The organism is Bacillus sp. JAS24-2 (assembly GCF_008274905.1).
Classification (GTDB): Bacteria; Bacillota; Bacilli; order Bacillales; family Bacillaceae_G; genus Bacillus_A; species Bacillus_A cereus.
Window position 1 is genome coordinate 894,361 of sequence record NZ_CP031068.1, and the last position, 230,686, is coordinate 1,125,046.

The window sequence follows — 230,686 nt, forward strand, 5'->3', positions numbered from 1 at the left end:
AATCCTACTCATTAAAAAATGAGTAGGATTTTTTATTAAAGAATAGTGCTAATTTTGTGGTTCGGCACCATCTAAATTTGGAAACCATGAAAGTATAGGTACTCTATATCCACGTAAAGTAAAATCGTAATTTTTTCCTTCTTTTATGTTTGCTTGCAGATACACTGAATGAAACTTCATCATAAGAAGGCTATCCTCATTAGAAATAACTTTTTCGGTTCCATTTTTTTGCTCAACCTAGTACAATCTTACCAATTTAAAAAAGACCACCATTACTGGCAGTCCTTTTTTGGTAGTTTTAGAAATTAAATTATAACATATTAATATACAAATTATAAATATACTTTTACAAAAGATACTATAAGTTTTTTATAATTCTTGATTTCTCAATTTCCATTGCATACTGAATTTTCCTGTAAGTATTAATAACTACCATTAAAATTATCAATCCACTAGATTATTAGAAAAAACTGGTTATCTATATAATTGTTTGGTAAAATATAGATATAATTTAAGAGGGTAAAGTTAATATAGATCAACTAAGTAATGCTAAGAAAATGTTTTATTGCATAAAAAAAGGCTCCATTGCTGGAGCACTCAAAATAAACAAACGAATTAAAACAAGAAACAGACAATTTAACTATATAGATAAAACATAAATAAATCTATATATATGTAAAAATGCATATAAAAACTCTATTTATTGATGCTATAATAGGTTTACTCGATGATTGTTATATTTTTTTATGGTTTTTAAGCAATAAATACCTTCTTAACACCAAGTGTACAAGAAAAGAAGACATCTTAAGTGATGTCTTCTTTTCTTATATAATAACAACACAATAAAATTAAGATGGTTCAAGTGGGAGGAGATCGCATTAGTAGAAGATTCTTCCAAATAGAAGGAAGCAATGGTGGTAAAAAAGGCGTCTTTGAGTGGATTGTTGAACCAAATGGAAATGTAAGTCATAGAAGATTTATTGAAAATGGTACTGTTACAGGGAAACCAAATCAAGTTCCAAAAAAGTAAAAGGAGAATTATATGGATTTAATAGATATTAAGAACAAAGGTCTTAAGTATGATTGGAAAACTATTTATACCGGTGTAAATAAAAAATATTTCGAACCGAATGTCATTTCTGATTATGCGGTAGAACTAATGGAAGCCGGTGATGATGAAGCTTTTGTTAATGAACTAGCTTGGGGAATAGATTCTAGTGATTTAGATAAAATTTTGTTTGAAATTAAAGATTTCCACTTTCCTAATCTAGAAGAAAGTAGTGAAGAATTACAGAATGAGATAAGTAAACTCAGATTCGTTTACTTATCTAAGTTAAAAGAAAAGATTACTGATGAGGATGAACTATTAAATAGAATTGCAGAGTTTTATGATAGACATGATTATCCTGAAGATATGACATGTTTTATTACTTATATGCCCCAAGATACCCCAACTACGAAGGAAGATTTGTTAAATAGGTTTTATAAATTTTTGGATTCAGAGAAAAAATTTATTGAATAGCTACTTTGCTAGATTCTGAGGGCAAGAAATGAATTTTTTGAAGAACAAGCCTTCTTTAAGATTGAATGTTTCAATGAACCATGTTATCTAGCTTGGAGTAAGTGAAGAGAAAGTTACATATGGAGAATGATCAACAAAAGAGACCTAACATTTGCGGTCTCTTTTGTTGATTTAAATTAAAAAGTATCATTTAAGTGGATGCCCTTTTATACCTCTTACTTTACATACAAATAGGCTTCAATTGCTGATACATAGTATCTTTTATCCTTGCTGTTATGTACTTTGTATTGTGGTGCTCCATTCACAGTTACCTTTACATCAATGGTAAATCCTAATTTTACCTCTAAAGCACCAACAACATCTTTACCCTGCCAAGAAAGAGATTCATCGAGTTCAGGTAAACGAAGAACATAGAATACATAATTTTAACTAGATTTATTATTAACTAAATTATCCCCACCACCAAGCTCCGCCTCAATCTGCGAAGTCTTCGATGACTCAGCCATACGCCAATACGTAATAAAGCTTATCGCGATACATCCGGCTACGTAGAAGTAGAATAGTGATTCCATTCCGATACTCTTTAGCCATAATGCGATGAACTCAGCTGTTCCGCCGAATATCGCAACTGTTAGTGCATATGGTAAACCTACGCCTAGTGCGCGAATTTCGGTCGGGAAGAGTTCTGCTTTTACAATTGCGTTAATAGAAGTGTAACCAGTAACGATGATGAGACCGACCATCATGAGTAAGAATGCTACGATTGGTTCTGTCGTTTTTTCCATAAAGAAGAAGATTGGTGCTGTTAGTAATGTTCCGAGAATACCGAATGCCATTAATAGTGGGCGTCTTCCAATTTTATCGGATAGTAGTCCTGCAATTGGTTGAAGTACGACGAAAATAAGTAGTGCGACAAAGTTAATCCAGCTTACAACTTCTTTCGGAAGACCGACTGTGTTTACCATGAACTTTTGTAAATATGTTGTGTACGTATAGAATGCGACAGTGCCTCCTAATGTTAGGCCGACTACTGTTAATACTGCTTTCGGGTGTTTCATAAGAGCGCGAACAGTTCCTGCACTTTCGCGTTTTTGTGATTTTATGTTTGCGAACTGCTCCGATTCATCCATCGTGCGGCGAAGCCATAATACAGCTACTGCGCCCATCGCTCCAATAATGAACGGAATGCGCCAGCCCCAAGCTTTCATATCGGGTTCGCTTAGCAATTGCTGAAGAACAATTTGAACGCCTAACGCAACCATTTGCCCAGCAACGAGCGTTACATATTGGAAACTTGAATAAAAGCCGCGGCGACCACTACTAGCCATTTCAGATAAATATGTGGCAGAAGTTCCGTACTCTCCGCCAAGTGATAATCCTTGTAGTAAACGGGCAAGAACTAAAATAATTGGTGCCATAATACCGATACTTTCGTAACTAGGTGTACAGGCGATAATTAAAGAACCACCGGCCATAACCGTAATCGAAAGTGTTAATGCTGCCCGGCGTCCGTGCCGATCTGCATAGCGTCCCATTAATAAACTTCCGATAGGGCGCATTAAAAACCCAACTGCGAAAATAGCCGCAGTGTTCAGTAACTGGCTTGTTGGATCTCCTTTAGGAAAGAACTCTGCTGAAAAGTAAACAGCGAAAGCAGAATAAACGTACCAGTCGTACCATTCAATTAAATTGCCGACAGAACCTTTGAAAATATTGCCGGCGACTCGATTAGATTTTGCTTGAGCCATAATAATTCCTCCTCTTGCTTATAAATAAAATGATAATCATGAAAGCGTGTTCATTATAGTTGAATTGTACTGTCTGTAGAATAAAATCTCAATATTATGACGATTTTATTCTTTTTGTACTTTATGTACATGGAGAGTTTTAATAGTTGCTTCCTTATTCGTTTTGTCATAATAATAGAAAAAGGAGATTGATAGTTTAGAATATTTTATCAAAGGATATGAAGTATGAAGAAATCACGCAAAGTGTCATTGCAAACGAAAATAGTAAGCTTAATTATTACGTTAATTTTATTTGTTGTTCTCCTATTAGCAGAAATATTTGTTTACATTCAGTCCGTTGATACGAAGCGCCAAGTGGAGCAGCTAGCACTACAAACAGCCAAGTCGCTTTCTTTTATGCCAGCTATAAAAGATGCTTTTCAAAATAACGAGCATAAAAATACGATTCAATCCATTGCGGAACAAGTTCGTGAGCAAGCTGGTGCAGATACTGTCATTATAGAAGATCGCTTTGGGGTGACGTATTCCCATTCTAATTCGGAGTTAATTGGCACAAAGAGTAACAATCCATATAACTATGAAGCACTCACTTTTGGTGGTTATTATACGCTCGAAGGAAATGGTACAAGCGGTCCAGCTTTAATGGCGAAAGCACCCATTATTGTTCATAACGGAGATTACGATCAAGTAGTAGGCGTTGTGACAGTAGAGTTTTTAATAAAAGGCATTGAATCTAACATATTGAGTAGGACGAAAGAAATTATACTCTTTTCCTTAGCTGTATTAGTAGTCGGAATTATTGGCGGCATTCTTTTAGCACGTAGCATTCGGAAAGATACACTCGGTTTAGAGCCGAATGAAATCGCAGCGCTATACCGGGAACGAAGCGCGATACTACTATCTATAAAAGAAGGGATTATCGCCATTGATCAAAACGGTTTTATTACGATGATGAACACGTCGGCAGAAGAAATGCTGCATGTAAATGATGAATATATGCAGCAACACATTTCAAAGGTTTTACCGGAATTTAATATGGAGAGAGTGCTAGAAAACAATCAAGAAATCGCGTTTCAAGATAAAGTGTTTATTTTAAATAGGACGCCGATACTTGAAAATAATAATACGGTAGGAGTTGTATGTAGTTTTAGAGATAAAACAGAACTGCAACACCTTGTTAATACGATATCTGAGGTAAAAAAGTATTCCGAGGACTTACGTGCTCAAACACATGAATTTACAAATAAGCTGTTCGTCTTATCGGGATTACTTCAGTTAGGACATTACAAAGAAGCGATTGAATTTATTCAGCAAGAATCTAATATTCATCAAAGTCAAAATCATATTTTATTCCATCAAATTCATGATGCAAAAGTACAAGCAATTTTATTAGGAAAAATCGGAACAGCATCTGAGAAGAAAATCGATTTTCATATTGAAGGAGATAGTGCGCTGCATCCGTTACCAGACCATATAAAAGTTTCGCACCTTATTACGATTCCTGGAAACATAATCGACAATGCATTTGATGCGGTGAGTGAACGAGAGGAAAAGAGTGTTTCCTTCTTCGTTACGGATATTGGACACGATATTGTATTTGAAGTGATAGATAGTGGGATAGGAATACCGGTAGAAAAAATTACGACCATTTTTCAAAAAGGATTTTCAACGAAAGGGAATGATCGTGGTTACGGATTAGCGAATGTGAAAGAAATGGTAGATCTACTAGAGGGAACAATTGAAATTCAAAACGAAAAAAATGGGGGAGCGATTTTTACAATTTACCTTCCGAAAACATTGAGAGAAAGTACATGACAAACAGGGGGATGGGCATATGTTGAAGGTTGCAATTGCAGAAGATGATTTCCGCGTCGCACAAATTCAAGAGGAATTTTTATTAAAAATAAAGGATGTAAAAGTGATTGGAAAAGCATTGAACGCGAAAGAAACGATGGAACTATTACAAAAGGAAGAAATCGATTTGCTTCTATTAGATAATTACTTACCAGATGGAATCGGAACCGACTTATTACCACAAATCCATGCCGACTTTCCAAGCGTTGACGTTATTATGGTTACTGCCGCAAATGAAAATCATATGTTAGAAAAAGCAATTCGAAACGGCGTAAGTAACTACCTTATAAAACCGGTCACGTTAGAAAAATTCGTTCGCACAATTGAAGACTATAAAAGAAAAAAGCAACTATTACATAGTAACAATGAAGTAAATCAAGCACTCATCGATAATTTCTTCGGGACTTCGCAAACACAAGACATAAAAAACTTACCGACAGGTGTGGATCCGTTAACACTACAAAAAGTGAAGGGGATTATAAAAGGGTTCGAAGAGGGCATTACAATAGAAGAAATGGGAGAACAAGTGGGTGCCTCCAGAACAACCGCAAGAAGATATTTAGAATACTTAGTAGCGACCGGCGAATGCACAGTAGAGTACACATACGGCATTATCGGACGACCAGAACGAAAGTACCGAATAGGAAGAGGACTATGAAAAAACGATTATTACTATGTATATGGATCATGACAGGAGTAATAGCAGGTTGTTCCTCGGAAAAATCCCATATGAATAAAGTGAACATCGACAAAGTAGAAATCGTTGCGCCGAACGTTCAAGGAGCTGGATGGGACTTAACAGCACGGGCGATGCAAAAAACACTAACAGAAGAAAAAATCTTCACAAAACCAATCACTGTCACAAACAAAGTAGGTGGCAGCGGTGATGTCGGATGGAAATATACGAAACAAAAAGGTGGTCACGTACTGGCGATTAACTCAAGCTTACTCATAACGAACAACCTACTAGGCCACAGTAGACTAACATATAAAGACTTCACCCCGCTCGCAACATTAGCATCGGACTGGGAAGTTGTTGTCGTATCAAAAGACTCAAACATAGAAAACGCAAACGAACTAATGAAACAACTAAAACAAAACAAGAAAAACTTCAAAATCGGAGTTGCCCCCGGCCTAGGAAACGACGATCACCTATCCTTCGTACAAGTAAGCAAAGCATTCGGCATAAACCCAGCCGAACTACAATTCTTCGTCTACGAAAATAAAGAAAAAATCATAAACGCCCTAACGAACAAACAAATAGGCGCCGCAACCATGACCCTATCAGAAGCCGAAAAACAATACAAAGCCGGCAAAATAAAAATACTAGCCGTATCCGCACCAAAACGTCTAGACCACCTACCAGAAATCCCAACCTGGAAAGAACAAGGAATCAACGTCATCTTCCAGCACTGGAAAGGCATTATGGGCCCGAAAGATATGACGGAGGAAGAGATTGCTTATTGGGATGGTGTGATTAAGAGGATGGTGGAGAGTGATAGTTGGAAGGGGATTTTGAGGGAGAGAGGGTGGAATTCTTATTATAAGGGTAGTGGGGAGAGTATGATATTTCTTGAGCAGAGTAGTCAGGAGTATGGGGAGTTAGTGGGGGATAATAGGAATTAGTAAATCATACGGTATGGCGTATGATTTTTCTTTTATATGTAGTGAAAATTATTTGTGAGAGGAGATGGTTAAAATTAGTGACTAATTCCTTTTTAGTGGTTTATTTGTAAGTAATGGTATATGTGACGTAAATAATACTGGATTTCAAGTTATAATTTTGTGATAACAAGTTATGAAATGTCATTATTGCTACAACTTTTTATTAAAATACAAAATTAATAATACATGTAGAGGAGATTCATCACTAATGAAATTAGCAAAAACGCAAATACAACAATTTATATCAAAACAACTGGAGCTGTGCGAGTTGAAAGAATTGGATGTCGAATTCGCAGTTCGAGGGCTGGATTTTGATCCAAACATGTTTATTTGTGCAGGAGAAATGGGATTAGAAATAGGGTTTCATAGATTAGTATGGAGTTGTCCAGTCGCACCAGATATGACACGGTTTACGCATCATATATTATTATGGGAACATCTAGAAGAATTAAGTGACAATGAGAAAGCGGTGGAAATGAAAGAGAGTATTAGTATGGTGGCTGATTTTAGAAAAAGGAGATATCAGCAGTGTCAGTTTTGTAATACAAAGACTTTGCCGGAACATCTTGATAGAGATGGTGTATGTTATGGATGTGCTACTGAACATTTTGGAGTGATATATTGATGATTTGGAAGCATATAGAAACAACTTGAAAGATGATTCTATTCTTTTATACTTGAATGAGGATGGATGAATAGAAACGAGGAATTATATGAGTAAATTAAGTAACTGCCTATACATGATTGAGCTCCTGCATGCGAGAGGGAAAATGAGAATTAGTGAATTGGCAGAGTTATTAGAAGTAAAAGAGCGGATGGTCCGCATTTATCGTGATGATATTGAAATGGCAGGTATTAAAATTGAGACAACGAAAGGCAGATATGGTGGCTACTCCCTTTCAAATACATCGTTATTTCCTATTAAAAATATGTCCCAACAAGAGCTAGATGCGTTAACGTTCTCTATTCAAAAACTAGTTTCAAAAGGTAATGACATTTATGCAAAGGACGCACAAGTAGCGCTAGATAAATTAAATGCTGTTCGGAAAGTGGAAACGAATAAAGATCGTCATATTTATTTTGTGCAAAGATCGAAGCCGAATTATGTGTTTTCGAATGAAAACCAAAAATATGTACAACTACAAGAAGCGTTATTTACAAGAAGCAAGGTGAAAATACAGTATGAGAAACGGTCTGGTGAAAGATCAGAACGAATTATCGATCCATACGGCTTTGTACACTACAACGAATTCTTTTATTGCCTAGCCCTATGTAATGATAAAAAGGAAAAAAGTATGTTTAAACTATCTCGAATGAAAGATATTAAAACTTTGTATGATACATATAAAATACCCGCTGATTTTGATATTCGAGAAGAATTTCCGAAATTCGGCATTATGAAAGAACCATTAGAAGTAGAGTTACTCATATACCCACCATTCGCTGTATCCGTACCAGAATCCATTTGGGGAGAGAATCAAAAGATAGAACATAATGATGATGGTAGCATCCTTTTCCGGGCGACGATGAGCGGGAAAGAGTCGATTAAGAAGTGGATTCTGGGGATGGGTGCTTCAGTTAGGGTGTTGGAGCCTGGTGGCTTGAGGGAAGAGGTTGTAGAGGAGGGAAGGAAGTTGTTGGAGATGTATGGCTCATTTTAAATGAATGGATTGGATATACGAATTAAAATTAAAAGTGACGTTATAAGTACCGGTTTTAATGTTACTATGAATATATATTGAAATTTATATATGTATTTACAAATTTCTTATAAAATATATATAGTAACTGGGAGTATGGTTGTATATTTGGATATTTTATGTAATTCGCATACGGTTATAAAAGAATATGATAAAATATTATTAAAATACTAATGAGATGGCGTGAGGGATAGTAAATATGTCTGAAGAAAAATATTTTTTAAGTTTTATAGAGCATATTAATCAAGTTGCCGCGGTTAATGCGAAAAAAATGGAAGAATTAATATATGAAGACCCAGCAAGTGCAATTGTGAAGGCTAGGTTATTTGCTGAGGCTATATTGAATGAGGTATTCACTCAAGAAGATATAAAGGTGCCATATATTTCATCACTTTATGATAAAATTTCTTATCTTGCAAAAGAAGGTTATATAACAGCGGAAGTACAGAGGGACTTTGATACAGTTCGTTTTACCGGTAATAAAGCAGCGCATGATGGCTCGTTTAATGATATTAGTGCAGCTTTTAAATTGCATAAAGTCATGCATAATATTGCGGTTTGGTTATATGAAGTATATTCACCTGAACAATTAAAAATACCTGCATATGAGCATCCAAGACCAACACAAAGCAATGAATCAGATATACAAGAAATGGTGAAAGCGCAAGTCATGCAACTAATAGGTACTACTAATAAGGATAATATAAAAAAAGAAGAACCTATTATTGAAGACGTAGCGGAAGAGAGCATCCTTTGTAAAGACCTTCCTGAGGGAGAAAGTTATTTATTGAGAGAGCTAAAAAGGTTACAAGATTCATCACAAGAGGCTATTGAAAACGCAAATGCATTTAGCCAATTTAAAAAATATATGCACGTAGAGAGAAAGATTCAAACTGACCTAGAGCGTATTTTGGTGAAAAATAAGGAACTTAATTCCTCTAGCTTAATTCTCCTTTGTGGTAGTGTTGGAGATGGGAAATCCCATTTATTAGCGTATTTAAAAGAGAATAAACCAGAACTATTAGAAGGGTATCAAATTTTTAATGATGCTACAGAAAGTTTTTCTCCTAACAAAAATGCAATGGAGACTTTAGAAGAAATACTTCAAGATTTCTCCGATCAATCGATTGGGCAATCAAATAAAAAAGTTATTTTAGCAATCAATATGGGAGTTCTTCACAATTTTATAACGTTAAACCATGAAGAATATACATATGAAGCTTTAAATAGATTTGTTGACGGCAGTGGTCTATTTTCTTCAAGCATCACAACTTGTTATAGCGAAGATCATTTTGACCTAATTAGTTTCGGTGATTATCACTCGTATGAACTAACAGAAAAAGGGCCACAGTCAACTTTCTTTTTAACTTTATTAAATAAAATATTTAATAAAGAAGAGGGAAATCCTTTTTATTTGGCTTATCAAGAGGATACAAAAAACAATATTCGAACGATGGTTCATGAGAATTATAAATTTATCCAGGAACCTTACGTGCAAAGACAAATTGTGAATTTAATTATTCAAACGTTAGTGAAATATAAATTAGTTATATCTGCTCGTGCATTTTTAAATTTTGTAGCTGACATTATTATTCCAGATAAATTAGAAGTAATTGAAGTTCTCTCAGAATTTGAAGTGTTAGAGCAAGCAGTTCCTAATCTTATGTTTAAACGTAAAGAGCGTTCTCCTATCCTAAAGACTTTACATGAATTAGACCCAGTTCATAGAAGATCCTCACACATCGATCAAATTATTATTGATTTAAGTACTTTAAATGAATGGGATACTATATTAAATCATTGTGTAACATCTGATCAAGGTAGAGGGTGGTTAAATCCTTTTATTAGTGAAGAGAAAGTAGATGGCCCATCATTCATTGGTTTCTCAGAAGCTGTTATTCGAATTACATATTTAACGAATGAAGACTTCTCTCAAAAGATTGAGGATGAGACGTATCATAAATATGTAAACAAATTGTTTGATTTCAATTCGGGTAATAAAAAAGAAATTAAAGTCTTTTATGAAGAAATAAAAGAGGCGTTATTTAAATGGAAGGGAAGTCCGAAAAAAGGATATATTTATCTTAATAAGCCAAGTGATAAGTATAGATTAGCCCAACAACTTAATTTAAAGCCATCAATCGATCATTTGAAATTTAATCAAAATGATGTACTAGACTCGTTTAAATCATCGCTTGTGTTAGCGTATCATGATGGAGATATAAAAAATATTATTGAATTGGATATTGATTATCAACTATACAATTTATTAGTAAAAGTTTGTCAGGGATATTGTCCAAATAAAAAAGATGAAGAAGATGCAATTAAATTTACAGAGTTTGTAGAGAAAATCATGAAATTTGGAGAGAAAGAGAATGAGTTATTGATACATTTTCCTAATGATTCTCGTTTCTATAAATTAAATCGAGATGATTTTGGTGCGTTTGTGTTTGAAAGGGAGTAGTGATTAATGGATACACTATTAAAAATAGATAAATTAGAACAGTTATTGGGGAATAACAAGCATGATGTTGGTAAAGTTGTAGATATTTTACCATTTGTTACAAAAAGAACGAAATCAATACGTGGAAATTTTAATGAAGTTTTAGGTGAGTACGTCCGAAATGTTTGTGGTTTACGCCTAGTTGATAAGAAGAGTAGTGAAGAAGAGGACTTGTTTTCCTCTAGAAACCCTTTTGTAGATCAAATTATGGAAGAAATTGAGTATACGCAGGAAGCGGAATATGATTTAGACCGATTTTTAAATCAATATTTATTTGGTCAAGATAATAAAATTAAACCTATCCATCCATATTTATTTAACTATATGGCTACACCTAAAGAGAAGAAAGATTTACCGAAATATGGGCAATTTATAAAAGATGCGCTAGTTCATGATGAAGTAAGTATCAGTTCTATATTTAAGAATAAGGAAAGTGAAGATATATTAACAGAACTCATATTAAATAAATTAGATATTCCAGCTAAAGATCCGGTCAAACAATATCAACCTTTAATGGGATTTTTAGCGAATTTCTACCAGGAAGACTTGCTATTTTTAAGTCAATATAAAGATTACTTCTTGAAATCTTTCCCATTACTTACGCATTTTTATAGCTTTATGTATGTTTGTCAATTAGTTGTGAAGTTTGAACAATTTGATGAAGCGGATTATACGCATTCTAATCCTTTATATTTCGCTTTAGAATGGGAATCTATTAGTAAGAGAAGAAAAGCTGTGGATGACCTAGAAGGATTTAGAAGAATAAAAGATAAAGCACCAAATTTATTTGTGCATATACACACGATGTCTCAATTAAGTTATAACGAGCTTCAAGATGAAGAAGCGGATGAAAAGCAAAGTTTTCAATTTATGAATTATAGATACTTAAAAGATTTAATAAATGAAAAAGGATTGGATGTTTCAGAGCAATTTTTAACAGATAGTAAACAATGGATTAATAAATATAGTGAGCTTTGGGCAAAGCGAGTAACACCTAAAGATGCACCAGAAGATATATCTGAGGTTTTTAAAACATTGTTTAGTTGTCTAAAAGAGGGAATGAATACAGATGCATGTAAAAAGTTTGGAGAGAACATTGAAGATTTAGGGGCAGATGTTTTTCTGAAAAATCGAGGCAGCATAGGGGCTGTTTTTAATATGAGTCATGAAATGCTGTTACTCTTAACAGCTGTATGTGTAAAAGAAGAGAGAATGCCGTTAAATCGTTTGTTTGAGGAATTTTCAAAAAGGGGAGTAGCTTTTGATCGTCATTCGAAAAAGATGATTATCGAGCTATTTGATTCTCATAATATTCTAGATAAAAAAAGTGATAGTGGTGATGCACAGTATGTCAAACGAATTTTATAATTATATATGTGAGTTGTTATTGGGGGATTTTAAAAATCGTTCAATAAAAGCCGGTGATAGATTTTATTTACAGCTAGATAAAGTAGAGGATGTAGAGAATTTAGTAGAAGCATTCCAAGAGCAGAAAAATGTTAAACAATTTGTATATAAACATGAATTAGGTGAACCGTATAAAACATTTTCAGTTGAAATACAAAATGTTCAACTTGTTATTGCCTATACAAATGAAAATGTTAAACCAGATTTCTTAGTTACTTTACGAAATCAAGTCGGTGAACAAAAAGGTGTATGGAAAGATACAGCTTTATTGAGTATAGTTTCAGAGCAGTTGGATTCAATTCAAGGTGGAAGTAGTGATCTTCAAAAGGATGGAATGCCGTTGCATCCTAATTCTATAGTAAAGGGATTAAGACAAGAAATTGAAAGCAGTATGTTGGATAAAACTGCACAAATTATCCTTATAGAAAACATGGAGATGATTAAGCAAGAACAGGCACATCAACAAGTTACTTTTTTTGAGTTTGAAGAAATTTTTTCTACTCTTGCAAAGGGTACGATAGAAGATAAAGACTATCAAAAATTTGCAGTTTTTAAAGACGAAGAATTAGCTACTTTTAAAGGGAATAAACAAAAAGAACGTTTAAGTGCGAATAGAGAATTATATGAATTTGTTAGGAAAATTCATGACTTTGGTTTAGGCGCAGAAGAATTAGAAAAAAAGTTCACCCCTGAGGGAGCTAGTAAATTAAAACGTGAAGATTGGCAAGAAATTAACTTTGCTGATGTTAATCGATTCCATCAAGATTATTTAGATCTTCATAAAAAGGCATCAATCAATTTAAAAGAGTTGACAGTTAAAGAAGGATTGCACTTTTGGGATAGACCTCAAAAGGAAACCGCAGCAGGAGAAAGAAAAAGACACTTAGTTATATTTAATCCAGAAGGTAAGGAAGAAGTACATTTAAATGTGGCATTTTCAATTCAAGGTGGAAATGTTAAAAGTTTATCGAATAAATACGTAAAAGTACCTCCGAAGTTTAAGAAAAATGTAGAAGTATCGGTAGGGAAAATAAACCTTAGTGCGGTTATAAAAACAGAGAGTAATCAACCTACATTTGTTAGGTTGTCTTATAAGCATGATGATAAATCAACTTTAGGTGTAGAACTATTTATTGTGGTACTACCAATTGACCCATATGTATTAGATGCTTTTAAAACAACATATTTGATAGCTCCTAATAAGTGCCTGATTGAACTTCAGCATGAAGATAATGAGCTTTCATTTGGACAAGGCTATAACAAAAAATCAATGGAAGTCTATGAGGAAAATGCAACTATTGATTGTAGCGTAGATGATGAACTTACTATTCTCCCTCAACCAGAAGCGTATAATGATGAAGAAGAGATGCGAGTTAACATTCGCTTGACGGAGAATGGAACAATCATTCCATTTATATTGAAAAATGAGTTACCGGAATCTACTCCCATTAATGGCGCGCGAATTTGGAAATTAAAGCGTGAGCAGCAAAGAGATTTTGAATGGATAAATAATCGATTGCGTTTTGGAAATAGAGAATTCTATTTAAGCCCGGAATATAAAAACTTATTCGAGTGGGAGTACCAATGGATTGAAAATGGACTTAGATGTGCCGTAGTAGAGTCCGATGCATTGGTCCCTGAAGAGGTGTCCATTAGCGATGAATTAAGAGAAGCTTATAGTAGATTTTTAACTTACTTTAAAATTAAAAAAGGTATACCAAGCTTATGTTATTACAGTGAAGAGTTAGTTAAAAGGGCAGAAGAATATTTGAATGCTTTTATACAAGAGATTAAAAGTTTTGAAGAAGGGCATGAGGCAGGCAAACGTGGACGAGATTTATTTAAGTTAGGGACAGTGATGGGGAATAATGTAATTAAATTTACACCATTCCATCCAGTTATGGTCGCTTTCCAATTAAAATTGAATAATTTACTTTTAAATGAAGAAGTAGATAATAGTATTTTACAGCGATTAAAACCAGATGGGTTAGTTCCATATATTTACAATGAGCGAGATCAATTGTATAGACCAGATAATCAGAATATAGCATTAGAGTGGATGGACTTTAAACCAGTTAATCAAGTTTCAGTATCGGATGCTAATCAATATTTAGCAAAAGTAATTGAGGATAAAATTCAGCAGTTTGAAGGACACTTTGGTTATTTATTTAATGAGTACTCTAAGGCACCGTTGCAAATTAATTTAATCAATATTGAAAACGATCATGAAACCTTTAGAGGTATCGTAAATTGGATGCTTGAAAGAATTAGATCAAAAGGGCCTGAAGGTTTAAAAGCTGTTGAAGTTACACTTTATAAAGAAGAAGGCCAGGACAGTGCATTTGATAATTTCTCAAGAATAGAATCGGTAGAGGAGTTTCAAACAAAATTTAATATTAATTTAGGCGCAAAACAGCAGCATGAACCCCAGGATATATTGCGATTTATTCGTGAAAAGCTGTTTTATTATAAAAAAGAAATGGGCGAAGAATATAAGTATGCTCATATTTCTTTCTATAAAATGCAAGCGCAAGAGCGATATGCATTACAATCTATGGATGAAATGTTATCAGGTTTAGCAATTGATGGGTTATACACTACAGTACCTTCAATGAAGAGTAATGAAAACTATAAGAGTGGTTTCGGTGTTAAAGCATATGCTGTAGAGGAAGAGAATCTTTTAACACAAACAACGTATTATTTTAATGAATTATGCGCAAACCTTCATAATGGTGGAAATAATACGTATCGAAAAGGTGAAGCGATTTTTTCTAGAACAACGAGTGCTGATGAAGAAACTCTAGAAGAAATTTTCAAATCTTCTTATTGGGTAACATTTGTAGACCCAAGTTTTGATCTGGAGTTCTTTAATGATTACGAGCAAAATCTAGTCGTTATTCATTATAGTGATCAATATTCATCTTCAAGTAGATATGATGCTATTACTGTAACGGACAAATCGCAACAATATCATTTTGTTATTGAAGAATTTTTAAAGGAAAAACAAGTAGAGAGTAAAAAAGAAAATGTAGAAAGTACTATTAAAGCATTTAATACTTTTAATGGTGAATGGTTACTTCGTGTTATTGGTAGTAAGGGCCATTATTCTAGAGAGAAGTTAAGTATTATTTCTGCTATAAAATTCTCTTTAGCATATTTTGAACATCGCGACATTTTATGGGTGCCAATTTCTCTAGAAGAAGTTTTAAGAGTTGCAGGTGCTGTTAATTTAAAGAAAGCAGATGGCATATTTACAGCTAAAAACTTAGGAGTAAAAGGTGTTCATAGTGATGATTTACTGTTAATAGGTTTGGAACAAGTAGAGAATGATGTAATGATGCATTTTTATCCTGTCGAAGTAAAAATCGGAGCTAATAAAAACGATGTATTAGAAAAGGCGAGAAAACAAGTTAAACATACGAAGAAATTAATCAATGATGCATTAACAACTAATTCTTTTGCTAGCCGTTTCTATCGTAATTTCTTTGCTCAACTTTATATTTCTAATGCTAATAAAATATTGAAAAGTAGATTCTGGGAAGAGAAAAATTATAAATTGAATAATAAAGTGGTTGAAAAACTGTTGAAAGATCAATTTATAATTTCCAACGGAATAGAATCATCTATTGGTGAAGGAGCAATTTTATCCTTCCAGCGAGACGCTTATCATAGAAGTGCCAAACTGGATGAAGGGATTACCTTATTAAGCCTTCCAGAGTTTGATGGATATAGTGGTCTTATACAACCAATGGAAGATATGAAGAATTGGATTCAAGAAACAGAAGGCGATTTTATTAAGGAAGAATTACTTTCTCATAAATATACAGGTGCCTGTAGCGAAATAGAAAGTGCATCATCATTTCGCTCAGAAAAAAATGAATTAGAGGCTGATATAGAGGTAGAAGCAAAGTCTGAAATTATCGATTCTAATGAGGTTACTAAAGAGAAAATCGATAATACAATAGAAGTTCTTGAAGGGACAAAAGAAAGAGAGCCACAAGGATTAGAAGAATCTCGAATTCTAATTGGGAAGGCAGAGAACTCGAATAGAAAGATTTATTGGGAGTATGGTAATAAAGGGTTGGCGAATAGACATTTGTTGATCTCAGGTAAATCCGGACAAGGTAAGACATATTTCATGCAATGCTTATTGTTAGAAAAATCGAAGCAAGGTATCCCAAGTATTGTTATTGACTATACAGAAGGATTTTTACCAAACCAATTAGAAGATGAATTTGTACAAGCAATGGGTACAAAGTTAAAACAAAAGATTGTATATAGTGAGCAGCTTCCAATTAATCCGTTTCAAAAGAATGAAAGGGATATTGGAGGCATTACGCTTCCGGAATCTAATACGGATGTTGCTGAAAGAATTAAGAGTGTATTCGCTGCTGTATATAGCACATTAGGTGTGCAACAATTAAATGCGATTTATGAAGGTACTCTTAATGGATTGGATAAGTATGGAGAAGATATGAGCTTAATAAAGCTTAGAGAATGTTTAGAAGAAGATGGTTCTAGCTATGCTAAGACGGCTTTATCTCAAATAAGACCGCTGATCGATCGTAATCCATTTAGCCATGAAAATACAATAAATTGGAAAGATGTTGTAGATAGTAATGGTGAGATTTTTATTATTCAGTTGACTGGATATCCTCGAGACGTTCAATTAATAATTACAGAATTTGTTTTATGGGATCTTTGGAATTATTCCGTAAGGTTTGGAAATAAAAATAATCCAATGCCTGTCATAATGGATGAAGCACAAAATCTTGATCATACGGAAAAATCACCTTCTGCACGAATTTTACAAGAAGGACGTAAATTTGGATGGTCTGCATGGTATGCAACTCAATTTTTAAAATCTCAATTGGCTACTGATGAATTAGCAAGGCTACAAAATGCTTCACAGAAGGTTTATTTTGCGCCGCCAGAACAAGAGATTTCTACAATTGCTACTAGTCTATCTAACGATTCTTCAGAGAAAAAAGAATGGGAGAATAGACTTTCAACATTGAAAAAAGGTCAATGCATTGTACATGGACCTGTGTTACAAGTAAATGGTGAATTGTCTCAACCAACTGTAACGGTGGTTGATATTATATCTTTATCTGAGAGAATATAAAAAGGAACCACTTTGGTGGTTCCTTTTGCTTTTAGTTTAATACAATAATACGATAATCTTCTAATGAAGATAAATTGTCTACTTCTTGTTTGATGATCTTTAGCCCATATTCTATATACAAAAGTATGCTTTGTGTGATTTCATCTTCATTTAAAGCAACTTGCATTTCGTTAATAATTAAATGTTTAAAGAGTAAAAACTCTTTATCTTTAATAATATTATCTGGGATTGTCCATTTGTTTTTTCCATCTTTAAAGTCATCATTTATTTTTCCTGTAGCGTTAGCAATACCTTTTGCTAACGCAATTTTTATCCCCTGTGGTCGATCAATCTCAAGTACTTCACAGAGTAGGTCAAGGGTTTCTTTACCTGTTCCTGAGAGGTTCATTCTTCTATTTGCCATAATATCACACCTTTATAAAATCAAAATATCCATCGCGGATAACTGTATATTTCTTTGATTGGTCATAATCAAGCATGTATTGCTTATATGAATGCTCTTGCATGAAATTAATATAGTCTTGGGTAATTTCTGTATCTGTAGATAAGATAATTACTTGTTCACTAAGCTCTTTATAGTAATGGTTAATTAAATGATTTCGATGATAACTGTCTAAGCGTCCTAGTGGTGTATCGATTACCATAGGAAGAGCTAAATCAGAGGCTTTTGTTAGGGCCCAAATTAGTGACGAGGAAATCATTTGCATTTCACCAGCAGATCGGTCTTGAATACTAATTTCTTGATTACGATCGTTGTATAATCTAACAGTATACGTTGAAATATCGAATTCAATTTTTCCAAATTCATCTTGTTTACGGAATAATCGACTTAACATTGAAGAAAATTCTTCGCGAATAAAGCTTGCTTTTAACTTTGTCATTTCATGTACATATGAATTCATAGTATGAATCAACTTTTTGACATAAATTAATCGTTTATTTAGAGCATCATAATCTGCACCTTGATCAGAAAGACGGGTTAGCTGGTTTACAACGGCTGTTCTTTGTTCTTTAATTTTATTTAACTTTGCAATAATTGATTTATATTTTAAGTTAAGTTCTCCTAATTTTTTAGTTAGGATATCAATACGTTCATTTTCTGCGCTAATATCAATCGTTTCAGGTGCATTTCTAATTTCAATTTCTAATGCCTCTAATTCAAGATTCAGCTTCTCAATTTTATTTATTAAATCTATAACATAACTATTATTTCTAGCAGGGAGATTTACAAGGTAGTTATAGTCTTTATTTGAAATATCGTGAATATCTACGTGATCTTCGGATATATCTTTTTCGATATTATTTTCTTTAACCCAAATTTCTCTTCCGATTTCCTTGAGTTGATTTAATTGCTCATTTGAAAGGGGAGGAGTGAATGGTTGGTTTAATAATTCATCCATAAATTTTTCATAAGGCATTAAAGAAGCGTCTTGTATCATTTTCTTTTGACGAATATCATACTCTAATTTTAACCTGTTCTGTAGTACTTTAGTTTTTTCTTTTAGAATGATGTTTATAGCGTTATTGTTGAAATAGTTTTCAAATTGCTCTTTAGCTAGACGTAACTCAGTTGCTAGACCTGATTGTTTTTTTACAATAACCTCTCTTGATTTGGAGTTAGTTGTAATTTTTTCATTACGTTCATTTTTCACTTCATTGATTAGATCGTCGAATTTCTTTCGTTCAGAAGATATAAGTTCTTTTCGCTTTTCTAGATGTTGGATTTGCTCTTCGTATTCTTTTAAATTGGCATCTAAACTTTTTAGTTTATTTTGGTCAACCGCTTTGGCTAAATTCTTCTCTATGCCAGTCTTAATAGAAGAGAGGTCAGATAGTAATAATTTATAGGTTTCCATCCCAGTAATTTTGTGAATAGCTTCTTTCATTTCCTCACTATTTTGTCGTAAAATGATGTCTTTAATTTCTTCGCCATCAAAAATGAAAAATGGTGCAGCGTGATATGGAATCATTTTATCCATAAAGCGATTAAATGTATCTATATTATCAATACGTACAGTTTTACCAATCATTGCACCAGGCTTTTTCACAGTTAAATCACGGTTTTCACTAATTAACCTTTTGTTGTGATCAAAGCCCCATTTAACTTTAAGAGTCCATTCTTCATTTTTATCCGTTTCAATAGCAAGAGTTACAGAACAATCTCTCCCACCTTCGTCAAAGAAGGTATTGTTAATAACATTAGAAAATACACGTTTATGCTCAGCAGGTGAGAATCCTCTTTTTCCGAATAAAACATATAAAATTGCTTTTAAAATTGTAGTCTTTCCAGCGCCATTTAGGCCGCCTAACAAGATAATATTTTTTTCGCCTTCTTCACGTACCTCTTTTGGGATATAGAAGTCAACTTCTTGATGCCCATAATACGTTTTATAATTATCAAAAATAAGTTTTTTAAATAACATTATGTAGTCACCTTTACTTTATTTTGCATAAAAATCAATTAAATCTAGGTAATCTTTTTTTCTATGATTTTCACTCGTGTTTTCATATGAAAATTTTTCAGCAGAACGTAATAAGTCATATGCTAGTTTTGTTGATAGTTCATTTTCTTTACAAATTTTTGCTAGTAATTCTAGCTCTTGTTCTTTTAATTTATTCATTTTTACCACCTTTAATATGAGCATGAAGTATAGGAATATCTTATATATAATATTACCATATTTTAATGGGTGTTTAAAAATAGAGAAAGTTGTGATTTTAAGTAGGGAGGAGCTATTAACGTAGATATAAAATTACTAGATTAGTAGTTAGTAAGGAAATAAAGAAAACAGAAAGGGATATGCCTTTCTGTTTTCTTTATAGATTATTAAAAACATCCAACTCTTCTAAACTAGTAGTAGAAGAAAGTGAGAACCTAATAGTAGAACGTAAATCATCCATAGATAATCCGATAGCTTGTAATACATGACTTGGTTTACTTGAGCTACAAGCCGATCCAGTAGAAACGGCAGCTACTGGAGCAAGAGTCCTCACAAGCGTTTCGTTGTTTACACCTTTAAATATAACACTTAATATTCCAGGTATTTTATCTTGAATATCATTGTTAAACTCAATATGATTTTGAAATTTGGTTTTTAGAATATCAGCTAATTTGTTCTCTAGTTGCTCTAATTTATAAATGTTTTGTTCCAAATTAAGATATGCGATTTCTGCAGCTTTTCCCATTCCAACAATATTATGGACGGGTAGTGTGCCACTGCGTATATCACGTTCTTGTCCACCACCGTGAAGTAGAGGAGTGATTTGGATTGGTAATCCTAAATTATCTTTACCTATTATGGTTACCCCAATACCTTTTGGACCATGAAACTTATGAGAAGAGCAGGATAAAAAGTTTATACCGTCTATATCTGAAAGAGAGAATTGTATTTTTCCAACTACTTGTGTAGCATCTGTATGGAAGAATACTTCATTCTCTTTGCAGATTTTTGCGATCTCATTGATTTGGTTTAGAGAACCAAGTTCGTTGTTGCCCCACATAATTGAAACGAGAAGAGTTTTTTCTTGTTGAATAGCTTTAGTTAGTTCTTCCAAATTGATTCTGCCATATTGATCTACATCAAGATATGTGACCGTATAGCCATTCGCTTCTAAAAATTTACAAGTTTCTATGATAGAAGGATGTTCTACTTTAGAAGTAATAATGTGATTGCCTTTATCTTTATGATAATGAGCGATGCCTTTCAAAATAAAGTTGTTACTTTCTGTAGCACCACTAGTAAAGATTACTTCATCAGTTTCACAGCCTAATAATTGAGCTACATGTTTTCTTGCTGTTTCAACAGCGTCTTTAGCATTTTGGGCTAATCCGTAATATTTACTTGAAGGATTTCCGAATTCTTCAAGTAAATATGGTAACATTACTTCTTTAACTTCAGGTAATAATTGTGTTGTTGCACTATTATCAAGATAAAGCATAGAGATCACTCCTTACCGTATTTTAGCAAGTTCATTGTGAATTTCTCGTTGTTTCCAGCATGTTTATATTCGCTGTCTAATAAGTTAATTCCGCGTTCTAAGTGAGCGTTGAATAGGGTAGGAAAGTATTCATTATCAGATACTTCACGTCCCGCATGCTGAGTGATTAAGCATTTATAAATAAAATCATATTCTCCAGTTAATGTGTGGCGATTGATTTCTAATCCACCGGCTTCTTTATCTGTTAAAACCTCAGGAAAAGTTGGATCAGTTAAAGATAATCCAACTGCTAAACGAGCTAAAATATTTGGTGTTAAATTAGTAGGAGCTTGTAATTCTTTTAGTTTATCTGATACTCTTTTAGAAATCTTTAAACGGTAGTTCATTTTGCTTGCTCCTTATTAAAGTTGAAATATTGATCTGTAACATTCACTTTTCGTAGTTCTGTATCAAATTCTAATAAGTATCCATGGGATACAAAGTTTTTCAGTAAATTATAGTGTTTTTCATCAACTTCAGAGTTAGTTGACAAGATTAAGACTTGCTCACCACATGCAGGGATGAAATCTACTAAAATATTATGTTTATGTGTTTGATCAAGGCGGCCTAAAAGTGTATCGAATATGAATGGAACACGACGACCAGAACATTTGAACATTGCCCAAATTAATGATAGTAAGAGAATTTCTTTCTCACCTGCTGATAATGTTTCTTTTGCTACATGGTCACGATTATTATCATATAAAGTTACTTCAAACGTGCTAGAATCAATGCGTAAAGAAGAAATATATTGGTGTTTACGCATTAATCTATTCAACATTTTTGTAGCTTCGATTTGTACTTGTTGTAATTTCTTTTGATGTTGTAACATTTGAAACTCTGTACTTAATTTCATAATGCTTTGGGCAATTAAGAATGTATTTCTCGTTTTGTTGCTTTGTTGTACAATATTCTGTTTTGAGTCGATTGTATTTTTTAATGTTTCTAAAGCCTCTTGTCTAGTTTCTAAAATACTTAAGTTTTCTTCTACTTCTTTTTCTAACTTAAAGATTTTTTCTTGTGTTTGAGTCATAGTTTCTAACATTTGTGCAAACTCATTTGTAGAATCATTAGTAGAAATTTTCTTTCTTAGTTCTTGTGCTTGAAGTAAGTTTTTTCTATTTTCTAGAAGTAATTGAATATATGTGTCATGAGATTCTCTTTCAACTTGTTGTGCCGCTACTTCGAATTGTGTGCGTTGTGTTGGTGAAACTCTATGGATATACTCAACATCTGTATCATTAGGCTTAATAATATTGAAAATTTGTTTTCTCAATTCAGCTGCTAAATCATTAGGAGCTGAGACTCCAGGTAAACTTTTAGCTAATTCAAGAGCGCGCTCTTCAGTTAACTCTGAAGTTAATTGGTTTGCTAATGATAGTTTTTCTTCATTTTGTAATTGATTTTTAGTAGATAGTAATAAGTTTTTGTTTAGATAGAAAGGTAAAAGCGTTTGAATAAATTCTCGAACTTTTTCAGAATTAGCTTTTCGATGTGCTTCAATTTCTAATACTTGTCTATTTAACGTTTCACGTTCTTCTTTAATTAAACCACCATGTGTTTCAAAATCTTTTTTCAATAAAGAATAAGATTCTTTTGATTCTTCTATTTGCTGCTGCGCTGTTTTAATTGTGTCTTCAAGATCTTCAATCTTTAAAGACTGTTCTTTCTCTTGACGCTGAAGGGTAAGGATTTCGCTTTCTATAGAAGAAAGATGTTCTTGATCAATTTCTTGTTGTAAATAGTTGGTCAAATCACCTTCTAAATTTCGGAATAAATCTAAGTTGAATATAACAGTAGATAATTCTTTTAAATAAGAGGATAATTTATTTTCATTTATTATTTTTGAAATTTCTTCGCCATCAAATAAGCATAGATCAAATAATTTAGGCGGGAAATTCTCTCGTAGTCTTGATTCAAAAATATCTTTTTCAGCATCATTTAAATAATGACCATCTTTTTTTACAGTGAATTTTTCTTTTATAGCGCTGTTTAAAATGTTCCAAGATCTTTTGAATGTATAAACATGGCGTTTGTAATTTTCTACTTCACTAAAGGTAATTGTAATACTAAAAGGATTTGTCTCATCTTTACGAGCAGAAGCATTTAAATACCCATGGACGCGCTTATAGTAATCATTATTCTCTGTCTTATATCCATAGCCGAAACAACCAAATAATCCCAGTTTTATGGAATTTAAAAATGTTGTTTTCCCAGCACCATTTTCTCCGCCTATTAAAATTACTTTCTTTTTTGGGGAGGAGATAGACAGATCGAAGGTATTTCTTTCCGTATAAGCTCCTATGTTTTCTAATTCTAGTTGTTCAATTAACATAAATTTAACCTCACCCTACAAATGTAAGTAGTCTTGCTTTAGTACTTTTTCAATTTCGTTCATTAATCCACGACGAACTTTATAACCTGAAAAATCTTTTTCAAGTGATATAAGTTTTTTTAATGCTTTAAAGTCTATATTGTGTTTTCTGCATAATGATTCTAAATCTGTAATTTGTTCATTATCAAATAATGGACGATCATCATATTCCCAATTCAGGTCATATCCCATTACCTCTTTGAAAATATTGGGTAAAGAATCTTCCCAATCACCAGTTTCTAACCAGTAACGACGAATAACACGTAATTCTTCTTCTTTAATTAACTCAAAATCCTCTTCTTCAGGATGTTGTAAATCTCTTTGGACAATAAGAAGCCTGCGTAAGATTTCTTTTCTTGCTTCCATTGTAAAAGGTCCTAGACCTAGTTGCCCCAGTTGATCGTTATCAAGTTTTACTAAAATTTTTGGATCCTCAGAAGAGCTTAAATCAATTTTGTTTTTTTCTAAGTACTCTTTTAACTTATCTCTTTCTAAGGTTACAAATTTATCTTCTTCAATAGTCTGTTTAGCACGGCTGGATTTTTTAGGGATAATTACGTATTTAATACCATCTTTCACTTCAGTTTTTAGTGTATTAAAGTAAATTTGACCACCTTTACGGTATTTCATACGAAATGTTCTATCATCACGAATTCCAGCTAGCCAATTTCTGAATTCTAATAAAGGTTTCATCCAATCTGATCCACTAAGAATGAAGCCGTTTAATGCTTTATCTTCATTTACTACTGTACATACCCAACAACCGAAGCGACTGTTTCCACATGAACCAGCACTTTCTTTAATGGTTTTATCTACAACAAGAGGGCATTCACCACTACTTGAATCTTGATAAAGCTTATTTAATTCATGGTTATCATTGCCCCAAGGAGATGGATTTTCCAGTAAGTAGTCCCAAACGTTATTTAAACTAAACTGTCTAATCGGTGCAAAAACATATGCATTTGTTAACGTGGAATGGCGCATTAAATCTTTACCTTCAACGGTATGGGATTTAAGAACGTTATCACGAGTAGCACTTTCATTCTCACGAACACCAAGGACCATGATTATTTCACCGAACGTAGAAACTTTGTCCATTACAAACGCATTTGCTGGTTCAATTTTTAAGCGATCTGTACACCAGCGAAATTGTTGGTTTGGTGATGGATAGCCTTTTCCGATAATATTAGCCCAAAAAGATTGTTCGTATTTTGGTTTTACTTTATGCGTTTCAATAGGAAGATCACGTTTTAAAGCTTCTTCTTGAATTCGATGTAAAGTAACATTGATAGATTGAATAATTAGCGGTGTTTCTACAAGTGTATCTGATGAGATTACATATACTTTCTTGTGTAATTGCTCTGTAGGTAATTCACTTAAAGCTTCAAAAACAAGCTGAACGACAACTGTGGAATCTTTTCCACCACTATAACCAACGACCCAAGGGCGGTCGTCAGCACGATAAACTTTTTTTATATGCTCTTTTGCTTCAGAGACAAAGTCATTTTTATTATTTATTAAATCAGTAATGAGATTATTTAACATTATCATGCTCCTAACTGGAATTTCTCTTCTATCTTTTGTTCTCCTTCTGTCAAAGGAAGACCTAATTTTTCTTTTAGTTTGTTTGCGGTTAAAGTGACTGTTTCTTTTGTCTTTTGTATGCGACCATTTGTATTGAAAGCTCGTCCTAACCAATCGGAAGAATTAGAACGACTATAGTCGATGTCTGCTAAAAGAGAAATGTATTTTTTCCAATCTTTTGGATGATTTTCAAAAACATATTTTCCTACTAAACCAACAGATTCAATGAATACTCCATGCCCGACAATATAATGCATTCGAAGTTCACGAGGGTTTAGTTCCTTTTTGTAAACTAAATTCCATTCGACAATTGTATCACAAAGAATGTTCCAAAATTCTTTTAAGAATTGTTCTTCTTTTTCTGTAATCAAGTCACCCTTTGTCTTTCCTAGTAATCGAAGGTTTGTATTAAATATGTGATTTAAAGCGAGAATCTTCGGTGAGTTTTTAGATAAATTGACTTTTTCTTTGTCGGTATATCGAGATAGTAATTCATTTTCCTCGACAATTTCTTTTGTAACTAATGCTAACTTATCCCTATGATCATATAAAATACCGATAGATGAAGTTGTATTAACTGCATGGCGGTTAAGATCTGAGAAAATTTGTTGGGAATTTCTTAAACCTTGATCATGATAGAACACAACCGAAATCGTTTCATGTCCTAATTCTGGCGAAAGCTTTATCGCCTCTTCGATAGCTGCTCTTCGGTGTTGTCCATCATTAATCAGGAACTTAGAATCCAGTGAGATACGAAGTTGTCCTAAATCTTGAAACGACTGATCAGAACTAAATGGTTGGAATTCAATATCACCATCTATAGATGCTGTTAGGGATGAAAAAACATAATCATTTTGATTTTCAATAATATAATTTGTGATTTCTGGGATTCTAATTTTATTTAATATCCTTTGCGCACGATGTTCAGCAGGGATTTCTTCCTCGTCAAATAGAAATATTTTAGGAATTAAGCGTAAAGGGCACATTACAACAAAGTACTCCTTACCACCTTGCTTTCCACGTAAAGCGGGGAAGTTATAGCTAAAACCATAATCCATTCATTACATCTCCATTCTTTACGTACGTAATTCATATTATTGATTATAAAATAGATACAAGTGTTCGGCAAGAATAGTAGCTTGATTATATGGAATTTAATATTTTCCATTAATGATGCTTGCACCTCCCCCAACGTCACCCCCTAACCTAAAGAAGACAAATCAAAAAGGGGGACCAAAACACTCATGAAAACCACCAAAAAAGAAAAAAGAAACACAATCATCATGCTACTACTCTCAGCCGCAATAGGAATCTTTTCACCACTACTCATGTACATCACACTGGCACGTAAAAATGAGGTGTACAAATATCATTGCCGAAAGGCGTTCAACTTTCATTTGTTAATCTTTCTTCTATTTAATATTAGTTCGCGTATTAGTGATGTTTTGTTTTGGATTGTGTTTGCCTTTGAGGTCGTTCAAGTGATCATTGTTGCGTGGAAAGTAATACGCGATGAACCATATCGTTATTTCATTCGAATTCCTTTATTTAAGGAAGATAAGTATATAGTGGAAGGAGAATAGGTGATGAAACAAGAAGTGGAGATAAAGGGAAAGCGAATTTTTATTATGATTGCCGTGTTGTTTATTGCGATTTATATTGTTTTACGAAAAAGAAAATATGAGTACTTTTATGATGGTATTAATGAGTATGAAAATCGTTGTAAAGGTAATGTTCCTTTTTTACTGCTTGTTGTAGGTTTGTTTCAATATTGTAGGCAGAATGAGACGAGTTTTTCTCATATGCTTCAGTATGTGCAAGAGAAGTTATCAGAGTAGGTGATGGTATGGCGTGGATGATTAGTGAGTTTGCAAGTGTTGGGGATGTTACGGTGCGGACGCTTCGTTATTATGACAAGATTAATTTATTAAAGCCGAGCGATTATACGGAGGGTGGGCATCGGTTATATACGAAAGATGATTTGTATGTGCTGCAGCAAATTCAATCGTTTAAGCATCTTGGTTTTTCGCTTGGTGAGATTCAAAATATTATATTGCAGCGTGATATAGAGACAGAAGAATTTTTAAGGCAAATGCATTTTCAAAGGGAATTGCTTTTGGCAGAGCAAGAAAGAATTGCGAAGGTGCTTTCGCATATGGATGAGATGATGAAGAAGTTTCAAAAGGAAGAGCGAGTGGATGTTGCTTTGTTTTCTTCATTTCTGCAAACCTTCATATGGGAGAAAGAAAATAAGGAATGGTTAGAGGAACACTTTTCAAAGGATAGTGTTCGAGCGTTTTATAACAATAAGGATTTAAAAGAAGAATTTGAGCAACGTTTTATGGATGTAATAGGGAAGTTGAAAAACTATAAGGAAGAAGAGAAGGATCCAAGTCATCATGATGTTCAAGTTACCTTGAAGGAATTTTTCAATTTAATAGAAGAGGTAACGAACTATCTTGATACACCTCAAAGTGATATAGAAGATATAATCCAAAAATCAAACCTCCCACTATCCGAATTTCCAACCCTCTTCACAACCGAAGAAGAAAAATATATAAAAGAAGCAATGAAGCAGTTTAACACCTAGTTAAACTGCTTTTCCATTATAATAGAAGAAAAACCAAACGGAGGGAAATCCCATGCCAACCTACAACAAACTAATCCGAAACAAAATTCCACAAATAATAAAATCCAACGGAAAAACACCCACAACAAGAATCCTACCCGAAGATGAATACATAGAGGAACTATGCAAGAAAACACAAGAAGAACTAACAGAATACATCAAAGCAAAAACAAAACCCGATAAACTCGAAGAGCTATCCGACTTACTAGAACTAATAAACGCCCTAGCCGAATACGAAGGCACGACACTAAAAGAAATCAACAACATCCGTAAAAAGAAAGCAGAAGAACGAGGTGGCTTTTCAGAGCGAGTCTTTCTAATTGAAGTAACCGATAACTAGCCCCTCCTAAGCCCCTTACAAGCCCCTACCAAGTAATAAATCACTAAGAAAAAACATAACAAAACAAAAACACCAACAAACACCGTAGTAGGAGTCGAAAAAATTTTGAAATAACACGCCAAAAACCTGGCCCTCCTTCCTATATATAGTACAAAGAGGAAATTTTCATTTTTGAATTAGGACGGGAGGAATTGGGATGGCGGTGTATCGTACTGTGCAGGTGAATTTTTGGCAGGATGATTTTGTTTTGGATTTGACGCCGGAGGAGCGTTATTTTTATGTTTATTTGTTAACTTGTTCGAAGACGACGCAGTGTGGGATTTTTCCTTTTCCGAAGCGATTAGCTGAGATGGAGACGGGTTATAATCGGGAGACTGTTGATAAGCTTGTGCAGCGCTTCATTGATTATGGGAAGATTCTTTATGATGCGGATACGCGGGAGTTATTCGTTTTGAATTGGCTTCGTTATAATCCAGTGACGAATACGAATGTGGAGAAGTGTGTGCTTCGTGAGCTGAAGGGTGTGAAGAATAAGGAGTTTGTACATATGTTTCTTCAGAAGTGCGTAGAGGAGGAGCTGAATGTTCCGATACTTTTAGCGCATTTTGGTATGCCGAGTGATTTGGCTGTGGATGATGTAGAGCCAGTTTGTGAGGAGGCAGAGGCGGAAGAAGAGGTTATAGAGGAAGAAACGGGAAGTCGCGTGTTTTCTTTTTATGAGCAACATTTCGGAAGTTTGTCTCCGCATACTGTGGAGGAACTGAGTGCGTGGATGGAAGATTTGTCAGAGGAGCTTGTGCTGAAGGCTCTTCAAATTGCGTTTGAGAATAATAAGCGGACGGTTGCTTATGTGAAGGGGATTTTGAGAGGGTGGCACGGGAAAGGGTTTACGAAAGTGTGTGAGGTTGAGGCGGATACGGCGAGCTTTAGGAAGAAGGATTCGTCTGTTAGTACGGGGGAGACGGAGGAGTTTTTGGCGAGGTGTGAGGAGTGGGAGAAGAATGCGCCGTCTGAGGAAGAGTTGCAGCGCTTTTTAGCGGAGCGCGGGTGGCGTCCATGAGTATTCAAAATGTGGAGGCGGAAAAGACGGTGTTAGGTTCTCTATTACTTGATGGAGAGCTTATTAAGGAGTGCCGTTTGACGGAGCAGTATTTTTCTCTGTCAGTGCATAAGTCTATATTTCAGTTAATGCGGAAAATGGAAGAAGAGGGACAACCGATTGATCTTGTGACGTTCATTTCTAGGGTAGATCCGAAGTTTTTAGAGGGGATCGGGGGAATGGAGTATTTTATAGGGTTAATGGATGGTGTGCCTACAACTGCCAACTTCTCTTATTATGAGGGGCTTGTTCGGGGTGCCTGGAAAATGTATCAGGCGGGTGTTCTCGGGCACAAGATGGGAGAGCGCCTTATTGCGGAGAAGAGTGAGAAAGTTATCGGTGAGACGATTACGGCACTTTGTGAGTTAGAGGAGAAAGACTCTGTATGTGAATTTGATTTGAAGGATGCGTTAGTTGATTTGTATGAGGAGCTTCATCAAGATGTGAAGGAGATTACTGGTATTGAGACTGGTTATACATCGCTAAATAAAATGACGTGTGGACTTCAGGAAGGAGATTTTGTCGTTCTTGGTGCGCGTCCTTCTATGGGGAAGACTGCGTTTGCGCTTAATGTTGGACTGCATGCGGCGAAGTCTGGAGCGGCGGTTGGATTGTTTTCGTTAGAGATGAGTAGTAAGCAATTGTTAAAAAGGATGGCTTCTTGTGTAGGTGAAGTGTCAGGAGGCAGGCTGAAAAATCCGAAGCATCGTTTTGCAATGGAAGATTGGGAGAAGGTAAGTAAGGCGTTTGCGGAGATTGGTGAGTTGTCATTTGAGATTTACGACAATGCAGGTGTTATGGTGCAAGATATTTGGATGCAAACTCGTAAGTTAAAGAGGAAGCATGGTGATAAAAAGATTTTAATTATTGTAGATTATTTGCAGCTTATTACGGGCGATTCGAAGCATAAGGGCAATCGATTTCAAGAGATTAGTGAGATTTCTCGTAAGCTTAAGGTATTAGCGCGTGAATTAAATGTTTGTGTAGTAGCGTTATCACAGTTATCTAGTTCTGTAGAGTCACGGCAAGATAAGCGTCCTCTTTTATCTGATTTAAGAGAGACCGGACAAATTGAGCAAGATGCGGATGTGATAATGCTTATGTATCGCGAAGATTATTACGATAAGGAAACGAAGCAGAAAGAGATGACGGAGATTCATGTGGCGAAGCATCGGAATGGGCCTGTGGGGAGTTTTAAGCTACGGTTTTTGAAGGAGTTTGGGCGGTTTGTGGAGGGAAAATAGTGAAAAGACTGGAGTATCACTTTGCAAATAAAATAAAGCATAAGTGTTCTATTTCATTCACTTATGCTTTATTTTTTGATTCTTTCAATATGCTTCTCATTTCCCCATAAAGAAAGACTTTCTCTCTGCAGTAATCCATTGCTGCAAATCATCTTGGCTACGTCGGACAAGTCGATTTACTAAAACATCATGCCATACGTAATCCTCTAATAAGTATATATGAACGGGGTCATCTGTATAAAAAGCAATATTACGCTCTTCAAGTGATGGTCCATAAATCATCTCTTTAGAATCTATTGATACAATAAACCAATGTTCTGTAGACAAGGTCTCTGTATAAGGTGTTATACGGTGAGCTTCTAGATTTTTAATGGGATTTTCAACATGCAGGGTAATACCTTGTATTGTAACTTTATCAGCTACTTCAGATAGATCTTCTTTTAACGCTTCATACATCTCATCCCACATTGAAATGACAATACGCCGTTCTGCTTTTTTTATTAATGCCTGACAATAGCTAATGATTGTTTTATTGTCTTTTAAAGTAATCACTCGATTATCCGTTTTTTCCTCGGAAGTTTCTAGTTTTTTTAATGAATCACTTATTCCTTCATAAGTAGACTGCCATTCTGATTGCGCCTTCTGTAAAAAGATTTCAACAGGTAGAGGTGAATAGCGAGTGGTGTCATTTATTTCTTCCTTCATGACAATTCCTTTTTCTACAAGGTTACCTAAAATCTCATAAATTCGCGCTCTTGGGACACCCGAATCTTTACTCACTTGATAGGCTGTGACAGGCCCCTGTTTAACAAGAGATACATAAGATTTAGCTTCATATTCATTGAAACCAATTTTTTTAAGCTGTTGCACTATGTAGTCCACTTTTTTCGTCCTCCGATGTTTGCTTTTATATTTTAACGTTACAATAACTGTTTACATTTAGCAAATTATTAGTTACTATTCGAATAGTGACTAAAGGGGAGGTTAATAGTATGGATTTTTATTTAGACCCATCTGTATTGATGATTTTGATTGTTTTTGGATTTGTAGCTGCATTTATTGATTCAGTTGTAGGTGGTGGTGGACTCATTGCTTTACCAGCTTTATTATTTACAGGACTGAATCCAGCAAGTGCAGTAGCTACGAATAAACTAGCATCGACAATGGGAAGTGCAACCAGTAATATTGTGTTTTATCGTTCTGGTAATCTTGATTTGAAATCGGCGTTTAAATTAGTTCCGCTCACTTTCATAGGTTCCATAATAGGGGCATGGACCGTTCATTTAATGAATCCAGAAGTACTGAAGCCGTTGATGCTGATTATGCTTGGTGCGGTCGCTATTTATACGATATTCAAAAAGGATTGGGGTAGTATTTCCACTCATAAGAAATTGTCTGGTCGACACGTCATTATTTTTACTTTCTTTGTTTTTGCTATTGGTTTTTATGATGGATTTCTAGGTCCTGGAACAGGTTCGTTTTTAATGTTTTCTCTTTTATTTATTGGGTATGACTTTTTAAAAGCAGCAGGTAATGCGAAGCTTCTTAATTTAGGAAGTAATGTTGGTGCATTATTGATGTTTATGTATGTAGGGCAAGTAAACTATGCGTATGGTTTTATAATGGGGATTGCTCAAATTGCTGGAGGAATTGTTGGCTCCAAATTCGCTATAAAAAAAGGGAGCGGGTATGTTCGTGCCCTTTTCATTACAGTAACTTGTTTATTGTTAGCGAAAAATCTGTATGACTATATTCAGTAAGTAATTAAAGAACGTAGAAAAGGTCAAGTATGCAAACTACATCGAGTATAAGAAGATACTAAGGAGAGATTCCTTTTAACATTTTTTAGATGCTACCTTGTTTGAAGATAGCATCTAAAAAGAAAATCTAAGTGAAGAGAATGAAAATAATATAAACTCATATTTTTCTGGGGTATGTTTATTGATTCTATTGAAATGTTTACTCTATATTCTTCTTATAATTAGGCCTCAACAAACTCTTAAAATCCAACTCAGCAATTAGCACACTCAACAATATAAGCGTAGCCCCTAAGTATCCTTTTCCTGTCAGCGTTTCACCTGTGAAAACGAAAGCGAAGCCTGCGGAAAAGACAGGTTCTAATGAGAAGATAAGTCCTGTATGTGTAGGCGTCGTGTATTGCTGGGCGATAACTTGCACGATGAATGCGACTGCGGTGCAGAATATGCTTAAGGCTAGGATGATTAACCATGAGTTGGTTGTGCTAGGCAGTTTTGGCGTTTCGATAATGAATGAAAAAATAAGACTAAATAAGCCGACGAAACCGAGTTGTATGACGCCAAGTGCAATGGAGTTCACATGTTTCGTTACGCTGCCAGTGATGATGACGTGAATCGCATAAAATAAGGCAGACAGTATGCAAAATATATCGCCATTACCGATCTTGAATTCGCTCGTTAATGTTAATAAGCCGATTCCTATTATCGTTAAAATAATTCCCACCATAACTTTCTTTTCCGGAATGTGTTTTAAAAATATAGCTGATAATATTGGAATGAAAATGACTGTGAGACATAGTAGGAAACCAGCATTAGAAACACTCGTATACTTTGTACCGAAAGTCGCGAAAATGTAAACGATACATAAGACAGAAGCGAGTATAAATGCATATTTTACAGTTTTAAAATCGATCTTAAATAAATGTTTGTAAAATATTAAACCTGATAAAAGAAAAGCGATAATAAATCGTAATGCGATTAAATTATATTCTTCTATGCCATCAAGTCCAAGTTTTGTAAGTAGGATGGATGCACCCCAAAAAAATGTAACTAGTAGTAACATTAAATCCGCTTTTAATTGTAGTTTCATTTCTATTCCCTCGTTATGTATAAATTTTATAAGCCCATACCCCTATCCCCATTATTCATTTTAATATTAATTCTGAATATTTGTAACTTAAATTTATCGACGTTTTATTCCATAAAAAAAAGAGGCTGTTTATAAAACAGCCTCTATGTACCTGAAAATCCGAACCTTGACTAAAGACTACGTACAATCTCCAACCCTTTTCTTGTTAAATGAATCCCTGCTCTACCTTTTTTTATTTCCACATACCCTTTCATCTTCAGGAAGTTCAATCGGTGTCTAACCTGTGCCTCAGTTAATTTCATTTCGACTTCTTGGCTCTTTTCAGAAATAATTCTTCGTCCGATTGCCTTTCCTTTTTCTTCATAATTCATGATAAGGGTAAGGATGAAAAGTGATTCTTGATCAAGAGCGTTTGAATTTGAAGAAAAGGGTTTAATATTTTCTGCCTGATCGCTATTTGTTTTCTTATGTGGAGGCTTTTGAAAATAATGTTGATTAGGCAAATCATTTTTTGTTATTTGGTTTCCGGTACGGACAGCAAGCATATAATCTATCGTATTTTTAAGTTCTCGTACATTTCCGTACCATGGATATCCTTGCAGTTCTTCAATTAGTTCTTGTTCAATTTTGACTTTAGGGTCCGATAGTGCGACAAAATGTTTAGCTAATAATTCAATGTCATTTCGGCGCGCCCTTAATTCGGGAAGGTGTATAAAGAGTACTTTAAGCCTATGGTATAAGTCTTCTCTAAACATATTTTCTTGAATCATTTTCAGTAGATCCTTATTGGTTGCTGCAATAATTCGGACGTCTATCGGGATAATTTGGCTTCCGCCAACACGCATAATCTCTTTTTCCTGCAATACTCGAAGGAGTCGTGCTTGAAGTTTCAGGCTAATATCTCCAATCTCATCTAAAAAAATAGTGCCGCCATTTGCTTGTTCAAATAATCCCATTTTCCCGCCCTTTTTTGCTCCGGTAAACGCTCCGTCTTCATAACCAAATAATTCACTCTCGACTAAATCATCCGATAAAGCACTGAAGTTAACAGCAAGAAAAGGGCCGCTATTTCGCTGGGAAGCATTATGAATAGCACTTGCAAATAACTCTTTTCCGGTACCACTCTCACCCTCAATTAATACAGTTAAATCAGTCTTAGCTAACCTTTTGGCAATTTGTTTCGTGTCTTGGATCGTAGAGCTAATCCCAACGATATTATGAAAATTGTATTTTGCTACATAACCTTTTTTGACAAATTCTTTTCTCAATTTCCGTTCAAATCCGATGGTCTTAAGGGCATTTCTAAAAGTAACAATAATCGATTGATCATTTATATGTAGGCGTTCTACTATTACATCCGAGCCGTTTACAACAAATATTCCGCTTTCTTGTTGCTTATTCAAAAGGATGAAGTTTACTAAATCGATATTATCAATAATGGCATCAATCGAATGACCAATAGCATTTTTACTTTTTATTTTCAGCATGCTTTCCAGAAATTCATTAAAGACAACAATTCTTCCTTCATAATCAATAGCTAGTATGCCATCACCAACACCATCAATAACTTGATGAAGTTGTCGATGAGCTTTAGCTAAATTCTTTGTTAAATCTACTATTTTTCGATAGTATCTCTCAGAAACGTGGTTACCTGATTCCTCCATTAAATGAAATCGATCTAGAATGGACATGATTGTAGTAATATCTATTAATCTATGGCCAATATTAATTACTTTTTCTACAAAATCAGGGATAATTTCAAGTTCGCCAGGTGTGATTGCGAGCTTGATCATTTGTATATTCGTTTTTCCAGGATAGTATGGGACATATTCAATATGGTTTAGCCCTAATTGACGCATCGTTTCAATTGATTCGTATACTGTTTCATGATTATCATTCACATATAGGGCTTGTGTTCCTTCTGGTAAAAATAAAAGCTGGTCTACGTTTTCATAATTTAATGTTCGTTTTGCTATTATTACTTCGCAGTTTTCCCCAATAAAGTCTTTCACCGTTTCTATCGTAAATGTATTAGGTAACAAGATTAATGTAGAATGAAATACTTTTGGAATACTTTCTTCTACAGAAAAACTTTCGATATCTATGAGATCACCTACCATCTCCGTTAGTTGTTGATGTAGGGCTTTTCGTGTTTCTTTTAAAACGGTGATCAATACAATGTGGTTGGTTTCAAATTTGTTCATAGAGCACCTCTTTAGTTGAATGGAATTGGTCTAAAGTTGGTTATTAATTGGTCATTATGTAACCAATTAATAACCAATTATAATACATTTCAGTATAGTAAACACCGATAAAACGACAAAATATTTAAAAATATGTAAATAATCACTTTAATTTTAATGTTGGCACGATATTTGCTTATATCAATGGTGTGTAAAGAAATAGGGAAATGAGTAGAGTCATAATTTACATATTTAATTCTTTACCACTTGCTAGAAAAGGGAGGTTAAGAGTATACAATTTCAACAGAGAAAGACAACGAAACCATTTAAATTATGAGGTGAGAGAAAATGAAACCACTAATTGGTGTTACTGGGTATTATGTTGATCATAGTGAAATAGGGAAGGAGGGCTTGCGAGGGCTACCAGGTCAAGATATGGCTCTCTTTTCTTATGACTACATCCGCTCCCTTCAAAGGGCAGGTGCAACGGTTGTTCTACTTCCAATTGAGGGAGTGGATCAAATTGAGTCCACACTTAATCAATTAGATGGATTGTTATTGGCTGGTGGCGCGGACATCAATCCAATTTATTACGGTGATACTCCAAAATCATATATAGGCACTGTAGAGGAAGAACGAGATAATTTTGAATTAAATCTGGCAAAGCAGGCTTTAGAAAAAGATATTCCTATTTTAGGAATTTGCCGAGGATTACAGGTGTTAAATGTTGCAGCTGGTGGATCTCTTTATCAAGACTTAGAGCACGAGATGGGGCCAGAATATTTCCATGTTCGAGAACAGTTCCGTAAATGGCAAGGCTCTCATTCTGTAGATCTTCTGGAAGAGGGGAAAATTTATGAGGCTATTGGCCAAAAATCTTTAATGGTTAATTCTTTTCACCATCAAGCAGTGAAAACATTAGGGAAAGATTTTGAGGCGAGTGCATGGTCCTTTGATGGTGTAATAGAGGCTATTGAATCGAAGGCTCATCGTTATGTAGCAGCGGTTCAATGGCATCCAGAAATGATGTCGGAAAGGGATGTCTTGCAGCAACGTTTATTTAACCAATTTGTAAATGAAATTAGTAAAAAGGTAGTTAAATCATAGCGTGTTATAAATAAAAGAATTGGTGGATAGCTTGGTATGTCATGGTTGTGGGGAAACCAGGCTGCCGGCTGCTTGTAAAAGTAATAATCATTGGGGGATGAACGAATCCCCCAATGATTAAAGTTTCACTCTATTGCAAAGGGGATTGGTATATGAGTCAAGTATCAGAGAAGGCAGTTTCATTTAAGCCAGAAGAAAAAAAGGAAAAAAAAGAATGGAAAATAAACGTATTTGCAATGTTACTTGTCTTGCTAGTTATTGCGGCTGTTATTACACATATATTGCCGGCCGGAAAATATGAACAGATTGAAAAAAATGGGTATACAACAGTAGATCCAAATTCATTTAAATGGATTGAATCAACGCCACTTGGATTTTTTGATACGGTAAAATCTATTCCTACAGGGATGGTAGAAGCTGCTAATATTATCTTTTTTATTCTTATTATTGGAGGTTTTTTTGGTGTATTAAAGGCATCCGGTACAGTTGAGGCTCTTGTTTCAACGATGGCAAAAAAACTCGCTAACCGTGAAAAGTTAATGATTCCTATTATCATGCTGTTCTTTGCACTTGGCGGGTCATTAATGGGGATGGCTGAGGAAGCTTTAGTGTATGTACCTCTATTTATTCCGCTAGCTCTTGCGGTTGGATTTGATACGATAACAGGAACTGCGATGGTACTAGTAGGAGCGTCTGTTGGATTTACAACGGCAATTATGAATCCGTTTACAGTTGGGCTTGCGCAAGGGATAGCGGGTCTTCCTATGTATTCGGGGATGGGGTTCCGCCTCGTTTTATTCGTAGTCATATATGTAATTGCTGTTACATTCGTTTATCGTCATGCGATGAAAGTAAAGAGGGATCCTGCAAGTGGAATTTACGGAAAATTCGATACAAACAAGCAAGACAGCCTACTAACAGCGAAAGTAGAGTTAACAAAAAGACATAAATGGATATTAACGGCCTTTTTAATCAACTATATTATTCTTGTATTCGGTGTTATTAAGTACGAGTGGTATATAAAAGAAATTGCAGCCTTATTTATTATTTTAACTATAATCATTGCAATTCTCGGCAAGATATCTCTTGATGATACTGTAGAATCTTTTACACAAGGATCGGCATCTTTAATCGGGGGAGCTTTAATCATTGGTGTATCACGCGCTATTTTAGTTGTATTGAATCAAGGGCATATTATAGACCCGCTACTGTATCAAGTGTCGGAAGGAATGGAACATATTTCTCCTTTTTTAAGTGTTGTTGGAATGTACAACTTCCAAGTAGCGATTCATTTTATTTTGGCATCAGGTAGTGGCCATGCGATGTTGACAATGCCTATCATGGCGCCACTTGCAGATTTATTGGACATTACACGCCAAACAGCAGTATTATCCTTTTCATTCGCCGATGGTATTGGAAATATTATTTTTCCGACAGGTGGTACGCTAATGGCTGGATTAGCAATTGCAGGAATTTCATGGACAAGGTGGGCAAGGTGGATTCTTCCTTTAATTCTAATTGAATACTCAATCGGTTTACTAGCAGTTATAATTGCTCATCTTATTGGTTATGGTCCGTCTTAATAAAAGGTGAATATGCTTTCAGTTATAGAAAGTTCGGATTTGAAGAAGATCGCTAAATAATGGTGATAGAAAAGCCCGGTTTAGAAGGGCTTTTTTTCTATGTAAAATTTCATTTGTTTGGTTTACATAATATCTTTACAATCATTTGATAAAATATATGTAACTGCATATTGTGAGGGTGGGTGGTTATCCCTTCTTTCTATTTGGAAGGAAGGGATAATATGGAGTTTTTGTTTGACCTTGTAAAAGAATTTGTAGAAGCGACTGTACGTGAAGTTTCAGCGTGTTTTTTGCGGAAGCAACTTCTGGGTAAGGACAACAAAAAACCCACTCCGCGCCGTAGGAAGCAAAAGGGTGGGTTTCGTAAAAAATAGTAACGTGTAATAACCACCACCCTATACGGTAGCAGTTAAGGAAGAGATTTTAGCGCATCTCTTCTTTTTATTATATGCCAATTTATTCGCTGTCACACTTATATAGTATTCTACCGAAAATATATCATACTCCTATTTTGTGGTCAATTTGATTGCATGATTGAACAGGTGTAGTCTTATTCTTTTTCAAACTGAAAAATATCCCTGTTAATAAGTTGGTGGAGATACCTATCCATTTCAGCAGCAGAAACTTTTCTTTCATTTTTAAACCACCATGCGCTTAATGAGGTGATTGCCCCTGAATAAAATTCAATGATTAGATCATTTGGCATCGTATGATTTTTGCGCAGTTGATGTAACGCTTCTATTTCTTGTTTTCTCGTTTCGTGACTTAAATACTGTGTCCGGTTAATAAATTGTTCATCAGACATTTGCGTTTCTAATATTTTACCGATTTCTTTATGGTGTAGAAATTGTTCCATTACTTGAAATGGTTTACTTAATCGATCTGAAACCGGTATTCCCGCAATCATCTTGCTGTATCGTTTAAATCCAAATGCTAATAAAGCATCTTTATCTTCGAAGTGTTTATAAAAGGTTGTTCGGTGTACCATCGCGCGGTCACATATTTGGTTAATTGTGATCGTACTATATTTCTGTTTTGATTGTGTCATTAATTCAAATAAGGAATCCCATAGTAATTTATGTGTACGTCTAATACGTAAATCAATTTGTTTTTCATTATCGTTCATCTACAATTCTCCTTTTTTGTAGATTAAATATACAGTGGCTGAAAATTGATTCTCCCTTTTTAATCTACATATGTATATTATATTACATGTGTTCTGGTGTATTTAAAGTTTTTTAGTAAGAAACAGGAGGAGAATTTGCAAATGAATATGACAACTAAGAGCCCAGCAAATGGCAAAGTTGATACTTCTAATATGAAACATACCCCTATTTTAATTGCATTACTTCTAGGGGCAATGGTTGCATTATTAAACGAAACGTTACTTGGTAATGCGTTAACCGTATTAATGAAAGAATTTGATGTAACAGCTTCAACGATTCAATGGCTTTCTACAGCTTACATGTTAGTAGTTGGGGTTTTAGTCCCGATTACAGCGTTACTTCAACAATGGCTCACAACGAGGCAAATGTTTTTAATCGCTATGGTAACGTTTTTAGCTGGTACATTAATTGCGGGATTTGCGCCGACATTTTCCGTTTTATTAGTCGGCCGTATCGTCCAAGCGGTAGCGACAGGGTTAATTTCACCGTTATTAATGAATACGATTTTAATTATTTGTCCGCCTGAAAAACGTGGTGCAACAATGGGATTAATCGCACTTGTAATGATGGCAGCTCCAGCAATTGGCCCTACATTATCTGGAGTAATCGTAGACTCACTAAATTGGCGCTGGTTATTCTATATTGTTATTCCTGTCGTGGTCATTTCCATTATGATTGGAATGAAGTACATTCAAAATGTTTCAGAGTTAACAAGGCCAAAAGTAGATTATCCATCTATCCTTTTATCGACACTCGGATTTGGCGGACTTGTGTATAGCTTTAGTGCATCAGGTGACTTAGGATGGTCCGATGCGAAAGTGTATGGCACTTTACTTGTTGGGCTTATCTCATTATGTATTTTTGTCTTTCGACAATTGAAAATTGAGAATCCAATTTTAGAATTACGCGCATTTAAAGTCCCGATGTTTACATTATCAGTTGGATTAATCGTCATTGTGATGATGTCGTTATTTTCAACGATGACTTTATTACCGATGTTCCTGCAAACAGTTTTACTCGTTACAGCTTTTAAATCAGGAATCATCATGCTTCCGGGAAGTGTTATTAGCGCCATAATGGGACCAATCGCAGGTAAACTATTTGATAAATTTAGTCCGAAAGTTATTATCGTTCCCGGTATTGTGTTAGTGGGGATAGCAATGTTCTTATTTAAAGGCATTACTCCTGATACATCAATGGTACAAATTATTGTTATGCATAGCGTATTAATGGTTGGACTCATGTTTGTTATGACAGCACAAACATACGGTTTAAATCAATTAACACCAGATTTATATCCGCACGGAACAGCACTGTTTAGCACACTGCAACAAGTAGCTGGCGCAATTGGTACAGCTATATTCATATCGAAAATGTCTTCAGGAACAACTAGCTATATGGAAAGCTCTGCAAATCCACTGAATCCAGTAGAGAAGTTAAACGGTTTAACATCCGGATTCCAAGGTGCATTTACACTTGGGCTAGTCTTTATAATTGTTGCGTTTATCATATCGTTATTTTTAAAAGAAGAGAAAAAGGGAGTAAAGGCAGCGAGGGTTTTACAGAACGAACATTAAGGTTTATATAAAAAAGACATCTTTCCCTAAAAAAGATGTCTTTTTTATATTTTTTTCGTAACACTTGTTTTTGATGTCTTAATACATAAGAATTGGTATGTAAAATATTTGTATTTTTTGAACATGAATAATTATTGAGAATAACGATGCAAAGCTGTGCTAATAACTAAAAGTCCAATAATGAGAGAAAGTGTTCTTATAATAAGTTCTGCCACTAATAGTTCACCAAATGATTTAGTGACATCGTATATAGATCCTGTTATGAGAATAGGTGCAATCATAATTATAATTCCAATTATTATTTGAAGAAGTAGATTGATGTTTTTATTCAAGACAATCACCTCCAAAAAAATAGGGAATGAGAATATGGGTTTTTTTGTATTATAAAATGATTATATCGTATTACATTAGACAATATAATCATTTTTAAATAGTAGAAATTAGAGACTCTTCAATAAAAAGGAATTAAATATGGTATTCTTTAGTTAAGATATGTAAACGAAGACGGGGGAAATGAAGATGGATAAGAAGCTAAAGTATTGGCTAGCATCTATTATAGGGGGAGTAGTACTTGCAACTGGTATGACTTATGGAATATTACAGTTTGCTGAAGTCCCGCTTAAGGGTGAGGACCATGTTTTTGCAGAGGTTAATAAAGAAGACATACTATCGAATGAAGCAGAAGTGAAAGGTTCAAATGCACAACTTCACATTACAGTAACTTCTACTGAAGAAGAAGTTATTTCAGCTATGCATAGCATGACTCATCAAAAAGTAAAAGCGTGTGAAGGAAAGGGAGCAACCCCTATGTCCAAAAAGAATGCAGAGAAAGTAAGAAATATTCTAAACGGAAACAATTTCAAGAACAAAGAAGAGCTATTAGCAATTACTGAAAGATGGGCAAATAGAGATTTTAGTAAAATTGTAGAAGAACATAACTATTTTATTAAACTTCAAGGTGGCAAGATAGGTGAAGCTACAGTGATGGATAAGGTAGACGAGCAAGTATTCTGTCTCAATACTTTCGGTGATGATGTAACGGCCGCATTAATTAAATCAGGAGATCTTCAAGCGCTGTAAGGTGTTTTTTCTCTGATATAAAGAAAGCCTCAAGTATTCATATACTTGAGGCTTTTCCAATGGAAAGATAGGAATGGTCCGAATTCTTTACATTAAGAACAAAGTGGAATTACTCCTAAACCAATTAATAAAGCTGCAGCAACTGCTGGAATTGGTACAGGAATTTGAATACCTTCTACAAATAAGAAATATTGACCACTTACTATTTTAAAACAAACTAATTGCATGGCTATTCCTCCCTTCTTTTAGGATTAATACATTATATTAATTTATATATCTATTTATATAGTTAAATTATTTATTTTTAAAAATATAGTTAATATGTGAATAGTCTTCGAAAGGACCTGCTCAATCAATGCGGAAAAACATAAGATGAAACGAATCCATTAAAATACATGAGTGAACCTTAGTTTTCCCCTCTTATCTAAAGGAGGAACTATTATGGGTTATGGTGGTAGTTGTGGCGGTTGTGGCTTTTCTGGAGGCTTTGCTTTATTAGTTGTGTTATTCATTTTATTAATCATCGTTGGAGCTTCTTGCTTCTGCTAAAAACTATTGGAAAAGACACTCATATAGAGTGTCTTTTCTTTCGTGCAAAATGATTCCTGACAATAGCCAACTGTATAAAGTATACGGTATACTTTTGCCTCATTAGACATATAAAAATGTTGGAGGGATGTTATGAAACTAGTAGGGAAGCACATTTATATTCGGCTTTATAAAACTGATGATGCCAACGAGTTAGCTAACTTACATATTAGAAATCGCGAATTTTTTCAACGAGTTTGTCCGTTGCTCCCAGAAGTTTTTTATACAGAAGAACATCAAAAAATACGTCTTGAACAAGCTCTAAAAAAGACAGCTGAAGGGCAAGTATACCCTTTTGGAATCTTTTTAAGAGAAAATGATAAACTGATTGGAGACATTTCATTAACTCAAATTGTTAGGGGAGACCTCCAAAGCTGTTATACGGGATTCACTTTAGATAAGGAGCATAATGCAAAGGGCTATACAACAGAGGCTCTTCAACTTGTTGTAGATTTTGCTTTTAGGGAATTAAAGCTACATAGAATTGAAGCAGGAGCGATGCTTGATAATATAGCATCTATTCGTGTATTAGAAAAAGTGGGGTTTAAAAAAGAAGGTATAGCGAAAGAAAATATAAGGATTAATGGCAAATGGACAGATCATCAAATATTAGCTATTATCAATAGTTTGGATGTGTAAGTTTATTTTGATTCCAATAACGATAATTATGTAAAGGGCTGTCTATATCGACAGCTTATTATATTTTTTGCTTAGCGTGATTTTTTCGGAATGCTGGCGGCACCCCATCGCTATCAGGTTAAGGAAAACGTTCCTCACCAAAATGATAAAAATAAATTTCCTTAGTATAAAACACAAAGAATTTTTAGCTTGATGTGTATGTGTTGATATCCATAAAATAAAAAAGCACTCAACTGAGTGCCCTCTATATACCTAATAATTGTTTTTTCTTCGCTTGGAATTCTTCTTCAGTAATAATACCTTGGTCTAACAACTCTTTATACTTTAATATTTCGTCAGCACCACTTGTAGTTGCAGCCACTTGTGTTTGCCCCTTATTTGACAATATTCCTTCTATGTATGTTTTGATTTCTTCAGCCATTTTTTGCTCTTTTTTTACAAACATAACTGTATTTTCATCTTTTGTAGCTGCAAATACTCCACCTTTGCTTTCTTTACTCCCCATAAAAATAAATTGGATATATCCACTAGTAAATCCAGCCTGCTTCATTTGTACCCCAGTTAACGTATTGATATCAATTGTCTTTTCGCCATCTAAACCATGATTCATAAGGTTTACAAAGCCTTTTCTTTTTATGCGGATAAAATTCCCATCAATAGTAATTGTAGACTTTCCAGCACTTTTAAATTCATATACTTTATTCACTATAAATCCTCCCCAAAAATATATAAGAACATAGTATATTATAACTGTATTTCTATATTTTGTATTATAATTTATGAGAAGTTTATGAATCTAATAAAATATAAATTTAAAAAACCTCCGTAGACATCTAAAGGGAGTTTTTACACTAACAACATTAGCATCAAGAGATACAAAAACTTTCTTACTTGAGGATGTTTTCAAAGTATTACTGTCTCAAATGCTACTACAGCTAACGCTTTACTGATTCCATTATTTATCCAACAAACAACATATATTTGTTGTGATAAATCAAATTCATATTACTGTGAGAATAGTGACTATGGCTAGTATTAGTTATTAAAGAGAGCTTTGGCTCTTTTTTTATTTTCTTTCGACATAATATTACAATATACGAATTAATAGTTTGGTATTATTATCTAGAAATCTTACATTTATCTACAAATTATTATTGTATTTTTAGATTTTTAAATGTAAAATATTTCAATGTAAATACATACCATTTAGGGGGATAAAGAAATTTATGAAAAAATTATTAGCTTCAGCAACAGCGGTAACACTATTAACAGTGGGGTACAGTTCTTCTGCATTTGCAGCTAAGAGTCCTAATGATACAAAAAACTGTGGTCATTTTAAAAGTCAACAAGATGCTCAAGCATTCTGGGATCAAAATGGATATGGTGTTGGAAATGATCCACACCGTTTAGATAATGATAAAGACGGCATTCCATGTGAAGATTATAAATATCCAAAGAGCACAAATACTACAACAGAAAATAAAGAAACTACTAAACCTCAAGAACAACCTAAACAAGAAAACACTAAACAAGAACCTGTTAAACAAGAAAACACTAAGCAAGAGAATTCAAAACAAAATAACCAAACAACAAATAATAAACAAGAACAAACTAAGCCTCAAACAACTGCAAAAGAAACAAAGAAAAATACTAATACAGTTGTGAAAAAAGAAACGAAAAAACAAGGTGGAAAATTACCTAATACAGCATCAAACGGTGTTACAATGATGTTAGCAAGCTTAGGATTAGCATTAGCTGGTTCTGTATTAATGTTCCGTCGTAAAAAGACAAACGCATAAAATAGTTCCTTAAAACGGCAGGAGAAATCCTGTCGTTTTCAAATGGAGTGATAAAAGTGAATAAAAAACAATGGATAGGCTTATGTTTAACTGTTATTGGACTTACTATCTTTTCCTATTATTTTCTAGAATGGTATAGTGCTAGACAATCAGCAGAGTCGTTAACAACTAACGAGGCTAAACAATATGAGACCTCCACACCTTCTAAAGAAAATGAAACGCAAAACATCAATCAAACAGAGACAGAGACAAAGATTGACACTTCATTACAAGAAGAACCTGTACAAATTCCCGCTTCAAAGGTAAACCATCAGTTAGGAGATAAAGTAGCATATTTAATTATCCCTAAAATACAAAAGAAATACTCTATATTTTGGGGAGCTGATGATAAAGTACTAAAAAAGGGTGTAGGTATGTTTGTTAGTGACTTAACTACTACACCATCTGGAAATGGTCATACAGTTTTAAGTGGACATAGAGATACTGTTTTTACCGAGCTTGGTGAATTAAAGGAAAATGACCAACTTATCGTGGAATATGAAAATAAAACATATACATATGAAATTAACAAGCATTGGATAACAGATTCAGAAGATCGAACAGTTATTGTAGAAAAAAGTGAGCCAACATTAACATTAACAACTTGTTATCCTTTTGACTATATAGGAGACGCTCCAGATCGGTACATAATTGAAGCATCTCTACTTTTCATTCATTGAGGATGGAAAGTCCAATACACATTAATTTTAATAATATGTATTGGACTCCCATTCAAGTATCATTTTGCTCAATGAATAATTGGTATATTTTAGGGTTTTTTTACTATTTTTATGTTAAGATATTTTGGTTGATATTCATCTTATTTTAGGAGGTTGGAAAATCTGTTACATGCTTTTCATATGGATTTTAGTTTCTATACCGAAAGTATAAAAGTTTTAGGGTTATTAGGGAATTCTACTCGCTTATCAATTGTTTGTAAATTGATTACATATGGATCGTTGTCAGTTTCTGATTTAAGTAAGCAAACAAGAATTACAGAGGATTTGATTGTACAACATTTGCGTAAATTAGCCTTTGGAAATATTGTAATTAGTGAACGTATAGGGAAAAGGCTTTATTTCAAAATAAAAGATAATAAAACAATTGAGATTATTAAGGTATTAGGATTACTAAGTTAATTTTCATTACTTTCAATATAAATGATTTTGCTATAACTCAATTGTGCAAAATCACATTTAGCCCGCCTACGGAAATAGGGAGGTTTTTAATATACAAAAAGGCGCCCATATAAGGGTGCCTTTTCCAATAGTTTTTTAGCAGAAGCAACTGCATCCGATAATGATTAATAGTATAAAGAGTACAACAAGCAAAGCAAATCCGCCAGCAAAACCACAGCCTTCTCCGCAACTACCACCATAGCCCATAATAGTTCCTCCTTTAGGTAAGAGGATTAAAACTAAGGTTCATTCATGTATTTTAACGGGTTCACTTTACTTTATGTTTTTAAGAATGAATGGAGTAGGTCCTTTTTTATTTTATCGAAAGTAAACTTTTAGCCAGCAGTTTATTTTCCTACTATTGATTTTTATACGTATTTGGTGAAAAATCAAGGAGCTGCAAAAAAATACTATACCGAAAGTTCGGTATAGTAATGTGCATATCAAAGATCCCACTTTGGTATATCTCCGAAAGAGTCATAAAAATCTATGTTTTTTTAATTCAGTTGCAAACTACAAAACTTTTTTTGAAAGAAATGTACATACAAATTATATTTTATTCCATAACTCTCTAACTTTTGTTCATGGTAGTCTGATATTGAAAAAATATAATATTTGGTACGACATCACTTTGTTTTTTTATAAAGTTTTGTAATTAAACTATAATATTGTATTTTTTTTGTATTATTGAAATTAGTAATAATAAAATGTATTATTGAAAAGCACAATTTATAATTCAAGTAATCAGGACTATGCGCCCATTATAATTTGAACATTCAGAAATTATAATATTGTCTAAAAATGAGGTGAGATTCATAGAAACAGTACATATTAAATGGTATGGAATGTATAGTATAAATGATTTTTATAATAGGGAAGAAGCTTCTAAGAAGGGGATATTTGCAATCTCTAGAGTATGTGCTAAGAGTGTAACATTGCTATATATAGGACAAACCAAAAGAAGCTTTATACAAAAGATAAGGGAACTTAATAAGGAGTGGCTTTTCGATGAGAGCGAATTAAAGATTACATTAGGAATAATAGAATTTCCTAGTGGTGAAATTTACTCTGAAAAGAAGGTAAAAGAGATAAAATCCCTTTTGATTTTACGACATACCCCATTAGAAAACGAAACATCTTTATTATACTATAGAGGGAAATTTAATTTAAAAATTATAAATAAGGGAAGAAGAGGTTTAATTGTTAAAAAGCTTTCTACAGGAGATCTAATATGGACATAATTGGAATCACCTTTGAATAAAATTGAAAGTTTCTTAAGTGCAGAAGCTTATCTATTTTTAATGTATTAAACTATTTTGAATAACATATGTCAGATACTTGAAAAAACACAAATTTTATTATGATATGAAATCCTGTATGGAAAGTGTAGTTTATTTCTATTGTTTAATAAAAATATTAAGAATTTTAGGGATAATACATAAAGAGTAGAGGAGAAAGTAAACACGGAGGTTTGAAGAATGGGACAAGTAAGCAGATTTCAAGAAAAACAACAGAATCGTCGTCAAAAGGCAATTTTTAATATTGCATTTACTTTGGTATTAGTGACAGTTGGTATAGTGACATACCAATTGTTTACCCCTTCTAATACATCAACGAAAGCAATTGCTCAAGAAAAGAAAGTAACAAAGATAGAAGAGAAGAAAACTGAAGATAAAGAAACAGCAAAGATAGAAGAGAAGAAAACTGAAGATAAAGAAACAGCAAAGATAGAAGAGAAGAAAGCTGAAGATAAAGAAACAGTAAAGATAGAAGAGAAGAAAGCTGAAGATAAAGAAGCAGCACAGCTAGAAGAGAAATCAAAAGCAGAAAAATCGGTAAAAATGAACGGAACTGAAAATAATGAGGAAGAAAAAACGGCATCTCAAGAAAAGGGTTCTCAAACTAATCCTTCTTGGAAGCCAATTGGTACCGAGCAAGGAGCAAAACCTGAAATGAAATTTAAAGAAGGAACAGTAGATTGGAGTGAGATGAAAAAAGCAATTTCTTATGCTGTTGATGTTCCAGAGAGCCAATTGATTTTCGATTTTATTGGGAATAATGGTAATAATAAAGCCTATGGTAATGTACGAGATAAGCAAAATAATAAAAAATATAAGGTTAATATTGATTGGGTAGAAAATCAGGGGTGGAAACCAGTATCTGTACAAGTGGTAAGATAAATAATAGAAATGTAATGATGTAAATCAGCTGTCCATATGGACAGCTGATTATTTTTTTTGCTTAGCGTATTTTTTTGAAAATGCTGGTGGTACCTCGTTGAGAAACATGAATTAAATCTATATTTTGTTTTATTTACCTCACCTCACTACTTTATCCATAACTTCTTTATATTTATAATAGTAATTAGTTTCAAATAAATAGTTGTGCGGAAGAAAATGTTCCTTGTAAGTAGTAAGCATCCTTTACAATTTTAATTTATAATTATTTATAAAAAAGAAAAGACACCCTAAGGTGCCTTCCTTCGACTTGAACCATCTTAATTTTAATAATATATTGGACTCCCATCCAAATATTATTTTACCATGTTAAATTGTTTTATTCATTGAGAAATATAGTTTCATTTTATATTTAAAAGAATTCTATAGGCTAGAACCACCTATTAATTAGGGGGAACTGACATGTTAAGCTAATATTATAGTACTTCTAGAACGGAAATTTTTTTTAATATGTATACGAGCCACATACCAAAAAAAAGACACTCTCAAGAGTGCCTCTCCTTAGCAGCCGAATCCGCCGCCCCAACAGCTAGCGCCAACGATGATTAATAAGATGAAGAGCACAACAAGTAAGGCAAATCCGCCGCCGAAACCACAGCCTCCACCACAACTACCGCCATAGCCCATATTAACTCCTCCTTCCATAAAGACCATTTATTAATGGATTTAATTTAATTTATGTTTTTAAGGATGAATGGAGCAGGTCCTTAAAAAAATAAAAGGATTTTAGAAGTTAAAAAGAGTTGACGACCTTATTTTTGTCACCGGTATCCCGCCTTCTACATATTGTATTTTATTCTGTGTATTGGGGGAAGGAGGATCTTATGGCTAATTCTGAGATGATTTTACGTTTACTTACGGATTTAAAGATTGAACAACAATTGCTGAAAGAACAGTTAGAGAAAATGCAAACAGCTGTGACTATTCTTGAAGAAAAATCAGTGACGCTTAAAGAAAAACCAGCGACGCTTAAAGAAAAAACAATGACTCCTGAAGAAAAACCATCTGTTACAAAGCAAAGAGCTTTTTCTGGACGCCCAACATCTTTTCGTGATTGGAGAGCATCTAGTCAAAAAAATTAGGGAATGTTATGTGAAATGATAAATGAAAAAGTACAGTCTGCTGTAGAAAAGACTGTACTTTTTTATGTTAGTAGAGAATGTTAAGGGAGACGTATTTATTTTGCCTATTCCAATTCCACTTTTAATTGGAGCTCTTTATCTAACTTATCATTATTAAATTTTAAAGTTAATCCTCGCGTGTTTTTCGGTACATCGAATACAATGTTTCCGTCCGAATGTTCATCAGGGTTAACAATACCAAATTTAAATGTAGACGTATTTGCAGCTTTAAGTACGGATTGATATTCATTAGAAATGTGATATTCTCTTCCAAATCCATCAATTAATTTAAAGTTGTTAATATCTAGTGTAATGGGTTCTTCTTTACGATTATAAACTGCGATGTCTAATACTTTAAAGACACCTTGTGCTTTAACTTCTCCAGTCCCTATAACATCTAATGACTCGGCAGATCCCATTGACATGTATACATCAGAGGAATCTACATTGGTAGGAAGTTCTTTTTGCGAATCCTTGCTGCTAAGTTTGTCATTCTCTGTTTTTTTAGAAGTCGCCTGCTCATTTTTCGCAGGTGCATCATGTGAACCGCAAGCTGATACTCCAAACAAGAATGTGCTACATAATAATGAGGCTAATAACTTTTTGTTCATCGTTTCTTCCTTCCAAAATAGAAGCACTTTAATGAGTGCTATATATTTGTCTTTATATGTATTACATTTTATATCTTATTATATTAATTTTGGAAGGAAAAGGGAAAATATTGTGCATTTCTCTGATTCGAGTTATTTATCCCGCTATTTGCCGGGCAGTAAGACCCCCACTTAAAAATTCAGCGAAAGCAAAGAAGTTAGGTGGGGGCTGATTAAAGTTTCACTTTATCTGTCTAAAAGTTGAAATTAAAATGAGCCCCATAAATGATAAACCATTCCACTAACAAAAAACACTAATCCTAAAAATAAAACAATTAAAGCAAGCATTCCATTTTTATTATGTTCCATAAAATTAGCTCCTTTTTTCATTTACTTACATACAAAAAGCCTTTAGTCGTAATTATGGCTAAAGGCTGTGGTCATTATACTTTTGTGGTCAATATTACTTTATCTAGCTGTATCTGAGTAATATTCCTCAGCAAGAAACTCTTTAATAAGTGATATTTCATTTGTATCTGGATTAAACTTAAATATTTTAATTTGATTAGATTCGCCTTTGTATGCAAATGTATTCTCACCAACTTGGGTCATATTGCTGGTGTTTAAGATAGGATCGCTACCGTGATCAGTAATTTCTACAGTTTTCTCCCGGTCCCAGAATGCAATGACAATAATCAAAATGATAAGACATACCCGTATAAAACGTAATTCTCTTGCAACAGGATGTTCCATCTGTTAGTCTCCTTTACTGTTTGATAGAGTCTGTTTATAAAAGAGATAATTCCAATGAATATAAATAAAAAAGACACCGTAAAGTGTCTTTTTTATTTTAGTTATGCGCATTACTTAATAAGACGCTAGTTCCTCAGTCTGGCTATGAGTAACTATGTAGGGTAATTCCATTATAACATTTTAACCAGTAATGGGTCTATATGGAATTTTATTGATTTTCTTTTTGATTATTCAGAATTACTTACCAAGTATTTGCATGAGGAAAGCAGTGAGACAGAAGCGACTAAACTTGTTTTAGAAGAGTGTCTTTTTTGTATCATTGTGAGTAGAGTGTAGAGTTATATTTCCCTTTACACAAACATAACGGTATAATATAGTTAAGTTAAGTAAACTTAACTATTAAACGAAACGAAATAAAAGCATGGAGGATGCTATGACTAGAACGTATAAAGAAGTAATTAATGAAATGAATCGAGCCTATACGGAACTTTATATTTTACTATTTCAAGATTTAAAGGATGAATTCGGTCTTACTGGGCAGCAAGAGAGCATGTTATTTCATATTCATTTAAATGAAAACACGACAGCAAATAACATTGCGAATACGTTTAATATAACGAAAAGTGCGGTGAGCCAAGTTTTATCGAAATTGGAAAAGCAACAGATGATTTCAAAACAAGTAAACCCTAATAATAAACGGGAGTATTTTCTTACACTTGGTCCAAACGGTAGTAAGTATATAGAGCGGTTGTCTGAGTTAGATGATGTATTAATTGAGAAATACTTTTCTAAAATCGATATAAATGCCCTAGAGCAAATGACAGAGACGTTAACGAAAATAAATAAAGTGATATTGGAAGAAAAGCAGAAGGATCTTGATTGTAATGAGTAAGAACTTAGATGAAGCAATTAGTAGAAAGGAGGGGAAGCATGTGATGAGTTACATACCAAATATGATTACGATAGCAAATTTTGTGTGTGGGCTTTTGGCTATTCATGCTGTTTTCGTTGACGATATGTACGGTGCAGTTATGTTCATTATTACAGGTATGGTCCTTGATTTGTTTGATGGCATGGTCGCTCGGAAACTTGATTCTGTTTCAGAAATTGGTGGAGAGTTGGACTCATTTGCGGATTTAGTTACTTTTGGTGTGGCACCATCTATTCTTGCATATAATGCCTCGTTAAAAGATTTGCAGTCTATCGGGATGATATGCGCGCTCGCTTACAGTATTTGCGGAATGCTTCGGCTTGCGAGATTTAACACACAGCAAAGCAAACTCCCAACATTCATCGGAATGCCCATTCCATTCGCGGCGATGTGTCTCCTCATTTTATGTCGCCTAAATAATCCAGTTTCCATGGCATTTGGTACAAGCGTACTCGCTTATTTAATGGTGAGCAAAATCAAATTTCCTCATTTTAAAAAAGATATAGCTGAAAGCTTGGATTCTGAAAGCTTGGATTGATAATACGGAATTACAATGAGAAAGATAAAGGAGAATAACATGATTCGTATGGCATTAAGATCATTCAACATACAAATGTATTGTTTGCTAGGCGTAATGTTATTGGGATGGCTCGTGACACCTTTTCGAGCCCAGTTTGTCGGGGTAAGCATTGGCCTTTTGGTGAGTATGTACTGCGCCTGGATTTTAGGAAGGCGTATTGAAAAGTTCGGAGATAGCATTGTAAAAAAAGAAAAAGCACCGATGCTCGGAATGATAAATCGGTTCGCAGCCGCAATACTCGGCGCGATTATTATGTATGAAATTGAACATCATGAATTCATGTGGACATTTGCAGCTGGAATTATGGGTGGGTATTTCTTGATTATTATTAATTTGGGGTATTACAGTATGAGGGATGAGAAGGGATAGATGAGGAAACTCTCAAGTATAGAATGATATACTTAAGAGTTTCCTCATTTTAAATTTATCTATTACTTGTTGTAACATATCCATTAGAAAAATCCCCATTGCTGTACTGTTTAGCTTTTTCAGTACGTCTAACAATATAACATATATATTCATTATTTTTGGAAATCTTAATCAATTAAATGTCCCTTTTTCGGGGGGCACTTCATTTCTCTAGAAGGCTTTTCTCTTTTTCCCGAGAATGAACAGTAATATATAATCTAATTTTCGTGAATGTAATGGGGAGGCAGTAAAATTTGAACAGAAAAATTTGGTTTGTATTTACTTTTTTTGCTCTTTTAGTAGCTAGTTATATTGTTGTCCAGTATTTTATTATGGATGGATTTCAAACAGGGCTTGTAAAAGCGAAGCTTATGTATGGATCTAAATTAAGTGAGTTCTGGTATGTGATGTTAGTTATACATATTACGACTAGTATAGTAGCATTAGTAATTGGTCCTTTCACATTATCCACTAAATTTAGAGAAAGGAATATTAACCGTCACCGAATAGTTGGGAGAATCTATATGGTTGGTATATTATTAGGAGGCGTTTCTGGACTATACCTATCCTTTTATGCTACGGGAGGATTGGTAGCGAAGCTAGGTTTCGGTTTGTTATCCATACTTTGGCTAGCATCAGCATATCAAGCATTACATAGAGTTAAGAATAAACAAATTAAAGACCATCGGAACTGGATGATTAGAAATTATTCTTTAACCTTTGGAGCAGTTACATTAAGAATTTGGCTACCGTTGTTTATAGTTCTATTTGGAATAGAGCGGTTTGAACTTAGTTATGCTATTATTGCTTGGTTAGCATGGGTACCTAATTTAATTTTGGCAGAATTATTCATAAGAAAAAGACTTAATAAAGGAAAATACGAAGGAAATGAGGATTTACATTTTTGATGTGAATCTGCTGTTATATTGAGAACAGAATTCTTCAGTAATTCAATACTTTTATAGGTGTAAGCATGGCGTTACCTAACAACGAATAGCGGATTCCTAATAAGAGTAATAATAAAAACTAACATAAAATTTAAGAAAAATTTTATATTTACCCCACTTTTTATTTTAAAAGTTTTTCCTATCCTATAAACAAGTTACATCAAGGAGGAGACTGAAAATGAAGGAGTGGGGATTTTATATTTTTAATATATTCCCGATATTTGAAGCGAAAGTACTATTTTTTAAACTATGTTCTAAAATAATAGATGAAAATGTAACGTTAGGGGATTCCACATGCATACAGGAGTTTTGATTAGTTATTTGTATACGTATTTTTTTACTATTATTTTTTGTGTGGTGTTTCAAATTGGATTGTACTCTAAAGCGAAAAGAAACATATCTATTCGGCATTTTCTATGGGTATATATTTTTCTATTCTATCTTTCGCTAGTGTATAAGGTGACGCAAATCGCGACTGTATGGGATATAAGTAGATATGAAACGTGGATTCGTGTAAGTCAAATCAACTTGACTCTATTTGATACGGCAGGTAGTACGACGTATCTTTTAAATATTGTACTGTTTATGCCATTAGGTTTTTTATTGCCGACTATTTGGCCGCAATTTAGAAAAATGAAAAACACCGTATGCGCGGGATTCTTTTTTTCATTGGCAATTGAGTTAAATCAATTACTAAATAATAGAATTACGGATATTGATGATTTATTTACGAATACCCTCGGAGCGGTGGTTGGGTATGTATTATATAAAGTATTATATACAGCATTATTTAAAATGATATTGAAAAGAGAGGAAAAAAAGTTTGATACGAATTCTTCTCTAGTCATAAAATACGAGGCTGTTTTTTGTTTAGTGTGTTCATTTGTAGGTGCGATGTTAATTTATCATCCAGCTTTATTCGGAAGACCTGTAATCATCCAGTGAGGTGATTACGAATTTCTTTTGAACGCTCGTGCGATATTTCAATTTGTAAAAAGCCTTTAACTTGTTATAGTTAAAGGCTTTTATCATCATAATTTTTACTTACCAATTACCCACTCTAACATCCACCTTCAACCACTTCACCCAATCCAAATCCTCTACCTTAAGCAAACTAAGCGAAACACCCTTCATATCTAAAGAAGTTAACAGCGTACCAACCTTTACGAATGTGACTTGCAATCCTTCAAGTTCACACAAACGGCGAATGTCGTTTGCGAAAATGTATTGTTCCATTAATGGTGTCGCACCTAATCCATTAATGAGGATCGCAAAGTTGTCACCTTTTCGCCAGCGATAAATGCTTTTAAGTTTGTTCATTAGTTCGATTGCTAATATTTCAGAAGAGGATAGTGCTTCTTTACGATATCCTTTTTCTCCGTGAATGCCGACGCCGTAAAAGACTTCATCTTCGTTTAATGAAAATGAAGCTTTTCCTTTCACCGGATCGGTTGCAGGTGAAAGGGCGACTCCTAATGTGTGTAAGTTTTCAGTGATAGAACGGCCAAGTGTTGTTAGTTCTTCTAAAGAATGGCCTTCAAGAGCGGCCGCACCAAGTATTTTTTGAACGAAAACAGTACCAGCGACGCCGCGTCTTCTTTTATTAAAAGAAGCATCATCTTCAATTGAAACGTCGTCATTTACGATGATGTGGTCAATTTTTCTTCCTTCTTCTTTAGCGATCTGCTCAGCCGCTAGAAAGTTCTCAACGTCATCTTTAAAGTTTTTGATGATGAATAAAATACTTTTATCTTTTGGCATAAGGCGAGTAGCCGCTACAATTTGTTCCACTGTAGGCGGAGTGAAAATGCTGCCGTTTACTGCCGCTGTAAGCATACCTTTTCCTACATAGCCAATATCAGCGGGTTCATGTCCGCTACCACCGCCGCTTATAATCGCGACGTTTTGCTTTAGTTTTTCGATATCCTTTACATAAATGATGTTATTTGTTTCGTCGTAATTTACTTTGTCGTTATGTTCAAAATAAAAGCCATGCAGCATATCTTGAACGATATTTTGTACATCATTCATAATCTTTTTCATTGCTTTTGCCACCCTTTAATTACTTTGCTGATTGCTCAAGTAATAGTAGTAATTGATTGTTTATCATATTTTTCATAAGAGAAGACATAATGGACGGGTTTACTTCGCATTTACTTTCAATCCAATCTTTTATCGTTCCAACGAAGCCGTGACTATAAAAGGAGGCGATCGTATTTTTTGTCTCATTAGAAAGGCTGAATCCACAGCTTACAGATAGTTCATCAATAATCTTTATATATAAGTTTTTCGTATGCTCAAATAAATAGTGATTAAACGAGTTTTGCTCAATGACTTTAAAAGCATTTCGGTAAAATTTTTGATTTTCATAAAAGTAATCAAATAATAAATCGAAAATGTTTTCCCATGTTTCATAATCGAGAAAGTCTATAATATTTTCTTTGGTTTCTTCTCTATAAATCCAGCTTAATAGTTCAAATTTATCTTTAAAATGATAATAAAAAGTTTGCCTACGCATTTGACAGTGTAACATAATATCGCTCACTGATATTTTATGAAACGACTCTGTTTCCATTAAATATTTCAATGAGTTCGCGATTATCTTTTTAGAAATTATAGAAGAGGTCATCTGAATCATCCCTAGAATGTTAGTAATATAAAAATCCTATCTATAAATGAGAGCGGTGTCTTTAGACAGATTGTCCATTTTGTCCGTTTACTATAAAACGCTTTCATTTTAACATGAGTAGTAAGAAGAAGATTTCAAATATATCACAATATATTAAAGGAATTGAGGGATAATCACAATGAAAAAGATTATAAACAAACCAGAAACATTAGTAATGGAAATGTGTAACGGAATGGTTATGGCTCACCCAGAGCTTGAACTTTTGAAAAAATATAAAGTTATTAAGAAGAAAGAAATGAACGAAAACAAAGTAACGTTAATTAGTGGCGGCGGTAGTGGCCATGAGCCGGCACATGCAGGATTAGTCGGAAAAGGAATGTTAGATGCGGCGGTGTGCGGAGATGTTTTTGCGTCACCTTCACAAATTCAGGTATACCAAGCAATTAAAGAAACAGCTAGTAAAAAAGGTACGTTATTAATTATTAAAAATTATAGCGGCGATATTATGAATTTCAAAAACGGTGCGCATTTAGCGACGGAAGATGGAATTGAAGTCGACTACGTAAAAGTGGACGATGATATTGCGGTAGAAGATAGTCTGTATACAGTAGGACGCCGCGGCGTTGCAGGAGTTATTTTAGTTCATAAAATTGCCGGCGCAGCAGCGGAAGCAGGTATGGATTTAGGAGCGGTGAAAGCTGTCGCAGAAAAAGCAGCGGCTAACGTGCGCACAATCGGTTTAGCGTTAACGTCTTGTACAGTTCCAGCGAGTGGATCACCTACTTTCACACTTGCGGAAGATGAAATGGAATACGGTGTAGGTATTCACGGCGAACCAGGAATTAAACGTGAAAAAATGCTGTCAGGAGATGAACTAGCTAACCGTATGACAAATGATCTTGTAAAAGATTTAGGAGTAAAAGATGGCGAGGAAATTGCACTTCTAGTTAACGGTTTTGGCGGAACACCACTGCAAGAACTTTACTTATTTAACAACGCCGTTACGAGAGAACTAGCTGCAAGAAACATTAAAATTAATAGAGTATTCGTCGGTAACTATATGACAAGTATTGATATGGCTGGTATGTCTTTAACGATAATGAAGTTAGATGAAGAGCTAAAAACATTACTATCAAAAGAATGTAATACACCAGCATTTAAAGTAGATGGACCAGTTGAAAGTGTAGAGTATGTAAATGTACTGAAAGAGATCGAAGAGAAGGAAGTTTCATTTGAACTAGAAACTGCGGAAGAACACGCTGTTATTAAAGATAATGTCATTACATTAAACAACATGATTTATCTCGTTGATAAAATGAGCGACGTTATTATTAAAAATGAAGTACCGTTCTGTGAGCTAGATACGCATGCTGGCGACGGCGACTTCGGAATGAGTGTAGCAAAAGGATTTAAGCAATTAAAACGTGAGTGGCATTCTATTGTAGAACAAGAAAACGTAACGATCGGATCATTCCTTGACGGTTGTTCGATGATTATTATGGAACATTGCGGCGGCGCATCTGGTCCAATTTGGGGTGGTGCATTCCGCGCAGCTAGTAAAGCAGCGGGCGAAAAACGTGAGTTAACAGTGAAAGAATTCGCTGAAGTGTTGCAAGCAGCACTGCAAGGCATCCAATCTATCGGAGAAAGATCATTCGGCAGAGGAGCAGTAGTTGGTGACAAAACGCTTGTTGACGCACTTGCTCCATGTGTAGACTCTTGGTTAGATAGCGCCTCAAACGAAGTAGACGTAAAAACTGCCTTTGAAAAAGGTGCAGAAGCAGCGGTTAAAGGAGCAGAGTACACGAAAGAAATCGTAGCTCGCATGGGCCGCGCTGGTACAGTTGGCGAAAGAAGTTTAGGATACCCTGATGCAGGTGCACATGCGCTTGGAGTTATCTTTACGGAGATTGCGGGTAGTTTGAAATAGGAATTGGAAAGTCCCTCTGCCTTAAGGTGGAGGGACTTTTATATAGTTGATATGTAGAAGACTTCTTTCGTTACTTTTTGCTTATTTGAGAGATTTCTTCAATCAAATTGTATTTTAGACTTAGTTTGTTTGTGATTGCAGCTTATCAATTTTCCAGTATGTTTCTAGAGGGTCTAAAGAGCTTTCAATATAAAACATATATTCATCTGCGGTACCTGGTACTTCAAAAGCTATTTTCAATTCTACCGTTTCATTTGGTTTAACTTGTATATTAGAAGGGTTTTGATCAAGCACCGTTCCTTTATAGGTCTTTCCGTCTTTTTCATCTTTTAAGTTATATTTTAATTCTGATAGTCCAATCGTTTGACCTCGTACATTTTTTACAGAGACATTAACAACTACGGAATCGTTGCTAGCATTTAAATATGCACTTTGAACGGCGGTCAAGTAATAGCCTCCCTTAACACTCTCACCAACTAATAAAATACCTTGTTCCAAGCGGCTCATATCTTCTTTTTCTTCAAAATTTATTAATTCTTCATTTTCATTTTTTGCGGTTGGTTCTTCTATTGAACCATTTTCAATGGCACTATCTGTTTTATCTTGTGTGCAAGCAGCCGTAACACTGACTAATACTAGAATGAAAGTAAGTAATATAGATAATTTTCTCATAAAATTTATCTGTCTCCTTAAGTTTCTCAATTTTGTGCAGCTATACATATAAGATTAACATAATGTCTCATTATTGGCTCAAAATAGGGGTCTTTTAGACGACTTATTCTTTTTACTTTTAATATACATTCGATTGGTTCTCGCGATATTTGTTAATCTTTTAAAACATTGGCTTAGTAATACTGAGGGTTATTATAGATATATTAATCATATAATTTGTCCATATCAAAATGAACGTTTTTTGCATTTAATATATTGTAAATATGTTTTATTTTGGAAGGATCTGATTATATGGCTCATAAATCTACTGGAGTGTTTCGAGTTCCAGTTTCTGAAAATGGGATTATTCCAACTGCTCTCAACATTATGTTAAACAATGATTCACGCTGCCATACTAGTAATGTAACGGTAACTGTTAAGAGAAGTCGAAACACCTTTTTCCCAACTCAAAATGAATTAGTTGAAATCTCTCGTACTTTTGTTTCTTTAGAACCAAACAGAACAACTAAGATTGTGTTGTTTACTCCAGAATTTCAAGTAGAAGATTTCCTTGATGTCATCATTAGTGGAAATAAAGAGGATGTTAAGGATGTTCTTGTATATTCTTTCTTAGCAGATTCAGTAGGTCACAATCTGCCATCTACTGTTTTCAGAAATGCAGAATACACTTTTGCTTGCTGACACTGTGATGATGTATTCTTTCCTGTCGTATATCTGAATTGAAATGTTACAAGTAGCACTTCACGGCATACAATCTATCGGTGAAAGATCATTCGGCAGAGGAGCGGTAGTTGGTGAAAAAAGTTTAGAATATCCAGATGCAGGTGCACATACGCTTTGGGTTATCTTTACGGAAATTTTAGGTAGTTTGAAATAGAAATTAGAAGATCCCTTCTACCTTAAGGTGGAGGGGTTTTCTTAATATTGTTTTTTGATATATATTGCTAAGTATGTTCCCATAATTCATTCTATTGTATTGAGAATAATGTCATCTACATCAAAAAAACGGCTTATAAAAGGAACTAGTATTTGAAGGAGTTCCACCTCAAACATACTCCAATGCATATAAATATGTTTGAGGTGGATTTATTAACGAATTTTATATAGCATGAATGAAAATGGGATAAATAAAACAATGTTTCTTAGTATGTTTTTAAGAATTAATTGAGCAGGTCCTTTTGAAAATAAAAAAAGACACCCTAAGGTGCCTTCCTCTGAATTAAAACAATAATATGGTTCTAAGTTTAAAAACTATTGGGATTTTTCCTGTGAGTTTTATAAGTAGTTTTTAAGAAATTATGAGTGGTTATTTTTGTTTTCGAAATATTCTTCTTTAATTATTTGTAATTTTTTTTCGTTTTTTGTTAATTCAAATATAAATAATGATTTTCTCATGTTATTAGCAACATCTTCTTCATTATATTGTTTAAGCTTTAATAAATTTGAACCTTTTCCATAGTATAGTTCACCCAATAAGTAAAAAGTATTTAGATTAATAGCTAATTGGATACCCTTATCAATGTATTTTATTGCTTCTTCGTATTGATATGTGTAACTTAAATTTTTTGCTAAATTATAAATGATTTTCAATTTAATTTCTTTATCTCTAGGAAAATCTAATTTGTTAAAATTATTTAAACATCTTTTAAGGATAGTAATACTTTTTTTGTATTCTTTATTTTCTGCATGAAGTATAGCCATTGTATGTAGAATATCTATTTCTCTCTCTGATAAAAAATCAATATTGGTTACAGTTAGTTTTAGTGCATTATTTAAAAGAGTTAAAGCCACTTTTGTTGAGTTATTCACACAATATATAGCAATTGCTTCATGCCATATTAGAAATTGTTTATCTTCTTTTGTTTGAAAATTATTTGTGTATTTTTCTCTTGTTACTATTTCATAAAGCTCTTTATATTGATGTTGCCTTATGCAATCCCTCATTACGTATTTTACGTTTTCTGTATATTTTAATTTCTTGTTTTGAGTTAGTGCAAATATACTATTTGGATCAACACCGAGTCTTTCTGATAATTGATATAACAATATGCTAGATGGATAAATCACACCTTTTTCGATCTTACTAATTTGACTTTGTGAACATATTCCGTGACATAAGTCGGATTGTGATATATTTTTTTTAATTCTAAGTTCTTTAATGGTAATACCCAAATCGTTAAATTCCATTTTTTCACCTACTATTTAGCACTTTATTAATATAAGAACATTCTCTAACCTTAATGTAATGTAAAGTTAATATAGTTGCAATTATTGTTTTAAAGGGCTTATCGTTTCTATAAGATGGTAAGATTTTTTTATGTACAAAAAAGACACTCTAAGGTGCCTTCTTGCGATTTGCTCCATTGTAATATGGTATTGGATGTCAGTCCAATTATTATTTTACCACGTTAAATAGCTTCGGTTATTGAGAAAAAAGACAACTCATTATTTGAATGCAAAAAGTCCTAGGGGGACTAGGACTTTTTGCTAGAATGAATATGATTTAAAAAAGGACTTATATAACGTAACATATGAATGTTTCGTAAATGTATCAAAAAAGTGAACAAAAGCGTTAATTTAAATAAAAAAAGCTCCGCGATAAAAGCTGCGGAGCTTCATAAGGTCGAGTTATGTCGTACTCACAAGGGATTTTAACATGAATGTTGTGGTGAAAATACTGGTAAATTTATCCCGTAAAATCCCGATTGGTTTAACTAATAATCAGTGGGGGATGAATAAAACTCCCACTGATTAAAGTTTCACTTCATTCGAAGGAATTCATGTTTTATAAATTAGATTATGAGAGTTGATATTCTCCATATTGACCAGAAAAGAACTAAAAATTCTAGTGAAATTCCAAGTGTTCGTTTCCTAGTTTTTTGAAATTCTTTTATTAAATAGCCAACAGCACTAATTGCTATAAGAATGAAAAGAATAAGTTCGAGTGTAACTGGCATTTTATCTACTCCTAATACTGTAATTTATTATATAAAGATTATAAGATATTTTTGTGGCTAGTGGTGAAAAATTCAATAGAACTATTTCTAAATGGAGTAAATCTTTCAACGGACCAAGCAAAGGTCAATACCAAAAATGTTATACAATATACGCATGGAGAGCCGTGGGGCTAAAGAAATATTGGAGTATAAAGAGTTGTTAGATCAAAGGATTATTACAGAAGAAGAGTTCGAATTGTAGAAAAAAGTAATTATTAGGTATATAGATGAAACGCTCAAATGAGCGTTTTTTTTATTTATATATTCGCAAGTAAAATAACATAATATTACTATGAATCCTTATAACAATATGAATTTTTGCATATTTTAAAATTTAATATATCCCTTAAAAACTTTTAATTGTATAATATATTTTGTCATATTTTTAGATTTTTCGACATAAACCAACAAAAATAGAGAACGTATTGGGAGAAGACATTATGTACACAAAACTATTAAAATCAATTACATCATTATCACTTATTGGTGGTGCGTTGTTATATACAAATGGCAGTGATGTGAAAGCTGCTGAAGTGGGTGTTTTTTCTGATGTGCCGACATCACATTGGTCATATCCTGCGATTAAAGATTTAGCAAGTAAGAATATTATTTCTGGTTATGGAAATGGGATATTTGGTTTTGGAGATGTTGCGACAAGGGAGCAAGTTGCGGCTTTAATTTATCGAGTGTTAGTACCGAATAAACAAGGCGGTTCGTTTAGTAATGATGGAACTCGTTACGTATTAAAGGATGGATCTACGTTTAAAAATCCTTACGGTGATATTAATCAAAATTCTACAATGTTCCCAGAAGAGGTATTAACTTTAACGAATTTAGGAGTTTTTAAAGGTGATGAAAATGGCCAATTTAGACCGAAAGCTTCTGTGAATCGTGCGGAAATGGCACAAATTCTTACGAATGCTTTCCATCTTGCGGCAAAACAAAAACATACCTTTAAGGATGTTCCAAATCCATTTTGGGCAGAAAATGCAATTAGTGCAGTGCAGTCAAATGGAATCGCAGATGGCACAGGGAATGGGAATTTTGAACCGTATGGCACAGTAACACGTGAACAGTATGCGCAGTTTTTATATAAAACTTTGAAGTATAAAAATGCTGATGTGAAAGATACAGGGGATGCGGCATTATTAACAGCGTTTAAAGAGGAAGTACAAAAGCGTATTAATACATACGAGACAAATATTACACTGCCATATAAAACGAAAAATAATAATACAGACGAAGTGATGAATACACTTTTTAACGCATATAAAGAAGTGGCAAGTAAAAATGAGTATACAAATAATAATAGATCGAATGTTTCATATGGACTTTCTGGATCACCTGGAAATTATACGTTTACGCTTAAGATTACATATCGTGAAACGAAAGAACAGACGGAATATGTCATGAAACAAGCGAAAGCAATCGTTTCTTCTATCACTCAAGTTGGAATGGATGATCACGAAAAAGTGAAGGCGATTCATGATTACGTAGTAAAGCATGTTTCTTATGATACGTCTTATAAAGCTTACACAGCATATGAAGCACTTGTAAATCGTTCTGCGGTTTGCCAAGGTTACGCACTATTAACTTATCAATTATTAAAAGAAGCAGGAATTGAAAATCATTTCGTGACAGGAACTGGGGACGGACAACCTCATGCTTGGAATTTAGTGAAAATCGAAAACAAATGGTATCACCTTGATACAACATTCGATGATCCGGTTCCAGATGAGCAGGGCCGTGTAACGTATTCGTATTTCAATTTATCAGATGAACAAATCGCAAGAAATCATGAGTGGAACCGTGGAGACTATCCGCAAGCTACAACAAATTATTATAGTACACTGACAAATAAAATTGCGGCAGGTAGTACGAAAACGTCTGCATATCAGCAAATATTAAAAGATACAAAGTTAAACTATTTAGGAAATGAATATATTGCAAATAACTATACTGAATTAAAAAATAAAATGCAGCAGCGTTATAGTGCAAAGCCAGAAAAGATAGAAGTACTTTATAAGCAATCAATGAACGGTGCGCTGCAAGATGTGAAAAATGCAATTGGGGAAATCGGTTATCCGCAAGGGTCCAACCGTGTTTCTTATAAAGCGGAGTCGTATAATGCGAAAGAAGGGTATTCTTTAGTGACGATTACGTTTACGTATTAAGAATGAGAAAAAGCATCTGTTTCAGATGCTTTTTTTATTATATTGATTCGACAAAATATGACAGGTGAAAGCGAATTGGTCTGTTATGAAAATTTTTGGAATTTTACATTTTAGAGGATTAATCATGAATAAAAAGAAGATTTTCGCTGTGTTAATAGGAATTGTAGCCTTATTTGTAATTATTAATGTAGTTGTTACGAAAGAGAAAACGACATCAACCAGTGAAAAAATGTACTCTGAGAAAGAATATAATAAATTAGTAGATGAACATTTTGAAGAAACGCAAAAGTTGAAAAGTGATATGAGTGTGTTAGAAACTGAAAAAAAATCTCTTGAAGAGCAAATGAAGGCGAAGAATAAGCAAGGGTAAAACAAAAACGCTATCTTTTAAAAAGGTAGCGTTTTTGTTTTGGGTTATAAAGTTATTCCTACATTTGACATATACAGTCTGACTGTATAAAATTAAACTATACAGTTTAACTATATAGTTTAGCTATATAGTTATCGTTACATTGGAGGTCTTTATGAATAGAGATAAAAATTTACCATTAACGGAAACAACGTATTACGTTCTTTTAGCTTTATTAGAGCCAGCTCATGGATATTTAATTATGCAAAAGGTGGAGGAACTGAGTAATCATCAAGTGAAAATCGCAGCGGGTACATTGTATGGTGCGGTGGAAAATTTATTAAAACAAGGGTTAATAGAATCGGTAAAAAGTGAAGATAAACGAAGAAAAGTGTATGTCATTACGGAACGCGGGAAAGAAGTATTGCATTTAGATTTTATGAGAATGCAGCACATTATTGCGGTTACAAAAAGTTTATTACACGTATAGTTAGGAGGAAACGATGATGTGGAGATTAAAATTCTTTTTAGACTTTGAGAAAGAGGAAAAATGGTTAGAAGAGATGGCTTGGAAAGGCTATCAACTAGAAAGCAATACATTTGGTTATACATTTAGATATACAGAACCAGAAGATGCGACGATTAAAATAGACCATAGAGTATTTAGTAGAAAAAGTGATTTTATTAATTACTGCACATTATTTGAAGATAGTGGTTGGGAGCATATAGCTGGTAATCGGTGGTCAGGTACGCAATATTTTAAAAAGGTAGATGAAGAAAGTGAAGATGACATTTTTTCAGATCCAATGTCACGAGCAGGGAAGTATAAGCGTCTATCTAAAAAATTTTTAGAATTAGCTATATGCTCTATTCCGATATTAATCCTATTTATGTTTAATGACACGATTAATGTAGGAGCACTTGCAAATCCGAAAGAACTATATTTTACGCCAGGACTATGGGATAAGCAAGGTGTATCATTTCTATGGGCATTCTTATTTGAAACACCACTTGCATTGATGAGAGGCTTTGCATGTTTGTTTATCCCTGCAGCAATTGTTATGTATTTAGTTTGCTCGTATAAAGCAAATCGATTGTATGAAGAGAGAAGATGATAGGAGAAATCCCCTTAAAGTAGATGCTTTGAGGGTTTTTTTGAATTTGTAAATGACTCTTCTTAAAATAGATATGAGCTTAGAGAAGGACAATGATGTATTGGAGGTTACCATATCAAAAAAAGAAAATTGTACGTCTAGACGCATTTTAAATACAAAATAACCGATTTCTTATATATTAAGAAATCGGTTATTTATTCCCCCACTTTTTTAGAGATCTTTTTCTTGTAATGGTCTTAAATGATTGATTTAAGATTATAAACTTAAATCATAAATAAAAGATAGAATAAAAACTATATAAGAAATAAATGTAACGAAAACAAGGAAACATATAAACTGAGAATTAGATACATATTGTTCTATTCTTTTTTTCATGTTAATTCGTATTATTTTTCAAATGTGAAGTATCAATTGGAATTTGAGCTTTCCAAGAACCAATTACTTTTCCAATTCTAGTTATATTTACGTCTAAAGTAAGAGGCTGTTTAAAAACGTCTTTTTCTTCAGTAGTTATAACAAATGTAGCAACACCTTCAGGTCTATCATTATCACGAATGCCTATTTTATCTAACTTTTTACCTGCTGCCATAAGTTCAAAAGGAAGATAATCATCTGAATCATGGATAAATGATAGTCTCCCGTCATTTTTAATCTCAGGGTTTTCCTCTTGTTGCCCATCAATTTTACCATCACTCTCAAGATTTAATCCTGATGTATCAAATTCAAATGGTACTAAACTTCCGTCCGCTTTTTCCATTCTATAATGAACTGATATACGTGAATCTGCGATAAATACTTCTTTGAGATGTACAGTAATACCTTGATCTGTAATTTTTTCATCAATAGGAATATATTTACCATTCTTCATCATATCTTGTGTGATACCATTTTCATCTTTTATTCCTTCATTTACAACTTTATCATTTGTAATTGCATTAGAAAAATAGGAAGCAACATTTGTAGCCGCCACTTGTACTTGTGGAATCATTGCTGTTGTGAAAAGTGCTGCTGCAGCTACTGCTGTATAAATGAAACGCTTTGATTTTTTACTCATGTTTGTAAAGATTCCCTTCTTTTGTTGTTTTTTGTGATTTATATTAGAAACATTGTCTAACTTGGAACGACTTTCAAATGTTTTCCATGCTTGTTCTATATCAATTTTGATTTCTTGTGGTGAATTTGCAGACTCTTCATCTAGCATTACGTTTTCCCATTGATTTAATCTATTGATTTCTACTAATAAATCTTGGCATGCTTCACATGTATCTAGGTGCTTTGTGAATTCCTTTCTTATATCATGAGAAAGTTCTCCATCAATATATGTTTGAATAAATCCGATATCATAACATTTCATTTGTTATGCCTCCTCCATTTGTTTATAAATCTTGCGAAATTTCATTTTGGCTCGGACCAATAATGTTCCAATAGAAGATATTTCAATTTGAAGTACTTCTGCAATTTCTTTATATTGAAAACCAGAGAATTTCATTAGTAAAAGGGTTCGTTCTCGATCATTCATTTTATTTAGTATCGTTTGGACCTTTGTAATTTCTTCTTTTCTTATCCAATCATCGTCTAATGATGAAACATTTTGTACTTCATGGTATTGTATTTCTTTATCAATCTTCGCTTGCTGCCTTTTTTCAGATCGAAAATGGTTATAGGCTACATAAGTAGAAGATTTAATCAACCATCCAGGTATGTTTTCAATTCCTTTCCAATCACTACGATATAATTGTAAAAATACTTCTTGTGCTAACTCTTCAGCGATAGATTGATCTTTAACGATCCAGATGATTTGTTTCACAGCGTAAGCATAGTACTGCTTAAATAAATCTTCAAAGGTCATATCAGAAGCATGACTTTCTTCATTTTCTATGGTTAACATGTTCGTTTAAACCTCACTTTCAATTTGATACCTGTATTATAGAGAAACCAGAAAAACAGATTTTGTGACAGTTTTTCTGGATATTTTTTTGTCTTTTTTATTATGTACTAAAAAAAGCATTCGTCTGATTAAAAGATAAATGCAAAAAGAAAATGAAAACATAAAAACTATAACTCTTGCAGTAGTTGTCTATTAATGTATAAGAAAACAGTTAGTTTGTTGCCAAACTGTATCTAAACGTACAATTTCACTTCTTCTATTTTCATGAATATGTATAATTACATAAAATTTCAAAGAAAAAGAGAGTATACTTTCATATTGTGTAATAAAGATAAAGCCCGCCTACGGAAATAGGCGGGCTTTTTTTACTTATAAAGAAAAGACAACCTTTAAGGTGTCTTCCTTTTGAAATCTAGGTTGTCCAGTTTGTTTTACTTTGGTGCAATAGCAATATTGTTTGGAATAAAGTTTCACCATATTGCTATTAAACTAAAATATTAAGATTGCACTTAAACGAAATTTATAGCATTGAAGTTCATTTTGGAGGGGAGAATGTAATACTACATTTTTAAAGTACTCGTTACACTTGAACCTCTGCACATTGCGTAGAGCTTTTTTCATGAAGAAAGGACACTCTAACGTGAGCGTCCTTTCGATAGTTTTTAGCAGAAGCAAGCAGCTCCAACGATGATTAATAAAATAAACAATACAACTAATAAAGCAAATCCTCCAGCAAAGCCACAGCCGCCACAACTACCACCAAAGCCCATAACAGTTCCTCCTTTAAATAGGAGGAGAAAAACAAAGGTTCACTCATGTGTTTTAACGGATTCCATTTACTTTATGCTTTTTACGAATAAATGGAGCAGGTCCTTTTCAAAATAGATTTATTCTTAGCAGGAGTTCAAAGGAAAAACAGGAGAATCCATATTATTCTTTAAGAGCGAATAGATAGAAATCCGCTTTTATACCTTTCATTAAAATAATACTAGCATTATATATTATAAGGAATACTTGTCCTTAATTGTAAATGAAAGGGGGGAATTGATATGAGCTATGGCTATGGTCATCCTCCTGGAAGATGTCATAAACATCACAATGAAACTTTGTCAACGGGTGTATTACGTAGACATTCCGCTACGTTATTTCTTACTGTTGAAGCTATGAATGTTGATCCAGATGATACTCGTAGAGTAACAGTTGAAATGTTTGATTGGTCATCTGGTTCTCCGGTATTGTTACCATTAATAGACCCTTCAACACAAACATTGCCACCTAATCGATATGTTACTTTTCGTTCAGCAGCTCTTCCTCCAGCACTTTTTGCTTATGAAGTAAGAATCATTCGTCCGAAAGATAGAGATGTTGTTACGAATGTTTTTGGTCTTAGTGCAATCGTATTTAACCCACAAGAAGGAAACAATGTTTTACAACATGATTTAGCAAAATTAGACCTTAAATAGATTTTATAAAGGTCTATTTATTGAGCATGATTAAAAAAAGAGTAGGATGTAATCCTACTTTTTTTTAACGTTAATTAGAATTTTAAAAGAAATCCTTCATTATTTTAGCATCTTTAATATTCACTATCACACCTTCTACCTTATCTTTCTTCTCATCTTTAGCAATCGAAATTTGCTCCTTATTATCAGCCCACACAAGAAATTCTTCTTTTGAGTCATCTTTATATGTAACAGTAATAGTAGAATGTGCAGATTCTCTCTTTTTTTGATCTAGTGTGATTTGTTTAGGAGTGCCTTTTTGGACTGCTGAAACGATAGATTGTATCATTTTTTCGTTGTCTGTTTGAGATTTGGAAGTAGTATGATTTGTTGTTTTCAGTATTTCAATGTCTGTAATATTAGCAGAATTTAATTGAAAGGTATTTTGTTTATGTTCTTGCTTAACTTGTGAAGCTTTATCTGTAGCCGAGGTACTTGTACAACCTATTAAAGTGAAAGATAAAGCGGTTAGAGCGCATATAGATATGATTTTTTTCATAGTATCCCTCCTCAAGTTTAATTATAACAATTTTCTGTTAATTTAGGTAGTTATTGTAAGGAGAAGATGTTTTAAAGTGGTAAATGATGATGTTCATTCTCTATTAAAATCAAAATTCACATAACTTTTTTCATATTTTATGTTTAACATTTCGAAAATGGGTGTACTACATATAATATAACAAATAATTCATTTTAAGGGAGGAAGTTAAAGATGGAAACGAAGTATAGTAAACCTTTTGTATATGAATTTATTACGGAGAAAGAGGTCATGAATGCGGCGAATGATCTCGTGAAAAAAGGAATAGACCAAAAAGATATTTACGTATTAACGCATGAGAAAGATAGGACAGATAGAATTGCGGACAATGCAGACGTGAATACAATTGGGATAAAAGAGGAGGGACTTGGGACAAGCATTATTAACGTCTTTCAAAAAACAGGAGATCAGTTAAGAAATAAAATGCAAGAGTTAGGGCTTAATGAGGAAGAAGCGAACTTTTATGAAGAAAAACTGGATGAAGGGAAAATCTTGTTATTCGTTAAGGATTTAGAAAGAGTCGGTGAATGGTTACAAGAAAGAAGATGCATGTATTCTATTTAAATTTGTATCCTTTAAATCTATAAATCTATTACGAAAAGGAGATTGTAAATATGAGTGAGAACGGACTAAAAGAACAAGTTAAAGGTAAAGTTGAAAAGAAAAAAGGACAAGTAAAAGAAGGAATTGGTGAAGTTACAGAAGATAGAGAGTTGAAAAATGAAGGTAAGTGGGAAAAAACGAAGGGAACGATAAAAGAAAAAGTCGGAAAAGTGAAACAAAAGATAAGTGATGAATTGGATAATAAAGAATAATATATGTTCATCAAGCTTTAGTTACATACTAAAGCTTGATGAATTCAATATAAAACGAATATAGGAGGTTTAATTGTGGGACTTATTATTACGTGTATTGTAGGTGGACTTATTGGTGCGTTAGCTGGAATGATTACAGGAAAAGACTTTCCGTTAGGTATAGTTGGTAACGTGATTGCCGGATTAATCGGATCTTGGGTAGGTAGTGCGTTATTTGGTCATTGGGGTCCTGAATGGGGAGGCATTTTTGTTCTTCCAGCGTTATTAGGTGCAATCGTCTTTATTTTAATCGTTACATTCTTCTCTAGAATGCTGCGGAAAGCGTAAGTATGATAATAAATAGTAATCTTAAGTTTATTATATATAGTTATAAAGTTAATGAACTGATAAAAATACATAAAAAAGCATCCAATTAAACTAATTTGGATGCTTTTTTATGTATTTTACATAGGAATGAGTGGAGGATGAAGAACCCCCCACTCATTAACATTACACTTTCTATTATGTATTAAGCCATCGTTACCTTTTTACAATTATTTATTCTTACGACTTGCCTTGGTTCTATATGAGATAAGTCCTCGCTATTACTTATATCAACTACAATTGTATTCGTTAGTATGTTAATAATGGAACCAACTAATTTTGTAGCATGATCGTGTCGATAAGAAAATTGAACGAAATCTCCCTTTTTAAAGTTGTGCTCTTCCATAGATAGATCCCCCTAAAAATAATGTTTATACATTATACATACACAAAATTATAAGTTTTAAACATTTATTAGTACGATTTAAGTGTTAAGCCGAGAAAGGTGTAGAAAATTTATTTATAATGAAAATAAAAAAATATGTTTAAAACTAATTTTTATGGGTAATTAAATAGTAAAAGTTCGAGATAAGGGGGCGGAAATGATGAATTTGGCAATAAATATTTTGCAAAATGATGTAGGTTATACGGTACAACTTAATGGTGAGATTGATGCGTATACGGCATCAGATTTAAAAAATAAGGTAATGCCTATTACAAGCGAAAAAGAGGTTCATATTGTAGTAGATTTTCATAACGTAGATTATATGGATAGTACAGGCTTAGGAGTTTTTATAGCTTTATTAAAAGCAGTTAAGAAAAATGATGGGAAGCTAGAGTTTACTGGTGTGTCTAAAAGGCTAAAAAGATTATTTGATATTACAGGGCTAACAGAAATATTAAATTTGAATTCCGATTTTGAAAAAGTAGAAAGAAGGTGACTAGGGATGATGGAGAGATTTGAAAAGATAGAAATGAAAATTCCTGCAAAAGCAGAATATGTGGCTATTATTCGTTTAACAATGGCTGGTGTTGCGAATCGAATGGGCTTTGCTTATGACGATATAGAAGATATGAAAATTGCTATTAGTGAAGCTTGTACAAACATTGTACAACATGCATATAAAGAAGACGTTGGAGAAATTACAATTGTCTTTGGCTTATATGAAGATCGATTAGAAATTATGGCTGCGGATAATGGAGTTAGCTTTGATTTTAATAGCTTAAAAAGTAAAGTTGGTCCGTATGATATTAATAAACCAGTAGAACATTTGCCGGAAAATGGTTTAGGTTTATATTTAATCAATACGTTAATGGATGATATACAAATTATGCATGATGAGGGCATGACAGTTTTAATGACAAAATATATACAAAGAGAGCAGGTGGAGAATGATGGAAATCCAATCTCAACCTACAAATCTTACTAAAGAAGACGTTATTAAACTAATTGCAGACTTCCAACAAAACCAATGTGATGAAGCACAGGAAAGATTGGTTAATCACTATAAAAATCTTGTATACTCCATTGCATATCGCTATTCAAAAGGTGGGCCGATGCATGAAGATATTATACAAGTAGGAATGTTAGGGCTCTTAGGTGCAATAAGAAGGTATGATTATTCGATAGGGAATGCTTTTGAGCCGTTTGCAATACCTACAATAGTAGGCGAAATAAAGAAATATTTACGTGATAAAACTTGGGGTATTCACGTTCCAAGGCGAATTAAAGATTTAGGCGGGAAGATTAAACTTGCGATAGAGGAGCTAACAGATCGTTTCCAGCGTTCACCGAAGATTATAGAGATTGCAGATCATTTAGGACTATCCGAAGAGGAAGTGCTAGAAATTATGGATGCGAAAAATAATTATCGCGTATCTTCCTTAGATGATGTAGTTGAAAATTCATCTGATGGCAGTTCGGTAGCGAGGATTGAATCTGTAGGTGAAGTAGAGCAAGGATATGAAGAGACAGAAAGGCGTCTCGTTTTAAAGGATATTTTCAACGTATTAAATGACACAGAAAAGAGTGTTATTCATTATATATTTGGAGAAAATTTAAATCAAAAAGATACAGGGGAACGGTTAGGTATTTCACAAATGCACGTTTCTCGTATTAAAAGACAAGCGATAAGTAAATTGAAGCAAGCAGCATTTTTAGATACATAAAAATTTAAAATCATTATGTTTAAAACATGAGAAAAGGGGTAGTTATTAAATATAGGAGGAGATATAAAAATGTCACACGATGTGAAAGAACTAATCGAAGGATTGAATGAAGATTTAGCAGGAGAATACTCAGCAATTATTATGTATAACCATAATGCAGCTACAGTTTCTGGTATATATAGACAAGTGTTAAAACCTTTCTTTGAATCTGAAATTAGTGATGAACAAGGACATGCCCTATATTTAGCGGAGAAAATTAAGACGTTAGGTGGTACACCTACTACAATCCCTTTACCAGTGAAACAAGTAGAAGATGTTAGAGAAATGTTAGAGTCGGCTAGACAATCAGAATATGAGACAATTAAGCGTTATGAAACGAGAAAAGAACAGGCAGCGAAATTAAATATGACAGAGTTAGTTGTAAAGTTAGAAGATATGATTGCAGATGAAACAAATCATATGGAAGAATTAGATCGTCTTTTAAATGACAAAGCAATGGTGTTAAATTAATAGTGGAAATTTATAGAATGAAAGAACAAACTCTCATTTCTGGGGGTTTGTTCTTTTGCTGTATAAAAATTATGTTAGAGTAGGAAATTTTCATTTTGTAACTGAGTATGCAATACTAGAAAAATAGAAAATGATAATAGATTTACATTTTAAATAAGAAAAGGGGAAATAACTTGTGTCCATTTTAATTGTCGATGATAATCCGGTTAACATCTTTGTAATTGAAAAAATTTTAAAACAAGCCGGATATCAGGATCTTGTATCGCTGAATTCTGCACAAGAGCTTTTCGAATACATTCAATTTGGAGAAGATTCTTCCAGGTATAATGAAATTGATTTAATCTTATTAGATATTATGATGCCTGAAATTGATGGACTTGAAGTTTGTAGGCGATTACAAAAAGAGGAGAAGTTTAAAGATATTCCTATTATTTTTGTTACAGCTTTAGAGGATGCCAATAAATTGGCCGAAGCTCTTGATATGGGGGCAATGGATTATATTACGAAACCTATAAATAAAGTTGAACTATTAGCACGTATGCGTGTAGCGTTACGCTTGAAATCGGAATTAAATTGGCATAAAGAACAAGAAGAAAATCTTCGGAATGAATTAGATTTAGCTACGCAAGTACAAAGAAACTTATTAAGTAGCCCATTAAGAGAAGATTATATAAAAATTGAAGCAAGTTACTTACCTTCATTTAAATTAGCTGGAGATATGTATTATTGGTATAAAATCGATGAAAACCGCTACGGTATTATATTATTAGACGTGATGGGACATGGTATATCTGCTTCATTAGTTTGTATGTTTATTTCGTCTGTATTACGTGAAACGATTAAATCTTTAATCGATCCAGAACTTGTCATTAAAGACTTAAATAAATATATGACTCTTTTACATAATGAGAATGACGATATTCCATATTATTTTACAGCGATATATTTAGTAGTAGATACAGAAAAGAGAACGATTGAATATGTAAATGCAGGGCATCCTTCTGGATACGTTTTAGTTGATGAAACAAATATGGTTGAACTAAATCGCGGGAGTTGTGCGGTAGGATTTTTTGATGAAATAAAAGTTAAAAAGACAGTTATACCTTTTGAGAAGAACGCTCAAATCGTATTGTTTACAGATGGTGTTCTTGAAGCAATTGCAAATGATGAATTTGAGGCTGAAGAGAAATTACGTACTTTTACAGAAAGAAAATGGGGAGATTTAGAAGGCGAGATAGAAGGGTTTTACAAGGAAGAACAAAAGAAAGCGCAATCAGATGATATGTGTCTAATTATGATACAAACGAATGCGAAATAAAAAGCGTATGAAATCCAAACAGAGGATTTCATACGCTTTTTATTGTATTTTTTGATAAATTTGTTCGCTAGGATTAAATTGGGTATAATGCGGCATTATATTTGAAAAACGAAGAGTTTCTTTATTTCCTAAACATAGAAAACCATTGTGACCTAGGCTTTCATAAAATAGTTGCTGCACTTGATTTTGAAGTTTACTTGTAAAGTAAATTAAAACGTTACGACAAAGTATAATATGAAACTCGTTAAAAGATTGATCGGTTACTAAATTATGCTGTGCAAAAATAATGTTTTGTAAAAGTGATGGATTAAAATAAGCAAAACGATTATCTGCTGAATAATAGTTAGAAAATGCTTGTGTACCGCCAGCTTGTAAATAATTTTTCGTATAAGTTTGCATTTTATTTAACGGGAGGATAGCTTGTTTTGCTTTTTCTAACACATTTGTATTCATATCTGTTGCGTAAATAACCGACTTTTCACTTAATCCTTCTTCGTGAAGTAAGATGGACATTGATAATACTTCTTCACCAGTTGCGCATCCAGCATGCCAAATTCTAATTTCAGGTTGCTTTTTTAATTCAGGAATAACATGCTCTCTAAGCGCTTTAAAAAAGGCAGGGTTACGGAACATCTCAGTTACATTAATCGAGAAATCATTTAATAACTGTTCTAAAACCCCTTCCTCGTGAATTACTTTTTCAATTAATTTTGAAATGGTAGGGATATTAGAGAGCTGCATTCTATTACAAATTCTTCTATAAATAGATGTGCGAGCATATTGGCGAAAATCAAATCCTGATAGTTTAAATACCGCTTCCAATAGTAATTCAATTTCTAAGTTCGTGCGCTCATCCGTATCTACTGATGGATCAAAATTATAATACTTATTTTCCACTCCAACTAAACCTCACTTATTTTATTAACCATACACTCATTACCGAATAGAGTTGATGTAGATTTAATGGTTTACTTATATAATCTGAAGCGCCAGCAGATAAACATTTTTCCTTATCATTTGGCATTGCTTTAGCAGTTAATGCGATAATAGGTATTTCATTTAACCCTAAGTTCATTCGGATATTTTCCATCGTTTCATAACCGTCCATATTAGGCATCATAATATCCATTAAAATAAGGTCAATATTTGTATTACTTTTTAGTATTTCTAAACACTCTAAGCCGTTTTGGGCAGTAATAATGTTGGCATTTTGTTTTTTTAATGCGTTTTGTAACGCAAATATATTTCGATGATCATCATCGACAATTAAAATGGTTTTCTCTTGGAAGACGTTATTTGTTTCGGGAGTAACGATAGTTTCTTCAACAACTTCAGCAGGAATAACATCTTCTATCGTTGCTGCGACTTCTAAATTGGATAACTGTATATCTGGTAATCCATTTGGAAGGTTAGGAATATATACCGTGAAAGTACTACCTTCTCCTACATTACTCTCTAACGTAATCCAACCACCTAACAATCTAGCAAACTCTTTACAAATAGATAAACCTAATCCTGTACCACCATACTTCCGAATCGTTGCGCCATCTGCCTGTTGAAAGGCTTCGAAAATAAGTTGATGCTGTTCTTTAGCGATACCAATACCAGTATCTTTTACTGAAATTGTAATCCAATCTTTACTTATAGACTGCATATCATGACTTAAATTACTTGTTTCTATCGAATCGAAATGTAAAGAAACGGATCCTTTTTCTGTAAATTTAAATGCATTGGATAATAAGTTTTTAATAATTTGCTCAATCCGTTTTGCATCTGTATAAAACAGATCAGGAATCGTATCACTGTCTTCAATAGTAAATTCGACATTTTTTTGTGCAGCTATATGTAAAAAGTTTTGATGCATATTGGCTGCCATGTCACTTATGTTCGTTGCTTCAAAAATGATGTCTAGTTTGCCTGCTTCTACTTTAGATAAATCGAGTATGTCATTAATTAAAGTAAGTAAGTCTTTCCCTGATGAATGAATGACAGTTGCTAATTCAATCTCATCGTCGGATAAATTGTTATCATGATTTTCTCTTAACATTTCAGATAATAGTAAAATACTATTTAACGGTGTGCGTAATTCATGTGACATATTTGCTAGGAACTCAGATTTGTATTTTGAGCTGCGTAACAACTCGCTTGCTTTTTCTTCTAATTCTGATTTAGTAATTTGTAAGTCAGCTGTCTTCTGCTCAGCCTCTTCAGTTCTAGACTCTAATTGTTCATTCGTTGTTCGTAATTCTTCTGCTTGCATTTGTAGTTCTTCCGCTTGCGTTTGCAATTCTTCTGATTGAACTTGTAACTCTTCTGTCATTGCTTGTGATTCATGTAAAAGAGTTTGAATTCGCATACGTCCCATAATGCTATGGATTGTTAAACCTAGATTATCAACGGTTTGTTGAATTAAATCTTGATGTAAATCTGAAATCTCAGTTACACTTACTAACTCCATTACTGCGATTACTTCATCCTCAAATAAGATAGGGATGATTAATAGATTTTTAGGACGTATTTCTAATACTCCGCTAGTGACATAACGAAACTCTTCGGGTATATCCCTGAGAATAAAACTTTTCTTTTCTAAGGCAGACTGTCCAATGAAACCTTCACCCATTTGAATGGATTGTTTCCCAATATCAGCACCTTGATCGGCGAAAGAAGCTTTTTTCACATAGTAGACAGTTTCTTCATATTCTTCACGTACATAAAATGCACCGCAAGAAGTTTGCGTTTTTTGTATAATTCCACTAAGAATTTTTTTACCTAACATCTCAATAGAAGATACACCTTGATACATTAAAATTAATTCTGCAAGCTCCGTTTGTAACCACTCTCTTTTCGATATTTCGTCTAGTAGGTGATTCGTTGTATGAGCAAGATCTTTTATTTCATCACGTGTGTTTACATGAATTCTTTCCGTGATTTTTTCTTTAGAAGAAATGGATTTAATAGCTTGAATTACATTTTTAATCGTTTTTGTAATGGAATTCGAAATATAGAGTGAAATGATAATAGAAATACAAGAAAGTAAGAACAATAAACTGTATAACCAAATCTCTAATTTATTATTTTCAGTATCTAATTGTGCTGCTCTTTTTTTCGTTAATTGCTCCTCAGTGCTACGGAAGTTAGTTACCTGTGACTGTAATGACTGAATTTGAGTCGTGTCGATTGTTTGTACATTATTACTATTATGATTTGCAATTAACGGGTGAATCTCTTTATTTATCCAACTAATAATATTTTCGTTAATCTGTTTTAATTTTTCTTGCTGAGATGGGTTATCCTCTAATAATGAGAAAAGATCTTGATAATGCTTTTCGTAATCCTTTTCCGCAGAATTAAGAGATTGTACGTAATTTGGATTATTAGAAATGATAAACCCTTTCGCTTTATTTTCAATTGTTAGTAAATCTTTCTCCACTTGATTTGTTAAATTGAGAACTTTAAAATCGTGATCAATAATAAAATTACGAGATTTTTGTAAATTAGAAATCTCATTGTTCAACATAATGAAAGAAACAAGTAAGAACAAAATGATAACTAAATAACCAGCCATAATTTTGTAGCGAATACTAAATTTTGCTTTCGAGTTCATTAAAAATTCCTACCTTCAAGGTTATTAAAACTTTTCTATTTTAAAGAATGAAAAACGTAATATATATTATATCAGTTTTCATAAGGCTAAACTAGAAATCCCCCTATTGTATTAGGGGGTTCTTTTTTTATAGAGGAAATCATTTTGAAATATAAAAACATATATGAAAGGTAGTAAACGAGGGAATAGAGGATAACAAATATTCTAAGAAGGGAAGAGTGTTCTTAAAGCTCTTTTTGCATCTATTCCTTCAAAAATAAATAATACAAGATCTCTCTTTTTTACAGTAAGGAAAAAGGATACTAGAGTGCTTAAGTTTTTAATAGAAGTAAGTGTTCCGTGTTTACTTATAAATACATTCGTTTGAAATGTTGTCATTAAAGCATAAAAATGATGAATCTGAGTTATTGTAGGTGTTTCATTATAAGAAATAGTAGTAGAGTGAATGGCGTTCATCGTAATATTCCTTTCCATATAGTAAGCATAACAATATAAACATACCCGTTTAAAAAAATGTTAAACATATAAATAAGAAAAAATATAATTATAGTTTTTTACGTTTAGAAAAGGTTAGGAAGGGTATACATATACTACAAAGAGATTAACTGAAGATGAATTGTAAGATGTCTATGTTTAGTAGATTAGTCTATCAAAATATACTTTTACTTTAAATAAAAAGGAGCCTGGTATACATGAATGAAATGATGATTAATATTACATTTGATTTAATTTACTTGTTAAGTAGTTCACTTGTAGTGCTTTTACTATTCGCTTTTTTCGTAAATGGTTATGTTAATAAAAAGATTAGTGTATACAGAAATGAAGAAAAATAAAGATACATTATATAAAACTTTAGGAGGTTAATAGTTATGAATGTAGATAGAAAAATAGTAGGTGTTTTTAGAACAATTGATGATGCGGCACTCGTTATTAATGAATTAAATGAAAAAGGATACTCAGCAGATAACATTTCAGCTATTGCGAAAGATCAAAAGGAAATTGAACATCTGGAAGAAAAATCGGGTGAAAAAGTGAATAGCGAAACTGCACATAAAGCAGATATCTTTTCAGCGACAGGGCTTGTAGCTGGAGGAGTAGCAGGCGGACTCGGTGGTTTATTAACAGGTCTTGGTATACTTGCCGTTTCTGGAATGGGTCCAATTGTAGCAGCAGGACCAATCGCAGCAGCTATTGGAGGAGCTGGTATTGGCGGAGGAGCTGGAAGTTTAATAGGAGCATTTATCGGCTTAGGAATCCCTGAAGACCATGCTAAAAAGTATGAAGAATATATTTACGATGGAAATATATTAATTTTAGTAGATGCAAAATTAGATGATAAGTTAGAAATCTATAAAATATTTGATAAGCATAATGCCTATAACTCTGATTTCTTTAAATAAAATGTAAACAAAGTGAATATCGTTTTTGATCTTACAACTTTGGCGCGGCCGAGGAGTCGTATGACTATAAGAGAGGAAGGGCTTATAGTAAAAGATCAAGTCCTATTATGATATTGAGAAGGGAAGAGGTGTCTATTCGTGATTGTAAAAATATTAAAGGATAGTAGTAATAGTTTCCTTTGCACAGTTCAAAGTAAAAATGGAGATCAGTATGTGAAAAAATGGTTTAGTAAACATGAAAATAATAAAGAATTAGGGCGACCAACTTTTAAAGAAGTAGAAAAGGATTGGAAAGAAAATAGAGACTCGTTTATGTATCCCAATATTAAAGCGCTTTATTAAAATGAAACATAAAGCGCGTTTTATTATTACAAAATTGTCACACTCCTGTAAGGTAATTCAATAGATTAGTTACTTTTTCCATGTCATAATAAAGACATAAGAAAGCTAATTAAAACTACAACTTATTAGGAGAGTGTCAGTCATGATTGTAACAACAACGTCTGGAATTCAAGGTAAAGAAATTATTGAGTATATCGATATTGTAAATGGTGAAGCTATTATGGGTGCAAATATTGTCCGCGATTTATTCGCTTCTGTTCGTGATGTTGTCGGTGGTCGTGCTGGTTCTTATGAAAGTAAGCTAAAAGAAGCTCGTGATATTGCGATGGACGAAATGAAAGAACTTGCAAAACAAAAAGGTGCGAACGCTATCGTTGGTGTTGACGTAGATTACGAAGTTGTTCGTGATGGAATGTTAATGGTTGCTGTAAGTGGTACAGCTGTACGTATATAAGTAAATAAAAAACAGGCTCACCCCTTGAAGTTTATGCTTTGAGGGGGTTTTTATTTTTCTTTTGTTCATGACTAAAGTTAAAATAGAGAAGGGCCGATGTACTAGCTCGCTTATTTCAAATGTAGTATATTATTTCTTAAGAAAAAGTGATAAAATGGAATTTTTTGTATTTAAAGAAGGTGTTAACTTTATGACAAATAATAAAATTGCTATTTGAGATATGAAGAGAATTAGTGGTATGAATAATTTTAGAAAGTGTATAGTTGATAAAAATAAACGATGGAGTATGTAAAGAGTTATATTACATAAAATTTATTATGAATGGAGGCGGTTACACTATGTTTTGGTTAGGATGTTTTTTAGGCTACATTGTAGGTTCTGTTATTACATGTGCGCTACTTTACTTTGGATATAGATCCAATGAAAATAAAAAAGCGGATATGCAAAAAGGGAAGGAGAGAAAAATCAATAAAAGAGGTGTATAGTAGGCGAAAGGTAAGGTGATAACATTGATGCAAAAATAAAGGACAGTTACATATTTTATATGATTACTATGTACTGTCCCACTTATTCCTTTTGGATTAGGAAAAATTGTTTCCTGTCTTGCTATAAAATTCATAGGCAAAAAAACAAATAAATAGCCTATTCCGGATCCTAAACTCACTGCAAGAAGTGAATAATCCGGGAAAAACATGCCGAAAATCAAACCGATTATACAGCCGACAAGCATTCCTATCGGTATGAAACTGTCTAATAAAATTTGAGCCTCATTTGATTTTTTCTTACCCAATTTGCCGTGCTTATATTTATGTTCCAATCTTTTTATTACAAATACTACAATTCCGCCGACTAGTATAATAGGCCAAATTGCCGAAATGAACCACATGTTAGAAGCTCCTTTCACCTTTCAATATAATTGTACCAAAAAATTACAATTATAGACTGCTAAACGTACTATCTAGTCTATTTAAAAGGTAAATGCAAAAGACTTCTTCTTTTGCATTTAATAACTCGTCAAAAACACTTTCCGATACGATAAACTTAACTAAATCTATACAATTCAATCAAATTTACACAAGTTAGTGCTTCATCGTGTTCTCGCAACCCCGAAGGGACGAGGGGTATAACACTCCACACGAGGCAGTATCGTTACCTCCTATTATCAAGCATTTATTTTACCCATCTTGATAAATTTATCGCAGCATTTACATCCCTATCGTGATAGCTATTGCATGAAGCACAACACCACTCACGTATTTTTAAGCTCCACTGTCCTTCTGGTTGAACTGAATGGTCGTATTTTACGCCACAATATGAGCAAATCTTGCTTGAAGCGAACCATTTATCAGCTTTTACATACGCAATGCCGTACTTCTAGCACTTGTATGACAAACATTGAAAGAAGAAGTGTAATTTTTGAAATGAAAATGCTTTCGATAGTTTTTTGTTTTTTAACAGGTTTGAAATAGATAAGTCTTCCACAACAATCCTCATTGGTTTGGTTTTCGCCAATTTAGCTGTTGCTTGATGGATATGGTTATTTCGGATATTCATAATTTTCCTAGATAACCGCAGGTGCTCAGCTTTCGCTTTTTCATATCCAGCAGATTGAATTTTCACACCTTTTTTAAATCTCCTAGACATATCTCTTTGCGCTGACTTTTTCCTTTTCAAAAGTTTTTTAACCTTGGCGTCTTTGTTTATATTTCGTTCTTTCGTACCATTAGAAGCTACAAACAGCTCTTTTAAACCAACATCCACACCGATTGACTCATTGGTTAGTTCTTGTGATTCAAAGTCTTCTTGGAACCCCACACTAATCCACCAGTGACGACCATCAAAGGTAACTCTTGGATTGGATGGTTTTTTATTTCTTGGTAGTTGTTGGCTTGTTTTCACTTCTCCAATAGACTGAATATGAACGACTTTTTTTCCTATAATCAGTCTTTCATAATTGGCATAAAATCCTTGGATCAAATCTTTTTTTGATTTATAAGAAGTGTGAGAACCATTTTTGTACTTTTTGAACGAATTTTTTCTCGCCGTATCAAAATCTTTTGAAGCCTGTTTAGGAACTTGTGCATTAATGTCTTTTAACCACTCATATCTCTTTCGCTTCTTGATCTTTGTAAATCGTTTCTGTAAAGCTAACTGTGAAACAGATTTTCCAACTAGCTTATAGTATCTATCACTCATTCTTTTACAATAGTTATAAGCGAATCTTGCAGCACCGGCATGTTTTTTTAGCACTTGTTCTTGTTCAGGCGTTGGAATCAGTCTAACTTTCTTCGCCAATATCATCAGAATGTAACTCCTTTAATGAAAGATTTGTTCTTCTGAATCGTAGCGTGTTCCACCAGCATTCTCCTGAGACTACTCGGATGCAAACCTGTTAATTCTGATACTTGACTAACTCGTAAAAATTTCATTATTATTCTTACCTCATTGAATCCACCATAGCGCATACGTTCGATATATTCAATGAGGTTTGATAGATTTAATTAAATTTATCTCGTTCAACTAAGGGCGCAATTCCTTAGCCAGTTCTCTTATGAACTTCTCATGTTTTCACATGAGCGCAGACTATATGTTTATCTAATTAAAGATAGAGGATTTTTCCACCACCATAGGCTTGTGATGTACTCTCGTCAGTTATACGAGATAGTCGTTGAACGTTCATCTTATCACTTTTGACTTAGATGATTCGAGGCGGAAGACCCATTGTTCTAGTGTTTAGGATTTAACCTTGCACCATCTGATTGATTTTTTCTGCTTTCGCGACATTCACGCTCACTATTTCTAGCCACGTTGTAGTTCAATCAGCTTTAGGGATTGCCCGCAGTTAACCCTCACTACTAGCCAATCACTTGACTAGCAGGGCTTACTGATATATTTAATTAACTTTCGTTATAATTGGTTAAATAAATCGTAACAGTTAGTTACCCTTTCGTTTTCTCAGCGGACTGCACAACATCAACTGCCGCTTTCACATCCGCTAAGTCATATGTAGAATGGACTTTCATAAAACGTAATTGCTCATTTTCTACTAGACGAATTAAGTGACGAAACGTCTCCTGCCATTTATATGCTGACACATTTTTATTCCAATGTCGTAAATGAAATATGTTTGCGTGTACTTTTGCTTTTGTGACAATCTCGGCCCAGTTCACTTGTATTCCTGATAGAAGACCGATCGTTAAAAAATGCCCGTTTGGACGTAAGGAAAAAGCTAATTCATTTCCATCCGGTCCTCCGATAGAATCAATCGCAGCATCCGCACCAATCCCGTTTGTTAATTCCATAACAGTTTCATAAAGCGGGGCAGTGGAAGTATCAATTACATATGCAGCACCAAGGCGCAGTAATTCTTCTGTATGCTTATTATTTCTTGTAACGGCAATTAATCGGAAATTTAAAATTTGGGATAACTGCGCAAATAGATGTCCAATAGCGGACCCACAAGCATTCACTAATAAAACGTCATTACGCTGTAAGTTTAACGTTTCTGTACAAGTAACCCACGCCGTAAGGGGATTAATATACATTTGTGCCGCTGTGAAATCATCAATGGAATCAGGAATAGGGACTACAAAATCAGCTGATGTCTTCACATATTCTTGCCAAGTACCTTCCCCGCGTAAAGGTAACACTCGTTTACCGATAAGCTCTCGAGAAACAAAAGCGCCAACATTTTCTACAATACCAACACCTTCATAGCCAGGTATGTTAGGTAAAGGAATTCTATGAGCGTACGCTCCTGTGATGGGAATTAAGTCAGATGGATTAATCGGTCTAACTAGCATACGGACGAAAACTTCATTATCTTTCAGTGGTTCTATATTTTTATATTCAACTTGTAATACGTCTTTTGGATTGCCAAACTTATGAAATTGAATGCATGTTCCAAGCAAAGTAATTTGCCCCCTTAGTTTGATTGGGTTTATTATAGCATTTTTAGTTTGGGTGGTTACTTTGTTAGTGATAAATAGGGTTTTTAATTTACGTATTTATCAGAATTTTATAAAATGTGTATATAACTATAAAATGGGGGGATTTCTTCATGTGTACTAGTTTGACGTTACAAACTAAAAATTTCCAACATCTTTTTGCGAGAACAATGGATTTCACATTAGATATGAATCAGGAAGTAATAATCATTCCTCGGCGTTATCAGTGGAACAATATAACTGGTGAAACTATCCGAGCGAAAAAGGCTGTTGTCGGAATGGGAATTAATCATGAAGGAAGGGTCATTATGGCGGACGGAGTAAATGAAGCTGGTATGACGTGTGCCACTCTCTATTTCCCGGGATTCGCTACTTATAGTAACAGTATAGATAACCATAAAACGAATTTAGCGCCATTTGATTTTGTGGCTTGGAGCCTCACGCAATTTAATTCTGTTGAAGAGTTAAAAAAATCTGTTGATAACATTTCCCTTATAGATATACCATTACCAGTTTTAGGAATTACCCCACCGCTACATTGGATTTTAGCAGATAAATGGGGAGAGTGTATTGTACTTGAGCCGACAACTGATGGACTAAAAATGTATGACAATCCATTAGGAGTGATGACTAATAGTCCGGAGTTTAATTGGCATTTACAAAATTTAAGACAATATATTGGACTTAAATCGCAGCCATTTGCGCCAACGGAGTGGGGAGATGTACCATTAAGTGCTTTTGGCCAAGGTTCAGGAACGATGGGACTTCCTGGAGATTTTACCCCGCCATCAAGATTTGTGCGGGCAGCATATGGAAAACAAAACATTCAAGGTATAGAGAACGAAGAAGAGGGGATATCTGCTATTTTTCATATCTTATCAAATTGTGAGGTTCCTAAAGGGTCAGTAATAACAGAAGACGGAACATTAGATAATACCATCTATACGAGTGCAATGTGTATGGAATCTGGAACATATTATTACCATACTTACGATTGTAGACAAATTATAGCTATTCATTTATTCCATGAAAATTTAGATACAGCTGAGATTAAAACTTATCCGTTTCAGCGGAAACAAAAAATATTTTATGAAAACTGAAGCGCCCCTGAAAAAGTGAAACTAATAAAAACACCTCCATTTAATTTGCATACTTAGTATGCGAATTTAGGAGGTGTTTTTTATTATATGCCACTATTCGGATTCGTTTTATTTTTTACTTTTCTATTAAGCCGAAGCTCTCTTCATTCTCTCCAGTAAACTAGACAACACATGCGTACGATACGATTCTAGTTTTTTACCTTCATAAGTACGGATACCTAATTTTTTAAGTTCTTTTACATACCAACCTTTGCTTCCGAAATACATGTGATCGCTCCCCTTCAACTTTGTTTTATTTATTCTGATTGCATATGGAGGTACAGGTAATATAATGAAGGAAATGAATTTCGCGCGAAAATGGTTAACTTTGTTGCAAAAGACATATATACTAAAGATAGTATACAACGAGGTGGACAAGACGTGATTATAGAGAAGCACGAAATTCAAATTGACCAAATTACTAGCGGTAAAGTGAATATCTTTACTTTCTATCGAAATAGAAAGCAAATTGATGATCATTTTTTACGATTGCAAGAACCATCGCTTACAGCAAACTACTTCTTCCATTTTCATTTTGATGCAGAGAGCTTGCATCTACTGCAGAAAGAGTTTCCGAGCGTATATCCGTACGACGGTAGTGAAACGATTCACGACTGGACGGAAAAGATGAAAGCAGAATTGCAACATCAGATCCAAACAGGTAAATGGAATAAACGCGTACGTATCGGTAATCGTATTCTAGATGTGGTGTTTACGTGGTGTGACGAAGATATAGTAGAGTGAAAAAGAAGCGGATGACGCTTCTTTTTTTAGCGCTGGAATAAAACGAGCTTACCTGCAGTAGATGTACAGCGATGTGTTTTTTCATACAATCCTTTTTCTTGTAAGATAGATTCACCTTTTGCTTTCGCTTCTTTTTCAGTTGCCGCCTCGAATGATTCGTCTAATGCTTTTGAACCATCTTTTTCAAAGACTGTTAGAACGTATACTCCCATGAAAATTCCCTCCAATATTTAAAATCAGAATCTTATAATTATTTTGACATAAAATACTACAATATGCAAAGAAATATATGACATTGCGTGGTAAAATAGAATGAAACTTTAATCATCGAGAATATTTTTATTCTCGATGATTATTAGTTTTCAGCGATTTAAATTTTGATAAAATGAAACTTTTGAAAGATAGAAAGGATCGTTATTTGTGAAACAAGTAAAGTTTATACATGCGGCTGATTTGCATTTGGATAGTCCGTTTAAAGGGATGGAGATGAATGTTACGCAGTCTGTGTGGGAGAGAATGAAGCAAAGTACGTTTGAATCATTTGAGCGTATTGTTGATAAAGCGATTCAAGAGCGCGTTGATTTCGTATTACTAGCTGGGGATTTGTATGATGCGGAGACGAGAAGTTTGAGGGCGCAAGTGTTTGTGCGTGAGCAAATGAAGAGACTTTCGCAATACGATATCCCTGTTTTTATTATTCACGGTAACCATGATCATTTAGGGGGAAGCTGGGCAGCAATTGAGTTTTCGGAAAATGTTCATGTATTTACTGAGCCTTATGTAGAAGAGAAATCATTTTATAAAAATGGTGAGCTATTAGCTTCTATTTATGGTTTTAGTTATTTGCAGCAAGCGGTAACGGATAATATGACAGCGCAGTATACGAAAATGAGTGATGCGCCTTTTCATATTGGTATGCTTCACGGAAGTGTGGAAGGAGATGCAGAGCATAATCGCTATGCACCGTTTCAAATTCGTGAGTTGAAAGAAAAACAGTTTGATTATTGGGCTCTTGGCCATATACATAAACGTGAAATTTTATCAGAAGAACCATACATTATTTATCCAGGGAACATACAAGGTCGTCATCGTAAGGAAACAGGCGAGAAGGGTGCATACCTTATTGAACTTACGAAAAAAGGATCGCAGTGTTCATTTTTCCATACGGCAGATGTTGTATGGGACGAAATCGAGGTTGGTATTGATGGACTTGACACTGTTGATGAACTTATGACAAGCATATCTACTGCGATGAATGAATGCCGAAGAGAAGAGGAAGGTACGCTATTAACTGTCGTATTTACAGGACAAGGCCCACTTTCACCTTATTTGCGCGACGAAAAGCGTGTGGAAGAGATTTTTCACATTTTAGCATCTGGAGAAGAGCGAAAAGATTTCGTATATGCAATGAAGTGGAAAAATGAGACGGTTTCTTTTGCGGAAATCGAACGTTTGAAAGCGGAAAATCATTTCGTCGGTAGTGTGCTAAAGGAGTTAGAAGCTTTCACTAATATGGACGGAGTATTGCGCACTATTTGGACATCTCCTGTAGCGCGTAATAGTATTGAATCTTTTACAGAAGAAGAGAAGAAAGAGATTCAAAAGGAAGCAGAAAATATTATTTTAGAACAATTATTCCAGCAAGAGAGGGATAAAAAATGAGAATTGAAAAACTCCATATTTATGGGTACGGAAAATTAGAAAATGTGGAAATGGATCTTTCCTTGCTGACAGTGTTATACGGTGAAAATGAAGCGGGGAAATCGACAATTCGCTCATTTATGAAAAGTATTTTATTCGGTTTTCCGACGAGAGGACAGCGCCGTTATGAGCCGAAAGAAGGCGGGAAGTATGGCGGTGCGATGACTGTGGAAACAGAGAAGTACGGCCGTTTGAAAATTGAACGGTTGCCAAAGACGGCAGCTGGCGAGGTGACCGTTTATTTTGAAGACGGGAAAACGGGCGGAGAAGAAATTTTAAACGATATATTAAGCGGGATGAATGAAAGTTTATTTGAATCTGTCTTTTCATTTGATATGCATGGCCTTCAAAACATTCATCAGCTTGGCGAAGCAGATATTGGCAATTATTTATTTTCGGCAAGTGCAGTCGGAAGTGATGCGCTATTGCAGTTAGATAAAAAGCTAGAAAAAGAAATGGACCAGCGCTTTAAGCCGAGTGGTCGTAAACCAGAAATTAACGTGTCACTGCAAGAGATGAAGAAACTTGAAGAGAAGATGAAAGAGTGGCAAGGGAAAATTGGCACGTATGAAAAACAGGTCGAGCAGTTAAAAGAAAGCGAAGAGAATCTTGCTTCTGTTCGCGGGGAAAAAGAGAGTGCAGAAAAACGAAAGCAAGATTATGAAATATTAGCAGCGCTTGAGCCACTCGTTATTGAAAAGCGTGCGCATGAGAAAGTATTAGAGAACGAGAGCGGGCAGTTTCCTGTAAACGGAATGGCGCGTTATGAAGCAATTAAGGCGAAGATGGAGCCGCTTCAATTACAAGTTGATTCGCTCCACAAGAAAATTGAGACAGTGCAATCGGAAATTGCCTCTATTCAAATAGATGAAGAGTTTTTACAAAAAGAAAGTTATGTAGAAGAACTTCGTATGCAGCATATGTCTTACGAAAATGCACGCCAAGAAATGCGTGATATGACAGGAAGTATTACGAATATAAAAGAAGAAATCGCAGAACTAGAACAACAAATTGGTGCTACTTTTGAAAAGGAAACAGTTCTTTCATTTGATATGAGTTTGGCAACGAAAGAGTTAATTACGCAAACAGTGCAAAAGGCGCGCGAATTAGAAACGCAAAAAGCACAGCTTGATGATCGTTTTAAAGTAGCGCAGGAGCAGTTAGAAGAACAAGAAGAAAACATAAGGCAGATTAAGCAACAAATGTTAGTGGATGAAGAGAGAAATGTGTTAGTTGAGAAAGAGAAATCGTTCCAAGATGCGGCGTTTATCGGTATGGGCGCAGAGAGAATGAAGCGCAAGTATGAGGAAAAAGCAGGAGCAGCTAAGCAAAAGAAAAAGCAGTGGCAAAGAGTTTGTCTTCTGTTACTCCTTATTAACACAGGCATTTTATTCACAAGCTTATTTATAGACAATCGACCGCTCTTATTTATTAGTGTCATTGTTTTTGTAGGGATTGTTCTCGCCCTTGTTTTATATAAAGATCCATCAAGTGGATTACAAGAAGAGCTCCTTACACTTCAGCAAAGTGCTGGCGGGAGACAAAGTGAAGAAGCGATGTCTGTTCGTTATCAGTTAGAAAAAGATGAAGAGATTCGGAAGTTATTTGAGCGCGAGTCTTATAAGTTACAGCAGTTGGAACGAGCGTATGATAAAGTCGTTTCATCGTATGAGGAATGGGAGAGAGAAACGTTCCAGGCGGGAGAACAAGTCGATGCATATAAAACGCGCTATATGTTTCCTGAATTTTATACGTATGCACACATATTGCCGGCGTTTGAGCGTATTGAAAAAATGCAGCAATTATATCGGGAGTTAGAGAAGCAAGGTACGCGAAAATCTTCATTATATGAAATGATTTCGCAATTTGAACATAAACTAGAAACTGTTATCGGTAGTGCGGAGTATAGTAAGCTACACGAGGCACAAAGCCGTATGCAAAATGAGAAAGAGAAGCGCCAAACTTGTAAGCAGTTAAAAGAAAAACTGGCGGAATGGCAAGAAGAATATGAGTTTATGCAAGAACAATTAAAGCAATTACTAATAGAACGAGATGGTTTATGGCATATTGCAGAGTCTACAGATGAAGAGATGTTTTTAGAAGCAGGTAAACTGGCGGAAAAACGTGAGGATGCAGTGAAACAAGTGGGGCGTTTATTACCGCAAATTGATCTGTTGGAACAGCGTTTAACGAGTTTATCATTAGCTGAACATTATGAAGCTGACGGTTATGAAGGAAAATTAAAGCAAGAAATTACAACTGTCCAAAACTGTCTTACGAAAGAGAAAGAACTGACAGAGCGTATTGCGAAACATCGTATGGAAATTGCGAATTTAGAAGAAGGTAGTACGTACGGCGATTTAATGCATGAATGGGAAATGAAAAAAGCGCAAGTGCGTGAACAAGTGAAGAAGTGGGCTGCTTATGCGGCCGCAAAGACAGTGTTAACGAAAACGAAGCACTATTATCATGAAGTTCATCTTCCTCGTATTTTACAAAAATCAGAAGAGTATTTCGTCTATTTAACAGGCGGACGCTATAGTAAAATCTTTTCACCGTCAGAGGCAGAACCGTTTATCGTTGAACGTAACGATGGTATGCGTTTTTACAGTCATGAACTAAGCCAAGCGACAGCGGAGCAGTTATATTTATCGCTGAGATTTGCACTCGCGAAAACATTCGAACATGATTATCCATTTATTATTGATGATAGTTTCGTGCATTTTGATGCGGTAAGGACGAATCGTACGATTGAACTTATAAAGGAAATTGCAAAGGATAGACAAGTCATATTCTTTACATGTCATGCGCATTTACTTGCGTATTTTCCAGAAAAACAGATTATAAAATTAACACATATGCGTAAAGAAAATGAGTTGTAGTGTGCTATACTAAAAGTAACTGATTTGGTGGAGGAATTCGAATGAAAAAGAAAATTGCAGAGTATGAAGTTGGTGAACAAGTCGATATTTTCTTGTTAATTAAAACAGCGACAAAAGGTATCGCAAGCAATGGAAAGCCATTTTTAACAGTAATCTTACAAGATCCAAGTGGAGATATTGAAGCGAAATTGTGGGACGTATCACCAGAAGTTGAGAAACAATATGTAGCGGAAACAATCGTGAAAGTAGCTGGTGATATTTTAAACTACAAAGGACGTATTCAATTACGTGTGAAACAAATTCGTGTTGCGAATGAAAATGAAGTAACAGACATCTCAGACTTCGTAGAAAAAGCACCAGTGAAAAAAGAAGATATGGTTGAGAAAATTACGCAATACATATTTGAAATGAGAAACCCGAACATTCAGCGTCTAACAAGACATTTATTAAATAAGCATCAAAACGAATTTTTAGACTATCCAGCAGCGACAAAGAACCATCACGAGTTCGTATCTGGACTAGCTTATCACGTCGTATCAATGCTTGATTTAGCGAAAGCTATTTCAAATCTATACCCATCTTTAGATAAAGACTTACTATATGCAGGCGTTATTTTACATGACCTTGGTAAAGTAATCGAACTATCTGGCCCAATTTCTACAACGTATACGTTAGAAGGAAATTTACTAGGCCACATTTCTATTATGGTGAACGAAATTGGTAAAGCAGCAGACGAATTGCAAATCGATGCAGAAGAAGTATTAATTCTTCAACACATCGTCCTTTCGCACCACGGAAAAGCGGAATGGGGTAGCCCAAAACCACCATTAGTAAAAGAAGCAGAAATTCTGCACTACATCGATAACTTAGATGCAAAAATGAACATGATGGACCGCGCATTAGGACGCACAAAACCAGGCGAATACACAGAGCGTGTCTTCGCACTTGATAATCGTTCGTTCTATAAGCCGACGTTCCATAATTAATAATGTGAATCAAATGGCCTCATTAAGTGGTAATAAGCTTAGTGGGGCTGTTGTATAATGATAATAAAGTTATTGAATTTTGATTATTAAAAAGCTAAGAGCCTTACTACATTCTACGTAGCAAGGCTCTTTAAAGTTGTTTCAAATTACATCCATCTGTTCGTTCAAGTGTAACTATTCGCAATTATTTGATATTATATAGGTGAATAGAAAGATACATTAAAAATTAGTTTCGTAGTTGTAAAAGGAGGTTATTTATATTATTCTCTTATAATTTTCCAAAAGGGAGAGTTTATGAAAAAGATTATTGTTTTTGTATTAACGATATTTATATTATTCTCAGGATTCGCAACACAAAGTTATGCGTTGTCAGATTCGCAATCTGCGGCAATACAAGCGTTGCTAGATGATGCCTGTCGTATATCAGGTGTGCCGGGAATGTCAATCTCAATACTTGCTGATGATGAAGTGTTCTACTTTTCTTCAGGGTATGCAGACCGTGAAAAGGGGTTGTCTGCAAGTGAAAATACACTCTATGAGTTAGCCTCGGTCAGTAAAGCTTTTACCGGTATGGGTATTATGCTATTGGAAGAGCAAGGGCTGCTCTCAATGACTGACCCTGTCCAAAAGTATTTACCTTGGTTTACATTAAAGTATCAAGGGAAACCTGTTGATATGCAAAGTCTTACACTAAATAACTTTCTTCACCATACCAGTGGTCTAACAAATATTAGGCATACTCAAAATATTCCACAAGGCAATACACCGGATATGTTGCAAAAGACTGTGGAAATGCTCGTTGATGCTGAATTGGCGTTCCCTCCCGGTGAACAGTATAACTATGGAACCGTTAATTATGACGTATTGGGTTTGGTTATTGAGATTGTGTCGCGACAAAGCTATGAAGACTTTATGAAGGAACAGGTATTTCAGCCGCTAGGTCTTCACCAGACGTATGTTTATAAAGAAGATGCTCAAGCTACTGGACAGTTGGCACAGGGCTACCGTTCTTCCTTTTTTATGACAACTCCATTTAAAGCTCCGGATTATGCTGGGAATAAACCCGCAGGCTACATCATTTCTAATACAAAAGATATGGCTCGTTGGCTGGGCATACAGATGGGTATCGTGCAGGACATACCCGAAATATTTCACACGGTTATCGAAAAATCACATAGGGGTGATATGTCTGTTTCGGCTGTCAACGGTATGTATTATGCGGCAGGTTGGTCCGTAAATGCCGAACAAACGATTATAGAACACACTGGGGGCAATCCAAATTTCAGAACCGAAGTAGTCATACTGCCAAATGAACGAACAGCCGTCTCCTTGCTGAGCAACGGCACAAATACCAATACAAACATGGTACTAAAAGTTAAAGATATATTAGAAGGCAATCTAACTCAGTCATATGAAATAAGCGGCACACAGCTTTTGGATATCATTTTGTCGTCTATCACAATTATTTTTTGCCTATTGGCCGTTTTGCTATTTCTCTTAGGATTACGCAGAAGGAGAACGAATGAGCGACAGCCAATGACAAAAAAGAGAATAACCGTAACAGTTATTTTCCTGATCGCTACGATTGCTCTGGGTATACTGTGCTGCGCTTTCGATTGGTCAACAATACTTATGTGGCAAACATATAGTGTTCTTACAGCTTTGATTTCGTCAGCATTATTAACAGCAAGCATTACATGGTTTGTATACACTCACCGATAAAATACCTTGCTCCTAAGATAAGCATAATGTTAAGTCATTAAAGTCCGATTGGTGAGGGTTGATAATCAGTGGGGGGTGAAGAAAACCCCCACTGATTAAAGTTTCACTTTATTAAAAATGAAATAAAATAGTTAAGAAGTACGCATGGGTGTAACGAAGAACTAATAAAACATATCTTGCCACTAGAATGGGGGCATATCAACTTTTAAATTGAGTACCGCCAGCATTTCAGAAAAAATATGTTAAGCAAAAAATACAATAAGCTGTCCATATGGGCAGCTTATTTACATAATTCTCGATATTGGAAGTTGATTAATATCAGTTCATTTGTTTTTCGAAAGGAGTTATTTTGTTCGTTCAAAGATAATATCAAAGTAATTCGCGTACCCCATAGTTGGTGGCGCAAATAGTTGATTTTATAGGGGGAAAACCTGTAACTAAAGCCTAACATAGGTGTTTTTGTTTAAATTTTGCTTAATTCTCACTAGTAATTAACTAAAAATTTAGAAATCGTTATATAATGAATTTAATTTAAAATTAGGAGTGATTAAATTGCCAGATATGATAAACCTCGTTCTTTTCATCATTATAGCGAGGTGTTAAAACTTCTAATAGAAAGCATATTCGATTAAGAAAGAAGGGGTAGTTATGAAAACTAGTGAAGAAACGCATTGGCAAAGGTTTAAACGTAAGAGTAAATCCCCGAAAGAGTGGTTAAAGAAAGTATACGAATTTTTTATTAATGAACACGTATGGGATGCTATCTTTAAAGTGTTCCTTAAACTAGTATGGGCAGTAAAAGGTATGGGGAAAAGCTTGAAACGGGTAATAGAAAACATATTCAATTAAATTCTATTCTTTCATAATTTCCTCATACGATCGATAATTTCCAATAAATTTGTTTTATATAATGGAGTGTGAATACGACAGTTGATACAGCAATGGCTATAATACCTATATGTGCGTAAAAATTGAAGTAATCATATTTCTGGAAGAAAAATTCAAGGACAGGAAATAAAAGAGTAAGACTAGCAATTAATATTAATTGTTCTTTTTTCATTATCATGCCTCCTTCTTTGTATAATTCAGCATTGATAGAAACAATTCCTATATGAATATCCTATACATGATCAGTTAACATAACGTCCTATTATCGGTAGCAAGGAAAAAGGAGGAACCCTACTCTCACAAGGGAACCTCCTTTTTTTGTGCTATCAATCTATGCAATTTTTTATACATTCCTATTCTGGTGCGGTTTTAGGGTTCTTGTCTGTTATTGGATTAACGAAAAAACTGTATAAAATCTCGCATACTCTTAGCGTGTTTTTTTCAAAAATGCTGGCGATATCTCACATCCATCAACTTATGAATTTTATAATGTCCTCAAACCAAGAATTTCTCGTGTTTTTAGTCCAAAATGTTATTTAATAAAAAAATATCTCGAATTTGAGATAAATTACTTGCTTTTTAATCACTTGAGTTGTAAAGTGATAGTAACGAAAGCGATTGAGTCATATGAAAAACATATACTCAGTTGCTTTCGATTAAAAACGAAAGTAACTTATGCAGTAAAAACTAAGATGAATTTACAAAAACATAATGAGAATAAATTGAAAAGCTAAGAAGCATATTATTTTTTAGGTATCACTTGACTAGTAAAATGAAACGGAGGAATTATCAATGTATGAAATTAAAGGGCATCATCACATTTCAATGGTTACAAAAAACGGAAGTGAGAATAACCATTTTTATAAAAACGTGCTTGGTTTACGCCGTGTGAAAATGACGGTAAACCAAGATGATCCATCGATGTATCACTTATTTTACGGAGATAGAACAGGGAGCCCAGGTACGGAACTATCATTTTTTGAAATGCCTTTAGTAGGAAAAACGTACCGTGGTACGAATGCAATTACGCGAATTGGCTTACTCGTTCCGTCAGAGGAAAGTTTACATTACTGGAAAGAACGATTTGAGAAATTTGGTGTAAAACATAGTGAAATAACAACATATGCAAATCGTCCTGCTTTGCAATTTGAGGATGCGGAAAGTCTTCGTCTCGTGCTACTCGTTTCAAACGGAGAAAAAGTAGAGCACTGGGAAAATTGGGAGAAATCAGAAGTTCCTGCAAAGCATCAAATTCAAGGAATGGGTTCTGTAGAAATGACAGTTCGTAGACTTGATAAAATGGCGAGTACACTTACAGAGATGTTTGGTTATACAGAGGTTAGCCGCAGCGAAGAGGAAGCAATTTTTCAGTCCATTAAAGGAGAGGCTTTTGGAGAAATCGTTGTGAAATATTTAGATGGTCCTACTGAAAAGCCGGGCCGCGGTAGCATTCACCACTTAGCAATTCGTGTGAAAAACGATGCAGAGCTTGCCTATTGGGAAGAACAGGTGAAACAAAGAGGCTTCCAGTCTTCAGGAATCATTGATCGTTTCTATTTTAAAAGCTTATATTTCCGCGAATCAAACGGAATCCTATTTGAAATTGCGACAGATGGACCAGGATTTACAGTTGATGGAGATGTGGAACATCTAGGAGAAAAGCTTGATTTACCACCATTCTTAGAAGATCAGCGAGCAGAAATTGAAGCGAATTTAGCACCGATTGAAGAGAAGTAATAGAAGAAAATATACAACTTTAACAAATAAATGAAACCCATTGGAGGAATATAAAATGAACCAATTAAAAGGAATTCACCACGTTACAGCGATTACAAGTAGTGCAGAAAAAAACTATGAGTTTTTCACTCACGTTTTAGGAATGCGTTTAGTTAAAAAAACAGTAAACCAAGATGACATTCAAACGTATCATTTATTCTTTGCAGATGATAAAGGTAGTGCAGGAACAGATATGACATTCTTTGACTTCCCAGGTATTCCAAAAGGAGTACACGGTACGAATGAAATTTCAAAAACTTCATTCCGAGTGCCAACTGATGCAGCGTTAGCATATTGGGTGAAACGTTTTGACCGTCTTGAAGTAGAACATACAGGAATTAAAGAGCAATTTGGTAAGAAAATTCTTTCTTTCGTTGACTTTGATGACCAACACTATCAATTAATCTCAGATGAACTTGATAAAGGGATTGAATCAGGTACACCATGGCAAAACGGACCAGTTCCATTAGAATATGCAATTACTGGTTTAGGGCCTGTATTCATCCGTATTGCAAACTTTAGTTTCTTCAAAGAAGTGTTAGAAAAAGTTTTATTATTTAAAGAGGTTGCGCAAGAAGGAGAATTCTATTTATTTGAAGTGAATAAAGGTGGAAACGGTGCTTCTGTCATTGTAGAACATAATACGGTTATTCCAGAAGCACGACAAGGTTTTGGTACGGTTCACCATGCTGCATTCCGCGTAGAAGATCGCGCTGTATTAGAAGAATGGATTGAGAGAATCAGTAGCGTTGGACTTCCTTCATCTGGTTATGTAGACCGTCATTTCTTTGAATCATTATATGCAAGAGTTGCACCACAAATCTTATTTGAATTTGCAACAGATGGCCCAGGATTTATGGGAGATGAGCCATACGAAACACTTGGCGAAAAATTATCTTTACCTCCATTCCTAGAGCCAAAACGTGAAGAAATTGAAAAATTAGTTCGTCCAATTGATACAGTGAGAAGTACGAAGGAATTTATTAAAGAGTAAAAATAGAGATAGTAAGTAGGAGAGCAAGTAGTTTTAGCGGAGTGCTGGAACTGCTTGCTTTTTTATTTATCCTAGTAAGTTTTCTGACAATTGTTTCTCAAGTTATTAAAAAGGAAAACTTTGGTATAATTAATCAAAATATTAAATTTTCTGATAATTATTTTTCAATGCATAGAAAAGGAGTGGTAATATACAATTTTGATAATTGTATAAAAATACTAATTTTGTAAGTTTGAGAAAAGGAGATGCGAGTGTATGGGAGCAGATGTAGTAACGCGGGAGCAAATGAAACATTCTTTAGATGATTGGTATCGTGTAATGTTACAGCAAAATATAGAGAAAGCTACGGAAATGAAAGAGGAGATTGAAAGTAAGATTAGTGGGTTGGACGTAGATCAGGATGTATTGCTTTATCATGCGTTGTTGAATTTTAGATATGATGCATTAGTTGATTGGATTGGGGTTAGAGAAGATAGTTTTGATAAAGTGGAATCTTTTGAAATCCCGGCAGAAGGTGTTCTAGCTTATTACTATCACTTTTTTAAAGGGTTTCATTGCACATTAATTTCAAATTATAATGAAGCGAAAGAACAGTATGAGCAAGCTGAGAAGTTATTGAAATATATTGCCGATCCGATAGAACATGCGGAGTTTAATTATCGGATGGGGAATTTTTATTATCAAAAATATGACCAAGTTCATGCAATAGATTACTTGAATAGGGCAAAAACAGCATTTTTGCAATATCCAGGCTATGAAATAAAAGTAGGATTATGTGAAAATGCTTTTGGACTATGTTGTGTAGACATAGATCACTATGAATTAGCGGAAGAAAACTTTAATTCTGCTATGGAAGTATTGCAAAAAGCAGATCAAAAAAAATATATGCTAATGGTTCGGCATAATTTAGCTTGGCTTTATGCTAGTCAAAATCTTTCAGAATTAGCAATTCGTCATATATCTGAGGTGACCAAAAATTATCCAGAACACTTTAAAGCCTTGTTTGTAGAAGCACGTGAACATTACAAATTAGGACAATATAACTTGGCGAATCCAATTGTTGAAAAAGGTTTAAATATTTGTGTTGATTTAGGAGAAAAAGAATTTCAACATCGGTTTAAAATTTTGAAAGAACTCAATGGAAAATCTTCAGTATCAATTATTGAAGATGTAATTTTAGAAGGAATTTCTTATTTTGAGAGAGAAAGATTATGGGATTGTATTCAAGAATACACTGAAATTTTAGCACTGAAATTTTATGAATTTGATGATCATGTTAAGGCAAGTAAATATTTTTATATGAATAATAAGGCTCAAAAAAATATATTGGAAAAGGGAGCGTTAAAATAATGAAGAAATTTCGTTTGGCTATTGTTGGGACTGCATTAGTAGGGGTATTATCAATTGGGTTCAATAGTTCTTTTACAAATCAAGCTGTAAATATTGGTGACACAGGAGGGGCACCAGCAAGACCAGACTACGTTAATATTGGTGACACAGGAGGAGCACCAGCAAGACCAGACTACGTTAACATTGGCGACACAGGAGGAGCACCAGCAGATAATAGAGGCGACGGCGGAGTAAGCCAACTATAATAACAAAGAAAGGGACTTCAACATGAAGTCCCTTTTTCTATTTTTAGGCCATGTAGAGAAAAGAATTGACTTACTTTAAATATGTAACTATAATAGTTACAGAATAACCATTAGTAATAGAAGTGAGTTATATTTTTTTAGTATAATTGTAACTGTTTTAGTTACAATTAAAAAGAGAACATAAAACAACCAAAAAATGTAAAAACTTTAAATAGCAACTCAAGAAAGGAGACGGGAACTTTGAAACGGTTTAAGTTTTATTTGATTAGCGGTATTGTGCTTGTTTTGCTTATCGTATGTAACTTCGTTGATAAGCCGATTGCGAAGGTTGAAGAAGTGAAAGATACTGTTATGATGAAGCTGAATACGAAAGAGAGTATGGCGCAAATTGATGGGCAGACGATTTATTTTAAGCAAATTGGTGAGGGGAAACCTCCGTTACTCATGTTGCATGGGTTTGGTGGTTCTTCTGATGGGTTTAGTGATATTTATCCGGAACTAGTGCGAGATCATACGATTATTGCGGTTGATATTTTAGGATTTGGGCGTTCTTCTAAGCCGGTTGATTTTCAGTATTCGTTTCCTGCGCAAGTGAATTTATATTATAAGTTAATGAAGAAGCTCGGGTATGATCAATTCGCAGTACTTGGTCATTCGATGGGCGGAGAGATGTCTCTCAATTTAGCGTATTTATATCCGGATGCAGTGACGCATCTCATCTTGGCGGATTCTACAGGGATAGAGTCTTTCCAGCAAAAAGAAAGTTATGAAGTACCACCGCTATCGACGGACTTACAAACTGTAACTGAGATTGCGAAGTATAATAAAAATGAAGTAAAAAATAGTCGTGATGATAAAGAGCATTATGATCAGCTTACGAAAATGCGAGAGCGCCGCATTGCGATGGAAGCTGATAAAATTAAGGTACCGACTTTAATTATATGGGGACGACATGATAAGAGTGTTTCGTGGAAAAATGGTGAACTGTATCATGGGCTATTTGCAAATAGTACGTTTCATATTATTGAAAAAGGATACCACGCACCGTTTCGTCAAGAACCAATTGAGTTTATGGAATATGTACAAGCATTTTTCGCGAAGCATCCACAATAAAAATTTTAAGCATAAATCCACTTCTTTCCTCATAGAGTGAAACTAATAAGGCTTGTCTAAGGAAAGGAATGAAGTAGAGTGGAAACTTTACCATGGTGGGTTTATCTTGTAATTGTTGGGATTGTATTAAGTGGCTACATGGTTTTATATACTTCGAAAAAAGAGCAAGATATGGATAATGAGTTTATCGAAAAAGAAGGCGAAGTATATATGAAGCGTTTAGAAGAAGAGCGTGAGAAACGTAATCAGGATAGTGATAAAGATTCGGTATTGCTTTAATAGAACTTTTGAAAGGTTACCACTTAGTAGGATTTTACATCTAGGTGGTAGCTTTTTTTCTTCTGCGGGAGCAGTATATGTTCATCAAGCTAAGGTTATATTAGTTTAATTTTACATGTATAAGAGAGTCATCATAAACTTTTATTGATGGTATTTATATATTTTTTTACTCATAAGAATGGAACTAGTGGGGATTTTACTGGGGGGGATTAACAATGCATAGGGATGAAACTTCATTACATCCGGATACAGGTGTTACATCTGTAATGTTTGTTGAGCGTTCATTAAATGAAATTCGTTTTTGGTCTAGAATCATGAAGGAGCATTCTTTTTTTCTTCGTTTAGGATTTAGATGCGAGGATACTCAACTAATCGAAGAGGCGAATCAATTTTATCGATTGTTTGAACATATTGAACAAATAGCGCATTCCTATACAAATGAAACAGATCCTGAGCAAATAAAAAGATTTAATGCAGAAGTACAACAAGCCGCAACTAATATTTGGGGATTTAAACGAAAAATTTTAGGGTTAATTCTCACATGTAAATTGCCAGGACAAAATAACTTTCCACTTTTAGTTGACCATACAAGTAGGGAAGCTGATTATTTTAGAAAACGTTTAATACAATTAAATGAAGGTAAATTAGATGCTCTTCCTGATGCTATTATTAAAGAAAATGTTTTCTTTTTACGGATTATGGCAGACCATGCTAAATTTATTGGCCATCTTCTTGATCCATCGGAAAGAAAGCTTGTAGATACAGCGCGGAATTTTAGCAATGATTTTGATGAATTGATGTATCAAGCAATTGACTTAGAATCTATGAAACCACAATCCCAAACAGCCCCTCTTTTAGATCAATTTTTAGATCAAAATCGTGTGTCGGTTGCATCTCTTCGGGATTTTAAGAAAACAGCACGTGATTTAATTGAGCAATGTAAAATAAAGAGTATCATTCATCCATTATTAGCAGACCATGTTTTCCGTGAAGCTGATAGATTTCTTGAAATCATTGATATGTATGATGTTCATCTTACAAATATTCAATCACAACCTAGATATTAGAAGATAAGGAAAGATACTATTTTTTCCTTAAGCCGAGAAGTTAACAATTTATTGTTAGCTTCTTTTCTTTGGGATTAAAATTTTCTTTTAAGGACTACATAAATCCCTTTGACCAAATATGTAATTCTTTGTAAAATGATATATATGGAAAGATTATGAATATACAGGAAATCTATGGATAGTAGATTTTAATAAATTATTCGGGGGAAATTTATTAGTTAAGTATATTAACTTGTTTGCACTACATTTTACAAATAAAGGGGTATTAGTAATCATGAAAGCAAATTAGTAAGTTTAGCATTACCAGTTATGTTATTGAGTGGTTGTATTACAATTGAAACTGATGGTAAGAAAGCTGAACCAAAGAAAGAAGAAACGCAAAAGGTAGAGAAAGAGAATAAGACTTCTGAAAAAGAGAGTAAGTCAACTGATGGTAAGAAAGAGGATAGCTTGTCTGTAGCGAAAGGTGAAGGTACAAACAGTAGTTCATCAAGTAGTCAACCAAATTCTTCTTTAAATAATTCAACTTCTTCTAGTTCTTCAACTGGTAAGGTAACTGGTTCAGATGTTGAAAGGTACAAGGCAGATATCATAAATAGTGCTACTCAAATTGAAGATACAATGAAATTAATTGAAGGAATAGCAGATTCAGACGTAAAATCATACAAACAAAAGAAAAGTGAAGTACAACTGAGTTTAGGTGGAGCAAAGGCAACTGCAACGAAACTGAAGAATCTACAAGCGCCTCCTGAGTTACAGGGAGAACAGGCGAAGATAAAGCAGTCGATGGAACTATATGCGGATTGTTTTCAACTTCTATTTGATGCATTGGACCAAGAAGACGAAAGTAAAATGCATCCATCATTAAGTAAAGCACAAGAAGGTTCGAAACTGTTTGAAGAGGCAGCGAAGAGTATCGGTAGTAAAACCAACTAAAAATAAAGTATTTAAAGGGGTATTTGTAAGTGCAGTTGGTGTAAGTGAAGAGTTAGGAATTAGTTATGGAAACACATTACAAATTTATCAAATGGACGATAATGTTCGTATTCGATATGTAAAACAATAAATAATTGATGAAAAACTCTGTAATAAATTTTACAGGGTTTTTTGTTAGTTCTAGTTTATTTTTTTGTCTTCCTAAGCGCTAAGCATACTAGTATAAGTTGAGAAATGAACAAGAAGATTTGATGGGGAATATTGAATTTCCGATAAAAAATAACAATAGTAGACGTGTTTTTTTCACGGTTTAAACCATAGTAACTGTAACCATCCAAAGCCCAATTCATACACTATGATGGAGGCTTTTTACTTACTAATTGGATGAAAAAGGAGTGTAATCATGAAGAAACGTACTGTTAATGAAGCGGGAGGGAATGTGCCACAACCAATCCGTAGCGACGGAGCTGGTGCGATTGATTCTGGACCTCGTAATGTTATGCGGGATATTCAAAATCCGAATATGCTTGTTCCGCCTATAACGGATGCAGGGTTAGTTCCTAACTTGAAGTTTTCATTCTCGGACACTTCTATGATTTTGAAACAAGGCGGGTGGTCTCGGGAGATTACTGCTCGGGAACTACCGGTTTCGACGACGATTGCGGGAGTAAATATGAGTTTAACGGCCGGTGGAGTACGAGAACTACATTGGCATAAAGAAGCGGAATGGGCGTATATGCTTTTAGGACGGGCGCGCATAACGGCTGTTGATCAAAATGGGCGTAATTTTATTGCTGATGTTGGGCCAGGTGATCTTTGGTATTTTCCTCCTGGTATTCCGCATTCCATTCAAGGATTGGAACATTGTGAATTTCTACTCGTTTTCGATGATGGGCATTTTTCTGATTTATCTACTTTAGCTATTTCTGATTGGTTTGCGCATACGCCAAAAGAAGTGTTGTCGGCTAATTTCGGAGTACCTGAGAGTGCTTTTCGTTCTATTCCTTCAGATCAAGTTTATATTTATCAAGGAGAGGTGCCAGGTTCGCTTGAAAGTCAGGAAATTCAATCGCCGAAAGGAGAAGTTCCTTTAACATTTAAACATGAATTGTTAAAACAAAAGCCGATTAAGACGCCTGGTGGTAGCGTTCGAATTGTAGATTCTACAAATTTCCCTATTTCCAAAACAATCGCAGCAGCGCTCGTTGAGGTTGAGCCTGGTGGAATGAGAGAACTTCATTGGCACCCGAATAATGATGAATGGCAATATTATTTGACAGGGGAAGCGAGAATGACTGTGTTTCTTGGAAATGGTACCGCTCGTACATTTGATTATAGAGCTGGCGATGTCGGATATGTACCGTTTGCGACGGGGCATTATATTCAAAATACAGGTACCGAAACATTATGGTTTTTAGAGATGTTCAGAAGTAATCGTTTTGAAGATGTATCGTTAAATCAATGGATGGCACTGACTCCTAGAGAAATAGTGGAGAGTAATATACATGTTGGCCCGCAAGTAATGGATTCCCTGCGTAAGGAGAAGAGGCCTGTTGTGAAATATCCGGGGTTTTCATATAGTCCGAAAAATGATGAGTAAAAATGAAAATTTGCGTTATTCTTTCTGGAGACTGATAAGAAGGGATGGCGTATTTTTTATGCCTAATCTAGTCTTTATCCCGCTATTTGCCGGGCAGTAAGACCCCACTGATTAAAGTTTCACTTTATTAGTATCCGTCCCTTGTATTATTGTTCGGGAAATTATTATTGGAGCATAGTATAGGGAAGATACATATAAAAGAGCGCCATTATAAGCTGTAACGTATAAGTTGCGCAGGAAATGCAACGATAACTCGCTTTACTCTTCATCATTTATTTAAACATAATGGGCATAGAGAGGTGATAAACACAGTATGATTTTTAGTGAGCGTTTAAAAGAAGAAAGGGAAAAAAGAAATTGGTCACAAAATGATTTGGCTGAAAAACTTCATGTGAGTAGGCAATCTGTTTCGAAATGGGAGACGGGAAAGAACTATCCGAGCATTGAAATTATTATTCATTTAAGTGATTTGTTCGGTATTACAATTGATGAATTGCTAAGGGGTGATGAAGAATTGACGCAGAAAGTAATTGAAGATAGTAAGCAATTGGCGTATCCAAAATGGAAGGTGTTTTTTGATAGTCTATTTATGATAGGGGTATTTTTGTTTATTGCAAAAATCGTTGTATGGATGCTAAATAAGTTTGCAGGAGCAAGTATTACAATTGTAGCAGATGCGCCATATGTAATGAGTCTTTTACCCCTTGCATTCATGATTATAGGTGGTATGGGATCGGATAAGTTGAAGAAAATATATAGATAGAGGAAAGATTTGAAAGAAATCCCCTACACTAGCTGTTCTTTTCACTTAAATTGTGTACTATAAAGGATAGGATGACATAAAGAAGGGGATATAGAGAATGGAATTTCATGAACAGAAGATTTTGCCGGCAGTGAGGCAAATTAAAGATTTGGAAAAGCTATTACATAGTTCGTATGAATATATTGTTATTTTAGATATTCATGTCGGCCAATTGAAGAGTGTTATATCGCTTGCGAAGCAATATTGTAAAAAGGTGTTTTTACATGTGGATTTAATTCATGGTTTGCAGAGTGATGGGCATGCGACGGAATATTTATGTCAGGAGTTTAGACCGTACGGGTTACTTTCAACAAAGGCGAGCGTTATTATGAAGGCGAAGCAAAAAGGTGTTGTGGCAATACAACGCATCTTTTTAATCGATTCGAGTGCGATGGAGAAGAGCTGCAATCTTTTAGATAAGACGAAACCGGATTATATTGAGGTACTTCCTGGAGCATTAACGGACGTTATCGCTGAAGTGAAAGAGCGTACTGGTGTACCGATTTTAGCAGGTGGTTTTATTCGTACTGTAGAAGATGTGGAAAGAGCTTTAAACGCTGGTGCGACAGCAATTACGACATCAAAACGCGAACTATGGAAACATTACCAAAAAAAGTGACGAAAATGTGAATTTTTTCGTTGACACCGCTTTCATTTACGGTTAACATTATAGACAAGTTAATAAACGTGACGGAGAAAAGTAGAGATCCACATTTCATTGTTTCTATATAAATTTATATAGAAGCGTGCAAGCTGTGGGTCTTTTTCTTTTGACAAAAACGAATGGCCATTCATTTTACCTCTATCACATTTGGAAGCGTTTAAATTGATTGTGGAGGGATACTATGTCAGCATTTTTAGGAGAGTTAATAGGGACTGCGTTGTTAATCGTACTTGGTGGCGGCGTTTGTGCTGGTGTAAGTTTAAAGAAATCGTTTGCGAAAGATTCAGGTTGGATTGTTATTACAATGGGCTGGGGCTTAGCAGTAGCGGTTGCAGCGTATGCGGTTGGATCAATTAGTGGGGCACATTTGAATCCAGCTTTAACAATAGGATTAGCATTTAAGGGAGCGTTCCCATGGAGTGATGTACCAGGTTATATCGCAGCACAAATGATTGGGGCAATTATCGGGGCAGTTATCGTATATTTACATTACTTACCACACTGGAAAGAAACAGAAGATCCAGGAACAAAGTTAGGTGTATTTGCAACAGGTCCAGCAATTCCGAACACATTTGCAAACCTTTTAAGTGAAATGATTGGAACATTCGTTTTAGTATTTGGTATATTAGCAATTGGTGCAAATAAATTTGCAGATGGATTAAATCCATTTATCGTAGGTTTCTTAATTGTAAGTATTGGTTTATCATTAGGTGGGACAACAGGATACGCAATTAACCCAGCGCGTGATTTAGGTCCGCGTATCGCACACTTCTTCCTTCCGATTGCAGGAAAAGGCGGTTCAAACTGGAAGTATGCATGGATTCCAGTAGTTGGTCCAATTTTAGGTGGATCACTTGCAGGTTTATTCCATCAAGTTGTATTTGAAGGAAAGCAAAATTCAGCACTTATTTATGTGATTATCGCAACTGTGATTGTACTAGCAATCTCTTATATGACAAGTAAAAAAAGCGGAAGCAATACAAATAGTAGAAAAGTAGCATAAGGGGGAAACCGATATGAAAAAATATATTCTTTCATTAGACCAAGGAACAACAAGCTCACGCGCAATTCTTTTCAATAAAAAAGGTGAAATTGTTCATTCAGCTCAAAAAGAGTTTACACAACATTTTCCAAAGCCGGGCTGGGTAGAGCATAATGCACAAGAAATTTGGGGATCTATTTTAGCAGTTATCGCAACTTGCTTAAGCGAAGCAGATGTAAAACCAGAACAAATCGCAGGTATCGGTATTACGAACCAACGTGAAACAACGGTTGTCTGGGATAAAACGACTAGTAAACCAATTTACAACGCAATCGTATGGCAATCTCGCCAAACAGCTGAAATTTGTGATGAGTTAAAAGAAAAAGGTTATAGCGAAATGGTTCGCGAAAAAACAGGTCTTTTAATTGATGCATACTTCTCTGGAACGAAAGTAAAATGGATTTTAGATAACGTTGAAGGTGCAAGAGAAAAAGCAGAAAACGGCGATCTATTATTCGGAACAATTGATTCGTGGCTTGTATGGAAACTATCTGGTGGTAAAGCACACGTAACAGATTACTCAAACGCATCACGTACGTTAATGTTTAACATTCACGACTTACAGTGGGATGATGAGCTTCTAGAAATGTTAACAGTACCAAAGAGCATGCTTCCAGAAGTACGTCCATCATCTGAAATTTACGGAGAAACAATTGATTACCACTTCTTCGGTCAAAATGTACCGATTGCAGGTGTAGCTGGTGACCAACAAGCAGCATTATTTGGACAAGCTTGTTTCGGTGAAGGTATGGCGAAAAATACTTACGGAACTGGTTGCTTCATGTTAATGAACACAGGTGAAAAAGCAGTAGCTTCTGAGCACGGTCTATTAACAACAATTGCATGGGGAATAGATGGTAAAGTAAACTACGCATTAGAAGGAAGTATTTTCGTAGCAGGTTCTGCAATTCAGTGGTTACGTGACGGAATGCGCATGTTTAAAGATGCAAGTGAGAGTGAAGTGTATGCGAGTCGCGTTGAATCAACTGATGGTGTATACGTTGTACCAGCATTCGTTGGACTAGGAACACCTTATTGGGATAGTGAAGTACGCGGCGCTATGTTTGGTGTAACACGCGGTACGACGAAAGAGCACTTCATTCGTGCAACGCTAGAATCTTTAGCTTACCAAACGAAAGATGTATTATGCGCAATGGAAGCAGATTCAGGTATTGAACTGAAAACATTACGCGTTGATGGAGGAGCAGTTAAAAATAACTTCTTAATGAAGTTCCAAAGTGATATTTTAGATGTTCCTGTAGAGCGTCCAGTAATCAATGAAACAACGGCTCTAGGTGCAGCATACTTAGCTGGTCTTGCGGTTGGATATTGGAAAAACCAAGATGAAATTAAAGAACAGTGGCATATGGACAAACGCTTTGAACCAACGATGGAAGAGAAAACAAGCGAAGAGCTATATGCTGGATGGAAAAAAGCAATTGAAGCAACAAAAGCTTTCAAATAATCATAAACAGTGTTATAATGGTGACAAGTTAATAATTCGGTAGGAGATTTGGAGAGACCACAACGCGCTATAGAGGCGAAATCTATAGCGGAGTTTGTGGTCTCTTTTTTCGTTATCAAAGGGAGGAATTACCATGAAATTTTCAAGTAAACAACGTAAAGACGTATTAAACGGAGTAAATAAACAAGAGTTAGATGTGATCGTAATTGGTGGAGGTATTACTGGTTCTGGTATTGCATTAGATGGAGCAACACGCGGGTTATCAACAATTGTGTTTGAAATGCAGGACTTTGCAGCAGGTACATCAAGTCGTTCAACGAAGCTTGTACACGGTGGTCTACGTTATTTAAAACAACTTGAAGTGAAAATGGTAGCAGAGGTGGGTAAAGAGCGTGCGATCGTATATGAGAACGGTCCCCATGTAACAACACCAGAGTGGATGTTACTTCCGTTCCATACAGGTGGTACGTTCGGATCATTTAGTACATCAATTGGTCTTCGTGTATACGACTTCTTAGCAGGTGTAAAACGAAGCGAGCGCAGAAAGATGTTTAACCGTGAAGAAACATTAAACAAAGAGCCTCTTGTAAAAAAAGAAGGATTAAAAGGCGGCGGTTACTACGTAGAATATCGTACAGATGATGCGCGTCTTACAATTGAAGTAATGAAAGAAGCAATTGAGCACGGCGCAAAAGCTGTTAACTATGCAAAAGTAGACAGTTTCTTATATAAAGATGGAAAAGTATGCGGTGTACGTGTAATCGATTTACTAGACGGAGAAGTATACGAAGTTTACGGTAAGAAAATTGTAAACGCAGCTGGCCCTTGGGTAGATACACTTCGTGAAAAAGATAACTCGAAAAAAGGAAAAGTACTTCAGTTATCAAAAGGTGTTCACTTAGTAATTGACCAAAAACGTTTCCCATTAGGTCAAGCGATTTACTTCGATACACCAGATAAACGTATGGTGTTCGCGATTCCTCGCGGCGGAAAAACTTATGTAGGTACAACAGATACGTTCTACGATAAAGACGCAGCTGTACCACAAATGACAACAGAAGATCGCACATACATCATTAATGCGATTAACTACATGTTCCCAAGCGTGAAAATTACAGAGAAAGACATTGAATCAAGCTGGGCTGGTGTACGTCCGTTAATTTATGAAGAGGGTAAGAGTGCATCTGAAATTTCTCGTAAAGACGAAATTTGGACTTCTGAATCTGGTTTAATTACAATCGCAGGTGGTAAATTAACAGGATACCGCAAAATGGCTGAAATGGTAGTAGACTACGTAACGAACTTACTACAAAAAGAAGGTCATAGCGCATATCCGAAGAGCGACACGAAACATATGCCAATCTCTGGTGGACATGTAGATGGTTCACACGGATTCCCAGCATTCGTTGCGAAAAAAGCTGGCGAAGGTACGAAATATGGTTTAACAACAGCACAAGCAGAAGAATTCGCGAAATTCTATGGTTCTAACGTTGACGTACTATTTGACTTAGCGAAAAAACATAAAGACGAAGCGAAAGAATACAACATGCCGCTTGACGTTCTAATCCCGCTTGTATACGCAATGGATTACGAAATGACAGCAAAACCAGTTGACTTCTTCGTACGCCGCAGAGGCGCTGTATTCTTCAACATCCACTGGGTATATGAGTGGAAAGAAGCAGTAATCAACTACATGGCTGCGAAACTAGGCTGGAGCAAAGAAGAACAAATGAAATATACAGCAGAACTAGAAAAAGCACTAACAGACGCTGTTATTCCTGTAGATCAACAAGAACAGGCAGCTGCGTTAGCATAAAATAGAGAACCACCTGAAGGGGAGCCTTTAGGTGGTTCTTTTTTTATGGAATATTCTTCTAACTGTATTGAATAACGACATATGTTGTTATACGATGTATATAAGGTGGTGGTATTGTTGGACAAAGAAATCTTGAAGGGAAGTATAGATATTTTATTACTTTCTATCATTGCAAAACGTGATACATATGGATATGAAATAGCTCAAAGTTTAAAGGATGCAAGTGAAGATTTGTATAGTATGGGGCAGGGAACTTTGTATCCTGCTTTAAAGAGATTAGAGAAAAAGGAGTTTCTTGAATCTTATTGGAATGAATCTGAGAATGGGATGAAAAGGAAATTCTATACTATTACAGATAAAGGGAAAAAAGAATTGCAGAAGAAAGTGAATTCTTGGGAGAGTGTAACAGCATTAATTCAAGCTTGTCAGAAAGGAGTTATTTATGAGTGAATTTGATGAGTATATTAAGTCTATTTTAGCCTATTCAGAACTTAGTGATATTGAACAGGATGAGTTATTTCTAGAAATGTATGATCACTTGAACAGCTTGAAAGAAGAATATATGGAACAAGGTATGAATGAAAAAGAAGCGATTTATAAAGCGATTCAAAGTTTTGGAGAATCAAAAGTTATTGGCGTAGAGATTAATAAATCGGTATACGAAGTTCCTAGACCATTAAAGGTATTATCAAAAATTTTATGTATTCCTTATATAATCATTTGTTTTATTGTCTTTTTAGGAACGTTTATTTCAACTTCTACATTTGACTCTGTTCGCAGTTTGACAGGTGGGACTGTCTATCATCCCATTGAATTTTGGCAGCAATTTTTACATATATCTGATTTAGAAACGTTATTACAACTTTTTGGAATAACACTTTGGCAAATTAAAGATTTTATTGCACATCCAGGTCCTTGGGGAAACTCAACTTATTGGTTAAGTGTTTTACAACATATAATATTAGTAGTTCCATTCGGATTTTTCGTTCCAGTGCTGATTAATAAAGTGACTAACTATAAGAAAGCTCGTAAGTGGTATGTTATGACCTTTCTTGTTTGGGAGATATTACATTTACTAACTTTGTCTGATGTTTTTGATGTGTGGCGGATTGCTATAAATATGCTCGGTGCGTCGGTAGGATATCTTTTATTTATAAGCATGATACAAATAGATAATAAATTTAGGATAATGCGCAAGAAGATATTTGAAAATTAGCTTGCTATTCTGTAGTTTAAATTATACAAATTTAGTTTGATGGTAATAGAGTATTGCTGAAAACATAGGTGCTATATAGTGAGAGGATTTTTTATATTCGTAATAGGTGTTGTTCCTTGTTTACTCATACTGTTATGAAGCGGGTACATAATCCGTCTTTATTGGTGCTATAAATGATGAGAGCGGCACAGCTGAACTTGAAAAAGTCTAGCTGCGTTAGCGTAAAATAGAGAACTACCTGAAGGGGAGCCCTTTAGGTAGTTTTTCTCTTGACTAAAAATAAATAAAATGTGTTACAATGATGATAGAGTATGTAGTGTGAATTTTGCATAAAATAAAAAAGACAGAAGCCTGAGAAACTTCTGCCTTGTGTAACCTAACTTGCTATTGTGGTGGTAGTAGGTGCGGTTATAAGACAATTACATTAACGTTTTAGCCGAGAACCGCCCTTACCTTTTCCACGAAGCAGGGTGGTTCTCGCTTTTTTGTATACAGAAATTAGCCACGGACCGACGTATCTTCGACCGATGACAACGCCAGCTCCGGTTAGGATACCATACACTAATTTAATTATAAACATCGCGATTATATTATCACCTCCCCCCTTTTTTCAAAATGGAAGAGATGATTGCCACACCTACTAGTTATAGCTTATTAAGTTACATTTTAATTGTATTATGTTTTAAAATAGGGAACAAGATATATGGATGAAAATTCCTGTTTTTAAGCAGAGCATTAGTGTCAGGGGACAAGAAGTAAATAAATATTCATAAAAAACGGTATGGACATTACCATCCGTATTTTTTTATGTATTTATAAAACTTTTCCATACAGTGCGTCGTCTAATATATGGGAAGGAGGAAATGATGTGGATGAATTAACGATAGAAGCGTTTGAAATAGAAGATAAGGAGGACCTTATCGACGAAATAATGAACAAGTATGGACAAGAAGTCCTGCAGCTTGTGTATTCGTATGTGAATAATAAAGAGGTTGCGGAGGATTTAACGCAAGATATATTCGTGAAATGCTATAAATCTCTTCATACATATAAAGGGAATTCGAATTTGAAAACATGGTTATGGAGAATTGCAATCAATCAATGTAAGGACTATTTAAAAAGTTGGTATAACAAAAAAGTTATCGTGACAGAGGATGACTTTACGTATATGGAGAGTCAAAAAGAAAGTGTCGAACAAACAGTTATTCAAAATGCTGAGGATAGTAGGTTGGCTTCTGCGGTAATGAATTTACCGATAAAATATCGAGAAGTCATTTATCTATTTTATTATGAGGAATTATCAATTAAAGAGATTGCTATGGTAATAGACGTAAAGGAAAATACGATAAAAACGAGACTGAAAAAAGCGAAGGAACTTTTGAAGAAAGGATTGGAGGGATAATCAAATGGAAGATCGATTAAAAGGCTTGCGAAAATCAATGGAGAACACAACGTTTAAACATTTGAGTTTTTCTGATCAGCACCAGAAGCAGGTGCGCGAAAAAATTAAGCAATCGTCCGAAAAGGAAGAAGATATCCTTTTAGCAGTGTTACAACTTCTTATGAATGAAAAAACGGGTTATGAATTGATGCAGTTGCTAAGAGGGAGAGGGATTCAAAAATTCGAAGGTGGTGAAGGGTCTCTATACACTTTATTACATCGTCTAGAACAAAATCGCTTTATCCAATCTAGCTGGGATCACGCGGGAGCTAAATATTATCAATTAAATGATAAAGGAAATAAAATGCTGCGAAAGGCAGAGAAGAATGCTACGAAGGCACGATTTATATTAAAAGGATTAGTACAGGAGTGAGAAAAAATTGAGCAAAAAAGGGGAGCGTTTTTTAAAAGAAGTTACGAACCATATTAAATCAAAAGAAGCAAAGGACTTGGTGGCAACAGAACTAGACTTTCACTTGAAACAGACGAAGAATATGTGGATAGAGAAAGGCTTAAGTGAGGAAGTTGCTGAAGATAAGGCTGTTGAACAAATGGGAAGTCCAATTAAGCTTGGCCAGGAACTTAATAAACTACATAAGCCAAAGGTTGATTGGTTCTTAATTGGTTTATTAGTGGCTGCGATGGGGCTAGGATTTTTGCCAGTTATAGCGCTTGGACATGCTGACTTATTAATGAATAAGGTGATATTTGTAATTCTCGGTGTTACAACAGCGATTGGGATGATGCTATTTGATTATCGGAAGTTAGAGAGACTCGGGTGGCTGTTTTATACAATTGGTGTACTTATCTTGTTAATGATAAAGTGTTTTCCGACTGCTTTTTTGAATGGTGAGCCATTAATGAAAATTGGTTCCATCATAATTGACTGTCTAATGACAATACCATTCTTCCTTCTATCCTGGGCTTCTTTTTTCAATAACAGTAGATTAAAGTTTATACATTTTCTCATGTTGTATTTATTTTCTTTATATTTATTTCTAACTACATCAACTCTTTTACCACTGTTCATCTATATCACGATGGTATTTGTTATGCTTTGGTGGAGTAAGCTAGGAAAGAAAACGGCCTGGCTCATTACAATGTTACCGATTTGTTTCTTTATTATTAGGGATTTATTTTCCTGGTCTGCCGTAAAAGAATACCGGATAGCTAGAATTTTAGGGTTTTTAAACCCAGAGCATGATCAATGGTATTTACGTTTAAAAGAGGCAATGGCATCGGCAGGTTGGTTTGGTACATATGGAAATATAAAGTCTATCCCTGCTACTCATACTGATTTTGTATTTGCAAGTTTGACTTACTATTATGGATATGTGCTTGCGCTAGTTCTTGTCTTGATTTTGTCTCTTTTTGCAGTAAGAATAATGAATATAGCTTATAAAATAAATGATGGTTATGGTAAATTACTCCTCGTTGGTGGAGTAACTCTTTTTGTATTCCATTTCGTTTATAACGTTGGCATGATCCTTGGGATATTACCACGTGTCTCTATATCATTACCCTTTATTAGTTACGGCTTGATACCAACTCTATTTCACGCATTTATAATGGGAATCGTGCTAAGTGTATATCGACGTAAAGATATTCCTTTTAGAATGAGAAAAACACCTTGATGATTATCAAGGTGTTTTCATTATAAGCTCAAAACTCTCCGAATCAGCCCCAAGCACAAAAGGACTAACCTCGCCAACGCTATAAAGTTGCAACTCATGCATCGCCCGCGTACAAGCAGTGTAGAACAATCTACGAACGCTCTCATGGCTGTACACATCTTTAGAAGCATTGTAAATAATAACAGCATCAAATTCGATACCTTTCGCTAAGTAAGCAGGGATTACGACAATGCCTTGCTCATACTCGGCTGAGTTACTCTTCACGAGTTTAATATTATCGATATGATTAAGTGCTTCGTATGCAGCTGCGCTTTCAGCTGCAGATTTACATATAATTGCGATCGTATTGTGCTGCTCTTTTTGTAGTTCAGCAACTTTGGCAGTAATACGTTCGTGCAGTTCGTTGACATTCGATACTTTCGTCACTGTAGGTTTCTCGCCGTCACGTTCAAAGGCGTGAATGTTCTTGCCTTCCGGTACGAGAGCACGTGTAAATTCAATAATCGGTTTTGTTGAGCGGTAGCTACGAGTTAAGTTAATGCCGTTTGTTTCGTCTGGACCGTATAAATTTGTAAGTGTATCGAAATTAACCGTTTCACTCGCATGAGCAAATATCGCTTGGTTAAAGTCTCCGAGTACCGTCATTCTTGCGGCAGGGAAGAGACGTTTTAAAAACTCGAACTGAAACGGAGAATAATCTTGCGCTTCGTCTACGAGTACGTGTTTAATCGATCTGTTCGTTTGGAAGCCTTCAATTAATTCTTTTAAAAGTAAGAATGGAGTCGCATCCTCGTAATATAGTTTTCCTTCATCAAGCATGTTTACTGTTAAGGAGCAAATGTCATCCCACTCTTTCGGTTTTTTCTCAGTAACCCATGATGCATCTGTGAAGAGTTGTTTATATATGCCTGTGAAATTGATAAAGCGTAATGTTTGAACGCCTTTACGCAGTGGCTTCAATTTTTTACGGACAATCATACGTCCAAGTACTCTCGTTTCTTTTTCAAAATCATTAAAGGAGTTGTCGTCAAACTCTCCTTTTTTCTGCAAATATTTATAAGCTTTTTGGTATTCATCTTTACTAAGTAATTCAATTTCTTCTTCTACCCAAGGCTTTTTCAGTTCTGCTTTTTCAAGTGCATCTATTTGCTTATTTAGCCAATCCGTTAACTTCTCAATTCGACTATGGAAGCGGAGGGAGGAGTCGGTATTGTAAAATTGCTCTGTAATTTCTTTCGCAGAAACAATCAGTTTTCCTCTAAATTTCATTCCTCTAAATAGCATGCCTGAAGATTCAAGAGATTGTCTGTACGCTCTAATCATCTCGAAAAATTGAGTGGATGCTTTAAATCGGATGCTCGCATTTCTCGTTTTATAGGTAGGATTATTCGTTTCAGTTAACATATATTCTAATTGTTCATAAGGATCTTCAACTTCAAATGACTTACTTAGTCTATGATTTAAATATTCTTGGAATGTAACTTGCTGCATATTTTCTTCACCGAGTTCAGGTAGTACGTTAGAAACGTAGCTATTGAACATAGAGTTAGGAGAGAAGAGAATAATTTGATCTGCTTTTAGCCATTCGCGATATTTATATAGTAAGTAGGCGATTCGTTGTAATGCAGCTGATGTTTTACCACTACCAGCGGCTCCTTGCACGATAAGGAGTCGGCCTTCATCGTGACGGATAATTTCATTTTGCTCGCGCTGAATCGTAGCAACGATGCTTTGCATATGTTTGTTCGTGCCTTTTCCAAGCGCTTGTTGCAAGATTTCATCACCAATTGTAAGGCTCGTATCGAACATAGAATCAATCTCGCCATTTTGAATAATGTATTGTAATTTTTTCTCCACATTACCGTGGATTACGCCGCCTGGTGTACTGTATTCAGCCGGTCCTGGTGGATAATCGTAGTATACACTCGAAATAGGTGCGCGCCAGTCATATATAAGGAAGTTTTCTCCGCTTGCATCCGTAAGTGTAGCGACGCCGATATAAATTTGATCCGCTGCAGATTCTCCTTCTTCTTTGAAATCAATTCGTCCGAAATAAGGTGCTTTATGCATGCGTCTTAATGCGGCAAGTCGATTAAAGGTGTGCTTATGGGTAATTTGTGTAACAGCTAGTGACTGAGCTTGTTGTCTTAAGTTGATAACTGTTTCAAGATAATCATCGAAAGTATCCGTGTTCACTTTCACATCATCCCAAAAGTGTTTACGAATATTGATTACTTCTGCTCGGCGTCTGCCAGTTTCGTTTTCCAGTTTATCAATTTGCTCCGTAATTGTCTCGATTACGGTATCCAATCTTTTTTGCTCTAGATCAAGTTTTTTGTTCATACGGTAAGCACTCCTTTAAAAGTGAAAAATAGAGGTTGACTGAAGATGTGTTTTGGTGTACAATTAAGATACGGATAAATACGTTCCTTTTGTTTTATGAAACGTGTTTCTGTTCTAATTTAACATAGTTTTTTCATTTAATCAATGATAATAAGATAAACCTTGGTTCTACGTGGCGTGGATCAAGGTTTTTTTGTGTTTGAAGAGGGAGTCACGCTTGTTGTCGTTTTTTGTCGGTAAGTCGATATATTTCGAAAATCGCTGATATAATTGGAGTTGCGCTGATATATTTTGAAAATCGCCGATATAATTTCATTTACCGAATCTAGATATAACTACCGGGAGAAGAGGGGATAAAAAAAGCTCGGGCCTAAGCCCAAGCTTTTTACTGCATTATTTCTTTTCTTCTTTTTTAGCGTCAGCTTTTTTCTCTTCGAAAAGATCTTTTAAATCTTTATCGTCAACTTTTACGTCAGCTTTTTTGATTTCTTTCATCATAAGATCATTCATGAATGCAGCATCTTGTGCTTTCTTCTGAACTAGATCTTTTTTGATGTCGCCTTTTACTTCATCAAATGGTTTTTGTTCTTTAATGTCTGTTACTTTAATGATGTGGTAACCGAATTGTGATTTCACAGGTTCGCTTACTTCATCTTTTTTCAGCTTGTAAGCAGCATCTTCGAATTCTTTAACCATTTTACCAGCAGTAAAGTAGCCAAGGTCTCCGCCTTTTTCTTTTGAACCAGTATCTTCAGAGTATTGTTTCGCTAACTCTTCGAAAGATTTACCTTGTCCAAGTTCTTCTTTTACCTTTTTCGCAGTAGCTTCATCTTTTACAAGAATGTGGCTTGCTTTAATTTCAGGCTTGTAGTTTTCTTTTAGTTCTTTATCAGTGATTGTTTTCTCGATAGCTTTTTCTTGAGCTAATTGAGCACGCACACCAGTTTTTATCGTTTCTTCTTTAATACCTTGTTGTTTTAATAGTGTATCGAATTGATCACCGTATTGTTTTTTCATTTCATCGAACTTTTTGTCTACATCTTTGTCTTCAACTTTGTAGTTTTTAATAAGTACTTTTTCCATAACCATGTTGTTTAGTACTTGTTTACCAGCTTGTGTCTTCATTTGATCGTAGAATTCTTCTTTTGTAATGTCACCAGCTTTAGATGTAACAATTTTGTCTGATGATGATGTTCCACATGCTGATAATGCGATTACACTTGTTGCGGCTAAGGCAAGCATAGCTTTCTTCATTCGATAAACACTCCTACTATTATGTATTTTTAATTTATCCTACACCAATGAATTTTGATTCATAAGAGCCCGATTAAGTCTCACTGATACTTTTGCTTTTTTATATTGGTAAAGCGCGCTTAACAGGGCTTACCGTGGCTGAGGATAAAGTTTTGATGAATGTTTTGTTCTATAGTATAAGCAATATGTACAAAATTTAATATATCATATTTCGAACCGTTTTCATATTGATAAAGAAAAATTAACCAGCACGTGTCAGATTTTGAAAGTGTGCCATATTGGGCGTATGCCGCATATACAGAATAGAGGAGGGGATGGGGATGAATTCTCAACTTATTTTATTACTTGTACTGTTTATTTTATTGGTTATTGTAGGTATAATTTGCTTATAGAGGAAAAAAGTGAGGAAGGGGCTTTCCTTCCTCACTTTCCATGAAATATAATTTCTATATAACTAGAAATTAATAAAATTGTTATACATACATTAATAACCCGAAAGACACCGGGCTGGCGGCTCGCAGCTATTTGTTTTCGTTCACACAGTGTATGTGTCATGAAATTCGTGTAAAATATAACAAGAAGTGCGAATGCGACAAAAACAACTGTTATAAGTGTCATGAGGCGAGACCTCCTTTTGGCTAAAATACATATACATATATTGTATCACACGATATTTTGTTCGTGTTACAAAATTCAGAAATAGAAGACTTTGTGTTAGAAAGTGAGGGAGAAAATGGACGTTGTTAGAAGATTAGAACAAGCTGAATACTATGTAGACCTACTATTTAAAATGATTGATGAAGAGAAGTGTCCATTTTATTCTTTGATCATAAAGAAAAAAGCTCGTAAAAAAGATATTGAACGTATACTAAATCTTTGTGAAAAACTGAACGAGCAATATGTAGTGGAGAAAGCAGAAGGGCTTCTTTTGTTCGATGCGCTGTTAGATCAATTTGAAAAAGCGCTTCCACATCAGCTCGAAGTACACGAAACTGCGGAAGCGCTAGCAAAACAAGGTTTATTTAAGCCGCTTATGAATGAATTCTTAAGCATGATTGCGAAAAAATAAATAGATTATTTCTTAACTAACTTTTGATCGGATTCTGTAAAGTTCTCTTCAATATCTTCTAATGATTTCTCAAAAATATCGATAAAGTCTTGTCCGTAAATGTTACGCAGGATTGCAATCAGTTCGATATTTTCTGGGAACTTCCCATAAAAATTACGAAGTGCAAGAGCCCCATTAAACACTGAATTATTTTCAGGATCATACTCTTCCATTAAGCGAAGTAGTAATTCTTCCCCTTTGTCTGTAATTTCAATGTACGTATTTCGTTTATCATCTTCCTTTTTTGAGAATACAAGATAGCCGCGTTCTTCCAGCTTTTTCGAGAAGTTAAACGCTGTTGATACGTGCATAACTCCAAACTTAGCAATCTCAGAAATAGAAGCCCCTTTTAAATGATAAGCGATTGTTAAAATATGATGTTCATTAATATTTAAATCGTAAGGTTTAATCCACTGCTGCCAATCTTTCTCTACACATTTCCATAACGCTTTCGATAATTGAGCAATGCGTTGGCTGAAAATCATCGCTTCTTTTACCGAGTAATCTTTTTCTCCACTTTTCATTTACTCACCCACTTTAACATTCTTTTTTCATTACTATCTATTATGCCAGTAAAATAAAAATTAATAAAGTCTTTTTGTGAGAATTGTGAAAATTTTTCGGAAAAATGACATTCTATACAAATCATGCATAACTATGGAAGCGTTTTATGAGTCGTGAATACATACGTTGTCCTTACATGTTAAGTGATAACATATATTGTAAATGCATAAAAACACGGCATATCTATACGATATGCCGTGTCAAGGTCAATTTATATAAAAAATATTTGTTATATGCAAAAAACTAAGCAGGAATTTGTTTACGCTTTTTCTGGAACAGCTTCTTGTAGTTTCTCAATTGACTTTTGGATGTCCAAAATTTCTTTCTCAATATGGCGCTTGTTTTGAGAAATATCTTGCTTCCAGTTAGAAAGCGTGTCTTGCATGTCATCTTTTAATTCTTGAAACACTTCTTTACCTTCTGAAGCAGTTTCAACAATTTGACGCTTTAATAATTTCGTATCAGCTGTAATATCAGCTAAAGTCTTTTTAATATCATTTCCTTTTTCTTTTAACTTGCCGCGCATGTCTTTACCAGAAGAAGGAGTTGAGAAAAGAACAGCTAGTCCAGCAACTGCTCCGCCGCAAATAACACCTGTAATAAAGGATTTAGCTTTTGACATAAAAGGAGACCTCCTTATTTTTTGTTCGTATTCATGATGGGAAAAATATGCATATCTTTCTTATATGTGCTATGCACAAACAATCATCCCTGAGCATTTTAAGTAAAGAAACAAGCCATGCGGAATTTGATGACTTCAGGGAAGTGGCTTGTTATGTATTACGCCTTCTTATAGTGTCATTATTTCACACTATTTGCAATTGTACTTGCGATGTTTTGTAAATTTTCCATAGTGTATTCATTTTGATGTGATTTCCAAACAGCACCGAAACCATCTTTTTCACCGTAGCGTGGAATTAAATGAAGGTGGAAGTGGAACACAGTTTGTCCAGCTTTTTCACCGTTATTGTTAAGTAGGTTAAAGCCAACTGGATTAAACTCTGCTTTAATCGCATTTGCGATTTTTGGAACGACAGAAAAAATGTGTGATGCGATTTCTGGCGTTAACGCAAAAATGTCTTGTTTGTGAACTTTCGGAATAACAAGAGTATGTCCTTTTGTTACTTGACTAATATCTAAAAATGCAAGCACATGTTCATCTTCGTATACTTTTGAGCAAGGGATCTGCCCGTCAATGATTTTACAAAAAATACAATTGTCTGCTGTATGATTCATTGATCTCATCCTTTCAAATATCCTTAGCCGTATTTTACCATAATTACATAAGAGAACAAACACGAAAAACAGGAAGCTGACTCAGCTTCCTGTTTTCTGAAGAGGGATTGAAAAAGCATTATCGTAATTTACGTTTCGCAGACACCTCATTTATTTAAGAAATGCACGGTAAATCGGCTAAAGTTTCTGCCGTAGACACCCCATTTTCAAGTGAAATGAATTGCAATCTTTTTTAAAATGAAATTGTTTATTTTTTAAAACAGTATATGCTCTTTCAGAGACACCCCGTTTCGAAAATGAAACAAATGATCTGGTTATGTGTAAATTTCATTGTCCAACTTGGACACCCCATTTCATGATGACTTCACTATGTTGTTGTACTCATCAATAGGTGGTTGCTTTTTCAATGTGTTCCTTCTTCAATAATTATGATGTCCGCTTTCGGAAAAATATATGCTAATAAATTTAAAAAATTTTTTTGAGTACATGGATACTATGTAGTACAGCATAATTTTTGGTAAGATGAATATAGAATGAATACTAATGAAGAAAGTGGTGTCGTATGAGCGAGTTATTGCGTGTAGAAAATGTTACAGGAGGATATACGAAACGACCTGTATTAAAAGACGTTTCGTTCTCTGTTAATAAAGGCGAACTTGTCGGCTTAATCGGTTTAAATGGAGCTGGTAAAAGTACGACGATTAAACATATTATCGGTTTAATGGAACCGAAAAAAGGAACTGTCACAATTAATGGGAAAACAATTCGTGATGATATGACAGCGTACCGTTCTAGCTTTTCATTCATTCCGGAAACGCCGGTATTATATGATGAATTAACGTTAGAAGAGCATTTGAAATTAACAGCTATGGCGTATGGGGTTGATGAAAAACAATATGAAGAACGTGTAGGACAACTACTACAAGAGTTTCGTATGAAAAATCGTTTAAAATGGTTTCCATCTCATTTCTCAAAAGGAATGAAACAAAAAGTAATGATTATGAGCGCATTTTTAGTGGAGCCATCTCTTTACATAGTAGATGAACCTTTCGTTGGATTAGATCCGTTAGCGATTCAATCCCTTCTTCAAATGATGGACCAAATGAAAAAGAGTGGTGCCGGTATTTTAATGAGCACACATATTTTAGCGACGGCAGAGCGTTATTGTGATTCGTTCATTATTTTGCATCAAGGTGAAGTAAGAGCGAAGGGAACGCTATCTGAACTGCAATCACAGTTTAATATGCCAGGTGCAACGTTAGATGATATTTACATCGCGCTAACAAAGGAAGAAGATTATGAATAGCACAGCGTTATGGAAAGAACGATTTCGTCACTTTCTAAAAGAAGTTCGTACATATAGTAAATACGTATTTAATGATCATTTGAAATTTATTTTCGTGTTCATCATTGGTGCGGGAGCGTATTATTATCAGCAATGGTTACAAACGTTAACACCTTCGTTTCCGGCGGCGCTCGTAATGGCAGTATTAATTGGACTCGTGTTAACGGCTGGATCCATTCAAACATTATTAAAAGAAGCGGATCTCGTTTACTTACTGCCAGTTGAAGAAAAGTTAAAACCTTACTTCACAAAGGCATTTCTTTTTACATTTATGATTCAGTTATACATAATCGCAATCGTAGCAGCTGCGCTTGCTCCGTTATACTTCCAACAAATGAAGCAAACAGGAGCTGGCTACATATGGATCGTACTTGCATTTGTCATTGTAAAAGCGTGGAATTTATTTGTAGCGTGGGAAAAGTCATTTTTAACAGATCAAAATATACAAAGAGCGGATTGGTTCATTCGTTTTATCCTAAACGGTTTATTTGTATATTTCCTTGTAGAACGTACTTCAGTTCTTTTCATTGGTGGAATCGTCCTTCTCATGGTGTTATACCTTGCTATCATGCATCAAATGGTAAAGGGAAAGCCACTAAACTGGGAGTATTTAATTTCTGAAGAAGGTAAGAAGATGATGCTGCTATACCGCATCGCGAACATGTTCGTTGATGTACCAGCATTAAAAGAAAGAGTAGCACGCAGAAAATGGCTCGATTTCATTCTTTCGATGATTGGTGAAAAGCGTACATATTTATACTTATATACGAGAACGTTTTTAAGATCAGGTAACTATTTTGGATTATATGTGCGTTTGCTTGCTCTTGGAGGAGTTATTCTTTACTTCATTCCATTTTTATACGGGCGATTTATCGTAAGTTTTATCTTCCTATATTTAATCGGCTATCAGCTATTAACTTTATGGAAACATCACCGCATGAAGATTTGGCTTGATTTGTATCCGGTAGGGGGAGAAGAGAAGAAGAAAGACTTTCTTACTTTATTAAACGCGATTCTAATCATAGGGAGCGTAATCTTTACAGTTATATTTGCACTAGCAACGAAAGATTTCATGATGACAGGAATTTTACTTATCGTAAGCATATTATTTAGTATCGGTTTCGTTTACCAATACGGGGCGAAGCGCATTGAGCGTTTAAATTGAAAGGAATGAACCTATGATTACATACGAAGAGAAGGTTATAAAAGAATTGGAGCAGTGGAAAGCTACATTCATGAAAGATTCTTCTATGATGACACGGTTCTCCAAAAAAGTGCAGACGAAAGTGCAACAGCTCATTCCGGCGAAAGTACAAAAGGTATTAACAGAGACGATTCGTATGATGGTGCAAACGATCAGCGCCGGGTCAAACTTTATAAAGCCGAAGCTAAAAGAGACGACATGGTCACTGCAAAGACGTGACGATGAAGTTCGTAAAAAAATGGATGAGTATAAAAAAATAGCAGCGGCAGAAGGGGCAGGGACGGGGGCTGGCGGTATTCTCCTCGGTCTTGCTGACTTTCCGCTTTTACTCGGCATTAAAATTAAATTTTTATTCGATGCAGCGACATTGTACGGATTTGATACGAGCAACAAAGAAGAGCGCCTTTTTATCCTTCATGTTTTTCAGCTTGCCTTTTCAAGTGACGATCACCGAAAAGAAATATGGAAAGCAATAGAAACGTGGGATACAGAAGAAGAAAATCATATGGACTGGGAAAAGTTCCAAACAGAGTACCGAGACTATATCGATTTAGCCAAAATGCTGCAGCTCGTACCAATAATCGGTGCCCCGGTAGGCGCATATGCGAACTATCAACTACTGCAAAGACTCGGAGAAGTGACGATGAATTGTTATCGTATGCGATTGCTGAATAGGGATTAAAAAGAAGGCGTCCTACATGTGTAACGTAGGACGCCTTTTCTTAGAAGCCAAGTCCGATATAGCTAACTCCAACTATAATCAATACGATAAAAAGTACAATGATTAATGAAAATCCGCTCTTACCAGCTTGTCCTGCTTCACCGCCGCCATTACCACCAAGTCCCATATGATATCCTCCTTATTGTTATATGTTGCTTTTACTTTATAACTTTCTGTATTTTCTGATAAACACCTTCTGTAGTGCTAACTAAATTGAAAATCATTTCGTTTTGTTTTATAATTTACTTACCGACCGGTAAGTAAAAATAAGTGAGGTACAGTATGACGAAGAATTTACAAACATCGCAAAACATTGTAGAGGCTTCATTTAAACTTATGGCAGAACACGGCATTGAGAAGATGAGTCTTTCCATGATTGCGAAAGAGGTAGGTATTTCAAAACCGGCTATTTATTATCATTTTTCTTCTAAAGAAGCGTTAATCGATTTTTTATTTGAAGAAATTTTCTCTGGATATCATTTCGTGAGTTATTTCGATAAAGAGCAATATACGAAAGAAAACTTTGCAGAAAAGTTAATTGCTGATGGTTTACATATGCTCTCTGAATATGAAGGGCAAGAAGGGATATTACGCGTTATCAATGAATTTATCGTAACTGCATCGCGAAATGAAAAGTATCAGAAACGCTTATTTGAAATACAAGAAGATTTCTTAAATGGTTTCCACGATTTATTGAAGAAAGGCGTAGAACTTGACGTAGTGTCACAACATGAAACGGAAGAAAATGCTCATACGCTAGCACTCGTGATTGATAATATGAGCAACTATATGCTCATGGGATTCCAGTTAAAGTATAAAGAAATTTGGATTCGAAATGTGAAAAACGTCATGAAGGAGGAGTAAAGATGAAAATGCAAAAAAACTGGTGGCTCGGTTTTCTTGGATTTATTGGGGTTTATAAAATACCAGGTATGATTGAAGCTTTTCAAGCGGATGGAAATTGGATGAAGTTAATCGGTTTCATTTGGCTACTTTGGTTCGGATATTTTATTCCTGAGAAGAAAGAAGATTGAATTTCAATTTTCTGTAAAGTTACGTAAAATATAGATTGAGAGTATTTATATATTAGATTACTAGATTTGGAGTGGTTACATGGATCCATTGAAAAATGAAATTCACCCTGACATGGTCAAGGTGTGGAAAGCGCGTTCTTTAATTGGGCTAGGAATCAGTATTATAGTCATTTTGGCATATCTTTTCTTTATGATTAAGTTTAATTGGTGGGCTTGGATTTTCTATGTGCTCATCGGATTAACAATTGTATATACACCGTTTGATTACTTTACGTTTCCGAAACTACGTCAACGTTATTACAGCTACCAACTAAATGAAGAAGAACTTGAAATTCAGCATGGTCTTTTCGTCGTAAAGCGCGTATTAGTACCGATGATTCGTGTGCAGCACGTTACGATTGAACAAGGGCCAATTATGAGAAAATACGGATTAGCAGAATTACACATTTCAACAGCGGCAACTTCTCATAGCATCCCAGGTTTAACGATGTATGAAGCTGAAATGTTGAAAACGAAAATCGCAGAATTAGCGAAAGTGAGTGATGAGGATGTATAAGAGGCAGCATCCAATCACGATGTTATTAGAATTAAAAATAACAGATTTTATACCACTCATTATTTTTCTTTTTAGCTTAAGGGGAAAGTTTCCATTTTGGTATTTAGTTCCTATTGGTTTTGCGTTGATCACAATTATTTCAGCTATCGTAGGCTGGTATTACAAAGTATACTGGGTCGAAAATAACGTATTACATGTGAAACAAGGTCTCTTTGTGAAAAAGGAGAGCTACTTAAATAAAGAACGTGTTCAAACAATTAATACAAGTTCTAACGTACTATACCAAATGCTCGGTTTGAAAAAAATTCAGATTGAAACAGCTGGCGGGGGCGATGAAGCAGAAGTTAGCTTAGCTGGAATTACGGTAGAAGAGGCGACGGAGCTTATTACTTTGCTAAATGAGCCAACTCCAGAAGTGAAAGCAGAAAAAACGTTAGACGAAGCAGCAGAAAATACAGTAGAAAAAGCAATTGTTACAGAGGAAAAACAAACGACAGAGTACAAGTTAACGTGGAAAGAGATTTTAATAGCGTCTGTTACATCTGGTCAATTTGGAGTATTGTTCTCTTTAATCTTTTTCGTTTATCACCAAGTAGATGAGTATATTCCGAAATGGATAAAAAATAGTGTGACGTCATATGTAATGGACCACGATATATATGGCTGGATTTACATGGTAGCTATTTTACTTGTCGTTTCTTGGATGATATCTACAATTGGCTACGCGTTAAAACACGGTAACTTCACAGTGAATCGAAAAAATGATGAAGTCCGTATTTCGCAAGGGTTACTGGAGAGAAAAGAACTCGTACTAAAATTGCACCGCATTCAAGGGATTACGATAAAAGAAGGCATTTTACGCCAACCGTTCGGTTATTGTGCTGTGCAAGTAGAAGTCATTCAAAGTGAAGGGAAAGAAGAAAAAGTTACACTGCATCCTATCATTCGAAAAGATCGAGTGCAACAATTACTCGCGCATTTACAATTACCATACGAACTGAATGCAAATATTACTTCGTTACCAAAAGCAGCATTGCGCCGCTATCTCATTGATAGTTTTATCTTTTTCGCTATGCTCGCAATCCCGCTTACTGGAATAAGCATATACTTTGAAAAGTATTACATCATGTGGGCATTACTACCGCTCGCAATCCTTATCTTTACACTTGGATACGCAACATTTAAAACAAATGGCTACAGTGTTAACGGAGAACAAATTACACTTGTCTATCGTAGCGTCGGAAAATATACAGGACTTATTAGAAGAAGACACGTCCAATCAATGGAGAAGACACAATCATATTTCCAGCGCCGTGCGGATTTATGTACGTATAAGTTTTCGAGTGCATCATCTAGTTATAAAATAGAGCATACGAGAGTAGAAGATGCGGAGAGAATGCAGGATTGGTATAAGAAGAAAATAAATGAGATGTAACTTGAGAAAGCTTGCCTATTATGAAAGGCAGGCTTTTTTGTTATAGGGAAAAGAGTCGTTTAATCCATATATTAGTACAACTACAGCACACATGTATCAATACGTATGAAAAAAGGTAATATGCTTCTGTTTTAGGAAAATATGTGGGATTTTTGATATAAATGGTATAATAAAATGGAAATAGTATTAGGAGGTTATATATGATAAGTCAGTTGAAAAGAGAAGCACTTGATGCATTAAAAGGAAGATGGGGACTAGCGGTAGGGGCAACCTTATTAATTGGAATCCTTATTGGAGCTGTTGAAATGCTAACAACAGGTATTTTCTCGATATTTTGGGGTTGGGAAGAAGCAAGTGATTCACTTACAGTAAGTATTATAGTAATGCTTGTTATTGGTCCATTAACAATAGGTGCCTATTATCTTGTTTTAAATGCAATTCGTGGGACTGATGCTCGCATTGGTCATATATTTAGATGGTTTAGCGATGAAAGTAAGTTGATGAAGTCGTTTTTAACATATTTACTAATGTATGTATACTTGACTCTATGGACATTACTTCTTATTATTCCAGGTATTATTAAATCATTTTCTTATTCTATGACATATTTTATTTTGAATGATCATCCAGAATATACAGCGAATCAAGCGATTACTGAGAGTCGTCATATGATGAATGGACATAAAATGGATTACTTTTTACTATGCTTAAGTTTCTTAGGTTGGTTCATTTTAAGTATTCTTACTGTAGGAATCGGTTTCTTATGGTTAGCACCTTATTTCTACGCGACATCAGCCGCATTTTATGAAGAGATTTCAAAAGAATATTATAAAAAAGAAGGCACTACTTTCTAATAAAACATATAAACTATCTACCCTAAAGAATGTAGGGAGCAGATAGCAGATGGTTTAGGTGTTTTGATATTTGTCCTATTTTCGGGATTCACTTCAGGATAAGGTATAGATTTTTATATAGAAATGCTACCCTCTATGTTTTATCATAGAGGGTTATTTTTTTATGTAAAAATGATAGGAAATAATGAATAATATATGTAAAGAAAAAAGCGAGGTGAATGAGAGTGAGCAAATTTTTAATACCGTATTCATTTTCTATATTAAGTTTCTTTATTTCAGCAACAGCACTTGATTTATATGATAGGATGGGAAACGATAGTGAGCTGGTTTCGCCGAACATAATTGGAAAGATAATTCAATCTACTGCGCAAATGGGAGTCCTTACATTGTATTTCGGAGTACCTATTATTTTAGGTGGCTGTCTACTTGGTGAGCTATTGTTTAGAGGTATCATTTTACGATTTAAACTAAGCTATATTATATCTTTATTATTATATCTATTTTTAGCTTTTAGTATTGTTTTCGTAACGGTAGGCATTCCAACTACATATGAAGATTCTAATACATTTTTCATGGGGATAACTATGATTTGTGCTGTTACATTCTTTGTGAGTCGGAATATATGGGAAAACAAGTTAATAATGGAGTGACAAAATGAAATACACCTGTCCATGTTGCGGATATAAAGTTTCACTTTATTGGATCAGTTAGAAAACCGACTAGTGAAGATGTGAAGGATGCTAGTTGGCAGCGAATTTGTTAAGTAGAATGTTATTACTCAATTTAATGGGAGTAATAACATTTTTTATTTAGTACTGAAAGAATTACTGCTGTCTTAAAGTAATAAGAAGGAATAAATCGGTAAATTTTATTAATGGATATATTTTCAATAAATACAAAAGTATAGATGTATAGTCAGCTTTGTGTATTTAATGTTATCATATTGAATGATATGGAAATTTTTAATAGAATAAGTAACTAAAAATTCAAAGGTAATGAAGCTTTTGTTGTATAAAGAAAATACTTAGTAGTAATCAACAATATTAAAAATAAGATTCGTATTTATATAAATTTAGTAGAAATGGGGTTTTAAAAAGGAATGAGTATAAGCATAACGCGGCAAAAGATTTTGGCGGCCGCTTCTCAAATTGTACAATGTAAAGGGGTTGCTAAATTAACTTTAGAAGCAGTGGCAAAAGAGGCGGGTTTAAGCAAAGGTGGATTATTGTATCACTTTTCAAATAAAGAAGCTTTAATAGAAGGTATGATAGTCCGAGGGGTAGAGGATTATGAAGGGGCCATTTACAATAAAGTAGCGGAAGACTCAGAGAGGAAAGGGAGATGGGTTCGCTCTTTTGTAGAGGAAAGATTAAGTAATGAGAGAAGAACAGAAGAGTTGTCTAGCAGTATGATGGCAGCACTCATGTTAAAACCTGAATTACTTGAGCCATTACAACAATCATTTCAGCAACTGCAAAAAAATATAGAAAATGATGAGATAGATTCAGTTTGTGCAACAATTATTAGATTAGCAGCAGATGGATTATGGTATTCGGAATATTTAGGGGTTGGAAGACTAAGCCCCGAGTTAAGAGAAAAAGTGATTCAAGCTCTTATTAGTAATTCATATAAATAGAATATACGAACTATATAATGAGAAAATAATTCACCATTGCTTCTTTAATGTAGTGGTGAATTATTTTTTTTATTAGAAAAATAGAACAATTTTATAGAGTATTGAATTATAACCGTCCAGACGGTATAGTAATATTTGGTTTAAGAGGAAAATGAAACAAAAAAAGAATAAAAGATATTTTTAGCACACTATTCGAAAGGATAGGCCGCAAAGCTTAGAGTCTACGGTAATACATATTGGTTACTAAGATCGTCTGGTTGCACATTTTTGATGCAACCGGACGATCTTTTTTTGTTATATAAATATAAAAATTTAGGAGGGAACTATGCAAATGAAAAGTACTAAAAGACATATTTCAATGGTTTCATTAGTTTTTCTAGTATTATTTTCAGTGCTGAATGTGTGGGCTCCAGTTATTCAAGCTGCTGTTATGAAAAGTCCAGTGGACGAAATTAATATTTCCCGTACTGATGGCACGACATCTGAACCATATCAAGCCTCAGATGGTATGAAAGTAGAAGTGAAGTGGTCAGCTAAAGAAAAAATAAAAAGTGGAGATCAATTCACAATTGATATGCCAAAAGAGTTTCGAAAAGACCTTATGAATATGAGTTTTCCTTTAAAAGATGCTGAAGGAAAAACAGTTGGTACATGTGAGATGAAAAAGGGTCTATTAACGTGTACTATGGGTGATTACGTAGAAGGAAAGAACAACATTAAAGGTTCTTTATTCGTAGAATTCTACTTTGGTCTAGAAGCATATGATGGTGTTAAAGAAATTCCATTAGAATTTAACGTTGATGGTCAAATCGTAAATAAAGAAGTAAATGTAAGTAATACGACAGAGAGACCGAAGCCACAACCCAATACGGAAAATCTATTGAAATGGGGTTCTTATAATCAAGAAGATCCGTCTATTGCTGATTGGCTTGTATATGTAAATGCAACTGGAACAGAAATGCAAGATCTTAAATTAACAGATACATTAGGACCTGGGCATGAGTTAATTACAGACAGCGTAGTATTAGAAGAGGCTGTATTTGAAGATGGTTATGCACCAACAAATATTAAGCCAGCAAATTTATCTAACATTAAAATAAATGCAACAAAGACTGGATTTACAATTGAATTTCCAGACAGTTCAAAAGGCTATATTTTAAGATATAAAACAAAGGTTACAAATCCTGCTGCAAAACCTCATAAAAATACTGTGAAATTAGAAGGTAAAAATATTAAAACTGAAGAAAAAGTAGGACAAGTATTTGTGAGTGGTGGGGGAGGATCTGGTTCAGGTGACAATAATCCACCTAGCATTGAAAAAAATATAGTTGATGAGAATGGCAAGCTTGTAGAGAATGAGCAGCTAACACAAATGGATCAAGTTATTCAATACCAAGTTGGTACACATATACCGAACGATCCTTCTAAATACACATCTATGGTAATTAGTGATGATTTAGAAGATGTTTTAGAAGTATTAGAGGCAAAAGTGTATGATAAAAATGGCCAAGATATTACTTCTAAAGGGACGTTAAATATAGATAAACAAAGAAGTGAAGTAACATTTACGTTTGGTGAGAATTTTGATTATAAGTCATATGAAGACCAGATAATTAATCTTAGTATCAAGGCGAAAATTAAAAATAATGCAGACTTATCTTCTTACGTAGATAAGAAGATTCCTAATAAAGCGGAATTACATTTTGATGATAAAACATTAACATCAAAAGAAGTAACTATTACACCGCCTGAAGCTCCAAAAGATGGTACAGTATCGCTTCATAAAATAGATTCTGAGAATCCGAACAAAGGGTTAAAAGGTGCCGAATTTGAAGTTCGAAATAGTGCAAATGAAGTTGTTGCAAAACTGACAACGGACGAAAAAGGTTTTTCAGTACCTCAAACTTTAGCTCCTGGGACGTATAAAGTTTATGAAACAGTAGCACCAGAAGGATATCAAAAATTAACAAGCCCAGTAGAGGTTACACTTCAAGCTGGAGAAACAAAAACAATTGAAATTAAAAATACTGTGCAAAAGGGTCAAATTGAAATAAAGAAAATTGATTCGGAAAATGGTGAAAAACCATTAGCAAATGCAGAGTTTGATATAGTAAAAGACGGTGTAGTAGTCGAACATATTGTTACAGATAAAGATGGTAAGGCAATCTCTAAACCGTTAGCACTAGGAAAATATATTTTAAAAGAAACGAAAGCGCCTGAAGGCTACCAATTAAAAGAAACAGAGTTCGAAGTAAGTGTAACAGGGGACGGCATATTCCCAATACAAGTGGAAAATGCAATGGTAGACAAAGGTAATATAGAAATTACAAAAGTGGACAAAGAAAACGGAGCAGTATTAGCGGGTGTCGAATTTGAAGTCCAAGATGAGAAAGATGAAGTAGTAAGAAAAGTAGTAACAGATAAAGATGGAAAAGCAAATGTTTCAGATCTATCAGTAGGAAAGTACAAATTAGTAGAGACGAAAAGCTTACCAGGTTATAAAAAGCTAACAGAACCAGTACCATTTGAAATAAAAAAAGGTATGACAAAAGCTTTAGCAATAAAAGTAGAAAACGAGCAGTTAGACAAAGGCTCAGTAGAAATTACAAAAATAGATAAAGATAGTCAAAAAGTATTAGAAGGCGTAGTCTTCGAAGTGCAAGATGAGCAAGGAAAAGTAGTAACAGAAGTAAAAACAGATAAAGATGGTAAAGCAAAAATCTCTGATTTATCAGTAGGGAAGTACAAATTAGTAGAGACGAAAAGTTTACCAGGCTACAAAAAGCTAACAGATTCAGTATCATTCGAAATTAAAAAAGGTATGACAACAGTCCTATCGTTGAAAGTAGAAAATGAACAGTTAGATAAAGGTTCAGTAGAAATTACAAAAATAGATAAAGACAGCAAAAAAGCATTAAAAGGCGTAGTTTTTGAAGTGCAAGATGAAGCTGGAACAGTAGTAAAGGAAGTAAAAACAGATAAAGATGGTAAAGCAAAAATCTCAGATCTATCAGTAGGAAAGTACAAATTAGTAGAGAAAGAAAGTTTACCAGGCTATAAGAAACTAACAGATCCAGTATCATTTGAAATCAAAAAAGGCATGACCGAAGTTCTATCATTAAAAATAGAAAATGAAATGGTAGATACGGGAAATATAGAGATAACAAAGATAGATAAAGATAATAAAGCACCGTTAGCGGGAGTAACATTCATCGTCCAAGATGAAAAGGGTAATGAAGTTACAAAAGTAACGACAGATAAAGATGGAAAAGCAAATGTTTCAGATTTACTTGTAGGAAAGTATGAATTAGTAGAGGTAGAAAGTTTACCTGGTTATAAAAAATTAGAAAAACCAATATCATTTGAAATCAAAAAAGGCATGACCGAAGTCCTATCATTAAAAGTAGAAAATGAAATGGTGGATACAGGGAATGTCGAGATAACAAAAATAGATAAAGATAGTAAAGCACCATTAGAAAATGTTGTATTTGAAGTACGTGATTTAAAAGGAAAAGTAGTTGCGAAAGTAACAACGGATAAAGAAGGAAAAGCAAACGTTTCAGATTTATCTATCGGGAAGTATGAGTTGGTAGAAGTAGAAACACCGGCAGGATACAAACCACTAGAAAAGCCAATTTCATTTGAAATTGAAAAGGGTAGAGTAACAGCGCTAAAGCTAACAGTAGAAAATGAATTAGTGGATACAGGAAATGTAGAAATTACAAAAGTAGATAAAGAAAATAAAGATGCTTTAGCTGATGCAGTCTTTGAAATTCAAGATGAAGCAGGGCAAGTAGTCGCTAAAATAACGACAGATAAAAAAGGACAAGTACAAGTTACTAATTTATCAGTCGGCACATACAAGTTAGTAGAAGTAAAAGCACCAAAAGGATATAAACAATTAGTAGATCCGATTACTTTCCAAATTGAAAAAGGCATGACAAAATCTCTTGCTTTAACAGTAGAAAACGAAATGTTAGACAAGGGAAATGTGGAAGTAACAAAAGTAGATAAAGATAGTCAAAAAGCATTAGCAAGTGTAGTCTTCGAAGTACAAGACGAACAAGGCAAAGTAGTAACAGAAGTAACGACAGATAAAGAAGGGAAAGCAAAAATCTCAGACTTATCTGTAGGAAAGTACAAATTAGTAGAGAAAAAAAGCTTACCAGGTTACAAAAAACTAACAGAGCCAGTATCATTCGAAATCAAAAAAGGTATGACAGAAGTCTTATCATTAAAAGTAGAGAATGAACAGTTAGACAAAGGCTCAGTAGAGATTACAAAAGTAGATAAAGATAGTCAAAAAGCATTAGCAGGTGTAGTCTTCGAAGTACAAGATGAAAAAGGCAAAGTAGTAACAAAAGTAACGACAGATAAAGAAGGAAAAGCAAAGATTGCTGATTTATCAGTAGGAAAATATAAGCTAGTAGAGGTAGAGAGCTTACCAGGATATAAAAAACTAGCGAAACCAGTATCATTTGAAATCAAAAAAGGTATGACAGAAGTCTTATCACTAAAAGTAGAGAATGAACTAGTAGACAAAGGCTCAGTAGAAATCACAAAAGTGGATAAAGATAGTCAAAAAGTATTAGAAGACGTAGTCTTCGAAGTGCAAGACGAACAAGGAAAAGTAGTAACGGAAGTAAAAACAGATAAAAATGGTAAAGCAAAAATCTCAGACTTATCTGTAGGAAAGTACAAATTAGTAGAGAAAGAGAGCTTACCAGGCTACAAAAAACTAACAGAGCCAGTATCATTCGAAATTAAAAAGGGTATGACAGAAGTTCTATCATTAAACATAGAAAATGAAATGGTAGATACGGGAAATGTAGAAATTACAAAAATAGATAAAGATAATAAGGCACCGTTAGCAGGTGTAGTCTTTGAAGTTCAAGACGACAAAGGCAAGGTAGTAACGAAAGTAACGACAGATAAAGCTGGAAAAGCAACAGTTGCAGATTTATCAGTAGGAAAGTACAAGTTAGTAGAAGTAGAGAGTTTACCAGGCTACAAAAAATTAGAAAAGCCTGTACTATTTGAAATTACAAAAGGTATGACAAAATCTTTAGCGTTCACTGTAGAAAATGAAATGGTAGATACGGGGAATGTAGAAATCACAAAAATAGATAAAGACAGTAAAGCACCATTAGAAAATGTTGTATTTGAAGTACGTGACTCAAAAGGCAAAGTAGTTGCGAAAGTAACAACGGATAAAGAAGGAAAAGCAGACATTTCAGATTTATCTATTGGAAAGTATGAGTTAGTAGAAGTAGAAACACCAGCAGGCTACAAACCACTAGAAAAGCCAGTTTCATTCGAAATTACAAAAGGTATGACGAAAGTCTTATCATTGCAAGTAGAGAATGAACAGTTAGACAAAGGTTCAGTGGAGATTACAAAAATGGCCGCTGAAAGCAAGGAAGTCTTATCAGGAGCTGTGTTTGAGGTTCATGATGAAAAGGGAAAAGTAGTAGTGAAAGTAACAACAGATAAAGATGGAAAGGCAAAAATCACAGATCTATCTGTAGGTAACTACACACTAGTAGAAGTAGAAGCACCAAAAGGATATGAAAAATTAACTAATCCAATTCCATTTGAAATTACAAATGGAATGATAAATGCAGTTCAATTAGAAGTATTAAACAAATTGAATCATTTAGCGCCACCAGGCCCAGAAACACCAGATCCAGAAAAACCTGGAACACCAGATCCAGAAAAACCTGGAACACCAGATCCAGAAAAACCTGGAACACCAGATCCAGAAAAACCTGGAACACCAGATCCAGAAAAGCCTGGAACACCGAATCCGGAGAAACCTGGAACACCGAATCCAGAAAAGCCTGGAACACCGAATCCGGAGAAACCTGGAACACCGAATCCAGAAAAACCTGGGACACCAGATCCAGAAAAGCCTGGGACACCGAATCCAGAGAAACCTGAAAAAGAATTACCGAAGACAGGGCAGAAAATGCCTGTGGAACCATATATGGGAGCACTTCTTGTAATGATGAGTTTTGGATTACTCATATTAGGTAGAAAACAGCAGAGATAATAAAGGTGAAAAGGTATTCTCAAAGTATTTGAGGATACCTTTTTTAGCATAAAAAAAAGCATCTAGCAAAAGTACTAGATGCAAATAAAAACACAAGGGAAGACAAAGTTCTTCCCTTTTCCCGTATGTAATTATATCAAAAAATTTATAAAAAACTAGCTATATTTAAAATATAATTTTAAAAAAAGTTATATACATAAATAATTGCAATACGCGCAGTTTTATCTTTCTGAAAAATCTATTTCTTTATTTTTGAATATTAAGACTAATGTTTATAAATCTTCAGATAATTAGAAAAAATACCCGAAAGGATATATAATATTGCTTAATAAATAATTTTAATGAATTACGTATATTTCATTTGGTGTATTAATTGAATATCATAATTTTTAATTTTATTAAGCAAGAATCTCGGTTACTTATTGCATTTCTAACATAGGGTGAGATAGAAAAATACAATAGTGTGGAGGTTTTTATAATGACGTTTGTTCTTAGTAAAATGAGTGGCTTTAGCATAGAAGAAAAGGTACATGAATTTGAATCTAAAGGATTCCTTGAAATCTCAAATGAAATCTTTTTACAAGAGGAAGAGAATCATCGTCTATTAACACAAGCACAGTTAGATTATTATAATTTGGAAGATGATGCATACGGTGAATGCCGTGCTAGATCTTATTCAAGGTATATAAAGTATGTTGATTCACCAGATTATATTTTAGATAATAGTAATGATTACTTCCAATCTAAAGAATATAACTATGACGATGGCGGGAAAGTTAGACAGTTCAATAGCATAAATGATAGCTTTTTATGTAATCCTTTAATTCAAAATATCGTGCGCTTCGATACTGAATTTGCATTTAAAACAAATATAATAGATACAAGTAAAGACTTAATTATAGGTTTACATCAAGTAAGATATAAAGCTACTAAAGAAAGACCATCTTTTAGTTCACCTATTTGGTTACATAAAGATGATGAACCAGTAGTGTTTTTACACCTTATGAATTTAAGTAATACAGCTATTGGTGGAGATAATTTAATAGCTAATTCTCCTCGGGAAATTAATCAGTTTATAAGTTTGAAGGAGCCTTTAGAAACTTTAGTATTTGGACAAAAGGTCTTCCATGCCGTAACGCCACTTGGAACAGAATGTAGTACGGAGGCTTTTCGTGATATTTTATTAGTAACATTTTCTTATAAGGAGACAAAATGAGAGAGAATAAAATAATTATGATTTCTGGAGCCAATAGCGGTATAGGTCATGCTTGTATAAAATACTTTTTAGAAAAATCATTTCATGTAATAGCGCTTGATATTAATAATAATAATTTAATAGATTATATGAAAACAGATATGCCTTTGAAAGTAGTGCAAATTGATTTAAGTAATAGCGAAGCGATTCATAATCTTTTTACTCAATTAGATTTAGAAAAGCTTTCTCCTGATATATTAATAAATGCAGCTGGTATTCGAGAGATAACACCTGTTTTACATTTATCCGATGATATGTTTAAAAAAGTAATTGATGTAAATTTAGTAGCACCATTTATCCTTTCTAGGGAAGTAGCTAAGCGATGGTGTGAATCGAAAATAAAAGGTTGTATTGTGAATATAGCATCGGTTTCTGGATTAATGGCTGAACCAGAGCGAGCTGCTTATGTTGCATCAAAGCATGCTTTAATCGGATTGACTAAACAGATGGCTATGGAATTTGGAAAGCAAAATATAAGGGTGAATAGCATTTCTCCCGGTGTTATTAGAACTGAACTTACAGAAGAATACTTTAGTAATACAGCCTTGATGTCTATGATAAAAAGTAATCAATCTTTAGATACTTGGGGGTTGCCGCAGGATATTGTTTCATGTATTGAGTACTTGATTTCTGATCAGGCCCGCTTTATTACTGGTTCTAATTTTGTAATTGATGGTGGTTGGACTGCTGGGAAAAATTTATAATTGAGTGTTTTTGAGGAAAAGCACCTGTCCTTTTTTAGGCTGGTGTTTTTCTCACTATAAACCGAGTTTTTATTGGAGGGGGATTAATTTGCTTCAAAAAAGTTTTAAGCAAGAGAAAACGGTACCGGCTTTAAAGATGATAGCATCAATGGTTATCTTTGGATCAGTTGGATTTTTTTCAGTTCAAACAAACTTACCTTCGTTTGAATTAGTGTTTGTAAGGTGTATTTTTGCGACAATATTTTTAAGTGTATGCTGGTTGCTTACAGGGCAATATAAACAAGATAAATGGGAACGAAAAGAAGTTATTCAAGTTTTAATATGTGGCTTTTTCTTAGTATTTAATTGGGTTTTCTTATTTAAAGCCTTTGAAAATATGTCAGTTACAATTGCTATCTCGGTTTATCATCTTGCACCAGTAATTGTACTGTTAATTGGAAGTATCGTCTTTAAAGAAAAATTAACATTCATATCTATCATTTCAATAATTGTGTGTTTTGCAGGAGCTTTATTAATTGCTGGTATCGATGGAAGTTTCTCTGTCGGTTCATTAATGTCTTCAGGTATGATATGGGGATTTCTTGCAGCTCTCTTTTATGCATTTACAACTTTATTTGGTAAAGGGATTAACAAAATGAGTGCGTATGCAATGACATTTTTACAAACATTCTTGGGGATATTTCTTTTAATACCATTTATAGATTTAGATGCTTTTAGTGGCCTCACTCAAAGTAATTGGACATATATTATAGCTACTGGTTTTATTCACACAGGGATAGTATATTATCTGTTTTTTGATAGTTTACGCTATTTATCTACAAAAACAATCTCAATATTAGTTTTTTTGGATCCGGCAGTGGCAATATTATTAGATACTGTACTTACTGGATTCCGTCCAACTTTAATGCAAATAACAGGAATTCTTTTTATTTTTATTGGTATGACTTTAACATTAAAAAAATCTAAAGATAAAAAACTGAGCCAAAAAGAAAAGCGAATTGAAAGCGATGCTAGTATATCTCAACAATAATGAAATATATTGTGTATAAAACGATAAACCTTACATGAATCATGTAAGGTTTATTTTAGTTCAATAATATAATTCATATTTATAATATATAATTTTCAAAACTGAGGTATGTTTTTCTTTAATATGCTTTTGATTCAAATGTTATTATTTGACTATAAATTTACAAAAATGTATATGAAATCTTATTTTTGATAATATATAAGTAATAAATTCATAGAATTGGAGTGATGAGATGCAGCCGTTAGAAAGAGAGATTCATTTTAATATGCTGAAAGTGTGGCGAATTCACGCTTTAATTGGGGCGGCAGTTATACTAACAGTCGTAATTGCGTATTTCTTTTTTATGATTAACTTTAACTGGTGGGGCTGGTTGTTTGGACTATTAGTAACAGGAGCTATTACATTTATTCCACTTGATTATTTTGTGTTTCCAAATTTGCGTCAGCGCTATTATAGTTACAGATTAAATGAAGAAGAGATTGAGATTCAAAAGGGAATGTTCGTTGTAAAACGCGTACTTATTCCGATGATCCGTGTGCAGCACGTAACGATTGAGCAAGGGCCGATCATGAGAAAGTATAATTTAGCAGAATTACACATTTCAACAGCCGCAACTTCTCATAGTATTCCAGGTTTAACGAAAGAAGAAGCAGAACAGCTAAAAAGACAAATTGGAGAACTTGCGAAAGTGAGTGATAAGGATGTATAAGAGGCAACATCCGATTACGATATTGTTAGGTATTAGAGTTGCGAGTTTGTTGCCACTTATTATTCTTGTTTTATTTAAACCTGATGAACAAGTGGAACCTTGGTATTTATTTTATCTTTTCCTTCTGGTTGTTTTATTCATCATGGCTATTTTTTCAGCAATTAAATGGTATTTTAAAGTGTACTGGATTGAGAATAATATTTTACATATAAAGCACGGTGTTTTTGTAAAGAAGGAAAGTTATTTAAATAAAGAACGTGTGCAAAATGTTAGTACGTCTTCTAACGTCATTTATCAGATGCTTGGGCTTATGAAGTTAAATATAGAAGTAGCGGGTGGTGGTAGTGAACCAGAAGTGATGTTGGCTGGTATTAAAGAAGACGAGGCAAAACATTTAATCTCTTTATTACATAAGAAAGAAACTACTGTAAAAGAAGAAATAGAAGAGGAAGAAAGCAAGACGGTTTATCAGTTAACAGCGAAAGAGGTTTTAGCAGCAGCGATTACATCTGGTCGGTTCGGACTAGTGTTTTCTGGACTGGTACTTCTTTACACAAAGTTTGATTTTGTTCTTCCTGAAGGATTCACAAGTAAAGTAGAAGCGTATGTGATGGGAAACGGTGTTTATAAACTAATTGTAATAGCATTAATTTTAATGGCGATTTCATGGATTATTTCCACGGCTGGATATGTGTTGAAATATGCAAACTTTAAAATTGAGCGAAAAGGGGAAGAAATTCGTATCGTTCAAGGGTTATTTGAAAAGAAAGAGTTTGTCTTAAAATTGCACCGAATTCAAGCGATTACTGTAAAAGAATGTATGCTTCGCCAGCCATTTGGTTATTGCGCTGTTGAAGTGGAAGCAATTCACAGTATTGGAGCAGCAAGTAATGAAGTGATGCTGCATCCTTTTATGAAGAAAAAAGATGTACAGCACCTGCTCACATATTTAGAGTTACCTTATGAAATTGAAGCGGAGATCGCTCACTTACCAAAAACAGCGTTGCGTCGTTATTTCATTATGGGCTGGTTAATAAGTATCATACTCACAGTTCTAATTGCTAGCGTGAGTATATATTTAAAACAATATATTGCGTTATTTTTTATTTTACCGTTATTTATCGTGTTTTCGTTACTTGCGTATGCTAGATATAAAAGTGGCGGTTATGAATTAAGAGAAAATCAACTAACGGTTGTATATCGTAATTTTTCGAAATATACAGGAATAATGCGAAGAAGACATGTTCAAGCAGTAGGTTATAATCAATCGTATTTTCAAAGAAAGGATGAATTATGTACAACTCTTGTAGCGGTAGCGGGGCGGGGTTATGAAGTAAAGCATATGAGAAAAAAAGATTCACTTCGTATATATAATTGGTACAAAGAAAAAGGAAACACCGGTGTGTAATGGTGTTTCCTTTTTGTGTCATGATTTGTCGATAAGTCGATATATTCGAAGAATCGCTGATATAATTCGAGTTGCGCTGATATATTCAGAAAAACGCTGATATAATTCGAGTTGCGCTGATATATTCGAAGAATCGCTGATATAATTCGAGTTGCGCCGATAAATTCAGAAAAACGCTGATATAATTCGAGTTGCGCCGATAAATTCGAAGAAACGCTGATATAATTCGAGTTGCGCCGATAAATTCAGAAAAACGCTGATATAATTCGAGTTGCGCCGATAAATTCAGAAAAACGCTGATATAATTCGAGTTGCGCCGATATATTCGAAAAATCGCTGATATAATTTCACATACCGCGGTTTCTGAACTCCAAACTCAAAAAAATTAAACTAACACATCAAAAGTAGTCACAAAAGAAGGGCGAGAGAAAATACTCTTTTGCTGTTCCGCATGTGGATGCGCTTGAGCCTGAGGTGTTCCTTCTGCTTGCGTGGGACGTTTTTTATGAGCGTTTTCGAATGAACGTGATTCTGTCCAGTCTTTAAAGTTTTGCTCTGTTTCCCACATCGTTAAGATGACATATGTATCGTTACTTAATGGGCGTAGAACACGGATCGCTTGGAATCCTGGTTCGTTTTCAATAAGGCCTGCGCGGTTTTTAAAGCGGTTTTCAAATACAGGGCGACCTTCGTCTGTTACAGAAATATTGTTACAAACGATATAGCCAGGTTGTCCTTTAAATTCACCGACAGCATCTAGTACGTCATACTGAAGTGAGCCTTCTACAGATTCTTCTGTATTTTCTTTATAAAACATATTTTTCTCATCATTTTTTGCAGTGAAATGTGCTTGTTCTAGAGGTGTTTCGTATGAAATAATAGCCTTCATTTTAATGCCCCCTGACTAGTTTGTTTCTATTATATCAACTCTCTTAAAAAACTTCGAAGATTATATACATAAAGATACTTCTTTTTCAAATAATAAATGTACCATCATTTGGAAAGAAGGACGATGTATGAAGAAAGTAAAGTGGACTTTATTAGGCGGCGTCGCAACGTTCGTAGTAGCGATTGTACTCTATAAACTTATCGTGTTAGCTGGTGGCTATATGATGGATGAAAAGCAGCTCGTTTTCCACTCTTCATCACGTATCGTTGACCAGAAAGGGAAAGAAATTACGAAATTATACGTAGAAAATAGAGACCTCGTACCGATCGAGCAAATTCCGAAGTATGTGCAGCAGGCGTTTGTTGCGGTGGAAGATTCTCGTTTTTATGAGCATCAAGGGATTGATTATCCGTCTATATTCCGTGCTCTTTATAAAGATACGTTAGCTAGAGAGAAGGTAGAGGGCGGTAGTACCATTACGCAGCAACTCGCTAAAAACGTCTTTTTAACTCGTGAAAAAACATTTACGCGCAAATTGAAGGAAGTCGCAATTTCTCTTCAATTAGAGCAAAAATATACGAAGCAACAAATTCTTGAAATGTATATGAATCATATTTATTTTGGTCATGGGGCTTACGGTATTCAAGCAGCAGCAAAGTTATATTTTAATAAAAATGTTGAGGATTTAACAGTAGAGGAAGGGGCAATGCTTGCAGGCCTTCCGAAGTCACCAAACGGATATTCACCTTATTTCTCCCCAGAGAAAAGTAAGGAGCGCCGTGATCTCGTATTGTCACTTATGCATAAACAAGGCTATTTGACTGCCGAAGATAGCGTACGTTATCAAGGAAAGACGATTGCTTTATATAAAAACTTAGACGAAAATGAGCTTGCATATATGCCGTATATTGATATGGTCATAGATGAAGCCGCTCGTTTATACGGGTTGTCTCATCAAGAAGTACTTCGCGGAGGATATACGTTTGTCGTACCTATGGATGAAAAGATTCAAAAGGTAGCATATAACCAGTTTCAAGATGCAAGGAATTTTCCTGGGAAAGAAGAAGGGGCGCAAGGTGCTTTCTTATTAATGGATAATCGTACGGGAGGGATTAAAGCGGCGATTGGGGGAAGAAAGTACGTCCCGAGAGGATTTAATCGTGTTTTTGCCAAAAGGCAGCCCGGATCTGTTTTAAAACCACTTATCGTTTATGCACCAGCACTAGAAACGAAAAAGTATAATCCGTATTCTTTATTAACGAATGAAAGAAATTCTTTTGAAGGGTATGAACCTCGAAATTATAATCATGAGTATTCAAAAGAAATGACGATGTATGATGCGATTTTAGAGTCGGCAAACGTACCGGCAGTTTCTCTATTAAATGAGTTAGGGGTAGAAGAAGGAAAGCAATATTTAGAAAAAGGAAATGTCCATATTGCAGATGCTGGTTTAAGTACAGCGCTTGGGGGACTAAAAAATGGCGTTTCAACATTTGATCTTGTAAAAATGTATCGTTCATTTTTAGCAAATGGAAATATTATTGAGCCGCACGTTATTGATAAAGTATTAAATAGACACGGTGCAGTCATTGGGGAATCTCCAAAAGTAGAGACGAAAATCTTCTCGAAGCAGACAGCATGGTATATGACGAAAATGTTAGAAGGAGTTGTGAAGGAAGGAACAGCGAGAGCTGGTGTATATAACGGTGCGTTAGCTGGAAAAACGGGTACAACTTCATTGCCAAGTGACGATAAGGGAGCAAGAGATATGTGGTTCGTCGGCTATACACCTAACTTAGTAGGCGCTGTTTGGATTGGTTATGACCGTACGGATAAGGAGCATCAGTTGCAAGGAGAAAGTGCATCTGCGACAAAATTGTTTAAGAAAATTTTAACGAAGGCTAATGTAGAACATAAAGAGAAGTTTATGAAGCCTGAAGGTGTGGAAACAATCGGCGCTCCGATTCGACTGCGCAAAATTGAAGATGTAAAAATGAAACTATCATTTAGCCCTTTCGGTTTATTTAAAGCGAAATTAAGTTGGACGCCACTTCCAGATAACAGAATTATGTACCGAATCTATAGAGTGGAGAACGGAATTCATACACATGTTAGCACTGTAAATGGTGCTGGGGAATATGAGGAAAAGTTCGTTAACATATTTTCAAAACCGAGCTTTTACGTTGTACCATATAATACACAAACGAATCGTGAAGGAGAAAAGTCAAAAGTAGCTAAACCATAGTTTTTCTCTGTGTTATAATAAGAATGTTGTGAAAATAGTAAGCGTTTTTAAGAATGTTTGTGTCAATTTAATGAACAACGTACATAATATTATGCATTTTGTTTTTACAAGCTGTATAGTAAAAAAAGATAAATATCGAACGTATTCGAAGCATTGGTAAGGAAGGGAGCAAGGGTCTTGGTAAGAACTATAAATGAGACATTTTTAAAAGCATGTAGGGGGGAACGTACCGATTATGTACCAGCATGGTATATGCGTCAAGCAGGTCGTTCACAGCCGGAATATAGAAAGATTAAAGAAAAGTATTCTTTATTTGAAATTACACATAATCCAGAGTTATGTGCTTACGTTACAAAATTGCCGGTTGATCAATATAACGTAGACGCAGCAATTCTTTATAAAGATATTATGTCACCACTACCTGCAATTGGTGTGGATGTAGAAATTAAATCAGGTATTGGCCCAGTTATTGATAATCCAATCCGTTCTTTACAAGACGTAGAAAAACTAGGGGAAATCAATCCAGAAGATGACGTACCGTACATACTAGATACAATTCGTTTATTAACGACAGAAATGTTAGACGTACCGTTAATCGGTTTTTCAGGAGCTCCATTTACATTAGCGAGCTATATGATTGAAGGCGGTCCATCTCGTAACTACCATAATACGAAAGCGTTCATGTATGCAGAGCCAAAAGCTTGGTTCGCTTTAATGGATAAACTAGCAGATATGGTTATTACATATTTAAAAGCGCAAATAAACGCAGGAGCAAAAGCAGTTCAAATTTTCGATTCTTGGGTTGGAACAGTAAATGTAGCAGATTATCGCGTATTTATTAAACCAGCAATGGAGCGTATTTTTGCAGAAGTTCGTAAGATGGGTGTACCGATGATTATGCACGGCGTAGGAGCTGCACACTTAGTGAATGAGTGGCACGACTTACCGCTTGATGTAGTCGGCTTAGACTGGCGCTTACCGATTGAAGAAGCACGTGCACGTGGCGTTCATAAGGCGGTACAAGGTAATATGGACCCTTCATTCTTACTTGCACCATGGTCTGTTATTGAAGAACATGTAAAAGGTATTTTAGATCAAGGGATGAAACAGCCGGGTTATATCTTTAACTTAGGTCACGGTGTATTCCCAGAAGTAAATCCGGATACATTAAAACGTTTAACTACATTTATTCATGAATACTCTAAAGGGCAGTTAGCGAAGTAAAGGAGAATTGCTGTATGAAAAAGAAAATTGGTTTGCTTGTAATGGCATACGGAACGCCATATAAAGAAGAAGATATTGAACGTTACTATACACATATTCGTAGAGGAAGAAAGCCAAGTCCTGAAATGCTGGAAGATTTAACAGAGCGTTACCGTGCAATTGGTGGTATTTCTCCTTTAGCTACTATTACATTAGAGCAAGCTAAGAAGTTAGAACAGCGTTTAAATGAAGTACAAGATGAAGTAGAGTACCATATGTATCTTGGTTTAAAACATATTGACCCGTTTATTGAAGATGCGGTGAAAGATATGCATAACGACGGAATACAAGATGCAATCGCACTTGTTCTTGCACCTCACTATTCTACGTTTAGCGTGAAATCATACGTTGGACGAGCACAAGAAGAAGCTGAGAAACTTGGAAACTTAACAATTCACGGCATTGATAGCTGGTATAAAGAGCCGAAATTCATCCAGTACTGGGTTGATGCAGTGAAAGGTATATATAACGGTATGTCAGATGCAGAGCGTGAAAAAGCAGTATTAATCGTATCTGCACATAGCTTACCAGAGAAAATTATTGCAATGGGCGATCCATATCCAGATCAATTAAATGAAACAGCGGATTATATCGCGCGTGGAGCTGAAGTAGCAAACTATGCAGTAGGCTGGCAAAGTGCAGGAAACACACCAGATCCTTGGATTGGTCCAGATGTACAAGATTTAACGAGAGAACTAAATGAAAAGCACGGTTATACTTCATTCGTATATGCACCAGTTGGATTTGTTGCGGAACATTTAGAAGTTTTATATGACAACGACTTTGAGTGTAAAGTTGTAACGGATGAAATTGGTGCGAAATATTATCGTCCAGAAATGCCAAATGCATCGGACGCATTTATTGATTGTTTAACAGATGTTGTATTAAAGAAAAAAGAATCTGTACTGTAAGAAGAAAGGGGGAGCCTGCTTGAGGAAAAAAGTTGTGATCGTCGGCGGAGGCATCACTGGATTAACAGCAATGTATAACTTACAAAAAAATATTCATGAAAAAAACTTGCCGATTGATACATTACTTATAGAAGCATCGGGTAAACTTGGCGGAAAAATTCAAACCGTTCGAAAAGATGGATTTACAATTGAGCGCGGACCGGATTCTTTCTTAGCACGAAAAGAAAGTGCAGCTAGATTAGTGAAAGAATTAGGTCTTGGCGATGAACTTGTAAATAATCAAGCCGGTCAATCATTTATCCTCGTAAACAATCGGTTACATAAAATGCCGAATGGATCAATGATGGGAATTCCAACGCAAATTACGCCGTTTCTATTTTCCGGGCTGTTCTCCCCAATTGGTAAACTAAGAGCTGGTTTTGATCTATTAATGCCGAGGTCAAAGCCAGTATCTGACCAATCACTCGGACAATTTTTCAGACATCGTCTTGGAAACGAAGTGGTTGAAAACTTAATAGAACCGTTACTATCGGGTATTTATGCAGGGGATATTGATGAAATGAGCTTAATGTCAACATTCCCGCAAATGTATCAGATTGAGCAGAAACATCGCAGTATTTCACTCGGTATGCGTACGCTCGCTCCGAAAGAAGAGAAAGCTGAACCGAAAAAGGGAATGTTCCAAACAGTGAAAACAGGTTTAGAATCTATCGTAAAATCTCTCGAAGCAAAGATGCATGAAGGTACGATAATAAAGGGAACTCGCATTGAAAAAGTTGCAAAACAGGGTGATGGTTATACAATTACTCTTAGTAACGGAAAAGAAATAGAAGCGGACGCCATCGTAGTGGCAACTTCGCATAAAGTATTGCCGTCCATGTTTGCTCAGTACAAGCAGTTTCGTTTCTTCCGTAATATTCCATCCACATCCGTTGCGAATGTGGCACTTGCTTTCCAAAAGTCTGCAATCCAGCGCGATATTAATGGTACAGGATTTGTCGTATCACGAAATAGCGATTACACCATTACAGCATGTACGTGGACGCATAAAAAATGGCCGCATACAACGCCAGAAGGAAAAACACTCCTTCGTTGCTACGTTGGACGTGCTGGTGATGAAGCGGTTGTAGAACAAACTGAAGAAGAACTCGTTCAGCTCGTACTAGAGGATTTAAAGAAGACGATGGATATTACAGAGGATCCAGAGTTTACAATCGTAAGTCGCTGGAAAGAAGCGATGCCTCAATATACAGTAGGCCATAACGAGCGAATGAAACAGCTCACAACATTTATGGAGAAAGAGTTGCCAGGTATATACTTGGCAGGTAGCTCCTATGCTGGCGCTGGACTTCCAGACTGTATTAATCAAGGTGAGGAAGCTGCAAAGCGTGTATTATCTCATTTGGAGAAAGTAATAGATGCTGAATTAATCGCACAATAAATTATAAGAAACGCCTTCAATCATATTGAAGGCGTTTCGTTTATTATATAAAATACTTATTCGCCAATAAACATATATAAGTTATTTGGCTTTATAACAGCATCTCCTGCATAAATAACCCACTCTGTTAAGTTATCAAAATCTAAATGATAACTATTTCCTTCACTCATATCTTCTATGAAATATGGTTCATTAATGAGTATTCCTTGAATGAAATCTTCCGTAATGTTTTGCATTTCAAACCACATATGTTCACTTTTTCCTTCTTCGTAGGAGACACCAAACTTAGCAAGGAAACGAAAATCTTCATTTGATTGTTCAATGTGAAAAATGTTGCTGAAATACCCAAAAGTATTTTTCGCATTGTAAGCCATACGATCGGTTTCACTATTTGTTTTATAGAACATGAGCCCTGTAGCTTCCTCGTGTTCTTTGAAAAAACTTTCAATATATTCTTCTGAAGTATTAAATTTGAATAAGAGAACGGATGGAGATTGATGGTATTCATCTCGGGCATCCATTCCGCCTAAGAATGTATTTTGTGCATCTATTGGTTGTAGTTTCACTTCCTCATCTTCGATTGAAGATAATTGGTCCATACTCGTTTTATGCCCTATATAAGATAATCCTTTTTCCCACGGAACAGCGACTGTATGTATAGAACCTTGCTGACTATGCGCGATAACGATAGGCTCATTCATAGGGACTTGTCCATTCTCAACGGCATTATTAGCAAATGTTTGAAAGAGATCGCTAATGCCGTAGTAGGAAGAAATGCGATTTGGAATAATTAACTCTATTTCAGTTACGCCTGCTCTTAAAAGACCATGTGTATGAAACCAATATTGCGTAGGCTCACCGTCTTTATCGTCTTCATAAACGGAATGAATAACGTATAAGTCAGGAATGTCAGGTAATAATTCATTTTCAACGTGATATTCAATATAGCTTCTAGATATCACTTTCATTGCTGCACTTGAATCGATTACAAATAACAAATCTGGGGAGAGATTCCATAAGAACTGTAACTGCTGGAAAAAGCAGTCCAGTACATCGCCTACAAATAGCGTACGAGTGAAAATTTCAGTGCCGAAAGCTGCATCTTCAAAATTACGATCTACGATTGTAGCATCTTGTCTATTGTACATTTTATATCCTTCTGGATCGTTCGGTTCATCAATATGCAGTTCATACGGTATGACTGTTTCACCCATATGTAATTCAACAATAAGGCTTGTCTCATCACTATAAACAATTTTTAAATCATCAACTTTAGTAGCGATCGTTTCTAGTCGCTGTTTTAACTGCTCAATTGTAATTCTAGTTGGTATAACGGCAATCATATCTGAAAAATGACGTTCTAATGTTCCATTCATAGCTGCGCGGTATGTTTCTGTTTGCACTTTCATCCAATCACTCCTATTCAAATGAATCCATTTTACATGCCAATTAAATGTCGATATTTTCTGTTTTCTCTCTCTAACATTATAGAGTGTATTTGTAGAAGGTGTAAAATTATTATTTTGTATTATAGTTTGAAAGCTTGTAAATTAAATAAATCTTTTGTAAAATTTGTCGAAATATAGTTCTATATAACGAATCATTTGTTATGATAGAAATGCTGAGAAAATATGAAATAGAGAGAGGAAAATGGCTGTGAAGAAATTGTTAAGTATCTTTTTATCATTCTTGCTATTGCTTTCATTTACTGGAACTTTAGCGCAAGCAGAAGAAACTGCTTCTATGTCAGTAGAAAAAGCAATTCAAGTATTTAAGCAGCAAGGGAAAACGAAGGGGATAGTAGAAGGATATATTGTTGGATATACGCAAAGTTCTTCTAAATATACGAAGGATTCAGCTAAGTTTGATGATACAAACGTAGCAATTGCAGATTCGCCAAACGAAACGAATCCAGACAAAATCATGCCCGTTCAGTTACCGAAAGGTGATGTGAGAACGGCAGTGAATGTAAAAGATCACCCTGAAAATATCGGGAAGAAAGTTAGTTTGACTGGGACCCTTGAATTATATTTTAGTAACCCAGGTCTAAAATCAGTAACAGCTTATAAGTTTCAAGGTGAAGGACAAAACCGTGTTAGCGATGTAGTAGCTTCACCGAACGGTGGAGAAGTTGCTAAAGGAACAGCGGTAACATTAACGACGAATACAGAAGGCGCAACAATCTACTATACGTTAGATGGCTCTAATCCTACTAATAAAAGCGTTCGTTATAATGGACAAATTATAGTGAATGAAAATAGTGTAGTGAAAGCAATCGCAGAAAAAGAAGGACTTACTCCTTCAGCAATTTCGACATTTTCATTTATTATCGTAAATAATGAACAGGTTCGTATTCATGACATTCAAGGGAAATCACATATATCTCCTTACAACGGGAAGAAAGTAAACAATGTGGAAGGCGTTGTCACAGCGCTTGATAAAAACGGCTTTTATATAGAAGATAATCAGCCAGATAATGATCCAGCTACTTCAGAAGGTATGTACGTATATAAAAAAGATGCGAATGTAGCAGTAGGAGATCTTATTCAAGTTGATGGAGTAGTAGAAGAATATGTTGGACCAGGATATGCAGAGCGATTTGAAACAGACTTAACGACGACTGAAATTAAAGCGAGCCGCGTTGCTGTAATCGCAAAAGATCAATCTTTGCCAGCACCGATTGTACTTGGGGAAAACGGTGTGAAAATCCCGGACCAGATTATTGATAATGATGCATTTGGTTTATTTGATCCAAATGAAGATGCAATCGACTTCTATGAAAGTATAGAAGGTATGCGTGTTACGATGCCAACACCAAAAATTATTACACCTCAGAAAAACGGAAATTTATATGTAACAGTAAAAAATGGTGGAGATAAAATAGTAACACAATATGGCACACCTCTATTAGATGAAAATCAATTAAACCCAGAGCGCCTTTCTGTAAAAGTACCTCGCGATTATGTAGCAAAAGTAGGAGATACTTTTACTGGAGATATAACAGGGGTAGTAGGATATGATTACGGTTCTTTCCGTATTTCGCCAATAACAGAACTGCCAGCTGTAGTGGATGGTGGATTTAAGCAAGTAGGGGCAAATATTCAGCCACGTCTTGATAAGTTAACGGTTGCTACATATAACATTGAAAACTTCTCGGCGAATAAAAAAGAAACAACAGATGAAAAAGTAAAAGCGTTAGCGTATTCTATTAAATACAATTTAAAAATGCCAGATATTATCGGTGTAGAGGAAATGCAAGATAATAACGGATCAATTAATGACGGTACAACAGATGCGTCATTAAGCGCAAAACGTATCATTGATGCAGTTCTAGAAATTCGTGGACCGAAGTATGAGTATGTAGAAATCGCTCCAAACAATAATCAAGATGGAGGAGCACCAGGAGCGAATATTCGCGTCGGCTTCTTCTATAATCCATCACGCGTGAAATTAGCGACGGTACCGAAGTTACTTGATAAGAATGTTGTTCGTATTGGAGACGAAAATCCATTGTTTGAAAGTACACGTAAACCGCTAGCGGCAGAATTTACGTTCCAAGGACAAAACATTGTTGTCGTTGCAAATCACTTAAACTCAAAACTAGGAGATGCAACGCCATTTGGAAAAGTGCAGCCGCTCGTATTAAAGAGTGAAGACAAACGAATTCAGTTAGCACAAGAAGTAAATTATTTCGTGCAAGGAATTCAGAAAAAGAATACAAATGCACCAGTTGTTGTGTTAGGTGATATGAACGATTTCGAATTCTCTAAACCACTAAAAACACTAGAGGGAACAATCTTAAAAGATATGTTAAACACAGTGCCGAAAGAGAATCGTTACACGTACATTCACGAAGGAAATGCACAAGTGTTAGATCATATTTTAGTAACAAACAATATCGCACCACACACAATTGTAGACCCAGTACACTTAAACTCAAACATTATGAAAGAACACGGACGTGTAAGTGACCACGACCCAGTACTTGCTCAAATTGATTTGAAGAAGGCTTCTTAAAGTGGGGAACGCTTAGGTGACTAAGCGTTCTTTTTTTGCATCGTTATAGAATAGTATAAAGAGATGATTCCTTTTTTTGTAATCTAATGATAAAATTGATTGAATATTTAGTTTTTAATAAGGGGGACAACAATGCAGTTACAAATAAATGGAAAGGTAATGAATCAGTTTGCAATTTTTTTTAGTACGATCATCATGCTTCAGTTTGTAGCTGATATAACAGGACTTACAAGCAATCTAGATATTACGTATAACTTAATACATACAGCAGCTTCTTATATAACATTTAGTTTGGCGGTTATTTTCACTTTAATAGGTGCAAGAAGAGAATTAAGTAAATATGCAATTGTTTCATTATGTTTAGTTGTAGGTATTAAAGCGATTTATTTTGTAGCGGTCGTTATTTTATGGGGGTTGGCAGGTACGCCATAAGTGAATAGTAAATAAACCCTAATTTCCAATATAGTAAGGAAATTAGGGTTTTATTATACTTGAAACGCTTTTCTACATCGCTCTCTTTTTTGCAGTCTTCTTTTATATTTTTTTCTATCCCGCTTTACTCCTTGTATATACATAAGTAAGCTAACGAAAAGGAAGAAAGCACATTGCGTCATTAAAATATATGGTGACATGCCTTGCAATGGTTGTTTCGGATCATATAAATGAAAAGGTGCTCCGCCTATTGAAGGAAGTATTGTATTTAGCAGGACGTAAGGAATGGAGGCGGCTGCAAATGGAAAGAGAATTGCCATATAGTCTTTTTGTGACCATACAGATGCAGCAAGTCCTAAAAGGGCCATTAAACCTGCAAATAAAAAATTAATTCCGATATATACAGCGATGTAAGTGAGAGGCGCATCAAAATATAGGTTTGCGAACATTCCATCAGCATTTATGATGCCTGAACCAACCGTAGGTGTTCCGTCTGGAATGGTTAATTTGCAAAATAATAACGATAAGATGAATGGAAGTGTATAAAGAAATCCTCCGCAAAAAAAAGTAACGATATATTTCGCTACTGAATAAGGAAATATAGAAATCCCCTTACTCACAAACGGTTTAAAACCATCGGACTTATCCGAATTGTAACTTGTACTAAAGGGGAAACTCGCAATAACTGGCATTAATAATAAATAAACATCCATTTCATTGTCGCGAAATCCAATCCATTTTAAATCTGTTGATATAGGACCATTTGCTGCGTTTCCTAAATAACGAATTACATAATAATAGTGATAAATGCAAATAAGAACGAATCCACTAAGCATCATAATTAAAGAAATACGACTACAAAAAGCTTGCTTTATATTTAAACGAAGTGCACGCATCATGACTGAAAAAGCCTCCACTGTTTTGATAAACTTGTCTATTTTCTATATTACTATTAATTGTAAAGATTTTCTTGTTTTTTTATTTGATTATTTGAAAAAGAGGAATTTTGTTGTTGGTAAGTAAGGTTTAGCTGAAATTAATTTTTCTAAAATATGGTTGACAATTAAGTATTACATTTGTAATCTTAATTATAGATTACAAATGTAATACTTAGGAGTGAAACATACGATGACAAATCAATTACCTAAAATATCTGAAGCGGAATTAGAAATTATGAAAGTACTTTGGTCGAGTTCTCCGCAAACAGCGAATGAAATTATAGAAGAACTGGAAGATGCAATGGACTGGAAACCGAAAACAATCCGCACATTAATTAATCGATTAGTGCAAAAGGAAGCCGTTTCTTACCATCAAGATAAAGGGCGTATGTACGCTTATTACCCGTTAGTATCACAAGATAATTATTTGCAAGTGGAAACGAAATCTTTACTAAAACGTTTTTGCGGTGCAGCGTTTAAGCCATTACTTGTTAATTTCTTAAAAGAGGAGAAATTATCTTCAGAAGATATTAATGAATTAAAACGCATTTTAGATGAGAAGACAGAGGAGAATAAGAGGAAGGATCGATAAAAATGATAAACACGCTTATAAATGTATACCTTCCTCATTTTTTTGATTGGCTTATAGAAACGTCACTTATGGCTAGCATATTAGTCGGATTTATTTTATGTATAAAAGTTCTATTTAGAAATAAATTAACCCCCCGGTGGCAATATATGCTGTGGATCGTATTAATGATAAGACTCCTTTTACCGTGGTCGCCAGATAGCTCTTATAGCATTTACTCATTACTTTCTTATAGTTCTAGCGTATCGGAAGTTATTCCAAAAAATATGCCGGCTACTGAGAATATAGTGAACATAGAAAGCGACCGAAAAGTGGAATTGGAATCAAATTCTAAAATGGTGACAAAAACTAGCGAACCGGAAGTAAAAGTCAGTTCGGAAAAACAGACTACATTTTCTTTATACAAACTTGCTTTGTATGTGTGGCTAGCTGGGGTAATCATATTAGCAGCCATCACGTTTCTTACAAATAGACGTTTATATTCTTACATAAAGAAACAACCGGATATTACGGACGAACAGGTCACTACAGTGTTTAATCGCTGTAAGCAGTCTATGAAAATGAAGAAGGCAGTTTCATTACATCTTGCAGGAAAGATTGCAAGTCCAACGGTTTTTAGTTTCTTTCGCCCGAAAGTATTACTATCAAAAAAACATATGAAAGTATTAAATGAACAACAATTACAATATGTCTTTTACCATGAGTTAGCTCATATTAAGAGAAACGATGTAGCTGTAAATTGGATTATGTACAGTTTAATCCTATTAAATTGGTTCAATCCAATTCTTTGGTACGCCTATTTTTGTATGCGAGAAGATCAAGAATTAGCCTGTGATGCATATGCACTTACTTTTATAGATAAAGAGGAACAAATTGCATACGGTCATACAATTATTACCCTTTTAGAACACTATTCCTATCAAGTACCAAGCCTAGCAAATTTAAGTAGAAATAAACGAACACTAAAAAGGAGAATCATTATGATTAAAAAATTCCAAAAGAAATCGTATCGTCTTTCTTTACTCGGAGTTATTGTCATAGTTGCTATAGCATCCCTTTCTTTATTCAACGCACGTACAACGGAAGGAAAAGAAAAGCAAGAGGATAAAGTAGAGCAGTCAAAGGATGCTTTCCAAAATGCTGTAGATACATTATTTGGTACAGAGGAAAAGGCGAGAAAAGAGTGGGGGATGCCAAAATGGCAATATGAAAACCGAACAGCCTTTTTATATCATGCTGAAAAAGCTTTAACAAAGGAAGAGTTTGAGAATTATGTGCAGTTATATAAAGAGGTATTGCAGATCGAGAAAAAAGGATTAGTTAGATTAAACTTACCCGAAAATTTCCAAGGGGATATAAAAGAGGTGAAAGAAGAGCGCTTAAGTACAGAAAATCGTGAAAAATTAAAAGAAATTCATAATAAAACAACTCCTTATGAGGATAAGGTAGGGAAATATTTAACATATACAGTTGAAGAAGTGCAGCAACATGTTGATTTCCAAATCAAGAGGCCAACTTATACAATTAAAGGATATACCCAAAAAGACGAAAGAGTGAATTATTATCTTAAGATAAAACCGGAATTCACTATTGAATTAGAATATACGAACGGAAAAGGAAATTATACAATTTCTCAATCGCAAGTTTTTGGGGAAAGCAAAGACCCATTTAGCCACCAGTTTATAGTGCCTGAAAATATAGAAAAGTACGAACTAGAAGGGAATCAAATATTCTACGCTACTCATCACTCGGATAGTAATTTACAAGGTATGAAGATGATTGTTCCAGCAAAAGGGAAAAATCGTGCATACCAAATCGTTATTATTAATCATAGTTTAGAGAAACCAGGAGAAGCAGTATTCGATAAGAATGTAAATAAAGAAGAATTAGAGAAAATTATGCTTTCTATGTTGAAATAGCAAAAAGGTGTTCTTAAGATGTATATCTCTAGAACATCTTTTCCTTTTCTCTTTTCTTCTGATAAACTATGGAAAGTATGATATACACTGACTGAAATTTTTTTATACTGGAAATAATAAAAAGAGAACTTGTATAGAATGTAAGCGTGTGGTAATATCAAAGATGTACTGATTGACTATATTATCCAATCGGTCATTTTTGGAGGTGACAATGTGGCGATAGATCGAAAACGTTCTATTATTGAAGCTGCAACAAAGTCTTTTTCAGCGTTCGGCTATAAAGCAACAACGATGGATCAAGTAGCGAAGTTAGCGAATGTAGGGAAAGGAACGATTTATACTTTTTTCAAAAATAAAGAAGAGTTATTTGGTGAAATTATTTCTAATTTAATTACAGAAATGAAGCAAGTTGCAGAAAGTGCAATTCGTTCAGATGTTTCATTTTTTGAAAATGTACATAGAGCATTATATAGCATCTTGGAATTTAGAAAAGAACATCAGCTCATGATTAAATTAATTCAAGAAGAGCGCGATATGGGAACGAAAGAAGTACAAGAAGTGATGCAACAAGTTGATGTGGAAATCGTTTCTGTTATTCAATCGTATTTAAAGATTGCGATTGAAAAAGGTGAAATTAGCAAATGTGATCCAGAAATTACAGCATTTATTATGCTTCGTCTATATGTATCGCTTATTTTTGATTGGGAAAAAAATCATGAACCGCTAGAAAAAGAAAAAATTGCAGAGTTATTTGAACTTTATTTACTAAAAGGATTGTCAAACTAAGATAATCCTTTTAATTTTATAAAAAATGACCGAATGAACAATATGGTCATATATTTAAGTTAAGGGGGGATATAGAAAAATTATAATCATAATAAGAAAAAGTTGCATAGTAATAAATTCGGGGATAAGGCATATGTATGAACAAGTATAGCCTTTTTGTTTGGGTAAAAATGACTATATGAACATTTTGGTCATTTTATAAAAGGGGGAGTAATTATGAAAGGGAATCAGTTACTTCGGAAAGAGTTCACGGAAATTATAAAAAGTAAAAAAATATTAATTCCAATTATTGCGGTCTTATTCGTACCGATTTTATATGCAGGGATGTTTTTGTGGGCCTTTTGGGATCCGTATAAACAGTTAGATGACTTACCGGTTGCAGTAGTCAATTTAGATAAAGGCGCAGTATTTGATGGGAAACCAATTGAGGTCGGAAAAGGGCTCGTTGATAATTTAAAAGATAATAAAAGTTTTAAATGGGAGTTCGTAAGTGAAAAAGAAGCGAAGAAAGGAATGGAAGGTAGAAAGTATTACATGTTAGTGCGCATTCCAAATGACTTCTCCAGTAATGCTACAACGTTACTAAAAGACGATCCGAAGCCATTAAACTTAGAATATATTCCAAACGAAAGTTTGAACTTCTTATCTTCACAAATTGGCGGAACAGCCATTGAAAAAATTAAAGGTGAAGTAGCAAGCACGTTAACGAAAACATATGCAGAGAAAATGTTTGATTCCATTCAAGACGTCTCAAAAGGATTAGCAGATGGGGCGGAAGGAGCAAATAAACTAAACGACGGATCAAGTGAGCTGCATGATGGTTCAAGTAAAGTGACGGATGGCCTTCATACACTTCAAGGGAAATCTGGGGAGATGAAGGATGGAGTTCAGAAATTAGCAGATGGATCTAATAAATTAGTAGATGGATCAGGCAAAGTAACAAACGGTTTAAATGTGCTAAATAGTAAAACAGGTGAAATGCAGGTAGGTATCGGAAAATTAGTAGATGGGTCAGGCAAAGTAACAAATGGTTTAAATACGCTAAATAGCAAAACAGGTGAAATGCAGATAGGTATAGGGAAATTAGTAGATGGGTCAGGCAAAGTAACAAATGGTTTAAATACACTAAATAGCAAAACAGGTGAAATGCAGATAGGTATAGGGAAATTAGTAGATGGGTCAGGCAAAGTAACAGATGGTTTACACGTATTAAATAGCAATGCAGGTATCGGAAAATTAGTAGATGGATCAGGCAAAGTAACAGATGGTTTACATGCATTAAATAGCAATGCAGGTATTGGGAAACTAGTAGATGGATCAGGCAAAGTAACAGATGGTTTACATGCATTAAATAGCAATGCAGGTATTGGGAAATTAGTAGACGGATCGGGCAAAGTAACAGACGGTTTAAATACGTTAAATAGTAAAACGGGTGAGTTGCGTGATGGATCTGAGAAAGTGACCGGTGGCTTGAACAAATTAATAAGTAAATCCGGTGAATTAAAAACAGGAACAACGGATCTATCAAATGGTATGGGAAAACTTGTTGAAGGGCAAAGCCAATTAGAGGAAGGTTCTCAAGCGATCCAAAAGGGATTGCAAGAGTTAAATAGTAACGTACAAAAGTCTGCTGCAGGCTTAGAGGAAATGCAGTCGAAAGTTCCTTCTATATTGAATACAGTAAATGAAAAAATAGATGGAGCTGGGGCGAATGTAAATCAGTTAAATGAACTTACACAATCAACAGCAGGAGATGCAAAAAATGCAGCACAAGAGGTAGCGAATTTACAAAAGCAAATTGAAAGTTTACCAAAAGAATATCAAGAGCAGTTACAGCCATTCGTAACAAGTGCTGTAAAAAGTACAGCGACAGTTCAGCAAAAAGCTGCCGGAGTAGCAGGTGGAACAAATAAATTAAATGAAGAAGTGAAACAATTAAAAGGTGAAATACATCAAACAACAAATGGGTTGCAAAAAAACTTACCAAATCCAGCAGGGATAAAAACTCTAGCAGGTGCTATTGAGAAACTAACGAGCGCACAAAATGAATTTGTTAGTAAGTTTCATGGATTTGGTGAGGGATTAGATAATGCAAAAATAGGTGCCGATAAATTAAAAGATGGATCAGTTCAATTAATTGATGGAGTAACGCAATTGCAAAGTGGCTCTGGAAAAGTGACAGCAGGATTAGGTCAATTATCTGCAGGAGTAAATCAATTAGCAGATGGGTCTGGTCAAGTAACAGGCGGTTTAGGAACATTATCTGTAGGAGTATCCAAATTAGCAGATGGGTCTGGTCAAGTAACAGGCGGTTTAGGGACATTATCTGTAGGTGTAACGAAATTAGCAGATGGCTCAAGCCAAGTAACAGGTGGTTTAGGAACATTATCTGCAGGAGTAAATCAATTAGCAGATGGATCTGGTCAAGTAACAGGCGGTTTAGGAACATTATCTGCAGGAGCAAATCAAATGGCAGGTGGTGTAAATCAATTAGCAAATGGCTCAAGCCAAGTAACAGGCGGCTTAGGAACATTATTTGCAGGAGCAAACCAAATGGCAGGTGGCGTAAATCAATTAGCAGATGGTTCAAGCCAAGTAACAGATGGTTTAGGAACATTATCTGTAGGAGCAAACCAAATGGCAGGTGGCGTAAATCAATTAGCAGATGGATCTAATCAAGTAACAACTGGCTTAGGTACTCTAAATGGTGGCCTAAATAAAATGTCAACCGGCTCAACCCAGCTAATCGACGGCGTAAATAAACTAGCAGACGGCTCAGGAAAAGTAACAGATGGTCTCGTTAAAGTAAACGATGGTTCAGGTGAACTTGCTGAGAAACTTGGCGAAGGGGCAGAGAAAACTGGTGAAGTAAAAGGAACGGATAAAACGTATGATATGTTTGCAAGCCCTGTAAAAGTGAAGACGGAGAAAATGGCGGAAGTTCCTAACTACGGAACTGGATTTACGCCGTATTTCCTATCACTCGGTTTATTCGTTGGGGCATTACTATTATCAATCGTATATCCATTACGCGATACAGTAGGAGTTCCAAAATCAGGATTTAGTTGGTTTATTAGTAAGTTCGGTGTTTTACTATCAGTTGGTATTATTCAAGCGATAGTAGCAGATGTTATATTACTGTTCAGATTGGGTGTAGAAGTACAAAGCATTCCATACTTCATACTCTTTAGCATCGTTACAAGCTTAGCATTTATCGCATTAATTCAATGTTTAGTAACAGCATTCGGTGATGCAGGCCGTTTTATCGCCATCATCACATTAATTATGCAGCTTACAACAAGTGCCGGAACATTCCCACTAGAATTGATTCCGAAGTTTTTACAACCATTCAATGCTTGGTTACCGATGACATACTCTGTATCAGGATTGAAAGCAGTCGTATCGAGTGGAGACTTTGACTTCATGTGGCAAAACATAGGAATGCTCATGATCTTTATCGTTGTATTATCACTTGGAACAATCGCTTCCTTAACTTTGATGCACAAACGACAATTTAAAAATATTGCGGAAAATCAATCGATTGAAGCGTAGAAAAAAGCACCTTTTCGGTGCTTTTTTATTTTAATAGAGGGCATCTTTTCCTTAGTTCATCTATAAATCTTTCTAAAAGCTATAGAAACGAAAGAAAAGGAATTACAACAATTTACAGAGAAACATAGGGTAGAGGAGTTGATATGATGAAAGGCAATCTTACTTCTTATTTTATCGTAAATCCGCTAATAATCTTTCTTGTTTATGCCCTTTCACCTATATTGTTTGATAAAGAAGTATATACAAGTATGAAAGATGCATTTGGAATACTTACGTTCTACTATGTGTTAATGGGTGGATATTACTTTATTGATATTTTAAGTGAAAAGATAAAGAAAAAAAGTGATGGAGGATAAAAAATGACTGAAAGTGAAATGAAATTCCGTGATACGACCATTCGTAACTTTTTCGATAAAGAGGATCGTTTAAAATCGATTCCAGGTCAAAAGAAGAAAAAATTAGTATTGTTAGAGCATTTAATTAGCAAGTTAAATGCTGAAAATCAATATACAGAAAAAGAAATTAATACATTTATAAAACAATATCATGATGATTTTTGTACAATTAGACGTGAATTTATTGTACATAGGTTTATGGATAGAGAGGATAGTATGTACCGTATAAACGGGAGAGAAGTTTGGACGAAGTGGGAGGAGTTAAAATAATGAATCAGCGAGGGGATCCCCGCTGATTATAAGCCTGTGCTAGTCTTGCTGTTTCTTTGTAGTAAGTCTATGAACGCTTCAACATTCGAACTTGTAATGTATCCAAGCGTTATATATTCATCTTCATAGTAAAATATTATTTTTTTGTCAAAGATTCTTCTCTTCGTTTCTATGGATAGAATTTTTTCATAATCAAATTCGGCAATGAATGTGTTTTTATATTGGCTAAAAAAGAGAAGTCTTTGATTAGTAGCAAGTAACATGCCAGGATATGGGACTTTATGCGTAATCATATAGCCAGTAAGTGAACATTTTAAAGTAGATAAAATCTTTTCTTCTTTATGTAATAGTTGTTTTGCAGCTGTTAAGATTGGATTCATTGCATACATTTCTTTTATCTTGATGTATGAATATTGTATCAAGAGTAAAAAGATTCTCAATATGCAATATTGCATATTGGACGTTTTATAGTTTTAATATTATTTTTTAAAAGAAAAAGTACGAGGTGATTCAATGATACGATTAGCAAAAGAGGCTGATGCAGAAGCAATAATGAACATTAGAAAAGAAATTATATTATCGGAAAATACTACAAAGTTTTTCATAGTATCTCCAAAGAAATTACCGAATGATATTGATGCAGAAAGAGAAAAGATACGGAAAAGTAATGAGAAAGGTAATCTTTATATCGTGTATGAAGTAGATTATAAGGTGGTAGGCTTTTTACTTTTCAACCGATATGAACTAGAACGGTTACAACACGCAGGCACAATGGGAATGGGGATTAAAGAGGCGTATTGTAATCAAGGCATCGGCACGAAATTAATTGAATTTCTTATTAGTTGGGCTAAAGGGCAGAAAGGTTTAGAGAAAATTTGCTTAGGTGTAGTTTCTGTTAATGATCGGGCAATTAAAGTGTACAAACGTATGGGTTTTGTAGAAGAAGGAAGACAACGAAAGCAAATTAAATATGAAGATGGATCATATGGAGATGATGTATTGATGGGCTTTTATATTAAATAAAGAATATATGGTATTAAGAAAAGGAATGTACATAACGTAAATTTCTAAAAGCAGTATATTGCCCATGCATTAACAGACTTTTACCTATGTATAATATTAATATAGTAAAATCATAACAACCGATATTGCAGTTTCCAATAATATACTATATAATCAATTTAAGAAAACGTTTTCATGCAAAGGGGGAGAATTTCGTGTCGACTATAGAGGACGTGGCGAAATTAGCAGGGTTATCAAGGACAACGGTTTCTAGGGTGATTAATAATCATCCATATGTTTCAGATGAGAAGAAAAAAAGGGTTCAATTAGCAATGAAGCATTTAGGCTTCGTTCCTAATTCTGCGGCGAGAAGGCTTCGTAAACAAAAAACGGAAACAATTGCGGTGCTAGTTCCAAGGATTACAAATCCTTTCTTCAGTAGATTTATTGAAGCAATCGAGATTGCTGCTTCTGAACATAAATATAAACTGATTATTTGTCAAACAAGATATTTACCGGAAAAAGAGATGGAGTATTTACAATTATTATCTACGAAACAAGTAGATGGGATTATTCTATGTTCACTAGAAAATCCGTGGGAAGATGTAGAGCCATACTTACAGCACGGTCCAATCGTGTTGTGTAATGAATATATTGAGGAAGCAAATATTCCAACAGTGAAGTTTGATCATGCGCAAGGAGCATACATAGCTGCGAAGCATGTGTTAGATCAAGGATATCGTAATCTTATTTTTTGCCGTGGTAACGAAACCAAAGTCGTTAGCCAGCAGCGAAAAATGGGCTTTTTACGTGCAATAACTGAGAAGAGCCGCCAAGTAGAAGCGATTGACTTTCTTGAAAACGCTTTCTCTTGGGAAGATGGAAAACGAATATTCCATGAAGTATTAAAGGACAAAAAAAATCCTACCGCGATTTTGGCAGGAGGCGATGAGGTAGCAGCTGGAATTATCTCAGAGGCGAAACGCCATAACTGGAGCATTCCAGATGATCTCGCTGTTATCGGTTTTGATAATCAAATATTATCGCAGATTACAGAACCAGGTATTACGACAATTGAACAGCCAATTGATGAAATGGCCAGAAAAGTTGTCGACCTGATGATGGATAAAATCCATACGAAAAATTATCGAAAAAAAGAATTGTATGAGTTTGAACTGGAGCTCTTGGTGAAAGGTTCAACGATGAAGGATAAGATGTTATTAGCCTAGTAGACTATGTCTGCTAGGTTTTTTTATGTTCAAAAACTACTATTCTTCGTGAACGCAATCATCACATTTGTTATGGTATGCTTCGTGTTGCTCATCAATTTCTTTCCCGCAGTGCGCACAAGTTTTCGTCGGTAAATTTCTGAAAAACTCCATTGGTTGATCGATCATGTCAATCCCTCCATTTCTATTTCTTACTATCATTGTATTAGTACAAAAAATAAAAGTCAACAACTGTTTTATAACAAAACTGAAAATTAATGAAAAAGTTTAGGAAATGGATTATAGTTAACAATGTAGGATGTAAGTAAAACATGCATTTCTACTCGGTTTTAGAAAGGATGGATACATATGAAAATGACTGTTGTCGGCTTTTGGGGCGGCTTTCCAGAAGCGGGAGAAGCAACGTCGGGGTATTTGTTTGAACACGATGGTTTTCGTTTACTTGTGGACTGTGGTAGTGGTGTACTAGCACAGATTCAAAAATATATAACACCATCTCATATAGATGCAGTTGTACTGTCACACTATCATCATGATCATGTTGCGGATATCGGGGTATTGCAATATGCGAGATTAATTACGAGTGCGACAACAAGGCAACTACCGGAATTACCAATATACGGTCATACGTTTGACGAGAATGGATTCCATTCTTTAACACATGAACCACATACGAAAGGAATCGCGTACAATCCAGAAGAAACACTTCAAGTTGGACCGTTCTCGATTTCGTTCTTAAAAACTGTTCATCCTGTTACATGCTTTGCGATGCGTATTACAGCTGGAGATGATGCTGTAGTATACAGCGCTGATTCAAGTTATATTCCTGAATTCATTCCATTCACGAAAGATGCTGATCTTTTCATTTGTGAGTGTAATATGTATGCACATCAAGAGGCTGCAAAAGCAGGGCATATGAATAGTACAGAAGTAGCAAGTATTGCAAAAGATGCAAATGTAAAAGAACTTTTATTAACGCACTTACCGCATACAGGCAACCCATCTGATTTAGTAACAGAAGCAAAACAAATTTTCAGTGGCCACATTACGCTAGCGCATAGTGGCTACGTATGGAACTCATGAGGTGATACGATGTTATTTATTGATAATAAAGGAATTACAGATCCTAGAATAAACTTAGCGATTGAAGAATATTGTGTGAAAAATTTAGATATTAACGAAACATATTTACTGTTCTACATTAACGAACCTTCGATTATCATTGGTAAAAACCAAAACACAGTAGAAGAAATTAATGCAGATTACGTAAAAGAAAAAGGTATTCATGTTGTTCGTCGTCTATCAGGCGGAGGCGCAGTATATCATGATTTAGGAAACTTAAACTTCAGTTTTATTACGAAAGATGATGGAGACAGTTTCAGCAACTTCAAAAAATTTACAGAACCTGTAACGAAAGCGCTTAGTAAACTAGGCGTAAATGCAGAACTAAGTGGTCGTAACGACATTTTAGCTGAAGGTAGAAAAATTTCAGGTAACGCACAGTTCGCAACGAAAGGTCGTATGTTCAGCCACGGTACGTTACTATTTGACTCTGAAATCGATCACGTCGTATCAGCGTTAAAAGTAAAAATGGATAAGATTCAATCAAAAGGAATTAAGTCAATCCGTAGCCGCGTTGCGAACATTACAGAGTTCCTAAACGAAGAAATGACGACAGAAGAGTTTAGACAACTTCTTCTAGAAACAATTTTCGAAGGAGAAACAGAAATCCCAACGTATGAATTAACAGAAGAGGATTGGAAAGCAATCCATAAACTTTCTGAAGAACGTTACCAAAATTGGGATTGGAACTACGGAAAATCACCGAAGTTCAACTTACAACATTCACACCGCTTCCCAGTTGGACAAGTTGACGTTCGTCTTGAAGTGAAAAAAGGAACAGTAACAGAATGTAAAATTTACGGCGACTTCTTCGGTTCACTAGATGTTCATGATATCGAAGAGCGTCTAACAGGCGTTCAATTCGATAAAGATGCATTCACTGTAGCTTTAGAAGGCGTAGATATCGCACGTTACTTCGGTAACATTACAACAGAAGATTTCTTACATTTATTCTTCTAAAAATGAGGGAGGCTGCCATCACGGGCAGCCTCTTTCTTTTTGCGTAGATTGTCAGGTTTTGTCGGTAAGTCGATATAACTGAAAAATCGCTCATATAATTTCATTTACCACAAAACATAAAATCACAGGACATTTGCCCCTCGTAAAGGAATATATATATTCAAAAGGAGGCGAATCGAAATGAAAAGGGTAATGTACGTTGTATTATTACTCAGCTTCGTCGTCGGAATGACAGCGTGTAGCAGTGGAGCGCCCTCAAGTCGTACAATTTTGTCTATCGGAAAACCAGCGGAGGATAATGTTATATATTTTACGCATACAGATAACAAACGAAAGATACATGATATACAAGACATGTTTCAAAATAAGAAGTGGAAAAGAAATGAAACATTCAGCACTGTTAATAAAACACCAGATGTCGTCTTATCAATAGATGAAGACAATACAGGGTTACCGGCATTATATGTTACCGTTTATTTTCATGAAGATGGAGCGGATGCTCTTAACTTGCACGGGGAGCATACGACATTAAATAAAGAAGAACTTGATAAACTTAGAGAAAAGATGAGTGCATATTATCCTAAAATGATTTTTGGTCTAGTGTTATAACTTACTTGTAAATAAAATCCCCTTATTTTTCCAAAGCAAACTAAGAGAAGGTGATCTGTCTATATGCAGTTAATAGAATATCACTTGCCACTTTAATTTTCTTTTAATATAATTAATTTAGAATTTTTAAATATTCTAAATTTTATAAAGGTGGGGTTTTTGTGAATCTCGTTCAATCTTTGGCTGAAACGGCAAAAAAGAAGGGGGATAAACCGGCTTATATATTTATGGATCAGTCGGTCTCATATGACCAATTAAACAAAATGGTCACAAGGTTTTCTAGCAATTTAGCAGAAATGGGCATTGGAAAAGGGGACAATGTCGCATTAGTTGTTGGGAACTCACCACATTTTTTGGTCGGTTTATACGGAACAATGAAAGCCGGAGCAACTGTTATTCCAGTTAATCCAATTTATACAGCAGACGAAATGCATTATATTTTACAAAATGGAGATGTAAAAACAATCATCGTACTCGACGTCCTTCTACCTGTTATACAATCTCTTACAACAAGACTTCCTTCATTAGAAAACATCATCATATGCGAAACCTCATCAGATTTTAACCATACAGAAACCGAAAAAATGAAAACGTTTACTAGTTTTGTGGGGACTGGAGATACAACTTACGAAGGTCCTGAACTAGATGAAGAAGATGTAGCGGTTATTCTATACACATCGGGCACAACTGGAAAACCGAAAGGCGCTATGTTAACACATAAAAATTTATATAGTAATGCGAACGATGTGGCGTCGTATTTACAATATACGGCTGATGACCGCGTTGTTGCGGCACTGCCTATGTTCCATGTATTCTGTTTAACAGTTGCGGTAAATGCACCGATTGTGAACGGGGCAACGATTTTAATGTTACCGAAATTTAGTCCGAAAGAAGTATTCCGTATTTGTCGCACGTACGAACCAACGATCTTTGCTGGCGTACCGACGATGTACAATTATTTATATTTATTTGAAGAAGCAAGCGCAGAAGATGTGAAGACGCTTCGCCTTTGTATTTCCGGTGGTGCATCGATGCCTGTTGCTCTTCTGCAAAACTTTGAAAAACGTTTTAACGTTATTGTTTCAGAAGGATACGGTTTATCAGAAGCATCACCAGTTACTTGTTTCAATCCGCTAGATCGTCCTCGGAAACCAGGATCAATTGGCACAAATATTTGGCATGTAGAAAATAAAATTGTAAATGAACTTGGGGAAGAAGTACCTGTCGGCGCAGTCGGTGAATTAATTGTTCGCGGACCTAACGTTATGAAAGGATACTATAATGCACCAGAAGATACAGCTGCGACATTGAAAGACGGCTGGCTATATACAGGTGACTTGGCGAAAATGGATGAAGAAGGTTACTTCTATATCGTGGATCGTAAAAAAGATATCGTCTTAGTTGGCGGTTATAACGTATACCCTCGTGAAGTAGAAGAAGTATTATATACGCACGAATCAGTAGCGGAAGTTGTCGTAATCGGTGTTCCTGATGAAAACTTAGGAGAAGCTGTGCGAGCGTACGTCGTTTTGAAGCAAGCAAACGTAACAGAAGAAGAACTAATGCATTACTGCACGTTACATTTAGCGAAATATAAAGTGCCGAAAAGCATTGAGTTTTTAATAGAATTGCCGAAGAATACGACGGGTAAGTTGTTAAGAAGAGCATTGAGAGAGAAAGCGATGCAAGTGTAAAAATGAGGCAACCATCTTTGGAGGTGGTTGCCTCATTTTTTTTGTATTGATTAAGCGGTGGTGCCATATATTTAAACCTGTATATGACCAACAAGGAGGGGACATACGTAGATCAGAAGAAATTAACGCTTACGTCGGGTGCAATATCTTATTTGTGAAATTATGGATGAACTCTGAAAGTGATAAGAACGGTAATTTTAATCAAAATGGAGTAGTGGACTGTGAATCAATGGCTACGGTGTTAGTAAATGCATATAAATTAGAATGGAATGAAAATAGTAAGTTACCAAAAGAATTTGCTGATTTGAAAAATCATTGGGCTCAACGTATGCCAATATTTTAGTTTAATAAGAAAATTCAAATTCCAAGTTGACACATGTGAATTACAGAATTAAAATGAAAAGAAATCGAATAGAATACATTAGAAGCTAATCAGATAAACTGAAGGCGCACAATGTTCACATTTGTGAATATATTGTGTGCCTTTTTCTATTGTATAAACTAAGGGGGCTTAACGATGAAAAAGTGGGGTAAGACAGCGTTTATGAAAAGTACAGGTGTTTTATTATCAGCAGTTGTACTTTTATCAGGGTGTGGTTCGGCAACATCCACTAGTAATTCTGAAGGAAGTGGAGATAAAAAAACAGTTGAGCTTTTAAATGTTTCTTATGATCCAACGAGGGAGTTATATCAAGATTTCAATAAAGATTTTGCGAAGTATTGGAAAGAGAAGCACGGGCAAACAGTAAATGTAAAACAATCACACGGGGGATCTGGAAGTCAAGCGCGCTCTGTTATTGATGGCTTAGAAGCAGACGTTGTTACACTAGCACTTGCTTATGATATTGATGCGATTAGTAAGAAAAAACAATTAGCAGAAGATTGGCAGAAGCGACTTGCGAATAATTCCACTCCATACACGTCAACAATTGTATTTCTTGTTCGAAAAGGAAACCCGAAAGGTATTAAAGACTGGGATGATTTAACGAAAAAAGGTGTGTCTGTCATTACACCAAACCCAAAAACATCAGGCGGGGCACGTTGGAACTATTTAGCGGCGTGGGGATACGCACTGAAAAAATATAATAATAGTGAAGATAAGGCGAAAGAGTTTGTTAGCCAAATTTATAAAAACGTAGAAGTATTAGATTCAGGAGCGCGCGGAGCAACGACAACATTTGTTGAAAAAGGAATTGGTGACGTATTAATCGCATGGGAAAATGAAGCGTTATTATCCCAAAAAGAGCTTGGAAAAGATAAATTTGAAATTGTAACCCCTTCTATTAGTGTACTTGCAGAACCACCAGTAGCGGTTGTAGATAAAGTCGTTGATAAAAAAGGAACGAAAAAAGTAGCAGAAGGGTATCTTGAATATTTGTACTCAGAAAAAGGACAGGAAATTGCGGCAAAAAACTTTTATCGTCCACGTAATGAAAAAGTAGCAGAAAAATATACATCTCAATTTCCGAAAGTTCAATTATTTACAGTAGATGAACTATTTGGTGGCTGGAAAAAAGCGCAGGAGAAACACTTTAATGACGGCGGCGTATTCGATAAAATTTATCAAAAATAATGCGTACTGCTAAAGGGGGATGAGGTGAAAGAGGATGAGGAAGAAACGTGTTTTACCAGGGTTTGGATTATCGCTTGGATTTACAATGTTGTACATGAGTTTATTCGTACTTATACCACTTTCTATCGTATTTATTCAAACTTCACAGTTAGGTTGGAAGAAGTTCGCTGGGGTTATAACGAACGAGCGTGTGTTGCATTCCTATCAAGTTAGTTTTACAACTTCATTTGCAGCTGCTATTGTAAATGCCATTTTCGGTTTATTAATAGCATGGGTGCTCGTACGCTACAAATTTCCAGGAAAAAGACTATTAGATGGACTCATTGATTTACCGTTTGCACTTCCGACAGCTGTAGCTGGTATTACACTTACAACGCTTTATGCGGAAAATGGATGGATTGGGAAAATATTTAGTCTGTTTCATATAAAAGTAGCTTTTACACCACTCGGAATTATCGTTGCGCTTACTTTTATCGGTTTACCATTTGTCGTTCGAATGGTGCAACCAGTGCTGCAAAATATTGATAAAGAAGTAGAAGAGGCAGCTTCGAGTTTAGGTGCATCCCGCTTACAAATATTTGTGAAAATCATTTTACCAGAAATCTTTCCCGCTCTTCTTGCCGGTTTTTCACTCGCATTTGCAAGAGCATTAGGAGAATACGGATCTGTCGTTTTCATCGCAGGTAATATGCCGATGAAAACAGAAATTGCACCACTGATGATTATGACGAAACTAGAACAATATGATTACGCGGGGGCAACAGCTGTAGCGACCGTGATGCTTATTATTTCCCTCCTTTTCCTTCTTCTTATTAATATGATTCAAAGCTGGAGTAGAAGGCATGAACTAAAAAGTGAATAGGAGGAGAGAAAATGGAACCAACATTATTAGAAAAGAAAATAGTAAAAAGCGTATCAGCTAAAAAAGAATCTAAGCTTGTACCAGGCGTATTAATTACGATTACAGTTTTATTTTTATCTCTCTTTCTATTACTGCCACTCATAACTATTTTTCTAAAAGCCTTTGAAAGAGGGATGGATGTATACATTGCCGCTATTACAGATCAAGAAGCATTTTCAGCAATTAGATTAACGCTTCTCGTTGCGTTAATCGTTGTGCCGCTTAATACGATATTTGGGGTAGCGGCCGCGTGGCTTATTACAAAGTTTCAGTTTAAAGGAAAACAAGTATTACTCTCTCTTATTGAACTGCCGTTTGCTGTGTCACCAGTTATCGCAGGATTAGTATTCGTCTTACTTTTCACACCGAGGGGTGCTCTTGGCGAATGGTTACTTGAACATGGAGTGAAACTCATTTTCTCTGTACCAGGCATTATTATCGCAACAATCTTTGTAACCTTCCCGTTCGTTGCACGTGAATTAATTCCGGTTATGCAGGCGCAAGGGAAAAGTGAAGAAGAGGCAGCTTTATCACTTGGCGCAAGTGGCTGGAAAATGTTTTGGCGCGTTACGCTTCCAAATATAAAATGGGGTCTTTTATACGGCATGATTCTATGTAATGCCCGTGCTATCGGTGAGTTTGGAGCCGTTTCTGTCGTATCAGGTCACGTGCGTGGCATTACGAACACGATGCCGCTCCATATTGAAATTTTGTACAATGAATATCAATTTTCAGCAGCATTTGCAGTAGCGACGTTAATGTCATTAATTGCAGTGTTTACACTCGTTATAAAAAACTGGATTGAATGGCGAATGGAAAAACGACAATAAGGGGGATTACGGTGAGTATTCAAATTCAAGGTGTATCAAAGCAATATGGTACATTTCAAGCACTAACAGACATTCATTTGGATATTCCAAAAGGTGAACTTGTTGCCTTATTAGGCCCGTCAGGTTCTGGGAAAACGACGTTATTACGCATTATTGCAGGATTAGAAGAAGCGGATGGAGGTTCTATTTCATTTGATGGAGAAGATTTAACAGACATTCACGTGAAAAACAGGCAAGTCGGTTTCGTCTTTCAGCACTATGCGCTCTTTAAACATATGAATGTATTTGAGAATGTCGCTTTCGGTTTAAAAGTAAGAAAGAAAAGCTTAAGACCGTCAGCAGAAGCGATAGAAGAAAAGGTAACAGAATTATTAAAGCTCGTAAAAATGGATGGCTTTGCTAAACGTTATCCAGCGCAATTATCTGGTGGACAACGTCAACGTATTGCACTAGCCCGGGCACTTGCAGTCGAACCGAAAATTTTATTACTTGATGAACCGTTCGGTGCACTCGATGCAAAGGTGAGAAAAGAATTACGAAGATGGCTCCGAAAATTACATGACGAATTTCAAATTACGAGCGTATTCGTAACGCATGACCAAGAAGAAGCGTTAGACGTTGCAGACCGTATCGTTGTAATGAATGAAGGTCGCATTGAACAAATGGGAACACCGGAAGAAGTATATGAAAACCCAGCAAGCCCGTTCGTTTACGATTTTTTAGGAAATGTAAATTTATTTCACGGCCGCGTTCATAAAGGAAAGCTAAATGTAGGATCGGTCGAACTAGAAGCACCAGAGCATAAGCACGTTTCCAACGTAGACGGAATAGCCTACGTAAGGCCGCATGACTTATCAATCTCTCGTACGAAACAAAGCATAGATGCAATCCCGGCAAAAGTATCTTATTCTCACGCAGTCGGACCTGTCGTATATGTAGAATTAAAACGAGACGGAACAGATGAATATTTAGAAGCAGAAATTACGAAAGAACAGTTCAAGCAGCTGAACATTCAAGCGGGTGATTTCGTATACGTACAGCCGAAAGAAGTGAAAGTGTTTATTCCGGAGGATTTTGTAATTTAAATAAAAACCGAACCACCATCTAAATGGAGGTTCGGTTTTCTTTATTTTTTCTCTACTAATTTCTTATTCTTCCAATCTAGTGTGAACAATTTATTAAATGTTTTTTGATCAACGTCTTTTACGTTGTTTCCAACCCAGTTTGCAGTTCCGAATGTGTAGCCTGGACGAAGTTGGTAATCGTCGGCGTGTTTTGTATAAGCGACTTGTAAGTTAGATTGATCTGTATTTTTTTCAGAGATAACAACAGCGATCATACCAGGAGAGAAACCGCTATTTGTTAGCGCTGGAAGTTGATCCATCGGTATTAAATTACCTTTTGCATCAGATTCATATAGGTATGTGCGAGAGTACATGAAAAGTTGGTTTCCATATAAAGAATGATAGGAGTCACGTGTGTAAATACCCCAGTTTTGATTGTTATATCCGTTAAAGAATACGTTCCACTTTACGTTTTTGTTTGTTTGGTCAATTAAATTTGTTTTATAACTAGTTTGTTTATAGCTTACAGAGTCAGACCAAGTGACTTGACCAGTTGCACCAGCTTCACCGCCAGGGCCATTAGGCGTTACAGAAGCTTTAACAGAGCCACCAAGTTGATAAGATACGCTAGATGTTACAGTCGTTTCTTCTACAGCATTTGTAGGTGCTACGTTAAAGAAACGAGCGCTGTTATCTTGAAGGTTAAATGCAACATCATATTGTGAAGGATAACGTAATGTTGCACTAGCGCCAGGGATTGGGTAGTTATCAATAGGTGCATCACTTATAGTAGGATTTGCTTTTAGAAAACTACCAGTTGTATTAATAACGGCAATCTGTTTATCAGCGCTTGGGTCATCGATAAAAGTTACCTTTAAAGACATTGTCATATTATCAGCTTGATCATTATTAAATGTATTATAGCTCGTATGTGTTTTTGCGTTTTGTCCGATATCTGTTACAACTTGCGATGTTGTTTGAGCATAAGCAGCAGGTGTTGAAAGAGTTACAGCGCTACTAGCAAAAACAGCGGATAATGCTAAACATTTTAAGTATGTTTTAGAACGTTTCATACAATCACTTCCTTTTATCTTTGTCGATATATGTCGTATTACATTTATATCGTAACATGAAAATAAAACGGAATGGATGGTTATGCATAATTGCATAGATGAGTTTTGAAGGATAAAGATAATAGAATTTCATCCAACACTTAAGACTCAAAAATGTCCATTACAGCCGTTCTTAAAAATTTTAAGACAATATGTTTATCAATGTTCTTATTCTGAAGATTGAAGCGCTTAATATTTACGTTATAAGTGCATAACAAGTTATAATAGAAGAAATCAATAAGGAGGCTGGCTGTGAAGAATCTTCGTTATCTCAATATATTTACCATATTAATTATATACACACTACTTATGTTTTACATCGGCTGGAACGGATGGGTTTGGCTTCATGCGGTATTTGGCTGGGAATCTTGGGGATATTATGCTTTTATAGTTGCATTTATTTCATATGCGTACATTCTCGTGCAAGTGTTTAAGTTTTTGCCATTTCTGCGAACGATAGGTTCGATTTGGTTTGCAGTTATACAATATGCGCTTATGTTGTTGCCATTAGCTAATATTATGGTCTTTCTTTTACAGTTTTCAGTAGAGAAAGAAGCGGCAATTATTTGGACAGGGGCGGCTGTGATAGCTGCATTTATCTTTATCTTTGCGTATGGAGTATTTAATGCGTATAGTCCGGTAGTAAGAAAGTACGAGGTGCACATACCGAAAAAGGTAGAGGGGCGTAAAAGTTTACGCATTGCGATGGCTTCTGATATGCATTTCGGTAAACTGTCTGGCGTTTCGCATTTAAAAAGACTTGTTCGTCATGTAAATGAGATGGAACCTGATATTATTTTACTGCCAGGTGATATTATCGATGATCATCCAGGTGTGTTCATTCAAAAGAATATGGGACCAATCATGAAACAAATGAAAGCACCATTAGGCGTATATGGTGTTTTAGGGAACCATGAATACTACGGTAGAGCGGTTCCAGAGTTTTTACAAGAGATGGATAAGATTGATATTCGTATTCTTTTAGATGAAGTAATTACAATTGAAGATGACTTTTATCTCGTTGGAAGAAGAGATAAAACAGAGCGAGATCGTCAAAGCTTTGAACAATTAATGAGTACGGTAGATAAATCGATGCCTGTTATCGCAATGGATCACCAGCCATTTGAGTTGAAACAAGCAGCAGCGGCAGGTGTAGATTTATTATTATCCGGTCATACACACCGCGGACAAATGGCGCCCAATCATATTGTAACGAGAAGAATGTACGAGCTAGACTGGGGATACGCACAAAAAGGCGCGTTCCACGCAATTGTTTCTTCTGGATTTGGATTTTGGGGACCACCGCTTAGACTTGGAAGTAGGTCGGAGATTGTGCAGGTAGAAGTTACATTTGAATAGGGGTTATGAAATAGAGAGCTGATGGCTCTCTATTTTTTTTAATAAAAACAAATAACAATAAATATTTATGTTGGTGCTAATTTCATAAAAGAGATAAGATTATAAGACTCGATCAAAATAAAGGGGGATTGTAAGTGATCATATCAGATGTACTATACGGAGAATTTGAAGTGGATCAAGTAGTAGAAGAATTAATTTCAAGTAAATCTATGCAAAGACTAAAGGGAATTCATCAAGCAGGCGCAAGTTACTTAATGAACGAGAAATGGAATGTAACGCGCTTTGATCATTCAGTTGGTGTTATGTTATTAGTGAAAAAACTAGGTGGTTCAGTAGAAGAACAGATTGCTGGTTTACTACATGACGTATCACATACTGCTTTTTCCCATGTGATTGATTACGTTTTTCATAATGAAGATGAAAGTTATCATGAAGAGATATTTAGTTCTGTTGTGAAAAACTCAGAAATTCCAGCGATTCTTGCGAAGTATGGTTATAACTATGAAGATATTTTGTTAGATGATTCGAAATGGACGTTACTCGAAAGGTCAGCACCAGAATTATGCGCAGACAGAGTGGATTATACATTACGAGATATGTATACATATGGGTATATTTCTTTAGAAGAAGTTCACAGTTTTTTAGAGGATGTCATCGAAGTAAAGGGGAAAATGGTTCTGCAAAATATCGAAATAGCGGAATGGTTTACAGAAACGTATTACAAGGAAGTAATCGATTTCTTTATGGAACCAATGAATATTTACGGAAATGATATGTTAGCGAAAACGTTAAAGGTAGCTCTTCATAAAAGGATTATTCATGCAGATGATTTTCTTCTTGAAGATGAGGAGCTTATTTCGAAATTGCAGCAATGTAATGACCCCGAAGTAGAAGCTTTATTAAGCAAAGTTCATCGAAATGTAAAGGTAAAAGAAGATAGAAACGATTATGATTTACATCAGAAAAATAAAGTGCGTCTTATTGATCCGCCGTTACTTCGTGAAGGGAAAATCGTTCAGTCGTCTGTTGTGTCAGAAAACATAAGACAGATGAGTGATATTGCTTATGAAAAAGCGGTGAGAGGGATGTATGTGAAAGTGATTTCGAATTAAAAAAGAAGTAGCGCATCGTTTTTAGAGCGCTACTTCTTTTTTATTAATGATCAAACCAATTCCAAATCTCAATATCTCCAAGAGTCGCATAACGTACGTGCGGGGAGTTTTGTAATTTTAATAACTCTTTCGATGGGCCAGTAATAACAATTCCGTATACTTTTACACCGTTATCCTTTACATATTGATAACGTTTATCTAAGTTTAGTTCTTTCTCAGAAAGCGCTGCTATTTTGCTTACCGTTTTTTTATGGATAGAAAGGACGCGCATCATTTCGGTTACTTTGTCTTCTTGCGTTTTCTGCCCGTCAGTTTCATTATCGAGGAATCTTACATGTTCTGGAAACCCTATAGCTTCTCCGCCATGTAGGATATAGTCATCTACATTTTTTCTTTCTTGTCCTGTATCTAAAGCGTACCATACAGGAGTTGGAGGGAGTTCTTGTGCCTCGAATATGCTATATAAAAGCGGTTCTAATTCTTTTAAAGTGTAAGCTTTATCAAAAGAAATTGCTACTTCTGCAACGGTTCCATCATGTACTTTTGCAAGTGTATCCCATACTTTTTTTGATGAATCCTTTAAATAATCACCCAGCTCTGTTTTTGGATGAACAAAGAAGAGTTTTGGTTGATAGAACGGATTCATCCAAGTTTGCTTCGTGATATCTACAGATGATAAGAAGCTTTTTGTTTCTATTGTACCGAGGGGCATTTCTTTTTTACCGATGGTTCTTACTAAATCAAATTGGCTATTCGTACGGAAAAAAGCTTCTACACTTGTTCCGCCTCCCATAACGCGGCTATTTGGGATAGTTGCTTCAAGTGCAAGCGAAGGAACCTCTCTAATTTCTTTTAGCCTTTTATCATTATTAGATTGAAAATAAAAGGCTGATAATACCCCGCCGATTACATAGATAACGATGCAAATTGATAATATAAAACCAAACGTTTGTAAACGATGTTTCCACTTAATTCTCCAAAAAGGAATTTTAATATCTTTTGGAGGTAACTTTTTCTTAATTGGTTCTGTTTTTGTTAACAGCTCATCTAAGTAAGCTTCACACTCTTCACATGACTCAATATGACTTTCTAACAGTTCTTGTTCATCATGCGTGAGCGTTCCATTTTCATACTTCTTCCATAGTTTTTTAAATTCTGCACAGCCCATCTGTATCACTCCTTTATGCTTTTTATTTCTTTTCGTCCCCTGTGTAATTCAATTTTCACTTTCGCTAATGAGAAACCAGTCATTTCTGCTATTTCCTTATAGGAGAATCCATAGTAATCTCGTAGTAGCAGGGCATTTCGTCTTTCGAGCGGAAGAGAAGATAAACTGTCTAACCAACTAGCAATCTCATGTTTTACGAAATATTCATGTTCTGTACTTGGCACGTTTGGTAAATGGAATTCTTCCACTGTAGTTGTGTTATACTTTTTTTCTTTTCGATACCAATCGATAAAGGCGTTGTAGGCTATTGTAAATAACCACGGCCTAATTTCTTCTCCTTTATAATAATCAATATGGACGAGCATTCGGTAAAAGGTTTCTTGCATGAGATCTTCCGCATAGTGGGAATCTCCGGTTAGGGAGAGAAGATAGCGAAATAAATCTTGCATATGCTCGGAGTAAATGTCTTCTAATGATTGTTTGCGTTTCACTACATTTCCCTCCCTTCATACATAACAACGAAATACATATAAAAAAGTTACAATTTTTTATGGAATTATAGTAAAAAACGTCAAGAATTGGATAGGATTCTCTTTTATCATAATACATATAAGGCGGGTGAACAGAGATGGAAAGCTATGAAACACAAATTCAAAGGTCAATTGATTATATTGAGGAAGATGTAATGGAAAAACAGACGCTGCGTAATTTAGCACGTATTGCAGGTTTTTCTGAGTCGCATTTTCATCGTGTATTTCAGGCATTAGTAGGTGATACAGTAATGGAGTATGTTCGAAAGCGGAGGTTAGCCCGGGCAGCTTATCAACTTTCTCATACGGATGAAAAAGTTATTGATATCGCATTTGAGCATGGCTTTCAATCTCACGAAACGTTCACGAGAGCCTTTAAGAAATTATTTCAAATGACCCCGAGTGAATATCGAAAACAAGAAATTGAAACACCGATGTATTACAGCGTGAATGTAAAGCAAAGAAAATTAAATCCGTATTTAGGAGGCATACAAATGGAATATCGTATTGTAAATAAACCAGAATTTTTAATGGCAGGTTATGAACTGAAGACGACAAGTAAAGAAGGGAAAAACCATCAAGACATCCCAGCATTTTGGCAAGAATATTTACAAAAAGATCTTGGAACAACGATTCCGAATCGTAAAGATACGAGCCAATGGGTAGAGCTTGGATTATGTACTGATTTTAATTTAGAAACAGGGGACTTCACTTATATTATTGGAATGGAAGTTACAGACTTTGAAAATGTACCAAATGAAATTGCAAAGCGTACTTTCCCTGCAGCAACATATGCAGTATTTACAACGCCGAAAGTTCCTCATAAAGAAATGGTATCGTCTATTCACCAAACTTGGAATGCAGTATTCTCAGAATGGTTCCCACATTCAGGGTATGAACATTGCGGAGTTACAGAGTTTGAACTGTACGATGAGCGTTGCCACGAAGATAAGAGTGAGTTTGCACAAGTAGAGCTTTGGATACCGGTGAAGAAAAAATAATAAGGTAAGAGCGAATCATTGGGAGATGGTTCGCTTTTTCATAAAAGGAGAAATGGGAAAATGTTCAAAAAACTAGAATGTGTATCTATACATACGAAAGATATAGAAAGATCAGTTTCTTTCTATAAAGAAATGGGAATGAAGCAAAACTGGATGATAGAAAGAGAACTAGAAGAAGGAGCTATTTGGACGTTAATAGGATTGAAATTTCCAGATGAGAAAAGTTCGGAGTTAGTAATAAGCAATCATCCGGATATTAATTTTACGGAAGTCGAAGTATTAGTAGAAGATGTACAACAAACGTATGAGAGTTTAAAAGATAATAAAGATGTAAAGTGGATTCGCGAACCATTTCCAACAGAATCAGGACATGTTGCAGTAATGGAAGCACCTGATGAGAATGTGTTTGTGTTAGTAGGGAAATAGCTGAAATATGGAGTGACCTTTCATAGTGAGTTATGAAGGGTTATTTTTACTTTGTATAGTAGTAGAGGAAGTAGGTTAGTATTGTCGATTTTTGTCGGTAAGTCGATATATCTAGAAAATCGCTGATATATTTTGAATTGCGCCGATATATTTCGGAAATCGCTGATATAATTTGAGTTGCGCCGATATATTCAAAAAATCGCCGATATAATTTCATATACCGCTAAAACACCTCAAAAAAAACGATCTGCATAATTTCAATTACCGCAAAACTCTCCCAGAAAAGAAAAAAAGACGCCACATAGCGTCTTTCCTACGAACGAAACGGAAACACAAGAATAATCGTCGTTCCTTTTCCGAGTGCACTATCAACGGAAATTGTCCCGTTATGAGCATGAACGAGCTGTTTTGTAATGGCTAGGCCAAGTCCAGTTCCAATGTTGCTTTCTTCTGTGTTTGTTCCGCGGTAATATCGTTCAAATAGAAGTTCTTTCGTTTTTTCATCCATTCCTTTTCCATCATCTGAAATGGAGAGTGTAAAGGAATTAGCGTTTTGTGATAGTTTTACGATGACAGTAGTTGTTTCGTTATTATGTTTTACCGCGTTTACGAGTAAGTTTTCGATAATACGCTGGAACCATTTTTCTTCAATGAAATATTGAATTTTATTTGAGCTCGGTACGAATTCAATATTTTGATTTTGGAGTGTTGGATTGTTAATAAATTGCAATAATACTTTTTGAACGAACTGATTGATTTCAACGTTTACGTGTTGGGCAGGAAGGCTGTTATTTTTTAATTGATACGTTAAGCTTAAATCATCAATTAATGTCGTCATATATTGAGATTTCTCTTTCATAACACTACCAAATTGCTGAATATCACGATCAGTCCAGTTATATTGATTCGATTCGAGTAATAATGCGTAGCCATATATAGAGCTAAGTGGTGTTTTTAAATCATGCGTTAGACCGGTAATCCATTCTTCTCGTGTTTGCTGGAGTACTTGCCTCATCGCATCATTTTTTTTGAGTGTAATAGAAAGGTGTTCTAGTGAACTTGTTACATCTCTAAACAAACGGAATGACCATTTTTCTTTACCAGATCGCCGGAACCTGACAGGTTTTCCTTTTTTACTAATAGGTTCTTCATACTTTCCACCAGCGATATTTTTTAGCCAGCGCATCGCATGTAATAACGGTTTTCCGAATTTATTACCGTACCAAATAGAAAGAATGACTAAATAAACAAATACGATAAGAAGGATTAATCCGCATCCGATGAGAAACTTCTTAGTAAATACATCTTCAATTTCGTCATCTGGATAGTAGTGCTCATTTTTTGCAGTTACAACGAGAAGGTTGCCACTATTTGCATCGTAAAAGCTAGACGTGTTTTCTTTATGATTCCACGGTTCTTTTTCATTAAGGGCAATTTGTATTGCTGAAAATGTTTTTTTCTTTCCAGTTGGATAGGAAAAAACCTCTTCGCCATTTTGATTAAATATTTGAAGTGTTGCTTTTTCTTTAGATAGTAACTGTTTTTCTTGGTCTGTTAATGCGAACGAATCCATCGTTAAAGAGGAATGCTCCTTTTGAATTGCTGTCAGTAACGCATTGCTTTTTAACATACCACCATAAATAACAAGTGCTTTCTTTTCTTCTAATTCAATTTCCCAATATGTAAATTTATAATTGCTTTCGATATGATGTTGTATATATGCGACTAAAGATGTCTTCGTATAAGCATCCGGAATATCATTTGGTGTATTAAAGTGGTAGAGGATTTTTCCGTTTTCATCTACAACTTGGAGCCAATCATTTTTCTCCTTTATTAAATCTTGCACTTCAGATTGTAACGAAATATGCCCATCTTCTGAAGAGATGTATCTTGAAATTGTAAAACTATCAGAATCTGGAATGTTAGGTTCGTATAAAGTACTAGTAAGAAGAAAAATTAAATAAGTAAAAGCAGCAACTACAGCGATAAGTAATGTAACTAAAACAAAAACGTGTTGCATGATAAATTGAATAATAAGTCGTTTATTAAAATTCATATCGTCACCCTACTTTGTAACGAACTTATAACCAAGCCCGCGAACGGTTTTTATATATTCTGGTTTACTTGGATCATGTTCAATTTTTTCACGTAGTTTTCGAATGTGGACCATAACAGTGTTGTCATCGCCATTATAGGCAGGTGCTCCCCAAACTTTTTCATATATTTCCTCTTTCGAAAATACGTAGTTCGGATTCTCGCAAAAGAAGAGTAGTAGTTGAAAGAGTTGAGCAGAACATTCGACAATGTGCCCATCTACTGTTAGTTCTGCAGAGTGCTGATCAATTTCAAATCTTCCAAATGAAATTGAGTGTGGTTTTTGTTCGTGTGGTACGGTTTGTTTCATATGTCTCCGAAGCTGTGCTTTCATACGTGCTACTACTTCTAATGGATTAAATGGTTTCGTAATATAATCATCTGCACCGTATGAAAATCCGGATATTTTATCTAAATCAGATGCTTTTGCTGATAGGAAGAAAATTGGACAATCTGTTTGTTGGCGAATGATTGGACAAATATCAAAACCAGATTGTCCAGGAAGCATTACATCTAAAATAATTAAATCGTAATTGTTTTGCTTAGTTAGAGATAAAGCCATTTCAGCTGATGTTGCAGTTGTAATATGAGAAAAGCCTTCTTTTTCAAGAATGGTAGTTAGTAATTGTAAAATTGCTGTTTCATCATCAACGAGTAAAATATTTGCTTGGTACATAAACATCCCTCCTAATTTTCTCGAATATCATATCATCATTTTGTAACTTATGGAATTTTTAAGGAAATTTTAAGGTTTTCTTTCGCAAAAAATTAAGAATCAAATGATATGATAAAAGTAACATAGGGGAGGAGATGAGTGTGAACCCGTTTCAAGTGATGCGAACTAGATATTTTTTAATTGTATTTGCACTATTAATTTTAATAGCGAGAAGTAGTGGCGATTTGCTAACAAGTATATTTCATATACAAAATTCTTCTTTTATAAATATCCTTATATTCTATATCCTTCCGATGGTATGGATTTCTTATGAGTATAGAAAGCATCACATTTCATTTTCATTATTTGTTAATAAAAATGAAACATTTAACTTGGTACAAGTTTTATACATTACGGTTATGTTATGCATGTTTAGTTACGGGTATCTTATTTTGTATATGTATAGTTTTGCATGGATTACACCGGACTTTATTATGAACGCCCTGCATGAACCAATTGTAGATAGTACTGGGGGATATGTATCTCAAGTCATTAGGGTCGTATTCATCGCACCAATTATCGGGGAATTTGTTTTTCGCGGATTTTTACTTCAACGTTTTGCAACAAAATGGGGAACGAGCATAGCGACCATCGTTGTAGCAATATTGTTTGCGTTGTTACATGTTGATTTCCTCGGTGCAGCCATATTCAGCATCGTATTGTCAATCGTATATATTCGTACGAAAAGTTTACTCATGCCAATTGCAATACATATGTTAAACAATGCATTTGTAATAGGTGCGTCTTTTCTAATAAGTAGAGAAAAAATTATTAGTTTTGCCGATTTCTCAAATTATACGACATTCTTTCCTGGACTTATTATTTTTATAACAGGATTAAACTTAGTACTTATCTTTTTATTTGTTAATCGCAAATATTGGAGTAAAGAAGTGCCGGTTATATATGCAGAGCAGGAAAAGAGCTTTTCAGATGTAGTCGGGAGTAAATAAGATGAAGAAGACGGTTGAAAAAATATTAAAAGACATTATAGATTCTACGTCTATTACAGATATGTGTGATAAAAGCGTTTGTCATTGGCTTCAACCTGTAGTAGATACGATTGTGTTTCCAGAGTATTACTTATTTTCTAGTACTCATTTAAAAGAAAATATTATTTCTCTTCTTATTGTGTTCGGGGTTTTACTAATATTTGGTCTAATTGTAGAAGAAATGATGAAGCGCATCTTCAAAAAGAATGAAGAGAAGTATATGTGGATTCATAAAGTATTCGAGAAAGTAATGGTGGCTTTCCTTTTGTTTTATGGTATAAAAACAATCATTTACTTTATAGCTTTGAAACATCATTAATTCGAAATTTGAAAGGGATGTATAAAATTATATGAATGAAACGATATCATCAAATAAGTTTTTTTATTTGATTTTACTTAGTCTAGTGTTAATAACGACAGTGAATGTTATTTTGCGCTGGGAGGAAGCTTATTTTTTCATGTATTTAGCGCTCCATTTGCTAGGGATTTTATGTATAAGTGGTGGAGTCGTTACTGAAAAAAAGAATGAAGAAAGCGTTAACTATATGTGTGTGATCGGTCTTGTTTTACTTTTAGCCGTACAGGGTATTATGAAATATAGTTCTTTCTCTTTACAAGATTTTAGTTTATTAATAGATGTACTTCCTTAAAGAGGCTTTTTATTTTATCTAAAAAGGAAGTAGGGTACGTGTTGGTTTGTAAGTGTACGGATTGTGAACCGAAGAAAGTGTTTAAAGATAGGTAAAACTCTTCTTATGTAGAAGAGTTTTTTTATGTAAATAAAAAGATCCAGAGCAATTCACATAATAAGCTTGTTCTAATTTAGCGCGTACGAACTTACAATAATAATAGACAGGCAGCATAGAGGAGGGAATAGCGTGAAGAAGGTTATCGGTTGGTCGCTTTTTTTGTACGTTGGATTTGCGTTACTTATATATTGGTATTTATTTGGATGGAATCATGAACTTATTCCGGACATGTATAAGGGAACGAGTGCAGATCCAGAAACGTTTATGAGTACGAGAGAGCTTACACTAAGCCAAGATTATTCGCGCGTGAAAAATTTACTATACTTTTTAGCGACGCCTCTTGAATGGATTATTTTATTATTTGTACTTGTGCTAGGTATTTCAAGAAAGTTTGAGAAATGGTCGAAGGAAACGACTAAAATAAGTGTTTTGCAAGTTGCGATTTATTTCTTTTATTTATCATTACTGACAACAGTGCTTGCCTTACCGATGCAATGGATTGGCCGGAAAGTGTCCGTTGATTACGGCATTTCAACACAAAGTACACAAAGTTGGATAAAAGATCATGTTATCGGTTTTTGGGAAAGTTATGCGACTATGTTAATCGTAGTTACCGTTCTATTATGGCTTATCCGTAAATTTCCGAAGAGATGGTGGCTCGCAGGATGGGCGCTCTCTGTTCCATTTACAATCTTTTTAACATTCATACAGCCTGTCGTTATTGATCCGCTTTATAACGACTTCTCGACGCTGAAAAATAAAGAATTAGAAACGAAAATTTTAGCGATAGCAGACAAAGCGGACATTCCTGCTAAACACGTATATGAAGTAAACATGTCAGAAAAAACGAATGCATTAAATGCTTACGTAACAGGAATTGGTCCTAACGCCCGTATTGTAATGTGGGATACAACGCTTAAGCAGTTAAAAGATAAAGAGATTTTATTTATAATGGCTCATGAAATGGGGCATTATGTTATGAAACATATATATTTTGGCGTTGCAAGTTATGTATTGCTATCGTTTATAGGTATGTTTTTAATTAGTCGTATTATAAATATGTGTATTCGCAAATGGGGAGATACATTGCAAATTTCAAAAGTAGCATGTTTCTCCATTTTACCTTTATTTTTCTTAATTTCCTCTATACTCTCTTTTGCAGCACAACCAGCAACAAACTACGTTTCACGTATAGAAGAAAGAGCTGCAGATCAATATGCTTTAAATATGACGAAGGACGGGAAATCTGGTGTGAAAACTTTTCAATATTTATCAAAAACAAGTTTAAGCCAAGTAAATCCGCCTGCGTTAGTAAAATTTTTCTTATACACGCACCCACCAATTTTTGAAAGAATTCATACGTTTGAACAATATGAGAAACAAAGCAAAAAGGAGTAGCATGATAGCTACTTCTTTTTTTATAGGGATAGAAGTTTGATATTGGGAATATTTATCATTGCTTTTTATTGCGATTTTGTAAATAATAAGCTATAAAATTCTAAAAATCTATATATAAAGGAATAAAGGTGGAAAAATGTATTTTTTACAAAATTTAAAAGTGAAATATAAATTATTAGCGCTTATTTCATTAGCAGTTTTAGGTATGGTAATTATGAGCAGTGTAGCAATTAATTCTATTAATAAGATTAAGCACGATACAGAGGTTGTAGTAGATGATTATCAATATTCTGCAATTTTATTAGAAGGAATGCTTCGTACACAAAATTCATTAGAATATAACTTACTAGAATTAATTACGGCATCACAAAATGAAGTGGCAAATAAAGAGGGGATAATTGATAATATTGAAAAGGATCTTAAAAAATATGATTCTTTATTAAAAGAATATGATGATGGTTTTAATTTAAGTAAGCAAGAGGATGAACTATTTCAGAAGATGAAGAAATCTTTACCAAGTTATAAAGATACATATAAAAAATTATTTGAAAAGGCGAAGGCAACAAACGAGCCACAAATGGTAAATGAATTTCAGAAGGAATTAAAACCGAAGGGAATAGAGTTAGCTGGTTATGCAGTGGATCTAGAATCGTATGTTTCAAATTTAGCTGACCAAGTATTTAAAGATTCTCAAAAAATGATTGATCGTTCCGTTATTACCTTTATCATTCTTGTAGTAGTTACTACAATCGTTATATGTATAGTAAGTTATATTATTAGCAAGCTCATAGTTGCTCCTTTACAAACGGTTAGTCGTATGATGGAAAGAGCGAAAGAAGGAGATTTAACCGTACATGGTGATTATACTGCTAAGGATGAATTAGGTGTATTAGTAAGTAATTTTAACGAGATGATTGCAGGGCTAAGAACAAATATGCAAGAAGTAGAGAATAATATTCAGCTTTTATTCCAACATGCAGACGGAGTAGTATCTGCATCAGAAGTATCTAGTAGTGCAGCGAAGAAAATCACTATGGATATTGAAGAAGTTGCAAATGGTGCAGAGAGTCAAATGCAAGCAATGGAACAAACTGCGGGTGCGATGGAAGAGTTGACGCAAGGAATGCAGAGTATAGTCAATACATCATCCTCTGTAAATGAATTATCTGCTCAATCAGCATTAGATGCAGAGAGTGGTAACAAATTAATGAAACAAATGATTCAACAGATGGATACAATCCAAAATTCGGTACATAGCGGTGTGAAACAAGTAGAGACTATGAAAGAACAATCAGAAGAAATTGTTAAAATCATTGATGTTATGCAAGGTATTACCTCCCAGATTAACTTATTAGCATTAAACGCCGCAATTGAGGCTGCACGTGCTGGTGAAAGTGGTAGAGGATTTGCAATTGTGGCAGATGAAGTGCGGAAATTAGCAGAACAATCTAGTGATTCTGCAAAACAAATTGAGAATCTTATTACTCAAGTTATGGGAACAACGAACCATACGGTACATATGATGGGGAAAGTAGATAATGAGGTACAGGCAGGTACACAAGTAGTAATGCATACAGAAAAAGTATTTGGAACAATTACAGAAAAAGTACAGCAAGTATCTGAGCAAATTCAAACGGTATCTATGTCTACAGATGAAATTGCAGCGAGTAGTGAGGAAATCTCGGCTTCTGCAGAAGACATGGCTCAAATTTCCCAAAGATCATCTGACCGAACTGATAGGGTAAAAGAGTCTATTCAACAGCAAGAAAAATCTGTTCAAGAGATTTCGGTTTCAATTGAACATATGCATAACGCAGCAGGAAAATTAAAACAAATAGTTGCCCAATTTACTCTTCAAAAGTAGTAGCATATTTGAGTGTTAATAAATATAAAAAAATCATCCTCTTTTAAGAAAAAAGGATGATTTTTTTATCTCGTTATTTGCTGGGCAGTAAGACCCCCACCTCAAAATTCAGCGAAAAATGCTACCTCTGAAATATAAACCATGAATATAGTAATCTCCATTAGGCATCTCCTTTAGGTGCCAATAAAGGGAAGTTATAAAGTGAAAAGGAGTTTATAAAGAGATTGTAGAATGTTTTAGTATATAACACCTTAGATGTGACAACTTCCTTTTTGAAAAAGAAAGAAGGGGGTATAAAGCAGAAAGGTAGTGGAAATATTTCTTCTAGAAGATTTGCATTTTATCTTACATTCACAAAAAAATAGTACTCCTGAAACAATGAAGTTCATTTTATTTGAATGAAATAGGGAGAGAGGATAATGAAGAAAAAAATATTGGGTGTAATGATGATTGCGACAATGGCAGGAGGTATATTTGCAGGGGCGAATGTGACGCCTGTAAAAGCGGAAGAGTATCCACAAATGATTGTGTTTGAAGATGTTCCATACGGATTTTGGGCATATGATGCTATTATGGATTTAGCGTATCATAAAATTATATTAGGGTATGGAAACGGGAAGTATGGTGTTGGCGATCTTATAACACGTGAACAAGTAGCTGGGACTATTTACAGAACACTTGAGATAAAAGAAGAAGGGCCAGTAGCGAATCCATATAAAGATGTTTCTGATAGTACAACCACTTTTAAAAAGGAAATTTTAGCGTTAACAAAACGTGGTGTTTTTACAGGGGATGGCCAAGGGGATTTTAGGCCGAAAGCACCAATCTCTAGAGCGGAAATGGCTGTCATTTTAAAACGAGCATTTAATTTTGAAACGAAACAAAAACATACATTTAAAGATATTCCAAAAGGTCACTGGGCAGAAGATGCAATTAGTGCGTTACAATCTAATAATGTTGTGAGAGGAACTGGGAATGGCATGTATGAATTAAATCGCCCTGTACCTAGAGAACAATATGCTCAGTTTATTAATAATGCGATTATTAATTATCATTTGAAAGAGGATTGGAAGTAGAGTGAAATATGAAAGCACAAATAGAAAAATTTGTGCTTTTTTGTTTGTTTAAAAAAGAATTATTATTCGTATTTATGTATTTTTATGGTTATAAACAAGCTTTATAATCAACCCGATGAAAAAGACATGATGTGTAATATGATTCACAAAACCGTCACGAAATGTGTCGGAAAATATATTGTCACTATACCATTTATTCTGTATATTTTTAAAAAAACATATACATATTGGGGAGATAATTTGATGAGCAAAAAATTATTAAAAACAGCTACAGCATTAACAATTATCGGTGGGGTGTTATTCTCAGCAGAGAGTAATAGTGTAAAAGCGGAAAGTGCACCGTTGCAAAAAGCAAATACAATTGTATTTAAAGATGTACCAAAAGGACATTGGGCATATGAGGCAATTCATGAATTAGCGGAACAAGAAATAATTTTGGGATATGGCGATGGAATATTCGGTTTTGGGGATAATGTAACACGTGAGCAAGTTGCAGCTTTAATTTACCGTGTGTTTGATATGGAAGAACAAGATGAATATGAAAACCCATATGGAGATATCGATGAAAATTCAACAAGCTTTATCGAGGAGATATTGGCTCTAACGGAAATCGGAATTTTCCAGGGAGACGAGAATGGAAACTTTAGACCGAAGGCGACGTTAACGCGTGCGGAAATGGCACAAGTTCTTACGAATGCTTTTGACCTACAGGCAAAGGGATCTCATAACTTTAATGATGTTTCAGCAAATTCATGGGCAACGAATGCAATTAGTGCAGTACAAACAAATGGTATTACAATGGGAATCGGAGAAGGTAAATTCGGTCCGTCTATGAAGGTAACGAGAGAACAATACGCACAGTTTTTACATAGAGCAATATTGCATGATATGGAACAAGGGCAGTAATAAAGTTTAACTAGTCAAAGTGAAATTCAAAAATAATACAAAAAGGTCGTTGTTGTATAACAGCGGCCTTTTTTGTATGAAATAAAGCGCGAAAGAATGGCGTTTTGAAAAAAAAACGAAATGAATTTTCAAAAAAAACTTCCTTTTCTGAAGATTTGTTATATAATATAAAACATGAAATCAAATCTGTTATAAAACAGTTTAAGAAGGGGATGCTAATATGTCGACGCAAACTTCACGGGTTACACTCGTTGGAGAAATGTTACCAGCGTACAGCGAAATATTGACACCTGAGGTGCTTAGTTTTTTGAAGGAACTACATGAGAATTTTAATGAGCGCCGCATAGAACTTTTACAAAAACGTGTAGAAAAACAAAAGAGAATTGATGCAGGGGAGTTTCCGAAGTTTCTAGAAGAAACAAAACACATACGTGAAGCGGATTGGACAATTGCCAAGCTGCCAAAAGACTTAGAGGATCGCCGTGTAGAGATTACTGGACCGGTAGATAGAAAGATGGTCATTAACGCTTTAAATTCAGGAGCGCATCTTTTTATGGCGGATTTTGAAGATTCGAATTCACCAACTTGGGAAAATGCAGTGGAAGGCCAAATCAATTTACGAGATGCAGTAAAGGGAACGATTTCACATGAAAATGATAAAGGGAAAGAATATAGATTAAATGAGAAAACAGCTGTACTCATTGTACGTCCAAGAGGATGGCATTTAGAGGAAAAGCATATGCAAGTTGATGGGAAAAATATGTCGGGTAGCTTAGTAGACTTCGGCTTGTACTTTTTCCATAATGCGAAAGCTCTTTTAGCAAAAGGGAGCGGCCCATACTTTTACTTACCGAAAATGGAAAGTTATTTAGAAGCGAGATTATGGAATGATGTATTCGTATTTGCTCAAAAATATATCGGCATTCCAAATGGAACGATTAAAGCAACTGTGTTACTGGAAACGATTCACGCTTCGTTTGAAATGGATGAAATTTTGTATGAGCTAAAAGATCATTCTGCTGGCTTAAACTGCGGAAGATGGGATTATATTTTTAGCTTTTTAAAGAGTTTCCGTAATCATAATAAATTCTTACTACCAGATAGAGCACAAGTCACGATGACGGCGCCATTTATGCGTTCGTATTCTTTGAAAGTAATTCAAACATGTCACCGCCGTAATGCACCAGCAATTGGAGGAATGGCGGCACAAATTCCGATTAAAAATAATCCAGAAGCAAATGAAGCAGCTTTTGAAAAAGTGCGTGCTGATAAGGAACGCGAAGCTTTAGACGGTCATGACGGGACTTGGGTTGCCCACCCTGGACTTGTACCGGTTGCAATGGAAGTGTTTAATCACATTATGAAAACACCAAATCAAATTTTTAGAAAACGTGAAGAAATATGTGTAACAGAAAGCGATTTACTAGAGGTACCGGTGGGAACGATTACAGAAGAGGGCCTTCGCATGAATATTAGCGTAGGTATTCAATATATTGCATCTTGGTTAAGCGGACGGGGAGCAGCACCCATTTATAACTTAATGGAAGATGCGGCAACAGCTGAAATTTCAAGAGCACAAGTATGGCAATGGATTCGTCATGAAGGTGGAAAACTAAATGATGGTCGTAATATTACGCTTGAATTAATGGAAGAATTAAAAGAAGAAGAATTAGCAAAAATAGAAAGAGAGATTGGTAAGGAAGCCTTTAAGAAAGGGAGATTCCAAGAGGCGACAACGTTGTTTACAAATCTCGTTCGAAATGATGAATTCGTACCATTTTTAACATTACCGGGTTATGAAATTTTATAAAAAATGAAAAGGGGATGGAACAAATGAAAAACGAAAGAATCGAGAAGTTACAAGAAAGCTGGGAATTAGATGAGCGTTGGAAAGGGATCACACGTCCATATTCGGCAGAAGATGTAATTCGCCTGCGCGGGTCAATTGATATTGAACATACGTTAGCGCGTCGTGGTGCTGAGAAGCTTTGGACATCGCTTCATACAGAAGACTATATTAACGCACTTGGCGCATTAACAGGAAACCAAGCGATGCAACAAGTAAAAGCTGGGTTAAAAGCGATTTACTTAAGTGGTTGGCAAGTAGCAGCTGATGCAAACCTTTCTGGGCATATGTATCCAGACCAAAGTTTATATCCAGCGAACAGCGTACCTGCTGTAGTAAAACGAATTAATCAAACGCTTCAACGTGCGGATCAAATTCAGCATATGGAAGGAAGCGATGATACAGACTATTTCGTACCGATTGTAGCAGATGCAGAAGCTGGATTTGGTGGGCAATTAAATGTATTCGAACTGATGAAAGGTATGATTGAAGCAGGTGCATCAGGTGTGCATTTTGAAGATCAATTATCTTCAGAGAAAAAATGTGGCCATTTAGGCGGAAAAGTACTACTACCAACGCAAACAGCAGTACGCAATTTAATTTCTGCACGCCTTGCAGCAGATGTAATGGGAGTGCCGACAATTATCGTTGCAAGAACAGATGCGGATGCAGCTGATTTAATTACGAGCGATATTGATCCTGTTGATAAAGCATTTATTACAGGAGAAAGAACACCAGAAGGATTTTACCGTACGAATGCAGGTCTTGATCAAGCAATTGCGCGCGGTTTAGCGTATGCACCGTACGCAGACCTCGTTTGGTGTGAAACGTCAGAACCAAATTTAGAAGATGCAAAACGATTTGCGGACGCAATTCATAAGGAGCATCCAGGGAAGCTACTTGCATATAACTGCTCACCTTCATTCAACTGGAAACAAAAACTAGATGAAAAAACAATTGCAAGCTTCCAAAAGGAAATCGCATCTTACGGTTACAAGTTCCAATTCGTAACACTTGCTGGATTCCATTCATTAAATTACGGTATGTTTGAACTAGCACGTGGCTATAAAGAGCGCGGCATGGCAGCATACTCTGAGCTACAACAAGCAGAATTCGCAGCTGAAAAACATGGCTACTCTGCAACACGTCATCAACGCGAAGTAGGAACAGGTTACTTTGATGAAGTGGCACAAGTGATTACAGGGGGAACTTCATCAACGACAGCGCTAAAAGGATCTACGGAAGAAGCACAGTTTACGAAATAAAAGGAAGGGGCACCTTTTTGAAAGGTGCCCCTTGTTATTTTCTAAACGATTCGAAAAGAGAGATTGAGTTGTCGGCAAAAAACGATACTAACTTTTCTTTATTACTAAATCAACTCCACTCAGCCCTATGATCACGAATAAACTTCATATCTTTCTCATAATGCTCTAGATGTCCTTCATCGATCATTCTTTGGAAATTCAAGTCGCCTTCTTGAGCTTTTCGTTTCATATATGTACATAACCCTTCTAATCGAAGCAACACCATTCCTAAGTAATCTTCATCCATATTTTTATCATAGGACTGAACGAACAAATTCACTCTCTCTTTAATACGATCTGCATGTTGCGATGAGTCATAATGAACGGCTTCACCGGATTCAGTATAATACACTCTACTTAAAGGCACACAAGTATAGAGTGTATAAGCGATATCCCATAGTCTTGGACCAGGAGCAGCAACATCGAAATCAATAATCCCTACTGGCTTCTCATTATTAAAAATAATGTTATATATGGCAAAATCATTGTGACATAAAACCTCAATGTTATTTGGAGTATGATCCATCGGTTTCCAATCAGCTAATAACGGAAAATCACTTACAGCATCATGGTAAAGGCGGAGCATCTTTGCTATTTCTTTTAATACATCATTAGATCGCATATATTCTTTTAAAGGATAATTGCCAGCTTCTCCTTCAATAAAGGATAAAATCTCTCTATCCTTTTCATCTACACCTAAAAACTTTGGAGCATAATGAAATCCTTTGTTTTCTAAATGTTGCAATAGCTTATGAATCTTTTCACTGTCTGGCTTTAACTCTCGCCGAACAGTATTTTCAGAACGATATACGCTTGAGACGTTTCCCCCTGTTAGCCTTTCTTCTTTAGCGTAGTTTGACATGTGAAAATTCCCCCTGTGATTAAAAAATCCAATTCCAAATAGTGAATAGACCAACAACGGCAGAAAAGAGAAGGGAAGCAAGCAATGCTAGACAGCCAAAAGGAACTAGCTTATCTTTCCATGTTTCTTTATACTCATAAATTAACTCCTCTGCTACTTTCTTCTGCACTGAAGATAAAGGTTGATCTTTATACAAACCTTTTATATGGTTAGAATCGCCTTTAAACTTTAAAGCACGTGCAATATGATGAGGACTATTTCCCATTGATTTTTCAAATAATAAACATGATTCATGCATAATACCTGTTTTATGCTCTTCTAGATACCAGTAACGTCCAGCCATTTCTGGATATTGTAATTTATAATAAATATCTCCGAGTTGTTTTCGAAGATGTAATTCATTTGGGTATGTAAAGATGAGGCCATGCAATCTATCTCTTGCTTTTCCAAGATTATTATTTTCAATATCCTCTTCAATTCTTTTTAATGTTTTTTTAGGAATTTTATTGGTCATAAACTCCTCCTTATTTAGAATAGAGATAATTATATTTTATAAGAAATACTAAAAATTAGAAATTCTATTTTCGAAAAAGATTGTACATTTTATTTTAATGTGCTATGATGATGTCAGTTGAATAGTTAAATTAAGCAATCCATATGTTATCAAGTGCTGAAAACGAACGAGAAAAAGTATGTGAGAACTAGTTTATGTTTCGTATTTGATAATGTGTGGATTCTTTTTTTAGACAGGAAGACTAAAAAATTTAAAATTTGTATTTTCTTAGGAGGAAATAATTATGGCAGTAACAGGACAAGTAAAATGGTTTAACAACGAAAAAGGTTTCGGTTTCATCGAAGTTCCAGGCGAAAACGACGTATTCGTACACTTCTCAGCAATCGAAACTGACGGTTTCAAATCTTTAGAAGAAGGTCAAAAAGTTAGCTTCGAAATCGAAGACGGTAACCGTGGACCTCAAGCTAAAAACGTAATCAAACTATAATTTTATAGTTGATGATGGAAAAAAGGATGGCTAATGCCATCCTTTTTTTGTTGTGGAGAAAGTTTTTTTAGAGCCTGTTTTTATATCTAAATCTCTTTTTCGATGTTACAACTGGTAAAAAATTATCTGGAATGCGTATTAGTTTCTGTAGAAGAATTAGTTCAGCAAGAGCATTTGCTGCGTATGATAGTAAATAACTATAAATTTGTATTCTCTGTTGAAATGGGGAAATCTTTTCCAGATAGACCTTGAGTAACATCTTTTTTGTTAGCGTTGTTGTTGGAATTTTGTACGTTTTGAGATGATGTTTCTAACAGTTGTTCTTGTTCCTTACTAGGGGTATTCAGAGCATCTGAGGGAATGCTATTAACCTGCTGATTTAATGGATTTTCTTTATCCATAGTATGCAACTCCTTTTTAGAATTCGATAAAAAGCAATGTAATTATAAATAGCTACTTATATATATTGTGTTTTTGAATGACATTATATACAAAACTTATATTACAAAGTTAACTAATTAACGAATTGTTAGTGATGGATAAAGATGTGCAAATTTGAATTTTTTAATAAAAATTAAAAGCGGATAACAAGTACAAATACTCTTTCTCATGTTTTATATAAGGATCATATTACAAATCAAAAAAGATGTAGAGAACCTTGGAAGAAAATATAGTCGTTTTTTAGGGGGAAGAAGAATAAATAAAATGATACTACAAATGTAAAAAGGCATTCCATAAAGGAAGGCCTTTTATTGTTCTTGCCCTGATTTTTTCTTCTCACGTTTTTTACATTCTGGACATTTTGATTTACGAAACGGTTTGGCAAAGAATAGCAGAATGAAAAATAAACCGAATATAATACTAGCTGAGTTTTTCACGATAATAACGCTACTATTTTTCATTTGAATCGATGGTTGGATCTCTTTTTCTTCCATAGTGGCCCTCCATATATTGGATTTACATTTTAATTATAGCAAAGTTAGTTGTTGTAATGATGTGAAATGAGGAATGGATAATAAATATTTATAGGTAGTATAAATGCTGTTTTTATAACTTTAAAATTAATTAATTTCTATATTGTGATTTTATTGTTTAACAAATGTTTGATAAATGATAAAAAATTGTAAAAAAGCGGAACTTGTAAGCTATTTCCTTTTCATAGATGCTAAAATTATATATGCAGCTGCTAATATAAATGGAAAAAAGGAGATAATGGAGTATGGAAAGTAAAGTGGAACGCTATGTCGAAAATTATGTTGTAACGAAAAATACGATGGCCTTACTTCCTGTTATTCTAAGTGAAAAGAAAATTGTTACGCGAGTCGTTGAAATGAATGATTCTTTTTTCGTATTTCAAAAACCTCTAGATATTATAGAAAGAAGTTGCCGCAAGCATGGCTCTAGTTTCTTAGGCAGAAAAGAAGGAACGAAAGAGTTAACTCATATTACACATAAAGCACCGATTGCGATTAGTCCAGCAGATCAACTTTATTTTTTCCCTACCTATTCTTACTCTAGAAAAGAGTGCGCTTGGTTGTCTCATTTTTATATTGAAAGTAATAAAGAATTAGAAGATGGAAATCTTATTATTAGATTTATAAATGGCTTTGCTGTGAAATTAGAAATATCAAAAACTAGTTTTGAAAATCAACAAAATCGTACAGCGAAATTACGTACTGAATATGAAGATCGTAGGAAAAAACAAGGGAATCCTTGTTTTAAAGAGGTCGATAAAAAAGAGGAATCAACATTAAGACCCGCTTATGAGAAGGTGTATTTTGTGAAGGAAGGCGAAGTGTGAAAGGATGGGGGAATCCCCATTCTTTTTTTGTTTGTCAGTCAGTCTTTGTAGATAAGGCGATATATTAGAAAAAACGAGTTGTAATTGATATATTTAGAAAATCACCAGTATAATTTCATTTACCGATAAAAACCGAAAAACAATCTAAATAACAAAATGAACGACACGTCCTGTCGAATATTGATAGATTATCATAGCTAAATAATGAAGGAATTCTTATGAAAGATATGGAAACTTTAATAAATACATCTCCGTATGTCGTATCTACCATTTCCTCTTTCATATAAGCAATGATACAGTAGGGATAGTATTTAGAGTAAAGGGGTAAAGTGTAGAATGGATTTTCAGACAATCAAAGAGTATTTTTCACCAGAAAATATGGATCATATTGTTGAGAGTTATAAAGCGTTCGGACCACTTCTTGGTATTGGTTTACCGATGATAGAGGCGTTGATTCCAGCATTACCGCTTATTGTATTTGTACTGGCGAATGCTGTTGCATTTGGCTTTTGGCTCGGTTTTCTTTATTCATGGCTTGGATCAGTAATGGGTGCATTACTTGTCTTTTTCATCATCCGCCATTTTGGTCGCAGTCGTTTCTTTTCGTTTGTAAATAAGCATGAGAGAGTACGAAAAGCAATGGGGTGGGTTGAAAGGAAAGGATTCGCACCGATTTTTGTTATATTTTGTTTTCCGTTTACACCGTCAGCGCTAATAAATGTTGTCGCTGGTTTATCCCGAATTAGTGTAAAACAGTTTGGTCTAGCGTTAGCATTCGGAAAACTTGTGATGATTTTTATTTTAACGTATATCGGTCATGATTTAATGTCATTTATTCATAATCCAGTGAAATCAGTTATTGTAGCGATTGGTATTTTTATTTTATGGTATGTCGGTAAGAAAATCGAAGTAAAGTTAGAACTACATTAAGAATAGTCTTCTTTGTAAAGGAAAGCTTCAGTATTAAAGGATAAGGGGAGAAGCAGATGAAGAAAACTTTGAAAAAAGAAGGCATAGAGTGGATACGAACAATTTTAATTGGTGTATTATTAGCTGTATTTTTTCGAACGTTTTTCTTTTCAACGTATGTTGTAGAGGGGAAGTCAATGATGCCGACATTGCAGGATGGCAATATGCTAGTTGTAAATAAGGTGAGTTATCAAGTTGGGGACTTGAACAGATTTGACGTTGTGGTATTTCATGCGAATAAAAAAGAGGACTATGTAAAGCGGGTTATCGGTTTACCTGGAGATCATATTGAATATAAGCAGGATAAGTTATATATAAACGGTCAATTTATTGATGAGCCGTATTTAGAGAAGTATAAGAAAGAGATAAATGGAAGGCAACTAACAGGCGACTTTACATTAGAAGAGTTAACGAAAGAAAAGCTGGTGCCACCCGGGTTTATTTTTGTAGTAGGTGATAACCGGCTCGGGAGCTGGGATAGTAGACACTTTGGCTTTGTAAAAGCTGATACAGTTGTCGGTAAAGTTGATTTGCGATATTGGCCAATTCAAGAGGTGCAAACGAATTTTTCAAAAGGTTGATATAATGAAGTAGAAGTATAGAAAAGACAAACAACTCAGTTTGTCTTTTTTCGTGTACTATAATACAATTATAGTAGCAAACTAACGTTCGTTATGTAAGTGAAAGGTGGGGTTACATGTCACTTCGATTTGTGATTGGTAGAGCGGGAAGTGGAAAAAGTACACTTTGTTTACGCGAAGTGCAAGAAGAGTTAAAACAACGCCCGAGAGGGAAAACAATATTATATCTTGTGCCAGAACAGATGACATTCCAGACGCAGCAGGCGTTAATTGGAAGTGAGGATGTAAGAGGTTCTATTCGGGCACAAGTTTTTAGTTTTTCACGATTAGCGTGGAAGGTACTACAAGAAGTTGGCGGAGCGAGTCGTCTTCATATTGATGAAGCGGGTGTACATATGTTACTCCGTAAAATTGTAGAGTCTCGTAAAGATGGATTATCGGTGTTCCAAAAAGCAGCGGAGCAAAACGGTTTCTTTGAACATCTTGGCAGTATGATTGCAGAGTTTAAACGTTACAATGTAACGCCATCTAACGTATATGAAATGTGGCAACAATTGGATGCGCATAGTAGCAGTGCCGAACAAAAGTTACTAGCGAATAAAGTGTATGATTTACAGCTATTATACGATGATTTTGAACGTGCTTTAATTGGAAAATATTTAGATTCAGAAGACTACCTGCAATTGCTAGTGGAAAAGCTTCCGCAGTCTGAATATGTAAATGGTGCGGAAATTTATATAGATGGATTTCATTCACTCTCCCCGCAAGAGTTAGAGATTGTAAGACAGCTTATGATTTGCGGAGCGAGAGTTACGATCACGTTAACGATAGATGAAAAAACGTTAGCACAGCCAGTAAATGAACTCGATTTATTTTATGAAACGACGTTAACGTATGAAAAAATCAAACAAGTAGCGCGTGAAGAGAAAATAGAAATTGAAAAAACAATTCCACTTATGGAACAGCCGCGTTTTCATTCTCCGGCATTAGCGCATTTAGAAGCTCATTATGAAGCGCGTCCGAATGAAAAATTTAACGGTGAAGCGAGTGTAACGATTAGTACAGCTGCGAATTTACGAGCAGAGGTAGAAGGTGTTGCGCGTGAAATTCGTAAACTTGTGGCGGAGGAAAACTATCGTTACCGAGATATTGCGGTTCTTCTTCGTAATGGGGAAAGTTATTACGATGTGATGCGAACGTTATTTACAGATTATAATATCCCACACTTCATCGATGAAAAGCGCCCGATGTCACACCACCCATTAGTAGAATGTATTCGTTCTGCACTCGAGATTATTAGTGGGAATTGGCGTTATGATGCGGTGTTCCGCTGCGTGAAAACAGAGCTTTTATATCCATTAGACGTAAGAAAAGAAACGATGCGTGAAGAAATGGATGAATTTGAAAATTACTGTTTAGCGTACGGTGTACAAGGAAAGAGGTGGACTTCAGAGGATCCATGGATGTATCGCCGTTATCGTTCTCTTGATGATACGAACGGGATGATCACAGATAGTGAACGTGAAATGGAAGAGAAAATAAATAGGTTACGTGACGTTGTAAGAACACCTGTTATTCGCATGCAAAAAAGGTTAAAGCGTGCAGGAACAGTTATGCAAATGTGTGAAGCAGTTTACTTATTTCTAGAAGAGCTGGATGTTCCGAAAAAACTAGAAGAATTACGTATACGTGCAGAAGAAAGTGGAGATTTCTTATTTGCGACAGATCATGAACAAGTATGGGAAGAAGTAATGAGCCTTCTTGATACGTTTGTAGAGATGCTTGGTGAAGAGAAAATGTCTCTTTCTATGTTTACGGACGTTATGTCGACAGGTCTTGAGGCGCTTCAATTTGCTAACATTCCACCGTCATTAGACCAAGTGTTAATTGCTAATATTGATCACTCCAGGTTATCTGACGTGAAAGCAACGTTTATTATAGGTGTAAATGAGGGTGTTATTCCAGCAGCACCTATGGACGAAGGTATGCTTTCTGATGAAGAAAGAGAAGTTCTTGGTGCAGCGGGGATTGAATTAGCGCCAACGACGAGACAAACTTTGTTAGAAGAACAGTTCGTTATGTATCAAATGGTAACGAGAGCATCTGAGAAGTTATATATTTCATGCCCGCTTGCAGATGAAGAAGGAAAGACGTTACTTGCGTCTAGCTTTATTAAGAAAATAAAAAGAATGTTCCCTAATGTGAAAGATTCATTTATTACCAATGACGTAAACGATTTATCACGTTCAGAACAAATTTCATACGTAGCAACGCCAGAAGTAACGTTATCTTACGTTATGCAGCAACTACAAACGTGGAAGCGATACGGATTTGAAGGGAATTTAGACTTTTGGTGGGACGTATATAATTTCTACGTAACTTCAGATGAATGGAAACAAAAAAGTAGCCGCGTCTTATCAAGTTTATTCTATCGAAATCGTGCGAAGAAACTAAGTACAGCAGTAAGTAGAGATTTATACGGAGATATAATTAAAGGAAGCGTCTCTCGTATGGAACTATTTAACCGTTGTGCATACGCTCATTTTGCGCAGCACGGTTTATCGCTTAGAGAGCGTGATATTTTCAAGCTTGATGCGCCGGACATCGGCGAATTATTCCATGCGGCATTAAAGAAAATTGCGGACAAGCTATTGCGTGAAAACCGTACTTGGGCGGATTTATCCATAAAAGAGTGTGAGCATCTTTCTGTTTTAGTAATAGAAGAAATCGCACCGTTATTACAACGACAAATTTTATTAAGTTCAAACCGTCACTTCTATTTAAAACAAAAACTACAACAAATCATTTTCCGTACGTCAATCATTCTTCGTGAACATGCGAAGTCAAGCGGATTCGTACCAGTTGATTTAGAAGTGCCGTTCGGTATGGGTGGTACAGGATCACTTCCGCCGATGGAATTCTCATTACCAAATGGTGTGAAGATGGAAGTTGTCGGCCGTATTGACCGTGTTGATAAGGCAGAAGATGAAAACGGGACGTTCTTACGTATTATTGATTATAAATCAAGTTCAAAAGCGTTAGACTTAACGGAAGTGTATTACGGATTAGCACTTCAAATGTTAACGTATTTAGATGTTGTTACTTCGAATGCGCAGACGTGGATGAAAAAAGGTCACGCAGCATCACCAGCTGGTGTATTGTATTTCCATATTCATAACCCAATCGTTGAGATGAAAGGTGACGCATCTGAAGCTGAAATTGAAAAAGAAATTTTAAAGAAATTTAAAATGAAAGGACTCGTATTAGGAGATGCTGACGTTGTTCGTTTAATGGATAACAAACTTTCAACAGGAAGTTCAGATATTATTTCTGCTGGCCTGAAAAAAGACGGTAGCTTTAGTGCGCGTTCAAGTATTGCAAGTGAGCAAGAGTTTAACGTACTGCAAAAATATGTACACCATACGTTTGAAAATATCGGAAAAGATATTACAGAAGGTGTTATCGATATTGCTCCTTATAAAATGGGAAATAAAGCAGCATGTACGTTCTGTAACTTCAAATCTGTTTGTCAATTTGATGAGTCACTTGAAGATAATCAGTTCCGATCGTTAAAAGATATGAAAGATAGCGAAGCGATGGAGAAAATAAGAGAGGAGGTTGGCGGAGAATGATAGAAAATTGGCCTGAAAAACCAGAAGGTAGTCAATGGACAGATGACCAGTGGAAAGCTGTTGTAGCGAATGGACGTGATATTTTAGTTGCGGCTGCAGCTGGGTCAGGGAAAACAGCAGTATTAGTTGAACGTATTATTAAAAAGATTATTAATGAAGAGAATCCAGTCGATGTCGACCGCCTGCTCGTTGTAACATTTACGAATGCAGCGGCGCAAGAGATGAAAAACCGAATCGGGGAAGCGTTAGAAAAGGTATTAATTGATGAACCAGGCTCTCAACACGTAAGAAAGCAGCTGAGCCTATTAAATAAAGCTTCCATTTCAACAATTCACTCATTCTGTTTACAAGTAATTAGAGGATATTACTACATGCTTGATGTTGATCCTCGTTTCCGTATTGCGAATCAAACAGAAAATGAATTGTTAAAAGAAGAAGTGCTAGATGACATATTAGAAGAAGAGTACGGAATCGAAGATAATACAATCTTCTTTGAACTTGTTGATCGTTATACGAGTGACCGTAGTGATGATGACTTACAACGTATGATTTTAGCGCTTCATACAGAGTCAAGAGCGCATCCAAATCCGGAAAAATGGCTTGATAAATTAGTAGAAGCATATGACGTAGAAGGAAAGACAATTGAAGATTTAGTATATGCTTCTTATTTATTAGAAGATGTGAAATTCCAGCTTGAAACAGCGGAACAGCATATTCGTAAGGCAACTGAACTCGCAATGCTTCCTGACGGTCCAGCGCCTCGCATTGAAACCCTGCAAGCAGATCTAGCTTTACTTGGAACGCTATCATCAGCTGCTCATGAGTCGTGGACAAGTTTGTATGAAGCGATGCAAAATGTATCGTGGCAAACGTTAAAGCGTATTAAGAAAAGTGATTACAATGAAGATGTTGTAAAACAAGTAGACTCTCTTCGTAATAAAGCGAAAGATGAAGTGAAGAAATTACAAGAAGAGTTATTTAGCCGAAAACCTGAAAGTTTCTTACGAGATTTTCAAGATATGCACCCAGTATTAGAAAAGCTTGTTCAACTTGTAAAAGTATTTACAGAGCGTTTCCAAGCGATGAAGCGAGATAAAGGAATGGTCGATTTCACAGATTTAGAGCATTTTTGTTTACAAATTTTAAGTGAACAAAGTGAAAATGGTGAAATGAATCCGTCAGCAGTGGCGCTCCAATATCGTAATAAATTTGCTGAAGTATTAGTCGATGAATATCAAGATACGAACTTTGTACAGGAATCTATTATTAAATTCGTAACGAAAGATTCTGAGAGTGAAGGAAACTTGTTCATGGTTGGTGACGTAAAGCAGTCGATTTATCGTTTCCGACTAGCCGAACCAGGACTATTCCTAGGAAAATATAAACGCTTCACACAAGAAGGATTGGGCGGTGGAATGAAGATCGACTTAGCGAAAAACTTCCGTAGTCGTCATGAAGTGTTAGCAGGTACGAACTTTATCTTCAAACAAATTATGGGTGAAGAAGTCGGAGAAATCGACTACGATGCAGACGCTGAATTAAAGTTAGGTGCTACCTATCCAGAAGGTGAAGATGTAGCGGCAGAACTACTGTGCATTCAGCAAACGGAAGAAGAAGTAATAGACGGAGAAGAAGGTACAGAAGTCGAAAAAGCACAGCTTGAAGCTCGTCTTATGGCGCAGCGCATTAAAGCGATGGTTGATTCAGGTTATGAAGTGTATGACCGTAAAAATGATAGTATGCGCCCAGTACAATACCGCGACTTCGTTATTTTACTTCGCTCCATGCCGTGGGCCCCGCAAATTATGGAAGAGTTAAAATTACAAGGAATTCCAGTGTACGCTGACCTTGCGACTGGTTACTTTGAAGCGACGGAAGTAAATATTATGATGAACGTATTCCGCGTTATTGATAATCCGATGCAAGATATTCCGCTTGCAGCTGTACTTCGTTCTCCAATCGTTGGATTGAGCGATGAAGAACTTGCAACGCTTCGTGCTCATGGAAAGAAAGGCTCGTTTTATGAAGTAATGAGCTCATTCTTAAAAGGGGCACCACTTGAAGAGGAGCAAGAACTTCATGATAAATTAGAGTGGTTTTATAACTTACTGCAAGGATGGCGTGAATTTGCACGTCAACAATCACTTTCTGATTTAATTTGGAAAGTGTACGGTGAGACAGGTTATTACGACTTCGTTGGCGGTTTACCAGCTGGAAAGCAAAGGCAGGCAAACTTACGCGTACTATATGACCGCGCAAGACAATACGAAGCAACATCATTTAGAGGATTATTCCGCTTCTTACGTTTTATTGAACGTATTTTAGAACGCGGTGATGACATGGGTACGGCGAGGGCCCTCGGTGAACAAGAAGACGTTGTTCGCATTATGACGATTCATAAAAGTAAAGGGTTAGAGTTCCCGGTTGTATTTGTAGCTGGACTCGGTCGTCGTTTTAATACACAAGACTTAATGAAACGTTTCTTATTGCATAAAGATTTCGGTTTCGGTTCGCAATTTATCGATCCGCGTAAACGAATTAAATATACAACATTATCACAGCTTGCGATTAAGCGTAAAATGAAAATGGAATTAATTGCGGAAGAAATGCGCGTACTATACGTAGCGTTGACGCGCGCGAAAGAGAAGTTAATTTTAATCGGAACAGTTAAGGATGCAAATAAGGAAATGGAAAAATGGCTTGATGCGAGGGAACATAGTGAATGGTTATTACCAGATCACATACGTGCCGGGGCGTCTTGTTATTTAGACTGGATTGCACCTTCATTATATAGACACCGTGATAGTGAAATGCTTCTTGAATTAGGACAAGGAAGTATTCCAGATGAAATTTACGGGTATGACACTAGCTGGAAAGTAGAAGTTGTGGACGGTAATACGCTACTTGCACCAGAGCCAGTTCAAGAAGAGAAACAAGAATTATTAGAAGCGCTTCGTGAGAAAAAGGCTGTGCCGTTAGAAAGTGAACGAAAAGATGAAGTGTACGACAGATTAATGTGGAAGTACGGATATGAGGAAGCAACATCTCACCGTGCGAAGCAATCTGTTACAGAAATAAAGAGAAATTATCAATCAGAAGATGGTAGTGATAACGCCTTTATTAAAAAACTACGTGCACCAATTAAAACACGTCCGCGCTTTATGGAGAAAAAAGGGTTAACGTACGCAGAGCGCGGAACAGCAGTCCATGCCGTTATGCAGCATGTTGATTTGAAGAAGCCGATTACGGTTGAAGTTCTTCAAGAGCAAATTGCTGGAATGGTAAATAAGGAATTATTAACATTCGAGCAGGCGGAAGAAATAGCGATTGAAAAAGTAATTTCATTCTTTGACAGTGACTTAGGTAAAAGGGTATTAGCGGCGAAAAGTGTTGAGCGTGAAGTTCCATTTACGATGATGCTTGCAGCAGAAGAAGCATATCAAGATTGGCAAGGGAATAGCGGGGAATCGATTCTTGTCCAAGGGGTTATCGACTGCATGATTGAAGAGGAAGATGGCATTACGTTAATCGACTTCAAAACAGATACGATTGAAGGGAAATTTCCAGGCGGATTCGAACAAGCGAAACCAATTTTAGAAGATCGATATAAAGTGCAGCTTTCGTTATATGCAAAAGCACTGGAGAAAAGCTTACAACATCCTGTAAAAGAGAAATGTTTATACTTCTTTGATGGGAATCACGTTGTAAATATTGAAGAATAGAGGGGCTTGAAAATGGTAACGGAAAAAACGTTAAGAACTTGTGAACAGGGACACGAGTACTATAAAAGTAGCGATTGTCCAACTTGCCCAGTCTGTGAGAAAGAGAGAAAACCAAAAGAAGGTTTTCTCTCTCTTCTTTCAGCGCCAGCAAGAAGGGCATTAGAACACCATGGAATTCAAACTGTAGAAGAACTCTCAAAATATAGTGAAAAAGAAATATTAAAACTGCATGGTATGGGACCTGCGTCTTTGCCGAAGCTTAGGAGGGCTTTGGAGGAGAGCGGGTTATCATTTAAATAAAATGAAATAGTGCCTCTTCACTACTTACTTGTTTATACCACTATTTGTGGACAGTAAAGCTCTTGCTTATTAAAATTTTATTTTAATAATTTTGAATTAGATAAAAGAAAAAAGTAGGAGAATATCTCCTACTTTTTTTACGCTGTTCCAATCTGATCTTGATCTGCCACATCAGAATCAAATGTATTCGTTGCACTAACACCGTTAAACGTATTCACGACAAACCCAACATTGGAAGCTCCAGATCCGTTATAGGCTTTCGTGTTTTCTTTCGGAGATACGTTATAAAAATCTCCTAAGTTGAAAGAGCCGTTACTGTTTTGCACGACGAGATTTCCTACAACCGAAGGCATACCATCCACCTACTTTACTAAGCTTTTTAATTACTATATGAATTATTGTGCGGAAGGTTCATCCGTAATATATTGGCGGATTTGTATAATACGAGAGTTATTAAAACCATAATCAACATTTCCAATTTGAAAGCAACCAGAATTTAAAAGTGTGCGTAATTCAACGTTATTAACTTCAATAAAAGGGCATTCATTTACAATGTTTAATTTTACATCTGTCGTTCGTTTTGGAATTGTAATGTGTTCATCTGTAAAGATTTCAAAAGCATCAAAGCGACCTTCTCCTCGTATATAAAAAGGAATTTCACGGTGGACGGCAATAGCTCTACTTTTTAATTCCATTTGGTTTGCATCTCCAACTTGAAATACAGCAGCAATCCCTAAAGAAATAATAGAAACATTTTGGACAATAGACACATGATGCAACATAATTTCTCAGTCTCCTTAACCTGGAGTAGGAGGGACATCTGTTACTAATGGTACAAATGGACCCTCTGTAACTGTTTCAAATGGTGTATCGAGAATAGAAGATAGAATGAGGAGATTTGCATCTCCAATTAAAAAGAGTGCGGACGACGATACACCGTTCATTTTAATCTGTCCGACTTTTAACTCACGGTTTACAACGTTAAGGTTCATACATACTTACTCCTTTCGGAAATTTCCCGGTATGTGCTGAATAAAGGAGAGAAAGGCTTTGTCAATATCTTGTTTCATTGCCTGAATAATGATATCTCGTAAATAATCTGGATCTGTTGAAATACCTTCATATGATTGCGCTTGTGATAAATAATAAGGGAGTCGATGCTCCATCTGTTTTTTTATGTCATCCACCATCATTTGTCGATACATTTCATCAAGCGGTGTTCGCTCTTCTTGTTCAAAATGGAGAATACGATTATATGCTTCTTCATCTAAGTATCGATGCATTTCTTGGAGGATACCTTGATAAAAGTCTGGGTTTGTTTCAGTTTCAGGGTTTACCTTCAATGTTTCTGTATCCACTTGAAAATCTTCAATTTGTTGTCCTTTTGCTGAAAATGGGTTTAAACCAATATTTAAAGTACCATTTAAATTTTCGACTTTTAATTGATCGAATTTGTATTCCACTTTTCCTACAGAAGAGGAGGGGCGATTTTTTAATTCGTTAAGCTCTTCTTGGAGTTGGCGCACTTGATCTTCTAAATTCAGGATGGCTGCTTGTTGTGTTTGAAGAGCTTGTTGAAGTTGGTGTAAGTAAGTATATATATCTTGATTCATTTGTGAAACCTCCTTTTCAATAGGGAGGGTAAAAATATTCCTGCTATATATTTATGACAAGGATGTCTTAAGAAGAACTAGTTGATGGTTTGATAGAAATAATTTGTCCTTTCGCCTGTAATGGGCGAAGCGGCTCCGTAAATCCGCCCGTATTTGAAAATTTAGATAGGGCTTTAATACTTCCGGCAGTACCAATTTGGAACACAGAAGAGGTTGTAATGCTATCAATTTTAATGCTGTTAATGATGATACTTTGGTTTACATAAAAATTCAATGCAATTGCCTCCTTTAAGTTGAGCCAATTATCGCTTGATCGATTACATCTGAATCGTTGACAGTCGTTGCACTTTGATAATTGTAGACAGAAACATTGTCTCCAACGTTGAAAGAGCCGGCCCCGGCGAAAGCACGTGAGTAACTAATAGGCCTAATCGCAAATACATCTCCAATATGAAAAATACCACTTGATCCAATATTGACGATACGAATATGTCCGACCATAGCTGGCATATAAAACACCCTTCGTTTTTAAAATTTTCTTTTCTACTATTGTATGGGCGTTTTCAATAAAATGTGTGTTTTTTTGAAATAAAAGACACACACACGCTATTGCGTGTGTGTGTCGAGTGTTTGATTTGGGTGAAAATCCGTATGTACATGCCAAATTACATTTAAGAGCCTGTCCAGTTCTTGGCTACAATCCACTGTTTTTTGAGAAGTCATTCCATAGCGTTCAGCAAAATAAATCATTTTTTCACGTTTTTTTTCAATCGCTTGCTCAAACATTGAAATCGGCTCCATCTCTAAATGAAATTTTTAGTATATATGTAGTACATATTATACAAAAACTCCATAAAAAAGAAATACCTTCGCTAAAAAAAGTAAAATTTCTACATTTTATGCCAAATATAAAGGCGTAACGAATAGGGTATGAGAAGAATATTGTAAAAATTAGCGTGTATGAGAAGGTTTTTTTCTTACGGATGCGAATACAATTAAAGGGCATGAGTTTTAGGATGGAGAGTGGAAATATTGCGTTTTGTAACGGCGAAGAAAGAAGAAAAGGTATTTGTAGGTATTGTGGATGAAGAAGAAAAAAAGGTATTACACTTAAGAGAAGCGCAAAGACAAAAAGGGGAAAAGGTTACAATCCCTATTACAATGTTAGAGTGTATTGAAAGAGGAACTGAATGCTTTGAGAAAGTATGTGAAATTGTAAATTGGGCAAAAGAGAACGGGGAAGCGGCGTATTATCCGTTAACAGAGGTGAAAATATTAGCACCGATTCCAAGGCCAAGAAAGAATATTTTGTGCGTTGGAAAAAACTATCGTGAGCATGCCATAGAAATGGGCGGAATAGAGTCTATTCCAGAAAATATAATGATTTTTACGAAAGCACCAACAACAGTTATTGGCATAAATGAGCAAATTAATGGTCACCCTCATGCAACGGACGAACTAGATTACGAAGGAGAATTAGCTATCATTATTGGTAAGCGAGGGAAACAAATTAAAAAAGAAAAAGCGCTTGAGCATGTTTTTGGTTATACGATTATCAATGATGTAACAGCTCGAGACATTCAAAGAAAACATAAACAGTTTTTCCTTGGGAAAAGCTTCGATACATTTTGTCCGATGGGACCGTATTTAATTCATAAATCGGTGGTTAATGCGCCGAATGCATTACACATTGAAACGGTAGTAAATGGAGAAGTAAGGCAAACTTCCAACACAAATAAAATGATTTTTTCAATAGAAGAAATTATTTCAACGATAAGTAAAGGAATGACTTTAGAACCAGGCGATATTATCGCAACAGGAACCCCGGCTGGTGTCGGAAAAGGTTTCACACCACCGAAGTTTTTACATGCTGGTGATGAAGTGGTTATTACAGTAGAAGGAATTGGTACTTTGCGAAATGTAGTGAAGTGAAGAAAAGAGCTATCTTGTTAAAAGATAGCTCTTTTTTATGGCCTTGGGTTATAGAGGTAATCAATAACGGAAAAAGTGTAAAGACCAATGAATGCAAGTGTACAAATGCCAAATAGTATAACCGTAAGTGCGCTTTTTTCTCGTCCAAAACCAATGATAGTAAGAATAACAGCAGTCCAAAATGATGCTTTCAGTAGTGTGAATGTAGTAGGAGTTGAGTAGTGAGTAAGCCATGTTGTGGAAAGTAGGAAGCCAAAGAATGTAACTAAAATAAAAGATGTAGCTAAATAGTTAATATGTTTACCATATCTTAATAGCATATCGCACCTCCTTTACGATTTTAAAATACAGAAAATTACAAAAATACCTTAATATAAATGAATATAAAAAGAAAGAGGTTGTCCCAACATGTCGGACAACCTCTCTATCATTACGATAATACAGCTTTAATTTTTTGGAATGCCCACTCTAAATCTTCTTCAGAGATTACTAGAGGTGGTGCGATACGAATTACGTTTTCATGTGTTTCTTTACATAGTAGACCAGCTGCTTTTAGTTGTTCACAGTAAGGACGAGCTGGTTCGTTTAATTCGATACCGATGAATAAACCTTTACCGCGAACTTCAGTGATCATTGGGTTATCAATCTCTTTTAATTGCCCAACTAATTTTTCACCTAATTGAAGAGAACGCTCTGTTAATTTTTCTTCTTCTAACACTTCAAGAGCTGCGATAGAAACAGCACATGCAAGTGGGTTACCACCGAATGTAGAACCGTGAGAACCTGGCTCGAATACGCCTAAAATGTCGCGGTTTGCTGCTACGCAAGAGATTGGGAATACGCCGCCGCCAAGTGCTTTACCAAGTATGTACATGTCAGGAGTTACATTGTCCCAGTCACAAGCAAATACTTTACCAGTACGGCCTAAGCCAGTTTGGATTTCATCTGCTACAAATAAAACGTTTTCTTTTTTACATACTTCAAAAGCTTCTTTTAAGTAACCAGCTGGTGGGATGTTAATTCCTGCTTCACCTTGAATTGGCTCTAAAATGAATGCTGCTGTGTTTGGTGTAATTGCGGCTTTTAATGCTTCTAAATCACCGTAAGGAATTACAACGATGCCAGGAAGCATTGGACCGAATCCACGCTTGTACTCTTCATTTGAAGACATAGAAACAGAACCCATTGTACGTCCGTGGAAGTTATCTTCACAAACGATGATTTCAGCGCGGTTTGCTTCTACTTTCTTCACATCATAAGCCCAGCGACGAACTGTTTTAATTGCAGTTTCAACAGCTTCAGCACCTGTATTCATTGGAAGTACCATTTCTTTATTAGTTAGTTTCGCAACTTTTTCGTACCAAGGACCTAATTGATCGCTATGGAAAGCACGAGAAGTTAACGTAACACGATTAGCTTGGTCAATTAAAGCGTTAATAATTTTCGGGTGACGATGACCTTGGTTTACTGCAGAATATGCACTTAATAAGTCCATATAGCGGTTTCCTTCAGGATCTTCTACCCAAACACCTTCTGCTTTAGAAATAACGATTGGAAGTGGGTGATAGTTATTTGCTCCGTATGTGTCTGTAAGTTCGATAATATCCTTAGTTTGAATCATGATTGTTCCCCCTTTTGTTATTACAAGAAGTTTGTAAATACTCTAAATATTATATCATTTAAATGTAAAAAAGCGAAACATTTCCTGAAAATAAATGAACATGTTATCATATAGGATGAAAAAGTGTGAAAAGAGGAGGTAAGGAATACGATGGTACATATGCATATTACAGCATGGGCGTTAGGTTTAATTTTATTCTTCGTTGCGTATTCACTTTATTCAGCAGGAAGAAAAGGTAAAGGTGTACATATGGGGCTTCGCCTAATGTATATCATCATTATTGTGACAGGCTTCATGTTGTACATGAGTATTGTGAAGACAGCAACAGGTAGCATGCACATGTGGTATGGCTTAAAAATGTTAGCTGGTATTTTAGTTATCGGCGGAATGGAAATGGTTCTTGTAAAAATGAGCAAAAACAAACCAACAGGGGCGGTTTGGGGCTTATTTATTGTTGCGCTAGTAGCAGTATTATACTTAGGACTGAAATTGCCACTTGGCTGGTACGTATTCAAATAAAAATAAAACCACCTTATAATCTCAAAGACTTGGGAGATAAGGTGGTTTTTATTTTTTATGTCGCATCGATATGCAACTCTTCTCCATTTACTTTCGTAAAACGGAACATATTTTTATTTGATGTAGTGTGACGTACGAAATGGTGCTGCAGTGTACAGATCATTTCGTCGTTATCAAACAAAAGAATATTTACTCCTTCGCGTGACTCCTCTTTCGGTAAGAAGGATAAATAATTATGACAATACATGCAATCATATAAAGAGTAGTGAAGTGATTGCAATGATTCAGTTAATAATGTGAAGACAGAGTCAGGTAATTCCTCGAGCCATTCATTATAGCTAAGAAGTAACTTTTTTCGAATACGTACCATTTCACCATTTTGCAAATGGTGTTGCTCGTTGGCGATTTGTAATACATCTTGTTCATAGAAACGGGCTGGTAACCAATTGTTATTATACAAAATTTCAAACCCATCTTCGGCAATATCTTCTAATAGAAACGCTTCATCATTTTCATCATCAAAGAATACCCATTCATTGTTTATATATTCTACATTACCGACTGTATGAGCACGGGGCTGGTTATATAAAATATGTTTACGTTGTATCATATACGATTTCTCCTTTATGAAAAGTAGTTATTCCTGTTATAGACAGTTCGTGCGTTCTTTATAACTAGACACATCTAGACATAGGTGGGCATACAATAAAACACGTTTTACTGAGTGAGAATGCTATTCCATATGTGGATAGTAGGTTATCGTCAAGTTTTTCATTTTTTGATCCGCACTCTTAGGGTGGGGATTACTGCACGTTCAAGAAAAGAAATAAGATGGAAGGATGATTTATATGTGCGGGATTACAGGATGGGTGGATTATAAACGCTCATTAGAAGGAGAAAGAGATGTCGTTACGAAGATGGCTGAGACGTTAGCGAAACGGGGGCCGGATGATAATAAAGTTTGGATTAAAGGAAATGTCGCATTTGGGCATAAACGGTTAATTGTTGTTGATCCTGAGGGGGGGAAACAACCGATGACTTGTTTAAAAGATGAAACGAATTATGCCATTTGCTATAACGGTGAACTTTATAACACAGAAGACATTCGAAAGGAATTATTAAGAAGAGGGTATACGTTCAAAGGTCATTCTGATACAGAAGTATTATTAGCTTCTTATATTGAATGGAAAGAAGAATGTGTCGATCATTTAAACGGTATATATGCGTTTGCAGTATGGGATGAACAGAAAGAACAAGTATTTATTGCGAGAGATCGATTAGGTGTAAAGCCACTTTTTTATAAATATGATAGCGGACGCTTACTATTTGGTTCGGAGTTAAAAGCGATATTGTCGCATCCAGATGTGAAGGCGGAAGTAACATTAGAAGGGTTATCAGAAATATTCGGACTCGGACCGTCAAGAACGCCTGGCCACGGTGTTTATGCTGGTATAAAAGAATTACGTCCAGGTCATGCGATGACATTTTCAAAGAACGGTTTGTGTATATGGAGATATTGGAATGTAGAAAGTAAAAAACATGAAGACTCTTTTGAAGAAACAGTAGAGAAAACGCGCTTTTTACTACAAGATGCTATTACAAGACAGCTTGTTTCTGATGTACCACTATGTACTTTTTTATCAGGTGGTGTAGATTCGAGCGCTATTACAGCTATTGCAGCGAAAGAATATGAGAGATCGGGAAAAGGGCAATTACACACGTATTCTATTGATTACGAAGATAATGACAAATACTTTAAAGCAAATGCATTCCAGCCAAATTCAGATGCTCCGTTTATTAATTTAATGACTGAGACATTTCAAACAACCCATCATCGCTGCGTCATTTCGAATGAAAAATTAGCAGAGTATTTAACTGAAGCAGTACTTGTTCGTGATTTGCCTGGTATGGCAGATATCGATTCGTCATTATTATGGTTTTGCCGAGAAATTAAACAAGATTTTGTCGTTGGCTTATCTGGAGAATGTGCAGATGAAATATTTGGTGGATATCCGTGGTTTTATAGAGAAGATGATTTACAATCGAGTGCATTTCCATGGATGCGTTCTACAGAGGCACGTGAACAACTTCTAAAAAAAGAATGGAGAAATAAATTAAATTTACAACAATATGTACAAAGGCGTTATGAAGAGTCGATTCAAGAAGTTCCTATTTTAGAGGGGGAAAGTCCGCTAGAAGCAAAAAGACGCCAATTATTTTATTTAAATATGGTATGGTTTATGACAACATTATTAGACAGAAAAGACCGCATGAGTATGGGGGCAAGTTTAGAAGTACGTGTTCCATTTGCAGATCATCGTCTTGTCGAATATGCGTGGAATATTCCTTGGGAAATGAAAATGTATAAAAACCGCGAAAAAGGTCTATTACGTAAAGCGTTAGAAGATGTACTTCCGCATGACATCTTATATAGAAAGAAGAGTCCGTATCCGAAAACGCACAATCCACACTATACAAACGCAGTAACAGTATGGCTTCAAAATCTATTAACGGATAAAGGTTCAATTTTACACGAACTGTTTGATAAAGAGCAGTTGAGCGGATTGATTCAGTCTGGCGGCAGTGCATTTCAAACACCATGGTTTGGTCAATTGATGACTGGGCCACAGCTTTTAGCTCATTTAGCACAAATTCATGTTTGGTTTAAAGAATATGGGGTAAATATTAAGGAATAAGGGAAAAGCGGCTTACAATTATGTAAGTCGCTTTTTATTAAAGAAATTGTCATATAAAATTCAAAATCATCTTATAAATAATACTTAATTAGAATTATTATTTTGACGTACTTATTATTACTTGTTATAATTGGAAACAAACGTTCTAAAAAAGATTCTCATTTATAAAATTGAGGTGTTATATAGATGACAAAGAAAAGAATAGGTTTACTCGTAATGGCGTATGGAACACCAGAATCATTAGACGATGTAGAGGCATATTATACACATATCCGTCACGGGCGTACGCCATCAGAAGAAGCGCTTGAAGATTTAATTGGGCGCTATAAAGCGATTGGTGGAATTTCACCGCTTGCAAAAATTACGAAAGAACAGGCGCATAAATTAACAGATTCAATGAATAACATATTTACAGAGTATGAATTTACTTGTTACTTAGGTTTAAAACATATTGCACCATTTATAGAAGATGCTGTAGAAGAAATGAAGCGTGATGGGATCGAGCAAGCGATTAGTATCGTATTAGCGCCGCATTACTCTACATTTAGCATTAAAGCGTATAATGATCGTGCTATTCGTCTTTCGCAAGAAATTGGTGGTCCTGTTATTGAACCAATTGAACAATGGTATGATGAACCGAAATTTATTTCGTATTGGGCAGACCAAATAAAAGAGATGTTTACAGAAATTGATAATAAAGAGAAAGCAGTCGTAATTTTTTCAGCGCATAGTTTGCCAGAAAAAATTATTGCAGCAGGAGACCCATATGTAGAACAACTAAAGCATACGGCAGATTTAATTGCAGAAGCTGCAAATATTCAAAACTATACAATCGGTTGGCAAAGTGCTGGGAATACTCCAGATCCGTGGATTGGTCCAGATGTGCAAGATTTAACGAAAGATTTATATGAAGAGCATGGGTACGAATCTTTCGTATATTGCCCAGTTGGTTTTGTAGCGGAGCATTTAGAAGTTTTATATGACAACGATTATGAATGTAAAGTTGTAACGGATGAATTAAATGCCAAATATTTCAGACCAAATATGCCGAATGCACAATCTGCATTTATCGACTGTTTGGCTGAAATTGTTTCCAAAAAAGTGAAGGAAATAGTTGACAAAGATTTAGTTTTGAATAATAATTAATTTATAATAATTTTAAATAAATAATGATTACTATGAAAGAAAGAGGAGGATCCCCCTAGATGAATCCAAATAATCGCTTAACAACAAACCAAGGTGCTCCAGTTGGAGACAACCAAAATTCTCGTACAGCTGGTCGTCGTGGACCAGTATTATTAGAAGACTATCATTTAGTAGAAAAACTTGCGCACTTTGATCGTGAACGTATTCCGGAGCGTGTTGTGCATGCACGTGGTGCAGGTGCTCACGGTGTATTCGTAACGAAAAATAGTATGAAGCAATATACGAAAGCAGCATTTTTACAAAATGAAGGAACTGAAACGCCTGTATTTGTTCGTTTTTCAACGGTTATTCATGGTCAAGGTTCTCCTGAAACAGCACGTGACCCACGTGGGTTTGCTGTTAAATTTTATACAGAAGAAGGAAACTACGATATCGTAGGTAATCATTTACCAGTTTTCTTCATTCGTGATGCAATTAAATTCCCTGATATGGTACATTCCTTAAAACCAGCACCTGATACGAATATTCAAACGCCAGATCGTTATTGGGATTTCATGACGTTAAGTCCAGAATCTACACATATGATGACATGGGTATTTTCTGATTACGGTACACCAGCAAGCTATCGTGAAATGGAGGGTTTCGGCGTCCATTCATTTAAATGGATTAATGAAGAAGGTAAAATTGTTTATATTAAATACCACTGGAAACCACAGCAAGGTGTACGTAACTTAAATGCGAAAGAAGTGCAAGAAGTACAAGGGAAAGACTTCAATCATGCAACTCGTGACTTGTTCGATGCAATCGAAAAAGGAAATTACCCAAAATGGGATTTACACGTACAAGTTATGCAATTAGATGAAATGGACTCTTTAGACTTTGATCCACTAGATCCAACGAAAGTATGGCCAGAAGATCGCTTCCCATTAATGGAAGTAGGGACAATGACGTTAAATCGTAATCCGAAAAACTTCTTTGCAGAAGTAGAGCAAGTAGCGTTCTCTCCAAGTGCAACTGTAAATGGTATTGAGCCATCGGAAGATAAATTATTACAAGGTCGTTTATTCTCTTACCCAGATACACAGCGTTATCGTCTTGGTGCAAATTACTTACAAATTCCTGTAAACTGCCCATACGCAGCTGTTCATAATCAACAACGTGATGGTGCAATGCAAGTGAATCAAAACCCATCTACAATCAACTACGAACCGAGTCGTCATGCAGAGAATCCAGTTGAAGACAAAGCTTACCGCGATTCAACTATGAAAGTAGAAGGCTATGTATCTCGTGAAAAAATTGAGAAACCAAATGACTTCAAACAAGCAGGTGAGCGTTACCGTTCATTCTCTAAAGAAGAGCAAGATAACTTAATTGCAAACTTAACAAATGATCTAAAAGACGTAAATGAACGCACAAAATTATTAGCTGTTTGTAACTTCTTCCGTGCAGATCAAGAATACGGTATGCGTTTAGCACAGGCATTAAATGTTGATATTACGCAATATGTAGGAAATGCTCCGAAATAAATAGGAAAAGACGACCGGGCTTCGGTCGTCTTTTTTGTATAAAGTTATGTGGGGTATTTCGCATGTAAAACATGTCGGAATTTGTTGGTAAATCGATATGTTGTGTCGAACCGTTGATATATTGAAAGAAACAATCGATATATTTGAAAAATCGTTGATATATCCAAAAAATCGCTGATATATTCTCTCTAATACCAGATTGGGTATTGAGAAATCTATGTAACAAGTTCCCATTATTTAATAAGGCTAAGTGGCCTGAGTTCTACGATAGATAGGAACTCAGGCTTTTTTATGCAAAAAATTTATGAAATCTTTTTGGAATAAAACTGAGGACAAGAAAGAGGGCGATTTCTCCTAAAATAGCGACAATGATATTGAATAAAAAGGTACGGAAATTTGCAGTGATATGAGTAAGAATCGCGTATTTCCAATAAGATAAGCTCATGAAAATCACTCCTTGTAGCATTTTTTATAGTATATAAAATTTGTTTCGTAAAAGTGCGTGTCTTAGTTTGTGATTTGCGAAAAAACAAAATAAATTCTCAATATAATCTCAACAATTGAGTAACAAAACATGGAATATATTACCTGTTTAATGGCATAGGAATAGGAGTGTTTACAAAAATATTTTTTGAATTAACATAAAATTTGCAAAAAACTAATAAATTGTTGAAATAATGCAAACGTAAATATATACTCTATATATACTTTTTACAAAAAAAGGATGTGATGAAATGAATTACATGTTTACTTGGTAGGATAGGATTGATTCACTTTACAAATTCGAAAAAAATTAAGTGAGGAGAAATGTACATGTTTCAATTTATGAAATCACCAATCGGTATAGCGGTTGGAGTAGCAGCGGTTATATTAGCGTCACCAAAAGCGAGAAAGGGGCTAAGAAAGCTAGCGGTAAAAACAGTGTCTGCTTTTCTCGGTGCAAAAGAACAAATTCAAAATGCTAGTTCAGAAATGGAAGAAGCTTTACCGAAAGTAAAAGAAGCGGCACGTAAAGTGGCAGTAAAAACAGTATCGCCAATTATTGGAGCAGTAGAAGCTGTACCGACAACTATTTCTAAATTCCAGGAAAAATGGGCGTCTCGTGTAAATGCATATCATTCTGAGCAGAGTGTAGATTACGAAAGCATACCTGTTACTCCTTAGATAGTAAGTGATTTTACTTCCTTTACAAGGATAAGGAGGATGATGATGCAGAGTAAATTATTAAAAACGAGATTTATACGATCGTTACCTGGAAGAATTCGAATTGAAATATATAAACTAAAATACAACTTGGACATGGCGAACTTGATAGTAGAACGTTTTCGTGACGTGGAAGGTATTTATCAAGTGAGTCCCTCTATCTCTACAGGAAGAGCCCTGATTACTTACGATATCAACAAGACCTCTCTACATACCGTTTGTGAAATAATTAAACTCCTAGAAGAACAAACTACAAAGAATACTAACTTTAACAATATTGAAGAAACGAAGAAAGCAGAAGATTCTTCATCTAGTGTAATTTCTTACGAGAAAAAAGGTGAAGGTGTTCCATTGCCACTAGCGCTTTCTGTCGCTGGATTAGGTGCGTTCGGTATAAAGCAACTATTTATGGGAAGATCAGCTTTAGCTAGAAGTCCAGGGCTTTTTTACTTGTCGGGGGCTTTATCTGTTTTGACGGGATACCCGTTTTTAAAACGAGGATTCAAAAAAATGGTTGCTAGCAAAAAAGTGAATTCTGATCTAGTGCTTGGCATAGGAACGCTTGCACTCGCACTAGCACGGGAAAATATCGTCGTACTAGCGGGACTTAGTCTATTAAATTATTTAAATTGGAAGCGTAGTCAAGCGAACATAAATGAAGAGACAGATTCGTATAAAGAAAGAATTTTATCCCCGGAGATTAAAGCATACAGTGAAAAGCAATCGAAATGGGGCATGCTTTTTTGGGGAGCAACATGGGCCTTTACGAGAAATCCACTACGCGGAATGGCGGTTTTATTAGCTGCGAATCCGAAAGCTGCAGTTTCGTCTGCTGAGTATGCATGGCGACAAGGAGATCTCGTTGCGAGGGAAAGAGGATATCTTATTCCAAATGAAGGATCGTTATCTCAACTGTCCCGAACGAGAACAATCGTATTTGACGATGTATCGCGTATATTCTGTCATGAAGAAGCGGAGATTAGCTGCATTTCAGAAGATGAAGGGCAAGTTTGGTGCACGGCAGCCTCACTGCTGGAGAAAAGTGGGCATGATTGGAAAGAGGAAGTTGTGCAACGAGCGAAGCAAACAGGAAGAACGTTAAGGAAAGCTTTTGAAATCGAAGTTGATGACGAAGGGATAAAAGGTGACATACAAGGCATTCCATCCTTTATCGGGAGTAAAGTATTTGTGCAGCGAAATGGTGTAGATATAAGTGCTTATGAGTTAGAAGCGAAAGGACTTGGCAAAGAAGGATTTAACGTTCAGTTCGTTGCTAAAGGTAAAAAATGTGTAGGATTGTTAGTTGGATCGAAAATGACGATTACACCTGAATTCACAGAAATAATGAAAGAATTAGGTGAAAATCAGTGGAAGTTTGCAGTTTTGCAAAATAGTTTACATGTAAATCATAGTGTTCTTTCGCAGCACGGTATTGATGCAAGTTGGCAACATAGTGATGTTGTAGAGCGTGTGGAGCGTATTCGTTCGGATGGGGAAGAAGTATTATTTGTTTGTGAGGATAATATTGAATTTCCGTCTGTATCTTATTATGAAATGAAAAATATATTTCAGTCAATCGCCTATGCGAAACAAATCGATTTATTAGTGAAAGAACATTTTCGAGTAGCGAAAATATGGAATATTGCCGGGGAGATGCTGGCTGTTTGGTCTATATTCACGGCACCTATTATCGCTTTAATGGCAAATGCTCTATCTTTAACGTTTTTATCTAGAGCGAAGCGAGTAAGTGAGAAGATTTTTTCTAATAAAAAGTTACTGAATATGAACCACTCGGTAGCTAGAGAAACTTCTACAAAATGGTATGCACTCTCGCAAGAAGATGTAATAAAAGATTTACAAGTGGAGAAACAGCAAGGGCTAAGCGCTCGAGAAGTGCAAATGCGACAAGAAAAGTATGGAATGAATAGAATTGAACCGAAGCAGTCTGTTCCTTGGATTGTTTCATTTATGGGGCAATTTAAAGAGTTTACATCGCTTATTTTACTTGGAGCAGCTGGATTGTCTGTATTATCAGGCGGGGTGTTTGATGGATTAGCGATGGGGACAATTCTCGTCGTCAATGCGGTAATTGGAACCCTTCAAGAGCGAAAAGCAGAAAAAGTAGTAGAAGCTTTAAATCAATTCCGTGCGCCAAATTGTATAGTAACCCGTGAAGGGGAAGAGATAGAGGTAGCAAGTAGTGAGCTCGCCCCAGGTGATGTTGTCTGCCTTCAAGCCGGAGACCGCGTACCTGCGGATCTTCGTATTATAGACTCTTGGAATTTAGAAGTTAATGAAGCGATGCTAACGGGTGAGTCTCTACCAGTTGAAAAGAAAGTGGATGCGGTAGGGGAAGAATCTTCGTTAGCGGAGCAGAATAATATGCTCTTTATGGGCACATCCGTAACGCGCGGCAAGGCGAGAGCTATAGTAGTGGAAACCGGGATGAGTACAGAGATGGGCTATATGATTTCCTTAATGAAGGGGGAAGAAACAGAGCCTACACCACTACAGCAAAAGGTGACGTCTATTAGTAAAACCTTTATTAAAGGAGCATTTGTGGCTGGCGGTATTGTGCTTGTAGCAGGATTGCTACGCGGTTTACCGATTACGCAAATGATTACAACATCAGTTGCTCTTACAGCATCTGCTGTGCCAGAAGGTTTACCGATTATGATTACAATCGCTTTAAGTGCAGGAATCTTTCGTATGCAAAAGCAAAATGCACTTGTTCGGAAGCTTTCCAGTTTAGAAACGTTAGGTAGAACAACTGTTATTTGTTCTGATAAAACAGGTACTCTTACGAAGAATGAAATGACAGTTAAAGTCATTGCCACACCAAATCGTATGTGGAGTGTATCGGGTGATGGATATGAACCAGTTGGTACAATATCGGATGTAACGTCGTCTAAAGTCGCAGCTGCTGTAGAGATGGAAGTAGAAGAAGCGACTTATCATGAAAGTGAAAAAACGCCGTTAGAACATCCAGATTTTGTTCGCGTTCTGCAAATTAGTGTTCTTTGTAATAATAGTAAGTTAGAACATGAAGACGATCAGTGGATTGTGAAAGGTGACCCAACTGAAGGGGCTTTATTAAGTTTTGCTTCTAAAGCGGGTGTTTCATATAAGGATATGGCATCATTTGAACGACATCATGAAGAACCGTTCGATTCTGAGACGAAAATTATGAGTGTCGTTTGTAAGGAAAATGAATCATTGTATAAGTTTTCGAAAGGATCTGTAGAGGCAATCCTTACTAGATGTAAATGGTATCAACATAACGGTGAAATCTATCCGTTATGTGATAAAGAAAAAGAGGTCATTTTACAACAAAATGAAGGTTTTGCAGAACAGGCATTACGTGTATTAGGTTTTGCGTATAGTAATGTTGAGAATGATGACCTTATTTTTGTTGGATTAGTTGGTATGATTGATCCGCCAAAACCTGAAGTGGAAGAGAGTATTCGTGAAGCGATTGAACTTGGTGTAAAGCCTGTCATGATTACTGGGGATCATCCGACTACGGCAATTTCTATTGCGAAGCAGACCGGTATTTGGAATCGTGATGATCGTGTTTTGACAGGGGTAGAAATCGACAATGTAACAGATGAACAATTAAAAGAAATTGTAAAAAATACTTCTGTTTTTGCTCGCGTAACACCGGCACATAAGTTACGTATAGTAGCTGCATACCAAGCGGACGGTCAAATTGTAGCGATGACTGGGGATGGTGTAAATGATACACCTGCTATAAAGAAAGCGAACATTGGTATTGCGATGGGGCAAACAGGAACAGAAGTAACGAAAGAAGCTGCGGATCTTATATTGAAAAAAGATCATTTCGGTTCCATTGTGGAAGGGGTAAAAGAAGGTAGAACGATTATTGGTAATATTCGTAAAGCGGTTGGATGTTTATTGACGGGAAATTTAGCTGAAGTATTAGTGACAAGTGCGGCAGTTATTGCGGGAATGCCGATTCCGTTAGTACCAATTCAAATTTTATTAATGAATCTTATTACAGATGCTTTACCAGCGATGATCTTAGCTGTAAATCCTGGAAACAAAACGAAGCAAACGAAACGTCAAGATATTGTTGATAAAGAGTTGTACAAAAAAGTTGTAACGCGGGGAATACTGCTTGGAGCAGGTTCACTTGCTTTATTCGGTATGAGCTTAGCGGTTGGCGTGCCTCTTGCGGTAGCGCAAACATCAGCATTTGCAGCATTAGTTGCCGGTCAACTTATTCAAACATTCTCTTGGAGACAAGAAGGATCGGACGAAACGATGCGTGATTGGTCAAAAGATCGTTTCTTTGTGACGGCGTTAGGAACGTCTTGGCTTGTATTATTATCAGCTATATATGTTCCGCCATTTGCTCGTATATTCCATACCGCTCCATTAACATTTATGCAATGGGTACCTGTTCTTTTTGTAGCTGGTACAGTGTCTCAAATTTCAAAACCTATTATTAAATTAATCTCATATAAGAATGATGACTCGAAAAAGTTGGTAGTTAATGAACTAGCATTATTAAAAACAGTGTAAAGGAGTAATGAAAATGATACGAAAAATTGTTATTGGATCTACTTTAGCGTTAGCAAGTGCCGCTTTATTACCTGTTGTAAGAAATACACTCCGTCCACTTGTTGAATCAGGTGCAAAAGGTGTGAAGTCTACTTTTGAAACGATTAAAGAAGAAGTGGAAGATATTATTGTAGAAGCGAAAATGGATAGAATGCAAAAACAATTCGAGAAAGAACTTTCTTATGTTGAAGAAGAACATTCTAATGAACAAGAGATAATTGAAGCAGCTGCAAAGGTTGAGGAAAAGGAGGAAGTAAGAAATGACGCATAAAGCTGTTGAACAAGATGTAGATTACCACCTAGAGAAAGCGTTAGAACATTTTGAGCAAGCATTAGATTTAAGTGTAAAAGCGGTATCGGAAAATAAAGCGATGCAAAAAGAAATTTCTAGTAAAATGGGATCTTTTACGGGAGATATTTTTCAATTCGTTCGCGAAAAAGGAAAAGTACATCGTATGAATATAATGAAGTGGTTCACTCTACCCCGTTTTTAAACAGAGCTGTTAAGTGGAAGGAATATAGGGAGTTATTTTCTCCCTATATTCCTATTCCATGCTATGTATGTCACGTTAGTTTCCGGGATGTTCAACAATACGAAGGGGTGAACGAAATGGCAGCATGGATGATGGTATTAGCACTAACGTTTTCATCGAGTATTGACAACTTAGGGGTAGGAATTTCTTATGGCATTCGAAATATAAAAATTAGTCATCTATCAAATTTTATTATTTCGGTAATTTGCTTTTTATTTAGTGTAGTAGGAATATATTTTGGCTTATGGCTATCAAAAATTTTACCTGGGATAATGCCGATTGTAATCGGTTCGTTCTTATTAGTTATAATCGGTCTCCGAATCATCTTACTAGCAATTCCTCGGAAGGTTTCGGTGCAAGAGATTGAAGGAGAAGTGGGGGACACTGAAATAAATGGCTTAACGAAAAATATCGGTAAATCTGGGGAAATCGGTTTTGTGGAGTCTATTTTTCTTGGGATTGGTTTATCTGCTAATGCGCTCACAAATGGATTAGGAGCGGGTTTGTTCGGTTTGAATCCAATTGCTGTTTGTATTGCAGCTGCAGTTGGTAGTTTTATTACAGTATGGGGCGGAGTTGTGTTGGGAAGAAAGATAGCTCACGTTCGCATCGGTAAATTCACTTTAGGTCAGTTTGGTACATTGATTAGTGGAACATTATTATTAGTTATTGCCTTTGCTGCATTTTTTGATTAATTCATAGAAGGTGAGTGAAAGTGAGATTACTGTATAAAAGACTGAAATATTCGGAATTAGAATCGGAGTTACAATTAGTAGAAAGTGTTTTAAGTTCGGGGTATTTTATTTTATTGGATTTAATCTTCGTATCTTTCTTATTAATGGTACTGACCTTTTCTATGCATCATTCATTTTTTATAGCAATTGTCACATTCGTGAGTTCTTACATAATTTGTGGTAGTGTATTTTTATTATTACGGAAATGGTTAAAATGAGTTAAAAAGCTATCTTAATTTTTTAAGATAGCTTTTTTGTTTACAAAATGTAAACATATAAAGGACTTCTATCTTGTAAATAGTCAAAAAAATTTGTTAATATGAATTGTATAGAGATTATAGTTGTTTTTCTTATAATAACTATGGTTATTCTCGTGAATAAAGGGGAATGAGATATGTCTCAAGATAATGAAAAAAGTAATCTTGGATTGTTGTTGAAAAAGTTACTTAAGGAAAAGTCTTTATCGATGCGAAAGCTTAGTTTGCTTACTGAAATTGATACGGCTACTATTTCAATGATTGTAAATGGTAAGCGAAAGGCAAATCCGAAGCATTTGCAAAAGTTCGCGGAGAGTCTTGGTGTTCCAGTTGGTGATTTGTTTGTGGCAGCAGGCTATTCTATTGAAACGAAACAGGAGGAGCAATCGGATATTCATGTTTCCATTAATAACATTGAACATTTACTTGAATCCGCACAGCTCTATGATCAAAAGTTTAGTATATCGAATGTAGAGCAGCAATTAACGAATTATGAACAATATTCGCAAACAGAAGAAGGCAAAGAAACGATTGAAAAGGGGTTTCTTGAAAAGATTCAAAAGGTAAGCAGTATTGGCCCGTTTATTAATGATTTAAAAGAATTGTATGAAAGATTTACGAAGAAGAAGGGAACGACTGCAGAACTTGCTTTAATGGGAAGTGCGCTGATCTACTTTATATTATCGGTCGATGTAATTCCGGATTATATATTTCCAATCGGCTATTTAGATGATGCGGTTGCAGTACAACTCGTTTTAAATGCACTAATGAAAAGGTAAGATGTTTATATGAATAGATAGATAAGGATATTTATATACCAATAGTTTGAGATAATTGTATCGTTATGAATATACGAAAAAGGTGTACCCCGTGTTAGAACGGAGTACACCTTTTTCATTTTAATTTGCCGATTTTTCTACATACTCATAAGCTTTCTCACCATGCATCGAAATATCAAGTCCCATGTGTTCCTCGTGCTCATCTACTCGAACAGGGAGGAAAAAGCTAATAACTTTAATAATGGTGTACGTCATTATGATTGTAAAGGCATAGGTTGCCCCAATTGCTACAAGTTGTTTAAACAGTAACGCGGCGTTTCCGTAAAACAATCCGTTCGCACCATCCCCGTTTACGGCAGTAGTTGCAAATAGTCCTGTTGCAATACCGCCCCAAGTTCCTCCAATGCCGTGGCATCCAAAGGCATCAAGTGTATCGTCATACCCGAATTTTGTTTTTAAGAAGAAAACGGCGCCAAAGCATAATATACCACCAATTGCTCCGATAAGAAGGGCGGAGAAAGGTGTAACGAACCCGCAAGCTGGTGTAATAGCGACTAGACCAGAAACAACTCCGCAAGCAGCTCCCATTGCGGTCGGTTTTGATTGGAAGAACCATTCAGAAAGCATCCAAGTTAGAGCGGCGGCAGCGGCGGCTATATTTGTATTAATAAATGCAGTTAACGCTACGTCGTTTAAGGATAATGCGCTGCCGACGTTAAAACCGAACCAGCCAAACCATAATAAGCCTGCACCTAACATTGTAAATGGCAAATGGTGAGGAGAAGAACCATTTATGTTTTTTCGTTTTCCAAGGAAAATAGCTAATACAAGACCAGCAACTCCGGAAGTGATGTGAACGACGTTTCCGCCAGCGAAGTCTAGGGCGCCAAGTTCCCTTAGCCACCCACCGACGCCCCATACCCAATGAGCGACAGGATTGTAAACGATTGTTGTCCATAGAAGGATAAAAATAAGAAAGGCAGAAAATCGCATTCTTTCAGCAAATGCACCTGAAATTAAAGCTGGAGTTAAAATGGCGAACATGAGTTGAAACATCATGAATAAATTGTGAGGAATAGTAGATGAGTAGTCTGGATTTGGTGCGTAGGTAACTCCGTTTAGACCGAACCAATCAAGTGTGCCGATAAGCCCGTGCCAATCTGGTCCGAATGATAAAGAATAGCCGATAACAATCCATTGAATCGAAACGATAGCCATTGCGCTATAACTATGCATCGTTGTACTGAGTACGTTTTTGCTGCGAACCATACCTCCATAAAAAAGTGCCAATCCTGGTGTCATCAACATGACCATTACTGTCGTCATAAACATAAAAACTGTATCTCCCATATCCATGATCTCTCCTCCTGTAATGTTAGAAAAAATAACATCGTTTTGTTATGTTTCATATCATATTCGAAAAGGAATTAAAAATCAACTAAAAATTCAGAAAAATATATACATGATGTTAGAAAATGTAACATGGATTATTTTGTGAGGATTGAAATCGACATATGCGTTTCACTTGGATAATTGGTATAATATTCTTACAATTAAAAACTTGGGGGATGCGTGTGGGAAAAATACGGACTAGGAAACTATTCATTTGTTTTTGCTTAGCTTTTGTTTTGTTTGTACCAATACATACTTTTGCAGACGAAAAAAGAGAGTGGAAAGATGAAGTTATATACTCCATTATGATTGATCGCTTCAATAATGGAGAACCGAAAAATGACAAGCAGTTAGAAGTTGGTAATTTAGAAGGGTATCAAGGCGGGGATATAAGAGGAATTATAAAAAGGTTGGATTACATAAAAGAAATGGGTTTTACTACCATTATGCTTTCGCCGCTTTTTGAAAGTGGAAAGTACGATGGATTAGACGTGCGAAATTTTAAAAAGGTAAATGAACATTTCGGGACAGACAATGATGTGAAAGAACTTGTAAAAGAAGCTCATGCAAAAGGAATGAAAGTTGTATTTCAATTTCCACTTGGAGAAAACGAACAACAGGTAATTGATGCAACGAAATGGTGGATAAAAGAAGTTGATTTAGACGGAAGTTATGTTATACATAGTGAAAAAAAGCCGCGTTCCTTTTGGGATAACGCGCAAAAAGATATGCAAGTGATAAAGAAAGATTTTCGTATTATGACAAAGGAGGATAGCGAATACAACGAAAAAATAGTAGAATCGTTTTCCAAAGCGGATGTATCGGTGAAATCGTTATACGATGTGAGTAAAAAAGAAGGGGAATTTGTTACGTTTTTAGATGATCAAGAAACAAAAAGATATGCGCGTATTGCAAAAGAAAATATGTATTATCCGCCATCACGTTTAAAACTGGCGCTTACATATTTGTTAACATCACCTGGGATTCCGAATTTTTATTACGGAACTGAAATTGCATTAGATGGAGGAAGTGTACCCGATAATAGACGATTAATGGATTTTAAGTCAGACGAAAAATTTATGCAGCACATAACAAAACTAGGTGAACTTAGGCAGGCGAGACCGTCTTTACGACGCGGTACGTTTGAGCTTCTGTATGATAAGAGCGGGATGAGCATACTAAAACGAAAATATAAAGATGAAGTAACTTTAGTAGCAATTAATAATACGAAAGAAACACAAAAAGTCTCCTTACCTGCAAGTGCAATTGGTGAAAAACAAGAGTTAAGAGGATTGTTGCAGGATGAAATTATAAGAGAGGAAAACGGAAAATTTTATCTCGTTTTAAAGCGTGAAGAATCAAACGTGTATAAAGTTAACGGAGAAACAGGTGTGAATTGGTTATTTATCTCCTTAATCGTTGGTGTGAATGTATTATTTATTGCGTTTTTAATTGTAGTTAAAAGGAAACGTAGATGAGATGAGAAGTTACTCACTCTACGTTCATGTCTTCTTATTGGATTTGTAAGTTTGTTCGGTGGCGCGATAGTATTTATTCTGTTGATATGAAATTTCTTAAGAGAAACGATGTGAGAATGAAAACGTCCCTAGTGAGAGGAGGGCCAGGTTAGGAAGGGGATGTTCTTCCTAACCTGTTTTTTGTGTTAGCACCGATAGGGAAGAATCTTTGAAACAATCAATAATTGTAACTATATTGATTTTACATTACATTAAAAGTTAGAGAATACTCTTATACTAATACAGTGCTAAATAGTAGGTGGAAAAATGGAGTTTTACGATTTGGGTATTACCATTAAAGAGCTTAGAATTAAAAAAATATATCACAATCCGAATTATGTCATGGAATATGTTCACAAAGTCAAATTAGCTATTAATCTAAATACTTTATACTTATTAGGTGAACTTTACTATTTAAAGGGATGGAATTTATTAAGATTTAAACAACAGAATGAAGAAGATATTGCAAATAACATGAAAAAAGCATTATTTATATTTGAACTAACAGAAAAAGAAAATCTGATAAAAATGGTTAAAGAAAAATATTTTGAAAACCAAAATGAAAAAAGCTACTCATAATTCATTTGGGTATTACTTGAAATATAATAGAACCTACAGGGAAAATCCCTGTAGGTTTTAAACTTATAAACTTTCTTCTAAAATATTAGTGCTTAATATAAATCTTTGAATAAGAGTTTACTTAGTGTACTTTTTATTTTGAAGTCTGCATCTTTATTAACGATGTATGCTTCTTTTTAAATCCATCCGAATATTATTGGTTCAAGTCGGAGGAAGGCGCTTTGAGGTTTCTTTTTTTATGACTTTTATCATTAACTATTTAATGTTTTTTAAATGATTACATGACATAGTTTTTTTGTACCAAGCTTTGTTGATACAGTTAGACTTATCCGTTAGTGAATTCGCATTATTAGAACATCCTACAGTATTTAGGGAGAATGTGGCCAATAAAAACCATAGTATTAATTTCTTCATATAACCACTTCTAACTCTTTTTTAATTAACATTTTTTAAGTTCCTTATTAATTTTACATTATATTAAAGGTTGGGAAATATTCTTATACTCATAAATTGTTACGTTTTGACGGGGAGAGGGATTATGAGTTACAGCGATTTTTAAGATGATTTTGGTCTAGGATGTAGTTATTAAGAAAAGTAATTCAAATCGAAGGGGGAACGTCTTGAGGTGTCTTTTTCTTATTTTCAATAAGGTCTGCTAAATGCATGTATAAAACAAATTCTACAATAAGGCCTAGTTTAATCATACGGTCACTTGTAAAGTCTTCGTATGGTTAGACTCTGTTCACTTAGCAATTTTCACCGCATATACCTTTTTATATAGTTTGTTCTCGTAATATTGTCTCTACAAGACAAAAAAGAAAACTCCTCTAATTAAGAGGAGTTTTCTTTTTAGCGGTAGTTAATGAACTGTACGTCGATTGGTAAATCAGCGCTACGAACAGCTGCGATTACTGCTTGTAAGTCATCACGGCTTTTTGCTGTAACACGTACTTGATCATCTTGTACTTGTGTTTTTACTTTTAATTTCATTTCTTTAATGATGTTGTTAATTTTTTTCGCGTTATCTTTATCGATACCTTGTTGAAGTGTTGCGCGTTGGCGAACAGTGTTGCCAGTTGCAGCTTCAACTTTTCCGTAATCTAAGTTCTTAATTGGAACGTTACGTTTTACAAGTTTAGAGATAAGAACGTCTTTTACTTGCTCTAATTTAAACTCGTCATCAGAAGTTAAAACAAGTACTTCTTTTTCTAATTTAATATCACTTTTACTTCCTTTAAAGTCATATCGGTTTTGGATTTCTTTTAATGCGATATTAATTGCGTTTGTTACTTCAGGTAATTCTACTTTCGAAACGATGTCAAAAGAACTATCTTTTGCCATAGTTAGCACCTCCAAATAAATTTCTAATCTTGTTATGTACTGTACATACTAAAGTATAGCTGAAAACGAGTCTAGACTTAAGTGTTTTCGTACTTATATTCATGTAACCTCATTTTATTATAGTGAATTTTGGGCAGTTGGACAAATACAGGAAAAATCATGTTATAATTAACTTTTGTTTGGAATGATAAAAAAGATAATTTTATATATATAGAAGGGAATTAAAAAATATGTATTTGCAAATAGGATCGATTGAACAGGTAACTGTTTTACGCGAAACGGAAATCGGATATATGGTTGGGAATGAAGAAGAAGAAATTTTCCTACATAAAAACGAAGTAGCTGGAGAAATTGCAGAAGGCGATACGATTGATGTATTCTTATACCTTGATCACCAAAATCGTATTTCAGCAACAATGAAGGAACCAATTATTACAACGTATGATTGGAACTGGGTAAAGGTTGTAGAAGTTATTCCTAGTTTAGGTGTATTTGTTGATATTGGTGTGTCAAAAGATATACTAATTCCAGCTGATGAGTTCCCGATTTATATGCCGGTATGGCCAGAAGTAGGCGACGAATTATATTGTACGTTAAAATTAACGAATCGTGATCGTTTAATTGCTCTTCCGGCAAGAGACAGTGATATGCAAGAAATTATCGTAGATGCAACGCCATCTATGCGTAATAAAAATGTAAATGGACGTGTGTATCGTTCACTTCAAGTTGGTTCATTCATACTAACGGATGAGCATTTCCGTGCTTTCTTACACCATACGGAAAGAAAAGAACAAGTCCGTATTGGTCAGCGCGTAACAGGACGTATTATTGATGTGAAAGATGACGGTACAATTAACATTTCGCTTCTTCCTCGTAAAGAAGAAGGAATGGAAGATGATGCTGCAGTAATTTATGCATATATGGAAGAACGAGGCGGAGCAATGCCGTTTTGGGATAAGAGCCATCCAGAAGACATTAAAGAACGTTTCAATATGAGTAAAGCTGCGTTTAAGCGTGCGCTTGGTAAGTTGATGAAAGAAGAAAAGATTTATCAAGAAGAAGGTTGGACGTACTTTAAGAAATAAGATGAAAGATTAAAAAGCACACCCTTATCTAAAAAGATAAGGGTGTGCTTTTTTTAATTTCCTTGCGGAGAAACAAGAGTAAATGTATCTTTCAAATCACTATCATTTATTTTAATATTTGCCTTTTTTAATTCCTCTTGTAACAATTTTTTGCTGAATACAGGATCAGCAGTACGTTCTTCCTCTAAGTTTTTGCGAATAGAGTTTTTTACCTCATCGTAAGGTTTTAAATCTTTTTTATCAGTTAATTTAATAACGTGATAACCGTTTGATGATTTTACGGGATTGCTAATTTGTCCAACATTTAGTTTGTAGGCAGCCGTTTCGAATTCAGGAGCCATTGTACCTGAATTGAAGTATCCAAGGTCTCCGCCTTTATCTTTTGATAGTAGATCTTGTGATTCTTGTTTTGCTAATTCTTCAAATGAAGCACCAGCATCTAGTTTACTCTTTATTTCTTTCGCTTCATTTTCGTCACTTACTAAAATGTGACTCGCTTTAATTTCTGGCTTATAGTGGTCTTTTACGTCTTTCTCTGTAATGCTTTTCTTAATCGCTTCATTCATAGCAAGTTTGAACTTAATTTGATTTTTAAAATCCTCTTCATCTTTTAAACCATTATTTTCTAATACTTTTTTGAATTGATCTCCATATTGTTTTTTTACTTTTTCTACTTCTTTATTTACCTCTTCATCAGATACTTTATATTTTTTTGTGATGACGTCTTGTGCCATCATTTCGTATAGCATGTCTTTTCCGTAACGATCTTTCAATTGTTTTTCGAAGTTATCCTTTGTAATGGTCGAGTCTGTTGCTGTAGCGACTGTAGCTGAGCCGTTTTTTTGTCCGCAAGCAGATAATATCAATATACTTATTAGTGCAGTAATAATGAAAATATGTTTCCCTCTCATGCCAACACCTCATCCGAATATGTTATCGCTATTGTAGAATATAGAAGTGAACATGAAGTGAATTTTTAATGTTTTTTTCCTTTAAAATGTAAAAAAGTACATCAACATAATTGTTGATGTACGATGGAATCAAAGGTGATCGGTCTTTTTAGAGTATGCACGTTTACCTTGCTGAATATTTTTTTGCTCTTGCTCATTTTTTTGTGTGCGTTTTGCGTTATTATCGCGTGCTTTTTTGTCGTTATCACTCGTATGTGGCATATGTATCAACTCCATTTCTAAACGTTGTACGTTTATCATTTCCTTTTTCGTAAAGACTATGTATAGCGGTGCATTTATGAAGGGTAAAGGTGGATTCGAAATGGATTTGAAGTTGAATTATACTGAACTTATAAAGAAGTTAATCGTTGTAATCATCGCAGGTTTATTAAACGCGATTGGGATGAATTTATTTTTAACACCAGCAAAAGTGTATGCGAGCGGCTTTGCTGGATTGTCTCAATTATTATCGCAAATATTAGGTGATTTTTTATCGATTCACATATCTACGGGAGTATTGTTTAGCTTATTTAATATTCCTGTCGTTATTTTAGCGTGGAAAAAGGTTGGAAAGGCCTTCACCTTTTTTAGTTTTCTTTGTGTTATATTTATGACTCTGTTTCTAGAAATCATCCCTGTTAGAGCGGTTTCGAATGATATCATATTAAATGCGATTTTTGGTGGGATTATTTCGGCAATTGGAGTAGGGATTGCTTTAAAGTGGGGTGCTTCTACAGGTGGATTAGATATTATCGCCATGATTTTATCAAAAATAAAAGATAAGCCTGTCGGTACATACTT

227 protein-coding genes, 7 pseudogenes and 1 riboswitch (1 of these 235 cut by a window edge) are annotated in these 230,686 nt (G+C 35.1%); of the genes and pseudogenes, 158 read left to right on the plus strand and 76 right to left on the minus strand.

The features are described from left to right. Positions 1-48: 48 nt before the first annotated feature. The gene (locus DN407_RS32035; protein WP_255446483.1) at positions 49-183 is read right to left on the minus strand and encodes a hypothetical protein; all 135 of its coding nucleotides are present in this window, start codon (positions 181-183) and stop codon (positions 49-51) included. A 679-nt stretch (positions 184-862) separates the two neighbouring features. On the opposite strand from DN407_RS32035, the gene DN407_RS31500 reads away from it, so the two are divergent. Both DN407_RS31500 and DN407_RS04685 read left to right on the plus strand, forming a co-directional pair. Beyond that, on the plus strand, positions 863-1,030 hold the full coding sequence (locus DN407_RS31500) for a hypothetical protein (RefSeq protein WP_227599644.1): 168 nt from the start codon (positions 863-865) through the stop codon (positions 1,028-1,030). Positions 1,031-1,042: 12 nt separating this feature from the next. Then, positions 1,043-1,522 (plus strand): DUF2247 family protein, encoded by a 480-nt coding sequence (locus DN407_RS04685; protein WP_149216050.1) that lies wholly within the window; start codon positions 1,043-1,045, stop codon positions 1,520-1,522. Between the two features lie 215 nt (positions 1,523-1,737). Here the strand turns inward: DN407_RS04685 and DN407_RS32715 are convergent. After that, positions 1,738-1,908: pseudogene (locus DN407_RS32715) on the minus strand (N-acetylmuramoyl-L-alanine amidase); the annotation flags it as partial. Between the two features lie 39 nt (positions 1,909-1,947). Next, complete coding sequence (locus tag DN407_RS04695; protein WP_065704752.1) at positions 1,948-3,270, minus strand: MFS transporter; 1,323 nt, start codon at positions 3,268-3,270, stop codon at positions 1,948-1,950. A gap of 225 nt (positions 3,271-3,495) precedes the next feature. Here DN407_RS04695 and DN407_RS04700 point away from each other — a divergent pair, with 225 nt between their 5' ends. The 8 genes from DN407_RS04700 (at position 3,496) to dptH (ending at position 17,524) form a co-directional block, all read left to right on the plus strand. Beyond that, positions 3,496-5,085: an ATP-binding protein gene (locus DN407_RS04700; protein ID WP_149216051.1), complete on the plus strand. Its 1,590-nt coding sequence runs from the start codon at positions 3,496-3,498 to the stop codon at positions 5,083-5,085. Between the two features lie 19 nt (positions 5,086-5,104). Then, positions 5,105-5,782, plus strand: a complete 678-nt coding sequence (locus tag DN407_RS04705; protein WP_149216052.1) for a response regulator — start codon at positions 5,105-5,107, stop codon at positions 5,780-5,782. After that, the gene (locus tag DN407_RS04710) at positions 5,779-6,750 is read left to right on the plus strand and encodes a tripartite tricarboxylate transporter substrate binding protein (protein ID WP_149216053.1); all 972 of its coding nucleotides are present in this window, start codon (positions 5,779-5,781) and stop codon (positions 6,748-6,750) included. Before DN407_RS04705 ends, DN407_RS04710 begins: the two co-directional genes overlap by 4 nt. A gap of 247 nt (positions 6,751-6,997) precedes the next feature. Continuing rightward, positions 6,998-7,414, plus strand: coding sequence for a hypothetical protein (locus tag DN407_RS04715; RefSeq protein WP_149216054.1), 417 nt, complete (start codon positions 6,998-7,000; stop codon positions 7,412-7,414). A gap of 88 nt (positions 7,415-7,502) precedes the next feature. Continuing rightward, positions 7,503-8,450, plus strand: a complete 948-nt coding sequence (locus DN407_RS04720; RefSeq protein ID WP_149216055.1) for a helix-turn-helix transcriptional regulator — start codon at positions 7,503-7,505, stop codon at positions 8,448-8,450. Positions 8,451-8,688: 238 nt separating this feature from the next. Next, positions 8,689-10,953, plus strand: coding sequence for a DNA phosphorothioation-dependent restriction protein DptF (dptF, locus tag DN407_RS04725; protein ID WP_065704741.1), 2,265 nt, complete (start codon positions 8,689-8,691; stop codon positions 10,951-10,953). Positions 10,954-10,959: 6 nt separating this feature from the next. Then, positions 10,960-12,360, plus strand: coding sequence for a DNA phosphorothioation-dependent restriction protein DptG (dptG, locus tag DN407_RS04730; protein ID WP_149216056.1), 1,401 nt, complete (start codon positions 10,960-10,962; stop codon positions 12,358-12,360). Next, positions 12,341-17,524 carry a DNA phosphorothioation-dependent restriction protein DptH gene (gene dptH / locus DN407_RS04735; RefSeq protein WP_149216057.1) on the plus strand — a complete coding sequence of 1,728 codons (5,184 nt, stop codon included), beginning with the start codon at positions 12,341-12,343 and terminating at the stop codon, positions 17,522-17,524. Before dptG ends, dptH begins: the two co-directional genes overlap by 20 nt. Before the next feature lie 31 nt (positions 17,525-17,555). On the opposite strand, the gene DN407_RS04740 is transcribed toward dptH, so the two are convergent. The 8 genes from DN407_RS04740 to dndB all read right to left on the minus strand — a co-directional run bounded on the left by DN407_RS04740 (position 17,556) and on the right by dndB (position 26,518). Further along, positions 17,556-17,927 (minus strand): hypothetical protein, encoded by a 372-nt coding sequence (locus DN407_RS04740; protein WP_000013616.1) that lies wholly within the window; start codon positions 17,925-17,927, stop codon positions 17,556-17,558. 4 nt (positions 17,928-17,931) lie between these two features. After that, positions 17,932-19,947, minus strand: a complete 2,016-nt coding sequence (gene dndD, locus DN407_RS04745; RefSeq protein ID WP_065704738.1) for a DNA sulfur modification protein DndD — start codon at positions 19,945-19,947, stop codon at positions 17,932-17,934. Between the two features lie 18 nt (positions 19,948-19,965). Then, a complete protein-coding gene (locus DN407_RS04750; RefSeq protein ID WP_001037504.1) occupies positions 19,966-20,145 on the minus strand; it encodes a DNA modification system-associated small protein in 180 nt (59 codons plus the stop codon). A gap of 196 nt (positions 20,146-20,341) precedes the next feature. After that, positions 20,342-21,463 (minus strand): cysteine desulfurase DndA, encoded by a 1,122-nt coding sequence (gene dndA, locus DN407_RS04755; RefSeq protein WP_000966084.1) that lies wholly within the window; start codon positions 21,461-21,463, stop codon positions 20,342-20,344. A gap of 5 nt (positions 21,464-21,468) precedes the next feature. Beyond that, positions 21,469-21,849 carry a DNA sulfur modification protein DndE gene (gene dndE / locus DN407_RS04760; RefSeq protein ID WP_001109533.1) on the minus strand — a complete coding sequence of 127 codons (381 nt, stop codon included), beginning with the start codon at positions 21,847-21,849 and terminating at the stop codon, positions 21,469-21,471. Next, the gene (gene dndD, locus DN407_RS04765) at positions 21,846-23,837 is read right to left on the minus strand and encodes a DNA sulfur modification protein DndD (protein ID WP_098450249.1); all 1,992 of its coding nucleotides are present in this window, start codon (positions 23,835-23,837) and stop codon (positions 21,846-21,848) included. The genes dndE and dndD (DN407_RS04765) overlap by 4 nt, the downstream gene beginning before the upstream one ends. Positions 23,838-23,852: 15 nt before the next feature. Beyond that, complete coding sequence (dndC, locus tag DN407_RS04770; protein WP_149216058.1) at positions 23,853-25,421, minus strand: DNA phosphorothioation system sulfurtransferase DndC; 1,569 nt, start codon at positions 25,419-25,421, stop codon at positions 23,853-23,855. 2 nt (positions 25,422-25,423) lie between these two features. Next, positions 25,424-26,518: a DNA sulfur modification protein DndB gene (gene dndB, locus DN407_RS04775; protein ID WP_000384435.1), complete on the minus strand. Its 1,095-nt coding sequence runs from the start codon at positions 26,516-26,518 to the stop codon at positions 25,424-25,426. 186 nt (positions 26,519-26,704) lie between these two features. On the opposite strand from dndB, the gene DN407_RS04780 reads away from it, so the two are divergent. The 6 genes from DN407_RS04780 to dnaB all read left to right on the plus strand — a co-directional run bounded on the left by DN407_RS04780 (position 26,705) and on the right by dnaB (position 30,772). Further along, positions 26,705-27,043 (plus strand): magnetosome magnetite crystal formation protein family, encoded by a 339-nt coding sequence (locus DN407_RS04780; RefSeq protein WP_065704732.1) that lies wholly within the window; start codon positions 26,705-26,707, stop codon positions 27,041-27,043. Positions 27,044-27,046: 3 nt separating this feature from the next. Further along, positions 27,047-27,298: a hypothetical protein gene (locus DN407_RS04785; RefSeq protein ID WP_142320568.1), complete on the plus strand. Its 252-nt coding sequence runs from the start codon at positions 27,047-27,049 to the stop codon at positions 27,296-27,298. Positions 27,299-27,306: 8 nt separating this feature from the next. Beyond that, positions 27,307-28,050 (plus strand): MerR family transcriptional regulator, encoded by a 744-nt coding sequence (locus tag DN407_RS04790; protein WP_098450251.1) that lies wholly within the window; start codon positions 27,307-27,309, stop codon positions 28,048-28,050. Positions 28,051-28,102: 52 nt separating this feature from the next. Continuing rightward, positions 28,103-28,429 (plus strand): nucleoside triphosphate pyrophosphohydrolase, encoded by a 327-nt coding sequence (locus DN407_RS04795; RefSeq protein WP_149216059.1) that lies wholly within the window; start codon positions 28,103-28,105, stop codon positions 28,427-28,429. A gap of 196 nt (positions 28,430-28,625) precedes the next feature. Beyond that, positions 28,626-29,489 (plus strand): DnaD domain-containing protein, encoded by an 864-nt coding sequence (locus DN407_RS04800; protein WP_149216060.1) that lies wholly within the window; start codon positions 28,626-28,628, stop codon positions 29,487-29,489. Beyond that, on the plus strand, positions 29,486-30,772 hold the full coding sequence (gene dnaB, locus DN407_RS04805) for a replicative DNA helicase (protein ID WP_149216061.1): 1,287 nt from the start codon (positions 29,486-29,488) through the stop codon (positions 30,770-30,772). Before DN407_RS04800 ends, dnaB begins: the two co-directional genes overlap by 4 nt. Before the next feature lie 96 nt (positions 30,773-30,868). Here the strand turns inward: dnaB and DN407_RS04810 are convergent, their stop codons facing one another. Next, the gene (locus tag DN407_RS04810) at positions 30,869-31,654 is read right to left on the minus strand and encodes a TrmB family transcriptional regulator (RefSeq protein WP_000384585.1); all 786 of its coding nucleotides are present in this window, start codon (positions 31,652-31,654) and stop codon (positions 30,869-30,871) included. A 110-nt stretch (positions 31,655-31,764) separates the two neighbouring features. Between DN407_RS04810 and DN407_RS04815 the strand changes: the two genes are divergently transcribed. After that, on the plus strand, positions 31,765-32,532 hold the full coding sequence (locus DN407_RS04815; RefSeq protein ID WP_000348458.1) for a TSUP family transporter: 768 nt from the start codon (positions 31,765-31,767) through the stop codon (positions 32,530-32,532). A gap of 199 nt (positions 32,533-32,731) precedes the next feature. Here the strand turns inward: DN407_RS04815 and DN407_RS04820 are convergent, their stop codons facing one another. Together DN407_RS04820 and DN407_RS04825 are read right to left on the minus strand one after the other, a co-directional pair. Next, entirely contained in the window at positions 32,732-33,619 is an 888-nt protein-coding gene (locus DN407_RS04820; protein ID WP_149216062.1) for a DMT family transporter, read from the minus strand. Between the two features lie 170 nt (positions 33,620-33,789). Continuing rightward, positions 33,790-35,823 carry a sigma 54-interacting transcriptional regulator gene (locus DN407_RS04825; protein ID WP_149216063.1) on the minus strand — a complete coding sequence of 678 codons (2,034 nt, stop codon included), beginning with the start codon at positions 35,821-35,823 and terminating at the stop codon, positions 33,790-33,792. A gap of 327 nt (positions 35,824-36,150) precedes the next feature. Between DN407_RS04825 and DN407_RS04830 the strand changes: the two genes are divergently transcribed. Then, entirely contained in the window at positions 36,151-36,909 is a 759-nt protein-coding gene (locus DN407_RS04830) for a gamma-glutamyl-gamma-aminobutyrate hydrolase family protein (protein ID WP_000803246.1), read from the plus strand. Positions 36,910-37,061: 152 nt separating this feature from the next. Then, complete coding sequence (locus tag DN407_RS04835) at positions 37,062-38,492, plus strand: YfcC family protein (RefSeq protein WP_149216064.1); 1,431 nt, start codon at positions 37,062-37,064, stop codon at positions 38,490-38,492. A 550-nt stretch (positions 38,493-39,042) separates the two neighbouring features. Here DN407_RS04835 and DN407_RS04840 read toward each other — a convergent pair. Further along, positions 39,043-39,618 carry a TetR/AcrR family transcriptional regulator gene (locus DN407_RS04840; protein WP_149216065.1) on the minus strand — a complete coding sequence of 192 codons (576 nt, stop codon included), beginning with the start codon at positions 39,616-39,618 and terminating at the stop codon, positions 39,043-39,045. A 141-nt stretch (positions 39,619-39,759) separates the two neighbouring features. On the opposite strand from DN407_RS04840, the gene DN407_RS04845 reads away from it, so the two are divergent. Continuing rightward, positions 39,760-41,235, plus strand: coding sequence for an MDR family MFS transporter (locus DN407_RS04845; protein WP_149216066.1), 1,476 nt, complete (start codon positions 39,760-39,762; stop codon positions 41,233-41,235). 131 nt (positions 41,236-41,366) lie between these two features. Here the strand turns inward: DN407_RS04845 and DN407_RS31505 are convergent, their stop codons facing one another. Beyond that, positions 41,367-41,567 carry a hypothetical protein gene (locus DN407_RS31505; RefSeq protein ID WP_001038824.1) on the minus strand — a complete coding sequence of 67 codons (201 nt, stop codon included), beginning with the start codon at positions 41,565-41,567 and terminating at the stop codon, positions 41,367-41,369. 187 nt (positions 41,568-41,754) lie between these two features. Between DN407_RS31505 and DN407_RS04850 the strand changes: the two genes are divergently transcribed. After that, positions 41,755-42,315, plus strand: a complete 561-nt coding sequence (locus DN407_RS04850) for a PRK06770 family protein (protein ID WP_000358637.1) — start codon at positions 41,755-41,757, stop codon at positions 42,313-42,315. Between the two features lie 92 nt (positions 42,316-42,407). Here DN407_RS04850 and DN407_RS32040 read toward each other — a convergent pair whose 3' ends face one another. Beyond that, positions 42,408-42,542 carry a hypothetical protein gene (locus DN407_RS32040; protein WP_001177693.1) on the minus strand — a complete coding sequence of 45 codons (135 nt, stop codon included), beginning with the start codon at positions 42,540-42,542 and terminating at the stop codon, positions 42,408-42,410. A gap of 214 nt (positions 42,543-42,756) precedes the next feature. Here DN407_RS32040 and DN407_RS04855 point away from each other — a divergent pair, with 214 nt between their 5' ends. Both DN407_RS04855 and DN407_RS04860 read left to right on the plus strand, forming a co-directional pair. After that, on the plus strand, positions 42,757-42,864 hold the full coding sequence (locus DN407_RS04855) for a YjcZ family sporulation protein (protein WP_000540375.1): 108 nt from the start codon (positions 42,757-42,759) through the stop codon (positions 42,862-42,864). Positions 42,865-42,996: 132 nt separating this feature from the next. Beyond that, positions 42,997-43,542, plus strand: a complete 546-nt coding sequence (locus DN407_RS04860; protein WP_000779770.1) for a GNAT family N-acetyltransferase — start codon at positions 42,997-42,999, stop codon at positions 43,540-43,542. A gap of 244 nt (positions 43,543-43,786) precedes the next feature. Here DN407_RS04860 and DN407_RS04865 read toward each other — a convergent pair whose 3' ends face one another. Next, positions 43,787-44,248 carry a DUF4429 domain-containing protein gene (locus DN407_RS04865; protein WP_001045577.1) on the minus strand — a complete coding sequence of 154 codons (462 nt, stop codon included), beginning with the start codon at positions 44,246-44,248 and terminating at the stop codon, positions 43,787-43,789. 520 nt (positions 44,249-44,768) lie between these two features. Here DN407_RS04865 and DN407_RS04870 point away from each other — a divergent pair. The 3 genes from DN407_RS04870 (at position 44,769) to DN407_RS04880 (ending at position 46,519) form a co-directional block, all read left to right on the plus strand. Next, a complete protein-coding gene (locus DN407_RS04870; RefSeq protein WP_149216067.1) occupies positions 44,769-45,341 on the plus strand; it encodes an excalibur calcium-binding domain-containing protein in 573 nt (190 codons plus the stop codon). A 56-nt stretch (positions 45,342-45,397) separates the two neighbouring features. After that, a complete protein-coding gene (locus DN407_RS04875) occupies positions 45,398-46,060 on the plus strand; it encodes a class D sortase (RefSeq protein WP_149216068.1) in 663 nt (220 codons plus the stop codon). Positions 46,061-46,240: 180 nt separating this feature from the next. Then, on the plus strand, positions 46,241-46,519 hold the full coding sequence (locus tag DN407_RS04880) for an ArsR/SmtB family transcription factor (RefSeq protein WP_000347623.1): 279 nt from the start codon (positions 46,241-46,243) through the stop codon (positions 46,517-46,519). A gap of 135 nt (positions 46,520-46,654) precedes the next feature. On the opposite strand, the gene DN407_RS04885 is transcribed toward DN407_RS04880, so the two are convergent. Continuing rightward, positions 46,655-46,765 carry a YjcZ family sporulation protein gene (locus DN407_RS04885; RefSeq protein ID WP_000540371.1) on the minus strand — a complete coding sequence of 37 codons (111 nt, stop codon included), beginning with the start codon at positions 46,763-46,765 and terminating at the stop codon, positions 46,655-46,657. A gap of 599 nt (positions 46,766-47,364) precedes the next feature. Between DN407_RS04885 and DN407_RS04890 the strand changes: the two genes are divergently transcribed. Then, entirely contained in the window at positions 47,365-47,799 is a 435-nt protein-coding gene (locus DN407_RS04890) for a sodium:proton symporter (protein WP_149216744.1), read from the plus strand. Between the two features lie 237 nt (positions 47,800-48,036). Continuing rightward, positions 48,037-48,738, plus strand: a complete 702-nt coding sequence (locus tag DN407_RS04895) for a YrrS family protein (RefSeq protein WP_149216069.1) — start codon at positions 48,037-48,039, stop codon at positions 48,736-48,738. Between the two features lie 558 nt (positions 48,739-49,296). On the opposite strand, the gene DN407_RS04900 is transcribed toward DN407_RS04895, so the two are convergent. Next, a complete protein-coding gene (locus DN407_RS04900) occupies positions 49,297-49,422 on the minus strand; it encodes a YjcZ family sporulation protein (protein ID WP_000540377.1) in 126 nt (41 codons plus the stop codon). Positions 49,423-49,619: 197 nt separating this feature from the next. Here DN407_RS04900 and DN407_RS04905 point away from each other — a divergent pair, with 197 nt between their 5' ends. Then, the gene (locus tag DN407_RS04905) at positions 49,620-49,877 is read left to right on the plus strand and encodes a hypothetical protein (RefSeq protein ID WP_000013694.1); all 258 of its coding nucleotides are present in this window, start codon (positions 49,620-49,622) and stop codon (positions 49,875-49,877) included. 104 nt (positions 49,878-49,981) lie between these two features. On the opposite strand, the gene DN407_RS04910 is transcribed toward DN407_RS04905, so the two are convergent. Further along, positions 49,982-50,527 carry a DUF4352 domain-containing protein gene (locus DN407_RS04910; RefSeq protein WP_001035574.1) on the minus strand — a complete coding sequence of 182 codons (546 nt, stop codon included), beginning with the start codon at positions 50,525-50,527 and terminating at the stop codon, positions 49,982-49,984. Positions 50,528-50,974: 447 nt separating this feature from the next. Then, positions 50,975-51,259 carry a YmzC family protein gene (locus DN407_RS04915; RefSeq protein ID WP_149216070.1) on the minus strand — a complete coding sequence of 95 codons (285 nt, stop codon included), beginning with the start codon at positions 51,257-51,259 and terminating at the stop codon, positions 50,975-50,977. 433 nt (positions 51,260-51,692) lie between these two features. Here DN407_RS04915 and DN407_RS04920 point away from each other — a divergent pair, with 433 nt between their 5' ends. From DN407_RS04920 to DN407_RS04940, 5 genes are all read left to right on the plus strand, one after another. After that, positions 51,693-52,151 carry a MarR family winged helix-turn-helix transcriptional regulator gene (locus DN407_RS04920; protein WP_000198946.1) on the plus strand — a complete coding sequence of 153 codons (459 nt, stop codon included), beginning with the start codon at positions 51,693-51,695 and terminating at the stop codon, positions 52,149-52,151. Further along, the gene (gene pssA, locus DN407_RS04925) at positions 52,144-52,728 is read left to right on the plus strand and encodes a CDP-diacylglycerol--serine O-phosphatidyltransferase (protein ID WP_149216071.1); all 585 of its coding nucleotides are present in this window, start codon (positions 52,144-52,146) and stop codon (positions 52,726-52,728) included. The genes DN407_RS04920 and pssA overlap by 8 nt, the downstream gene beginning before the upstream one ends. A gap of 39 nt (positions 52,729-52,767) precedes the next feature. Next, a complete protein-coding gene (locus DN407_RS04930; protein ID WP_149216072.1) occupies positions 52,768-53,139 on the plus strand; it encodes an ATP synthase subunit I in 372 nt (123 codons plus the stop codon). A gap of 293 nt (positions 53,140-53,432) precedes the next feature. Further along, entirely contained in the window at positions 53,433-54,086 is a 654-nt protein-coding gene (locus DN407_RS04935) for a DUF2306 domain-containing protein (RefSeq protein WP_001080293.1), read from the plus strand. A 333-nt stretch (positions 54,087-54,419) separates the two neighbouring features. Continuing rightward, the gene (locus tag DN407_RS04940; RefSeq protein ID WP_098664053.1) at positions 54,420-55,070 is read left to right on the plus strand and encodes a VanZ family protein; all 651 of its coding nucleotides are present in this window, start codon (positions 54,420-54,422) and stop codon (positions 55,068-55,070) included. Between the two features lie 99 nt (positions 55,071-55,169). Here DN407_RS04940 and dhaQ read toward each other — a convergent pair whose 3' ends face one another. Together dhaQ and dhaS are read right to left on the minus strand one after the other, a co-directional pair. Further along, positions 55,170-56,168: a DhaKLM operon coactivator DhaQ gene (dhaQ, locus tag DN407_RS04945; protein WP_097862420.1), complete on the minus strand. Its 999-nt coding sequence runs from the start codon at positions 56,166-56,168 to the stop codon at positions 55,170-55,172. A 19-nt stretch (positions 56,169-56,187) separates the two neighbouring features. Beyond that, positions 56,188-56,754: a dihydroxyacetone kinase transcriptional activator DhaS gene (gene dhaS / locus DN407_RS04950; protein ID WP_097862419.1), complete on the minus strand. Its 567-nt coding sequence runs from the start codon at positions 56,752-56,754 to the stop codon at positions 56,188-56,190. A gap of 178 nt (positions 56,755-56,932) precedes the next feature. On the opposite strand from dhaS, the gene dhaK reads away from it, so the two are divergent. Further along, positions 56,933-58,684, plus strand: coding sequence for a dihydroxyacetone kinase subunit DhaK (dhaK, locus tag DN407_RS04960; protein WP_149216073.1), 1,752 nt, complete (start codon positions 56,933-56,935; stop codon positions 58,682-58,684). A 120-nt stretch (positions 58,685-58,804) separates the two neighbouring features. Here dhaK and DN407_RS04965 read toward each other — a convergent pair whose 3' ends face one another. Continuing rightward, positions 58,805-59,356, minus strand: a complete 552-nt coding sequence (locus tag DN407_RS04965; RefSeq protein ID WP_098329941.1) for a DUF4352 domain-containing protein — start codon at positions 59,354-59,356, stop codon at positions 58,805-58,807. A 291-nt stretch (positions 59,357-59,647) separates the two neighbouring features. On the opposite strand from DN407_RS04965, the gene DN407_RS04970 reads away from it, so the two are divergent. Together DN407_RS04970 and DN407_RS04975 are read left to right on the plus strand one after the other, a co-directional pair. Beyond that, on the plus strand, positions 59,648-60,037 hold the full coding sequence (locus tag DN407_RS04970; protein ID WP_000940662.1) for a hypothetical protein: 390 nt from the start codon (positions 59,648-59,650) through the stop codon (positions 60,035-60,037). A 43-nt stretch (positions 60,038-60,080) separates the two neighbouring features. Next, positions 60,081-60,233 (plus strand): DAK2 domain-containing protein, encoded by a 153-nt coding sequence (locus tag DN407_RS04975; protein ID WP_149216074.1) that lies wholly within the window; start codon positions 60,081-60,083, stop codon positions 60,231-60,233. Positions 60,234-60,652: 419 nt separating this feature from the next. On the opposite strand, the gene DN407_RS04985 is transcribed toward DN407_RS04975, so the two are convergent. Beyond that, complete coding sequence (locus DN407_RS04985) at positions 60,653-61,543, minus strand: helix-turn-helix domain-containing protein (RefSeq protein ID WP_000395461.1); 891 nt, start codon at positions 61,541-61,543, stop codon at positions 60,653-60,655. A gap of 1,249 nt (positions 61,544-62,792) precedes the next feature. Between DN407_RS04985 and DN407_RS04995 the strand changes: the two genes are divergently transcribed. The 4 genes and pseudogenes from DN407_RS04995 to DN407_RS05010 all read left to right on the plus strand — a co-directional run bounded on the left by DN407_RS04995 (position 62,793) and on the right by DN407_RS05010 (position 65,990). Then, complete coding sequence (locus DN407_RS04995) at positions 62,793-64,526, plus strand: S-layer homology domain-containing protein (RefSeq protein ID WP_098280470.1); 1,734 nt, start codon at positions 62,793-62,795, stop codon at positions 64,524-64,526. 124 nt (positions 64,527-64,650) lie between these two features. Then, positions 64,651-64,875, plus strand: a pseudogene (locus DN407_RS05000) (hypothetical protein); the annotation flags it as partial. A 175-nt stretch (positions 64,876-65,050) separates the two neighbouring features. Continuing rightward, positions 65,051-65,365, plus strand: a complete 315-nt coding sequence (locus DN407_RS05005) for a PadR family transcriptional regulator (protein WP_001078063.1) — start codon at positions 65,051-65,053, stop codon at positions 65,363-65,365. A 13-nt stretch (positions 65,366-65,378) separates the two neighbouring features. After that, positions 65,379-65,990, plus strand: a complete 612-nt coding sequence (locus DN407_RS05010; RefSeq protein ID WP_149216075.1) for a DUF2812 domain-containing protein — start codon at positions 65,379-65,381, stop codon at positions 65,988-65,990. 376 nt (positions 65,991-66,366) lie between these two features. Here the strand turns inward: DN407_RS05010 and DN407_RS05015 are convergent, their stop codons facing one another. The 3 genes from DN407_RS05015 to DN407_RS05025 form a co-directional block, all read right to left on the minus strand. Continuing rightward, positions 66,367-67,344, minus strand: a complete 978-nt coding sequence (locus DN407_RS05015; protein WP_098280468.1) for a DUF4179 domain-containing protein — start codon at positions 67,342-67,344, stop codon at positions 66,367-66,369. Between the two features lie 3 nt (positions 67,345-67,347). Continuing rightward, complete coding sequence (locus DN407_RS05020; protein ID WP_000955505.1) at positions 67,348-67,878, minus strand: RNA polymerase sigma factor SigX; 531 nt, start codon at positions 67,876-67,878, stop codon at positions 67,348-67,350. 662 nt (positions 67,879-68,540) lie between these two features. Further along, complete coding sequence (locus DN407_RS05025) at positions 68,541-68,648, minus strand: YjcZ family sporulation protein (protein ID WP_000505670.1); 108 nt, start codon at positions 68,646-68,648, stop codon at positions 68,541-68,543. 279 nt (positions 68,649-68,927) lie between these two features. Between DN407_RS05025 and DN407_RS05030 the strand changes: the two genes are divergently transcribed. Next, on the plus strand, positions 68,928-69,341 hold the full coding sequence (locus DN407_RS05030; RefSeq protein ID WP_000120204.1) for a hypothetical protein: 414 nt from the start codon (positions 68,928-68,930) through the stop codon (positions 69,339-69,341). Positions 69,342-69,423: 82 nt separating this feature from the next. On the opposite strand, the gene DN407_RS05035 is transcribed toward DN407_RS05030, so the two are convergent. Then, positions 69,424-69,879: a hypothetical protein gene (locus DN407_RS05035; protein WP_000720857.1), complete on the minus strand. Its 456-nt coding sequence runs from the start codon at positions 69,877-69,879 to the stop codon at positions 69,424-69,426. A 213-nt stretch (positions 69,880-70,092) separates the two neighbouring features. On the opposite strand from DN407_RS05035, the gene DN407_RS05040 reads away from it, so the two are divergent. The 3 genes from DN407_RS05040 to DN407_RS05050 all read left to right on the plus strand — a co-directional run bounded on the left by DN407_RS05040 (position 70,093) and on the right by DN407_RS05050 (position 71,060). Beyond that, on the plus strand, positions 70,093-70,482 hold the full coding sequence (locus DN407_RS05040; RefSeq protein WP_000448802.1) for a YflT domain-containing protein: 390 nt from the start codon (positions 70,093-70,095) through the stop codon (positions 70,480-70,482). Positions 70,483-70,532: 50 nt separating this feature from the next. Next, positions 70,533-70,733 (plus strand): CsbD family protein, encoded by a 201-nt coding sequence (locus DN407_RS05045; protein WP_001293468.1) that lies wholly within the window; start codon positions 70,533-70,535, stop codon positions 70,731-70,733. Between the two features lie 75 nt (positions 70,734-70,808). Continuing rightward, positions 70,809-71,060 carry a GlsB/YeaQ/YmgE family stress response membrane protein gene (locus tag DN407_RS05050; RefSeq protein ID WP_000522903.1) on the plus strand — a complete coding sequence of 84 codons (252 nt, stop codon included), beginning with the start codon at positions 70,809-70,811 and terminating at the stop codon, positions 71,058-71,060. A 181-nt stretch (positions 71,061-71,241) separates the two neighbouring features. Here the strand turns inward: DN407_RS05050 and DN407_RS05055 are convergent, their stop codons facing one another. Beyond that, the gene (locus DN407_RS05055; protein ID WP_000391011.1) at positions 71,242-71,442 is read right to left on the minus strand and encodes a hypothetical protein; all 201 of its coding nucleotides are present in this window, start codon (positions 71,440-71,442) and stop codon (positions 71,242-71,244) included. 196 nt (positions 71,443-71,638) lie between these two features. On the opposite strand from DN407_RS05055, the gene DN407_RS05060 reads away from it, so the two are divergent. The 5 genes from DN407_RS05060 to DN407_RS05080 all read left to right on the plus strand — a co-directional run bounded on the left by DN407_RS05060 (position 71,639) and on the right by DN407_RS05080 (position 75,033). Next, a complete protein-coding gene (locus tag DN407_RS05060) occupies positions 71,639-71,977 on the plus strand; it encodes an STAS domain-containing protein (protein WP_002060869.1) in 339 nt (112 codons plus the stop codon). A 6-nt stretch (positions 71,978-71,983) separates the two neighbouring features. After that, complete coding sequence (gene rsbW, locus DN407_RS05065; RefSeq protein ID WP_000970580.1) at positions 71,984-72,466, plus strand: anti-sigma B factor RsbW; 483 nt, start codon at positions 71,984-71,986, stop codon at positions 72,464-72,466. Beyond that, on the plus strand, positions 72,429-73,205 hold the full coding sequence (gene sigB, locus DN407_RS05070) for an RNA polymerase sigma factor SigB (RefSeq protein WP_002093898.1): 777 nt from the start codon (positions 72,429-72,431) through the stop codon (positions 73,203-73,205). The genes rsbW and sigB overlap by 38 nt, the downstream gene beginning before the upstream one ends. 69 nt (positions 73,206-73,274) lie before the next feature. Further along, entirely contained in the window at positions 73,275-73,715 is a 441-nt protein-coding gene (locus DN407_RS05075) for a ferritin-like domain-containing protein (RefSeq protein ID WP_000017755.1), read from the plus strand. Positions 73,716-73,890: 175 nt separating this feature from the next. Continuing rightward, positions 73,891-75,033 (plus strand): fused response regulator/phosphatase, encoded by a 1,143-nt coding sequence (locus DN407_RS05080; RefSeq protein ID WP_000025538.1) that lies wholly within the window; start codon positions 73,891-73,893, stop codon positions 75,031-75,033. A 39-nt stretch (positions 75,034-75,072) separates the two neighbouring features. Here DN407_RS05080 and DN407_RS05085 read toward each other — a convergent pair whose 3' ends face one another. The 3 genes from DN407_RS05085 to DN407_RS05095 all read right to left on the minus strand — a co-directional run bounded on the left by DN407_RS05085 (position 75,073) and on the right by DN407_RS05095 (position 79,093). Then, on the minus strand, positions 75,073-75,930 hold the full coding sequence (locus DN407_RS05085; protein WP_149216076.1) for a CheR family methyltransferase: 858 nt from the start codon (positions 75,928-75,930) through the stop codon (positions 75,073-75,075). A 16-nt stretch (positions 75,931-75,946) separates the two neighbouring features. After that, a complete protein-coding gene (locus tag DN407_RS05090) occupies positions 75,947-78,637 on the minus strand; it encodes an ATP-binding protein (protein WP_001084955.1) in 2,691 nt (896 codons plus the stop codon). A 204-nt stretch (positions 78,638-78,841) separates the two neighbouring features. Beyond that, on the minus strand, positions 78,842-79,093 hold the full coding sequence (locus DN407_RS05095) for a hypothetical protein (RefSeq protein ID WP_000991357.1): 252 nt from the start codon (positions 79,091-79,093) through the stop codon (positions 78,842-78,844). 236 nt (positions 79,094-79,329) lie between these two features. Between DN407_RS05095 and DN407_RS31510 the strand changes: the two genes are divergently transcribed. The 4 genes from DN407_RS31510 to DN407_RS05110 all read left to right on the plus strand — a co-directional run bounded on the left by DN407_RS31510 (position 79,330) and on the right by DN407_RS05110 (position 80,833). Then, on the plus strand, positions 79,330-79,470 hold the full coding sequence (locus DN407_RS31510) for a hypothetical protein (protein WP_001004571.1): 141 nt from the start codon (positions 79,330-79,332) through the stop codon (positions 79,468-79,470). 36 nt (positions 79,471-79,506) lie between these two features. Further along, on the plus strand, positions 79,507-80,037 hold the full coding sequence (locus tag DN407_RS05100; RefSeq protein ID WP_001100100.1) for a general stress protein: 531 nt from the start codon (positions 79,507-79,509) through the stop codon (positions 80,035-80,037). A 138-nt stretch (positions 80,038-80,175) separates the two neighbouring features. Then, positions 80,176-80,379, plus strand: coding sequence for a DUF4028 family protein (locus DN407_RS05105; RefSeq protein ID WP_000635860.1), 204 nt, complete (start codon positions 80,176-80,178; stop codon positions 80,377-80,379). A 142-nt stretch (positions 80,380-80,521) separates the two neighbouring features. Further along, the gene (locus tag DN407_RS05110; RefSeq protein ID WP_000637511.1) at positions 80,522-80,833 is read left to right on the plus strand and encodes a YbjQ family protein; all 312 of its coding nucleotides are present in this window, start codon (positions 80,522-80,524) and stop codon (positions 80,831-80,833) included. Positions 80,834-81,414: 581 nt separating this feature from the next. Here the strand turns inward: DN407_RS05110 and DN407_RS05115 are convergent. The 3 genes and pseudogenes from DN407_RS05115 to DN407_RS05125 all read right to left on the minus strand — a co-directional run bounded on the left by DN407_RS05115 (position 81,415) and on the right by DN407_RS05125 (position 84,744). After that, positions 81,415-81,719, minus strand: a pseudogene (locus tag DN407_RS05115) (hypothetical protein). A gap of 284 nt (positions 81,720-82,003) precedes the next feature. Further along, positions 82,004-83,134: pseudogene (locus tag DN407_RS05120) on the minus strand (RNA-guided endonuclease InsQ/TnpB family protein). A 638-nt stretch (positions 83,135-83,772) separates the two neighbouring features. Further along, complete coding sequence (locus DN407_RS05125; RefSeq protein WP_098280380.1) at positions 83,773-84,744, minus strand: zinc-dependent alcohol dehydrogenase family protein; 972 nt, start codon at positions 84,742-84,744, stop codon at positions 83,773-83,775. Positions 84,745-84,893: 149 nt separating this feature from the next. On the opposite strand from DN407_RS05125, the gene bsh reads away from it, so the two are divergent. Further along, positions 84,894-85,880, plus strand: coding sequence for a choloylglycine hydrolase (gene bsh / locus DN407_RS05130; protein WP_000337594.1), 987 nt, complete (start codon positions 84,894-84,896; stop codon positions 85,878-85,880). A 126-nt stretch (positions 85,881-86,006) separates the two neighbouring features. On the opposite strand, the gene DN407_RS05135 is transcribed toward bsh, so the two are convergent. Further along, entirely contained in the window at positions 86,007-86,147 is a 141-nt protein-coding gene (locus DN407_RS05135; RefSeq protein WP_000273537.1) for a YflJ family protein, read from the minus strand. A 153-nt stretch (positions 86,148-86,300) separates the two neighbouring features. On the opposite strand from DN407_RS05135, the gene DN407_RS05140 reads away from it, so the two are divergent. Next, a complete protein-coding gene (locus DN407_RS05140) occupies positions 86,301-86,663 on the plus strand; it encodes a hypothetical protein (RefSeq protein WP_000582785.1) in 363 nt (120 codons plus the stop codon). Between the two features lie 26 nt (positions 86,664-86,689). Here DN407_RS05140 and DN407_RS05145 read toward each other — a convergent pair whose 3' ends face one another. After that, the gene (locus DN407_RS05145; protein WP_000539552.1) at positions 86,690-86,875 is read right to left on the minus strand and encodes a YhzD family protein; all 186 of its coding nucleotides are present in this window, start codon (positions 86,873-86,875) and stop codon (positions 86,690-86,692) included. A 208-nt stretch (positions 86,876-87,083) separates the two neighbouring features. On the opposite strand from DN407_RS05145, the gene DN407_RS05150 reads away from it, so the two are divergent. The 5 genes from DN407_RS05150 to DN407_RS05170 all read left to right on the plus strand — a co-directional run bounded on the left by DN407_RS05150 (position 87,084) and on the right by DN407_RS05170 (position 94,803). Beyond that, positions 87,084-88,325, plus strand: coding sequence for a metallophosphoesterase family protein (locus DN407_RS05150; RefSeq protein WP_000815728.1), 1,242 nt, complete (start codon positions 87,084-87,086; stop codon positions 88,323-88,325). Next, a complete protein-coding gene (locus DN407_RS05155) occupies positions 88,322-91,246 on the plus strand; it encodes an ATP-binding protein (RefSeq protein WP_149216077.1) in 2,925 nt (974 codons plus the stop codon). The genes DN407_RS05150 and DN407_RS05155 overlap by 4 nt, the downstream gene beginning before the upstream one ends. Before the next feature lie 41 nt (positions 91,247-91,287). After that, positions 91,288-92,232 carry a 3'-5' exoribonuclease YhaM gene (gene yhaM / locus DN407_RS05160; RefSeq protein ID WP_000726639.1) on the plus strand — a complete coding sequence of 315 codons (945 nt, stop codon included), beginning with the start codon at positions 91,288-91,290 and terminating at the stop codon, positions 92,230-92,232. 294 nt (positions 92,233-92,526) lie between these two features. Next, positions 92,527-93,954 (plus strand): serine hydrolase domain-containing protein, encoded by a 1,428-nt coding sequence (locus tag DN407_RS05165; protein ID WP_098286233.1) that lies wholly within the window; start codon positions 92,527-92,529, stop codon positions 93,952-93,954. A gap of 648 nt (positions 93,955-94,602) precedes the next feature. After that, a complete protein-coding gene (locus tag DN407_RS05170) occupies positions 94,603-94,803 on the plus strand; it encodes a hypothetical protein (protein WP_000858032.1) in 201 nt (66 codons plus the stop codon). Between the two features lie 22 nt (positions 94,804-94,825). Here DN407_RS05170 and DN407_RS05175 read toward each other — a convergent pair whose 3' ends face one another. Continuing rightward, the gene (locus DN407_RS05175; RefSeq protein ID WP_000712159.1) at positions 94,826-95,014 is read right to left on the minus strand and encodes a hypothetical protein; all 189 of its coding nucleotides are present in this window, start codon (positions 95,012-95,014) and stop codon (positions 94,826-94,828) included. A gap of 620 nt (positions 95,015-95,634) precedes the next feature. On the opposite strand from DN407_RS05175, the gene DN407_RS05185 reads away from it, so the two are divergent. From DN407_RS05185 to DN407_RS05275, 20 genes are all read left to right on the plus strand, one after another. Continuing rightward, a complete protein-coding gene (locus DN407_RS05185; RefSeq protein ID WP_097796462.1) occupies positions 95,635-96,579 on the plus strand; it encodes a ring-cleaving dioxygenase in 945 nt (314 codons plus the stop codon). Between the two features lie 55 nt (positions 96,580-96,634). Continuing rightward, positions 96,635-97,612 carry a ring-cleaving dioxygenase gene (locus DN407_RS05190; RefSeq protein WP_149216078.1) on the plus strand — a complete coding sequence of 326 codons (978 nt, stop codon included), beginning with the start codon at positions 96,635-96,637 and terminating at the stop codon, positions 97,610-97,612. Positions 97,613-97,867: 255 nt separating this feature from the next. Next, positions 97,868-98,962 (plus strand): response regulator aspartate phosphatase, encoded by a 1,095-nt coding sequence (locus tag DN407_RS05195; protein WP_097796463.1) that lies wholly within the window; start codon positions 97,868-97,870, stop codon positions 98,960-98,962. Next, entirely contained in the window at positions 98,962-99,207 is a 246-nt protein-coding gene (locus DN407_RS05200; RefSeq protein WP_000714518.1) for a Phr family secreted Rap phosphatase inhibitor, read from the plus strand. Before DN407_RS05195 ends, DN407_RS05200 begins: the two co-directional genes overlap by 1 nt. A 240-nt stretch (positions 99,208-99,447) precedes the next feature. Continuing rightward, entirely contained in the window at positions 99,448-100,320 is an 873-nt protein-coding gene (locus DN407_RS05205; RefSeq protein ID WP_149216079.1) for an alpha/beta fold hydrolase, read from the plus strand. A 78-nt stretch (positions 100,321-100,398) separates the two neighbouring features. Beyond that, positions 100,399-100,599, plus strand: coding sequence for a sporulation YhaL family protein (locus DN407_RS05210; RefSeq protein WP_000449223.1), 201 nt, complete (start codon positions 100,399-100,401; stop codon positions 100,597-100,599). 215 nt (positions 100,600-100,814) lie between these two features. Continuing rightward, positions 100,815-101,666, plus strand: coding sequence for a DUF2935 domain-containing protein (locus DN407_RS05215; RefSeq protein ID WP_000554479.1), 852 nt, complete (start codon positions 100,815-100,817; stop codon positions 101,664-101,666). A gap of 309 nt (positions 101,667-101,975) precedes the next feature. Then, positions 101,976-102,602 carry a DUF7018 domain-containing (lipo)protein gene (locus DN407_RS05220; protein WP_149216080.1) on the plus strand — a complete coding sequence of 209 codons (627 nt, stop codon included), beginning with the start codon at positions 101,976-101,978 and terminating at the stop codon, positions 102,600-102,602. After that, positions 102,562-102,732: a hypothetical protein gene (locus DN407_RS31515; protein WP_002100810.1), complete on the plus strand. Its 171-nt coding sequence runs from the start codon at positions 102,562-102,564 to the stop codon at positions 102,730-102,732. The genes DN407_RS05220 and DN407_RS31515 overlap by 41 nt, the downstream gene beginning before the upstream one ends. Before the next feature lie 273 nt (positions 102,733-103,005). Continuing rightward, positions 103,006-104,202, plus strand: coding sequence for an oxalate decarboxylase family bicupin (locus tag DN407_RS05225; RefSeq protein ID WP_000747515.1), 1,197 nt, complete (start codon positions 103,006-103,008; stop codon positions 104,200-104,202). A 313-nt stretch (positions 104,203-104,515) separates the two neighbouring features. Then, positions 104,516-104,965, plus strand: coding sequence for a helix-turn-helix domain-containing protein (locus tag DN407_RS05230; RefSeq protein WP_098664068.1), 450 nt, complete (start codon positions 104,516-104,518; stop codon positions 104,963-104,965). A 97-nt stretch (positions 104,966-105,062) separates the two neighbouring features. Then, complete coding sequence (glpP, locus tag DN407_RS05235) at positions 105,063-105,623, plus strand: glycerol uptake operon antiterminator GlpP (RefSeq protein WP_000394285.1); 561 nt, start codon at positions 105,063-105,065, stop codon at positions 105,621-105,623. A gap of 226 nt (positions 105,624-105,849) precedes the next feature. Beyond that, positions 105,850-106,671, plus strand: coding sequence for a glycerol uptake facilitator protein GlpF (gene glpF / locus DN407_RS05240; RefSeq protein ID WP_001272195.1), 822 nt, complete (start codon positions 105,850-105,852; stop codon positions 106,669-106,671). A gap of 13 nt (positions 106,672-106,684) precedes the next feature. Further along, a complete protein-coding gene (gene glpK / locus DN407_RS05245) occupies positions 106,685-108,175 on the plus strand; it encodes a glycerol kinase GlpK (RefSeq protein ID WP_149216081.1) in 1,491 nt (496 codons plus the stop codon). Positions 108,176-108,308: 133 nt separating this feature from the next. Continuing rightward, a complete protein-coding gene (gene glpD / locus DN407_RS05250; protein ID WP_000672831.1) occupies positions 108,309-109,991 on the plus strand; it encodes an aerobic glycerol-3-phosphate dehydrogenase in 1,683 nt (560 codons plus the stop codon). A gap of 117 nt (positions 109,992-110,108) precedes the next feature. Next, entirely contained in the window at positions 110,109-110,441 is a 333-nt protein-coding gene (locus DN407_RS05255) for a PadR family transcriptional regulator (protein WP_000356630.1), read from the plus strand. Further along, positions 110,434-111,207 carry a VanZ family protein gene (locus tag DN407_RS05260; protein WP_097814072.1) on the plus strand — a complete coding sequence of 258 codons (774 nt, stop codon included), beginning with the start codon at positions 110,434-110,436 and terminating at the stop codon, positions 111,205-111,207. The genes DN407_RS05255 and DN407_RS05260 overlap by 8 nt, the downstream gene beginning before the upstream one ends. An 868-nt stretch (positions 111,208-112,075) precedes the next feature. Beyond that, positions 112,076-112,609: a sigma-70 family RNA polymerase sigma factor gene (locus DN407_RS05265; RefSeq protein WP_048568207.1), complete on the plus strand. Its 534-nt coding sequence runs from the start codon at positions 112,076-112,078 to the stop codon at positions 112,607-112,609. 4 nt (positions 112,610-112,613) lie between these two features. Further along, a complete protein-coding gene (locus DN407_RS05270) occupies positions 112,614-113,021 on the plus strand; it encodes a PadR family transcriptional regulator (RefSeq protein WP_000390151.1) in 408 nt (135 codons plus the stop codon). A 7-nt stretch (positions 113,022-113,028) separates the two neighbouring features. Beyond that, positions 113,029-114,282 (plus strand): FtsW/RodA/SpoVE family cell cycle protein, encoded by a 1,254-nt coding sequence (locus tag DN407_RS05275; protein ID WP_149216082.1) that lies wholly within the window; start codon positions 113,029-113,031, stop codon positions 114,280-114,282. A 6-nt stretch (positions 114,283-114,288) separates the two neighbouring features. Here the strand turns inward: DN407_RS05275 and helD are convergent, their stop codons facing one another. The 3 genes from helD to DN407_RS05295 all read right to left on the minus strand — a co-directional run bounded on the left by helD (position 114,289) and on the right by DN407_RS05295 (position 118,497). Then, complete coding sequence (helD, locus tag DN407_RS05280; RefSeq protein WP_097814070.1) at positions 114,289-116,625, minus strand: RNA polymerase recycling motor HelD; 2,337 nt, start codon at positions 116,623-116,625, stop codon at positions 114,289-114,291. A 393-nt stretch (positions 116,626-117,018) separates the two neighbouring features. Next, positions 117,019-117,879, minus strand: coding sequence for a peptidylprolyl isomerase PrsA (gene prsA / locus DN407_RS05285; protein ID WP_097994880.1), 861 nt, complete (start codon positions 117,877-117,879; stop codon positions 117,019-117,021). Positions 117,880-118,302: 423 nt separating this feature from the next. Continuing rightward, the gene (locus tag DN407_RS05295; RefSeq protein WP_000172690.1) at positions 118,303-118,497 is read right to left on the minus strand and encodes a hypothetical protein; all 195 of its coding nucleotides are present in this window, start codon (positions 118,495-118,497) and stop codon (positions 118,303-118,305) included. A 115-nt stretch (positions 118,498-118,612) separates the two neighbouring features. Between DN407_RS05295 and DN407_RS05300 the strand changes: the two genes are divergently transcribed. Continuing rightward, a complete protein-coding gene (locus DN407_RS05300) occupies positions 118,613-118,948 on the plus strand; it encodes a DUF1878 family protein (protein ID WP_000383655.1) in 336 nt (111 codons plus the stop codon). Positions 118,949-118,953: 5 nt separating this feature from the next. Here the strand turns inward: DN407_RS05300 and DN407_RS05305 are convergent, their stop codons facing one another. From DN407_RS05305 to DN407_RS05315, 3 genes are all read right to left on the minus strand, one after another. Beyond that, the gene (locus DN407_RS05305) at positions 118,954-119,511 is read right to left on the minus strand and encodes an HTH-type transcriptional regulator Hpr (protein ID WP_000834924.1); all 558 of its coding nucleotides are present in this window, start codon (positions 119,509-119,511) and stop codon (positions 118,954-118,956) included. Between the two features lie 299 nt (positions 119,512-119,810). Further along, positions 119,811-120,173 (minus strand): YtxH domain-containing protein, encoded by a 363-nt coding sequence (locus DN407_RS05310; RefSeq protein ID WP_000030302.1) that lies wholly within the window; start codon positions 120,171-120,173, stop codon positions 119,811-119,813. 179 nt (positions 120,174-120,352) lie between these two features. Further along, positions 120,353-120,787: an HIT family protein gene (locus tag DN407_RS05315; protein ID WP_001016835.1), complete on the minus strand. Its 435-nt coding sequence runs from the start codon at positions 120,785-120,787 to the stop codon at positions 120,353-120,355. Between the two features lie 562 nt (positions 120,788-121,349). Here DN407_RS05315 and ecsA point away from each other — a divergent pair. From ecsA to ecsC, 3 genes are read left to right on the plus strand one after another with little or no spacing between them, the layout of a single operon-like run. Then, the gene (gene ecsA, locus DN407_RS05320; RefSeq protein WP_001292603.1) at positions 121,350-122,093 is read left to right on the plus strand and encodes an ABC transporter ATP-binding protein EcsA; all 744 of its coding nucleotides are present in this window, start codon (positions 121,350-121,352) and stop codon (positions 122,091-122,093) included. After that, complete coding sequence (gene ecsB / locus DN407_RS05325) at positions 122,086-123,297, plus strand: ABC transporter permease EcsB (RefSeq protein ID WP_001089101.1); 1,212 nt, start codon at positions 122,086-122,088, stop codon at positions 123,295-123,297. The genes ecsA and ecsB overlap by 8 nt, the downstream gene beginning before the upstream one ends. A gap of 13 nt (positions 123,298-123,310) precedes the next feature. Beyond that, positions 123,311-124,018, plus strand: a complete 708-nt coding sequence (gene ecsC, locus DN407_RS05330) for an ecs operon protein EcsC (protein ID WP_000634139.1) — start codon at positions 123,311-123,313, stop codon at positions 124,016-124,018. A gap of 40 nt (positions 124,019-124,058) precedes the next feature. Here ecsC and DN407_RS05335 read toward each other — a convergent pair whose 3' ends face one another. Next, positions 124,059-124,184, minus strand: coding sequence for a YjcZ family sporulation protein (locus DN407_RS05335; protein ID WP_000522755.1), 126 nt, complete (start codon positions 124,182-124,184; stop codon positions 124,059-124,061). A 155-nt stretch (positions 124,185-124,339) separates the two neighbouring features. On the opposite strand from DN407_RS05335, the gene DN407_RS05340 reads away from it, so the two are divergent. The 13 genes from DN407_RS05340 to DN407_RS05395 all read left to right on the plus strand — a co-directional run bounded on the left by DN407_RS05340 (position 124,340) and on the right by DN407_RS05395 (position 140,730). Next, positions 124,340-124,921, plus strand: coding sequence for a TetR/AcrR family transcriptional regulator (locus DN407_RS05340; protein WP_000164831.1), 582 nt, complete (start codon positions 124,340-124,342; stop codon positions 124,919-124,921). Between the two features lie 2 nt (positions 124,922-124,923). After that, a complete protein-coding gene (locus tag DN407_RS31520) occupies positions 124,924-125,091 on the plus strand; it encodes a hypothetical protein (RefSeq protein ID WP_000783813.1) in 168 nt (55 codons plus the stop codon). 79 nt (positions 125,092-125,170) lie between these two features. Continuing rightward, a complete protein-coding gene (locus tag DN407_RS05345) occupies positions 125,171-125,647 on the plus strand; it encodes a PH domain-containing protein (protein WP_030023743.1) in 477 nt (158 codons plus the stop codon). Then, positions 125,640-127,082, plus strand: a complete 1,443-nt coding sequence (locus DN407_RS05350) for a PH domain-containing protein (RefSeq protein ID WP_000278201.1) — start codon at positions 125,640-125,642, stop codon at positions 127,080-127,082. The genes DN407_RS05345 and DN407_RS05350 overlap by 8 nt, the downstream gene beginning before the upstream one ends. A gap of 200 nt (positions 127,083-127,282) precedes the next feature. Then, the gene (locus tag DN407_RS05355) at positions 127,283-127,936 is read left to right on the plus strand and encodes a DUF975 family protein (RefSeq protein WP_149216083.1); all 654 of its coding nucleotides are present in this window, start codon (positions 127,283-127,285) and stop codon (positions 127,934-127,936) included. Positions 127,937-128,160: 224 nt separating this feature from the next. Then, the gene (locus tag DN407_RS05360; protein WP_002098741.1) at positions 128,161-128,586 is read left to right on the plus strand and encodes a hypothetical protein; all 426 of its coding nucleotides are present in this window, start codon (positions 128,161-128,163) and stop codon (positions 128,584-128,586) included. A gap of 449 nt (positions 128,587-129,035) precedes the next feature. Then, positions 129,036-129,572, plus strand: coding sequence for a TetR/AcrR family transcriptional regulator (locus tag DN407_RS05365; RefSeq protein WP_000028010.1), 537 nt, complete (start codon positions 129,036-129,038; stop codon positions 129,570-129,572). 172 nt (positions 129,573-129,744) lie between these two features. After that, a riboswitch (cyclic di-GMP riboswitch) is annotated at positions 129,745-129,837 on the plus strand. Between the two features lie 60 nt (positions 129,838-129,897). Continuing rightward, positions 129,898-135,624, plus strand: coding sequence for a SpaA isopeptide-forming pilin-related protein (locus DN407_RS05370; protein ID WP_149216084.1), 5,727 nt, complete (start codon positions 129,898-129,900; stop codon positions 135,622-135,624). Positions 135,625-136,102: 478 nt separating this feature from the next. Then, a complete protein-coding gene (locus DN407_RS05375; RefSeq protein ID WP_000144819.1) occupies positions 136,103-136,840 on the plus strand; it encodes a 2OG-Fe dioxygenase family protein in 738 nt (245 codons plus the stop codon). Then, positions 136,837-137,583: an SDR family NAD(P)-dependent oxidoreductase gene (locus DN407_RS05380; RefSeq protein ID WP_001208941.1), complete on the plus strand. Its 747-nt coding sequence runs from the start codon at positions 136,837-136,839 to the stop codon at positions 137,581-137,583. Before DN407_RS05375 ends, DN407_RS05380 begins: the two co-directional genes overlap by 4 nt. A gap of 88 nt (positions 137,584-137,671) precedes the next feature. Then, positions 137,672-138,613 carry a DMT family transporter gene (locus DN407_RS05385; RefSeq protein WP_000939625.1) on the plus strand — a complete coding sequence of 314 codons (942 nt, stop codon included), beginning with the start codon at positions 137,672-137,674 and terminating at the stop codon, positions 138,611-138,613. Positions 138,614-138,845: 232 nt separating this feature from the next. Continuing rightward, complete coding sequence (locus DN407_RS05390; RefSeq protein WP_001182698.1) at positions 138,846-139,322, plus strand: PH domain-containing protein; 477 nt, start codon at positions 138,846-138,848, stop codon at positions 139,320-139,322. Next, a complete protein-coding gene (locus DN407_RS05395; protein ID WP_000278148.1) occupies positions 139,315-140,730 on the plus strand; it encodes a PH domain-containing protein in 1,416 nt (471 codons plus the stop codon). The genes DN407_RS05390 and DN407_RS05395 overlap by 8 nt, the downstream gene beginning before the upstream one ends. A 385-nt stretch (positions 140,731-141,115) precedes the next feature. Here the strand turns inward: DN407_RS05395 and hmoB are convergent, their stop codons facing one another. Then, the gene (gene hmoB, locus DN407_RS05400; RefSeq protein ID WP_000644065.1) at positions 141,116-141,619 is read right to left on the minus strand and encodes a heme-degrading monooxygenase HmoB; all 504 of its coding nucleotides are present in this window, start codon (positions 141,617-141,619) and stop codon (positions 141,116-141,118) included. Between the two features lie 127 nt (positions 141,620-141,746). Here hmoB and DN407_RS05405 point away from each other — a divergent pair, with 127 nt between their 5' ends. The 4 genes from DN407_RS05405 (at position 141,747) to hemY (ending at position 147,479) form a co-directional block, all read left to right on the plus strand. Then, positions 141,747-143,864: a transglycosylase domain-containing protein gene (locus tag DN407_RS05405; protein WP_149216085.1), complete on the plus strand. Its 2,118-nt coding sequence runs from the start codon at positions 141,747-141,749 to the stop codon at positions 143,862-143,864. Between the two features lie 177 nt (positions 143,865-144,041). Continuing rightward, positions 144,042-145,088, plus strand: a complete 1,047-nt coding sequence (gene hemE, locus DN407_RS05410; protein ID WP_000252605.1) for a uroporphyrinogen decarboxylase — start codon at positions 144,042-144,044, stop codon at positions 145,086-145,088. A gap of 14 nt (positions 145,089-145,102) precedes the next feature. After that, positions 145,103-146,038, plus strand: a complete 936-nt coding sequence (gene hemH / locus DN407_RS05415) for a ferrochelatase (protein WP_149216086.1) — start codon at positions 145,103-145,105, stop codon at positions 146,036-146,038. Between the two features lie 19 nt (positions 146,039-146,057). Beyond that, positions 146,058-147,479: a protoporphyrinogen oxidase gene (gene hemY, locus DN407_RS05420; RefSeq protein WP_001228100.1), complete on the plus strand. Its 1,422-nt coding sequence runs from the start codon at positions 146,058-146,060 to the stop codon at positions 147,477-147,479. 56 nt (positions 147,480-147,535) lie between these two features. On the opposite strand, the gene DN407_RS05425 is transcribed toward hemY, so the two are convergent. Then, a complete protein-coding gene (locus DN407_RS05425) occupies positions 147,536-148,888 on the minus strand; it encodes a DUF4026 domain-containing protein (protein ID WP_149216087.1) in 1,353 nt (450 codons plus the stop codon). 241 nt (positions 148,889-149,129) lie between these two features. Between DN407_RS05425 and DN407_RS05430 the strand changes: the two genes are divergently transcribed. Beyond that, complete coding sequence (locus DN407_RS05430) at positions 149,130-151,496, plus strand: DUF6359 domain-containing protein (protein WP_149216088.1); 2,367 nt, start codon at positions 149,130-149,132, stop codon at positions 151,494-151,496. Between the two features lie 132 nt (positions 151,497-151,628). Next, positions 151,629-151,928 carry a hypothetical protein gene (locus tag DN407_RS05435; RefSeq protein WP_001176844.1) on the plus strand — a complete coding sequence of 100 codons (300 nt, stop codon included), beginning with the start codon at positions 151,629-151,631 and terminating at the stop codon, positions 151,926-151,928. A gap of 53 nt (positions 151,929-151,981) precedes the next feature. On the opposite strand, the gene DN407_RS05440 is transcribed toward DN407_RS05435, so the two are convergent. Further along, positions 151,982-152,827: a hypothetical protein gene (locus DN407_RS05440; RefSeq protein ID WP_000984174.1), complete on the minus strand. Its 846-nt coding sequence runs from the start codon at positions 152,825-152,827 to the stop codon at positions 151,982-151,984. Between the two features lie 229 nt (positions 152,828-153,056). Between DN407_RS05440 and DN407_RS05445 the strand changes: the two genes are divergently transcribed. From DN407_RS05445 to DN407_RS05470, 6 genes are all read left to right on the plus strand, one after another. Continuing rightward, a complete protein-coding gene (locus DN407_RS05445; RefSeq protein ID WP_000184509.1) occupies positions 153,057-153,458 on the plus strand; it encodes a BlaI/MecI/CopY family transcriptional regulator in 402 nt (133 codons plus the stop codon). 2 nt (positions 153,459-153,460) lie between these two features. Then, positions 153,461-155,374: a M56 family metallopeptidase gene (locus DN407_RS05450; protein WP_149216089.1), complete on the plus strand. Its 1,914-nt coding sequence runs from the start codon at positions 153,461-153,463 to the stop codon at positions 155,372-155,374. Between the two features lie 213 nt (positions 155,375-155,587). Further along, positions 155,588-156,160, plus strand: coding sequence for a TetR/AcrR family transcriptional regulator (locus DN407_RS05455; RefSeq protein ID WP_000963381.1), 573 nt, complete (start codon positions 155,588-155,590; stop codon positions 156,158-156,160). A 216-nt stretch (positions 156,161-156,376) separates the two neighbouring features. After that, a complete protein-coding gene (locus DN407_RS05460) occupies positions 156,377-159,712 on the plus strand; it encodes a YhgE/Pip domain-containing protein (RefSeq protein ID WP_149216090.1) in 3,336 nt (1,111 codons plus the stop codon). Positions 159,713-159,855: 143 nt separating this feature from the next. Continuing rightward, the gene (locus DN407_RS05465) at positions 159,856-160,068 is read left to right on the plus strand and encodes a hypothetical protein (protein WP_149216091.1); all 213 of its coding nucleotides are present in this window, start codon (positions 159,856-159,858) and stop codon (positions 160,066-160,068) included. A gap of 3 nt (positions 160,069-160,071) precedes the next feature. Next, complete coding sequence (locus DN407_RS05470; RefSeq protein ID WP_149216092.1) at positions 160,072-160,377, plus strand: DUF2087 domain-containing protein; 306 nt, start codon at positions 160,072-160,074, stop codon at positions 160,375-160,377. A gap of 26 nt (positions 160,378-160,403) precedes the next feature. Here DN407_RS05470 and DN407_RS05475 read toward each other — a convergent pair whose 3' ends face one another. After that, positions 160,404-160,757, minus strand: coding sequence for a PH domain-containing protein (locus DN407_RS05475; RefSeq protein WP_001068220.1), 354 nt, complete (start codon positions 160,755-160,757; stop codon positions 160,404-160,406). 133 nt (positions 160,758-160,890) lie between these two features. On the opposite strand from DN407_RS05475, the gene DN407_RS05480 reads away from it, so the two are divergent. Continuing rightward, positions 160,891-161,400, plus strand: coding sequence for a GNAT family N-acetyltransferase (locus DN407_RS05480; protein WP_000620018.1), 510 nt, complete (start codon positions 160,891-160,893; stop codon positions 161,398-161,400). A gap of 194 nt (positions 161,401-161,594) precedes the next feature. After that, positions 161,595-162,608, plus strand: coding sequence for a LacI family DNA-binding transcriptional regulator (locus DN407_RS05485; RefSeq protein ID WP_000103715.1), 1,014 nt, complete (start codon positions 161,595-161,597; stop codon positions 162,606-162,608). Between the two features lie 39 nt (positions 162,609-162,647). Here DN407_RS05485 and yhfH read toward each other — a convergent pair whose 3' ends face one another. Continuing rightward, positions 162,648-162,776, minus strand: coding sequence for a protein YhfH (gene yhfH, locus DN407_RS05490; RefSeq protein WP_000567010.1), 129 nt, complete (start codon positions 162,774-162,776; stop codon positions 162,648-162,650). 180 nt (positions 162,777-162,956) lie between these two features. Between yhfH and DN407_RS05495 the strand changes: the two genes are divergently transcribed. The 9 genes from DN407_RS05495 (at position 162,957) to DN407_RS05535 (ending at position 171,382) form a co-directional block, all read left to right on the plus strand. Continuing rightward, positions 162,957-163,691: an MBL fold metallo-hydrolase gene (locus DN407_RS05495; RefSeq protein WP_097996942.1), complete on the plus strand. Its 735-nt coding sequence runs from the start codon at positions 162,957-162,959 to the stop codon at positions 163,689-163,691. A 9-nt stretch (positions 163,692-163,700) separates the two neighbouring features. Then, positions 163,701-164,690 carry a lipoate--protein ligase gene (gene lplA, locus DN407_RS05500; RefSeq protein ID WP_000897276.1) on the plus strand — a complete coding sequence of 330 codons (990 nt, stop codon included), beginning with the start codon at positions 163,701-163,703 and terminating at the stop codon, positions 164,688-164,690. A gap of 180 nt (positions 164,691-164,870) precedes the next feature. Continuing rightward, the gene (locus tag DN407_RS05505; protein ID WP_098781665.1) at positions 164,871-165,299 is read left to right on the plus strand and encodes a hypothetical protein; all 429 of its coding nucleotides are present in this window, start codon (positions 164,871-164,873) and stop codon (positions 165,297-165,299) included. A 161-nt stretch (positions 165,300-165,460) separates the two neighbouring features. Next, positions 165,461-166,993, plus strand: coding sequence for a fatty acid--CoA ligase family protein (locus DN407_RS05510; RefSeq protein ID WP_078404192.1), 1,533 nt, complete (start codon positions 165,461-165,463; stop codon positions 166,991-166,993). A gap of 166 nt (positions 166,994-167,159) precedes the next feature. Continuing rightward, positions 167,160-167,336 (plus strand): hypothetical protein, encoded by a 177-nt coding sequence (locus DN407_RS05515; protein ID WP_001999272.1) that lies wholly within the window; start codon positions 167,160-167,162, stop codon positions 167,334-167,336. Positions 167,337-167,510: 174 nt separating this feature from the next. Then, positions 167,511-168,566: a sulfate ABC transporter substrate-binding protein gene (locus tag DN407_RS05520; protein WP_000758703.1), complete on the plus strand. Its 1,056-nt coding sequence runs from the start codon at positions 167,511-167,513 to the stop codon at positions 168,564-168,566. Positions 168,567-168,600: 34 nt separating this feature from the next. Beyond that, complete coding sequence (gene cysT / locus DN407_RS05525) at positions 168,601-169,428, plus strand: sulfate ABC transporter permease subunit CysT (protein ID WP_001227879.1); 828 nt, start codon at positions 168,601-168,603, stop codon at positions 169,426-169,428. An 11-nt stretch (positions 169,429-169,439) separates the two neighbouring features. After that, positions 169,440-170,297, plus strand: coding sequence for a sulfate ABC transporter permease subunit CysW (gene cysW / locus DN407_RS05530; RefSeq protein WP_061655450.1), 858 nt, complete (start codon positions 169,440-169,442; stop codon positions 170,295-170,297). Positions 170,298-170,308: 11 nt separating this feature from the next. Next, on the plus strand, positions 170,309-171,382 hold the full coding sequence (locus DN407_RS05535; RefSeq protein WP_098022987.1) for a sulfate/molybdate ABC transporter ATP-binding protein: 1,074 nt from the start codon (positions 170,309-170,311) through the stop codon (positions 171,380-171,382). Positions 171,383-171,423: 41 nt separating this feature from the next. On the opposite strand, the gene cytK2 is transcribed toward DN407_RS05535, so the two are convergent. Next, positions 171,424-172,434, minus strand: a complete 1,011-nt coding sequence (cytK2, locus tag DN407_RS05540) for a beta-channel forming cytolysin CytK2 (RefSeq protein WP_149216093.1) — start codon at positions 172,432-172,434, stop codon at positions 171,424-171,426. 143 nt (positions 172,435-172,577) lie between these two features. Further along, a pseudogene (locus tag DN407_RS32725) lies at positions 172,578-172,691 on the minus strand (TetR family transcriptional regulator); the annotation flags it as partial. 34 nt (positions 172,692-172,725) lie between these two features. On the opposite strand from DN407_RS32725, the gene DN407_RS05550 reads away from it, so the two are divergent. After that, positions 172,726-173,832, plus strand: a complete 1,107-nt coding sequence (locus DN407_RS05550) for a metallophosphoesterase (RefSeq protein ID WP_000793735.1) — start codon at positions 172,726-172,728, stop codon at positions 173,830-173,832. A 134-nt stretch (positions 173,833-173,966) separates the two neighbouring features. Beyond that, positions 173,967-174,944 (plus strand): HD domain-containing protein, encoded by a 978-nt coding sequence (locus DN407_RS05555; RefSeq protein WP_000587063.1) that lies wholly within the window; start codon positions 173,967-173,969, stop codon positions 174,942-174,944. Positions 174,945-174,987: 43 nt separating this feature from the next. Here DN407_RS05555 and DN407_RS05560 read toward each other — a convergent pair whose 3' ends face one another. Then, positions 174,988-176,112 carry an anti-sigma factor gene (locus tag DN407_RS05560; protein ID WP_149216094.1) on the minus strand — a complete coding sequence of 375 codons (1,125 nt, stop codon included), beginning with the start codon at positions 176,110-176,112 and terminating at the stop codon, positions 174,988-174,990. A 5-nt stretch (positions 176,113-176,117) separates the two neighbouring features. Next, positions 176,118-176,603, minus strand: coding sequence for an RNA polymerase sigma factor (locus DN407_RS05565; protein ID WP_087948062.1), 486 nt, complete (start codon positions 176,601-176,603; stop codon positions 176,118-176,120). A 137-nt stretch (positions 176,604-176,740) separates the two neighbouring features. Between DN407_RS05565 and DN407_RS05575 the strand changes: the two genes are divergently transcribed. Continuing rightward, positions 176,741-177,643, plus strand: coding sequence for an AraC family transcriptional regulator (locus DN407_RS05575; RefSeq protein WP_000446844.1), 903 nt, complete (start codon positions 176,741-176,743; stop codon positions 177,641-177,643). Positions 177,644-177,703: 60 nt separating this feature from the next. Then, a complete protein-coding gene (locus DN407_RS05580) occupies positions 177,704-178,069 on the plus strand; it encodes a VOC family protein (RefSeq protein ID WP_000473643.1) in 366 nt (121 codons plus the stop codon). A 313-nt stretch (positions 178,070-178,382) separates the two neighbouring features. Here DN407_RS05580 and DN407_RS05585 read toward each other — a convergent pair whose 3' ends face one another. Together DN407_RS05585 and DN407_RS05590 are read right to left on the minus strand one after the other, a co-directional pair. Beyond that, positions 178,383-180,125: a sensor histidine kinase gene (locus DN407_RS05585; protein WP_149216095.1), complete on the minus strand. Its 1,743-nt coding sequence runs from the start codon at positions 180,123-180,125 to the stop codon at positions 178,383-178,385. Positions 180,126-180,134: 9 nt separating this feature from the next. Further along, entirely contained in the window at positions 180,135-180,839 is a 705-nt protein-coding gene (locus tag DN407_RS05590) for a response regulator transcription factor (RefSeq protein ID WP_000283870.1), read from the minus strand. Between the two features lie 140 nt (positions 180,840-180,979). Here DN407_RS05590 and DN407_RS05595 point away from each other — a divergent pair, with 140 nt between their 5' ends. The 10 genes and pseudogenes from DN407_RS05595 to aceA all read left to right on the plus strand — a co-directional run bounded on the left by DN407_RS05595 (position 180,980) and on the right by aceA (position 190,971). Continuing rightward, positions 180,980-181,828, plus strand: coding sequence for a CPBP family intramembrane glutamic endopeptidase (locus DN407_RS05595; protein WP_149216096.1), 849 nt, complete (start codon positions 180,980-180,982; stop codon positions 181,826-181,828). 1 nt (position 181,829) lies between these two features. After that, positions 181,830-182,186, plus strand: a complete 357-nt coding sequence (locus DN407_RS05600) for a hypothetical protein (RefSeq protein ID WP_000754332.1) — start codon at positions 181,830-181,832, stop codon at positions 182,184-182,186. Between the two features lie 31 nt (positions 182,187-182,217). Further along, positions 182,218-182,517, plus strand: a complete 300-nt coding sequence (locus DN407_RS05605) for a DUF2101 family protein (protein WP_001006050.1) — start codon at positions 182,218-182,220, stop codon at positions 182,515-182,517. Positions 182,518-182,745: 228 nt separating this feature from the next. After that, on the plus strand, positions 182,746-184,014 hold the full coding sequence (locus DN407_RS05610) for a M48 family metallopeptidase (RefSeq protein ID WP_000755728.1): 1,269 nt from the start codon (positions 182,746-182,748) through the stop codon (positions 184,012-184,014). A 136-nt stretch (positions 184,015-184,150) separates the two neighbouring features. Next, a pseudogene (locus DN407_RS32895) lies at positions 184,151-184,930 on the plus strand (MCP four helix bundle domain-containing protein); the annotation flags it as partial. Positions 184,931-185,086: 156 nt separating this feature from the next. Beyond that, entirely contained in the window at positions 185,087-185,878 is a 792-nt protein-coding gene (locus DN407_RS32900) for a methyl-accepting chemotaxis protein (RefSeq protein ID WP_404978265.1), read from the plus strand. Between the two features lie 419 nt (positions 185,879-186,297). Then, positions 186,298-186,954 carry an S-layer homology domain-containing protein gene (locus DN407_RS05620; RefSeq protein ID WP_000727094.1) on the plus strand — a complete coding sequence of 219 codons (657 nt, stop codon included), beginning with the start codon at positions 186,298-186,300 and terminating at the stop codon, positions 186,952-186,954. A 138-nt stretch (positions 186,955-187,092) separates the two neighbouring features. Then, on the plus strand, positions 187,093-187,860 hold the full coding sequence (locus DN407_RS05625) for an S-layer homology domain-containing protein (protein ID WP_149216097.1): 768 nt from the start codon (positions 187,093-187,095) through the stop codon (positions 187,858-187,860). Positions 187,861-188,080: 220 nt separating this feature from the next. Then, entirely contained in the window at positions 188,081-189,670 is a 1,590-nt protein-coding gene (gene aceB, locus DN407_RS05630; RefSeq protein WP_000107348.1) for a malate synthase A, read from the plus strand. Positions 189,671-189,693: 23 nt separating this feature from the next. Further along, positions 189,694-190,971, plus strand: coding sequence for an isocitrate lyase (aceA, locus tag DN407_RS05635; RefSeq protein WP_000787346.1), 1,278 nt, complete (start codon positions 189,694-189,696; stop codon positions 190,969-190,971). A 109-nt stretch (positions 190,972-191,080) separates the two neighbouring features. On the opposite strand, the gene DN407_RS05640 is transcribed toward aceA, so the two are convergent. Together DN407_RS05640 and DN407_RS05645 are read right to left on the minus strand one after the other, a co-directional pair. Next, a complete protein-coding gene (locus DN407_RS05640) occupies positions 191,081-191,872 on the minus strand; it encodes a phosphotransferase (protein ID WP_000073787.1) in 792 nt (263 codons plus the stop codon). A 19-nt stretch (positions 191,873-191,891) separates the two neighbouring features. Further along, positions 191,892-192,386, minus strand: coding sequence for a DUF6584 family protein (locus tag DN407_RS05645; protein ID WP_000182386.1), 495 nt, complete (start codon positions 192,384-192,386; stop codon positions 191,892-191,894). A 283-nt stretch (positions 192,387-192,669) separates the two neighbouring features. Here DN407_RS05645 and cspA point away from each other — a divergent pair, with 283 nt between their 5' ends. Next, complete coding sequence (cspA, locus tag DN407_RS05650) at positions 192,670-192,873, plus strand: RNA chaperone/antiterminator CspA (RefSeq protein WP_000301518.1); 204 nt, start codon at positions 192,670-192,672, stop codon at positions 192,871-192,873. A gap of 197 nt (positions 192,874-193,070) precedes the next feature. Here cspA and DN407_RS05655 read toward each other — a convergent pair whose 3' ends face one another. Beyond that, positions 193,071-193,274 (minus strand): hypothetical protein, encoded by a 204-nt coding sequence (locus DN407_RS05655; RefSeq protein WP_000356922.1) that lies wholly within the window; start codon positions 193,272-193,274, stop codon positions 193,071-193,073. A 348-nt stretch (positions 193,275-193,622) separates the two neighbouring features. Continuing rightward, complete coding sequence (locus tag DN407_RS05660; RefSeq protein ID WP_000391373.1) at positions 193,623-193,808, minus strand: hypothetical protein; 186 nt, start codon at positions 193,806-193,808, stop codon at positions 193,623-193,625. A 284-nt stretch (positions 193,809-194,092) separates the two neighbouring features. On the opposite strand from DN407_RS05660, the gene DN407_RS05665 reads away from it, so the two are divergent. From DN407_RS05665 to DN407_RS05690, 6 genes are all read left to right on the plus strand, one after another. Next, positions 194,093-194,674, plus strand: coding sequence for a competence protein ComK (locus tag DN407_RS05665; protein WP_000444439.1), 582 nt, complete (start codon positions 194,093-194,095; stop codon positions 194,672-194,674). A 336-nt stretch (positions 194,675-195,010) separates the two neighbouring features. Continuing rightward, positions 195,011-195,604 (plus strand): TVP38/TMEM64 family protein, encoded by a 594-nt coding sequence (locus tag DN407_RS05670; protein ID WP_000347518.1) that lies wholly within the window; start codon positions 195,011-195,013, stop codon positions 195,602-195,604. Between the two features lie 56 nt (positions 195,605-195,660). Continuing rightward, positions 195,661-196,224, plus strand: a complete 564-nt coding sequence (lepB, locus tag DN407_RS05675; protein WP_000751910.1) for a signal peptidase I — start codon at positions 195,661-195,663, stop codon at positions 196,222-196,224. 116 nt (positions 196,225-196,340) lie between these two features. After that, positions 196,341-199,856 carry a helicase-exonuclease AddAB subunit AddB gene (gene addB, locus DN407_RS05680; protein WP_000058607.1) on the plus strand — a complete coding sequence of 1,172 codons (3,516 nt, stop codon included), beginning with the start codon at positions 196,341-196,343 and terminating at the stop codon, positions 199,854-199,856. Further along, positions 199,853-203,578 (plus strand): helicase-exonuclease AddAB subunit AddA, encoded by a 3,726-nt coding sequence (addA, locus tag DN407_RS05685; protein WP_098382045.1) that lies wholly within the window; start codon positions 199,853-199,855, stop codon positions 203,576-203,578. The genes addB and addA overlap by 4 nt, the downstream gene beginning before the upstream one ends. 12 nt (positions 203,579-203,590) lie before the next feature. After that, on the plus strand, positions 203,591-203,878 hold the full coding sequence (locus DN407_RS05690; RefSeq protein WP_000255727.1) for an RNA polymerase alpha subunit C-terminal domain-containing protein: 288 nt from the start codon (positions 203,591-203,593) through the stop codon (positions 203,876-203,878). Positions 203,879-204,015: 137 nt separating this feature from the next. Here the strand turns inward: DN407_RS05690 and gerPF are convergent, their stop codons facing one another. From gerPF to DN407_RS05725, 7 genes are all read right to left on the minus strand, one after another. After that, positions 204,016-204,231 (minus strand): spore germination protein GerPF, encoded by a 216-nt coding sequence (gene gerPF, locus DN407_RS05695; RefSeq protein WP_001141566.1) that lies wholly within the window; start codon positions 204,229-204,231, stop codon positions 204,016-204,018. Positions 204,232-204,273: 42 nt separating this feature from the next. Further along, positions 204,274-204,660 (minus strand): spore germination protein GerPE, encoded by a 387-nt coding sequence (locus DN407_RS05700; RefSeq protein ID WP_000902319.1) that lies wholly within the window; start codon positions 204,658-204,660, stop codon positions 204,274-204,276. 15 nt (positions 204,661-204,675) lie between these two features. Further along, complete coding sequence (gene gerPD / locus DN407_RS05705) at positions 204,676-204,870, minus strand: spore germination protein GerPD (protein ID WP_001052807.1); 195 nt, start codon at positions 204,868-204,870, stop codon at positions 204,676-204,678. Between the two features lie 6 nt (positions 204,871-204,876). Next, positions 204,877-205,491 (minus strand): spore germination protein GerPC, encoded by a 615-nt coding sequence (gene gerPC / locus DN407_RS05710; protein ID WP_001070760.1) that lies wholly within the window; start codon positions 205,489-205,491, stop codon positions 204,877-204,879. Between the two features lie 67 nt (positions 205,492-205,558). Beyond that, positions 205,559-205,765: a spore germination protein GerPB gene (gerPB, locus tag DN407_RS05715; RefSeq protein WP_001012508.1), complete on the minus strand. Its 207-nt coding sequence runs from the start codon at positions 205,763-205,765 to the stop codon at positions 205,559-205,561. 14 nt (positions 205,766-205,779) lie between these two features. Continuing rightward, a complete protein-coding gene (gene gerPA, locus DN407_RS05720; RefSeq protein ID WP_001111187.1) occupies positions 205,780-206,001 on the minus strand; it encodes a spore germination protein GerPA in 222 nt (73 codons plus the stop codon). Positions 206,002-206,097: 96 nt separating this feature from the next. After that, positions 206,098-206,277 (minus strand): aspartyl-phosphate phosphatase Spo0E family protein, encoded by a 180-nt coding sequence (locus DN407_RS05725; RefSeq protein ID WP_000462845.1) that lies wholly within the window; start codon positions 206,275-206,277, stop codon positions 206,098-206,100. Between the two features lie 246 nt (positions 206,278-206,523). Here DN407_RS05725 and DN407_RS05730 point away from each other — a divergent pair, with 246 nt between their 5' ends. Beyond that, positions 206,524-207,423 (plus strand): fumarylacetoacetate hydrolase family protein, encoded by a 900-nt coding sequence (locus tag DN407_RS05730; RefSeq protein WP_001213086.1) that lies wholly within the window; start codon positions 206,524-206,526, stop codon positions 207,421-207,423. 35 nt (positions 207,424-207,458) lie between these two features. Here DN407_RS05730 and DN407_RS05735 read toward each other — a convergent pair whose 3' ends face one another. Together DN407_RS05735 and rocD are read right to left on the minus strand one after the other, a co-directional pair. Further along, complete coding sequence (locus DN407_RS05735) at positions 207,459-207,743, minus strand: hypothetical protein (protein ID WP_000926864.1); 285 nt, start codon at positions 207,741-207,743, stop codon at positions 207,459-207,461. A 110-nt stretch (positions 207,744-207,853) separates the two neighbouring features. Continuing rightward, positions 207,854-209,044 (minus strand): ornithine aminotransferase, encoded by a 1,191-nt coding sequence (gene rocD, locus DN407_RS05740; protein WP_000616658.1) that lies wholly within the window; start codon positions 209,042-209,044, stop codon positions 207,854-207,856. A gap of 150 nt (positions 209,045-209,194) precedes the next feature. Here rocD and DN407_RS05745 point away from each other — a divergent pair, with 150 nt between their 5' ends. Further along, positions 209,195-209,563, plus strand: a complete 369-nt coding sequence (locus DN407_RS05745; RefSeq protein WP_000233495.1) for a YisL family protein — start codon at positions 209,195-209,197, stop codon at positions 209,561-209,563. A gap of 55 nt (positions 209,564-209,618) precedes the next feature. Here the strand turns inward: DN407_RS05745 and DN407_RS05750 are convergent, their stop codons facing one another. Further along, on the minus strand, positions 209,619-210,173 hold the full coding sequence (locus DN407_RS05750) for a DUF2777 domain-containing protein (RefSeq protein WP_000616049.1): 555 nt from the start codon (positions 210,171-210,173) through the stop codon (positions 209,619-209,621). A 238-nt stretch (positions 210,174-210,411) separates the two neighbouring features. On the opposite strand from DN407_RS05750, the gene asnB reads away from it, so the two are divergent. The 10 genes from asnB to DN407_RS05800 all read left to right on the plus strand — a co-directional run bounded on the left by asnB (position 210,412) and on the right by DN407_RS05800 (position 223,021). Continuing rightward, entirely contained in the window at positions 210,412-212,259 is a 1,848-nt protein-coding gene (gene asnB / locus DN407_RS05755; protein ID WP_149216098.1) for an asparagine synthase (glutamine-hydrolyzing), read from the plus strand. A gap of 186 nt (positions 212,260-212,445) precedes the next feature. Next, positions 212,446-213,405, plus strand: coding sequence for a ferrochelatase (gene hemH / locus DN407_RS05760; RefSeq protein WP_098450297.1), 960 nt, complete (start codon positions 212,446-212,448; stop codon positions 213,403-213,405). A 59-nt stretch (positions 213,406-213,464) separates the two neighbouring features. Then, positions 213,465-214,931 (plus strand): catalase KatB, encoded by a 1,467-nt coding sequence (gene katB / locus DN407_RS05765; protein WP_001069180.1) that lies wholly within the window; start codon positions 213,465-213,467, stop codon positions 214,929-214,931. A gap of 813 nt (positions 214,932-215,744) precedes the next feature. Then, the gene (locus tag DN407_RS05770) at positions 215,745-216,095 is read left to right on the plus strand and encodes a YtxH domain-containing protein (RefSeq protein ID WP_000486133.1); all 351 of its coding nucleotides are present in this window, start codon (positions 215,745-215,747) and stop codon (positions 216,093-216,095) included. Positions 216,096-216,140: 45 nt separating this feature from the next. Beyond that, complete coding sequence (locus DN407_RS05775; RefSeq protein ID WP_149216099.1) at positions 216,141-220,679, plus strand: cation-translocating P-type ATPase; 4,539 nt, start codon at positions 216,141-216,143, stop codon at positions 220,677-220,679. A gap of 13 nt (positions 220,680-220,692) precedes the next feature. Beyond that, complete coding sequence (locus DN407_RS05780; RefSeq protein WP_000619724.1) at positions 220,693-220,989, plus strand: hypothetical protein; 297 nt, start codon at positions 220,693-220,695, stop codon at positions 220,987-220,989. Beyond that, the gene (locus tag DN407_RS05785; RefSeq protein ID WP_000148973.1) at positions 220,979-221,212 is read left to right on the plus strand and encodes a hypothetical protein; all 234 of its coding nucleotides are present in this window, start codon (positions 220,979-220,981) and stop codon (positions 221,210-221,212) included. The genes DN407_RS05780 and DN407_RS05785 overlap by 11 nt, the downstream gene beginning before the upstream one ends. Before the next feature lie 116 nt (positions 221,213-221,328). Further along, positions 221,329-221,946 (plus strand): sporulation membrane protein YtaF, encoded by a 618-nt coding sequence (ytaF, locus tag DN407_RS05790; RefSeq protein WP_232487516.1) that lies wholly within the window; start codon positions 221,329-221,331, stop codon positions 221,944-221,946. Positions 221,947-221,966: 20 nt separating this feature from the next. After that, the gene (locus tag DN407_RS05795) at positions 221,967-222,203 is read left to right on the plus strand and encodes a hypothetical protein (protein WP_001238640.1); all 237 of its coding nucleotides are present in this window, start codon (positions 221,967-221,969) and stop codon (positions 222,201-222,203) included. Between the two features lie 176 nt (positions 222,204-222,379). Continuing rightward, positions 222,380-223,021 carry a DUF1232 domain-containing protein gene (locus tag DN407_RS05800; RefSeq protein ID WP_000076219.1) on the plus strand — a complete coding sequence of 214 codons (642 nt, stop codon included), beginning with the start codon at positions 222,380-222,382 and terminating at the stop codon, positions 223,019-223,021. A gap of 120 nt (positions 223,022-223,141) precedes the next feature. Here the strand turns inward: DN407_RS05800 and DN407_RS05805 are convergent, their stop codons facing one another. After that, complete coding sequence (locus DN407_RS05805) at positions 223,142-224,377, minus strand: ammonium transporter (protein WP_097862884.1); 1,236 nt, start codon at positions 224,375-224,377, stop codon at positions 223,142-223,144. A 158-nt stretch (positions 224,378-224,535) separates the two neighbouring features. Here DN407_RS05805 and DN407_RS05810 point away from each other — a divergent pair, with 158 nt between their 5' ends. Together DN407_RS05810 and DN407_RS05815 are read left to right on the plus strand one after the other, a co-directional pair. Next, the gene (locus DN407_RS05810; RefSeq protein ID WP_070757217.1) at positions 224,536-225,891 is read left to right on the plus strand and encodes an alpha-amylase family glycosyl hydrolase; all 1,356 of its coding nucleotides are present in this window, start codon (positions 224,536-224,538) and stop codon (positions 225,889-225,891) included. Between the two features lie 399 nt (positions 225,892-226,290). Continuing rightward, positions 226,291-226,509: pseudogene (locus DN407_RS05815) on the plus strand (hypothetical protein); the annotation flags it as partial. 849 nt (positions 226,510-227,358) lie between these two features. Here the strand turns inward: DN407_RS05815 and DN407_RS05820 are convergent. Continuing rightward, positions 227,359-227,850, minus strand: coding sequence for a YajQ family cyclic di-GMP-binding protein (locus DN407_RS05820; protein ID WP_001040149.1), 492 nt, complete (start codon positions 227,848-227,850; stop codon positions 227,359-227,361). A gap of 230 nt (positions 227,851-228,080) precedes the next feature. On the opposite strand from DN407_RS05820, the gene DN407_RS05825 reads away from it, so the two are divergent. Next, positions 228,081-228,935 (plus strand): CvfB family protein, encoded by an 855-nt coding sequence (locus tag DN407_RS05825; protein WP_065704603.1) that lies wholly within the window; start codon positions 228,081-228,083, stop codon positions 228,933-228,935. Positions 228,936-228,988: 53 nt separating this feature from the next. On the opposite strand, the gene prsA (DN407_RS05830) is transcribed toward DN407_RS05825, so the two are convergent. After that, entirely contained in the window at positions 228,989-229,846 is an 858-nt protein-coding gene (prsA, locus tag DN407_RS05830) for a peptidylprolyl isomerase PrsA (RefSeq protein WP_098877278.1), read from the minus strand. A gap of 129 nt (positions 229,847-229,975) precedes the next feature. After that, on the minus strand, positions 229,976-230,107 hold the full coding sequence (locus DN407_RS05835) for a DUF3941 domain-containing protein (RefSeq protein ID WP_001120851.1): 132 nt from the start codon (positions 230,105-230,107) through the stop codon (positions 229,976-229,978). 100 nt (positions 230,108-230,207) lie between these two features. On the opposite strand from DN407_RS05835, the gene DN407_RS05840 reads away from it, so the two are divergent. After that, positions 230,208-230,686, plus strand: the 5' portion of a protein-coding gene (locus DN407_RS05840) for a YitT family protein (protein WP_000364432.1). 379 nt of this gene lie beyond the right edge of the window; only the first 479 of its 858 coding nucleotides appear in the window; the start codon lies at positions 230,208-230,210; the stop codon falls past the right edge of the window.

What these genes read in the sequence shown, in the direction of transcription:
- DN407_RS32035 (WP_255446483.1), bottom strand. Translation starts at nt 183, where the DNA reads ATGATGAAGTTTCATTCAGTGTATCTGCAAGCAAACATAAAAGAAGGA.
- DN407_RS04685 (WP_149216050.1), top strand. Translation starts at nt 1,043, where the DNA reads ATGGATTTAATAGATATTAAGAACAAAGGTCTTAAGTATGATTGGAAA.
- DN407_RS04695 (WP_065704752.1), bottom strand. Translation starts at nt 3,270, where the DNA reads ATGGCTCAAGCAAAATCTAATCGAGTCGCCGGCAATATTTTCAAAGGT.
- DN407_RS04700 (WP_149216051.1), top strand. Translation starts at nt 3,496, where the DNA reads ATGAAGAAATCACGCAAAGTGTCATTGCAAACGAAAATAGTAAGCTTA.
- DN407_RS04705 (WP_149216052.1), top strand. Translation starts at nt 5,105, where the DNA reads ATGTTGAAGGTTGCAATTGCAGAAGATGATTTCCGCGTCGCACAAATT.
- DN407_RS04710 (WP_149216053.1), top strand. Translation starts at nt 5,779, where the DNA reads ATGAAAAAACGATTATTACTATGTATATGGATCATGACAGGAGTAATA.
- DN407_RS04715 (WP_149216054.1), top strand. Translation starts at nt 6,998, where the DNA reads ATGAAATTAGCAAAAACGCAAATACAACAATTTATATCAAAACAACTG.
- DN407_RS04720 (WP_149216055.1), top strand. Translation starts at nt 7,503, where the DNA reads ATGAGTAAATTAAGTAACTGCCTATACATGATTGAGCTCCTGCATGCG.
- dptF (WP_065704741.1), top strand. Translation starts at nt 8,689, where the DNA reads ATGTCTGAAGAAAAATATTTTTTAAGTTTTATAGAGCATATTAATCAA.
- dptG (WP_149216056.1), top strand. Translation starts at nt 10,960, where the DNA reads ATGGATACACTATTAAAAATAGATAAATTAGAACAGTTATTGGGGAAT.
- dptH (WP_149216057.1), top strand. Translation starts at nt 12,341, where the DNA reads ATGTCAAACGAATTTTATAATTATATATGTGAGTTGTTATTGGGGGAT.
- DN407_RS04740 (WP_000013616.1), bottom strand. Translation starts at nt 17,927, where the DNA reads ATGGCAAATAGAAGAATGAACCTCTCAGGAACAGGTAAAGAAACCCTT.
- dndD (WP_065704738.1), bottom strand. Translation starts at nt 19,947, where the DNA reads ATGTTATTTAAAAAACTTATTTTTGATAATTATAAAACGTATTATGGG.
- DN407_RS04750 (WP_001037504.1), bottom strand. Translation starts at nt 20,145, where the DNA reads ATGAATAAATTAAAAGAACAAGAGCTAGAATTACTAGCAAAAATTTGT.
- dndA (WP_000966084.1), bottom strand. Translation starts at nt 21,463, where the DNA reads ATGCTTTATCTTGATAATAGTGCAACAACACAATTATTACCTGAAGTT.
- dndE (WP_001109533.1), bottom strand. Translation starts at nt 21,849, where the DNA reads ATGAACTACCGTTTAAAGATTTCTAAAAGAGTATCAGATAAACTAAAA.
- dndD (WP_098450249.1), bottom strand. Translation starts at nt 23,837, where the DNA reads ATGTTAATTGAACAACTAGAATTAGAAAACATAGGAGCTTATACGGAA.
- dndC (WP_149216058.1), bottom strand. Translation starts at nt 25,421, where the DNA reads ATGTTAAATAATCTCATTACTGATTTAATAAATAATAAAAATGACTTT.
- dndB (WP_000384435.1), bottom strand. Translation starts at nt 26,518, where the DNA reads ATGGATTATGGTTTTAGCTATAACTTCCCCGCTTTACGTGGAAAGCAA.
- DN407_RS04780 (WP_065704732.1), top strand. Translation starts at nt 26,705, where the DNA reads ATGAAAACCACCAAAAAAGAAAAAAGAAACACAATCATCATGCTACTA.
- DN407_RS04785 (WP_142320568.1), top strand. Translation starts at nt 27,047, where the DNA reads ATGAAACAAGAAGTGGAGATAAAGGGAAAGCGAATTTTTATTATGATT.
- DN407_RS04790 (WP_098450251.1), top strand. Translation starts at nt 27,307, where the DNA reads ATGGCGTGGATGATTAGTGAGTTTGCAAGTGTTGGGGATGTTACGGTG.
- DN407_RS04795 (WP_149216059.1), top strand. Translation starts at nt 28,103, where the DNA reads ATGCCAACCTACAACAAACTAATCCGAAACAAAATTCCACAAATAATA.
- DN407_RS04800 (WP_149216060.1), top strand. Translation starts at nt 28,626, where the DNA reads ATGGCGGTGTATCGTACTGTGCAGGTGAATTTTTGGCAGGATGATTTT.
- dnaB (WP_149216061.1), top strand. Translation starts at nt 29,486, where the DNA reads ATGAGTATTCAAAATGTGGAGGCGGAAAAGACGGTGTTAGGTTCTCTA.
- DN407_RS04815 (WP_000348458.1), top strand. Translation starts at nt 31,765, where the DNA reads ATGGATTTTTATTTAGACCCATCTGTATTGATGATTTTGATTGTTTTT.
- DN407_RS04820 (WP_149216062.1), bottom strand. Translation starts at nt 33,619, where the DNA reads ATGAAACTACAATTAAAAGCGGATTTAATGTTACTACTAGTTACATTT.
- DN407_RS04825 (WP_149216063.1), bottom strand. Translation starts at nt 35,823, where the DNA reads ATGAACAAATTTGAAACCAACCACATTGTATTGATCACCGTTTTAAAA.
- DN407_RS04830 (WP_000803246.1), top strand. Translation starts at nt 36,151, where the DNA reads ATGAAACCACTAATTGGTGTTACTGGGTATTATGTTGATCATAGTGAA.
- DN407_RS04835 (WP_149216064.1), top strand. Translation starts at nt 37,062, where the DNA reads ATGAGTCAAGTATCAGAGAAGGCAGTTTCATTTAAGCCAGAAGAAAAA.
- DN407_RS04840 (WP_149216065.1), bottom strand. Translation starts at nt 39,618, where the DNA reads ATGAACGATAATGAAAAACAAATTGATTTACGTATTAGACGTACACAT.
- DN407_RS04845 (WP_149216066.1), top strand. Translation starts at nt 39,760, where the DNA reads ATGAATATGACAACTAAGAGCCCAGCAAATGGCAAAGTTGATACTTCT.
- DN407_RS04850 (WP_000358637.1), top strand. Translation starts at nt 41,755, where the DNA reads ATGGATAAGAAGCTAAAGTATTGGCTAGCATCTATTATAGGGGGAGTA.
- DN407_RS32040 (WP_001177693.1), bottom strand. Translation starts at nt 42,542, where the DNA reads ATGCAATTAGTTTGTTTTAAAATAGTAAGTGGTCAATATTTCTTATTT.
- DN407_RS04855 (WP_000540375.1), top strand. Translation starts at nt 42,757, where the DNA reads ATGGGTTATGGTGGTAGTTGTGGCGGTTGTGGCTTTTCTGGAGGCTTT.
- DN407_RS04860 (WP_000779770.1), top strand. Translation starts at nt 42,997, where the DNA reads ATGAAACTAGTAGGGAAGCACATTTATATTCGGCTTTATAAAACTGAT.
- DN407_RS04870 (WP_149216067.1), top strand. Translation starts at nt 44,769, where the DNA reads ATGAAAAAATTATTAGCTTCAGCAACAGCGGTAACACTATTAACAGTG.
- DN407_RS04880 (WP_000347623.1), top strand. Translation starts at nt 46,241, where the DNA reads ATGGATTTTAGTTTCTATACCGAAAGTATAAAAGTTTTAGGGTTATTA.
- DN407_RS04885 (WP_000540371.1), bottom strand. Translation starts at nt 46,765, where the DNA reads ATGGGCTATGGTGGTAGTTGCGGAGAAGGCTGTGGTTTTGCTGGCGGA.
- DN407_RS04895 (WP_149216069.1), top strand. Translation starts at nt 48,037, where the DNA reads ATGGGACAAGTAAGCAGATTTCAAGAAAAACAACAGAATCGTCGTCAA.
- DN407_RS04900 (WP_000540377.1), bottom strand. Translation starts at nt 49,422, where the DNA reads ATGGGCTATGGCGGTAGTTGTGGTGGAGGCTGTGGTTTCGGCGGCGGA.
- DN407_RS04905 (WP_000013694.1), top strand. Translation starts at nt 49,620, where the DNA reads ATGGCTAATTCTGAGATGATTTTACGTTTACTTACGGATTTAAAGATT.
- DN407_RS04910 (WP_001035574.1), bottom strand. Translation starts at nt 50,527, where the DNA reads ATGAACAAAAAGTTATTAGCCTCATTATTATGTAGCACATTCTTGTTT.
- DN407_RS04915 (WP_149216070.1), bottom strand. Translation starts at nt 51,259, where the DNA reads ATGGAACATCCTGTTGCAAGAGAATTACGTTTTATACGGGTATGTCTT.
- DN407_RS04920 (WP_000198946.1), top strand. Translation starts at nt 51,693, where the DNA reads ATGACTAGAACGTATAAAGAAGTAATTAATGAAATGAATCGAGCCTAT.
- pssA (WP_149216071.1), top strand. Translation starts at nt 52,144, where the DNA reads ATGAGTAAGAACTTAGATGAAGCAATTAGTAGAAAGGAGGGGAAGCAT.
- DN407_RS04930 (WP_149216072.1), top strand. Translation starts at nt 52,768, where the DNA reads ATGATTCGTATGGCATTAAGATCATTCAACATACAAATGTATTGTTTG.
- DN407_RS04940 (WP_098664053.1), top strand. Translation starts at nt 54,420, where the DNA reads ATGCATACAGGAGTTTTGATTAGTTATTTGTATACGTATTTTTTTACT.
- dhaQ (WP_097862420.1), bottom strand. Translation starts at nt 56,168, where the DNA reads ATGAAAAAGATTATGAATGATGTACAAAATATCGTTCAAGATATGCTG.
- dhaS (WP_097862419.1), bottom strand. Translation starts at nt 56,754, where the DNA reads ATGACCTCTTCTATAATTTCTAAAAAGATAATCGCGAACTCATTGAAA.
- dhaK (WP_149216073.1), top strand. Translation starts at nt 56,933, where the DNA reads ATGAAAAAGATTATAAACAAACCAGAAACATTAGTAATGGAAATGTGT.
- DN407_RS04965 (WP_098329941.1), bottom strand. Translation starts at nt 59,356, where the DNA reads ATGAGAAAATTATCTATATTACTTACTTTCATTCTAGTATTAGTCAGT.
- DN407_RS04970 (WP_000940662.1), top strand. Translation starts at nt 59,648, where the DNA reads ATGGCTCATAAATCTACTGGAGTGTTTCGAGTTCCAGTTTCTGAAAAT.
- DN407_RS04975 (WP_149216074.1), top strand. Translation starts at nt 60,081, where the DNA reads ATGTTACAAGTAGCACTTCACGGCATACAATCTATCGGTGAAAGATCA.
- DN407_RS04985 (WP_000395461.1), bottom strand. Translation starts at nt 61,543, where the DNA reads ATGGAATTTAACGATTTGGGTATTACCATTAAAGAACTTAGAATTAAA.
- DN407_RS04995 (WP_098280470.1), top strand. Translation starts at nt 62,793, where the DNA reads ATGTACACAAAACTATTAAAATCAATTACATCATTATCACTTATTGGT.
- DN407_RS05005 (WP_001078063.1), top strand. Translation starts at nt 65,051, where the DNA reads ATGAATAGAGATAAAAATTTACCATTAACGGAAACAACGTATTACGTT.
- DN407_RS05010 (WP_149216075.1), top strand. Translation starts at nt 65,379, where the DNA reads ATGATGTGGAGATTAAAATTCTTTTTAGACTTTGAGAAAGAGGAAAAA.
- DN407_RS05015 (WP_098280468.1), bottom strand. Translation starts at nt 67,344, where the DNA reads ATGAAATGTTATGATATCGGATTTATTCAAACATATATTGATGGAGAA.
- DN407_RS05020 (WP_000955505.1), bottom strand. Translation starts at nt 67,878, where the DNA reads ATGTTAACCATAGAAAATGAAGAAAGTCATGCTTCTGATATGACCTTT.
- DN407_RS05025 (WP_000505670.1), bottom strand. Translation starts at nt 68,648, where the DNA reads ATGGGCTTTGGTGGTAGTTGTGGCGGCTGTGGCTTTGCTGGAGGATTT.
- DN407_RS05030 (WP_000120204.1), top strand. Translation starts at nt 68,928, where the DNA reads ATGAGCTATGGCTATGGTCATCCTCCTGGAAGATGTCATAAACATCAC.
- DN407_RS05035 (WP_000720857.1), bottom strand. Translation starts at nt 69,879, where the DNA reads ATGAAAAAAATCATATCTATATGCGCTCTAACCGCTTTATCTTTCACT.
- DN407_RS05040 (WP_000448802.1), top strand. Translation starts at nt 70,093, where the DNA reads ATGGAAACGAAGTATAGTAAACCTTTTGTATATGAATTTATTACGGAG.
- DN407_RS05045 (WP_001293468.1), top strand. Translation starts at nt 70,533, where the DNA reads ATGAGTGAGAACGGACTAAAAGAACAAGTTAAAGGTAAAGTTGAAAAG.
- DN407_RS05055 (WP_000391011.1), bottom strand. Translation starts at nt 71,442, where the DNA reads ATGGAAGAGCACAACTTTAAAAAGGGAGATTTCGTTCAATTTTCTTAT.
- DN407_RS05060 (WP_002060869.1), top strand. Translation starts at nt 71,639, where the DNA reads ATGATGAATTTGGCAATAAATATTTTGCAAAATGATGTAGGTTATACG.
- rsbW (WP_000970580.1), top strand. Translation starts at nt 71,984, where the DNA reads ATGATGGAGAGATTTGAAAAGATAGAAATGAAAATTCCTGCAAAAGCA.
- sigB (WP_002093898.1), top strand. Translation starts at nt 72,429, where the DNA reads ATGATGGAAATCCAATCTCAACCTACAAATCTTACTAAAGAAGACGTT.
- DN407_RS05075 (WP_000017755.1), top strand. Translation starts at nt 73,275, where the DNA reads ATGTCACACGATGTGAAAGAACTAATCGAAGGATTGAATGAAGATTTA.
- DN407_RS05090 (WP_001084955.1), bottom strand. Translation starts at nt 78,637, where the DNA reads ATGAACTCGAAAGCAAAATTTAGTATTCGCTACAAAATTATGGCTGGT.
- DN407_RS05095 (WP_000991357.1), bottom strand. Translation starts at nt 79,093, where the DNA reads ATGAACGCCATTCACTCTACTACTATTTCTTATAATGAAACACCTACA.
- DN407_RS31510 (WP_001004571.1), top strand. Translation starts at nt 79,330, where the DNA reads ATGAATGAAATGATGATTAATATTACATTTGATTTAATTTACTTGTTA.
- DN407_RS05100 (WP_001100100.1), top strand. Translation starts at nt 79,507, where the DNA reads ATGAATGTAGATAGAAAAATAGTAGGTGTTTTTAGAACAATTGATGAT.
- DN407_RS05110 (WP_000637511.1), top strand. Translation starts at nt 80,522, where the DNA reads ATGATTGTAACAACAACGTCTGGAATTCAAGGTAAAGAAATTATTGAG.
- bsh (WP_000337594.1), top strand. Translation starts at nt 84,894, where the DNA reads ATGTGTACTAGTTTGACGTTACAAACTAAAAATTTCCAACATCTTTTT.
- DN407_RS05135 (WP_000273537.1), bottom strand. Translation starts at nt 86,147, where the DNA reads ATGTATTTCGGAAGCAAAGGTTGGTATGTAAAAGAACTTAAAAAATTA.
- DN407_RS05145 (WP_000539552.1), bottom strand. Translation starts at nt 86,875, where the DNA reads ATGGGAGTATACGTTCTAACAGTCTTTGAAAAAGATGGTTCAAAAGCA.
- DN407_RS05155 (WP_149216077.1), top strand. Translation starts at nt 88,322, where the DNA reads ATGAGAATTGAAAAACTCCATATTTATGGGTACGGAAAATTAGAAAAT.
- yhaM (WP_000726639.1), top strand. Translation starts at nt 91,288, where the DNA reads ATGAAAAAGAAAATTGCAGAGTATGAAGTTGGTGAACAAGTCGATATT.
- DN407_RS05165 (WP_098286233.1), top strand. Translation starts at nt 92,527, where the DNA reads ATGAAAAAGATTATTGTTTTTGTATTAACGATATTTATATTATTCTCA.
- DN407_RS05170 (WP_000858032.1), top strand. Translation starts at nt 94,603, where the DNA reads ATGAAAACTAGTGAAGAAACGCATTGGCAAAGGTTTAAACGTAAGAGT.
- DN407_RS05175 (WP_000712159.1), bottom strand. Translation starts at nt 95,014, where the DNA reads ATGAAAAAAGAACAATTAATATTAATTGCTAGTCTTACTCTTTTATTT.
- DN407_RS05185 (WP_097796462.1), top strand. Translation starts at nt 95,635, where the DNA reads ATGTATGAAATTAAAGGGCATCATCACATTTCAATGGTTACAAAAAAC.
- DN407_RS05190 (WP_149216078.1), top strand. Translation starts at nt 96,635, where the DNA reads ATGAACCAATTAAAAGGAATTCACCACGTTACAGCGATTACAAGTAGT.
- DN407_RS05195 (WP_097796463.1), top strand. Translation starts at nt 97,868, where the DNA reads ATGGGAGCAGATGTAGTAACGCGGGAGCAAATGAAACATTCTTTAGAT.
- DN407_RS05200 (WP_000714518.1), top strand. Translation starts at nt 98,962, where the DNA reads ATGAAGAAATTTCGTTTGGCTATTGTTGGGACTGCATTAGTAGGGGTA.
- DN407_RS05215 (WP_000554479.1), top strand. Translation starts at nt 100,815, where the DNA reads ATGCATAGGGATGAAACTTCATTACATCCGGATACAGGTGTTACATCT.
- DN407_RS05220 (WP_149216080.1), top strand. Translation starts at nt 101,976, where the DNA reads ATGTTATTGAGTGGTTGTATTACAATTGAAACTGATGGTAAGAAAGCT.
- DN407_RS05225 (WP_000747515.1), top strand. Translation starts at nt 103,006, where the DNA reads ATGAAGAAACGTACTGTTAATGAAGCGGGAGGGAATGTGCCACAACCA.
- DN407_RS05230 (WP_098664068.1), top strand. Translation starts at nt 104,516, where the DNA reads ATGATTTTTAGTGAGCGTTTAAAAGAAGAAAGGGAAAAAAGAAATTGG.
- glpP (WP_000394285.1), top strand. Translation starts at nt 105,063, where the DNA reads ATGGAATTTCATGAACAGAAGATTTTGCCGGCAGTGAGGCAAATTAAA.
- glpF (WP_001272195.1), top strand. Translation starts at nt 105,850, where the DNA reads ATGTCAGCATTTTTAGGAGAGTTAATAGGGACTGCGTTGTTAATCGTA.
- glpK (WP_149216081.1), top strand. Translation starts at nt 106,685, where the DNA reads ATGAAAAAATATATTCTTTCATTAGACCAAGGAACAACAAGCTCACGC.
- glpD (WP_000672831.1), top strand. Translation starts at nt 108,309, where the DNA reads ATGAAATTTTCAAGTAAACAACGTAAAGACGTATTAAACGGAGTAAAT.
- DN407_RS05260 (WP_097814072.1), top strand. Translation starts at nt 110,434, where the DNA reads ATGAGTGAATTTGATGAGTATATTAAGTCTATTTTAGCCTATTCAGAA.
- DN407_RS05270 (WP_000390151.1), top strand. Translation starts at nt 112,614, where the DNA reads ATGGAAGATCGATTAAAAGGCTTGCGAAAATCAATGGAGAACACAACG.
- helD (WP_097814070.1), bottom strand. Translation starts at nt 116,625, where the DNA reads ATGAACAAAAAACTTGATCTAGAGCAAAAAAGATTGGATACCGTAATC.
- prsA (WP_097994880.1), bottom strand. Translation starts at nt 117,879, where the DNA reads ATGAAGAAAGCTATGCTTGCCTTAGCCGCAACAAGTGTAATCGCATTA.
- DN407_RS05295 (WP_000172690.1), bottom strand. Translation starts at nt 118,497, where the DNA reads ATGACACTTATAACAGTTGTTTTTGTCGCATTCGCACTTCTTGTTATA.
- DN407_RS05300 (WP_000383655.1), top strand. Translation starts at nt 118,613, where the DNA reads ATGGACGTTGTTAGAAGATTAGAACAAGCTGAATACTATGTAGACCTA.
- DN407_RS05305 (WP_000834924.1), bottom strand. Translation starts at nt 119,511, where the DNA reads ATGAAAAGTGGAGAAAAAGATTACTCGGTAAAAGAAGCGATGATTTTC.
- DN407_RS05310 (WP_000030302.1), bottom strand. Translation starts at nt 120,173, where the DNA reads ATGTCAAAAGCTAAATCCTTTATTACAGGTGTTATTTGCGGCGGAGCA.
- DN407_RS05315 (WP_001016835.1), bottom strand. Translation starts at nt 120,787, where the DNA reads ATGAATCATACAGCAGACAATTGTATTTTTTGTAAAATCATTGACGGG.
- ecsA (WP_001292603.1), top strand. Translation starts at nt 121,350, where the DNA reads ATGAGCGAGTTATTGCGTGTAGAAAATGTTACAGGAGGATATACGAAA.
- ecsB (WP_001089101.1), top strand. Translation starts at nt 122,086, where the DNA reads ATGAATAGCACAGCGTTATGGAAAGAACGATTTCGTCACTTTCTAAAA.
- ecsC (WP_000634139.1), top strand. Translation starts at nt 123,311, where the DNA reads ATGATTACATACGAAGAGAAGGTTATAAAAGAATTGGAGCAGTGGAAA.
- DN407_RS05335 (WP_000522755.1), bottom strand. Translation starts at nt 124,184, where the DNA reads ATGGGACTTGGTGGTAATGGCGGCGGTGAAGCAGGACAAGCTGGTAAG.
- DN407_RS05340 (WP_000164831.1), top strand. Translation starts at nt 124,340, where the DNA reads ATGACGAAGAATTTACAAACATCGCAAAACATTGTAGAGGCTTCATTT.
- DN407_RS31520 (WP_000783813.1), top strand. Translation starts at nt 124,924, where the DNA reads ATGAAAATGCAAAAAAACTGGTGGCTCGGTTTTCTTGGATTTATTGGG.
- DN407_RS05345 (WP_030023743.1), top strand. Translation starts at nt 125,171, where the DNA reads ATGGATCCATTGAAAAATGAAATTCACCCTGACATGGTCAAGGTGTGG.
- DN407_RS05350 (WP_000278201.1), top strand. Translation starts at nt 125,640, where the DNA reads ATGTATAAGAGGCAGCATCCAATCACGATGTTATTAGAATTAAAAATA.
- DN407_RS05355 (WP_149216083.1), top strand. Translation starts at nt 127,283, where the DNA reads ATGATAAGTCAGTTGAAAAGAGAAGCACTTGATGCATTAAAAGGAAGA.
- DN407_RS05365 (WP_000028010.1), top strand. Translation starts at nt 129,036, where the DNA reads ATGAGTATAAGCATAACGCGGCAAAAGATTTTGGCGGCCGCTTCTCAA.
- DN407_RS05370 (WP_149216084.1), top strand. Translation starts at nt 129,898, where the DNA reads ATGCAAATGAAAAGTACTAAAAGACATATTTCAATGGTTTCATTAGTT.
- DN407_RS05375 (WP_000144819.1), top strand. Translation starts at nt 136,103, where the DNA reads ATGACGTTTGTTCTTAGTAAAATGAGTGGCTTTAGCATAGAAGAAAAG.
- DN407_RS05380 (WP_001208941.1), top strand. Translation starts at nt 136,837, where the DNA reads ATGAGAGAGAATAAAATAATTATGATTTCTGGAGCCAATAGCGGTATA.
- DN407_RS05390 (WP_001182698.1), top strand. Translation starts at nt 138,846, where the DNA reads ATGCAGCCGTTAGAAAGAGAGATTCATTTTAATATGCTGAAAGTGTGG.
- DN407_RS05395 (WP_000278148.1), top strand. Translation starts at nt 139,315, where the DNA reads ATGTATAAGAGGCAACATCCGATTACGATATTGTTAGGTATTAGAGTT.
- hmoB (WP_000644065.1), bottom strand. Translation starts at nt 141,619, where the DNA reads ATGAAGGCTATTATTTCATACGAAACACCTCTAGAACAAGCACATTTC.
- DN407_RS05405 (WP_149216085.1), top strand. Translation starts at nt 141,747, where the DNA reads ATGAAGAAAGTAAAGTGGACTTTATTAGGCGGCGTCGCAACGTTCGTA.
- hemH (WP_149216086.1), top strand. Translation starts at nt 145,103, where the DNA reads ATGAAAAAGAAAATTGGTTTGCTTGTAATGGCATACGGAACGCCATAT.
- DN407_RS05425 (WP_149216087.1), bottom strand. Translation starts at nt 148,888, where the DNA reads ATGAAAGTGCAAACAGAAACATACCGCGCAGCTATGAATGGAACATTA.
- DN407_RS05430 (WP_149216088.1), top strand. Translation starts at nt 149,130, where the DNA reads ATGGCTGTGAAGAAATTGTTAAGTATCTTTTTATCATTCTTGCTATTG.
- DN407_RS05435 (WP_001176844.1), top strand. Translation starts at nt 151,629, where the DNA reads ATGCAGTTACAAATAAATGGAAAGGTAATGAATCAGTTTGCAATTTTT.
- DN407_RS05440 (WP_000984174.1), bottom strand. Translation starts at nt 152,827, where the DNA reads ATGATGCGTGCACTTCGTTTAAATATAAAGCAAGCTTTTTGTAGTCGT.
- DN407_RS05445 (WP_000184509.1), top strand. Translation starts at nt 153,057, where the DNA reads ATGACAAATCAATTACCTAAAATATCTGAAGCGGAATTAGAAATTATG.
- DN407_RS05450 (WP_149216089.1), top strand. Translation starts at nt 153,461, where the DNA reads ATGATAAACACGCTTATAAATGTATACCTTCCTCATTTTTTTGATTGG.
- DN407_RS05460 (WP_149216090.1), top strand. Translation starts at nt 156,377, where the DNA reads ATGAAAGGGAATCAGTTACTTCGGAAAGAGTTCACGGAAATTATAAAA.
- DN407_RS05465 (WP_149216091.1), top strand. Translation starts at nt 159,856, where the DNA reads ATGATGAAAGGCAATCTTACTTCTTATTTTATCGTAAATCCGCTAATA.
- DN407_RS05470 (WP_149216092.1), top strand. Translation starts at nt 160,072, where the DNA reads ATGACTGAAAGTGAAATGAAATTCCGTGATACGACCATTCGTAACTTT.
- DN407_RS05475 (WP_001068220.1), bottom strand. Translation starts at nt 160,757, where the DNA reads ATGAATCCAATCTTAACAGCTGCAAAACAACTATTACATAAAGAAGAA.
- DN407_RS05480 (WP_000620018.1), top strand. Translation starts at nt 160,891, where the DNA reads ATGATACGATTAGCAAAAGAGGCTGATGCAGAAGCAATAATGAACATT.
- yhfH (WP_000567010.1), bottom strand. Translation starts at nt 162,776, where the DNA reads ATGATCGATCAACCAATGGAGTTTTTCAGAAATTTACCGACGAAAACT.
- DN407_RS05495 (WP_097996942.1), top strand. Translation starts at nt 162,957, where the DNA reads ATGAAAATGACTGTTGTCGGCTTTTGGGGCGGCTTTCCAGAAGCGGGA.
- lplA (WP_000897276.1), top strand. Translation starts at nt 163,701, where the DNA reads ATGTTATTTATTGATAATAAAGGAATTACAGATCCTAGAATAAACTTA.
- DN407_RS05505 (WP_098781665.1), top strand. Translation starts at nt 164,871, where the DNA reads ATGAAAAGGGTAATGTACGTTGTATTATTACTCAGCTTCGTCGTCGGA.
- DN407_RS05515 (WP_001999272.1), top strand. Translation starts at nt 167,160, where the DNA reads ATGAACTCTGAAAGTGATAAGAACGGTAATTTTAATCAAAATGGAGTA.
- DN407_RS05520 (WP_000758703.1), top strand. Translation starts at nt 167,511, where the DNA reads ATGAAAAAGTGGGGTAAGACAGCGTTTATGAAAAGTACAGGTGTTTTA.
- cysT (WP_001227879.1), top strand. Translation starts at nt 168,601, where the DNA reads ATGAGGAAGAAACGTGTTTTACCAGGGTTTGGATTATCGCTTGGATTT.
- cysW (WP_061655450.1), top strand. Translation starts at nt 169,440, where the DNA reads ATGGAACCAACATTATTAGAAAAGAAAATAGTAAAAAGCGTATCAGCT.
- cytK2 (WP_149216093.1), bottom strand. Translation starts at nt 172,434, where the DNA reads ATGAAACGTTCTAAAACATACTTAAAATGTTTAGCATTATCCGCTGTT.
- DN407_RS05560 (WP_149216094.1), bottom strand. Translation starts at nt 176,112, where the DNA reads ATGGGCTGTGCAGAATTTAAAAAACTATGGAAGAAGTATGAAAATGGA.
- DN407_RS05575 (WP_000446844.1), top strand. Translation starts at nt 176,741, where the DNA reads ATGGAAAGCTATGAAACACAAATTCAAAGGTCAATTGATTATATTGAG.
- DN407_RS05580 (WP_000473643.1), top strand. Translation starts at nt 177,704, where the DNA reads ATGTTCAAAAAACTAGAATGTGTATCTATACATACGAAAGATATAGAA.
- DN407_RS05585 (WP_149216095.1), bottom strand. Translation starts at nt 180,125, where the DNA reads ATGAATTTTAATAAACGACTTATTATTCAATTTATCATGCAACACGTT.
- DN407_RS05590 (WP_000283870.1), bottom strand. Translation starts at nt 180,839, where the DNA reads ATGTACCAAGCAAATATTTTACTCGTTGATGATGAAACAGCAATTTTA.
- DN407_RS05600 (WP_000754332.1), top strand. Translation starts at nt 181,830, where the DNA reads ATGAAGAAGACGGTTGAAAAAATATTAAAAGACATTATAGATTCTACG.
- DN407_RS05605 (WP_001006050.1), top strand. Translation starts at nt 182,218, where the DNA reads ATGAATGAAACGATATCATCAAATAAGTTTTTTTATTTGATTTTACTT.
- DN407_RS32900 (WP_404978265.1), top strand. Translation starts at nt 185,087, where the DNA reads ATGCAAGCAATGGAACAAACTGCGGGTGCGATGGAAGAGTTGACGCAA.
- DN407_RS05620 (WP_000727094.1), top strand. Translation starts at nt 186,298, where the DNA reads ATGAAGAAAAAAATATTGGGTGTAATGATGATTGCGACAATGGCAGGA.
- DN407_RS05625 (WP_149216097.1), top strand. Translation starts at nt 187,093, where the DNA reads ATGATTCACAAAACCGTCACGAAATGTGTCGGAAAATATATTGTCACT.
- aceB (WP_000107348.1), top strand. Translation starts at nt 188,081, where the DNA reads ATGTCGACGCAAACTTCACGGGTTACACTCGTTGGAGAAATGTTACCA.
- aceA (WP_000787346.1), top strand. Translation starts at nt 189,694, where the DNA reads ATGAAAAACGAAAGAATCGAGAAGTTACAAGAAAGCTGGGAATTAGAT.
- DN407_RS05640 (WP_000073787.1), bottom strand. Translation starts at nt 191,872, where the DNA reads ATGTCAAACTACGCTAAAGAAGAAAGGCTAACAGGGGGAAACGTCTCA.
- DN407_RS05645 (WP_000182386.1), bottom strand. Translation starts at nt 192,386, where the DNA reads ATGACCAATAAAATTCCTAAAAAAACATTAAAAAGAATTGAAGAGGAT.
- cspA (WP_000301518.1), top strand. Translation starts at nt 192,670, where the DNA reads ATGGCAGTAACAGGACAAGTAAAATGGTTTAACAACGAAAAAGGTTTC.
- DN407_RS05655 (WP_000356922.1), bottom strand. Translation starts at nt 193,274, where the DNA reads ATGGATAAAGAAAATCCATTAAATCAGCAGGTTAATAGCATTCCCTCA.
- DN407_RS05660 (WP_000391373.1), bottom strand. Translation starts at nt 193,808, where the DNA reads ATGGAAGAAAAAGAGATCCAACCATCGATTCAAATGAAAAATAGTAGC.
- DN407_RS05665 (WP_000444439.1), top strand. Translation starts at nt 194,093, where the DNA reads ATGGAAAGTAAAGTGGAACGCTATGTCGAAAATTATGTTGTAACGAAA.
- DN407_RS05670 (WP_000347518.1), top strand. Translation starts at nt 195,011, where the DNA reads ATGGATTTTCAGACAATCAAAGAGTATTTTTCACCAGAAAATATGGAT.
- lepB (WP_000751910.1), top strand. Translation starts at nt 195,661, where the DNA reads ATGAAGAAAACTTTGAAAAAAGAAGGCATAGAGTGGATACGAACAATT.
- addB (WP_000058607.1), top strand. Translation starts at nt 196,341, where the DNA reads ATGTCACTTCGATTTGTGATTGGTAGAGCGGGAAGTGGAAAAAGTACA.
- addA (WP_098382045.1), top strand. Translation starts at nt 199,853, where the DNA reads ATGATAGAAAATTGGCCTGAAAAACCAGAAGGTAGTCAATGGACAGAT.
- DN407_RS05690 (WP_000255727.1), top strand. Translation starts at nt 203,591, where the DNA reads ATGGTAACGGAAAAAACGTTAAGAACTTGTGAACAGGGACACGAGTAC.
- gerPF (WP_001141566.1), bottom strand. Translation starts at nt 204,231, where the DNA reads ATGCCTTCGGTTGTAGGAAATCTCGTCGTGCAAAACAGTAACGGCTCT.
- DN407_RS05700 (WP_000902319.1), bottom strand. Translation starts at nt 204,660, where the DNA reads ATGTTGCATCATGTGTCTATTGTCCAAAATGTTTCTATTATTTCTTTA.
- gerPD (WP_001052807.1), bottom strand. Translation starts at nt 204,870, where the DNA reads ATGAACCTTAACGTTGTAAACCGTGAGTTAAAAGTCGGACAGATTAAA.
- gerPC (WP_001070760.1), bottom strand. Translation starts at nt 205,491, where the DNA reads ATGAATCAAGATATATATACTTACTTACACCAACTTCAACAAGCTCTT.
- gerPA (WP_001111187.1), bottom strand. Translation starts at nt 206,001, where the DNA reads ATGCCAGCTATGGTCGGACATATTCGTATCGTCAATATTGGATCAAGT.
- DN407_RS05725 (WP_000462845.1), bottom strand. Translation starts at nt 206,277, where the DNA reads ATGTTTGAGCAAGCGATTGAAAAAAAACGTGAAAAAATGATTTATTTT.
- DN407_RS05735 (WP_000926864.1), bottom strand. Translation starts at nt 207,743, where the DNA reads ATGCTATTAAGATATGGTAAACATATTAACTATTTAGCTACATCTTTT.
- rocD (WP_000616658.1), bottom strand. Translation starts at nt 209,044, where the DNA reads ATGATTCAAACTAAGGATATTATCGAACTTACAGACACATACGGAGCA.
- DN407_RS05745 (WP_000233495.1), top strand. Translation starts at nt 209,195, where the DNA reads ATGGTACATATGCATATTACAGCATGGGCGTTAGGTTTAATTTTATTC.
- DN407_RS05750 (WP_000616049.1), bottom strand. Translation starts at nt 210,173, where the DNA reads ATGATACAACGTAAACATATTTTATATAACCAGCCCCGTGCTCATACA.
- asnB (WP_149216098.1), top strand. Translation starts at nt 210,412, where the DNA reads ATGTGCGGGATTACAGGATGGGTGGATTATAAACGCTCATTAGAAGGA.
- hemH (WP_098450297.1), top strand. Translation starts at nt 212,446, where the DNA reads ATGACAAAGAAAAGAATAGGTTTACTCGTAATGGCGTATGGAACACCA.
- katB (WP_001069180.1), top strand. Translation starts at nt 213,465, where the DNA reads ATGAATCCAAATAATCGCTTAACAACAAACCAAGGTGCTCCAGTTGGA.
- DN407_RS05770 (WP_000486133.1), top strand. Translation starts at nt 215,745, where the DNA reads ATGTTTCAATTTATGAAATCACCAATCGGTATAGCGGTTGGAGTAGCA.
- DN407_RS05775 (WP_149216099.1), top strand. Translation starts at nt 216,141, where the DNA reads ATGCAGAGTAAATTATTAAAAACGAGATTTATACGATCGTTACCTGGA.
- DN407_RS05780 (WP_000619724.1), top strand. Translation starts at nt 220,693, where the DNA reads ATGATACGAAAAATTGTTATTGGATCTACTTTAGCGTTAGCAAGTGCC.
- DN407_RS05785 (WP_000148973.1), top strand. Translation starts at nt 220,979, where the DNA reads ATGACGCATAAAGCTGTTGAACAAGATGTAGATTACCACCTAGAGAAA.
- ytaF (WP_232487516.1), top strand. Translation starts at nt 221,329, where the DNA reads ATGGCAGCATGGATGATGGTATTAGCACTAACGTTTTCATCGAGTATT.
- DN407_RS05800 (WP_000076219.1), top strand. Translation starts at nt 222,380, where the DNA reads ATGTCTCAAGATAATGAAAAAAGTAATCTTGGATTGTTGTTGAAAAAG.
- DN407_RS05805 (WP_097862884.1), bottom strand. Translation starts at nt 224,377, where the DNA reads ATGGATATGGGAGATACAGTTTTTATGTTTATGACGACAGTAATGGTC.
- DN407_RS05810 (WP_070757217.1), top strand. Translation starts at nt 224,536, where the DNA reads ATGCGTTTCACTTGGATAATTGGTATAATATTCTTACAATTAAAAACT.
- DN407_RS05820 (WP_001040149.1), bottom strand. Translation starts at nt 227,850, where the DNA reads ATGGCAAAAGATAGTTCTTTTGACATCGTTTCGAAAGTAGAATTACCT.
- DN407_RS05825 (WP_065704603.1), top strand. Translation starts at nt 228,081, where the DNA reads ATGTATTTGCAAATAGGATCGATTGAACAGGTAACTGTTTTACGCGAA.
- prsA (WP_098877278.1), bottom strand. Translation starts at nt 229,846, where the DNA reads ATGAGAGGGAAACATATTTTCATTATTACTGCACTAATAAGTATATTG.
- DN407_RS05835 (WP_001120851.1), bottom strand. Translation starts at nt 230,107, where the DNA reads ATGCCACATACGAGTGATAACGACAAAAAAGCACGCGATAATAACGCA.